Consider the following 175,000-nt stretch of genomic DNA (forward strand, 5'->3'; position numbering starts at 1 on the left):
CTCCTAAAGAGTAACGGAGGCGCCCCAAGGTTCCCTCAGAATGGTTGGAAATCATTCGAAGAGTGCAAAGGCAGAAGGGAGCTTGACTGCGAGACCTACAAGTCGAGCAGGGACGAAAGTCGGGCTTAGTGATCCGGTGGTACCGCATGGAAGGGCCATCGCTCAACGGATAAAAGCTACCCTGGGGATAACAGGCTTATCTCCCCCAAGAGTCCACATCGACGGGGAGGTTTGGCACCTCGATGTCGGCTCATCGCATCCTGGGGCTGAAGTAGGTCCCAAGGGTTGGGCTGTTCGCCCATTAAAGCGGTACGCGAGCTGGGTTCAGAACGTCGTGAGACAGTTCGGTCCCTATCTGTCGTGGGCGTAGGAAATTTGAGAGGAGCTGTCCTTAGTACGAGAGGACCGGGATGGACGTACCGCTGGTGTACCAGTTGTTCCGCCAGGAGCACCGCTGGGTAGCTATGTACGGAAGGGATAAGCGCTGAAAGCATCTAAGCGTGAAGCCCCCCTCAAGATGAGATTTCCCAATGAGTAAGACCCCTTGAAGACGACGAGGTAGATAGGTTGGGGGTGGAAGTGCAGTAATGCATGGAGCTGACCAATACTAATCGGTCGAGGGCTTATCCTAAAGATAAGACGCAATAAGTTTCGGATCCAGTTTTCAGGGTGTAACCTTGAAGTTAGAATTTGCGAGGCAAATTCATGTTTGGTGGCGATAGCGGAGGGGTTCCACACGTACCCATCCCGAACACGACCGTTAAGCCCTCCAGCGCCGATGGTACTTGGACCGCAGGGTCCTGGGAGAGTAGGACGCCGCCAAGCAAGATAAAAAGGCACATCCCAGTAAGGGGTGTGCCTTTTTTTGGAATCAAGCCGATCTTACTTACTTAACCATTTACTTCTACTTTTCCAGTAAGTATAGAAGTGTAAAACAGCAATTACATGCTTGCTTTATAAGAAAAACGACCAAGGGAAGTACCTTTCTTGGTCGTTTTTCTATATTTGCTATTTCCTTGTGTTATCAACCATTCTCTGAAGCACACTCTCAAAGGTATGAAGATCGTCTTGAGAGATCCCAGCAATGGTGTCTTGCTTAAACTTCTCAGCAATCGGCAGAAGCTTAAGACAAACCTGCGTACCAAGATCGGATAATTGAATTTGTTTCATTCGTTTGTCTGTGTCATCAATACTTCGAAGTAAATACCCTTCGGCTTCTAGTTTTTGTAGCAGCCGCACTACACTTGGCTCCTTAATCGACAATTCTTCTGCAAGTTCTCGTTGAGTCATGGATTTATGTGTATAGATATAATACATCGCAATCCATTGACTCCTAGTAATGTTATAAGGCCGAAATTCTTTCTCCAAGGCTTCCGAAAAGATTTTTCCACTACGATTGGTAATAAAAGCAAGACAATTCTCTAAGTTAAACATGGCCACACCAACCCATTCAACTAAACTATATTTCTTATACATCAACTTAAGTATAACAGACCTTTGTACTTTTCATCATATCAGATACTTTCTTAACAGTTAAAATAAATTACTTAGCTAACTATTGATTTTCGAAACCAAGAGTGCTACAATTTCCCTGAATAAAGTTATTTTTTTCACAAAGTAAACGGGAGGTTATATTTATGTTAACTACATTTAAAGCTACTGCAAAAAAATTACCTGAAGGGTTGCAGGTGGAAGCTCAATCTAGAGGGTTTAAAATTGTGATGGATGAACCTGAAGATTTTGGTGGAACCGACAAAGCGATGAATCCGGTTGAAGCACTTCTGTGTGCGCTTGGTGCATGTCAGTCGATCGTTGTTGCTGCTTTTGCCGAAAGCTTTGGGTTTTCGTATGAAGAATTCCATATAGAGCTGGAAGGAGATTTGGACCCGGATGGGTTCATGGGGTTAGCGGATGTTCGTTGTGGCTTTCAGGAGATTCGTTTTGTCATGCACTTTAAAACGACAGAAAGCCAAGAAAAAGCAGAAGCTTTTGCAGCGTTTGTTGAAAAGACTTGTCCTGTGGGTGATTGTTTGGCTAATGGGGTTAAATTGGTACAAGCTGGCGTAGTCAGACGTTAAATTATTCGCTAAAAGGGCTCAATAAATTCTCTTTTGGTTGTGAAGGAGTTTGAGAATTATGGAAGTTAAAATGTCAATGATCCCTGGAGGAAAAAAGGGGAAAGCCAGCAGAAATCACGTCCAGCTCGGACAAAACGTTTCCTTTGGGGATGTACTACTTGAGGTTGAGACAGGAAAAGGTGTTCGAGAAATTACAGCGACTGTCGAGGGAAGCATTAGTAAAATCCACTTTGAAGAAGGCGACGAAGTGTCCTCTAATCAGGTCTTGTTTACAATTGACGCTGCTGCCGAAGAGGGGACGTCTACAGTAACATCACAGGCTACTAAGATGGAACAACCTACACTGGATAAGAACGTGGACTTACTAATTATTGGAGCTGGACCAGGAGGGTATGTGGCAGCGATTTATGCCGCTAAAAAAGGAATAAAGGTGGCCTTGGTGGAAAAGGAGGAGTTGGGTGGCACCTGTCTTAATGTAGGGTGTATTCCAACTAAATCCCTGGTGAAGTCTTCTGAGATTTGTCACCACATCAAGGAATCGTCTTTGTTTGGTATTCATACGGGAACAGATCTTCAAGTCGATATGAAACAAGTCATTCGTCGTAAAGATGAAATCAAAGGAAAATTGATTTCGGGTATTGATTATTTAATGGAAAAAAATAATATTGAAATTATTCGCGGTCAAGCAGCCTTTTTATCTGCCACACAAGTAAGCGTCAAAGGACAACGACATTACCAGGTTACAGCAAACGATATCATTATTGCGACAGGTTCTAAAATTACCAAAGTGAATATTCCCGGCATCAATCTTCCTATTGTAATGAATAGTACCGATGCCCTTGCCTCTACTGAACTACCAAAAAGTATTACGATTATTGGCGGTGGTGTGATTGGTATGGAGTTTGCTTTCATCTATCGCAATTTCGGCGTAGAGGTTCACGTAGTAGAATTTATGGATCGTTTGTTGACCATGGTTGACAGTGACATTTCAGAAGAAATTAAACAATTGGCAGAGAATGCTGGGATTCATATCCATACCCAATCCAAGGTATCTAAGATCCAACAGGCGGACAATGGACAGGCTATTGTCACCTATGAAAACAAACAAGGTGAGCATTTGTTAGTTAGCGAGAAAGTGCTTGTTGCGATCGGACGTGAGCCCAATTTGGATGGACTGGATATTGAACAAGCGGGTATCCAGCGCAATGAGCGAGGGAAAGGCATTGCCGTTAACGAATATATGCGTACAAACGTCGAACATATCTATGCCATTGGTGATGTGACGGATATTATGCAGCTTGCCCATGTCGCCTCCCATCAGGGGATCACGGCTATTGATGCCATCATGGGTGGATCGGAAGGTATGCACTATGCCGCCATTCCAAATGTCATCTTTACTTCACCCGAAATCGCAAGTGTTGGTATATTAGAGGATCAATGCAAGCGAGAGGGAATGGATTTCAGTGTAAGCAAAGTTTCGTTCTCCAGCAATGGGAAAGCATTAACGATGAATGAATCGGAAGGCTTTATTAAATTGATAAAGGATAATGTGACACAAAAAATTGTGGGTGGATCGATCATTGGTCCAGATGCATCATCTTTAATCAGTAGCCTGACATTGGCGATTGCCAATGAGCTGACAGAGCAGCAAATCACGCAAACGGTTTTTGCTCATCCAACGACTGGAGAAGTGATTCACGAAGCTGCGTTTGGCCTTAGCATTGGAGCGCTTCATCAAGCGTAACATTAAAAATAAAAGGAATGCTTCTAGTCTAAGTAAACGGACAAGGAAGCATTCCTTTTTGATACCGCCCAGGTTGACAAATAGTGCTGGATGCAAATAGAATGATTTATTATAATACTACTTATTAAAAGATATATAAAAAGTATCGTTAAGGAGCTAAGCGATGACAGTAGAACCCTCCATGAATCCTAGGATAGTTCGCAATGTTTTATTTGTTTTATTCGCTTTACCGGGTATAGCTTTTGCTTCCTGGGTATCCCGCACGCCTGTCATACGCGATATTTTGCATGTCTCGACTGCCGAAATGGGGATTATTATTTTTGGATTAGCCGCGGGTTCCTTATTGGGACTACTTAGTGCGGGCAATGTTATTTCTCGTATAGGTGGACGGTCGGTCATTCTGGGAAGTGCGCTTTTGATTGTGATTGGTTTTGTCATTGTAGGGTTGGGAACTGCATTTTCGCTCACGAGCATGGTGTTTGTTGGTTTGGTCATCTTTGGTGGTGGCTATGGTACAGCCGAAGTAGCTCTTAATGTCGAAGGTTCTGCGGTAGAAAATCAGTTGAATAAAACGCTTTTGCCCGCCTTTCACGGTTCGTTTAGTATGGGGACACTTGTAGGAGCTATCATCGATTCTGTAGCAGCGGCGTTACGAATACCTGTTGTGATTCATTTTGGAGCTATGGCTGCCATGATTGCCGCAGTAACTTTCTACTTGCATCGTTATTCATGATACAGGTAAAGAAAAGGAAGTTTCTACGCAAAAGGTTGGATCTAATATCAAGGTTCAGCTTGCTGTCTGGAAAGAAAGGCGAATCCTACTGATTGGGATCATCGTGCTCGGGATGGCGTTTGCAGAAGGGGCTGCGAATGACTGGCTGCTGTGGGTATTATTCTAGTGATCTGGGGACAGCATTATCTCTTAGCTGGATTGGGTATCTTGCTATGGGGGCTTGGAGCTTCACTTGGTTTTCCTGTAGGTTTGTCTGCTGCCGGAGATGATCCTCGTGGTGCAGCTGTCCGGGTAGGAGCCGTAGCCACAATAGGTTATATTGCCTTTAGTGGGACCTCCGGGATTAGGGCTTTTAGGTGAACATGTGGGTCTCCTGCATGCTTTAATTGTAGTGCTCATTGGCGTTATTGTTGCTGGTTTGATATCGGGTGCTGCCCGGCCCGTGGGGACGAAAGAAAAAAATGAGATTAAAATATAAAGGGGATTGTCGCATGTCTATGAAAACGGAAAAACAAAAGATGCTGGATGGGGAACTGTATGTAGCAGCTGATCCTCAATTAACGAGTGAAAGAGAGTATGCGAGAAGATGTGTACGTCTCTTTAATCAGACGACTGAGGCGGATAGTGAGTACCGTGAAAAGTTACTTAAGGAGCTTTTCGGTTCCACAGGTGAAAATATAAGCATGGAACCCAACATACGCTGTGACTACGGATACAACATCCATGTTGGGGAAAATTTCTATGCCAACTTTGACTGTACCATTTTGGATGTATGCGAGGTGCGTATTGGGGATAATTGTTTTCTGGCTCCGGGAGTGCATATTTACACAGCGACTCACCCCCTTGATCCATTTGAACGAATTGCTGGTCCAGAGTATGGAAAGCCTGTAACGATTGGCAATAATGTATGGATTGGCGGCAGGGCAGTTATTAATCCCGGTGTTACGATAGGTAATAACGTCGTAGTGGCATCAGGAGCAGTCGTAACCAAAGATGTTCCAGATCATATGATTGTAGCTGGGAATCCGGCACGAATAATCAAGCAAGTTGAAATCTCCTAAACAACAAACAGGTTAATCATTTATGATTTGTACCAAAGATCCTATTAAAAGAGCCCCTTATTTTAATAGGATCTTTTATATTTAAGGACTTTTACATATATGCTCTTCAAGAATTGAACTATTATACAGAGTAATAAATGATCATATTCATCCTTACCAGCGTTTCTCCTAAATTATAGTATATGTGCGGACGGTCTGCTTTAAAGCGTATCGAATCTCCGGCTTTCACCGTGTACGTTTCTTCGCTGACTTTTACCACCATTTCACCCTCAAATACGGTAATAAATTCTTCAGTACCCTCACGGTGAGGGGCGGAACTCAGTTCCCCGCCTGTTTCAATCTCTACGGTGTAGACCTCAAAATTTCTGTTTCCTTCATAGGGGAAAAACGGATACAAACGATAGTGATTGCTTTCTTCAAGCACTTGTACTTTGCTTTTGGGAACGACTACGGCATCGGCAGGCGGTTCGCTAATCAGGGCAGTGAATGATATTTTCAAGCCGTTCGCAATTTTCCATACCGTTGTAATCGAAGGATTCGATTCTCCACGTTCAATCTGGCCGAGCATTGTTTTACTGATCCCCGTCAGGTCAGCTAATTTATCTAAACTCAATTTTCTTTCATTTCTTAAATGTTTTAGGTTTTTACTTAAAATCAAATTAATATTCTCCATCATTTTTCCGCTCCCTATTGTGCTATATAAAGAACATGATGTACAATCATGAAGTACAAATGTGCGTTTCAACGCACATTTTATTCAATTATAACACACTGGAGTTGATTGTTGCATGCCGTTTATTCCATTTTTATCTTATGTGCTTGTTACTAGCTTTACGCCAGGCCCCAACAATATTATGTCATTGGACAGTGCCAGGCGGTTAGGTTTGAAGAGAGCTTTTCCATTCTTACTGGGAGTAACAGCAGGCTGTTTCGCCATTATGTTGTTAGCCTGCTATTTTAATCTTGCTTTATATCATTTCTTGCCTCGGGTTAAAATCTGGATGAATGTTCTTGGTAGTCTGTACATGCTTTATCTGGCAGTAAAAATAGCAAAGAGCAAATCTACTTCGGAGGATAATGACCACAATGAAGGATATTCCTTCAAATCAGGACTGCTGCTGCAATTTATCAATTTAAAAATCATTTTGTATGGTATTACGGTCATTTCAACGTTTGTTATGCCGTATGATGTGTCGTATATGACAATGTTTACGATCTCGTTACTCCTGACCTGTATTGGTTTTGTAGCTGTAATGTGCTGGGCGATTTTCGGAGCTATGTTCCAGCGCTTCTTGAATAAGTATGAGCGCTCCTTCAATATCATTATGGCCTTATTGCTCCTTTATAGTGCACTATCCATATGGATTTAAATAAATACCGTATTCACGATTTAAAAGAGAGGTTCCTGACTTATAAGCAGGAGCCTTTTTCGTGTGAACAGAGCTTATTCAAAGATTCATGAAATATAATCCGGACAGAATGGATGAGTTTCCTGATCATTTAGTCGTAAAACGGGTATTACCTTAATACATAAAGTATATTGACAACTTGTATATACATGATTTAATCTTGTATATACAAGAAGTTGAAAGCGTTATATTAAATTCTTTTACGCTACTTCATTTCGCAAGAAAGGAATGAGCATGAATGGAAGCAATGAACAAGGCTTTAATTCCTCAAGATAAGGACTGGTGGCGCAAATCGGTCGTCTATCAGGTTTATCCCAAAAGTTTTAACGATACGACGGGCAAAGGAACCGGTGATATAAGAGGACTGACACAAAAGCTGGATTATCTGCAAGGACTGGGTGTTGATATTATCTGGTTGCAGCCTGTATATGTCTCGCCACAACGTGATAACGGGTATGATGTAGCCGATTATTGCCGGATTAATCCTGACTATGGAACAATGCAGGATTTTGAAGAATTGAGCCGGGAAATTCGGGCGCGTGGGATGCACTTGATGATCGACATCGTGGTTAACCATTCTTCCACAGAGCATGTCTGGTTTCAGCAGGCGCGGCTTTCTAAGGATAGTGAGTACAGGGACTATTATATCTGGCGTGACCCAGCACCCGATGGAGGACCTCCGAACAACTGGATTTCCAAGTTTGGTGGACCAGCTTGGCAGTATGACGAGGCTACAAACCAATATTTCTTGACACTGTTTGATAAGACGCAGGCGGATTTAAACTGGGAAAATCCCAAAGTTCGTCAGGAAGTTGTTCATGTGCTGGAATTTTGGGCAGAGAAGGGAGTTAGTGGCTTCCGACTTGATGTCATTAATTTGATCTCCAAAGATCGGCAATTCTCGGACGACGATGGAAGCACGGCTCCTGGAGACGGGCGTAAGTATTATACGGACGGTCCGCATGTACATGAATACCTTCATGAATTACATGAGAAAGTATTCTCACTGTATAACAGTGTCACTGTAGGGGAGATGTCCTCCACCTCACTGGATCACTGTATCCGTTATTCCAATCCAGACAGAAAAGAATTATCCATGACCTTTAATTTTCATCATTTGAAGGTGGATTATCCCAATGGGCAAAAGTGGGAACTCATGCCTTATGATTTTGAAATGCTGAAAAAGCTATTCTCGGATTGGCAGATTGGCATGCAACAGGGTGGCGGCTGGAGTGCATTGTTTTTTAACAATCATGATCAGCCAAGAGCGATCTCTCGCTTTTTGGATGATGATGAATACCATGTGGAGAGCGCCAAGCTACTGGCAACCACGCTACATGGACTTCAAGGAACACCTTATATATTTCAAGGTGAAGAGATCGGAATGCCCAATCCGCAGTGGTCAGATATTGAAGAATTCCGTGATGTTGAATCGCTGAATATGTATGGTATTTTGCAGGAGAAAGGTAAAAGTGCAGAGGAAGCATTGGATATCATTCGAGAGCGGTCTCGTGATAATTCGAGGACACCGATGCAGTGGGATAACACTCGCAATGCGGGCTTCACTACAGGCACGCCTTGGATTAAGGTAGATGAACGATATCCACAGATCAACGTTCAGTCTCAGTTAGAGGACCCGAACTCGATCTACAGCCATTACCGTAAGCTGATTCGTCTGCGTAAGACGGTACAGGTCATCACCGATGGGGATTACCAACGTTTGGACGAAGCTCATCCTCAGGTCTACGCATATCAACGCAGCAATGAACAGGAGACTTTGGTCGTCATCTCTAATTTTAGTGGGCGGGATGTACAATTCCGTATACCGGATTCATTTTATTTATCATTAGATAATCAAGCAGTAGCAGCGGCTGAGCTTTTAATCGGTAATACCCAGTATGCTCCGCAGCTAAATCAGGTGGTCTCTTTGACTCCGTATGCTTCCTATATGTGGATTGTTCGTTAACCTTAATGAATAGTATGGAAATATCCAGTAGCACCCCGGTAGTACATTTATTTTTAAGCCGGGGTGCTGCTTTAAAAATGAGCAAACGTCGAGGGAGTGGACTAGATGGCGATTGAAAGAGCACAGGTGGAAGACATTATAAAAGCCGTTGGTGGTAAAGACAACATAGAGGCCTCTACGCATTGCGTAACTCGTCTGCGATTTGCCCTGTATGATGATAAGTTGGTCGATAAAGATGCACTCGAACAAAATGATCTGGTCAAAGGCCAATTTTCTTCACAAGGACAGTATCAGGTCGTGATTGGCCCAGGTCTGGTGGATAAGGTATATGACGAAATGATCTCCATTACAGGAGGCAGTCGGGCTTCTAAGGACGATGTTAAGAACGCCGCTAGTAAAAAACAAAACCCGATTCAGCGTGCCATCAAGACGCTGGCAGATATCTTTATTCCTATTTTGCCCGCAATTGTGACTGCAGGCTTATTGCTTGGGATCAATAATATTTTGACTGGAAAGGGAATCTTTTTCGAAGGAATGGCTCTGGTGCAGGTCTATCCTCAATGGACTGACTTTGCGTCTATTATTAACACCATTGCCAGTACGGCTTTTACATTCCTACCTGCCTTGATTGGATGGTCGGCCGTTGTTAGGTTTGGCGGTAGTCCTTTACTTGGGATTGTACTCGGTTTGATTCTAGTTCATCCAGATCTGCTAAGTGCATACAGTTATGCGGATGCCGTTACCAAAGGAACTGTTCCGGTTTGGGATTTGTTTGGTTGGGAAGTGAATAAGATTGGTTATCAAGGACAGGTTTTACCCGTTTTGGTATCCGCTTACGTGCTCGCACAAATTGAGAAATTCCTAAATAAAAAGATAGCGGATTCATTTAAGCTGTTGCTCGTAGCACCGATTACATTATTAATCACGGGATTTCTTGCCTTTACAGTGATCGGTCCGGTTACTTTTATGATTGGTAATGCGATTACGACTGGTCTTGTATACGTTTTCGATTTGGCTCCTGCGCTGGGTGGCCTGATTTATGGAGGTTTTTACGCCTTGCTCGTGATCACGGGAATGCATCATACTTTCCTGGCGGTGGACGTGCAATTAATTGGTACACAGGGTGGAACGTTCCTATGGCCGATGCTGGCCCTGTCCAATATCGCTCAGGGGGCCGGGGCACTGGCAATGATGTTGGTATTGAAGGAGCAAAAGGGAAAAGGATTGGCTCTTACCTCTTCCGTGTCTGCTTTTCTGGGTGTAACCGAGCCTGCCATATTCGGGGTCAATATACGGTATAAATATCCGTTCGTATTCGGAATGATCGGTTCCGGTATCGCAGGTATACTGCTCACCGTAAATCATGTGTTGGCTTCTTCCATTGGTGTGGGAGGGATTCCAGGCTTCCTGTCTATTTTCCCAAACAACTGGGGGGTATTCTTCGTTGGGATGGCGATCGTATTGATTGTGCCGTTTGCTTTAACCTTTATGTATGGGAAGCTGCTCAATAAGCGTCGTCAGACTCCAGCTACACCAGCTAATGACTCCATACGGAAAAATTCGGACCAACAAAATTCTGCACTGGATGTGCTTGAAGTAAAGACTCCGGTACTAGGACATGTCGTGCCATTAGAACAGGTTCCTGATCCGGCTTTTGCCGAACGGCAGATGGGGCAAGGAATTGCAGTGGAACCGAAGGATGGTCGGATTCTTGCCCCTTTCAGTGGAAAAGTCATTCACATCATGGTGAAAAGCAAGCATGCCTTGATTTTGGAGCATCCAACAGGTGTGCAGATTCTGGTGCATGTAGGAATCAACACGGTGTCATTAAAGGGAGAAGGATTCACCATGCATGTGGAGACAGGTCAAAACGTGAAGCAAGGACAGCTACTGATGGAATTTGACCGTGAGCTGATTCAGAAATCAGGGTATCCTATGATTACACCGGTCATTGTTCCCGAAGGGCAGAGTATGATTGAATCGATTGAGGAATTGCCAGGTGAGGCGAACGATTTGCAATATGTCTTAATGAGAATTCATTTGAATTCTTCATCAGACAAAACGAATTAAGTCAGATTCATCCCTGCTAGCCTAATTTAGTAACTTGGTCAGTGAAAGAATGCTACAATAAACGTGGTGATGAAAATTGACTAAGAATATATTTTTGCAAATTTATCAAGAGTACTCGGGGCGAATCCAGACAGGCGAATTGGCTCCTGGTTCGAAAATGCCCTCTGAAAATGAATTGGCCCGGGAGTATAACACTTCTCGTGAGACTGTGCGTAAGGCACTTCACTTGCTTGCACAAAATGGGTATATCCATAAAATAAAGGCTAAAGGATCTTTTGTTCTGGATATCGGACGGATGGATTTTCCTATAGGAGGATTGGTCAGTTTCAAAGAAATGTCTGAGCGGATTGGGCGTAAATCACAAACGATTGTTCATAAAAATCAGTTGATTCCCGTTCCAGATGACATAGCTACTCATCTTGAGATTGACAAAGATAAGTATTTGGTTTGGGAAGTCATTCGTGCGCGTGAAATTGAAGGTGAATGTGTCATACTGGATAAAGACTACTTTCGATCAGACATTGTCCCTGTGCTTACCGAGGAAATTAGTCGTGAATCTATCTACGAATATCTGGAGGGGGAACTCCATCTTCCAATCAGTTATGCTAAAAAAGTCGTTTCTGTAGAAGATGCAGATGAAGAAGACCGTAAGCTAATGGACCTCCAGAACTATACTCATGTGGTTGTAGTACGTAACTATGTTTATCTGGAAGACACCACATTGTTCCAGTATACCGAATCAAGGCATCGACTGGACAAATTCCAATTCGTCGATTTTGCCAGACGTTCCCACGGTGAAGAGAGAAAGTCTGATTTTTTAAGCTGACCCATTAGGGTTGATCCAAGGACGAGAGATTAAATCGGAATAGTTCCCTGTGGTGGAAACCCCCTCTTCTAAGAAGAGGGGGTTTTTGTTAACTCCAAGGTAAATTTTTGAGTAGACTTCGACTATTCGGCAGAGGAACCTAAATCCGTAATGGTTAGTTTAATATCGAAGGTTACAGGGATTTTACTGAACTTATAATCCCAATCATCTTTTACTTTTTTCCACACCTGTGGTTTATCAATTTTCAGGTGATCACCAAAGCCGGCAACATCGACTTTATATTCGGATTGTAATTTGTGCATAAGAGACTTAATCCTTCTAGTCACTTGTTTTTCAAACTCTTGCTCAGCTTCTTTCATGTTCCGCGTCTCAGTTGGGTCTACCTTCTCATCCCAGTTTTCGATTAAACGCCCTTTGGATTCAATTTTTACGTGAAAGGAGATGTCGTCGTCCTTGCCCACTTTAGTTGTTATTTTGCTTTTTACCGATTTGATTTCATAAGTTATGGCTTCATTCCGCTTGTCATACGTTTTGACAGCTCCGCCCTCAACATCACCTGTAATCCATCCAATACTCTCCACGTCTTGTTGTCCCAAAGCACCAATCCAGTGACCGGTTTCCCCTTTAATAATGCCGGCACCTGAAAATTCTAATTCTCCCTTAGATTCAGTAATGTTTTGCAGTATATAGCTTTTTTTGGAGTGCATTAACCCATCTAATTCAGACAAATTGACTCCCCTCATTACCTTGCTGGTTCTAAAATGGTTACGAAGCATATTCAGAATATGAATAGACGGAATTTCGCCTGTATATTTGGTAACTAAGGTGTTGGCTGCTCGATCCTTACTTAAGAAAACCATACAACTTGGACGAATATCATTATCACGTAGCACAAAATCCATCAATTGTTGCATCGTTTGTAGTTTTGCCAGTTCGGTGGAAACCACGATGACTTTTAGGTGGTGACCAATAACGGGGCGATCCAAACGGAGAGAGAGCTGTCGGAAGATTTCAAGTATAGAATCACCGGTGCCAGCTATATTTACATAGTTTAGCTCTTGTCCACCGTCGCCGCCTTGTTGATTTGTGCTTCCGGATGATTTTTTGGGGACGATTTGTACGCTGGTCGTAATTGTATTTTTCTTGAAGTAACGGCTGCCTTTCTTCTCCAGCTCCTGTTCCAATGGACTGAGCTCTCCCTTATCGAGAGCCAATCCTGTATATATGCTAAGCTCCTCTACTTCCTTGCTGCTCCAGCAGCCGACTTGAGTCACCAGCAGAATGAAAGCAAGCAGCAAGGATAGGAAAGATCGTCTACACATTTTGCTTCATTCCCTTCTTCCTGATCATAAAAACGATGGAGAGAAGTACCGGGATCAGAAAAAATAATACGATTCCCATGTATCCGATCTCATCGCCAAGGCGAAACACTTCAGTCATACGAACAGGAGTCATCGTGGAAATAAAGATAAACGGGATTAAACCGAAAATCGCATAACGATATTTAAGACCAAATACCTGTGAGACACCTAAGGAAGCATTGAAGAAAAAACTACAGAAATTACAAAACATTTGCATCACCCAGATCACCAGCAGTGGAAACTCCAGACGTTCAAAAAGAAATCCGGGGATCTCAAAACTGCGCATCAAATTAATGGTAGGCCAAGTACTTGTCACAGTAGAATCTACCGATAGCCCGCCGATCACCATAACTACGGTCAAAAAATACAAAACTAATGGGATACTGATGCCCACTGCCATGGCCTTAAATGCTTTTTCGGGATGCTGCATAAAAGCGACCAGTGTCATGACGACTTCACATCCAGAGAAGACAAGAATAGTCGATTTTAGCCCTTTGATGACGGGTAATATCCCGTCACTCAATACAGGACGAAGATGATCAATTTCAAATATTCTTAAGCTAAAGAGAAAACAGAAAAGCAGAAAGAAGAGACTGATTGGAAGTACAATTTGGTACAGCCGCGCGATGGAATTAATGCCTCCAAACACCAAATAACTACCTACCCAAATGAATGGAATCACAATCGCCCAGATAGGTGTACCTTCAAGTAGAAAAAACATGGTTACTTCGGCTAACACACGGATCTCAAAGCCGGCTATAATTATAAAGTATATAATTAATAGCACGCTTAAGAATCCTCCCGGAACAGTGCCTACAATTCTTTTGGAGTATTGATACATGGTGTTTCTAGGAAACTGTTGACTTAATTTCACCATGATCCAGACGACGAAGATGACAATAGCTCCACCGATGAGGACAGAAAGCCATGCATCAGGAGTTTGTACTTGTTCAGTTACACCTCTCGGCAGTGTCAATATCCCCGCGCCCAATACGGTATTGGTCAGGAATACAGCCCCTTGCTTAGTTGTGATTTTATCATCAGAGCGTCTAAACACAGTGGCTCCTCCTTCGTATTGGGCATCATGATCTACGCTTGCGTTGTTGTGTTTTCATCATGACAGGTCTTCGTTTCATCAGAGACATAGGAGCCCGGATGTACAGATCCTTCCAATCGCTTAGGCGCATAGGGGAAAAGGGAGTTACATATGGTACACCAAAGCTTTTCAACTTCGTTAGATGGATACAAATTAACAGAAAGAACAATATGGTTCCAAACATGCCCAGCATTGCTGCAAAGAACATTCCGACAAAACGCAAAAGACGCAGGGTAATGCCCGCACTGTATGTCGGTATCGAAAACGATGAAATGGCAGTAACTGCAACTACAATCACAAGGAAGGGACTAACGATGCCCGCATTGACAGCAGCATCACCGATGACCAAGCCTCCCACAATGCCCATCGCAGGGCCAATGGGTTTGGGCAGGCGAATGCCGGCCTCTCGTAGAATTTCGATAGAGATTTCCAAAATCATGACCTCTATAACGGATGGGAAAGGGACGCCTTGACGGGTTCCGATAATGCTAATGACCAGCTTGGTTGGAATTAAACCGGGATGAAACGATATAAAAGAAATGTACAGAGCAGGCCCCATAAGCGCTATAAAAGCCCCGCTAAACCGTAGCAGACGTAATAGTGTCCCCGGAATCCATCGCTCATAATAGTCCTCGGGAGATTGAAGCAGCATACTGAAGGTCACCGGGACAATAAGTGCAAAGGGAGTACCATCCAGTAAGATCGCTATTCTTCCCTCCAACAAAGCATTAATAACACGGTCAGGACGCTCTGTATTATGAGCCTGTTGGAATGGACTTAAATAATTGTCTTCGATGAGTTGTTCCACATACCCGGATTCAGGTAAAAAATCCATGTCTATTTTTGATATTCTGCGGCTTACTTCTTCAAGAAGGTCTGGATTCACAATATCCTTTATATACGCGATAACCAGATCCTTTTTGATTCTGCTGCCCACTTGGAATTTCTTCAATTCCAAACTTTTATTTAAACCCTGGCGCCGAAGCATCGAAGTGTTTTCACTCAATACTTCCGTAAAACCGATTCTGGGACCCCGAAGCAATGCTTCAGAGGTTGGCTCATTGACGGAGCGAATAGCGCCATTAGGAGGGCCCACCAGTAGCGCTTCCTTCATTCCTTCAATTAATAGGGCTGTATGACCTAAAAGGATGAACTCGTACAGTTCCTCCATACGGGTAACTTCACTAATTTGCGTAAGTGGCATCAGGCTTTCTTTTATAAAAGAGTTACTTATACCTTCCGGTTGTTCCTGCTGATCCTGACCCTGCTGCTGGCCTTCAAACATCAAGACCTCCAATACCTGCTTGCTCATAAGTTTTTCATCCTGCATACCTTCTATGAAGACTAACACGGACCGAGCATGAAATTTCTTTACCACAAACTCACGAAAATGCACATCACTATTTTCGCCTATAGCTTCACGAATTGCCTGTAAGTCGGAATCATAATTTCCTGTAATTTTAGAGCTCGGTTCATGCTGCTGATCCATGTGCCCTTCGTTATGTTTATTAGAGAGCGGATGACTGGAAGAGTGTTTGGATTTGGCTCCCTTACTGCCGACAAACGAATAAATCGAGGTGTTTATATAATAAATGCCTAAAGGAATAATCAACGCGAGGCCAGCTTGAAAGAGTGTACTCCAGCTAGGAAGATAAGAAATGATTTTAGACCACATGCTGATTACCTCCAAACAATTCAATTCGTTTTCCCATAAGATACAAGTTGTTCATAAAGTATTCCTTATAACGGTTGTATTTACGCATGAATTGGAAAGATTCTTTCGATGACACTGCTATGATTTCCGGTCCTTACCTTAATCCCTTGAAATAGAATAGGGAAATCCCTAAATATTCATAATTTTAACTACATTGTGATCGAAATCACATATAGACCTATCTACTGTATTAGAATAGAAGCATAAACAATATTCATTAGAAACGTAGAGATGTCGTCGGATAGGAAGTAGCGTCGAATGAATGGAGGAACCGGTATATGATAAACAGTAAAAAGAAGCTTGTGGTTATAGGGAACGGGATGGCTGGTATCAATACGGTCGAACAAATTTTAAAATTAACAGATAAATATGAAATTACAGTCCTGGGAAGTGAGCCGCATCCGAACTATAACAGGATCATGCTCTCTTATGTGTTGGAAGGTAGTAAAACAATAGATGATATCATACTGAACGATTTGCAATGGTATGCGGATCAAGGGATTACTTTATATACAGGAAAAATGGTTAAAAGTATCGACGGTGAGCACAAGAAGATTCTCACCGAAGACGGACTGGAAATTGATTACGATGTGGCTTTGGTGGCTACTGGTTCACAATCGTTTATTCTGCCTATTCCGGGTAAAGAATTACCGGGAGTTATTGGTTTCCGAGATATCGCCGATTGCTCGGCCATGCTGGAAGCAGCGAAGACCTATAAAAAGGCCGCTGTCATTGGCGGAGGTCTATTGGGGCTGGAGGCAGCTAAAGGCCTGGTCAACCTCGGGATGGATGTTACGGTCGTTCATCTAATGGAAGATTTGATGGAACGTCAGTTAGACCGGGAAGCCTCTGCGATGTTGAAAGCAGAACTGGAACGTCAGGGAATCAAGTTTGCTATGCAAATGCAAACTGCGGAAGTGTACGGTCAAGATCGGGTACAAGGACTGCGCTTCTCGGATGGAAGCGAGCTGGAAGCAGATTTGGTTGTAATGGCCGTCGGGATTAAACCTAATATCCAGGTAGCTAAAGAAAGTGATATGGAAACGAACCGCGGGATTGTGGTCGATGATTTCATGAGAACCTCCATGCCGGATGTATACGCTGTAGGGGAATGTGTTGAGCACCGTGGAATCTGCTACGGTCTGGTAGCTCCGCTGTTTGAACAGGGAAGTGTGATTGCCAAGCATTTGGCAGGCGTGGATACTGAAGGCTATGCAGGATCGGTAGTTTCCACCAAGCTTAAAATTTCAGGGGTAGATGTTTTCTCAGCTGGCGAATTCATAACCCAACCTGAACATACGGCGATTGTAGCGAAGGATGAGTGGAAGCGAACATACAAAAAGGTACTGCTTCGTGATAATAAAATTGTTGGTACTGTACTGTTTGGCGATGTGAGTGAATCTGCTAGTCTGCAAAAATATGTGCGTCAGCAAACGGAAATGACAGATGAGATCTATGGACAGATCATGGGTACTGGATGCGGCAATCACGGGGCGAAAACGTCATCCGTTGAAACCATGGCGGACGATGAAATTGTCTGCGGTTGTAACGGTGTGACTAAAAAGGCAATTGTGGAAGCAATCAATGAAAATGGATTGACCACCGTTGATGAAATTAAGGCATGTACCGGAGCTACGCGTTCTTGCGGAGGATGTAAGCCGGTTGTTGAGCAAATTTTGCAATATGTTCTTGGAGACAGCTTCAAAACATCAGCCAAGCAGGGAATATGTGGTTGCACAACATTGAGTCGGGACGAAATTGTGGAAGCGATCAAAACCAAAGGGCTGACCACTACGCGTGAAGTGATGAATGTACTCGGCTGGCATAATGATGAAGGATGCTCCAAATGCCGTCCGGCGCTGAATTATTACTTGGGTATGATTAACCCTGATACCTATGAAAATGAGGGAGATTCCCGGTTTGTAAATGAGCGATTGCACGCGAACATTCAAAAGGATGGAACGTTTACAGTGGTGCCAAGAATGTACGGCGGGGTAACGACTCCAGAAGATTTGAAGAAAATAGCTGATGTATCGCTTAAATACAACGTTAAAGTTGTAAAAGTAACTGGGGGACAACGGCTGGATTTGATTGGTGTCCGTAAAGAAGATCTGCCTAAAGTGTGGGAAGAACTCGATATGCCTTCGGGATATGCGTACGCGAAGTCGCTTCGTACGGTGAAAACCTGTGTTGGATCGCAATTTTGCCGTTTTGGTACACAGGACTCGATGGGCATGGGAGAAGTGCTGGAACGGAAATTCGAACGATTGGATTTCCCAGCAAAATTCAAATTAGCGGTTAATGGTTGTCCACGCAACTGTGCGGAATCATGTACGAAAGATATCGGAATCGTAGGCAACGATGGGGGCTGGGAGATCTTTATCGGTGGAAACGGTGGTATTAAAGCACGGTTGGCTGATTCACTCTGTAAAGTAAAAACCGACGCTGAACTGATTGATATTGTAGGAGCCGTGATGCAATTCTACCGGGAAACAGGGCAATACCTGGAACGTACTTCCGAGTGGGTGGAACGGATCGGTCTGGAAGAGATTCAGAAGGCTGTCGTTAACGATACAGCTAATCGACAAGCTTTAGTAGAACGCGTTGAATTTGCATTACAACAGGTCGAAGACCCATGGAAAAAAATCATCCATGATGAGGATACACGCAAGAATCTATTTGAGGCTGTCACTCCGTCTATTGTGTAAAATTGCATCTAAAAATGCCTGAGGAAGGAAGCGAGCAAGCAAATGATCAAGAATGCCGAATGGCTTGTTGTCGGTCATAGCAAGGATTTTCCGATCAGAATAGGACGCACTATCCACGTCAAAGGTGCTGAAATTGCTGTTTTCCGCACTTCGGAGAATAAGCTGTATGCTGTTGAAAATAGTAATCCTCACCCTAAGGGGGGTCCTCTTACAGAGGCAATAGTATCTGGTCATTATATTTATGATCCTTTGTATGACTGGAAAATTGATTTGCAAACAGGCCTCGTTCAAGAGCCTGACCACGGACAAATTAAAACGTTCGCCGTCTGTGAAGAGGGAGAAGTAGTGAAAATATCGCTTGAGACGGTTTAATTCATGTGAGGGAAAGCATAAAAAGGGCTCGACAGGAACAATCCTGCAGGGCCCTTTTTGTTTTGGATCAGGTAATAGTGACACCTGCACTTGCGTAACCCACCACGGTGTTGACGAGGGAAACGCCTGTCGCAGTGGCAGAGAAAACCATAAGCAGACGGGTTTGCGCGGTTACGGGTATAGCCAATCCAGTAGCAATACCACTAGAAGTCGTTCCTAAAGCAACGATGTCAGTTAGTGGGGGAGTCAATGTAACGGTAGCTCCGGGAACGGCTATAAAGGTGTTATTAGGTGTCGGGGAACTAAACAACTGGGCAGTAATGCTAACGGATGATCCTAAGAGGGTTAGAGCAGCAGTTGTACTGAAATATCCGGTAATGGATGTGATTACACCCCCCCGTGGAACGGAAAAAGCAAAGTTAATGAGTGGTCCTACAAGCGTACCTGTGAGGTCTATAACCCCATTTACAAGGCCAATACCTGTAGCTGAGCTTCCGAAACCAATCAAACTTGTGGTTCCTACCAATCCGCCAAGAACGGTTGTCAGTATAGCAGGACCACCGGAGGCAAACGGGATAATTGCCCCTGAACCGGTGGCTCCAGTAACTCCAGTGGCTCCAGTAGCTCCGCCGACACCTGTAGCGCCCGTGGCTCCAGCGGGCCCGACCGCACCAACCGCGCCCGGCAGTCCATCAGCGCCGGTCGGTCCAGTGGCTCCAGCGGGCCCGGCCGCGCCAACTGCGCCCGGCAGTCCATCAGCGCCAGTCGGTCCAGTGGCTCCAGCGGGCCCGACCGCACCAACCGCGCCCGGCAGTCCATCAGCGCCGGTCGGTCCAGTGGCTCCAGCGGGCCCGGCCGCGCCAACTGCGCCCGGCAGTCCATCAGCGCCGGTCGGTCCAGTGGCTCCAGCAGGCCCGGCCGCGCCAACCGCGCCCGGCAGTCCATCGGCGCCAGTCGGTCCAGTGGCTCCAGCGGGCCCGACCGCACCAACTGCGCCTGGCAGTCCATCAGCGCCAGTCGGCCCTGTGGCTCCAGCGGGTCCGACCAAACCATCAGCGCCCGTAGCGCCCGTGGCGCCTGTTACACCCCCGGCAGGCCCAGCAGGCCCAGCAGGTCCGACGGCTCCGATAGGCCCAGCGGCTCCGACAGGCCCGGCAGGCCCTTCAGCTCCGATAGGTCCAGCGGCCCCTACAGGCCCGGGAGGTCCTGGTGGACCCGGTACACCTGCTGGACCAGGCGCACCGCCAGGCCCCACAGGTCCGGGAGGTCCTGGTGGGCCCGGCACACCTGCTGGACCAGGCGCACCACCAGGCCCCACAGGTCCCGGAGGCCCTTGTGGGCCGGGCTCCCCTGACAAATACGGTTCACTTAGTGCGTTGCTAACCGTCGTACCCGCAGTTCTGATTGCACGGATTAAACTGTCTTTAAGAGTTGAATTGAGGGATTCCTGTAGAACGATGGACAATAGGGCATCCAGCAGTTGCTGTAATGTAGTACCTACGCTGATCGGAGAGAAAGGTGTGGCTTCTAATGCTACAATAGCAAGTTCCAACGCCGCCAGTAAATCTGCCTTAGCCCCGCTTCTAAGTCTTAAACTTTTCGCCAGAGACAGCAATTGTCTTAAAATCTGTTGCAATAAAGATACATTAGCCGCAGAAGGGTTTGCGAATACAAGTGGGACGATCGAGGTCAATTCATGAATAAGCTTGAGAAGCGCTTCGATACTTCTATTATCTCTTGGTGGTTTGCAGTCCTCGTCTTTTTTTGAAGCACCACTGAACCTGAACGGTCTTTTATGTTTCATGCTCAAGTATCTCCTCCTCATTCTTCCTACTGTAGAGGTGACAGATGGTTAATCGCCCCGTTTTACAGATATTCATAATATATTTATTGAAGCGAAAAGGGTGAATACACAAGCAAAGCTTAATAAAATATTGATAACAAAAAGCGCGGTCCCCAAATAGCCTGGGACCGCGCTTTAGTGTGTAGTCTATTAGATTATACGTCTTCGAAAGATTTATTTGAAAATTCGTACCAGCAGTTCAGCCATCTCGCCTCTGCTGATGGCGGCTTTTGGTTTGAGTGTTCCATCAGGATACCCGCTAATCCAACCCGAACCTATGGCTTTCTCGAATGCTGTGGAAGCCCAGGAAGCAATCTGCTGATCATCTTTGTAAGATTGCAGTCCAGTAGGGCTGGAAACGGATGTCTGTTTCTGCATCGCGTGTGACAGGATCACCATCGCCTGTTCACGCGTAAGACTTTCATCAGGTCCGAACGTCTGAGCGGTTAGTCCTTGAATCCATCCCTGACGGTGAGCGGCATCCACGGCTGATCCAGCCCAGTGCCCCTTCATATCTGTAAATGAGGTAGACAGGCTTTCGTCTCCAGTAGTTCCTAAAGCCCTGATCAATATGGCTACAAATTCTGCACGGCTTACCGCACGCTCAGGGCGCATGTTGCCATCTTTATAGCCCTGCATCCAGCCTTTGGCTGCAAGAGATTGTAGGGACTTCGCTGCCCAGTGATCTTGTAGGTCCGGCCACACTTGAGCTGGCTCTTGCGAATCTGACGAATGGATTGGGTCATTTTGTACATCGGTCTGATCAACCTGAGACGCGTCCGTAGAGACGGCAACAGCGAAGGTACCTAACCGAGGTGTATTCAGACTCACACCCGACAAAATTCCTTGTGAATTTATCACAGCAGTGCCCTTTAGAATCTCGCGCTCGCCATTTTCATACATCACAAGAATAGAGAATTGGGGTTCTACATTCTGCAATTCACTTGAAGATTCGCTATCCAGCGGCAGAACGATGGACGAAGTCCCTGTCACGTTAGCTTTAATTTCTACAGCCGCTCCTATCAGCTTCAGGTTGGATTGTTGCTCAGCCCAATCTCGGAATTGCTGATCTGCCTGCTGAAATGAAATGGTAACGTCCTGCTGACCTGAGGCGGCCATGCTGGTTAGTGTGTCACTGGATAGCATCAGTGTTCCATAACGGGAGATCACCGAAGCTCCAATCTGCGCCCATTTATTCAGTACAGAATGAGTCAGGAGAACACGGCTCATTTGCTTTTCCTGCTCCAAACGAATGTCAGCGTATGCCTTGCCTTCGCGCAGTGCTTGTTGAATCTGTTCATCCAGAAATGCCGGCGAAGGAACAAAGAGGGAAACAGCTTTCCCTTGCTCTGAAAAAACGATCTGTTGTACGCCAGCAGACAGATCCTGATCCTCATTCTTATCTTTGTTAGACTTGCCTGTGTCCACAGTCACTTTAGCAGGGACGATGACTTTTATGGCCTGCGTCAAAGCATGAGAACCATCGCTTGCCTTCATGACATCCAATATTATAGTGACAACGGAAGGAGTGTCTCTCTGAAAAATAGTTCCGTCTGTACGCACGATGTCTGGTTGACTACTGCTGCTGATGGTCACACGGAAGCCATCGGGTACAGCAGGCAGAATAAGCATTGTATCACTTGTTGTAGGGGCAGGTATGCTTGTGATGGAATCCGCGACACGCTGCGCGGTTAATCCTTGTGGAGACACTAGCCCAGAGGGCGCGCTCTTCATGCCATTTACGTTTTGTAGCACATAGTAGCTGGCTCCTTCGGGTACTGGTGTAAATGTATATTTTCCCTCACTCGAAGCGATTCCTTCCGCTATAAGCTCCTGCTGAGCATTATACAGTTCAAGCCGTGCGTTCGGTAAAGCGCCTGTGACGATCACAGAGGCAATGTCCTCATCGCCTGCTGCGGCTGCAACAGCACGGGGCAGCACGTTTATACGGCGTTCTGCCGGCTCTGCAGTCCAACTTCCATTGTCGCTATAAGTATAGTTCAATACGTATACACCAGGTACATTCGTATCGACATTGCCGATACCTGAAAGATCGGGAATCAGAATATTGCCGTATACACTGTCCAGTACGCTGGCTCCTGGATCAGTGAAGCTATCCCCAGTTTCCAGAACAATTGGATTACTGCCGTTCAGTCGTACATAAGGTGTATTCGGCAATGCTTTCAGCACGGTAATCGTGAATGTTTTTTGGACAGAAGCTATACCTTTAGAAATCATAGCAATTAACTGTACATTCATATCACCGTCTGTATATTTAGGCCGATTCACCTGACCACTGTCACTGAGGATATTTGGTCGATCCGAAGACCAGTCGATCTGGGTGTCGAATGCCCCTGTACGAGGCAGGGTGATGGAATCCTTAATCCCTTCCGGGTAATCCAGATTTAGTGTTTTTGCCGCCAAATTCACTGCTTCATCAGCGCTTACGGGCAATGCGGGTACGAGCAGGCTGAAGGTTTTTCGAAGCTCAATCCCACCTCTTGACACAATCGCTTCAAGCGTGATGGTCTGATCGCCCTGTACGTAGGTAGGGAAGGTGACATGTCCAGTATGATCCAGGAACTGCGGCTGGCTCGACGACCATGACACCTGAACACCATTCAGAGCATCCTTTGCCAAATATACGTCTCCGGTTACTGTCGTTAGCGGTAGTTCAAGTGCTCTGTATGCTGCGTTCACGGCTTCAGTGTCGCTCATCGGCAGACGCAGTACGTGTGCAGTAAAATCCTTTGTTTTCGTTAAGCCTGCAAGTTGCAGGGTGGCCGTTAGGGTAACGTCGGTATCTCCACTACTGTAGGAAGGTCTGGTGAGTGTTCCATCTGCTGCAATGACAAGAGGTTTGGACGAGGACCATTCGATCTGCACTCCGCCATAACCGGATAAAGGGAGAGATACATTTTCTTGTACCGCAGACAAATCGCCAAGCGATAGGATATCTGCTGCTTGATTCAATGTATCTTGAGCAGTCATCTTCGAAACGGTAACTTCAAAAGTTTGGGTATCCGAGGCGGTTCCTTTTGCAATCGTTGCTGTCAGTTTTACCTTTTGATCACCCAGATCGTACCGCGGGCGTATTACAGCTCCTTCGTTCGTAATAACGTCAGGAGTATCCGAACTCCAGCTCACCGTCGTATCATTCAACCCAGTGAGTGGCAGGGTCAGCTTTTGGGATACCGATTCCACCGTATCTCCAGGTGCGAGACTTAGAGCAAGTGCAGCTTTTGCCTGTGCAACTCTCTCTGCATCGGTAAGTATGTTCACTTTGACTTCTGAGGGAGTGCTCTCCCCTTTAGCATTCACGGCTTGAACTGTGTAAACTGCTTCACCTGGCGGCAATGCTGAAGTGTCTATGAATTGGGTTAGGCTGCCTGTGTAGAGCGTTATACCATCACGCACGACTTTGTAGGAAGTTGCATAAGGAACGGCATCCCAGCTTAACTCCACCGTATTTCCATTTTTAATACCTGTAAAATGGCCCGGGGCCTGTGGAACGGGTAATCGCTCCCCATAAGCCGCGAATTCCATGATGGAAGCCCATTGATTGTTTCTTGCATTTCCTTGATCAATATATAATCGCAGGTATCGTGCAGTTACAGGGGGAATGCTTTTTTGAAAATTAGAACTCCCATTATTCTGCACGGTATCCACAGTCGCCCAATTAAATCCGTTGCTGCTCGTCTGCAATCGGAAACTGTATGGATCACGTTGATCGTTCCATCCATAATGGACACCCATACCTGTAACAACATATCGATCTACGATATACCAGTCTCTCAGATCTACCTGGATCCATTTTTCACCATTGCTTGCCTGATACCAGCGGCTTGTCGGGTCGACTGACCCATCCACAGCCCTGGAGGGATCATAGGGCTGGGTGTAACCGCTGGATGTAGTTGGTTTGTTAAACACTACATTTTCCCAACCGGCAGCATGGGCTTCATTCGTCCCTATGAACAGGAACGCACCACTGATCAATGGCATGAGTGGAACCAGCACACGGTAGGGTTTTAACTTATTGCGTGTGAAGCTATTGCCTTCGAGCACGCTATCACCTCTTCTTTATTAAATAGCACACTTATTGATGTATTCATATTATGGGCGGGAAGGGTATGGCCCCTCGGTAGCGATGTAGTAGTTTACATTCGGCAACGGGGAAGCTCCGCGCAAGTCAGGCAATGCAAATGTACGCACTCCATCACCGCCAAAATTAGTGCCCAGCAGGCTGAATAATACTGAATTCTGAGAAATATCCAGGAGTTGACCCTCGCATTTTATCCAGCCCTTAGGAGCGTACGTATACGGATACATCGTAATTTCCCCAATATAAGGCTCGGGCGATGCTTGAGCCTGTTTGGGACTGATTGCCGTTCCTCCTAACAAAATGACCGCCAGCAGACTCAATACAGCGGTTTTTTTCAAAAAATGATTCTTCATACCTACAACTCCTTTTAGATTCGAATAATGGACCACGAATTCAACAAATTTGTGACATTAGTCATAGAATGAATAGATATTATCATGGATTTCCACTTTTGCAATACAGTTCATCTATCAAATTCACCTTTTTATTCCTTTTGTGAGCAAAGAAATTTATTCCATCTGGTCCATCTTTCATGCATCTTTTTTCTAATCCAGGTAAATCTATATACAAATCGGGTGGAATTCAAGGAGGAATGAACGTGTGGAAGGTCATCGGAACTCATGTGCCCAAATGGAATGTGTGGGTGGAAGCCCTCTTTTTATTTATCATCCCTTTGATTATTTTTCTTACAGTACGACAACTTAAAGCGCTGGATGGCCGGGAAAGCAGACGCAAGGAGCGATTGAAGCTGCTAGAAGAGGAAGATCGTTCGGAGCAGGCTGATCATAATCCGTCTGTCAGTGAGGCAGAGAAGGCAAAGGGGACCTTTACCGAAGATTATGAAGCCAATGTAGCCAAAATCAGACAAGCAGTCACGGATATGGCAGACGTAAACGAACGATCGATTTTTTTGGAGAATCTGAACGCTGAAGGCACACTTTTTTTTGTAGATGGATTAACGGACAAGGTTGGCATGGATCAGAACATTTTAAAGCCGCTAATGGATTGGGGCAGCTCCGGGCAAGAAAGGGAAGAGCTTCCGCGAGGAAAAGAGCTTCGGGATATGATTGTTCACCAGGTCATGCTGGTATCGGAGACAGAGTATACGTTAGAGGTACAGTTTTCCTTGCAAAAGGTGCTGTTCGGTTCAGTCATACTCATGATTCAGGGCATACCCGGTGCTTTTGTACTGGGTACGCCCAAAGGGAGTACACGAGGGGTGGAAGACCCGATATCGGAATCGGTGCTGCGCGGACCACGAGTCGGCTTTACAGAGACACTCAGCGACAATACAGCGATGCTGCGCAGACATGGAGAAAGTACGGAACTGGCTATGTCTTCCTTCAAAGTCGGCAAAAGAGTGGAAAAACAGCTGATGGTAGTGTATTTCAGAGATATTGCCGACCCGGAGCTTGTAGATGAGGTGAAGCGGCGGGTCCAAACGATAGATATGGATGAGGTACTGGAGTCAGGCTATGTAGAGCAACTTATTGAGGATAATTTTCTCAGCCCATTTCTGCAAATTCAAAATACAGAGAGACCAGATCGAGTCATGGCTGCATTGCTAGAGGGACGTGTAGCGATTCTGCTGGACGGTACACCTTTTGCGCTTATTATGCCTGTAACGTACGGGATGATGCTCCAATCTCCCGAAGATTATTATGAGCGATGGCTACCGGGGTCACTTATTCGATTTCTTCGCTTTATGGCAACTTTCATATCGCTGTTCGCCCCGGCGCTCTATATCTCCTTTATCTCGTTTCATCCCGGACTGATTCCGACCAAGCTGGTCATTTCCATTATCAGTGCGAGACAGGGGGTTCCATTTTCGACGTTGATCGAGGCCCTAATTATGGAAATTTCCATTGAAATTTTACGTGAGGCAGGGCTTCGGCTCCCTAAACCCATCGGTCCAGCCATGGGCATCGTCGGCGGTTTGATTATTGGACAGGCCGCTGTTAATGCCGGGATTGTAAGCCCGATTCTGGTCATTGTGGTGGCGGTTACGGCCATTTCCTCTTTTGCTTCACCTGTATACAGTGCCGGAATTTCCATGCGAGTTCTTCGTTTCGGTGCCATGTTCACGGCGTCCATCTTTGGCTTGTACGGCGTGATCATGTTTTTCTTGATGCTGAGTATTCATATGGTGAAATTACACAGCTTCGGCGTACCTTTCCTTAGTCTAACGACCCCACGTTCGTTCAAGGACTGGAAAGATTACTTCATACGAGCACCGTTGCAATTTATGAAAAACAGGCCCATTTTATTGAAGCATAAAGACCCCAAGCGACAAGGATGAGTTCAACAACACAGGAGGGAGCAAGATGGCCCGTGGGAAAAAAACGGATAAAATTACAACGTTACAGACGACGGCAATTGTGGTTTGCTTTATGCTGGCTGCCGGGTTGCTTACCCTTCCCAGAGTAGCCGTTGAAGCTGCAAAAACACCGGATGCGTGGATATCTGTCATTCTAGCAGGGGCGGCCACTTTCCTGTTCGGATGGGTTATAGTCAAACTAAGCTCGCGATTTCCAGAAAGCACCTTTTACCAGTATGTTCAGCGGATAACAGGCAAATTCATTGGCAAAGGGATTGGCATGCTGATTGTTATTTATTTTGTTTGTATAGCCGCATTTGAAATCCGATCTGTGGAGGAAGTAACGTCGTTCTTTCTGCTTGAAGGCACTCCGGCGTGGGCGATTTCAGCACCTTTTATGTGGCTCTCTCTGTACCTATGCATGGGGGGAGTGGGTTCATTAGGAAAGATATGTCAACTGATATTTCCGGTTTCGGCGGCTATCTTTTTGCTGATCTGCTTGCTGAGTTTAAATATTTTTGAATTGAATAACTTGCGTCCTGTCTTGTCGGAGGGGGTAATGCCAGTGCTTAGAACGCTCAAGACTACAATCCTGACATTAACGGGGACAGAGTCCTTGCTGATTATTCTTTGTCGGATGGAAAAACCTGAGAAGGCAACGAAGGCAATCGGACTGGCGATCGGGATCGCGGTCGCCTTTTATACAGCTACGCTGATCCTCTGCATTGGCGCTTTTTCGTTGGAAGGAGTCTTGAGCAGAACCTGGCCATTTCTAGATTTGGCCCGCAGCTTTGAAGTGGAGTATCTGTTATTGGAACGATTCGAATCCTTATTGTTGACCATTTGGATCATGCAGATTTTTGCCACATTCAGTATTGCTTTTTATTGTGCTTCGCTCGGAGTATCTCAAATTTTGAATAGCTCTTATTCCAAGATGTTGTTCATTTTGCTTCCGTTTATCTACCTCTTATCCCAAATTCCGAAAAACTTGAATGAGCTATTTTCTTTTGGAACGGTTATCGGAAATGTAGCGTTCGCTTTATTCGCGCTACTTCCACTGCCACTGTTGCTTATTTCGTACTGGAGGGGGGCACGCTCATGAATCGTGTTCGTGTCCAGTCAGGATTACTCGGATTGATGGCTCTTCTGATGTGCTGTACACTTTCAGGTTGCTGGAGCAGTTCACCAGTGGAGGATCTAAATCTGGAGACAGGTATTGCTTTGGATATAGCGGAAGAATCCTCGCAAGAAAAACAAATTAATCAGGAAGGGGGAAATTATCCAAAAAAGGATTTAATTACAGGAACCTTTCAATTTGTCATTCCAGAGGAAAGCGGCGGCTCCAACAGCTCCTCTCCACAAGCCAAAAAATTTTTTAATATTACGGAAACAGGAGATTCTGTTTTTGAAATGATAAGAGAAATTTCTTTGCGGACCAATCGTCCTCCTATTGGGCAACATTTGAAAACCGTTATTATCAGCTCCAGTCTGCTTCGCAAGATTCCGTTGTATGAGCTGCTGGACTTTTTCTTGGGGGATAATGACATTCGGCCCAGCGTACAGCTACTGATTAGTACAGAAAAGGCGGGTCATGCGCTTCAAGAGAAAATTCCTGGTCAGATTCCTGCCTATATTTTAAAGGATATTTTCCAAAACCGGAAACGGAACGCACGGTTGATAAAACCCATGGCTTTGGTTAAAGTGATTGGACCCATGAAGGGCGAAAGAAGCTTTATATTGCCCAATGTCATTACAGCAGAGAATGAAATCAAGCTTGCAGGTGCGGGAATCATTAAGGGAAAGACGCAAACATACGGTGGTTATCTGAATGAGTCAGAGGTGGAGGGTCTTATGTGGATCAAAGGCGATCTGAAGGGAGGCGTGCTGAAAAGCAGCGATCCGAAGACCGGTAAAAACATAGCATATGAGATCAAAGCGGTGAAAAGCAAGATCAAGGCCATCGTTCAGGGGGATGACATTTTCTTTCAGGTCAAAATGACCTCCGAAGGACGTGTTTCAGAGGTGCATAAAAAGAATGAAAATTTGCGCAACAACAATGTGCTTGGACAAGAAGAGAGTCTTTTTCAGGAGAAAGTGAATTCATTGGCTGAACAAACCGTAGCTAAAATGCAAAAACTGAAGGTTGATGTGGGAGGTTTCGGAGAAGCCTTGAGGATTCAACATCCTAAAGTTTGGCGTAAGGTCAAAAAGGATTGGGATACCACCTTCAGCACCATTCCCGTAAGGTTTAGCACAGATATTCATATTGAAGATTACGGCTCTTCGATTACGACGGCAGACTGAGGAATTTCGTTTGCACCTGTTATGGACAAACCTTCAATACCACGAATCCAAGTGGAATTGAAGGTTTTTTAAGTCTATTTAAATAGAGATAGTGTTTCTTTCAGCCATGTAATATAGCTTTCTTCCCGATTAATAGCACGGCTCAGCACTAAATAATGGCCGAATTGACTAGATCCGGGCACTTGAAGGTTCTCGTCCAACCGTTGAAGGGATTTTTTACTTTCGTACAGGTATTCCAGCTTTTCTTCTCGTTTGGCAATCTGGTCCTCGAACAAGCGCTTGCTTTCTTCTTTGGGGATGGCTGCTGAGAAATACAGCATAAGCATAAACTCATCCTTTTCTGTTTCCGGTAACTCTTTGGGGCTTAGCAGCCATTCAGTTAGCTCCTGGGTCCCTTTGGGGGTTATACAGTACAGCTTCTTTTCCAGCTTGGCTCCCGTAATGGACGTGCGATATTCAATGAGTCCCTCTTCGGTCAGCCTTTTAAGCTCGGGGTAAATCTGACTGTGCTTGGCGCTCCAAAATTGTCCGATTTCCTGCTTGAATTGGCTCGTAATATCATAGCCGCTCATTTCCTCTTTGTGAACCAGACCCAAAATGGCATATTTTAATGTGCGTTTCAACGTTGTTCTCCTCGCAATGGGTATTTGACAATAGTATATCACAGCGCTACAATTTATATGTATCATAAAACATGTTTATATTTACATGTTTGAATGATTGTTTATTATTTTGGTGTCTTGTTCAATTCATAAACTCATAATAAGGAAAGAAGGATGCAAGATGGACAAGTTTATCGGCAGTCACATGATTTACACCTATGAGAATGGCTGGGAGTACGAAATATATATTAAAAATGAGGATACGATTGATTATCGCATTCATAGTGGGATGGTAGGCGGACGCTGGGTACGTGATCAGAAGGTCAATCTGGTGAAGCTGGTAGAGAATGTGTATAAAGTATCGTGGACCGAACCGACAGGCACAGACGTTTCCCTGAACTTTATGCCTGAGGAAAAACGGATGCATGGCATTATTTTCTTCCCAAAATGGGTTCATGAGCATCCGGAAATCACAGTACGCTACCAAAACGATTTTATTCCGCTGATGGAAGAATCGCGTGAAAAGTATGAAACGTATCCGAAGTATGTGGTTCCTGAATTTGCGGATATTACCTTCATCGAAAATGCAGGTGTAAACAACGAACAATTAATCTCCCAAGCGCCTTACGCTGGAATGACAGACGACATACGCGCAGGGAAGCTGCAAGTGTAATCGAAGTTTGTTAATGGAAGTTGTACAGCCTGAGCCTGTGGTAAGCAGTCTCAGGCTTTTTTACGTGAACTGGAGAGTGGATTGCTTAATGGAGTGGTGGAGGATGGTCGCAGCTTATATTCCGCCAGGCCCTGAGCGCCGTTACACGACATAGTAAGCAAGCCGCAGCAATGATGTTGATACTGTTCTGGATCAGGAAATTGACGATGGTCTTTATATTACAAAAAAACAACCCCAGGTCATCCCAGGGTCGTCTTTATGAAAAATATATATCTGCATTTTACAAAATGCTTGTTTAGCTGAATCACACGGGTGTTACATCCTGAATCACTTCTTCTTTTTCTTCTTTCCAGATCACGTTCTCGCGATAGTTAGATCCCCAATCGTACATCGCTCGCAGTACCGGAATCAAGCTTTCACCATGCTCGGTCAGTGAATATTCCACATGTGGAGGGACGACAGGATAGACTGTACGCAGAATGAGTTTATCTTCTTCCAGCTCGCGTAATTGATTGGTCAGCATTTTTTGCGTGATGTGGGGGATCAGCTTCTTCAATTCACCGAACCGCTTGGTGCCTTCCATACCAAGATGCCACAAAATAATCAGCTTCCATTTGCCACCGATGACCGCGAGAGTCAATTCTTTATCACAATTAATCAGTTTCAAATCAATCCGGTCTTTTACAGTTGTGATGTTCATCGACCTCCTGTCCGTAGTTATTCCAAGTATACTATGTATAACTACAGTACGCAAAAGGAGATACATCCATTTTGGAAACTATGCATACGATGGGATACGAATCGACTGAAATCACAATCTGATGATGTGCGCCAGACTGGAAGCTTCCAGAAATCTACAACGGTTAAGCAGGAATAACGATGGTGTTAAAGGACTCCGGCTCCAGCTCCAAACGGTGTGTTGTTTCTCCGACAGACAGATTCAGCACGCGAGATTCCTTAAACGGGTTGGCGATGACCAGAACCTTTTGTCCGTCTGTATTTTGAAAAGCAACCGCATTTCCAGCCCATGAACCCCGAATTCCAATGCGTCTGGCCCCTGGTAATACAAAATGAGAAAAGTGCTTCATAACGTAATATTCCGGGTTCAGAATAGGTTTTCGATTCGCTGGATCCACGGTGATCATCGAATTTTGCTCCCAGCCCCATGTGCTCTTGCCTTTCGGCTCCAAAACCATATTCCAGTAAATATAAGCATTCACACCATTGGTGAAATAGTGCTGATACAGGTTATATACGTATTTGGCGTAGTCCCATGAGTTTTCTCCGTTTCCGCATTCATTTTCGGTTTGCATGTAACGAAGCTCAGGATAGCTGGCTACAGTGCGCTGAATGGCATTTTTGCCTGCCCATTGATAGCCTACCCCTTTAATATATTTATAGGCCTCGGGGTCACTCAACACGGTGTGGGCATACTCATCAAATCCGGTCGACGTCTTTTTCATTAATTCCTCCCACGGATCAGGGGCGTTAATGGTACCCAGCCAAATCTCTGTATCCAGCCCATGTTCCTCAAAAGCGGGCCCCAAATAGTTGCGAATAAATTCACGCAGCTGTTCTCCGGTCCATACACAGGAAGGGAACTTCTGATCGGCAATGACTTCATTTTGAACATGAACCTGGTGAATCGTAATGCCTGCCTTGCGGTATGCCTGAACAAATTTGACAAAGTACAATGCATACGCTTTCAAAATATCCTTTTCCCAGCGCAGTGTGCCGTAATTGTAAGCTTTGGGTGATTTCATCCATGTCGGTGGACTCCAGGGTGAGGCGAACAGCTTCAAGTCTGGATTGAGTTGTAACGCTTCCCGAATAAAAGGTATGAGATATTGCTGATCGCGCTCAATGGAAAAGTGCTTCATCTCCATGTCGCCATCCGTTTCATTGTGGCTGTACCATTCCAGCGCGTAATCACTCGCTCCAATAGGAAGTCGGCAGATTGTGAATTTGTGCTCGCCCTCCGGGTGAAAGAGAGCATGAAGCACCTGCTCTCGTTCTTCGCTGTCCAAATGATTCAGAGCTACATAACTCAATTCATTAAAACAGCCGCCAAAGCCCTCGACGAGCTGATATGCTTCTCCCGTAAGGGTTAGGTCGGCACTCTCTTGGGTTTCGGTCAAATGATGAGCTTGGGATTTCCAAGCATTAGCTTTGGAAGTGGAAAACCACTGAATGGTTTGATTGCTCATATGTTATCCCCCTGTTCAGGCTTTTTGTATCTCTACCTATTATAGGGTAGGATTTTAGGGGAAGAGATGGTCTGAGCGAAGACAAATTTGCCCTAATCCAAGGTGAAATTTGCGGATGGGAAGTTTCTGTAGATAAAAAGTAGTGAGAACACATAAAGTACACATCTCTTTGATATGCTGTTGTCCTAGAATGACCGAAAGAGGGAAGTCGATTTGAATAAAAGAGTTCTTCTCGTGGAGGATGAAATACGTATTCGTGAAGTGATTGCGGATTATTTTAAACAAAATAATTGGGAAGTCTATGAAGCAGGCAATGGAAAAGATGCACTCCTCTGGTTCGATTCGGTGCAACCGGAACTAATTATACTCGATATTATGATGCCTGAGCTGGATGGCTGGGAAGTATGCCGTCAGGTACGCAGCCGTTCAGGGGTACCGATTATTTTGCTGACGGCCAAATCCGGTGATGATGATAAAATATTGGGCTTTGAGCTGGGGGCAGATGACTACGTGACCAAGCCTTTCAGTCCCAAGGTGCTGATTGCCCGCGCGAACGCACTGATGAAACGGGTGGAGGGGCATGTGCAGCCGGAGTCGCATATTTTGCGTTTTGGCAGTGCTATGCTCAACACGATGGCTCATCGGCTTGAGGTGGATCAGGCGGAAGTTGAATTGACGCCCAAGGAGTATGAGTTGCTGCGGCTGCTTATACATAATAAAGGCATCGTAGTTTCACGGGATGCGATACTGAACCGGGTGTGGGGTATCAATTTTGAAGGGGATACACGAGTTGTCGATACGCATATCAAAAAGCTGAGAAGTAAGCTGGGCCGTGAATCACGCCATATTCGCACGGTTTTTGGCACAGGCTACAGGTTCGAGGAGGAAGAATGAACAAACGGGGAGTTACCTTTAAGTTGTTCATTATGACAGTTGTGTTTTTCCTGTGTTTTTACGGTATGGTGATTTTAAGTCAGCTGCTGTTTTTTGAAAATTTTTATCAGAAACAGAAGATTGGGCGTGTAGAAAGCCGTTTGCAAAGCTTCGGTCAAAGTTATGTCCAGGAGGCTTGGGGATCGGGCAGGGTTTCGCGTGAGGCGGCCCGCTTCATGCTTCAGAATAAAAACCAGTTGGCGATTGTAACGTTGGACGGCAAAGTAAAGCTGGATGATGCGTTTCATATCAGTCTCAGAAAAGCAGATGGTAAAGTCGTTAAAATATCGCTGTCTCTATTTATGAGTGAGCACGGAGATGAGCTGAGAGCTGCCCGGATTCAGCCTGGTGATCAGGTCACTGTGGAAGGTGAGATGTTGGGATCTGACGGCATCTCTTCTGCCAATTTAATTTATCCAACAGGCATACAGAAGCTCGGTTTCAATAATATAGGTTTAAACTCGGAAGAGACAAGCACAAATGACAGTGTAAGGCTGTCCGGTACGGTGACAGAGATTGTACTGCCGGATCTGAAAACCTGGAGCCAGCGTCAAGGCCTGCTGTTTAGTGCGCTGGAGGAATGGTTTCCTTTATCCCAGGATCATCTGGAGAGGCTCAAAAATTTTGAAGTGTTGGAAGAAGATTGGACAGAACCTTGGACAGGGGTACGAAATGCAGTTATCGTCCATCCTGTTCGTCAGAGCACAGGCGAGATCGATCTCTTGTTCACTGTGACATCGTTGCAGGAAATCAGTGAGACGAATGAGGCTCTACGATGGTTTTATCTGTACCTGGGGATCGGCGGTTTTGCACTCATTCTGATTTTGTCCCTGTTCTATTCCCGAATGGTAACCCGTCCGCTCATTACTTTGAATAATACCGCCAAGCGGATGGCCAAGCTCGATTTTACAGCCCATACGCCAATCCGGCAGAATGATGAGCTGGGCAGCCTGTCCTACAGCATGTATACCCTGTCCCAGAACCTGGACACAGCTTTGCGCGAGCTTCAGGAGGCCAATCAGCAATTGGTCGAGGACATGGAACAGAAGCAGAGGATGGAGGCTGTGCAACAAGACTTTTTTGCCAATGCTTCTCATGAGCTGAAAACCCCGTTAAGTATCATCAAGGGATTCGCAGAAGGACTACAAGATGGGGTTAGCGCGGGGAAGCAGGATCATTATATGAAGGTCATTGTAGAGGAAGCGGACAAAATGGAGCGATTGGTCAAGGATATGCTAGACCTTGCCAAATTGGAGTCTGGAACCCTCAAGCTTCGCAAGGCGACCTTTATCCTGAGTGAGCTGGTGGAGGAGGTTGTGGATAAGCTATTCCATCTGTTGAAGGAGAAGAAGCTGGAAGTGGTTATTATTCCTGCCAATGAGCTGCCGATTCATGCCGATATAGGATGGATGGAACAGGTGATTATCAACTTTGTTGTCAACGCCATACGGCATGCCGAGGAAGGAAGCTCCATCACGATTCGTATCGAAGGCTCTGGGGAAGTCAATACGTTTTCCATTGAAAATAAGGGTGAGACCATCCCAGACGATCAGTTGGAGCTGATATGGAATCGTTTTTACCGGGCCGAGCTCTCCCGTAGCCGTCAGACAGGTGGGACAGGACTCGGGCTATCGATCGTTAAACGAATTCTCGATTTACACGAATTCCGCTATAAGGCGGAGAATACCAAGGACGGCGTCCGTTTTGTCGTTATATTCGGAGGCTAAGCTACGGCAAAGGAGTTAAGAGTATGAAATGGAATTGGTTGCCCTCACTATGCACGATTGCAAACCTGGGGGCAGGGGTCTTATCCCTGTATTTCACGATTCATGAGCAATACATGACCGCTTTTATTCTTGTGGTGGTGGCTGCTTTATGGGATGTATTAGACGGTTTGCTGGCAAGGCTGCTGCATTGCTCCAGTGATTTTGGCAAACAGCTTGATTCGCTGGCGGATGTGGTCTCATTTGGGGTTGCCCCTGCTTTCTTGATCTTGTTATACAAGCTGGGAGATACTCATTGGATAGGACCGCTTGTAGCTGTGTTGTTTGTGATATGCGGTGCGGTGAGGTTGGCAAGATTCAACCTGATGGCTTTTAGCAAAGGCTTTGTTGGCATGCCCATTACGGCCGCAGGTGTGATTTTGTCCTTTATGTTTTTATGGAGTGAGCATTTGAAGCCGGGGGTGTTGCTGGCACTCATGGTAGTGCTGTCATTCCTAATGGTTAGCCGTATTCCCTTCCCGTCCTTCAAAAAATAATCGGTCAGGAGGTGGCGTCCCTATGGAATGGGCCATCAGCATGATTACACAATACGGATATATCGCTATTTTTGCACTTCTTGCCCTTGGAATTATAGGGCTACCCGTTCCTGATGAAATTATTATGGTGTTTGTCGGCTATCTATCTTCTATCATGGTACTGAATTATTCCCTATCTATATTAGTCAGTTTCATTGGGGCGATGACAGGGATGATGATCAGTTACACGCTAGGCAAAAAGCTGGGTCAGCCATTGGTTGATAAGCACGGCAAGTGGGTGGGACTGACACCGAAGCGGTTTGCACGGGTAAAAGGATGGTTTGCACGCTTTGGGTTGTGGACCATTTTGTTCGGTTATTTTATTCCAGGAGTCAGACATGCAACAAGCTATTTGTCGGGGATTAGCGCGATGCCTGTCCGAAAATATATGCTGGTGGCCAGCGCCGGTTCTCTGGTATGGACACTGATCTTTATCTCTATTGGTTACATTGCGGGGGCGAATATAAATTTTCATTAAGGTGACCGCAAAAGTAATGTAGCATTTTTCATGTATTGCACCGATAATATAATATAAAAGAACCTGTACAACCAGTGAGGGGATCTGTATTGAATGCACTAATGAAGTATATTGAAAAGTTACCTGGTTTTCTGCAAATAATCTTGAACATCTCGCTGTTTCTGGTCGGGCTGATTTTAAGCTTCTTACTTCTAAAAGAAACATGGTCCATATTTTCATATGTGTTCTTGTATACAGAAGCCGACAAAAATTACTATGAATTCACGGAAGAACTGCTTGTATTCTTCTTGTATTTTGAATTCATTGCATTAATAGTTAAGTACTTTAAAACCAATTTTCATTTTCCATTACGTTATTTCATCTATATTGGGATTACGGCCGTCATCAGGCTCATTATTGTGGACCATGATGATGCTCAAAATACATTCTGGTGGTCCATTGCTATCCTAGTCATGGTAGGTTCTCTATTGATTGCTAACAGTAAATTATTAAAGAGAGAAAGTTAATGCCGAGGAAGATTGCAAGGGTGACAGTCAAGTAGGAGAGAGGGAATAAAGACGAATGGTAAGAAACTGGATGAATCATGCAGGCGTCAGGCGGGCAGCTGTCCTTGCGATAATCGTTTTACTGCTCTTTATGTTAAGAAGCATGATGAATATTATTTTGTTAACACTGTTGCTTACGATCTTGATTGGCAGTATATATAACGGTGTGAATAAGCTGATCAAGCGGTTCGCCAATGTGCCGCCTATGATCGTGCTGCTACTGGTATACGGGTTGCTGATCCTGATTATCGTGTGGGGAGTTTACCGAATGGTGCCGCTAATCAGCGTACAGGTCAAGCAGGTGTATCTCATGATTCAGCAAGCCTACATGTATCCTGATCGTAACCAATGGAACGAAACGATTATTGAATTTATGGACACGCTCAATGTTCAGCGGTTATTTGAGCCTGGCTGGAATGCGGTAATGAAAATCAGCCAACTGGGAACACAACTGCTGGTATCGATTATTTTGAGTTTGTTCTTTCTGATGGAAAAATCCTATATTACACGCTTTACAGCTACGTTTGTGGATAGTAAGCTGGGTTGGTTCTTCAAGGAAGTGGGCCATTTTGGACGCATGTTTCTGGGTACATTCGGGAAGGTGCTGGAAGCTCAACTATTGATTTCACTCATTAACTGTATATTGACGACGACAGCTCTTTGGATTATGGGTTTTCCCAATCTGCTCGGCCTCGCGCTCATTATATTCTTGTTGGGGTTGGTGCCAGTGGCGGGTGTATTTATTTCCCTGATCCCGCTCGGTCTGATTGCTTTTAGCGTCGGAGGAATCAATTATGTGATTTACTTGGTTATTCTGATCGTAGTTATTCATGCGATTGAAGCCTATTTCCTGAACCCGAAGCTGATGTCATCCAAAACCAATTTACCGATCTTCTTCACCTTTGTTGTATTGATCTTCTCTGAGCATCTAATTGGGGTGTGGGGCTTGATTGTAGGTATTCCGTTGTTTGTCTTCTTCCTTGACTTGATTGGAGTACAACGCAAGCAAGAGAAGGATACCTAATATATTTACGACAGATACGAACATAGTAGTGACCATGGATTCTTCATCATGAATGCCTGCGAAGCCGCAGGCATTTTTTTGATTTTCCTGGCGTTGACTGTAGTACACTGAGTATCCAAGATAAGATATTGTTAAAGGAAACGAGATGATATGGGTGGAACAAAAGATTAAGGTATTGGCTATATCGGGGAGCCTTCGTCAAAAGTCTTCCAACACCGCGCTTATGAAGGCTACTATTGGATTGGCTTCTGAAAATATATCATTCATAGTTTATGATGGATTGGGGGATCTGCCCCATTTTAATCCTGACTTGGATGTAGAGGAGGGGCCGGCTTCCGTAAGAGAGCTACGGGAGCAATTGAAACAAGCCGATGGAGTGCTGATCTGTACGCCGGAATATGGGAATGGTGTGCCGGGTGCTTTGAAAAATGCCTTGGACTGGCTCGTATCTTCAGGTGAATTTGTAAACAAGCCTACAGCGGTCATTAGCGCTTCACCGTCCCCTATGGGCGGCAATCTGGCTCATGCTTCGCTACTGCTCACATTGCAAATGATCAATGCAGAGATTGTGGAAAATGGAAAGGTCATTATTCCGCATATCACATTGAAGCTGAATCAAGAAGGCATCATTACAAATGCTGAAACTAGACAGGAGCTGGAAGCATTACTTCAAGGGCTTGGGCAAGCTTGCCGAGGAAAGGTATAGAGAAATTCAAAGCAGATCCTTCATTATAGAAGGATCTGCTTTTTCGGATGGCCACCTACTTCGTATTCAATTCAATAAGCTTTCATAGACCTTTAAGCGGGCATACACCGTTTCAAGTATCGGATATGAAATATTACTGCTAGAAGCCAATGCCAGAAGTGCACCATGCAGATGGCTTGCTTCAACCGGTAGATTTTTCTGCATATCACGTTGCATGGAAGACATCATCTCAGGCTTTAAGGAATCCATCGTTTTTAGCGTATGTGCTTCCATTTCTGAATGAATAGGCATATCTGCATTGCGTGCGATTGTGACGATTTCATGCAGTAGCCTTTTATAGATTGCACGCGATTCGGGCGTGGCGAGTATAGGTCCGACGGAGGTACCCATCAGGGTTGTGATTCCGCTCATGCTGGCAATAAATATATACTTCTGCCAAATTTCACGCTGAATGTCATGACTGTGTGTGACTGTGAAGCCTGCATGATCAAGATGGCTACATAGTAGTTGCGCCCGCTCTGAGTTTTCTCCATCCCATTCACCAAAAACAATGCGGTGGAACGGGCTTGTCTGAACGATAGAGCCTTTGTGATTTAACGTCGTTTCAATAGAACAAAGCCCACCCAGCACTTTTTCAGCTCCGAAATATTCACGCAAAGATTTAAAATGTTCATAACCGTTAAGTAACGGAAGAATCATTGTATTTTTGCCAATATAAGGCGCTAGATCGGGCCGCAATGGAGGCAGGTGGTACGCTTTGACCGCGAGAATAATACAGTCAAATGGCTCAGCAGCTTCACCATAGGTAATAGCCTGAATCGGTGTCTGAAAATCTCCGTGCACACTTTGAATCGTAAGACCGTTTTCTGCCAAATGAAGCTTCTTGGAAGGGCGGACGAGAAAGGTTACATCTTCTCCCTTTTGAACCAGGCGTCCCCCGAAATAGCCTCCAATAGCTCCTGCACCCACAACTAGAAACCGCATCATAGGGTCCCTGCCTTTCCTAACTTAGTTTTTGAAAAACAAAAAAACCTTCCAGCACATTGCTGAAAAGGTCCGAAAGGCAAAAAAAGAGTCAATTTGCGACCGTTCTTTTGTCTCGGTCCTTTCGGATCAGAGCAAAATCCAACGAGTTCACCTCCATAGGCTCACGCTTATACTTATTAAATTACACCTTACCAGAGTACCGTTCGAATATATCGATACAGCCTCTCAGGGAAGTATACCAGAATATAGGGTTCCTGTCCCATATAAATCCAATCCGAACAGCGTGTGTGTGATGGTATCCATAAAGCACGAACCTAGTGTATATGGAGCGTATAGAGGTGATATAATAGGGCGCAATAGGTTTATAGACCGATAACTTGGAGCAGAGGAGAGAAGGCTGATGTTTGAGCAAATTGTAGCGTATGGTCTGAGTCAAAAAGAGGCTGTTAAGGATTATCCATTTGGTGCTGATCCCCTGGTACTAAAGGTAGGGGGCAAGATGTTTGCTCTCCTGACTGAAAAAGATGGCATTAGCCACGTATCCTTGAAATGTGACCCGGTCATTGCAGAAAACCTGCGTGAGCAGAACAAGGCCATTAAACCAGGCTATCATTTGAACAAAAGGCATTGGAATACGATAGAGGTTGATAACAGCTTCCCGTTGGAGGATTTGTACAGCATGATCGACCATTCGTATGAGCTGGCCTTCAAGGGCTTAACCAAAGCGCAACGCGAAGCGATTACGATGAGGATACGGACAACGGATATGTAAAGGGCTGGTAAAGCACTTACATAACACTTTTACAGTTTTACTTGACAGAAAACAACTAAAGATATATTCTTAATTTAAAGATAATTTATTTGAAAATAATATCAAGGAGTGGACCTGAATATGAGCGAACTGGTGAATGTTATTCAAGAGAGAAGATCGGCTTCTAAATTTATTCCTGATGTTACTATAGATGCAAAAGAACTGGAAGAGATATTTCAGCTGGTGAAGTTCGCTCCATCGGCTTTTAATTTACAGCATGCGCGTTATATCGTAGTGCGGGATGCAGAAATCAAACAAAGGCTGCATGATGAGGCAAGTAAGCAGTATAAAATATTAACTGCTTCGGCCACCATTATAGTGCTGGGTGATACAGAGGCTTATACCAAGGTAGCTGACCTCAACGAAGGGTTCCTGAATTTGGGTGTTCTGAGCAAGCAGGAATATGATAGCACAGTAGAATCGGTAACTCAGTTTTATCGCGAGCGGGGACCTGTCTTCCAGAGAGAAGAAGCAATTCGTAATGCCAGCCTGTCGGCTATGCAATTTATGTTGATTGCCAAGGACAAAGGCTGGGATACTTGTCCGATGATCGGTTTTGACCCGGCGAAGGTGCAGGAAGTACTGAATATCCCAGAGCAATTTGTACCCGTGATGATGATCACCTTGGGAAAAGAGGACGAATCAGGTCAGCGGGCAAGAGGATATCGCAAGCCAGTTGGACAGTTTGTTAGCTACAATGGATTTTGAAATTTGTAAATCATCATGTTCATTAAGGAGTGACTGAGATGTCTTTGAAAACCGCTGGAATTCACCATATTACGTCCTTTGCAGGCGATCCGCAGGGCAATGTTGACTTTTATGCAGGTGTGCTTGGTTTGAGATTGATCAAAAAGACAATTAACTTTGACGCTCCAGAAGTATATCACTTGTATTTTGGGAATGAAGAAGGCAACCCGGGAACGATCATTACCTTTTTTCCGGCTCCGGGTACACGCAAGGGTAAAATTGGAGGCGGGCAAGTCGGGATTACGACGTATGTCGTGCCGCTGGGCTCGCTGGATTACTGGGAAAACCGTCTGCACAGCTTGAAGGTATCCTTCACGAAGGCTACTCGCTTTGGCGAGTCATTCATCCAGTTCCGAGACAATGAGGGCTTGCATCTGGAACTGGTGGAGCGCGAGGAAGGCCCGGTGAACACGTGGACAGCCGGAGGCGTGCCTACAGATAAAGCGATCAAAGGCTTTGGAGGAGCAGTGCTCTACAGTGCGGATTCCAAGCACACCCAAGGCGTGCTGGAGAATGTTCTGGGCATGACTCCCATCGGTGAAGACGCAGATGCGGGCTATATCCGTTATCAGACGACTGGGGATTTGGGCAACCTGATCGACATTCCAGTCAAGGATGTACCGTGGGGGAACGGCGGCGCCGGTACGGTTCACCATATTGCGTGGCGCGCGCAGGACGACACCGAACATCAGGCGTGGAACGAATGGGTTCGTCAGCATGGTTTTGGGACGAGTGGCATTGTAGATCGCCAATACTTCAATGCCGTATACTTCCGCGAGCAAGGCGGTATATTATTCGAGATCGCAACCGATCCGCCCGGATTTACGGTGGATGAGGAATTGAATGAGTTGGGGCACAAGCTGATGCTGCCTGAATGGTATGAGCCTCAGCGCGCCCAGATTGAATCTAATCTGGTTCCCATTGAGCCTAGAGTGCTCAAACAGGATGAATCGGTTTGAGCAGGACAATCACATATGGAACATTAAAAGGTCCAATGCGGGAAGATTTCCACCCTCATTGGACCTTTTGGGTTCTGAAGTGTCAGTATCGTAAAAATAAGCGTGGAAGAGCTGGTTAGATCATGAGTAGCTCACGAATTTCCAGCTCGGTCAGTGCTGAAAGGCTTTCTTGCCCCGGCTGAATGACCTGGTCGATCAGGTTTTTCTTTTTTTGCTGTAGCTCATACATTTTGTCCTCTACCGTACCTTGGGCGACGAGCCGAATAACCTGCACAACTTTTTTCTGGCCCATTCGGTGTGCACGGTTGGTAGCCTGCTCCTCTACAGCGGGATTCCACCACAGGTCATATAGAATAACGGTATCTGCGCCGGTGAGGTTCAGACCCGTACCTCCTGCCTTGAGGGAAATCAGGAACAGCTCGCGTTCTCCTTCGTTGAAGCGACTGCACAGCTCGACTCGTTCGGGGGCAGGAGTCTGTCCATCCAGGTAAAAGTAGGGAACCCCTTCACGGGAAAGCTCGCGTCCGACCATTTGAAGCATCGTAGTGAACTGTGAAAAAATGAGCATCCGCTTCCCGGAGCCGAGACATTCCGTAATAATCTCCAACAGTTGTTCAAATTTAGCCGAGCTTCCCGTATATCCTTCGATGAATAAGCCCGGATGACAGCAGAGCTGACGAAGCCGGGTCAGACCTGCTAGAATTTTGATCCGGTTTTTCTGAAATCCTTCTTCGTTGAGATGCTTCAACGTTTCATGCTGTAGCTTGGCCAGATAAGCCGTGTACAGCTTTTTCTGATCCGGCAGAAGCCGTGATACCTGCACGGATTCGATTTTTTCCGGCAGTTCCTTAAGAACATCGCTCTTCAGACGGCGCAGCAGGAACGGACGAACCCGCTTGGCAATCACATTGCGAGGCAGGTTGTGAAACGCTCTTTTTCCGCCGGGAAATAGCTCAGGAAATACAACGTCGAAGATGGACCATAGTTCTTCCAACGTATTCTCGATAGGGGTTCCTGTCAGGGCAAAGCGGTAACGGGCTTGTACATCCTTAACTGCCTGTGCCGTCTGGGTGGCATGATTCTTGAACGCTTGCGCCTCGTCCAGAATAAGCGTATGAAACGATGGCTTGCTGTACACCTCTGCATCGCGCCGCAGCAGCGGATAGGATGTAATAATGACGTCATAACTGGTGGCATCCCGTATAATCCGGCCTCGTTCCTCCGGGCTGCCATCGGCAATAGTGACGCGAATATGCGGGGCGAATTTCTCCAGTTCATTCCGCCAATTGTATACCAGTGATGCAGGGGATACAATCATGGCTGGAAGCTGTTGACTGCGAATCTCCGGCAATACAGAGACGAGGAAGGCAATGCTTTGCAGCGTTTTGCCCAGCCCCATATCATCTGCCAAAATACCTCCAAAACGGTAATGTGCCAAGGTCTTAAGCCATTGAAAACCGTAGACCTGATAATCTCTTAAGATTGGGGCGAGCGTGACGGGTACGGGAAAGTCAAGATGATCAGGATTGCGTATATTTTCTAGCAACTGGCGAAAGGTTTTACCCAAGGTCAGATTTTTCACATGATCGTGAGGATCAATCAAGTACAGCCCCTGTGTGACTGGGATCCGAATTTGCGCTGCATCCAGATCGCTTTTGCGGATACCTGTTTCGTTCATGAACCGAATTAACTCCTTGTACTCCTCTGTTTCCAGCGGTAGCAAGGCGCCATTCGGGAGACGGTGATATCTCTGTTTTTCTTCCAGCGATTGGAGCAGTTTGCGAATTTCCGATTCTGGTATACCCTCAATATCAAATTTAAATTCAAGCCAATCTGTACGTTCGTCCCATTCCGCTCGTATTCTTGGGACAGGTAGCGTATTATTGATTTTCGCTTTGACTGCACCTGTGGCATAGACGTCCAGTAGCTTTTCCAGTTGCGGTACAGTATGGTACAAAAAGTCATACTCTGCATCTTCATCTTCCATAAAATATCCGCTGTCTGTTCTGGCGAAGGAGCTATGCTCCATCAGTTCCAAAATCCGCTGCTCCTGTTCCCCATCACGTATCAGAATACGATCGTTACCTGGCGTTCGTGCATCTGTTTCCAACGGATTGATGATGATGTCTCCATATTGGAATTCCAGTCCTGCCAGCAGCTTGTCTCTTACCCGGTCCAGATACAGCTTGGCCTTCAACGGATGCTGGGCGACCCGATCTGAGACAGCACGTGTCATATGGACACGTCCCAGCTTCATTAACCCGGGCACGACCTTATCCATAAATGATTCCATCTGTTCTGGTGCAATCTGGACTGCTCGTCTGTGATGTACTTCGACCATCCGTTTGAGCTCGGACAAACGCCGTAAGGAATCAGCCTTCTGCTTGACAAGCTTGCCATCGGCAATGACGACACCGTAGTCCTCCATGATGGTCAAGTCATCTAATCCTTGAATGCTTAGCTGGTAGCCTTCACTTGTGGCTTCGGTCTCATCAAATTCAAATTGCAGCGGAAGCATCAGGTCGGACTGGGGGATACCTTCGCTCATGTTTCCGTGAATTTCAAAGTAGACGCCCTGTGCTGCTGTCAGCAAGGGGAGCAGCCTATCCCAGGCCGCGGGCGGGATGAGAAGCATTCGCTCACCACTCATATGACTGCCGGAGGCTGAATACGTACCAGAGGTTTCCCGAATCATGCGCTCCTGGTGGCACACCTGAGATAATTGCTGGAGGATAGCGTCATGTTCAGCTCGGAAGCGGTACAGCTCCGGCTCGTAAGAGAAGCTTTTCGTGAACATGTAGCTATCCCCACGGTCGATACAATCCAGAAACGGGCGGATTTTCTGAACGATGTATAATCGTTTGGGGCCAGCCTTCATTTCTATCCCAAACATATATTTTTGGTAACCGTAGGCAAAAGGCCGAATGACAAATTGAAAATCCAAGATCGCGCGAGTATCCAGCAGCGCAGGTGTGCTGCGAAGCGGTCTTTTGCGACCGAATAGTTTTAACATACTGTCGGTTAACTGGAGATCCCCTTGTGTGATGCCTGAGGATCGTGACTTTCTGGTTGTGTGTTCATTTGGGTCATCTGTAGATGTGTACATCTCGTCTGAACCTATACTTCCTGCTGGATCGGGAGCGGTGCCGGGATGAAGTCTGGAGACATAGGAACGTACGGACACACTTTTCCCACGTCGCATATCATAAGCATTTAGGAGAACAGCGGCAATATGTTTGCAATAACGTCCGGTGGTCTGAAATGAGCTACAGGTGCATTCCGCGCGGATACTGCCGTTGGGCCGGATCATCGCAGCAACAGCATAAAAGCCGCTTCCTTTGACTGTAGCTTCATACACACCTTCATTATGATCTATTTGTGTAAAGGCCACCTTTTTGGCCCGGTAATAGGCATCCCCGTCGTCGTAAGCAGATTGACTGCATAGTTGTCTGATCGCTCGCCGGGTAAGTTCAAAACTCATAGTTCGTAATCCTTTCCTGAGTTATTCCGTTTTCTACATGATAACAGAACAGACAGGGGGAAAGACACTTGAGTACGGAATGTAATTTTACGAACAAGGAGAGAGGACAGAAAAAAAGCAGGCCTTGGTCCGTCATTGAACCAAAGTCTGCCAGGTGGCTACAGCTATATTATATGTCGGGCAGTCCTTCTTCTTGCTTATGAACACCCAGCGCGTTACGTGCCATCTCCATATATTCATCTAGTCCGGATTTGAGGGCGAATTCGGCGATAAGCACAGGGTAAGCCGCGGTCAGTTCAATGATGTGTTCGCTCATACGCGGCCATACACGTCCGCCTGCTGCCTTGTAAAACTTCAATAGACGAGCAAGCTCTACTTCTCCGAACAAAGTATAGTAACTCGTAAAATCAATCGCTGGATCAGCTACTTCGGCCTCGGTCCAGTCCAGCATTCCAGTAACCTCTGTATTCGATGAGACTAGAATATGGCCTGGGTGCAGATCGCCGTGGACAAGTGCGGAATATTCCGGCCAGTAGCTATCATCTGCCAGCCAGGCCTGCCATCGTTGCCACAGCTCCCCGGATACACCAAAGACGCGCTGTGTTTCTTCCATTCGCTGACCCATTAAGTGCCGAACTTCGTCGTGTTGCTTTACGCGGACACCGAAATCGGCTGCCCGTCGGTGATCCGTCTGGTGCAACGCGGCTAAGGCTTTAGCGAGCGAAGCAACGAATCTATCCGTCAGAGCATCTGGGTTGATGAACCATACATAGCTTTTTGTTTCCATATCAATAGTAGCGGCAGGAGTGCCCTCCAGCTGAGGATAGGCGATGAACTCTGGACTATATACCTGCCAATCCGGTACCGCTACAGGTAGCGTATCACGAATCAACCGAAGCACTTTGTGCTCGTAAGCCGCTGATTGGACCACATCTATTCGTCGCGGTGTACGTAAAACCCAAGGGGTACCCTGAACGTCTTTGGCGAATAGGGCCCGGAAATCCAGCCCGGACTCGTTGAGCTCCAATCCTTCATGTCGTATGTGAAGCCCGTTGCTTTGGGCAAGGGCCAATATATCGCTAACATCTTTTGAGTTAGTCAAGGGACGCTTTTCAGTCATATGAAACACACCTCATTGTTCAGATTTAGTCTTAAAAAAAGGCAACTTAAACAAGCTTCAACCCTTCATGTGAAAAACGAGTTGAGCTTCATGCAGAAGTCTATCCTTTTATCTGAGACGCATGTAGTGAGTACACATGAATGAGCAAACCTCCTTTTACAAAATAGGGTATCTAACCCAGCACCAATATACCATCCGACATTCGAGGATGTCTACAATATACGGAATAATGTACATAGCTTCCCCAGTTCGCTTATCTGTGAGTTAGAGAAGTTTTTACAACCTGCACATTGCAAGATACAATGGAAGTATTAGAGAAAGGAGACGGATACTTTTGCAAAAAGAAGACAATAAAACCGATTCCAAATCCGGCTCATCCAAATGGTATCTTGGTAGTGCAGCAGCATTGCTCCTGTTGAAAGGCAAATCGTTACTTGCCCTTTTAAAATTCAGTAAATTTGGCGGTGCGCTGATCTCTATGGCATTTACGATTGGCACGTATGCGATCATATACCCGTGGGGATTTGCGGTTGGGTTCGTGTTGCTGTTATTTGTGCATGAGCTGGGGCATGTATTGGCTGCCAAACGCAAGGGGCTTCCGGTGTCGACACCGTTATTTATTCCTTTTCTCGGTGCGTTAATCACCATGAAACGACATCCTTTGGATGCCCAGACAGAGGCTTACGTAGCCATGGGCGGCCCGTTATTGGGGACGGTTGGGGCTATGGCAGTATACGCAGGAGCGTATGCAACAGACAGTCCACTTTTGTATGCACTAGCATATATCGGTTTTTTCCTGAACCTGATCAATTTACTGCCGATTCATCCGCTCGATGGAGGACGGATTTCTACAGCAGTGACACGTTGGTTATGGCTAGTGGGCCTACTGGGTGGGATTGTAGTGATTGTGTATTTGAAATCCATTTTATTTTTCTTTATTTGGGCATTATTTGCCTATGATTTATACAAAAAATATGTCAAACGCAATAAAAAAGACGTCAAGGTTCAGTCGTTATTACAGAAGCCACTGGTTGACGTACAGCATTTGTATGAGCAAGGATATCCGCTGCCTGGGCCGGAGCATACGCGCAGACTATCCTTTAATACCTACTCGGATCTGGAGGGGCAGCAATATGTAACGGTATATATGGAAAGTCTGGATGTGGAGCATACGCTTCTGCTGCCCCAGCAGTGTCTTGTCCAGCATGTATGGCTGAACGGTGTAGAACATATACCGACCCCGGATGCGTATCAGCTCAGATTGCTGTGTGGGATTGACTACATTCCGTTTGAAAATGATAAATATTACGAAGTACCCGCTGCATCACGCTGGAAATTCGGAATCGGGTACTTGGGATTGGCCTTATTCCTGATGGGGATGATGTATGTAGTACATCAGCACATAGGAGATATCAGGCTATGATTCGCAGGATAGGAACTTCACCATCAATATAGATTATTAAGGCAATGAAACTCATTAGAAAATAAAGTAAAAAGAGCGCGACAGCCGCAATATACGGTGTCGTGCTCTTTTTCATATGATTAACGCAGTGGAGCCATTGTTATCCTTCCTTATGTCTAGCTCCTTTGCTCATCCGTAATCGGTTTTAACGTCTGGCGGTATTTTAGCGGGCTAGTACCTGTCCAGCGCTTGAACTGTCTGCTGAAATGAGCCAGACTGGAGTATCCCAGTAGGGAAGCTACCTTGTTTAGCGGTAGATTGGGTTGCTGGATCAGCACCTTAGCCTCATGCAGCTTGGTCTCCGATAGATAGTGACGTGGTGAATAGCCGTAGACCTTGCGGAACACTTCCTGCGCATAGCCTGGACTGATCCCAAGGGAAGCCGCCACATCTTCAAGTCGGAACGTCTGCTCACCAGATTCATCCCCCCGATAAGGCTTGAACCTCGATTGAATTGCTTCCATAATGGCCTTGGCATATTGAACGGATGAAGGTGCAATTCTCGGCTCCAATCCCGTAGAAATCATTTGCGAGAATATCCCGAATAGCTCGAACAAAGCAATCTGCATGCGAAAGCGATCCGCTGTCGTATATTCTCCGTTCTCCCGCACCATGCTAATCCAGCTATGGACCACCTTTTGCAGCTTGGTATTGGTTTCAGTGCCTGCCGGGAAAAAGAGCTGATTGTTCTTAATCATTTCTTGACGGAACAGCGGATCATCAACATTAAAATGGGTGCTAAAATAATACATTCCATCCGGGGATACACACTGAGTTACATGCTTGAATCCTGGTGGAATCATTAAAATATCACCCTTTCCCACCGAGTATACGTTATTCTCCATTATCGTTTCCTGACGACCTTCTAAAATGAGAGCAATTTCAAAACCAATATGAGACTCCTCAGGCATGCACCAATCCGCTTTGACCCGATGAATATGAGCGCCAAAAAATTTCACATTCCAGTCGATAATGGGCAGCCATTGACAATCATGGAATAGAGCTGGATCAACATCCGGATTTAATATCATCAGATCACCTTCGATTAGGGCAAATTTTACACCGCTTAGACAATCTCATTGTACCTAACATTCATCTATAATAAAAGAGCGCTTACAAGTGCTGTAATACATGCTTTTACATAAAAAATCGTTTATATATAGTATTTTTGAAAGCGGCACCATATTGTAATCAGGAAGCATTAAACTTATTGGAGGACGACTCGATGAAAAAGCTATTGTACGGTGTTGCTTATTATGATGAATATATGCCTTATGACCGTTTGGACCAAGATATCCAAATGATGAAGGATGCAGGAATCAATGTAGTGCGGATAGCCGAATCTACTTGGAGTACGCATGAACCGCAGAACGGAGTGTTTGATTTCACCTCCGTGGATCGGGTGCTGGACGCCATGCATAAGGCGGGTATTGAGGTCATTGTGGGCACGCCGACCTATGCCGTACCCACATGGCTGGTGAAGGAGCATCCCGATGTCTTGGCGACAACACCTCAGGGACCGGGCAAATACGGGGCTCGTCAGATTATGGACATTACGAACCCGGTGTATCTGTTCCATGCTGAGCGAATCATACGCAAGCTGATTGGACGGGTAAGCCAGCATCCGGCAGTTATTGGCTTTCAGACAGACAACGAGACGAAGCATTACCATACGAGTGGTCCCAATGTGCAATTACAGTTTGTGAAGTATTTGCGGGAGCGGTTTGAATCACTGGAGGAGCTGAACCGCAAATTTGGACTGGATTACTGGAGCAATCGCATCAATAGCTGGGAGGACTTCCCTTCGGTGGTCGGAACGATTAATGGAAGCTTGGGCGCGGCCTTTTCCCAGTTCCAGCGCAAGCTGGTGACGGACTTCCTGGCCTGGCAGGTCGCGATTGTCAATGAATATAAGCGGGAAGACCAATTTGTTACACAAAATTTTGATTTTGAGTGGAGAGGTCATTCCTTTGGAGTTCAGCCGGACGTGGATCACTTTGCTGCATCTGAAGCGTTTGATGTGACGGGTGTCGATATTTACCATCCATCACAAGATGATTTGACTGGAATTGAAATCTCTTTCGGTGGTGATGTGGCACGTTCGACAAAACATAATAATTACTTAGTGCTGGAAACGGAGGCGCAGGCGTTTACACACTGGGTTCCTTATCCGGGACAATTGCGTCTGCAAGCGTTCAGTCATCTGGCTTCCGGGGCCAATATGGTAGCTTACTGGCACTGGCATTCCATTCATAATTCCTTCGAAACCTACTGGAAGGGTCTGCTTAGCCATGATTTTGAACCGAATCCTGTGTATGAGGAAGCACAGACGATAGGGAAGGACTTTGCAAGACTGTCCACGCATCTGGTCAATCTGAAAAAGAAAAATAAAACAGCTATCCTGGTTAGCAACGAAGCGTTGACATCCATTAACTGGTTTAAGTTTAATATGAACAGCCCACTGAATTACAATGACATCGTACGCCGTCTGTATGACGAGCTGTATAAGCTGAATATTGGGACAGATATCGTCCATCCGGGTACAGAATCGTTTGATGACTATGATCTCTTGATCGTTCCGAGTCTGTATTCTGCGCCAGATGCACTGCTGGAAAAGCTGAACCGATATGTCGAACAAGGTGGTCATGTGGTATACACGTCCCGCAGCGGATTTACCGACGAACATGTGCAGGTGAGAACATCGCAGCAGCCGGGCGTGATTAGCGAAGCGTGTGGTATTCATTACAGCTTGTTTGTGGAGCCGAAAAATGTGACACTCAAGGATAATCCTTTTAAAGTGGCAGAAGATGACAATCAGGTAGATACGTGGATGGAGCTGATAACGCCGACGACTGCCGAAGTATTAGCCTATTACGATCACCCGCATTGGGGCAAATATGCTGCGATTACGCAAAATCGCTATGGTCAGGGAACGGCGACCTACATCGGCTGTATCGTCAGTTCGGCGGTCATCCGCGAATTGTTCAGCTCTGTAGCCAAAAAGGCAGGCGTATGGGGACTGGATCAGGAAGCTTCTTATCCGATCATTGTTAAGTCCGGTACGAATGATTTGGGACGAACGATCCGGTACTATTTTAACTATTCCGAACAAGCAGGCTCGGTGGTGTATCCGCACGGGGACGGCAAGGAGCTGATCGGAGAGCAGTCGGTTACCCATGGACAATTGCTCCAATTGAAGCCTTGGAGTGTTATAATTATCGAAGAAGCGTAAATGATGAATAATGAGTTGAAATCGACGTACGAATAATACAGAATAGGTATCCCGCCGTAACGATCCGGCACATTGAAGCGCCCCTGCGAATTGCGGGGCGTTTTCGCATATGGCTGAATAGAGGAGTGCATCGCTATGCCAACCCGAGCAGTCCGCTGGTTCCGGGCGCTGACGGCCCCGTATCGAAGCAGCATTCAGCTCAAGCTGATTTTGACGATGATTGTTCTATCTGTGCTGCCTGTCATTGCTGTCACGGTGCTGGCTGCGGAGAAAAGCAGAGCATCTATGGAAACCGAAGTGGTCGAGACGAACATGTCCAATATGAAATGGACGGGCATTTATATCAGCGACCAGTTAGATCGTCTGAATCATCTGATTTACAGCATTCAGATCAGCCCTGATCTAAGCGATTATTTGAATGAACGCGAGCCTGACAATCTTTCAAGCCAATTTAATGCTCAGCGAAAAATGTTGAATACGCTGGCGAATGTATATTATTCAGCCGGGAGTCATGTCATCGGTATTCAGCTGTATCTGAAGCAATCGCAAACCCTATTTACCTTTAATAGTATGCAAAATGAAATTACGACAGTGAGCGGTATTCCCTCGCAGTACGCCGAGATGTGGCAAGCGAACAAGGATTATTCGATTCGATCAAGCCCTGCAGATCCTGATCGCTTTACACTGACACGCAGTATTCGGCGTTTTGAAGACCAGAAGCAGACGGGGGCTATTTCATTGGAGGTGCTATGGTCACAATTTGATCAGACGCTGGGTCTGCTGGGACGTGGGGATCAGCACCAGGTATTGATTACAGATGGGGATGGCAGGGTCATGTATCCAGCGCAGGCTCGTCAGTCGCCTCCTCCTCCAGGAGTACTGACAGCTCTTCGTGATGTTAAGCCGGGTCCCGGGATGCTTCAAACTGCCGAACATTATGTGTTCTACAATGATCTGGATGTGGTTGGACTGAAACTAGTCAAAATCATACCGACTTCCTCCATTAACCACAGTGCCTTTTCAACCATGCTGTATGGTATTGTCGTAGGCGTGATTTCAATCCTGGTTTCCATCTGCATTGCCGTTTTCATCGCATGGCGGACTGCACGCCCGATTGTCCATTTGGCGCGTTCGGTGCAGGAGCTTGATATGATCAAGGGGCCAGCTGGAGAGCCAAGTACACGACCGGATGAAATTGGGTTACTGGAAAGAAGTCTTCATGGGATGGCAGGCCGAATACGCGAGCATATCCAGACGGAATACAGTATCAATTTGCAAAAAAAGACGGCTGAATTGAAAGCGCTCCAGGCGCAGATTCATCCTCATTTTCTGCAAAATACGCTGCAAATGATCGGAAGTATGGTGTTTTCACAAAAGCCGGAGGATACCTATGAAGTCATTCGTTCGCTGAGTGAGATGTTCCGTTACGTGGTACGGGAGCCTCAGGATATGGCCTCTCTGCGTGCAGAGCTCGATCATGTGGGACATTATATGCGTATCCAGCAGCGTCGTTTTCCGCAAAGATTAGTATTTCAAGTGGAGACAGAAGAGCAGGCGATGGATATTCGTTTGCCCAAGCTATCGCTTCAACCATTGTTGGAAAATGCGTTTCAGCATGGTCTTGATCGCAAGGCAGGGGCGTGGCGAATGGCAATCCGCGTGGAAATTATGAAGGAAGAAGTGTGCATTACGGTCAGCGATAACGGTAACGGCATGCCCCCGGACAAGCTGGAGAAAGTTCGGGCAAAGCTGGAAAACGCATCGGAGGAACCAATTTGGGCCCAGGGCAGTCATATCGGATTAAGCAATGTGGCTTCACGCATACAAATGAATTTTGGAGTGCATTATGGAGTGACTATAGATAGTGAGCAGGGAGTCGGTACATGTGTCACTATTCGTATTCCATTCATCTCAGCAGAGGAGGGCAAAATATGATCAGGGTATTAATCGTTGACGATGAGCCGTGGAACCGCGATATTTTGAAGACATTTGGCACATGGGAAAAGCTTGGAATGGTAGTAGTGGGTGAGGCTGAGGATGGAGACGAGGCATTCAGGCTGGTCGGGGAGTTAGCTCCCCACATTGTGATTACGGATATGCACATGCCGGGTGCGGACGGAGTAGAGCTGCTGCAAGCGCTAAATAACCAATGTCCTGATGTGAAAATCATTGTCGTGAGCGGTTATGATGATTTCGCGTATGCCAAACATGCGATCCGTTACAAGGCTGTTGATTATTTGCTCAAGCCTGTCAATCCTGTCGAGCTGAATGCGGTGCTACTCAAATGCAAAAACGATCTGGAGGTCAAGGCGGCCGAACAGCAGCCAGAAGCAACAGAACTGGATTATGAGTTTTTCCACAAGTTAACCCGGTATAAGCAACTGCTGCGTCTTTATTTTAATGAACTGAATCGTGACGGGGTGAACTTAACATGCAGGCAGGTTGTGCAGGAGCTGGAGAGTTATGGAGCACCAAGTCAACCTATGCTGGGCAGGCTGGTACAGGAGTTGCTTTCCCTGCTGAAAGAGCTGTCAGCGGATAACGGGCTGGATACTTCTACGGCAAAGGAACGATTTCCGCTTTCGCAGGCTGCCCTATCCTCTGTAGAACATGCGCTGGAATTCGTATCGTCATGCTATGTTCAGGAATTGGATCAGCTGATTCGGCAACGGAAATACAAAAATAAGCTGAATTTGGAGGAGGTACGGCGGTATATCGACAGTCACTTTGCTGGGCCGATTACACTGGAGCAGTTGGCGAAAAACTTTTTTGTAAGCAAGGAATATATGAGCAAGGTATTCAAGCAGGAGTATGGTCAGAATGTAACGGACTACATTGTAGAACGGAGAATGGAAAAGGCGCGGGAATGGCTGTCCAATAAACAGATTTCAATTAAAGCCGTTGCAGAGATGGCTGGGTATGAAGATGTGTCTTATTTTTATCGGGTATTTAAAAAGCATTTTGGCATGGCCCCCGGTGAAATGAGAAAGGAAGTTTAAAAAAATCCAATCCAATAAGTTAAGGGTGTCCAATGGCAGAAGTGACCTCCCATCCTATAATGAAAGCGTATACAAAATGAGATTTTCAACTTAGGGGAGGTCATTTTGCATGAAAATGTGGAAAGGTGTATTGAGTACAATGCTGGTTGGCACGTTGTTGGCCGGATGTGGAGCGAATTCTTCAGGCAGTGACAGCAGCAGTTCCAGTGGAGACGGAAAAACTGTAAATCTCAAAATGTTTATTGCTCAGCCCCGCTTAAAGGAGCACTACGATAAATACATTAATGCGTTTGTAGCCAAAGAGAAGAAAGATAAAAATATCGACGTCACCGTTCAACTAGAGATGCCGCCTGCTGACAATGCCGCACAAATTCTGAAGACAAGACTCGCTTCCAACGATGCACCGGATGTATTCGCACTGCATGCGGTGAATGAAATTCCACCGTTTTACAAAGCGGGATACTTGGAGGATTTGTCTGGTCAGCCATTCGTCAGTAAATTGATGGATAGTGTAAAGCCTTCGGTGACGACGAAAGACGGCAAAGTCGTAGCGGTTCCTTTGGAAACGATCTCCTGGGGCTATTTGTACAACAAAAAGATATTTAAGGATTTGGATTTGAAGCCGCCAGGAACGTTGACCGAAATGAAGGCTGTCGTCGAGAAGCTGAAAGCGAACAATGTGAAACCGTTCCTGTTGTCTTACAAGGAATCCTGGATTCCACAGCTGTTTGTGCCGCTCACAGCAGGTGCGATGATGAACACACAGAATAAAGATTTTATCGAACGGATGAATCAGGACAAAGGTTCTTTTTCCGAAATGAAGAGCATGTTCGATATTATTGATCTGGTGAACAGCAATGGTACAGACAAGGCGCTGGAAATTGGCGGGGATGATGGATCGGCGGCATTTGCTTCGGGTAAAGCGGCAATGTGGATTCAGGGACCGTGGTTTGCGGAAACGATTTTAAAATCTGATCCGAAGATGGACTTTGGAGTAGCACCTCTGCCGATTAATGACGATCCTAATGCGACCCTGATCAATCTGTCCACTTCGACTTCGTTGGCTGTATCCTCTACCAGCAAGAATAAGGAGGTTGCGCTCGATTTTGTTAACTATGTGTTGGACGACAAGGATTCCAGCGCGTTCTATGAAGCATTGAAATTTAACCCCATCTCCAAAGTGCATACGTTTAAGAGCTATCCTTGGGTTAATGATGCTACCGAATATGTGAAAGCAGGCAAGTCGTACCAAGATCCATCAATTCCGCAGGCGGTCAAGGATGAGGCAGGCAAATCGCTACAATCTTATTATGCTGGCCAGCTCTCGCAGGATGACGTCATTAAGGCGCTGGGTAAGGCATGGAAATCGTATAACAAAGTGAACAAGTAGCGGTAACCTACAGAATGACATCGGGAGGGAGAGACTCCATGCCTTTTAAAATCTACAAAAAATACGTCATGCTGCTGGCGTTTACTGCTCCGGCACTAATCTTTTACGCCATCTTCCTGCTTATTCCAACGATCAGCGGTATGTACTACAGTTTTACAGACTGGAACGGATTGAATTCCAATTACAACTTTATCGGCTTGGGGAACTTTGTGGAATCCTTGAAGGAAGACCCCGATTTTCTCAATTCCCTTTGGTTTACACTTAAATACGTATTGGTCATGATCGTGCTGCAAAATGTACTTGCGCTAGTACTGGCAGTGTTGATTGAGTCACGCACACGTAGCAAAGGTTTTTTTCGGACGCTATTTTTTATGCCTAATATGATCAGTACCATTATTAGCGCATTTATGTGGACATTCGTTTTTTCCTCCGTGCTACCGCAAATCGCTGAAAAGACGGCCATCGCCTTTTTAGGTCAATCATGGCTGGGCGATCCGAAAGTATCCTTCTTTTCCATCATTATTGTCTCGCTCTGGAATGGTGTGGGATATATGATGATCATCTATCTGGCTGCGCTTCAGGGTGTACCACAAAGTTTGAAGGAGGCTGCTATTATTGACGGGGCGAATGCATTTCAGACATTGAGAAGTGTGACGCTGCCGATGATTACCCACGCGATTACGATCTGTTTCTTCCTGACACTTAACGGTGCTTTCAAGGTGTATGAGGTCGTGTATGGACTGACTGGAGGGGGACCGGGACGCAGTACACAGGTGATTACGATGAACATTTATGAGGAAGCGTTCTCCAACAACTTCCGCTATGGTTATGCGAGCGCTAAATCCGTTATTTTGTTCGCCATTGTGCTAATCTTTACTCTGATCCAACTGCGTGTCATGAAGAAGAGGGAGGTGGAGGCATGAGGCTGAAAAAAGCCAATTCCTTGCTGATCACGCTGATGCTGTGCGTGGGCGCAGTCGTGTCCTTCTTCCCGATCTACATGGCAGTCATTAATTCGTTTAAAACACAGGGCGAGATGTTTGCATCCTTTACGGCGTTGCCGACGAAGCTTCACTTTGAAAATTACAGTCAGGCTTTTCATCAGACCCATTTGCTGAACAGCGCTCTGAATTCCACGATTATTTCTTTTATCGGCATTGGCGGAATCGTGGTCTGTTCGGCACTGGCAGGCTACAAGCTGTCTCGTACAAGTGGAAAACTGAGCAGTGCAATTTTCTTCCTGTTTGTTGCCTCCATGCTGGTGCCGTTTCACTCTATAATGATACCGCTTACACGAACGGCAAAGGATTTGTCTGTTCAAGGCAGTACGTACGGCTTGGCTTTGATCTATATCGGCTTGGGTGTGAACATGGCAATCTTTTTGTATCACGGATTCGTCAAATCCATCCCGCGTGAGCTGGAAGAATCTGCGCAAATGGACGGGTGCAATGAGTTCCAAACGTTCTTTCGCATTATATTTCCTTTGCTGCTGCCGATCACCGTCACGATTGCTATTTTGGATTTCCTGTGGATTTGGAATGACTTTTTGCTTCCACTTTTGATGTTGACGGATGTGAACCATTACACCCTGATTCTCTCGACCAATATGCTGTTTGGAGAGTACAACAAGGATTGGTCGCTTATTCTGGCCGCGCTCGTGCTGACCTCTATCCCGGTGATCCTGATCTATGCCTTTTTTCAGAAATTCATTATGGAAGGCATTGCGGAGGGAGCGGTTAAGGGATAAGCTATGCTTCTCATCGTTAAAAAAAGCCTTCCTTGATTATAGGAAGGCTTTTTATTTTGGAACGACGCAGATCCAACTTTCACTTCGACAAACAGCTTATTATAAAAAATAAAAGCGAAATGATGATCAAAAATAGATAAATACTAGAAACTCGTCTTCCGATAAGAGCTCCAAAATCTTCAGGATTTTTATACCCAATGATTATACCGGGAATGAAAAAAATGCTGGATAGTAGAAGGCTATAGTGAAATCCAGTATTGTCAACACGATTAGACCATGCGGGCAAGCCTAAAAAGGAAAACAATTGATCCCCAAACGTGTAATTGTCGAGTTCGTAAGAAGCAGCTAGGCCAAGAAGTAATAAAAGCAGTGAAAGTGATCCACGGCCTATTTTTTTTCTGTTTTTTCTCACTAATGTAAAGATAATCAGTAAAATTACAATTGCTTGTATGCTGTAGGTCAATATCGTTAAGAACATGAAGTACCTCCTTGAACATCAGAATCGAATGAGCGAATGTCAATCTCGGGAGTGATTATACCATATTTTGTAATAACTTCATATACATTTCAATACGGAGTTCGATAGCGCAGCGGTCCATTTGGATCAAGTGAAGCAACAGTGATCGTAAGATCAAATGGAACGCGGAGCGGCCTTAGCCATACAATATTTCATCTGAATGTAAAAGGAGATGATTATGTTGGCTACCTTCTCGGCCGCGCTTCAAGTAAAAAAGCGGATGGCCAAGCGTGTCTTGAAAATGTCTGGTGTCCACGGCATTGGCGTAGGATACAGGGACCCTGCTCATCCCAAAAGGGGAGCCGCTGTCATTGTGTACACGGATCGTCTAGCGTCGGCCTCTACTGGACTCTTGTCGGCCACTGCCTTAGGAAAGAAATCGAACGTTCCTATCCGAATTGTAAAGACTGGAAAGATCAGAGCTAATGCCACGGACTACAGAGTGCGCATCCGCCCGGTCATCGCCGGCTACAGTGTCGGGACGATTGAAGGTTCCGGTACAACCGGACTCATCGTTTCCCCAACTGGAGAGCCGGCTACACGTTATCTTTTTAGCAATAACCATGTCCTCAATCCCTCCAATACAGACAATCGGGAAGCTACAATTCAACCAGGCGGAGCCGATGGGGGGACGGTTGCCCAGAATCGTATAGGACGACTGTATCGTTACGTGCGCTTAAATCCCACCGGAACGAACCTGATTGATGCAGCGCTTTCGCTTCCGACCCGCAATAACCTGCTCAATCCGCGTTATGCTACAGTGGGAGCCATTCCGGGTCATGTTACCGCTTATCGCGTAGGAGAAAAATTGAAGAAGGTAGGGCGTACAACCGGGCGGGTTAATGGCACGGTAGAGTCCGTCTATACGGACCTGCAAATCAATTATGGGGGAGAGTTGGGCTTACTGACCTTCGAAGATCAGACGGTTATTAGAGGTACGACTCCTGTATCACTACCCGGGGATTCCGGCTCTGTATGGCTCAGACAGTCCGATAATTATGCAGCCGCGGTCAACTATGCAGGCACGGCAGATGGTCGCTTATCCATAGCCTTTCCGGTACAGTGGTTCATGCAGGTATTCAACACACGAGTAGCCCGCCCCAGCGGGGCAGGCAGGGTGCTCAGAGTAGATACAGGATCTTCCCCTCGCTCCTATACTAGACAACTCACCAGTGAGGAGCTTGTTCGCTTAAGACCAAGAACGACACGCATTAGACGGAGCTAATTCCTCTGCTGATGGAAAAGCTGCCGCTGATTGTTTCGGTAAAGTGGTCGCTTTAAGAGGTTTCCATAGGAAGGCTCGCTTCGGAAGCATCATCTCCCCGGATTTCTCCCCTGATTACAGAATTAATATAAGAAATCCGGGGCGGAGGCGATGGGAAGCATCAGCAAAAGTAATTCACGATACCAATCATTTACGACGCAAATGTTTCACGGTATAAATCATTCATAATACCAATTATTCACAATCTAAAACGTTAATGGCATGAAATGAATGCATAGGTGTATTTTAATCTGCCCCCTCAGCATATGCTTGGACTCCCACATCATGGGCTGTAATGGTGCTGCTTGCCGAGGCCAAACCCCTAATTTCCTGAGCGGTCAGAGCCCTGTTGTAAATGATCAGCTCATCTACCGCACCATTCAGATAAGGATCATCAAACTGGGATTTCCCAATGTAGTTCCAATCTGTCAGTCCAAGGCTGGAAGGCTTCAGCGTCATATTCGTGTTGCGGGTCGCCTCTATACCGTCCACATACATAATTCCTGTAGTGCCTGACAGAGTCACGGCAACATGCTTCCAGACCCCTGTCGCCAGTTCCGGGGCGTTCAGCTGCTGTTCCTCTCCGTTCCCCAAGACAGTGATGGCAAAACGCATACCTGTCCCTTCGGCCTTCGGGGTCAAAAACATATACCGATCTGTTCCTGCTCCAAAATCAAACAGACGAGCCCAGCCGTTATGCGTGTTCACTTGTACCCACGCGGCAATGGTAAAGTCATTGAGGCTGCTAACTATTCCACTGGGCAGGCTGGCATAGGCGTCTGTACCGTTAAGGCGCAGAGCATTGCCATTCCGTCCCGCGCCCCACGAGCCGCCATGTACACTGGCCTGCTGCCCATAACCTGACGAATCGGCTGCGGTTGATCCGGCCGTTTCGTTAAATTCATAATGGGCTATAATGTCCCCAGCGGGAGCCGGATTGCCTGTACTGGACTGAATACGGATATCGTAGTTGGCTGCCGTACCGATATTCAGTCTGACAGTAGTCGCAGCATTGTTAACAGCTGTGACTGAGCCGGTTTTTGTGCCGTCTATCAGTACGTCATACGTACCTGCCGCGAGTCCAGTTATCGTCACAGCAGTCGTATGAGCTGTGCCAGGTGTCGTATTTTTCAACATCAAGCGGATATTGTTCTTGGACTTGGATACGATGGCCAAGCTATATTGATCCCGGTTCAGCTCCAGACTCAGCTTCTGGGTGATCAGATGCAGACGTTGGAATACACCGTCTTTTGGAGTAATCGTATAGCTGTTATTGCTTTCAGTAACGTCACAGCCATAGCCGAATAAGCCGAATATCGGATCGACAGCAACATCCGAGCTTAGGATTTTAATGGCTCCAAACAGCCCCAGATCAGCTTCCCCGGACATGCCGCGCCATCCGTTAAACAGAGGGCCGCCGTCCAGACCAAGGGCTCCGTAATTGCCCTTGCCTGCCTGATATGTCCACGATACTGCCCCGATATTGGCAGGATCAGAGCTGATCTGTCCCGAATTAATCGCCCCGATGTTCGCCAGCTTGGCGGCATAGGATAGACGCTGGTCCACTTCGGGATTGGACGAATAACGACGTGTCCAGTCGTCCATCGCATAGCCCGCCAGCGAGGTGGTGTACTGGAAGTTCCACCAATTTTCTCCGGTGATTGTGACCGGATCGGCGTAATAGTACCAGACAGGCATATGACCGCGTGCGGCGCGTGTTTTGGCATTGATTTTGCTCATCATCGTCGTATTGCCGTTCATTTTGGCAAGTGTATATACGGCCTCTTCGCCTGTATTGTCATAGTTGTACTCAGAGCCATAAGGATAGGTGGTGTTTTTGAAATTGTTGTACTTGGTAGCCATTTTGGCAATCAGGTCGTTAGCCTCAGTAGTCAATCCTTCTTCCTGAAGCGCCTTAATTATATCCGGTGTGGTCAGCTCACCCATAAGTCCTGTGTTCCAGTTATAAGCAACAGGGCCTTCATACAACGCTTTAAAAATACGGTAAGCACGTAGCAAATATGTGTTTTTGCTATTGCGATAGCTGATCAGGTTGGGATACAGCTTGGCAAGTTTATACATGCTGAAAAACGTATTATAAATGTGCGGATAGGCATAGCCCCGGTACGTTGGTGTCGTATTAGGCTGCGGCATCAGGAAATCGGGGACCAGATAATCGGTATGATGGCCTTCCATCAGATTCGTCCAGATAGCCACCTCCAGATAATCATCGACTGCCTTGATCTCAGAGGCCACGGGCTTCAGGACATTTTTCTCCGCCAGAAACTGGCCGTGAGTTAATCCCCAATCATCGCCCCAGCCCCAGTAGCCGGCAAAGCTGTTGCGTTTGGCCTTATATTGCATCATCCAATCGTCAAACACCTTGTCCCTCAGATCGCCAGGCACATTCCATTGCGTGCTGTTGACCATGAAAGTGGAGTGACGCTGAAGTGCAGTGTCAACTGGCTCAATGGCATAGAACTGGAGAACGGTTTTTTCGCCGTTACCGTAGTTCACCGTAATATTGTTGTGACCCAATCGTCCTAGTGTAAGTTCATATATTTTGTGGTTTGTAGGGGCATTTTCCAAATAGTTGATGGTCGTTTCGGAGGGATACTGCGCTGTGACAGAGGTAATGGATTTACGGGTATGCAGATCGAATTTAGCCTTGAGATTGGTCGGGACAATCATACCCGGAACCACCGTCACATCCACATGTCCCTCGCTGTATAGCCTGTCCTTTACAGCCTGCTCGTCTGCTACCTTGTAGAATTTAAAGGCATACGTTTTGCTTTCACCAGGGGCCAGCGACAGACTGGTGCTCCCGAGATAACCACGGTTGGTGCTTTTGATGACATTGGAGTGGATATAGAACACATTCAGTCCCTCAGACCAGCCACCTTGCTCCATAGCCCATGTACTGCCTGGATGCTCCTCGACTCTCCAGTGATCCTGATATTCGAGACCAGCACCCGTTGAGGCATCGGGCATCAGCAGGATATACGGTCCGATGCCGCTAGGCCGTCCAGCGGTAATAAAGGAGCTGTGGTGACCTACAAAGGAGTGAGAGAGTACCCTGGTTTCATAGATTTGTTCGTTATTACCGCCGGACCAGTATTCGTTAAAAGGTAGCGGCAGCCCCCAATCTCCAATTTCCAGTGTTTGATTAGAGGTATTCGTTACTTTCATTTGCCAATGTAAATAGTCGTTAACCAACGAATAGGTTTCATGTAAAGTGAAGTTGCGTATTCCCTGATGGTTTGAGGAATTTTGATAGGACACCTGGACACTGTTACCAGAAGAGGTGATCTGGCGCGCATCTGCAGAATTGCTTGTCCACGCCCGAGTCCAGGCCCCGTTACCGAGACGATAGGTGAACATAAGTTCACCCAGCCACTGATGATCTGACGTATTTTGCTTAGGTGCGTTGGAGCCGTTCATGACATAATTCGTATTGAAGGTGTCTCCTGTCAGACGTAAGGAAGAGATATCCCCATAATTCCCGATCGAGATGGAGAATATTTGATTAGATAGCTGTACTGCCATGCTATCAACCTCCTAACAAAGGTTCGTGAGTGTACTTCACATGTTAATATATGTGTCAAAAATACTTTTGCTACCTTATGCGTGAGAATTAATAGAAAATAGATTCATATAGATGTCCTAGAAGTCTATTCATAGTGGAGGTAGAGGTATCATGAAAAATAAAATGGAGTCACCGAAGATTCCTGCGGACTTACCCATATTAAATGAAGAAATACGCTCCATACGATCCAAAGACGAACTTAGTGTGGGGGCAGTAGAGGAAATCATGTTGGACAATATCGAAGCAGTTAAAGTTTCATTAGAGAAGATGACTTTTAAAAATGTAACCATCACAGAATCGTCATTGCCAGAAAGTGAATGGACAGACGTCATTTTTGATAAATGTGATCTGTCTAATGTTAATTTTTCCGGTTCCTTTATCCATCGCGCAGAGTTCAGAAATTGTAAATTGCTTGGAACGGATTTTTCGAGAAGCAGATTCCAAAACGTTCGTTTTCTGGATTGCTTAGGGGATTATTCAATGTTCCGTTTTGCGAATTTCAAGCAAGTTGGTTTTGAGGATTGTTCTTTGATAAGTACAGATTTTTATCATTTAACGCTACAAAAAACCTCTTTTGCCCGTTGCAATCTGGATCAAGCCATCCTGTCGGGGTCCAAGCTCAAGGGGGTAGATCTCAGTGATTGCGAATTTGATGGAATACAAGTGGAGATAGAAGATTTGAATGGCTGCATCATCTCACCGCATCAGGCTTCATCATTTGTGGGCCTTTTGGGGCTAGTGATCAAATAAGGGGTTCCTCACTGATTTTTAATACGGTCTCATGTCTAGCGCATGCTGTTTCCACCAATAACAAAAGAAGATCCGCCTAAGCGGATCTCTGGCATTTATTAATAGCTTATTTTTTTTGAATAACCGGCCGTACAGGCTTCGTTGTCAAGACATTAAGGGCGTCACGCACTTCTGTGGCGAAAACAAGCGGCTTTTCTACTTTTTCAAAGTGGATGTACCAAAGGTTGGGGTTATCGAATAGCCAGTGATTGTGCAGTGCCGTCACTTTGATATCATGTTTACGAAGTCGAGAAATAAACGGATTAATTTCTGCGGTTAAAATCACGGTTTCGCCAAGACATAATCCTTTTCCGTTACGGCCAATACTTTCGAAAGAAAAAGCTTGGGGTATTGCAAGAAAGGATCGGGTCCTTTTCCCCAAAATGATTGGCTTGATGTTGTTTCTGACTGCAGATGCAGTACAAACTCCGTTAATGATTTGAGGTGTTGCTTTTAATATATCGGCAAACCGTTTACAAAGTGGACTAACTGCCATTTCTCTCACTCCAATTCTTTTAAGTTACTAGCATCATATGAAAAAGTAAGGGAATGGAAAGGGCAAGTCTTCTTTATCGTTAGTCTAATTTGCTATATATAAAGTGCGAATGGAGCACCCTTTTAAAGCTTCAGCTTTGCTCCGTGATACTTATGTTTGATACGATCCCAGGCCTGGCACAGACGCGTAACACCTTCGATAATTTGCTGCTCCGTTAAGTGGGCAAAGTTAAAGCAGGCTGAAGGAGGTCCTGGTGTCAGTTGGTAATCTGCGGCATCACGCCATGTGACTCCATAAAATCGTGCCATCTGCATCAAATGATGATACGGGGCAGGTCCATGCTTCCAGATGGCATAGGCGTGTAGACCACAATCGTTCTGATGCCAGTGAAACAGCTCACTCAACGGCTGTATTTCATGCTGGAACACGTCGTAGCGTGATCTGTATATTCGAGTCATCCGCCGCAAATGACGAATGTAGTCTCCGCGCATCATAAAACGTGCCAGTGCACGCTGTTCCAAGCGTGCAGGCGGCAGGGGATCGTATAGTCGTTTGGCAGCAGTAAGCGCTTGGGCCAACTCCACAGGCAGGATGGCAAAACCGAGTCGAAGGCTGCTGAACATACTTTTGGAAAAGGAACCGACATAGATGACACAATCCGCGTGGTCTAATGCTTTTAACGGTTCAATAGGGCGTCCCGCCCAGCGGAATTCACTGTCATAATCATCCTCAATAATCCACGCCCCCTTGGACGCTGCCCATTGCAAAATATGTTGACGGCGTGTTAATGGCAATACAGCACCGGTTGGAAACTGCCGTCCAGGCGTAACAAACAGGAGCTTGGCATCCCAATCCTGTGGAATAATTCCATGCTGATCCAGTTCAGCAGCGTGTATCTGTCCGCCTGAGGCAGTTACTGCACGATAGATGCCGGAATAACAGGGATTTTCCAGTACAATGTTATCTTGTTCATGAATAAGCAGCTGACTTAGTAACGTGATCACTTCCATGGAACCGCTGCATAATACGACTTGTTCGGGGGTGGCCGTAATTCCGCGTGTTCTGCCAACATGATGACAAATTGCTTCACGCAGCCAGTTATCACCGTTCACTAGTGCAGGCATCGAGCCATCCGAGGGCTTTTGCAGATCTTTGCCGGCGGCAGCCAATGCACTTTTCCATGCGATCTGTGAGCTACCCTCCAATATAACTTCTTCTGCTTGAAAAGAAATCAAAGGCTGGTGTGCACCATCTCTATCTGTAGCATACACAGGAGTCGAGTATAAGGCTCGTTCCCTTTCGATCTGCATTATTCGTTGTCCCCATGCTGACAGAGCAGGGGCTTTTTGTTTTGTATTAGGTGAGTTTTGGTTTTGCTGGTCGATTAGAGATTCGTCTGGCAGCATTGCGGTCTGTTCCATAACAAACGTTCCTCTGCCTACTACCGAATTCACATATCCTTCTGCCAACAGCATATCGTATGCTTCTTTAACACTCCCGCGCGAAATTCCATACATCACAGCCAGATCGCGACTGGAAGGCAGGCGCGTACCGCTGGCAAGGGAGCCAGTGAGAATCCCCTCTCGAAGAGCGTGATACAATGCCAAGTATTTAAAATGATATTTTTGAATCGCACGTTGATAAGCAATCGTAATGTCCATACTTTTCTCCTTATATTGGACCAGTCATTTTCGTTTATATTGGGTCTTTTTAATAATCCATTTTCAACATAATCTGAAATGTATTGTTGGTCAATAGATGGAAGGAGAGATCCCTATGAGAAGAAAAGAATTTACAGTGGCAGAACTAGAGGAAATAGAGCAGTTTCTAAGCGAGGTCAGTTTCGGATTTTTAGGCATGAACAGCGAGGATGGTTTTCCGCGTGTGGTTCCCTTGAATTTCGCTTATGGGAATGGCGTTTTTTATATTCATGGCAGCCGTGCTGGAGAAAAGATGGAACGAATGAAAGAGGATAACCGGGTCACTTTTTCAGCTGCCAAAGAGTATGCGCTCATTCCATCTTATTTTACAGATGAACATATGGCATGTCCTGCGACTTCATTTTTTAAAAGTATTACCGTGCGTGGTCATGCGGAGCATGTAGTGGATTTGGAAGAAAAAGCATCAGCATTTTCCATTTTTATGAGTAAGCTGCAAACGGAAGGCGGGTATGACACGATTGATGCCAACGATTCTCGGTATGCCTCACGTTTGAAAGGGGTCGCTCTGATCAAAATTGTACCCGAGGAATGGACCGCCAAGTTTAAATTTGGCCAAAATGTTAAAGATCAGGAGCGCCAGCAAATTATCGACGGCTTGCAACAACGGGGGCTGGATGATGATCTGATAACAATCTCAATGATGCGTAAATATTGTCCTCATCATTGATATATGTATAACGCCAACATAAAAATTTGATTTCGATATACTCACTCCTGCTCGCTCATCCATCTAATTGGTTAATTATACCTCGTAGGGAGATGCCCTTGATTTTCCAAAACCTTCAGTTCTTCTGTATTAGGACTTTTGAAGGACAGGTATATATCATCCTCAAGCCCGTTGTTCTTACTGCAAAGGAATTTTATAATACGATAGATTTGTGGCGTAAGGGGGCAAGACCGTGATGAGAGCGGGAGTCAGAAGTCGGGAAAGTCGACGGTTGTTACTGGAAGCGGGGGCTGAAGAGTTCGCTCAGACGGGGTTTTATCAGACAAAGGTAAGTTCGATCGCGGCGCGTGCAGGATTGACGCAGCCGGATTTTTATATTCATTTTGAAAGCAAGGAACAGATGTATGAGGAGCTTGTGGAGAGCTTTCGTAATTTGGTGAATGAGACAGTACAGAGCATGAAGGTAGACCCGGATCAGAGCGAGACTGAAATTTTGAGACGGGGACAAGTGTTTCTGGAGGCTATTTTTCGCGTGTTGTCTAATAATCCGGCGATCACTCGTGTCGGATTTTACCAGGCAGCAGACTCGGTGCGCATTAAGGCGGAAATGGCAGAGCACATCAAAAAACATCTGATGGCAGCACAACGATGGGGTTCCTGCCGTGAGGAACTGGACCCTGAACTGACAGCAGAATGCGTGATCGGTTTGATAGAACGGCTGACGTTAACGAAATTGCTGCCTGGGCGCGAAAGTCCGTCTGTTCTTGCCATGCAGGCACGAAACCTACTGTATCGTGGTATGCTGGCTTCCGAAGGATACGGAACCGTAGAATCTTAACCCACATTTGGGCGTCAGGCGCGGCATTTGTCCCTATCATGGACGGTAACATAAGCATAAGATGCTCTTGTAAACCATGAAGGGAGGAATCACCATGTCTGGAGTAGGCGCTGGTTATGGAGCTTTTACATCTACAGGAGCGATTCTAGTACTTTTCATTCTGCTCGTTATTATTTCCAAAGCATTCGTTATCTAATTCTCAGCTCAAAAATTTGATTTCGGGCGATTTGTTGTAATCGACAGAGGGAGGAGGAATTCTGAGATGGGTGAAGTAGAAAGAGGTTGTGGTTGTGGCGGTGGCGGTTATGGCATGTTTACTTCCACTGGTGTTATTCTGGTACTCTTCATTTTGCTGGTTATCATCACACGTACTATTTTCATCTAAAGCGATATTCATGGGCTTGAGCGCCGATGTTTCGGGTCTATGACCATGCAATCCCAAATAGGAATCGCCTCTAACAGAGGCGGTTTCTTTTTATTTTAAAGTTTACGTTGACGTTAACGTTATATAGGCGTAGTATTTATATATAATCTTTTTCATAAGGTGGGTGTCATGGTTACGTATAAAATTGATGAGGTCGCGAAACAAAGCGGTTTGACCAAGCGAACTATTCGTTATTATGAGGAAATCGGCTTATTGCCCTCCCCGCAGCGCAGTGAAGGAAATATGCGGCTGTATACGCAGGAGGATGTGGATTTACTAAAAAAAATAGTGAGTGCCAAGGAAGTGCTTGGTTTTTCTTTGCAAGAGCTTCAGCGTTACATGTCCGCAGCGGAAATGCTCAAGGGGCAGCGGGAGGAATATCGCGAGCGAACGGAGCACTTGCAACCAATCGAGCGACGGGCCATGTTGGAGGATATGGAACGTACGCTGAACGAACAGTTGGAATTAATGGAGGGGAAAATCAACAGCATCCGTATGCTCCAGACTGAATTGGAAGAGCTGCGGATCAGGGTTCGTGAACGCAAAATCCTTTTGGATGAGGAACTTGAACACGACCCATCATAACAAGAATATTTACATTCAGATGTGGAGGTAACATCATAATATGAGTTCACAACATGCATTACCTGAAGAGTTAAAAGAACGCTCAGGCTTCCTGTCTCAACCTAAAGCCGTATGGGCGGTCGCCTTTGCTTGTGTTATTTCATTTATGGGTCTGGGATTAGTCGATCCGATTCTTCCGGCCATTGCCGATCAGCTTCATGCTACGAAAAGCCAAGTGTCATTGCTGTTTACCAGCTATAATCTGGTGACAGGCGTTGCGATGCTGATTACGGGCGTCGTATCAAGTCGATTGGGTGTCAAATGGACGCTACTAACCGGGATTTTATTTATTATTGTGTTTGCCGGATTGGGCGGTACGGCCAATACAGTTGGCGGAATTGTAGGCTACCGAGCAGGCTGGGGTTTGGGGAATGCTTTGTTTATCGCAACAGCGTTATCTGCGATTGTTGGTCTGTCCACTTCTGGAACAGCTAAAGCGATTATTTTGTATGAAGCGGCTTTGGGCCTCGGGATTTCAGTCGGCCCGCTGCTAGGTGGTGAGTTAGGTTCCATTTCCTGGCGTGGTCCGTTTTTCGGTGTAGCCGGACTGATGGTAGTGGGATTTTTGTTCATTACGTTTATGTTGCCTTCGATTCCAAAGCCCAAAAAACGTGGCTCCATTGCCGATCCGTTCAAAGCGCTTAGTTATCCAGCTTTACTCACGCTCGGCATTGTGGCGTTGTTATATAACTTTGGATTTTTTACGTTGATGGCGTATTCTCCATATGTAATGCATTTAGACGAGCATGGTTTGGGTTACGTGTTTTTTGGTTGGGGAATTATGCTGGCCTTTACCTCGGTGTTTGTAGCACCAAAGATTCAAGCACGCTTGAGCGTGGTATCTTCCATTAGTATCATGCTGACGCTATTTGCCATTGATTTAGGTGTTATGGCGATTGGGACGGTAGCTGGTTCGCCAACGACTGTCATTGTCGCCGTCATTGTAGCTGGTATTTTTCTGGGGATTAATAATACATTGATTACCACTGCTGTTATGCAGGCTGCTCCAGTGGAGCGCTCGACAGCATCTGCGGCCTACAGCTTTATGCGTTTTTTGGGCGGGGCCATTTCGCCGTGGCTTGCAGGGAAGCTGTCAGAGTGGTACTCAGCAGAAACCCCGTTTTATTTTGGAGCATTGATGGTACTGATTGGTGTAGCTGTGCTGATCGTACGTCGTCGACATATGCAGGATATTCAGGTAGATGCACACTAACATTGAACTTCTGGGGAGGAAAAGAATATGAGCGAATTCAAACAGATTCTGGTCGCGATTGATGGTTCGGAACACGCTATGAAGGCATTGGAGACAGCCAAAACGTTGTCTAAGCAGCTTCAGGGAAACCTGCATCTGACCGTATTGCATGTAAATCCGACTTTATCCATGAATGAGCCCCCGGTTGGGATTGATGTGGATGAGCGGATCGAAGAGGAAGGCCGTCATATTCTGGAGCCTGCAGCCGACTATTTGAAGGACGAGGGCATTTCGTACCGTATGCTGGCGGGTCATGGTGATCCGGCGAGTGTTATTTGCGAGAGTGCAAAGCAGGAAAAGGCGGATATGATCATTATGGGAACACGGGGACAGGGACTTGTTTCAGAGCTGATCCTGGGTAGTGTGAGTCATCATGTGATTCAGCATGCACCTTGTCCGGTACTGACGGTAAAATAGATGTTAAAAGGAACATTGATATAGAGAAAAGGAGGAAAAAAGCATGCAGCAGCATTTATTTATTGGTGGTGAATGGCAAGTAGCTTCATCATATACGACACTGAAATCACCGTATTCTGGGGAAGTCATTGCTGAGGTAGCAGAGGCCACTGCTGAGGATGCCAAGACCGCTATTCAGGCCGCATCTGATGCACGTGCAGTGATGCGGGCCATGCCAGCGCACCAGCGGTCAGCTATTTTGGAGAAGCTGGCTGACCTGCTGGAAGAGCGGCGTGAGGATGCAGCACGTATCATTGCACGCGAAGCGTCCAAGCCATGGAAGGCTGCGCTCGCGGAAGTTGATCGGACCGTGCAAACCTACAAGTTCGCAGCCGAAGAAGCCAAGCGCATTCACGGGGAAACCATTCCGCTGGATGCAGCACCGGGCGGCGAGGGCCGAATGGCCTACACGCTTAAAGAACCTGTCGGGGTAGTAGGAGCTATTACACCATTTAACTTCCCGATGAACCTGGTCGCTCATAAAGTGGGCCCTGCGCTGGCAGCAGGCAATACGGTTGTATTGAAGCCTGCGGAGCAGACACCGCTATCGGCTTACTTGATCGCGGAACTGCTGGAGCAGGCTGGGTTGCCTGCGGGCGCTCTTAACGTGATCAGCGGCGATGGTAAAACCATTGGCGACGTACTTGTCACTGATCCGCGCGTTAGCTATATCACTTTTACCGGTAGTCCGGCGGTCGGTACAGAAATTCGCTCCAAGGCTGGCTTGAAGCGGGTCACGCTGGAGCTGGGTTCCAACGCGGCTGTTATTATTGACCGTGATACGGATGTGGACGCGGTCATCGACCGTTGTGTAAGTGGAGCCTTTGCCAATCAGGGGCAGGTATGTATCTCGGTTCAACGTATTTACGTTGTCGATGAGCTGTATGATACATTTGTATCCCGATTTGTAGAGGCGACTCAACGTTTAAAAATTGGAGATCCGCTAGACCCGGACACGGACGTATCGGCGCTCATCTCAGCCAAGGATGTCGAGCGTGTTCGTGAGTGGCTGGAGGAAGCAGTCCAGGCAGGCGCGAGGATCGCTCTGGGTGGGCATACCGAAGGAGGGATTCTGGAGCCAACCGTATTGCTCGATGTGGACCCGACTTCCAAGGTATCCTGCCGCGAAGTGTTTGCCCCACTTGTGCTGATTCATTCCGTTAGCTCTGTAGATGAGGCTGTGAATCATGTGAATAATTCAATTTATGGCTTACAGGCGGGAATTTACACACGTAATATCACGACCGCGCTGGATGCAGCGGACAAGCTTGAGGTGGGAGGCGTGATGATCAATGACATACCAAGCTTCCGTGTTGACCATATGCCGTATGGCGGTGTGAAGCAAAGTGGCACCGGACGCGAAGGTGTAAAGTACGCTATGGAAGAAATGCTGGAAACCAAGCTGATCGTTATTAAACGGTAAATAGCTATATAGAAGCCTATCTGAAGGACATCGAAAATGCTTTGCGTATGTCTGCTCATTAGATAGGCTTTTTTTCTCATTATTTGCGCGAATGTCAGATGAAAATAAAGTGTTAGACTGAAAAATATTTGGATAAAGCGTATTTAGCTTGAGTTTTAAACCGTTGGAACTGTTCCACCGTCAATATTATATTCACTTCCTGTAATAGAAGCGGCCCGGTCGGATACCAGAAAAGCAACAAGCTCAGCGACTTCTTCTGGTAGTCCTGGACGACCAATTGGAATTCCTCCCAACGAGTCCATTAGTTGCTTTAATGCACTTTCTCGGTCGCCTGTCGTCTCAGCAATCCGATCAATCAAACTTTGTGCTGCCTTCGTTTCGATAAAGCCTGGCGCAACTGTATTAATACGAATGCCTTGAGGCGAAAACTGCTTGGATAATCCTTTGCTGTAAGTAGTTAAAGCTGCTTTGGCCGCGGCATAAGCCAATGTTGCATCATATAGAGGCAAGCGACGTTGAATAGATGAAATATGAATAATAACACCTGAACCCTTTTCCACCATAGCTGGCAGCAGTCCACGGTCTAAACGAACGGCAGCAAACAGATTGGCGTTAAAAGTTTGCTGCCAATGCTCGTCCGTCAAGACAAGAGCTCCCCCGGATGGGGCTGACGAGCCTCCAACATTGTTGACAAGAATATCTACATCGCCTAGGCGCTCAAGAACGCTGGTTACCACTTTATCTACACCTTCAGGCGTACTAATATCGGCTGGAATAAATAGATCCGGATTTTCTAAATTAACTGGAGTAGTTCGAGCCGTAGTAATTACAGTAGCACCTGCAGCCGTAAGTCTCTTAGCAATAGCCTCTCCCATTCCTTGGGTACCGCCTGTGACCAAGGCCCTTTTGCCTTTAAACTCACTTAAAATGCTTTCTAATTGAAAACTCATGTGAATAATTCCTCCTAATTTTGACAATGTGGTTGAGAACTACCTCTAGGTATCTTCACTCCGAGTTCACTTGTTTTGCGAACCTTACACACTATCGACAATGATACCCCGGTACCGCCCTCCGCGCAGTCGATGCTTTAGGGCTTTTTGATAGGCTGGACTAAAGTACCAAGCTTGTGCTTCCTCAAAAGTGGGGAATTCCAAGATGGCCAGCCCTTCAATATCGGGTCCTTCGAGGACCTGGTATGCGCCATACATTGCTAGGGGTTTGACGGAATGTCCCGCCAAACCTGCCGGTGCCAACTGAGAATAGAGTTGGAGTTCAGTTTGATCGGTACTCTGTTCACGTATAAAAACAACATAAGCGGGCATATACGTTTTCCCTTTCTTATTTTTTAATTTCTTTATGGAAGTGTAATAATCAGTTCTTTAATTTTATGGTTGTTTACTAGAAATTGGTGTTTAAGTAGGAGTGGGTCGGGAAGATTCGATTTATCAAAGTCTCCGTCTACTTTCGCAATTACGACGATGGTATTATTAATGTCATCCATATCCACGATCTCGAAGGTGACATTCGGCTCCAATATTTCTGCTTCACACCATGATTTTATGGCTTCCTTACCTTTGATTTCGCGATGGTTATCTAAGATCAACGCATCTTTATCGAAAGCGGATGTAAATGCTTCAAGTCGGGATTTGTTCGCTGATGTAAAGTAAGTTTCTACTGCTGGTGGCATGGATCTATGTGAATTCATTGATTCTTCAACCTCCTATGGTGAGTATGTGGTGAGCGATAACTTCAAACTCATCATAGCAGTAATAATATGACTACATGATGTCTTATTATAGAGGATCATTTAAATTTCTTTTCATCGTTTCTAAATGAGACAATATTCTTGTACGTACTTGTTCGGGGCTAACCTCTATAAGGAGGGGACCAAAGGACAGCAGATAACTGTCCAACCAATTGCCTACAGGAAATTGTGCCGTGACGGTATAAGAGCCGTCTTCCCTCTGAGTAATTGTTTTCTCGGCAAATTCATCGTATACGCGGTAAGCTCCTTGAGCAGAAATGTGAAGAGTTACTTCAATGGTATGAAGCAAGTCGTTCATCTTTGTATCTGTAGCTGCTACGACTGTTCTTGGCTCATAACTAATTTCGGTAACTACAATCTCTTTCATTCGGCTAATCTTAAATACACGATAACTTTCGGTATTTAAACAGTAACCTTCCACATACCAGGATTTATCTTTAAACAAGAGCTTGGCAGGTTCGATGCTACGATAACTCTGTTCCCCGGCGACGTTATAATAGCGGAACTTTATAACACGGTTTGTGATTATTGCGTTGCGTATAAGAGTGAATAGCTGTCTCTGGCTGTTTTGGCTTCCCCATGGCGAAAAATCTACTTCGATCCAGTTTCCCATTTCTTTTTTAAAAAGCCTACTCAACTTGTTTAGCACTTCTTCTACCTGTGGGATGGTAGCTGTAGCCACACTCTGAAGGGCCATTAAGATATCATCTTGTTCCTGCTCGGACAGTAAAGAGGTGTTAAAGACATAACCCTCCATCAATGATATTCCGCCACCTTTGCCTCTACTGCTGTAGATGGGAATCCCAGCTGCGCTTAAGGCATCTATGTCCCGATAAATTGTTCGTGTGGAAACCTCAAAATGCTCTGCCAATTCATCAGCAGTCACTTTTTTCTTATGGAGTAACATATAAACGATTTCAAATTGTCTGCTTAACGGCATAAGCTTCACCTCTCTCGGTAGCATACACCTTATAACATGACATTATAAAGTCATATTAAGTGATTGCTCTACATCACACCCTAATGGGCATCAACTGGGGGACTTTATTTACTTTGAACAGCGATAATAACACTGCCTTGGATCAGATCTTTTTACAATCTTTTATATAAAGTTGAACCAAAAGCACTTGCAAAATAAAAAGGAATAAACTATACTGAGGCCAGTTAGTTAGTGATTGATCAATTACTAACTAACTGATTAACAAGCAACGAGGTAACATTCATGAGCAAGAGACTGCTTCAAGTTTACTAAATGTATCTTTATTGGAACTATGGATTGATAAAGATTCAGTTAGATGAAGAAGTATGAAGTTATGTAATTAATCAATCACTCATTTTATTTGTAAATGGAGGAGAAAAAGATGAAACATCTTATTATTTACGCGCATCCATCTGAGGGAAGCTTTAATCATGCAATTTTGACCACTGCAGTGGAGGGGCTAAAGCAAAAAGGACATGATGTGGTGGTTCGTGATCTGTATGATATCGGCTTTCAACCTGTAGTCAGCAGTAGCGAGATTATTGGAGGAATCGGAGAAGATATTGTGCGGGAACAGCAGTTTTTGCAATGGGCAGAGGTGATCACCTTTATTTATCCGATTTGGTGGACGGGGATGCCAGCCATCATGAAGGGATATATTGACCGCGTATTCTCTTACGGATTTGCTTACAAATATGTAAACGGGGTGCAGATGGGACTGCTCAAGGGGAAGAAGGTCATCATCCTCAACACACAAGGGAAATCACATGCGGAATATGCCAGCAATGGCATGGATCAAGCACTTCGCTTGACGTCCGACAAAGGCATATTTGAATATTGTGGGCTTGACGTCATGTATCATCTATTCTTCGAGTCCGTACCACAATCCGATGAGGATACGCGCAAGACGTGGCTTCGCCAGATTGCAGACATGGCCAGCAAAGCCTAATAAAAATAGGTTAAGGAGAAGAAGGCTTGTGATATTAAGCCTTCTTCTTTTGGAATGTGACAATAAATATGTTTGATAGTGCAGTAAAACTGAATTGGTAATTTAACAGGGCCTATATAGTGATATCTATGCCTTGAGTATGAATGCTTACCGAAGATTTAGATAGCTTGATGGTCTGAGCAAACAATTGATCGAAGGATTTACGGTCCACAAGCCCTTTGTACGAGACAACGTTATCCATCGCGTCCAGCTCCTTGCTTTTCACCTTGCTGGTGACGGCCTCAAGGATGTGTTGATCCAAGTTGTTTGCTTTTTGGAATTCACTTCTGACTTGGGACAGAGTGGAGCCATAACTTTCGAGCTTCGCCAATACGTTAGCAAATAGGCTTCGGATATCGTCGCTTTCAGTAATATGGTCAAGTCCTAATGTTTGGGGACTCACATCCAAGAGATTGAAACCCGTCTGCTGCGTTGTACTATCTTTAGGCTGGATAACCTCTTGGAATGCTCCATCGGTGGCTTTGTTATACATTTTGGCAGTTCCTTTTAAGAATCCCCCATATAAACCTGTAATTGTATCCGTCATTTCTTGAAGATGTTCCTTGATTTCAGACTTCGCTTGCTCCTTATATTCTAAAGATGCGTTACTTTGGTCAATCTTATCCAATTCATCCAGCCAAGGATCTACCGAGTTTTTCAGGCTTTGATGCAATGCAGTATATATTCCTTGTACGACCCCTAATCCCCGATCAATGAGAGCGCTTTGAGTCAATCCATCATCTAGCGCACTTTTGTTATTCATTTGCTTCAAATCCAGCATTTTCTCTGTACGTTCACTTTTTTCCGCCTGGGCATTCTGCTGCATACGGGAAGCAATCTGCTGGTTGAGCTGTTGAACCGTCGAGTTATTGATTGAATTCCCTTGTTTGCTGATGCGATTGAAAGCTACTGGCAGAGATGCATTGTTTAACCTCATTAAATTCGTACCTCCTATGTATATTGAATATGGATACGCATACTCTATCAATATCGGCAGAGATCGAGAAAAATTAAAGGAAAGTGCACGCGCATTCGTATACCCTCCCTGTTAAACAAGCATTCTAATTAGTGATAGGCTGGTCTGACCTGTATTCCTCATTTTTTCCAAAATAATACGCTTGGCCGCTGCTATAGCTTTTGGTCGAGGGTGGTTTACCGTAGAAAAATGAATAAATAAATGAAATGACCTTCTCTAATTAAAGAAGGTCATTTTTTAATTCAGGAACCATTATTAAATGTAGCACAGCCTTCTGCTTATAGGCGTTCTCGCTTGCAATTCATCCAGTAGTTCTTTATACCTAGTATAGATTTTTCGCATATGCATTTTGTCGGTTAGCTATGATGCTGCGTATCACGGTTCAAAATTAGCTGTACATGATGAAATCTCTGGTGTATACCTATGTAGGATAGCAAGCTGTAGTTATAGCAATTTTTTGAGCTGGGATATACGGGCTTGGGAAACCTCAAGCATTTTGGCATATTCGTGCTGTGCTGCATTGGGCTGCTTTTGCATTAATTCTTTGAGACTTTCAATCATCTGCTGTGTTGATCGCCGTAGACGTTTGGGCTCTTTATTCGACCGTTGTCCGTTGGCTAAAGCTGATTTGGCTGGTCTCAGGACAGGACTGAAATTTAACCCCTTCTTTAAACTTTCAATACATTCTTTACAAATAAAACTGTCTCTAAAATAAGTCAATTGTTCTGCTGAACCACACATTTTACACGTCACCCCGGTATATTTTCGAAAGGCGAGAATACCAGTTTCCTCATCTGCGAAAATCTCAACAGGATCACCCACATTAAAATCCATAGAAATTCGCATTTCTTTGGGAATGACGATACGGCCTAACGCATCTAGGGGACGTGTCATACCTGTACTTTTCAAATGATAACCTCCTTTTTTATATCCTTATAATACTAAATAATTATGATAAAAAAGAATAGGCTTAGAGAAGCAATCGCATATATTAAGTAAACTGTTGAAAAGTATACAAGTAATTCCCATAATATGTTTGTTTAATGGTGGAAAACGTGTTGAGGAATTATAGGGGATTGCCGATATATATTCAGAATCAATATTCTAGTTGGCAAAGAAATTTTTAGTAATATACGTTAAGGGGCTGTGAATTACATATGAGAATATTTCAGTTTTGGAAGAAAAATAAAAAAACTGTGGTGGCAATCAATTTGGACACTGCTATTCCTGCAGCCATTATAAAGGTTGGCGGATTAGTAGATCAGCCAGAGCAATTCACCGCCGAGGCGAAAAATTCGGCGGCTATGCTGGGAGAAGAGGCATTGCCTCTATTCCCGCGTTATTTTTTCGGGACTGAGCTGCAGAAGCCAGAGAGTTTGGCGGGAAAGTACGAAGGTTTGGGTGACTGGCTGCATATTCAACAGGATGCTATTTTTGAGATTATCTACAATTACAGGGAAAAGGCGATTCCCATGCTGTATGAGGTGGCGTTCGGGGTATACGATTGGACGCAGTATAAGGCGGTGCGGATACTAACTCGGTTAGCCCGTGAAGGCCTTCATACCGACCAGATTGTGGACGATATTATCAGCCATGTCGACGATTTTCGTTATGAGGCACAAATGCCTACATTCTATTTTCTGTCCGGACTGACGGGCAATAAGAAAGTTGCCGCGTTGCTGCAAAGGCATTTCCTTGAGAATCTGGAATACGATCCGATTGATGCCTTTGATATTTTCGAGAATTTGCACCGTTGTTCGCCTGATGTTGCCATGAGACATGCCGATTTTCTCAAAGCCATTGCCCGTGGTGAAGGCCTAGAAGGCCGCTCTCCGTTACTGGACGGAGCGATAGGGACTACCGATGAGAACGGCAAGCAAGAGTACCACTGGCCTGATGATGAACCTGTCGAAGAGCACCACCAATTACGAGCGGCCATATTTTATTACCAGTTGAATTCTCACGATGAAGAGGTCAATCGGCTGTTGGATCAATGGGAAGTGAGCCATCCGGAGGAGAATGTAAGGCGTTATATTGGGAAATTGCGAGGGGAAGGACAGGGAGAGAGCTAACTGTTCAGTTTGTGAATAGGGAAATCCTAATTTTGCACTCTTTTCTATGAAAACTTATACTTATCGTTACAGCTGACTTGAAGCGAAAATACAAGAACGAGGAGGGGATCAACCATGTACTCCATTAAAGAAGTTGAAATCAGGAGCGGATTGCCCGCATCTACCCTTCGTTATTATGAAAAAGAGGGCATTCTACCTGATGTCGGTCGGGATGAAGGTGGGAGAAGGGTATATACCGAGAAACAAATGGATTGGATCAGGTTCCTTATGGCTATGAAAGACACAGGAATGACCATTGAAGAAATTAAGGCATACCTTGAGCTAAATGTAAAAGGAGAAGCCACGATCCAAGAGCGAAGAGATTTCCTGGTTGCTCACAAAAAGAAAGTGGAAGAACATATGGCACAAACGCAACACAATTTGGAGAAAATTATTCAAAAGATCGCTTACTACGATCATGTGGTCATGGGAAAAAGCTTCTCTTAGTCGCCAGATCGAATTGAATATATGAAGCCCCCAGCCTATTTGAAATACGCTGTAGGGCTTTTTTTGTATAGATATCTAAAGATACCTGCTGTAGGTCGCAAGTATGAAAAATCGTTGGCAATTAGGCGGTTCACAATGTGCTTACAGGGTAAAAGTGTAGTACCAAGGTGGGGAAGTGGGGGTATTGACTCTCACGCCACGTGAGGCTGTAGACTGTGAAAGCAAGGGAGGTGAAGCGGAATGGCTTATACGGTTAAGGAAGTATCTAATCTGTCGGGAATCAGCGTTCGAACTTTGCATTATTATGATGAAATTGGATTGCTGAAACCACATCATATCGGAAATAATGGATATCGCTATTACGAACAGGAACAACTGTTGAGGCTTCAGCAAATCATGGTGTATAGGGAACTGGATTTGCCTTTATCCGAAATTGGCAATGTGCTGGAGCAAACCAAGGAACAAAAGGCTGAGGTTTTGCAGGTGCATCGAGCCAATATTGAGGCCAAGGTCTTCCGCTTGCATACTCTCCTTCAGACCATCGACGAAACGGTGGCTCATTTGAAAGGAGAACAAACGATGGAACCAGAGCAAATGTACCAAGGGTTTAACCCGGAAAAACAAGAAATGTATGAACGTGATCTGACGGAACGTTATGGTTCACAGGTCGAAGAGAAGGTTCAGGAGAGTAAGACTGCGACGACGAACTGGAGCAAAGAGGATTATTTGGATTCGCAGGCAGAGGCAGATCAGATTCATCGGGAGTTGGCTGAAGCCATGAATAAGGGATTGAAGCATAACAGTGTAGAAGTACAGGCGCTGATCCGCCGTCATCTTCAATGGGTAAGCCGATTTTATACCCCTACAGCAGAAATTTATAGCGGGCTGGGAGACTTGTATGTAGAACATGAGGATTTCAGTAAAATGTATGAAGGCTATCACCCTGGGCTGGCTGAGTATTTGCGAGACGGAATGAAGGAGCTGGCCAAGCGGGAATTAACCTAGCAATAGTTGATGAAAGGGCTATAAGTAATATGAAAAAGGGTGAACAACAAACCAATCGACGGCCTGCTGTTCACCCTTTTTTGTGTAAAGCAGCTTACATGCCGCTTGGTGCTGTTCTCATGCCTTGTTGACTGCTGTTTCCGAACTGCTGCATGTTACTACTGCCTGCAAAATGCTGTCCGGTCGTCCCCATATGTTGCGGAAAGTTGTGATTCATGTGGCTTCCTGTACTAAAGGCGGATGGTTGCATACTACGGGAAGCATAGTTATCGCCAAATCCAGGTTGAGTCATTTGGTTGCTCGAGCGGATGGTGTTTTCCAGCTGACTACACAGTTGAATAACTTGTTGGTATTGCTGCATAGCTTTTTGGTGGTCCTGGATTGCGGTTTGGATCATTTGAGCCGCATTACGTTCACGTTGCATCAGGCTTTCAAGGCTGGATGCATTTTGTTGCTCTTGTTGCAGCAACTGTTGATACATAGCGGTTCCTTGCTGTGTTTGTTGTACCAATTGCTGAATAATTTGTTCACATTGATGAATTTGTTGTTGCGGAGCCATGTTATTGAACATTGATCATCAATCTCCTTCGCCGGATAGTTTAGGTTTTAGGACCCTCATATATTGTGGCGAAGGAAGAGCATATATATGCACAATTTTTGGTTACAGGCTGGATACCAGAATAGCCGTAAATTCCTCTAGGAATACACGATCTTCGTGATCAAATCGGCTTTTTAGCGGGCTGTCAATGTCCAGCACCCCAATCAGCTCATCGTTCTTGATTAGAGGGATAACGATTTCGCTATTGGAAGCAGCGTCACAGGCGATATGTCCTGGAAATGCATGTACATCGTCAATGACAAGTGTTCGCCGTTCAGCTGCTGCGGTACCGCAAACGCCGCGCCCCAGTGGAATCCGTATACATGCGGGTAAACCCTGGAAGGGACCTAGTACAAGCTCAGTCCCATCATAAAGATAGAAGCCACTCCAGTTCACATCTGGAAGAAAGTGACCCAGTAACGCTGAAGCGTTCGCTAAATTGGCAATCCTATTGGATTCATCGTGAACAAGTGCCCGGAGTTGTCCGAGAACGGATTCGAATTGTTCCTGACGTGTTCCTTCGTAAGGGATAGTTTGAAACATGTAGAGTCCACGCTCCTAACATTAAATTTTCATATTAACTGTTGTATATATCACCAAAAATAGGTAATTGTGCAAATCGCTTTTACCATTGGTTAATTAATTTAAGATATAACGATTGTACATATTCAGTCAAGTAGAAAATAGCACTACCGTCTTGGAATAATCACCTTACTCTAACAGCAGCACAATTCCCTATCTGTACAAGCAGCGCTGACGGCAAAGCTTTACGTTTTAGCGGGACATATAATATAGAAAGTAATTCAGCGAGGGTTGCCCTCATCTGTTTCCAGCTTCTCCCCTATGGGTAAAAACAATGTAACATGTTGGCTTAGGCCAGAGAGGAGTTACAATTATGCATGCAGATGTTCAGAACTTGTTTATCCGTATACAGATGCTTTCTTATGCACATCAGGACGATTTGACGGTGAGAGATATACAACCTGTACTCGAAGAACGCGGATACCGCGTAGGAGAACGTGAAGTCAAGCAGGAGCTGGAAAACCTGACACAGGAAAACTTTCTGACGCCGCATGATGATATGTTCAGCCTTACCGGCGCAGGGATCGAAGAATTGCAGGAGATTCAGTCAATGCTAGGCGTATTGTACGAAGATGTTGTGAAAAATCCAGCGCAAGTCGCTGCCCGTGCCTCTTCTTAAAAGAATAGGGACACAAAAAAATCATATAAAAATAAAAGGTAGCCCTCTTCATTCCTGATTCCAGGAAGCGGAGGGCTAATTTGATTTTATAGGGTCTGTCCACTTTAATAAGGTTGTGTTTGTTGGAGGTGTATGCTTAAATGTAGCGTATATTTGTTGTATTTTGATGCTGGAAGGATGATGGAACATGTGTGCATATGCAAGTAAGGGGCATATACCACTGCTGGAAAGCCCGCGTCTTCGGCTGCGAAGGATGGAAAGTCGGGATGCGGCTACGATGTTCGCTTGCTGGTCTGACCCGGAGGTTCACCGTTATATGAATCTTTCCGGTATGTCAGGACGTGAGGATGCTGAGGATATGATTGGGCTGTTGAATGAGCTGGCGAAGACGGAGGATGCGCTGCGCTGGGGGATCGAGCTGAAGGACAACGGGAAGCTGATTGGAAGTTGCGGCTTTAATTATTGGCAGACAGAGGGAGCTTATAAAGCCGAGATTGGCTATGAGTTGGCCAAGCCTTATTGGCGACAGGGCTATATGACAGAGGCGCTTCGCTTGGTGCTTTCATTCGGATATGGCACGATCCGATTAAATCGGATTGAAGCGCTGGTGGACCCGCGCAATACAGGCTCGCAAGCCCTGCTGTCCTCGATGGGCTGGACCCAGGAAGGGCTGTTACGGCAGGTACAGCATACATCTACAGGTTTTAAGGATATGCTGATGTACTCATTACTGCATGAAGAATGGCTCAGACTGGAGGTACAACGAAATGCTGTTTCAGTATAACGGCGGTTCGTCGCCGCTGCACAGGCTTGGACCGTTAAGTAAGCTTATATGGGTGGGATGCTTTAGTCTTCTGTCGATGTCATGGGATTCGACGCTACGGGAAGCGGCACTCTTGGCGGTACTGATCGCTGTGGCTGGCTTGGGTGCACGGTTGACCCTGGCACGACAACTTCGCGCTATGTCGTTCCTGATTGGTTTAGGGATTCCATATTTTATACTGTCTATCCTAGCGATTCGAGAAGGACATGAAGTGGCTTCATGGGGACCCATTGTGGTTACAGCTGAGGGACTGGATATCGCGGGGGCATTAACGCTGCGGATTTTTGTATTGTTTTTGGCATCCTATATCTATCTCTCGACGACCGATCCCCGAGATTTTGTGCAGGCTTTGAATCTGCGCTTGCGTGTGCCTTATCGGTTTGCGTTCGGTATTTCAGTGGCGTTGACGTTTCTACCCTTATTGGAAGAAGAAGGGCGAACAATTATGGCTGCACGACGTGTCCGTGGACAGGAGCCACCACGAGGATGGAGCAATCGGTTATCATGGTGGAGCGGGTATGCGGCTGCTGTGTTGGTGAATGCTGTGAGACGGGTTCAGCAGACAGCACTGGCTATGGAGGGCAAAGGTTTTGGCGCTTATGCAGAACGGACGTATTTTCGTACACTGAAAAATGGGCGTTTAGGCTACGTATATGCTGTGATTGCTGTATTCGCTACGGCTGTTTTATGGTGGGTATGATAAAGAAGCAGCCCCTTTTTTTTGCTCTCATTGTCAACTTGTTAAATAAAATTAGGTTGACAATGAGACAGCGGATGAATACATTTATACAGTAACAGTTTGTACAAGGGCCAGAGTCTATGACCTTGTATACTAGATTATGGAGAGGAGTCAAGAAATATATATGAAAGAATCTCGTATTTTTGCCAAGTTTACAACGCTGGATATCGTGTTAATGGCCATGCTGGCTACGTTGAACGGCGTCATGACTGTGTATTTGTCGATGATTAACAAAACGTTAAACAGTCTGGGAGGGCCTATTGCAACTTCCGCTATCGTCGGGCTGTACATGATATATGGTTTGCTGGCCTATTATATTATTCGTAAGCCAGGTACGGCGGTAATTGCTTATGCCTTTGGCGCAGTAGTGCAGTCTTTTATGGGCTCTGCCTATGGAATTGCGTCTATCATCGCGGCGGCTGTCTGCTATATGGTTGTGGCGGAACTGGTATTTGCTCTTTTGCGATATCGCCGCTGGAACACAGTTTCACTGATGCTGGCGGGCGGAGCCATGGTTCCGCTGTGGTTTATCGTGGCAGCCAATATGTTTGGCTATATGCATTGGGGATGGAAGGTGCTGACGATTGCACTGGTCGTTCGTATCCTGAGCGGCATTGTCCTGTGTGGTCTGCTGACGAAAGTACTGGGCGATGCCTTAAATGGAACGGGGCTGTTAAAACGCTTTGAACTGGGACGCGCTTCACGTGCATAACCAAGGCTATGCATGGCTATAGCTTGAACAATAGGGATCGAGGGTATTTCGGTTATGAATGAACGTAGTGATCATGCTTCTGAGAATAGAGTGGCTGTTTCCTTGAGGAATTTTGGCTATCGGTATGATGACCAGGTGGAGCCAGCGTTACATGGTCTGACGCTGGACATTGCGGTGGGCGAGCATGTAGCCATTGTTGGAGCTAGCGGAAGTGGAAAGTCTACGCTGTGCCAGCTGCTTCATGGCGGGTTGTCCCGTTCTGGCGAGGGTGAACGGACGGGAGAGCTGACCGTGTACGGGATGGACCCCGACACCGCTGAATTGGCTACGGTCGCCACCACTGTCGGCGTCGTGCTTCAGGACCCGGATGCCCAGCTAGTGCAGGGAATCGTCGAAGACGAAATTGCTTTTGGACCGGAGAATCTGCGCGTGCCTCCGGCAGAAATAGAACAGCGCCTTGCCGCTGCACTGGAGGCCGTCGGCCTGGCATCCGAGCGCGGCTCCTTCGTGCGGCGCCTCTCGGGAGGTCAGCGCCAACGCACCGCCATTGCTGCGGTGCTGGCGCTGGAAGCGCCGCTGGTCGTGTTCGACGACGCAGCCGCGCAGTTGGACCCGCCGGCTGTACGGGACTTCGTCCTGCTATGTCGGCGGCTCCATGCCGCAGGCCGGACGGTGATCACTGCGTCCGGCCGTATAGATGATGGCGCGCGTGCAGCACAGCGCGTCATCGTGCTGAAGGGCGGGACTATGCTGCTGCAAGGTCCGCCCGAAGAGCTGCTGCGCGAGCATGGGGCGCAGCTGGCAGCCTGGGGGCTGCTCCCCTCTTCCGCAGGGAGGGAAGACATGCCGCGTGAGCCGGGGGTGAATTCCGGCTCGGCGGCTAACTGCGCTGGGCAGCCGTTGCTGGAGGTGAAGGGATTGCCCTTCACCTACCCCGGCAGCCAGCGTCCGGCGCTCAAGGGCGTGAGTCTTGCCCTTGCGCCTGGCGAACGAGCCGTAATGCTGGGCGAGAACGGCTCTGGCAAAACCACGCTGGGCAAGCTGCTTATGGGTCTACTCCCCGCACCGAAGGGATGCATGTGGTGGGAGGGGCAGGATATGGCGAAGCTGCCCATTCATCAACTGGCTGCCGGGATCGGTTATGTGTTCCAGCAACCAGAGCATCAGTTTGCAGCTGCAACGGTGTGGGAAGAGTGCTTGTACAGCGTGCGCGCCAAGTTTGGTTTACGGATCGGAGATCCGATTCCCGCCGCCTATGAGGAACGAGCGCATCGCTTACTGGCAGCCGCCAGGCTGGGCCACAGGCTAGAGGTTTCGCCATACCTGTTAAGTGGAGGCGAAAAAAGGCTTTTGAGCGTTGCGGCGCAGTTTATCCTACCCAAAAAGCTTTACATTTTGGATGAGCCAACTGCGGGAACGGATTACGAAGGGGCGAATAGCCTGCTCCGTATGTGTACAGAGCAGGCTGCTGAAGGCGCGGCTTTTCTAATCATTACCCATGATATACAGATAGCTGAACGCTTTGCCAGCCATGTTCTTCGTATGGAAGAGGGGTATCTCTATAAAACGGAAGATAGCGGGAGTTATCATACGATTACAGTTGACAAAAATTAAGGATATGTAGACAATAATATATATACATCGTACACAACAGGCGGCCTATATAGGCCGCCTGTTTACGATTATGCAGTGCGGGTAATCATCCAAGCTGGGAAGGAAAAACCGTACAGATACAACACAGTTTTTACAAGGAAAGGATTTGTGATTTGCTTGGGAAACGATAAACCTATGAAGCGCGGGCTCGTGCTGACAGGTGTTCTATTGGCCACTTTTCTGGCCGCGATTGAAGGAACGGTTATCGGTCCAGCAGGACCGACAATTGTGAGTGAACTGGGCAGTGTGAGTTTGCTCAGCTGGATTTTTACGGCATATTTGCTGACGATGGCTGTAACCACGCCTATTTTCGGCAAACTTAGCGATTTGTTTGGCCGAAAACCCATTTTTCTAATTGGGTGCTCGTTATTTGTGGTTGGCTCTTTGCTTTGTATGCTGGCTGGTAGTATGGAGCAGCTTATTTTATACCGGGCTATTCAAGGGATTGGAGCAGGCGGTGTCATTCCTGTTACCTTTACCATTATCGGTGATATATACAAAATGGAGGAACGTGGTAAAGTCCAAGGCATGATCAGCTCGGTATGGGGGATTTCTTCCCTTGTCGGGCCTCTCTTGGGCGGTTACGTGGTCACCTATTTTGGCTGGGAATGGATTTTTGGCTTTAACGTTCCCTTTGGATTTCTGGCTATGTTCTTCATCGCCCGTTACCTGCGGGAACAGGTAAGCAAGCGTACCGCACGTATCGACGTGGCGGGAGCAGTTACCTTTACCATCGGGATGACGGCACTCTTGCTCGTATTGGCCCTGGGGGGACAGTATATCGACTGGGCTTCTCCTGAATTGCTGGCCTTGGCTGCGGTGGCTATTTTGTTCCTGGTTTTGTTTTTGGTTATCGAAAAGCGCGCTCAGGAACCGATGGTGCCTCTGAAGCTGTTTCGGATACGGGATATCGCTTTTTCCTGTGCCGCTGCACTACTCGTCAGTACCCTGCTAATCGGGCTGACTAGCTATCTTCCACTATGGATTCAGGGCGTACACGGTGGAGATGCCGCTTCATCTGGTCTTGCACTGGCACCAATGTCCGTAGGCTGGCTGTTTGGCTCCATGATCGGTGGACGCATTTTGCTGACGCTGGGTTCGCGTCGAACCTCTTTGATCGGGCTGACCCTGATTGTATTGGGAGCTTTCGTCATGACCTTGATGGACCAAACGGCTCCGATCTGGCTGCTGTTCTTGTCTACATTATTGTATGGACTGGGATTCGGCTTCTCGATGACCGTGTTCACGATTATTGCTCAGTCCTCGGTCGGATTCCAGCTGCGTGGTGCATCTACAGCCTTGAATACGTTCCTGCGCACGTTGGGACAAACAATTGGGGTTGCAGCCTTCGGTTCATGGCTGAATTATCGCATTGCTGCCCAGACAGCGGACGGACAGCTCACTCAGCAAGGGGTTACGCAGGAGGATATCAATGGTCTGCTGGCCCCGCATGCTTCACAGAGTCTAAGTGACAAGGTTGCCGGATTACTCCGGTCTGTACTGGAAAACAGTCTGCATTCCCTGTTCGTGATCATGGTCGTTATTGCAGTGATTAGCTGGTTTGTTGTCCTCGGCTTGCGGAACCGCCCACCGGGTACGGAAGAAGAGGCAGATCAGCGTATAAAGGCACCACAAAGAGAACACGCATAAAAAATAATATACTTCTTTCATTATAAGAGACAGTCCGGTACACCAATAAGGGGCCGGGCTGTTTCTTTATGCTAAGGTCTCTTCTCCTACTGATTTAGCAAAATAGCCACCTCGTATAGGACCGATAAATTCCCCAGTATATAAAAAAGAAAATAAAACCCCCTAGAGATTGCGATATATTCATATCGAATAGGTAACGAAATGGTAAAAAAGTCTTAAAAAATTGTAACTAAAAATTTGTTTCTGTATTGAGCCGTACAGTACTAAGGAACCATTTTTTTGAACCCGCTTCCAAATCGGGCTTTGTATGATTTATTTAAGAACGATTTTGCATGTGAATGAAGCAACCAACCAAGCAAAATGGGATACGAAAAAAAATCAAGTAACAAATTTTTCTGAATGTAATAAGAATGAAAAAACAGGGATTTTCAGAAAATTACTAGGAAAATATGAGGATGAAATTTATAGAGGAATCTGTTTTCTTCCCTCACATAATAGGGATTTTCAGTCTATATCAATCGTTTGACATACCATATAAAATGGCCCTACCAACCAAAAAGTTGGGTTTCAAATCTAGAAATCATAATCAGATTAAGGGAGATGGAGTACTTGAAGTTTAACAAATGGTTTAGTAAAGCAGCCACTGCAACAGTAGCAACTACCTTACTGTTAGGAGGCGGCGTTCAGGCTTTTGCAAAGGGAAATGACGAGGCAGATTCCAAAGCAGACAGTGCATTTACCCAAATTACGCGTAGTGACATGCTGAATATTTTCAAACAGCAAGGTAAAGAGAAATATGAGGTTCCGTCCTTCGATGCCTCTACAATTAAAAATATTCCTTCTGCTATTGGTCACGATAGCTCAGGCAAGCAGATTGATCTGGATGTCTGGGACAGCTGGCCGTTACAAAATGCCGATGGCACAGTGGCTAATTACAAGGGATATAATATCGTTTTTGGATTGGCAGGCGATCCTAAAAGAGGCGAGGATACATTTATATATCTGTTCTATCAAAAAGCGGGTGATACTTCACTGAGCGGCTGGAAAAATGCTGGTAGAGTATTTAAAGACAATGATAAACTGCTCTCCAACGATCCGATTCTCAAAAATCAGTCAGAAGAATGGTCCGGCTCAGCTACCTTAACCTCTGATGGACAAGTACGTTTATTCTATACCAGCAGACAGCCGTATGACCCGAATAACAAATTATACGGCAAGCAAACCTTGAGCACGGCTCAAATTAATGTCTCTCAGCCTGATGATAAGACACTGAAAGTAGATGGAGTCGAGGATTTGAAATCGATCTATGACGGTGGAGATGGTAAAACCTATCAAAATGTACAGCAAAGCGTCGGAATAGATATGGATAATCATACTCTTCGAGACCCTCACTATGTCGAGGATCAAGGCCACAAATATATTATATTTGAAGCCAACACAGGAACAGAGACAGGCTATCAGGGCGAAGATTCGATTCAAAACCCAGCTTATTATGGCGGCAATAAGAATTTCTTCGAGGAAGAGCAACAAAACCTGCTGCAAAGTCCTAAGAAAAAGGGAGCTGAGCTAGCGAACGGCGCACTGGGCATCGTTGAATTGAATGATGATTATACGTTGAAAAATGTAATGCCTCCTTTGATTGCATCCAATCTGGTAACAGATGAAATTGAACGGGCGAATGTGTTCAAAATGAACGGTTTGTGGTATTTATTTACGAGTACAAGAGGTTCTAAGGTGACTGTAGATGCGATCGGTGACGATGATATTTACATGCTGGGTTATGTTTCTACTTCCTTGACAGGGCCTTATAAACCGTTGAATGGAACCGGTCTCGTTCTTCATCAGGATCTGGATCGTGATGATATTACCTGGACGTATGCCCATTTTGCTATCCCGCAAGGCAAAGGCAATAACGTAGTCGTTTCGAGTTATATGACCAATCGTGGGCTTTTCCCGGATCACAAATCTACTTTTGCACCAAGCTTCCTGCTGAATATTAAAGGTTCGAAAACTTCTGTTGTGAAAAACGGTATTCTGGAACAAGGGCAAATCACGATTGATCCAGCGAATGACAAAAAAGAAAACCAAAATGAGTACGGAAAGAAATAAGTAGGTATTTAAGCAGTATGTCCGAAGGTGGCAGTCGGTAGCAACCCGATCTGTCGTCCATCGGACGATACATAACGATGCAATGAAGTAAGGAGGATCGTCATAATGAGAAAAAAAGCTCCCAAGAACATTTGGATACGATCCGTAGTAGTCATCACAGGCTTAACGATATTTATAGCTATGGGATGGAATATGTACCAACAGGATGCTGGTAAACCACCTAAACCTGCTGCAACTCCAAAAAATCAAGCGAATCAAAGTAAGCATACAACACCGACCTATCGCGCAGCCTATCATTTTACCGTCCCGGATAAGTGGAAAAATGATCCACAGCGGCCGATTTATATGGATGGGGAATATCATTATTATTATTTATATAATCGTGATTACCCTCATAAGAACGGTACAGAATGGCGCCATGCCACATCCACCGACCTGGTTCATTGGAAAGATGAAGGGGTGGCGATTCCCAAATATACGAACCCGAATGGAGATCCTTGGTCCGGTTCGGTCGTGATCGACGATCATGGCACCGCTGGTTTTGGAAAAGGCGCACTTGTAGCCATTGTCACACAGCCCTCCGCAGATGGAGGAAAGCAGGAACAATTTCTGTGGTACAGTAAGGATAAAGGCAAGACGTTTACTTCTTACCGCAACAAGCCTGTGATGTCCAACCCTGGTACGAAGGATTTCAGAGATCCCAAGATCGTCCGGGATACTGGGCGTAATCAATGGGTGATGGTCATGGCAGAGGGAACGAAGATTGGCTTTTATAAGTCTAAAAATTTAAAGGATTGGCAGTTTACGAGTGGCTTTCAAACAGAAAATATCGGGCTTGTGGAATGTCCTGACCTTTACCAGATGCGCGCAGATGATGGGACCTATCAATGGATTCTGGGCGCGAGCGCCAATAGTAAACCAACCGGTGGACCCAACACATATGCCTATTGGACGGGAGATTTTAATGGAGAAGCATTTCTCCCTGATCGCAATGATCCTGATTGGCTGGATTATGGCTTTGACTGGTATGGTGCGGTTACGTTCGAGGATGGCAAAGCCAAAGACCAATACAGTCACCGTTATGCGCTGGCCTGGATGAACAATTGGGATTATGCCAATAACACGCCTACCCTAAAAGAAGGCTTTAATGGAATGGATTCAGTTGTTCGCCAAATTCGGTTGAAGCGTACATCTGATGTCGGCTATCGCTTGGTTTCACAGCCTGTACCAGCTTTGGAGCAATTCCCAGTTGCAACGGAATCATTGGGGAAGATCCAAGTAGATGGGACTCACACGCTTCCGATAGCAGGTGATGCCTATCAGTTAGAGGCGGATGTATCTTGGTCAACGATCAAAAATACAGGATTGAGGCTTCGAGAGTCTGCGGATGGCAAGCGTCATGTAGATGTGGGTGTTTCGGTGGAGGGTCAATACTCTTATGTAAACAGAGCGAACACCGGGCAGCCGGATCAGAGTGGAAAATATGTAGAGAGTAAGGCGCCTTTTGATATCAACAAGAAAAATGTCCACTTGAAGATTCTCGTCGATAAAACCAGCATCGAAGTCTTTGTAGATGATGGAGAAGTAGCTTATTCCTCCTTAATATTCCCACGCTTAGAGGATCGGGGAATTACTCTTTTTTCAGATGGCGGTAAGGCTATTTTTAATAATGTAGTGATCAAACATTTTAGTCATTAAAAAAGTCCACCCATGAATATAAGGGTGGACTTTTCTGTGTAAATCTAAATTTTCGTTTAGCACAGCTATAAGATTGTTCGTTTATTCACAAACGATCAGTTGCTAAAATTACTATTCGTTCTATTTGTGATAAGGTGACAGATTATCAGCGCTACGGCCCAATTTTTTGAGCAAGCCGATGAGTTGATCTCTTTCGGTTTCGCTGATTCCGCTAAAGGCACGTTCAATCTGACGTGTATAATCAGGATAAATTTCATCCATGACGCGTTGTCCTTCGTCCGTCAACTCTGCATATATAATACGACGATCTTGGTCGCACGGGTGACGGTGCAAATAACCGCGGCTCTCCAGCTTGTCGATCACATAAGTGACATTTCCGCTTTGCAGAAGCAACTTGGCTCCAATTTGTTGAATTGGCTGTGCTCCCTTGTGATATAAAACTTCCATCACGGCGAAGGCCGTTGGGTTGAAGCCCACCGTTTTGATGCCAGCAACCGCATGTTCGTTTACACTTTTGAATGACTTGGCAAACACGCTATACAAATGCATGGATTGCTGTGTCACCAATGTTCGGTAATCTATCATCTTCATTCCGCCTTTATGTATGGATTTGGGCATCCTTTGACCGCTCGGTTCGGATGACCGGGCAACCATACCCTTACTACTAGCATAAAGGGATTTACGTAGGGAAAACATGCGATTTGTCACAGTAGCTGCTTTTTTAATTATTTAATTTCAAAGCTTTAAGGTAAATTTTTGAAAAATAAAGGTTTCGAATGTAAAAATACCGTTCCGATTGGTTATATTAACAAATAACATACCTAATGAACCCAAATAACAAAATAAGATAAATTCAGAGGAGATGAAGCACATGGATACGGGTTCTTTCCGTTTTCAATTTCGTGATCCGCAGCAAGCCGCCCAAGCCTGTGAAACATTAAAGGAGATTGGATACTCTGCCAGCACGAACGGTGATACAGGCCTCAGTGTTCACGTTGAGAACCAGGATGTGCTGTCTGCATTAGAGATTTGCCAAGCTTATGAAGGAAGTATAATTGAGACAGGAGTTCTCACTTATCGTCCAGGTAAACAAAGTAATATCGGTATGCAAAATCCAGGTTATAGCCCAGAGGATTGGATTATTCCAGCGCACATCATCAATGAAGACTGGAGCGAGGCGTATAAAAACGGCTCTTCCCAAACGTTTACGAACACAACACAGGAACACAACGTCAGCTCTGATCAACAACCGGAGGACGATGTGGACGGTTTTTCAGGAAGCGTCCATACCTGACAATTGTGTTCGCACTGGTTGCACAGTTTGGAATAAAAAGGTTCCTTTAAGCCATGATTAATGGCTTGAAGGAACCTTTTTTCATCATGAGAAACAGCTGAAAAGGACATTGTGAAAACTAAGATTCTTGGATCGTGCATAAGGGCAGCAATCGTAGGAAATACCAAAAGAAGTTCAGAAAGGAGGTTTTGATCTTGCAAAAACTTGGAGTTCACGAAAAGTTGGAATTGCATGAGCTGCTTACGTTTAAAACAACTTGTATTACAAAAACTCAAACCATGCTTCCCTTAGTCTCAGATTCAAATTTAAAAAATATTTTACAGCAGGATATCAGTGGCGGTACACAAGATATTCAACAGCTTAGAAATCTGCTTGTATAATTTAAGGAGGAATAACGTGAATTCTTTTATTGAGAATATGACCGGTACGACCCCCATGACCGATCAGGTGATTGCTTCAGATCTGTTAATTTCAGCTAAAAGTGGGATCAAAAACTACGCCGCGGCCTTAACAGAGTCCACCAGCTCAGAAGTTCGAAATGTTCTTTGTGACCAATTGAGCAAAGCTGTTAATCTTCATGAGCAAATTTTTAATTATATGAAGAACAATGGTTACTACAACGCCTATGATCCGGATCAACAAATTCAAATGGATATTCAAAATGCAGACAAGGCACTTTCTTTGTCCAAAATGTAAAACGTTTAATTAAAAAGAAGCATCAGCAAACCTTTAATCGAGCTTGCTGATGCTTCTTTATTACAAATTAAATTGACTTTCACATGAAATATGGAGAAGAAGGCAATCATAAAAAAACAAGAAATAGGTCTCAAATTCAGAATAGGGTGATTTTCGTATGGGCAAGTCTTCAGCGGGCAAACAAAAAGAGCAAAAACTAAAATGGTGGCAGCTGAGCTTGTTAGGAGTTGCAGGCACCATCGGTACAGGGTATTTCCTCGGGTCTAGTTTAGCAATTTCCATTGGTGGTCCAGCCGTGCTGATTGCTTACTTCTTGGCAGCAGTTGGAACGTATGTGGTGTTTGACGCCCTTTCGCGCATGACAGCAGATCATCCAGAACAGGGCTCTTTCCGTTCCTATGCTCAAAAAGCATTTGGCAATTGGGCAGGCTTCGGCAGTGGCTGGGTGTATTGGTTCTCGGAATTGCTTATTAATGGGAGTCAACTAACCGCGCTGTCTATATTTTCACGCTTTTGGTTTCCTCAGGTACCGATGTGGATTTTTGCGGCAGGCTTCGGGCTCTTAGGGCTTGTGATTGTTTTTTTTGGCAATAAGGGTTTTGATCGTGTAGAAAATGTACTCGCGATCATTAAGATAGCGGCTCTTGTGATGTTTTTGGTCCTAGCGGTAGCGCTTTTGGCAGGCTGGATCGGAGGAGGTAAATATAATCCGAAGTTCCCTCTCAGCTTCAAAGACTTTTTTCCAACCGGTAGCATAGGGTTATGGTCATCTTTTATTTTTGCCTTTTATGCATACGGAGGTATTGAAGTGCTCGGAATTATGTCTAACCGACTTCAAAACCCGGAGGAAGCACCCAAAGCAGGAAAGGTCATGTTGATGACGCTGGTTGCAGTGTATGTGCTTTCGATTGGGCTGGCTGTGTCTATGGTACCATTAAGTGCCTTTAATCCGAAGGAAAGCCCTTTTGTACTTGCGCTCAGTAGCGATCATCTGGCCTTTGTGCCTCATTTGTTTAACGGAGTCCTGATTATTGCAGGGTTCTCCACGATGACAGCATCGCTATATGCAGAGACTTCGATGATGATTACCCTTGCTCAGGAAGGAGATGCGCCCACACTGTTCTCACGAAAGTGGAAGGGCAAATATCCTCTTTATGCACTCAGTTTGATCTCTGTTGGATTAATCTCAGCAATCGTATTATCGTTGCTGCTACCGGGGAAAGTGTATGAATATATCACAACAGCTGCGGGCTTAATGCTGTTATATAACTGGTGCTTTATTTTGCTGTCTTCAGGTAAGTTACTGGAATCAAGCACATCGAGCAATATCAAACGCTGGATTGGATTATTGCTGATCGCTTTGGCTGTAGTCGGGGCCTTTTTTCATAAGCTTAGCCGCCCTGGGGTTTACATCAGTTTACTGCTGGTCTTGTTAATTGCAATATGTGACCTCATTGTTCAATGGGTGCGTCGAAAGCACGGCAAGGAGTCTCGTTAACTTTATCAAGAAGACAAGCGTTAGCGTAAAAAAAGCAATTGAAATGCCTGTACACCAAAATAAAAGCCAAAGCCTACAAGAGATAGACCTGACATCCAAGAGATGGTTTTAAGCAATCCGGGTTTGAGAAATCTACGGAAAACACTTGAAGCGGCTGCCATCGTCACATCCCACGCCAACACGCCCAGTACAATCGCTCCGCTGTAAATCAATAGCTGTTGTACTGGATATGTATTAGCAACGTTGGCCAGTATGGAACCGTAAATACCAAGCCAGAAAAGGATGGAGAGGGGATTAAACAACGACATCAGGAAGCCCGCAACAAAGGAGTTGGTTAGGGTATTGCCATTTCCCCTTAATTCGGATTCTGAAATCACACCAGCATTTTTGATGCTTTCAAGACCTGTATACACAAGCACGAAAAAACCAAACAGCCATAAAAAAGCTTTGACAAATGGGGAATTAAGAAGGTGGATCATTCCCAAATAGACAAGCATCATATAGATAATGTCTGCTGTGATTGCACCTAGCCCAATAAACCAGGCGTGCCAAAATCCATTTTTAATACCTCGATCTAACTGTGCGGCATTGATGGGTCCAATGGGAGCTGAAAGTGACAGACCCAGAAAAACATACCCGATAAATGTATTAATGGTGTTTTCCTCCTTGATTATTTATTGGACGTTATGTATTTGTCTCATTTAGTTTATTCGGACAAACCCATATGTAAGACCATATTTTTTTGTGCGTATAGGGTAGGCTTAGCCTCGTTATGTGCTGACCCAATGAATGAAACCAATCCGAAAAGCAGCTTTAATCCTTACACAAAAGGGTTAGAGCTTTTTTTTATGAGGGGACTTGACACTTTCGATGAAAGCGCTTATATTTATCTCGTAAACAATACGTTATATAACGTTATATAGAAGGAGAGATAAAAAATGAATGTACAACAGACGATTCAGACGATTAATGAACAAGCGAATGGGAAGATTTCTGAGGTTTATTTAGTAGCCTGCGGGGGCTCACTAGTTGATATGTATCCTTCAAAATATTTTCTGGATAGTGAAGCAAAGAAACTGGTAGCAGGGATGTATACAGCGAATGAGTTTGTACATGCGTTGCCCAAACGATTGGGGGCACACTCAGTGGTCATCGTTTGTTCCCACGGTGGAAATACTCCAGAATCGGTCGCAGCTGCTAAATCTGCCAAAGAGAAAGGTGCTTATACCATTGGCTTAACCCACAATAGTGAAGCGAGCCTGCTTAACTATTCGGATTATTCCTTCCTTTACGAGTGGGGGGATGAGAGCGATGTTAAAAACAACCCGATGGCCATTATTCTAGAACTTACGGTTGAACTGCTTCAAATCACTGAGGGCTATGCGCATTACCCAGCTTTCCAGAATGGATTGGGAGCAATCAATGGGATTATTAACCGGGCCAAAGTCCAAGTTGAACCGCGCGCTCAAGTATTCGCTGACAGATACCGCAATGAGGAACTCTTTTATATCCTGACCAGCGGAGCATCTTATGGACATGCTTATGGCTTTGCCATCTGCTCGCTGATGGAAATGCAATGGCTTCATGCAGCTTCTATCCATTCCGGTGAATTCTTCCATGGCCCATTTGAAGTAACGGATAAGGAAACTCCATTTATTCTGATGATCAACGAAGGACGTACACGGGCGCTGGATGAGCGGGCACAGACTTTCCTGAATCAGTATGCCGAGAAAGTGGAAGTGATTGATGCAAAGGAGCTTGGCATCGGAACGATTGCAGACGAAGTGGTAGAGTTTTTTAACCCGGTTTTATTTTACAGCATTGTATGTGTGTATCGTGAAGCACTAGCAAATGTACGCAACCACCCATTGGAAACTCGCCGTTATATGGGCAAAGTAGCTTACTAAGCGCACCTACCAACAGGAGGAAACCATCATGAAGGTTCTAGGCATTGGCGATAATGTGGTAGATAAATATGTTCATCTGCGCATGATGTACCCTGGCGGCAATGCGCTTAATTTCAGTGTGTTTGCCAAAAAAGCGGGAGTGGATGCAGCCTTTATAGGCGTGTTTGGGGACGATCACGAAGCACGGCATGTAGAACATACCCTCCGTGAGCTTGACATCGATATTTCACGGTGCAGATATCACAGCGGTGAGAACGGCTGTGCACGTGTAACCCTGGAAGACGGAGACAGAGTATTTCTGGGCAGTAATGAGGGGGGAGTGACACGTCTCCATCCATTGGAACTGAGCGAAGATGACAAGGATTATCTTGGCGGATTCGACCTGATTCATACTGGCTTGTACAGCCATACAGGCCACTTGCTGCCCGAGTTGGAGACACTGGGAATTCCTATTTCCTTTGATTTTTCAGATGATTTTACAGATACACAGGTAGAACAATATATCATGCATGCCGATTTTGCATTCTTCTCTTGCAGCCATATGACGGATGAAGAGACACAGAATTTTATCCGTTCCAATCGAAAAAAAGAGGGGCAAATTCTGGTCGCCACACGTGGCGGTGACCGATCTATCGCCTATGATGGTACGAAGTTCTATTTTCAAATGCCCGATTCCGTTGACGCTGTGGATACCATGGGAGCAGGCGATTCTTATATAACTGCTTTTTTACTGAGCTTTTTGGAAAAAGGCAACATTCAGGCTGCTATGGCAGAAGGCTCAAGGCTTGCCGCCCAGAGCTGCCTGGTAGAAGGTTCCTTCGGATACGGCGTTCATTATTGACGATCCTTTTCGAATATCTTCACTTGTAAGAATATGTAACCTTTGATACTCTAAGTGAGAGTGATATAACGTTATATGACAAGTGAGGGTACATTATGTTAAATTCAGACCAAGCGGAGCCATTATATATTCAATTACAAAAAGCGGTCAAAACCGCAATTCATAATGGAACATTTACGCAAGGAAGTCGTATACCGACCGAAACAGAATTAAGCGAAATGTATAATGTAAGTCGAATTACTGTAAGGAAAGCAATTGCCGAATTAGTTCATGAAGGTTATCTGACCAAACGTCAGGGAAAAGGAACCTTTGTCAATATCCCCAAAATTGGACGGAAGATTGAGCATGTGATCAGCTTTACGGCTGCTTGCAAATCCAACGGGCTTTCTTCACACAGTGAGGTTACAAAACGTGAAATCATAGCAGCAGATGAAGAAATTGCACATCAGTTGCAGCTATCGCCAGGAGAAAAAGTGTTATTTATCCAGCGTAAAAGATATGCGGATGATCGTCCCCTGATGCTGGAAAACAATTTTTATCCTTATGAACGCTTTGCATTTCTAATGCACGAGCAGTTGGAGGGGTCTGTATACGAACTGCTGCGGCAAAAATACAGCATCGACCCTAACCAGCCAGGAGAGACGATATTACAAATTGCCTTGGCGGATGAAAATCAGGCCAAATTGCTGGAGACGGCGATCGGGCAGGCGTTGTTTTACATGCATACCATTATCTATGACCAGCATGGAAGCCCGGTTCATGTAGGAAAACAGTACATCATCGGAGACCGCTACCAATTCTCCATATAATCCGTTACCTGTTATGCAAGGTAGTTCAGGTACGTCTGGCTTCTGCTTCCATCCAATAGGGAGAAGCAGAAGCATTGACATAACGTTATATTACGTCATGTTGTTAGGTGAATCAATCATGAGGTGGTGAAACTATGCAAGGGATGAAAGATACATTAGCAGACAAAGTATTACTCTCCAATGCTATTTTTAATGGATTGGAAAATGAAGCTTCGCCCGGGTTTATTGCAGTGCGAGGAGAACGTATTGCAGCAGTGGGGCATCCGGAAGAGGCACAAGCCTGGATAGGATCGGAAACGGTTGTCTATGATCTGGGCGATGCCTTTATCATGCCGGGAATTCATGACAACCATGTATTTTTCACCGGATATATGTCAATGCATCGGGGCGTGGATCTGACGCATACAGCCTCAAGTGAAGAAGCAGTGCAACTACTGCTGCAAGAGGCAAACCACCTTCCATCAGGAAAAGATGTAACCGCTTACGGTTGGAGCGAGGAAAAATGGGGTGAGCTGCCTGAGCCAAGCTTGTTGGATGGATTGTTTCCCGATCGGGCGGTCATCGCCATCAACCAAAATAAAAGTTACTGCTGGATGAATCGATTGGCTGAGGAGAGATATCAATTTTCGCCAGATCAATGCAGTGCCGAAGCACGCGCTTTACTGCTCCAAGCTATGATGCAGGACCGTAGCCTTGTCCAACAAGAGTTTATGGAATTTTGCCGCCTGCTGGCTGCACGAGGGGTTACTTCTATAAAAGATATTGGCTTTGACCGGCATAGCGAGCTGCTTCCAATTCTAGAGGAATTGAAAGAAACAGGTGAACTTCCACTCCGGTTTCATTTCTCGCTGGAACCGGTTGTCGAACCGTTTGATATAAGTATTGGTATCAAGTATAAGGCACTTTATCATGGAGACCTTATTCGTTTTCAAGGCTACAAGCTGATGCTTGACGGCGTCGTAGCCGATCATACAGGGGATATGTTGGAGCCTTACGCAGATATGCCTGGAGTCACGAATTTGAGGGCGGTCGATTACGAAAAAATTGAAGCCTCAGTTCTGGAAGCGGACAGCCAGGGGATCAAATGCTGCCTAACTGCAGAAGGCGATGCTGCGATTCGCCAAGCAGTATCCATGATTGAAAAATGCCGCGCGCAGCAAGGCAATCACCTTATCAGACATTCGATCAGTGATCTGGAGTATCCTCATCCAGATGACCTGAACAGAATGGGAGAAAACGAAATTTTTGCCGAGGTCTATGCTCAGATTTTGCTGCTAAATCCCTCTTACGAAGAGGCTTATATGTCTGCTGTGGCAGGCAAAGAGAATGAAAACCGTTTTTATAATTATAAGTCCATGCTGGAAGCTAACGTGCCGATCACTATAGGTACTGATTTGCCTTTATTTATCACCAGTGTCCCCGATTCGCTGTATGCGGCCTCTCACCGATTATTCCCGGATGGCTCACCTGCTGGAGGCTGGTATCCTGACCAAGGAATGCCGGCATCCGAAGTTTTAAAGGCATGGACCATTAATGGAGCCAAACATTGTTATATGGAAGAGGTTACAGGTACGCTGGAGGCTGGAAAATATGCTGACATCGCCGTTTTTGATCGCGACCTCCTTAATGCATCCGCTGGTGACATCAGGGATGCCCAAGTGATATTGACCATTATGGGAGGGAAGGTTACGTATAACCATTCTTGGAATGAGGGATAAACATGAACATCACGAATAAAAAATGGAAATTATCCTTGCCCCATAGTTATACCTTAATATTCTTGATTATTATTACAGTCGCCGCGTTGACATGGGTTGTACCCAGCGGTCAATTTGAGCGTCATGAAGTGACAGTGAACGGTGTGACCAAAACGGCAATCGTTTCAGGAACCTATCACTCTGTACCCAAAACAGGGGAGAACGGCGATTTAAGACAGGGAATCCCTCAGATCCTTAGCGCTCCTATTGAGGGGATTATCAATGCCGCCGATGTCGTCTCTTTTGTTCTTATTGTAGGCGGCTCCTTCGGTATTATTCTGCAGACAGGCGCCATTGATCGTGCGCTGACAGCTCTTGCCAGGCGGTTGAAGAATAAAGGGATTTTGCTTATTCCCATTGCTATGGTTATCTTCAGTCTCGGAGGTTCTACCTTTGGGATGAGTGAAGAAATTATTCCACTTTATGCGATTTTCATTCCGTTGATGTTTGCCTTGGGTTTCGACTCTATGACAGCGATTCTTATTTTATTTCTGGGAACGCAAATTGGCTATGTTGGTTCGACTGTCAATCCATTTTCAGTGTTGATTGCCCAGGGAATCGCAGGAGTGGAGGGGAATCCTCAGCTCTGGCTGAGATTTATCGAATGGCTTGTATTTACGATGATTTCTATTGCTTTTACGATGTGGTATGCGCACCGGGTGAAGCGAAATCCGGAGAAATCCCTCGTGTTTCAAAGTGATATTATAAACCGCGAGCAATTTATTAAGGAAAGCACAGGCGAGGACGTCGTCTTCACATTCCGGGACAAATTAATTATAGGTGGATTTATTGTAACGCTTGGAGCGATTGTCTGGGGAATTTTGGTCAAAGGCTGGTATATGACTGAGATCGGCGCCCTTTTCTTTGCCCTTGGTATTTTTGTTGGGGTTGTCACCAAAATGAGTCAGAAGGAGATAGCTGAGAATTTTGTAAAAGGATGCGGAGAATTTATCTACGCCGCGGTGATCATAGGCCTCGCCCGCGGAATTCTGATTATCGCAGAACAGGGGATGATTATTGATACCGTATTGAATGCACTTGCAAGCGTCCTGGAAGGTTTGCCAAGTTATTTATTCACGACTATTATGTTGCTTGCGCATAATATCATTACTTTCCTCGTTCCCTCTTCTTCGGGGGAAGCTGCACTAACCATGCCTGTACTTGCACCGCTTGGCGATCTTGTAGGCATTAATCGTGAAGCCGTAGTCACAGCGTACCAATTTGGTAACGGGTTAACCAATCTCATTTCACCGACAGGTGGAGTGCTGCTGGCAGGATTGGCCATTGCCCGGATCAGCTTTGGACAGTGGCTGAAGGTAATCTTCAAACTATTCCCGATTCTATGGCTGATAGCTGCTATTTTTGCCGCGATATCGGCTGCGGTGGGTATGTAATCAATCAAATGAGGGCCCCTGTCTGTTAGAGACAAGGGTTTCTTTTTGTGTTTGTGAAACAAGTCCTCTTATTTAGGAAGGCTACTCATTTCTTTCCCAATATGGTGTATAAGTTTACGCGGAAAATAAATAATATGGATAGCATTTTCCTAAGGAGGAAATAAACTGATGCTTGCTGATAACAGATTACTCATTGCTGCTCTAGGCGGTGTTAATGAAATTGGAAAAAATATGTATTTCATCCAATACGATCAGGATATTGTCGTCATTGATTGTGGCTCCAAGTTTCCCAATGAAAATTTGCCTGGTATTGACCTCATTGTACCGGATGTCACCTATCTGCTGGAGAATCAGGATAAAGTTAGAGCGCTCATTGTAACCCATGGACATGAGGATCACATCGGGGGCATTCCTTATTTACTGAAGCAGATCAACATTCCGGTATTCGGGACAAAGCTCACCATCGAATTAATTAAGATTAAGCTAAAGGAACATAATCTTTTACGTGATGCCGAGCTTCATCTTATAGATGCGGATTCTACCATTGATGTGGGGAAGATTCAGACATCCTTTTTCACTACTGTCCACAGTATCCCAGATTGTCTGGGTGTTTTTTTTCAGACACCGGAAGGAAATGTGGTCCATACCGGGGATTTCAAATTTGATATGTCTCCTGTCAGCGGACCTTTTCCGGATCTTCATCGCATGGCTGAAATCGGAAAGAAAGGGGTTAAGGTGCTTCTCTCCGAAAGTACGAATGCGGAAAGACCAGGATTTACGCCTTCAGAACGCTTGGTTGGCGGGCACATTCTGGATGCATTCGCTCGAGCCAAGCAGCAGGTATTTATCTCCACGTTCGCTTCCAATGTGAATCGTGTCCAGCAGGTCATTGACGCTGCTGTGGAAACAGGCCGCAAACTGGTCTTACTCGGACGCAGCATGGTAAATGTGGTAACGGTGGCTAAAGAGTTGGGCTTCTTGCACATGCCCGAGGATTTGTTGATTGAGGCTGGAGAAACGGAGCGGTATCCTGCAGAAAAAATTGCAGTTTTATGTACAGGAAGTCAGGGTGAACCGATGGCTGCATTGTCCCGTTTAGCTAATTCCCTGCATCCCAAAATCGAAATATTGCCTGGGGATACCGTCATCATTGCTGCGGGAGCGATACCGGGAAATGAGCGAAATCTTTCCCAAGTTATCGATAACCTGTACGTACTGGGCGCTAACGTTATTTATGGATCAGGCAGCGCTACGGGGATGCACGTATCCGGTCATGGCAGCCAAGAAGAGTTAAAGTTAATGATGACCCTGATGAAACCCCAGTATTTAATTCCTATACATGGTGAATTCAGAATGCTGCATCAGCATCGTCAGCTAGCAGAATCAGTCGGTATTCCTATGGAAAACGTATTTATTGTCCAAAACGGAGAGACAATTCAAATCGCAGAGGGAAGGGCATCCCTGGGTCCCAAAGTACCATCCGGCAATAGCCTGGTAGACGGGCTGGTAACTGGTGATGTGGGCAATATTGTACTGCGGGACCGTAAAAAACTTGCCTCAGACGGAATGCTGATTATTGTGATGACTTTGAGCAAAAACGAAAAGCAAATGCTTGCAACGCCAGAAGTCATATCAAGAGGCTTTGTATTTGTTAAGGATTCCGAAGAGCTGATGAATCAGATTCGAGACACGATTATGGCCACAGTGAACGAGTTAACAGAAATCGAAATGAGTCAGTGGGGCTTGATTAAGCAGATGTTAAAGGATAATGTGGGTCAGTTTATTTACAGCCAAACCAAGAGAAGACCTATGATTTTACCTATCATTATTGAGGTTTAGGAATAGCGGTAAACGTTAAAACAAGATGGAGTTTGTTCAATACGCGATTACTCAAAAAAAGACTTAAATCAGCAATACAACTGATTTAAGTCTTTTTAATTCCTATTTTTCTTGAAAATTGCGGTTGTAATGGCGGTTTGTAGCGAAGCGGAGGATTTGAATCTGGAGAAGGGCCAGCGATCGTAAGATCAAAGCCTACGCGTAGTGCCTCCCACTCCTACATCTCGTTTAAAGCCGCTTGCGTCCCTGCTGTATGCCCTGTCGTAAACGCCGCTGTAATATTATAGCCTCCAGTGTAGCCGTGAATATCCAGAATCTCACCGCAGAAAAACAAGCCAGGCATCAGCTTGGACTCCATCGTTTTCGGATTAATTTCCTTCAAATTCACACCACCCCCGGTAACAAATGCTTCCTTCAGGGAGAGCGTCCCATTCACACGAATGGGAAACGCCTTGATTCGATGGGCGAGTTCTTGCCATTGCTGCTTGGGAATATGATCATAGGTCAAATCTTCACGCAGTTCAGCTTGCTGAAGCAACAATGGAATCATGCGTTCCGGTAAATAAGGTTTAAGCACGTTTTTGATCGCCTTTTTAGCATCGACCGATGCCAGTTCCAGTGTCTCACGGTAGACTTCATCAGCATGTTTGTGAGGCTGTAAATCGAGAGTTAACAATACTGTGTTTACCTTATCCTTTTTCATTCCCTTGACGACAAACTGACTGCAACGCAAAGCGGTTGGACCAGACAAACCAAAATGCGTGAAAATCATATCTCCTTCATGAACGACAACCTTCTTTTGTTTCGCATTCCATACGGTCAGGCTGATGTTTCGTAAGGAGAGTCCCTGAAGCTCTTTTGTCTGGATAAACGTCTCGCCTGACGTTAGCGGGACCTCTGTTGGATATAGTTCTGTAATGGTATGCCCAGCTTGCTCTGCCCATGCATAGCCGTCACCTTCCGAGCCTGTGTGCGGGACGGATTTGCCACCGACTGCGACAATGACGTTACGGCTACGCAGCATTTCACCGGAACGCAGCCGCACACCAGCTGTATGACCTTCTTTGTAAATCACCTCTTGAACAGGGCAGCTTGTCCGAATCTCGACTCCTTGAGAGCGTACCTTATTAATCAAAGCATCGACGACCGTTTTGGCTTTGTCCGTTACTGGAAACATACGCCCGTTGTCTTCTTCCTTTAAGGCTATACCTAGTTGTTCAAAGAAGGCGATGATATCCCGATTGCCGAAAGCAGCCAGGGCACTGTGCAGAAAACGGCCATTGCCGGGAATGTGGCGAATAAGTTCATCCAGCTCTTTTGCATTGGTGACATTGCAGCGACCTCCGCCGGAGATCCCCAGCTTTCGTCCAAGTTTATTTCCCTTTTCCACTAAAAGCACCTTGGCGCCCTCGCCACTGGCAGCAGCCGCTGCCATTAAGCCGGCTGAGCCGCCTCCGATCACAATAACGTCGTAAGTCATAGGCCTCTTCCTTTTCGTCGACAAATTTTCAAAAAAATTCAGAATAGCGTAACAGATTTTCCATCATATCGTAATACCGTCTCTTTAGATAGACTTTGAGCACAGTAGCTGCGTATATCTCTTATTTTACAGGAGTATAAAAACCGTAAAAACGATCCTCTAATATATATCCGGTATTTAGCAGAATTTGTCGTTCTACACCGGGATTTTAACACATATATTGTAATATATTGTAGCCTGTGCTTTAATTCAACTAACGGCGTCAAGGAAAGATGATGAGGGGGAGAAGTCCTTGTTAATTGCGTTGAAGGAAAGTGTGCTCCAAGTTCTCCTTGCCGTTATATCGGCGGGTTTTTTCTCTATATTAACGGATTATGGGGACAAGAAAAAGGTTTGGGCAGGCAATCTGCTTCCCGGACCTCATCAAGGAATACTTTATCTGTGTTGCTTGCCAGCTATATTGCTATGTTCGCTCTTTCAATACCAGCCTCCATATGGCCTACCTTCCAATCTCGGTATTATTCCCCTTGCTGTAGGCGTCATGTATGGTACACGTCGCACTTCCTTTGTTCTCGCTGCTTCTGCATTGACGGGTGTTCTAATTATAGCGCAGTCGATAGAAATGTCCCCAATGTATGTGGGCACTGCTTTTATCCTTTTTCCTTTTATGCTACTGCATGTCAAGTTTTTTCAAAGAGGAACATTGTTGGACAAAAAGCTCGTAATTTTCACATATGTTGTGGCTGATATGCTGCTTAAGGCATTATTACCGCTATTGTGGGGCAAACAGAACATTTCAGTATACATTCCTGATCTGCTTACAACGTTTTGGAATGTTGCTGTAGGTGTGTTGGCAAGTTTTACGGTCGTAAGTCTGATGCATAATTCCTTTGAGAAACTGACGTTGCGGCGAGATGTAACTGAGTTTACGAGCAAATATTTAATCGAAGTGGATAAGCTGCGTCAAGTCATGGATTTGATGCCGTTATCTCTTGTTACTTTGGACAGCGAAGAACGAGTTATACATATGAACAAAACGATGCTGGAGCTCTACCGGGACTTCGATCCCTATATTACGCTGCCTGAGGTTGTAGGCCGTCCTTTAAACTCGTTGTACGTTTTTAGCGCTTCGCCTGTAGTCAACGAACGAGTTGCGAAAGCCTTGGAAGGAGAAGCAGGCGCTGATTTTATAAATGTATCTCCCAAAGTATTCTTCTCCAGTTTCCTTCCTATTCGAGATAAACATATCAATCAAACGACAGGTGTCATTATCGCCTTGCAGGACATCACAGAGCTGGAGACGCTGCGCAGTGAGTTGGGCAATTTCGAGAGGCTCAGTCTGGTCGGACAAATGGCAGCGGGCATTACTCATGAAATACGTAATCCGATGGCGGTTGTGCGCGGGTTTTTACAGCTTATGCGCGAGAAGAGTCCTGATTCTCTAAGTCATTATTACCGCATCGTGATGGAGGAGCTGGATCGGGCGAACGGGATTATTAATGATTTTCTTTCCCTGGCCCAGAATCGGATTGTCGAGAAGGAGCAGTGTCATCTGCATGATATCATTCGTGAACTAACACCTCTTTTGTGGGCAGATGCGAACCTGAGGGGACAGACGATTGAGTTAAAACTGGAGGATCATGTAACGATGCTGCATCTGAATCCTAAGGAAATCAAGCAATTGCTGCTTAACTTATCGCGTAATGCGATGGAAGCTATGGGGGAAAAGGGTGTGCTGACCATTTCTACTCATGAAGAAGAGGATTTTGTCGAACTGGAAGTGAGGGATACAGGTCCGGGAATTCCGCCAAAACAGCTTGAAAAGCTGTTCCAGCCTTTTTACACAACCAAAACGAAAGGTACAGGTTTGGGTCTGGCCTTATGTCAAAGTATAGTGGAGCGTCATCACGGTACGATTGCCGTAGATTCGGTGGAGGGAATGGGCACACAGTTTAAAGTCCGTTTGCGCAGAACCATTCCGACTTATCGGGAGCATTCTGAGACTCCTGTCATAAATTCGATACAGAAATAATTGTGCAAAGATGTAACCGGATTTTTTGCAAATTACGTGAAAAAGATTGTATAATGGGCTTTAGATGTCCATGCCTTTACTACGGCAAAGGGTGAAATTAGAAATGTAGTATACATGATTTAGTGAAAAGGAGTGAAAGAATATGTCTATGTCTTTCGATCAATATATGAGAGATTCAGTTCAGCCTATGCGCGATGAACTGACGAATCTTGGGATTCAGGAACTGCGTACTTCTGAAGATGTGGAGGCTAAGCTGCCTGATGCTAAAGGTACAGTGCTGGTGGTTGTGAACTCGGTATGCGGTTGTGCCGCAGGCCAATGCCGCCCGGGTATAGCTGAAGCGCTGAAGCATGATATAACGCCGGATCATCTGTATACGGTTTTTGCGGGACAGGATAAGGAAGCAACGGCGAAGGCTCGCGAATTTTTCGCGCCGTATCCGCCATCTTCCCCTTCGATCGCGTTACTGAAAGACGGCGAACTGGTTCACTTTATCGAGCGTCATCAGATCGAAGATCGTTCGGCAGATCAGATTGCTGCTGATTTGACCAGTGCATTTGACCGTTTTTGCCGGTAAGACTGCTCAAGCTATGCCCCCGCATTTTTCGCCTGCGAAACTTGCCGGGGCTTTTGCGTGTTGGCTTGTGAAGGAAATTCCTAAAAAAGAGGTGCTTATCTGATGAGTTTGCAGGAACAGATTATTGCTGAATTGGGAGTACAGCCTACGATCAACGTAGAGGCGGAGGTCCGCAAGCGTGTGGATTTCCTCAAGTCGTACGTAACAAAAACAGGAAGCAAAGGGCTGTTGATCGCCATCAGTGGCGGGATTGACAGTGCCGTAGCAGCCGCCTTGTGCAAGCAGGCTACAGATGAGTTGACACAGGAGCAAGGGCAAGAATACAAAACACTGGGTGTATTCCAGCCCTATGGTCAACAGGAAGATATCGAGCATAGCTACGCGGTGGCTAAAGCGTTCAACCTGAAATATGCCGGGGAAACGAACATTAAGGAAGCCGTGGATACGATTGCCGTGGAAGTAGAGCACACATTAAAGGATATCGGTCTGGAACGTTCCATTACTCCGCAAGTGAGAGGAAATGTAAAGGCAAGAACACGTATGGTGGTTCAGTACGCACTTGCGAATGAACTGAACCTGCTCGTCGTGGGTACAGATCACGCTTCAGAAGCCATTACAGGCTTTTATACCAAATGGGGTGATGGTGCGGTCGATATTACACCGCTCAGCACTCTCAACAAACGTCAGGTGCGTTTGCTGGCCAGCTATCTTGGAGTTCCGCAGGCTATTTTGGACAAAGCGCCTACAGCAGGATTGTGGGAAGGCCAGACGGATGAAAAGGAACTGGGAATCTCCTACGAAGCAAACAGCGACTACCTGGAGGGCAAAGAAATTGACCCGGCGGCCCGCGAAAAGCTGGAAAGCTATTTTACACGTACAGCACATAAGCGGACAAGCATTCCGGGAGTGTAAGCATTAATCATTTTGGAATTGTAAAATGCTAAGCTAAATAAATGCGGCGATCCGCCCGGCGGATCGCCGTTTGTATTGAGGGGGCTACTGCCTAATTAGTGATCCGGTCAATGAAGCGGCGGGTTTCGGTAATTGCCTGATCCAGTTGAAGACTGCCTCCCTGGAATGGATGAACGGTGTTAAAGGTATGATTGCCGCCTTGAATTTGTACCCACTCGATGTCGGGACGAACGGAGGTGAGCTGGGCAGAGCCTTCCCGTAGACGTTTGGAGTCTTCGGTTCCCTGGATAAGTACAGCTGGGAGCTGGCTATTGGCAAGCCTGTCTACAATGGAAAAACGCTCGCGATTGTGCTCCAGGTCGTCCAGAATGATAGCATCAAGCGGAAGCTGTTGCCCGGTTCTGGCGTTCTGCACATAGCTGCGTCCCTTGGCACGCATTTCTTCTTTTTGTGGTAAAGTAAACAGATCAAGATTGGTTACGCCATTCCATGAAATGACGCCCGCAATCTCGCCGGGATGATCTAGTGCATATACAAAGCAGCTTCCCGCACCTCGGCTATGTCCTAACAGAAACAACGGCAATTCTCTGAATTCATGGCGTGCTCTCAGATCGGACAGCAATAGTTCCAAATCCTCTTGTTCGCGGCTATAAGTGTTGCGTGCGAACTTTTCCAGCTCGGTAAAATTCTCCAGATCCTCACCTATGCCATTATGTGAAAAATTGAAGGTTACTACGTGGTTATCCATACTTAATGCTTCTGCAATAAAGGGGAACATACCCCAATCCTTAAATCCTTTGTAGCCATGAGCGATGATGAGCAGGCTCTTGGCCGTATTTTTAGCGGGAAACCATGAGGCCCGGATCACCGCATCTGTTCCTGCATCAGTACCAGCTTCAACCACAATCGTTTCTGACATCCTATCCTTCCTTTCTACGGGAGTTTTTTAACCGGCATATCCGCGAATTTAAAGCATTCACTGATTGCCTCTCTCATTTTAACATATTTTGGTGACGCTTTTACGCCTTTGCGACTCGCCAGGGTGTGGACGCACTGTTACAATAGATCCAGTAAAGTAAAAAAGGGCGGGGAATACCCAAATGATCTACGGAATTGGACATGATGTGCTGGAAATAAGCCGTATGGCTCATATTTTGGCAGGTAAATATGCAGATGCATTTTTGAATCGGGTGTTGACCCCGGCAGAACGCGAGCTTGCAGTGGAACGCAAGGGAAGGCTAGCGGAGTTCGTAGCAGGGCGCTTTGCTGCCAAGGAAGCCATAACGAAAGCCTTTGGCTGTGGAATTGGACAAATCATCGGGTTCAGCGATATGGAAATTTTACCTGAACCGGGGGGGAAGCCCGTAGTTTATTTGTCTTCGTCTGCGTGGGATCGACTGAGATTACCGAATACGGGTGACTCGAATTACAGCATTCACTTGAGTATTACACATCAGCCTAACATTGCCTCTGCTTTTGTGATTGTCGAATATAAGGAGACGTGATGTGATGACTACAAATACATTGGAACAAAAGCGTTACTTCAGTTTTGAACTGTTGAATTGGTATACACGTAACAAACGCGACTTGCCGTGGCGCCGCCATCGCAATCCTTTTTATATCTGGATTTCGGAAATTATGCTTCAGCAGACACGTGTCGATACGGTCATTCCGTATTTTAATCGCTTTATTGCACGTTTTCCGACGATTGAAGCGCTGGCGGAAGCGCCCGAGGAGGATGTTCTCAAGCTGTGGGAAGGGCTGGGGTATTATTCGCGGGCCCGGAATTTGCAAACGGCGGCGAAACAGGTAGTTGAGCTTCACGGTGGGCAGGTGCCAGATGATACGCAGGCTGTTGCTGCACTGAAAGGAGTAGGTCCGTATACGACGGGGGCGATTATGAGCATTGCCTTTAATCGGCCAGAGCCTGCTGTAGACGGGAATGTGATGCGTGTGCTGTCGCGTTATTTTCTCATTGAAGAGGATATCATGAAGGGCAGCACGCGAGCGCATATGGAAAGTCTGGTCAGGGAGCTGATTCCCGAAGGAAGAGCCTCCGATTTTAATCAGGCGCTGATGGAGCTGGGGGCGCTGGTCTGCACGCCAAAGTCGCCTCATTGTCTGACCTGTCCGGTCATGGAGCATTGCTCGGGCAGGCTGGCAGGCCGCGAGGAGACGCTGCCAGTCAAAACAAAAGCGAAGCCGCCGCGGCTGGAGCCTCGCTCCGTCGCCCTTATCGAGGGTAGCGGTGCCAACGCAGGCCGCCTGCTTGTGCGCCAGCGCCCGGCCAAGGGCCTGTTGGCCCGTATGTGGGAGCTGCCGCACGAGCTTGCCGGGCCGGAGGGCTACAACGGTCCGGTGCCGGATGAGCCAGCCATGGATCACCTGGCAGCTCATTTGTTGGCAGAGGGCGTGCATGCTCGCCCGGTGCGGTTCGTACGTGAGGCAGAGCACACGTTCAGCCACATTCACTGGAACCTGCGTGTGTTCCAGTATGAAGAGGTCGCCGTCCCTGCCGGGGAGGCGGGCGAACAGCCGCTGGCTGCCGAGCAGCGGGCCAGCTACAGCGCCGCGGCGAAGCCAGGTGCGTTGATTGCGCTGGCTGAGCAGGTGGAGCACGCACATAATGCGCTGCCGGCGGGGTACCGCTGGATCAGCGAAGCAGATATGTCCACCTTGGCGTTTCCCAAGGTGTTCCTGGATCTGATCAACGAATATTATGCAAAGCAAAAAGAGAACTGATGTTAATAATATAACTGTCAGCAAAAAATAAAGGATCGTCTAATAGGTCGAGTATCAAATTCCATTTATTTGACTCCCACTCAAAAAAGCAGTGACCCGCAAGTCGAAAGACTAGGCTTCACTGCTTCTATTGTGCTATCGCTTGGCTTGGAGATTCGTCTATTTCTCTGCCCATTTCAAAACCAGTATATATAAGTAAACTAGTACAAATGCAATACCGTAAGAAATGAAAGTCCATAAATAATTCCAGCCAATGCTATAAGTAACCCAGCCCAGCCAAACAGCGCATAGTTCAGCAACTGTTGTCACAGTGGTAAAAATAATAATCGTAAGAAATGGACTCTTCTTCCATTTTTTGATCAAGTACACCATGAGTGAAACTAGTACAGGATATACTCCTATGTTGAAAGGCAAGGTTGAAAAGGATGCATCTTTTGTGATTGTGTTACTCGCCAAAAATCAAAATGTTTGCCAATTGCATTAAACAGAAATCCTACTGTTGAACCAAACGGAACGACAGAACAATTCGGGAATTTAATGAGCAACTAAAAGGGATTAGCTTCACGGAATCGCTCGACGAGAGTACCCTCGCCTCCATAACAACGGACACCATCTGGTGTTCGTTTTTTTGCTTACTGATACTCAAAGAGAGTCCCTCTGGTTCTAGTATCCACTCCTCCATCGCCGAACACGATAGACCCCTGTTCTTCCCCATGAATATTTATCACTATTTTACACATATTACATGTATATCATGATTTAAGTTTTTTGAAGGGGGACCGTCATCGTCATGGCAAGATTACTCGAGGCGAAATTAGATCATCTAAAAAAGATCCTGGATCATCTTCCTGATGTCGTCTTCAAAAAAATGGATGTGGGACAAACGGGAATCCGTGAAGGCCGCTCTCAGGTTAATCTGGAACAACTGAAGGAAGAATTGGTACAGCAGGCGGCTTTTACGATCAATGCGAAAGAAGGAACAGATCTTGAGGCGTGTGTGATAGAAGTGTTATCAGGATGAAGTTGAGGATACCCATAGCAAACTTATCCCTCACGTCAAAGGGGAGGCTCTCTCATTCACGGTTCGTATCAAAACAGCTGTCAAACTAAACGAAAACTCGGTTATTTCTTCGGAGTTCTTGAAGGAACCGTTCATCCGAACCGCTAAAGAAACGGTGCAAGATGAAATCAAACAGATCGTGCTCCAATCATTAAGCAAGCTCCAGAAAGAAATGAAAGCAGACGTAGCCGGCTTCGGTTCAAAGGTAAAAGTGAACTATCCCGCCTACTGGGATCGTGTAAAAGACAATTGGCAGGATACATTCAGTGAAATACCGATCGACGTTCGGGTTGAAGTACAGATTAAACGAACAGGTGCTTTATGCAAAAGGAGAGGGAGCGTAATGCCCAACATACCTTCCATGAAACAGGATGAAATTTCTACTATACAAGCTCTATTAACAGTAACTTCGACCGTGTACGCTGTGGGAATTGTCAGTTTACCACGAACCATCACGGAACAGACGCAAACGCCTGACGTGTGGCAGGGGCTTTTGCTGGCAAGTCTGTTTGGTGTCGGCGTCGTTTTTATCAACGTGAAATTGTGTCGGCGATTTCCAGGGAAGACGTTCTATGAGCTCAATTCTGTGATCGCAGGTAAATTTATCAGCCTTTTCATCAATATTGCGTTCATGGTATATTGCGTGATGATCTGCTCTCTTGTATCCAGAATGATGGCAGAATTCCTCAAAGCCCTTGCATTGGAGAGAACTCCGGTAAGCATGATTCTCTTGCCGTTCCTTCTGCTTATTGGTTATTTGACCTCGGGCGGTCTTCATGCGATGGTTCGCTTGGTCGAGCTTTTCTTTCCCTTAACCTTTATTGTTTATTTATTGCTGATCATTCTCAATATCAATCATTTTGACATTGATAATTTGCTCCCTGTTTTCCATCAAGGGTGGGGGCCGATCCTCAAATCTCTTAAAGTTGTACCTTTTTCGACGCTGGGTTTTGAATCCATGCTCATATTAACTAATTTTATGGTCAATCCACAAAAAGCATGGAAAGCGGGGGGGATTGGCTACTCGATTGCAATGGCTTTGTATGTCATGATGGTAACGATGGTCGTTGGCTGTATGTCGGTAGAAGAAGTTTCCCGATTGCAATGGCCGGTCGTTTCTTTTGCGCAGCAAATTGAATTCCCCGGTTCGTTCCTGGAACGGTTTGAAATATTTTTTATCATTTTATGGACAATCAAAATTTTCATGACCGCCTCAAATTATTATTTCTATCTTGTAGCCGGGATCAGCCAGCTCACCCAAAAGTGGAACGGATACATTTTTTATCTTCCGTTAATTATCATATTTGCCGTCAGCATCTATCCTCAAAATTTTATTCAAATAGATAACTTTGATACAGTAACGGGGTATTTTGGAATAATCATATGCGCGGCAGTACCATTGGTGCTTCTTCTCATTTCCATGATCTTCTGCATAAGGGGAAACCTAGATGGGAAACGTTCATAATGTAATTGGTCATTCACCCCTAAAATGATAATAAATAGGGGTAGTGAAAATATGAACATTGATGATGTCCGAGGCTGCATGGAGTCTGCTCTTGGTCAACCGTCTGGCGTTTTCAGGCATTTATCGTGCGAATCCTCTTGGAGGCATGCGTGGTGATCCAAAGATCTTACTCTCACGCTGGAATCCGGATGATCTATGTAAACGTATCAACACGATTCATTCTATGAGTGACCGGTTTACTGTCCAAAACCGGGATGCTTTAGAATTTATAGAGGACCAGTTTTGGTATAAGGGGTAGCGCCAACATTTTGACCGTTTTTATGCTTAGCTTTATCGGACATGCATTTTCATCGTTCCTGATGACCTTAGCGGACGTAACGAACCGTTTTTCGGCATACTGATGAGCGCTAATGATGTATAGTGGACAACGACTTAGAGTAAGAAAAGCCCGTTTTTTATGCTCCCTTAGCGTATATTTTCGTTAAAATATTGGTTGGACCCCATTTAGAGGCATGACTAAGAAACCCTCTGCTCCTACAGAAATTTATGGATTAATATGGTAATATGGTAATTTTACAGACAATAGGGCTCGTTTTTACTAAGTATGGCGTATATGTATGTATAAGCTGATTTACGGAAATTTCCTCCATTTGTGTCTCTAATATTTCGAGTTGAGACTGAAAAGCAAGTAATAAGGTAATCATTCCTTCTAAAACGTAATGTTGAGAGATGCTTCGGTTGACCTTGGCTTTTTGCTTCAGCGCTATGTCTAGCAGCTCTGCTCTATCGTTAATCCACTTCCTAGAGTGAGAGAGCCTGGCATGTTCAAACAAAGATTGAGAGGCATTTTTGACCTTACCCTGAAGGCAAGCTTGTATGAGCTTCATCCCATGCCCGGTGCGGCTTTAAATCGCCGCGGTAGAACATTTCAGCTAAGTGCCAAGCGTCTGCTGCATCTGTTTTAACTTTGCGTAACGTAGTCCCGCGTGCTCGCTTAGATTGCAAGGGATTCACAATGAGATGTTCAATTTCTTCTCGTATGAGAAATGAAACGAGCCCACGATGATTCCAACCTCATAGCTTCGCTTGTTATACGGGATCGCATGCCCCAACCAGCTCAAACATGGTCGTTGGTGATAGTGGGAGAACAGTTTTCTTGACGGGGTTATTTATTTCCCTAATACCACCTAGTTCTTCCCGGCTATCGTCATCTTAAAACACCTATTAAAATAGGCCAACCAAATTTTTGGTTGACCTAATAATACGAAATAAAGTCCTAGACTGTCGCTGTTCCATTGAACTAACGTATCCTATTAGTGCAGTCATATCACTCTTTCCCTATGGTTTCTTCATAAACGCTACTTACATACTGTTGTCAGTAGTGTTTTTGTATATGTTCGGTAGTGGCGGCCGACAATCACACTGTCATCATCGAGTTCCACGTCCACGATGTCGATGCCGAATATTACGAGCGCTTGAAGCCGTTTGTCGATGAGTGGGTAAAGGAATCTACCACAATGCCGTGGGGGAACCGTGTCGTTCTGTTTCGCGATCCCGACGGCAATCTTGTTAACCTCTTCGCCTTTCCACCATTGCTTTTCTTTCCCTAGAATCGTTGCTACAACCTTATCCACGATACGCTTAATTTATTTCATTATATCGTTCGACTGCCTTGCTTAGCTTATAATTGAAATTCTCAGGCGTGCCATCCGTAGTGTTCAGGAACTGGCCGTTCAGATCAGAATCAGATACAGGTTCCTTTTTATTGATGCGTTCAATGATTTTCGAAGCGGCCGCTTTTGCCTCAGTGGCTGAATCAACATAGCTCTCGATACTGAAGCTGTTAATCCCTTCTTTTTGAACTCGTTTCTTGTCTTTTGAGATTGTCATGAGCGTACTCAGATCTGCGGTCATAATGTCGTATTTGGCTTTAAACTTCGTCATATCAAGCTGCAGCACGTTGTCGGCGGTGATTCCCTGCTCATCCATTTCAATGGCCGTAGCCTCGGCATCTATCATAAACTTCAAGGCATTATACCTAATCTGCTGGTCTGAATCCTTGAGTTTTTGCAGTTCAGCCAGACGCTGCTCGTTACCCAATTTTTGCAAAGCCGTGAAGTATTGTTTGGCGACAGTCTCGTAAGCGAGATTGGCACTTACAAGCTTGGTATGCAGCTGTTTTCCTTTTGCGAAATTATCATCCACGTAGCCTTTTGTATCGTAGTAGGCTTTCATTTCGTCCAGGACGGACAACAGATCATTGATGACTGGTGTCAGTTTGATCACTACGGGGTCTACGTTCGAAAAAGCAGGTTGGCTTGCGGTATAGCCGTTCGCTTTATCAACAATTTCCCGCTCAGTTTCAGTAACGCCGAGCATGATGAAGCTGAAGTTCTTGTCGATTACAGGCTGTGTATCACCTCCGAACTTCTCGAAATAATGAACCAGAACCTCATTGATTCTGCCTGTCATCAAGTTATTCAGTGTCACATACGCATTGTATTTTTCGATTTCTTTGCTCTCACCGGACGTAACGCCTGCAGGCGCTTGATCCACGGTGGATGTAATGGCAGAACAAGCGGACAACATTGTACCTAAAATGATAATGGCAATAAAAAATGATAGCTTTCTCAAAATAGTGATTCCTCCGACTGAGTATTTTTAACGTGCTTTTCTTTTGTAAGGTGTCTGAATAGGAGAGAGAACAACTGCCCTCTTCTGGTCGATTAAATTCCCTCTTCGCCGCATATTAATGTTGGTTGTGAAATAATCTAATCAATTTTAAAATTATTTGGTGAATGGGTCTTGAGACTTGAGTAGCATAATTTTATAAATTTCTTTGTCGTCAATTTAAAGAAGATGTAACATGAGTAATGATAAGGCCGGCCTAATGATAAATCGTAATCGATCAGCTTGAGACGTGCGGTGGAGATCCAGTTGCCGTTGCGGCTGCTCTGGCTGTCCGGAATTAAAGGAGTTATTATTTTTCTCGAACAACCAAGCTATCCTGTCCGTTCGTATTATGAGGTCAGCCAGTTTTTACTGGTTGACCTCTTTGTTCATAAGAGGTTTATTATGGGCAGCCGAGGTAGAACGTCAAAGCGTTTTATTTTTGGTGATTTCTTCGGTATTCGGATGGAGTCATCTTGTTGACTGTTTTGAACATTTTGGAAAACAGCAATACATCTTTATACCCTACAGACCGAGCAATATCTCCGATTTTCAGGGAAGTATTTTTTAAGAGGGAGCAAGATTTTTCAATCCTCAAATGCAATAAAAATTCCTGTGGTGACTTATTGAGTTGCTGTTTAAATAAACGATGCAAATACGAGCGGTCTATTGAAATGTACTTGGCAATGTCACTTACGGTAATGAAGTGTGAATAGTTTTGTTGAATAAAGAGAAGCGCTTCTTTGATATACCGCTGCTGTCTTACCTCATTGTTGACTTCCTGATTAGGGTAAAGTTCAAACATCAGATACAGGAATTCATACAGCTTGGATGTAAGCAACAGGTCTTTGTTGGATTTCAGCGTAGAAGAAACGACGATACTTTCCATACAGCGAGCAAGATTGCCCTCCGCTTCAAACCGGAAAATGGGATTGTCCCTATGGATACAGGTCCGGCTTAGATATTCTTTTGCTTGCACCCCATTAAAACCGATCCAGGCATATTCCCATGGGTCGACTTCATCCGCTTCGTAGTAAATTAAAACCTTCGGCTCAATAAAGAAAGCATCGTTTTTCTCCAAATGATAGATTTTATCGTTGACTTTAAAGATCCCTTTTCCTTTTAAAATAAAATGCACCATATACCCGCTTCGAATGGCTGGACCATAAGAGTGTTTGCTGGTACAGCTCTCTTTGCCACAAGTGTATAGATTGAGATCCAAGTTGTTATAGGAATGATTGGAAAAATGCGAACTCATTTGTTTTCACCTCTTAATTCATCTCTGCATATTATCACACCGTTTCATATAGAGTCTACATTATTCCATATAATTATTAAAACTATTCCATTATGATTAGGGTGTAAGAAACAAGGAAACAACATAATTTATAGTTTTTGAAAATATTACTATTGGCGCTACAAGGGGGTCACTATGGCTATAATCATCGATAAAGAGAAGCTTTTATTCCATTTACAAGGCAGCAATACCAGTTATGTCATGCAGGTTATACGAGATGGTTATTTAGCCCATCTGTATTGGGGAAAGAAAATTCAGAACTATCGGGGAAGCAATAAAATCATCTTTATGGATAGAGGGTTTTCACCCAATCCGGATGGGGCGGATCGAGCTTTTTCACTGGATACCATCCCGCAAGAATATCCGTCATTTGGAAATAGTGATTTCAGGATTCCTGCGTATCAGCTTCAATTGGAGAATGGTTCTACAGTGACAGATTTTCGGTATAAAGAACATCGGGTTTACCAAGGCAAAGCAAAATTGAAAGGGCTTCCTTCTACGTATGCGGAGGATGATGGCGAAGTAGAAACACTGGAAATCATCCTTGAAGATCCATTAATTGATGTAAAGATTGTACTATCCTATAGCCTATATCCAAAGCGGGATGTCATTACCCGTTCTGTCCGTTTTGATAATGAAGGCCAGCAGCAGCTAAAACTGCTTAGAGCGTTAAGTGCCAGTGTGGATTTTCGAGATGATGAGTATGAACTCATTACCTTGTACGGTGCGCATAACAATGAAAAAAATATAGCAAGGAGAAAAGTTTTACCTGGAATTCAAATGGTAGACAGCTGCCGTGGCGCCAGTAGCCCTCATCAGGCACCCTTTATGGCACTTGTAAGAGAAGGGACAGATGAAGATCAGGGCGAAGTATACGCCTTTAATCTGGTGTACAGCGGGAACTTTACGGCCCAGACGCAGGTAGATTCCTATCGGAACACTAGAGTCACGATGGGGATTAATCCTTTTGATTTCACATGGCTGCTTGGACCGGAGGAGTCGTTCCAAACGCCGGAAGTGGTTATGGTATACACCGAAAATGGCTTGGGCGGCATGTCGAGAATTTATCATGAATTATACAGGAACAGATTATGTCGTGGACCATTTCGTGACAAGGAACGGCCGATCCTGATTAATAACTGGGAAGCCACCTACTTTAACTTTGATGCCGACAAGATTGAGCAGTTGGCGAAGGAAGCTCAAAATGTAGGAGTGGAGCTGTTTGTATTGGATGATGGGTGGTTTGGGAAACGAGATGATGACAATACTTCATTAGGCGATTGGGTGGTGGACCGTCGCAAACTTCCAGATGGATTGCCGGATCTTGCCAATCGCATTCGAAATCTGGGTATGGAGTTTGGTTTGTGGTTTGAACCTGAGATGGTATCCATAGACAGTGATTTATACAGAAGGCATCCCGATTGGTGTATCCATGTCCCTGATCGTCCGTATACGCTGGGAAGAAATCAGCTTATGTTGGATTTATCAAGGAAGGAAGTGTGTGAGTACATCGTTAAGTCGGTTTCCGATATTTTATCGAACGTTCCAATTACTTATGTAAAATGGGACATGAATCGTCACATGACAGATGTGGGTTCGGCCGCCTTGCCACCTGAGAGACAAAGGGAGACGGCGCATCGTTATATCCTGGGACTCTACAGTATTATGGAAGAGCTTACATCGCAGTTTCCTCATGTCTTATTCGAAAGCTGTTCTAGTGGAGGAGGCCGTTTTGATGCCGGTATGCTCTATTACATGCCTCAGACCTGGACGAGTGACAATACAGATGCCATTTGCCGACTGAAAATTCAATGGGGGACAAGTCTTGTCTATCCTCCGATTACGATGGGCGCACACGTCTCCACCGTACCCAACCATCAAGTGGGCAGAATAACACCATTGGAGACCAGAGGTTATGTCGCTATGGCCGGGAATTTAGGTTATGAGCTGGATTTGACGACATTAACTGTTGAAGAAAAAGAAGTTGTGAAAAAGCAGATAGCTCTATATAAGGAAATGAGATCGCTCATTCAGTTTGGAAACTTTTACAGAATCATTAATCCGTTTGATGAAAATGAAGCCGCATGGAGCTTTGTGTCAGAGGATCAAACGGAAATGGCGGCCAGTTATTTCAAGGTTTTATCCCAACCGGCTGCCGCGATTAAAACGTTAAAATTCAAAGGTCTGAATCCAGACTACATTTACAGAAATATAGAAACTGGTGAGCTGTTTGGCGGTGATGAATTAATGCATGTCGGCATAACGCTTGCCAGGGTAAAACAGGATTTTCTAGGCATGTTCTGGAGGTTTGTTAAAGAAGACATCTGATTCAGCTAGAGGAGGGTCCAGGAGATGGAAGCAAAAGAAAAGCAATATAAGCAAATTTCTCAAGAAATTTTAAAAAATATCGGTGGTGAAGATAACATTATCGGTGTGGCCCATTGTGCCACAAGATTAAGAATTGTACTTGAGGACAATGAAAAAGCGGAATTAAAAAAGATTGAAGATATTGATCTGGTTAAAGGTGTGTTCATAGCGGGGGATCAACTGCAGATCATTTTCGGAGCAGGGCTGGTCAATAATATCTATGCCGTGTTCTCCAAACTGACCGGAACAGAAGATATGTCATTAAGTGATGTCAAATCGAAGTCCGCACAAAAGCAAAATCCTTTTCAAAAAGCCATTAAATCGCTGTCAGATGTCTTCATTGAGATCATGCCTGGAATTCTTGCCGCCGCATTGTTAATGGGGATCACCGGTCTATTAGGCCAGAAGGGGCTATTCGGCCCTAAATCGATTGTGGAGATGTATCCAATTTTCCAAGGGATCAATCGCTTTGTTCAAATCGTTTCCACAGGTATTTTCACCATCCTGCCGCTGCTTGTTGTTTATTCTGCAACCAAGAGATATGGCGGCCGTCCGATTCTGGGGCTTGTGCTGGGTGCGATTATGCTTCATCCAGCCTTGGCGGATGCCTTTGAGGTAGCTAAAGGGAGCCAAAATCCGGAATCGATCAGTCTTTTCGGCCTTCCCGTACAGTTGGTAGGCTTTCAGGGCGGTATTATTATTGCTCTGATGATGGGATATGTGGTAGCCAAGTTGGATCAGTTTTTTAACAAAAAGGTTCCAGACATGATTAAACTATTTTTGGCTCCTTTGCTGACGGTCTTTGTTTCTTCTCTGCTATTGTTTACGATTATCGGCCCTCTTGGGCGGGAGCTAGCCAGTCTGGTGACTGTTTCGTTGCTTTGGATGACGCAAAACCTAGGAATATTCGGCTTTATGTTTTTTGCAGGTATTCAGCAGATCATCGTTATTACAGGTTTGCACCATGTTATGGGCGCGGTAGAAGCACAGCTGTTAACTGACACAGGCAGAAATTTTATCAATCCATTGGCATCGGTAGCTTTGATGGCTCAAGGGGGCGCCGTATTGGGGTATATTCTTTTGAATCGCAAAGACACCAAGGTTAAAGAACTGGGTTACTCTGCATTCGGGTCTGTACTTTTTGGAATCTCGGAACCCGCGATCTTCGGGGTCACTTTGAAGTATAAGTTCCCTCTGGTTGCTGGATGTCTCGGAGGAATGGTTGCCGGAGCATATGTATATTTAAGCAAGCTGACAGCCATAGGATTCGGAACCACGGCTCTTCCTGGCTTTGCAATTGCAGCGTCAGATAACCACGGTCATATCAATTATCTTGTCGCTCATCTTATTGCCCTGATATGTGGAGCATTATTTACATTGGCTTATGGTGTTATCAAGAGCAAGAGGTCAAAAGCAATACTTTAAGAAATGAGTCGAAGTGTATGCATAAAAAGGAGTAGAAGGAGCTTGAAGGCTCTTTTCTACTCATTTTTAATTGCGGATATTATACCTATATGGATGGATCGCTCTCAATCAGTCCTTTGCCAATTACATTGGCTGAAACCGGGGCCTTGCCGAGCTCACGCGACCATACGGACAACTGTCCGATATGATGAATTTGGTGGGCAATGACATGGCGCATCACCTCTCCCCAGGCATCGATCGCAATTCTGCCGTCCGGGAGGTGATCTTCAAACCTTTTTCGTTCCAGACCTTCATGCCAGGCGAGGACGAACGGCTCCACATCGAGTCGAAACTTCGCGTCCAGCTCGCGGACTTTATCCAGCGTATTATACTGAGAGAAGTCCTCCTGGAAATCAGGTTTGCCTTGAATGATTTGAACCCAGCTCCATTCTACATCAACGATATGAAAGAGCGTTTTTAGAATGCCGCCAGCCCCGCCAATACGTTCTTTCAGCAGTTCCTCCTGCGGCACCTCTTCACACCAGCGATACCATTGTTCTCGAACCATCCAGTTATAACGAAAAAAAGTCTGCATCCATTACCCTCCTGGGACTGTAATAAAGAATGATTTCCACCAGTTTACCACAGAATGCCAAAAGGGCTGTCTCATTCGTAGAAAATCTACTTTTGAGACAGCCCTTCATGATTTAGGATAAGAATGTTGCTACTGGCTTATTTCTTTGCAGCCGCGTAACGTTTGTTAACTTCATCCCAGTTGATTACATTGTAGAAAGCTGCAATGTAATCTGGGCGTTTGTTTTGATATTTCAGGTAGTAAGCATGCTCCCAAACGTCCAGTCCAAGTACCGGAGTCAGACCTTCGAACAGCGGGCTATCTTGGTTTGGAGTGCTAGTGATTGCCAGTTTGCCGTCTTTGCCGACAACCAGCCAAGCCCAGCCGCTACCAAAACGAGTTGTAGCTGCTTTAGTGAAGTCTTCTTTAAATTTGTCATAGCCGCCCAGTTCGTTGTTGATTGCTTCAGCAATTGCACCTGTTGGCTGTCCACCGCCGTTAGGACCGATAACTTCCCAGAACAGGCTGTGGTTGTGGTGTCCACCACCGTTATTGCGAACCGCAGTGCGGATGCTTTCAGGAACGCTGTCCAGATTGGAGATCAGATCCTCCAGGCTTTTGCTTTGCAGTTCAGGAGCGCTCTCCAGAGCTGCATTTAAGTTCGTAACATATGTGTTATGGTGACGATCATGGTGAATTTCCATTGTCAGTGCATCAAAGTGTGGTTCCAGTGCGTCTTTTGCGTAAGGAAGTTCTGGTAATTGAAATGCCATAATAAAATCCCTCCTGGTTATATGGTTGGGTAAGTGTTCCTATGTAATAATACCCTCGATAGTTATATTAAACCGCATCCAGCCTATTTTTTCAACATTTTTGTTTGTAAAATACCAAACTGAGCAATAGGGCCTGGTAGATAGCATGTCCAAAAACCCGATTGGAATACGTAATACATAGGTAAAAAGAGGTAAATTTGACCTTCAAAAATGTAAACGCTTTATATATAGCGCTTACATGAGAAAAAGGGATGTATTCCGTCAAAAAGTATGGTTTAATGGTCAAGGAAGCAGAATTTTCGGCTTTTTTGTCGTCTGCTATAAGCTGTCATGTCTATGACATGACGAACTTGAGGGCATACACCCTTTACCTGTTCTTCATTTCATATATAGCAGATCGTATGCATTTTTATCATAATGCCTTGTGATTAACACCATGATAAGCGCTTTATGGATTTATGTAAAAATGACGGTGCTGTCTCAATTTTTTTATTATGCTTACGAAAAGGGAGATATTACTTATGCACGTTCGTTCCTTTCAATTAAGTGATGTGAATTCAGTTACGGAACTCATGCAAATTGCCTTGTCAGAGGAGTGCTACAAAGAGACGGTGGGGGCTTTTGCCCGTCAGCTTTCGTGGGATTCCGGTTTGATCGTCGTTGCCGAAGAAGAGGGAGAGATCGTTGGTGCCCTGATTGGCACGATTGATCAGAATCATGGTTGTTACTATCGTATTGCTATTCACCCGGATCATCGTCGGATGGGAATTGGGAAATCGCTTGTGGAGCTTATGGAGCAACGTTTTCAGCAACGTAAGGTTAGCCGTATTTGGGTAGCCGGGGACAAGCATAACAGTGCGGCCATGCCGTTGTACGAAGCTATGGGCTACGGAGCAAGCCAGATTTTACAGGCGTTTCAGAAGCTGAGTATTTTGGCACCTCATTAATCGGCAATCGATATACAGAAATGAAGTATAATATTTACATTTAGAGCATATCTGAGTAACCGTTGCAATCGGGTACGGGATATGCTTTTCTATTTATAACAGGGTTGAGGAGGTTAATTATGGATGCTTTGACTCCTTCGTCAGACCTGCTTCCTTCACCGGAAACGTCCAAACAGGCAGGTCGCTCTGGTTACATACGCGATTGGTTAGTTACTCTGCTGATTGCAATGGTCGTCTTGTTGCTTCTAAACCTGTTTGTATTTAACTTGTCCACGGTCAGAGGACATTCGATGCAACCGACGCTAACGGAAAGCCAGCATTTGTTCGTTAATAAGCTGGTTTATAATTTTCATGATCCGGGGAGAGGGGACATTGTGATTTTAAAAGATCCTGATTCCAAACTGTCCAGCCCAAGATTTTTAGTGAAAAGAGTCATAGGTATTCCCGGAGATGTCATTCGGATTGAGCATAATCATTTGTATGTAAACGGCGAGCTGCTAATTGAGCCGTACACCAACTCGGACGTGGAGGATGGTGATTACGGTCCTTTTACAGTGGAGCCGGAACACTTTTTTGTCATGGGAGATAATCGCCATACGGCTGCAAGCAAGGATAGCCGGTATTTTGGCAGCGTTAAGTCTGAAGATTTACTGGGACGTGCAGAGTTTATATTTTGGCCGATCTCGGAGTGGAAGTGGCTATGAGCAACGATAGTCTGAAATCAATGCGGAATACGTGCGAACCGATCAGAGTTATAACGGTCAGCGGTTCCCAATCAGGAAAGGAAGAGAACGATGAAAGAAGTGATGGTTTATACCGACGGTGCTTGTTCGGGGAACCCGGGCCCAGGGGGCTGGGGGATCATTTTGTTGTATGGAGAGCACCGCAAGGAGCTGTCGGGTGCCGAAAAGATGACGACAAACAACCGTATGGAGATCAAGTCGGTGATTGAAGCGCTGAAGCTGCTCAAGGAGCCGTGCCGTGTAAAAGTACACAGTGACTCTGCCTATGTCGTCAATTGCTTCAAACAAGGCTGGATTAAGAATTGGCTCCGTAATGGCTGGCGAAACAGTAAAAATCAGCCGGTGGAGAACAAGGAACTATGGGAAGAACTGTGGGAACTGATGGGTAAGCATGAGGTTGAATATGTGAAGGTGAAAGGTCACAGTGACAACGAACTGAATAATCGCTGTGATTTTCTGGCGACAAGTGCTGTTAAAAATTTACGGTAGCATCTGTTGCTGTTTTCTGTTGAAATTTGAGATATGAGAATGTTGCAACATTCTCATATCCGTAATGATAAAAGTGGAAGAGAGGTGAGTATCGGATGCAACGCGAATTAACTCGGACGGCTACCGGAACGGCTTCGACTTGGGCTTCGCTCAAGCAGGAAATTATTGAGGCAGCTCCAGGGCTGGGTATCGACTCCATCGGGTTCGCATCCGCCGATCCCTTTCTGTCTCTGAAAGCTATATTGGAAGAGCATCGTGCTAAAGGCTATGAGTCCGGCTTTGAAGAGCCCGATATTGATAAGCGCATCTATCCGGAGCTGTATGGCTCGCAGCCTGCATCCCTGATTGCCATTGCGGTGGCGTATCCTTCCAAAATGAAGGACCCGCCGAAGTCGGACAAGGGCAAGTACCGTGGTATTTTGGCGCGTTCAGCCTGGGGTAAAGATTATCATCTGGTATTGCGTGAAGCGATGGAAAAGCTTGAGGCTTTTATAAGTGAGCGGGTACCTGATGCAGTGTTAAAAAACATGGTGGATACCGGAGAACTGTCGGATCGAGCTGTTGCGGAACGCGCAGGGATTGGCTTTAGCGGCAAAAATACGATGATGATTTCACCGACACTGGGATCATGGATTTATCTGGGGGAGCTGTTGACGAACATTCCTTTCCAGCCAGATGAACCGGTTACGGATGGTTGCGGAGAGTGCACCAAATGTTTGGATGCATGTCCTACCGGCGCGCTTGTAGGTCCGGGACAGCTGAATGCCCAGCGGTGTGTGTCCTTTTTGACGCAAACCAAGGGCTTTTTGGACGAGGAGTTTATGCTGAAAATAGGGAATCGGCTGTATGGATGTGATACGTGCCAAATCGTATGTCCCAAAAATCGAGGCCTTAACTGGGATCATCATCCCGAGCTTACACCCGATCCTGAAATTGTGAAGCCGTTGCTGCTACCGTTACTGGATTTGAGCAATCGCGAATTCAAAGACCGATTTGGTCAAAGTGCGGCGGCCTGGCGGGGGAAGAAGCCGATTCAACGCAATGCAGTCATTGGTCTTGGCAATTTCAAGGATGTTAGCGCGGTGCCCAAATTGACGAAGGTTTTATTGGATGATCCGCGTCCCGAGCTGCGAGGCACGGCGGCGTGGGCTTTGAGTCGAATAGGAGGGGAAAACGCTATGACAGCGATCAAGCAAGCATCAGAGAAAGAACAACATGAGCAAGTACGCGAAATGATCGCACAGGCGCATTCCAAGCTAGAGGAACAAGAGCAGGCAGAGCAGCAAACTTCTGCTGAATTAAAGGCGGAGGATTCACAGGGTCCAACTACGATTTATTATGATGAAATGGAGACGCCTGTGGGCACTCTGACGCTGTGTGCTACGGATCGTGGGCTATGTCGAATTGACTATGGCTCTTTTTATGCGAAGGAAGCATTGCTTCAGCAATGGGCCCGGACATGGGTCGGGGAATATGTCTATGTACAGGAGCCGGAAAAGCTGCGCGAAGCTGCAGAACAACTACGTGAATATTTTGCGGGAGAACGACGGGAATTCAGTATAGCCTATGATTTGAGAGGCACTCCTTTTCAAGAGCAGGTATGGCGCGCACTGCAAAATATTCCGTACGGACAAAGTGTGTCCTATCAAGATGTTGCAGAATCGATCGGACGAGCCAAAGCGGTACGTGCTGTCGGCGGAGCCAATAACAAAAATCCATTGCCAATCCTGTTTCCATGTCACAGGGTATCAGGTGCAAATGGAAGTTTGGTCGGCTATGCCGGAGGCTTGCCAGTCAAGATGAAGCTGCTGGAATTGGAGAAGGAATAAGGACATATGTTTGCAAAAAGTAATTTGCTAGCTGTCCCATGTTTTGCTATGATAGGTTCGTGTAATTCAAGATGTTTCATATAAATATACAGAGGTGACGACTTCGTGGTGTGGAATATTGTCATTCCGATTATTACCCTGATTGTTGGCTTGGTCGGGGGATTTTTCATCGGTGCTTATTATCTTCGCAAACAGCTTGAAAAGATGCAAAACGACCCTGAAACGCTGCAAAAAATGGCCAAACAGATGGGCTACAACCTGAATGGGAAACAGATGCAAAAAGCCCAGCAGATGATGAAGAACCAACAGTTCTCCAAAAATCAGCCTGGTGCGCGTAAAAATCAGGGCCGTCGGAAATAATGAGCAACGTGAGCACGGATGCCGCATGAGGTTGCTGCATAGAGGAGGATTACTGTGGCTGGCGTAAAAGATTATATTAACCGCAAAGCTGCGGATAACCGGGATAAAATCGAGTACCATGTGGAGCAGATTTTAAAACTGATCGGTGAGGACCCCAAGCGTGAAGGTTTGTTGGAAACACCGGCACGCGTTGCGCGCATGTATGAGGAAATATTTGCGGGTTATGAGGTTGATCCACGGGATGCGCTGGGTGTGACATTTGACGAGAATCACGAGGAGCTTGTAATCGTGAAGGATATTGTCTATTACAGTCAGTGTGAACACCATATGGCTCCTTTCTTCGGAAAAGTGCATATCGGCTATGTACCCAGCGGTAAAATTGTAGGACTAAGCAAGCTTGCCCGTTTGGTGGAGGCGGTGACCCGCCGATTACAAGTACAGGAGCGTATTACATCGCAGATCGCTGATATTCTAAATGAAGCGGTCTCCGCTCACGGAGTTATGGTGGTCGTGGAAGGCGAGCACTTATGCATGTGTGCCAGAGGCGTCAAAAAGCCTGGCAGCAAAACGGTAACGTCTGCAGTGCGCGGCACGTTCCGTGATAATGCAGCACAACGCGCAGAGTTCTTGTCCCTGATTAAGGAATGATTGAACACGGCGTGATAGGATGAAAAAAAGGGTGGTCTACGCATAGGCGTAGCCGCCTTTTTTTGTTAACATCAGAAATAGAGAAAATACATCGCTGCTGTGAAGAATGAAATGGAACAATGGCAGCATAGCTGCTTGAAAGTTACGATTAGCCTATGGATAACAGTTATTTTTAAGATAGGGGATAACGTATGGATCATATACATAGCTCAACAGAAATAACAACAGCATTGCCTGCGTTGCAATGGTTGGAAGCGCCACTGACGACTACGCAGGAAGACGTATTGTTTCCGCTGGCTTGGGAGGAGCTAGCTTGTCGGCAAGTAGGGAAAGGAGCTGCGCCCATTTTGCATTTATGGCGGCATCCGGGGGCGCTTGTGATTGGTCACCGGGACCGCAGGCTTCCCAACGCCCCACAGGCGATGGAGCGGGTGCGCAGCTCAGGAACGTCGGTATGTGTGCGTCCTTCAGGCGGAGCAGCCGTCATGCTGGACAGGGGGGTACTGAACCTGTCCTTGATCCTGCCGAATCCGCAGCGGGCCATCAGCCTGCATGAGGATTTTCGGCTCATGGCAGGGCTGATTGCCGATGCGCTGGCCCCGTGGTCTGTAGAGGCGCAGACCGGAGAAATCATCGGGTCCTTCTGTCCCGGGGACTACGATGTGAGCGTTGGGGGACGCAAGTTTTGCGGCATTGCGCAGCGGCGTCAAGCCAAGGCGTATATCATCACAGCATTTGTGATGATTGAGGGCCGCGGAGCAGAGCGTGCACAGGCGGTGCAGCAGTTTTATCGAGAGGCGGCCGGGGGGACGCCTGAAGGCGTGCAGGAGCCGGATTATCCCCGAGTGAATCCGGCAACGATGGGCAGCCTGGCAGAGCTAGCTGGTGTGCCGTCTGTCGAGGCGTACACAGCATCGCTGCGCCGTGTGGTCGAGAGCCGGTCTGCCATTTTGCCTGCCGATGGCTCGCTGGTGCAACCGGAAGGATTGGCAGAACAGATGGCAGCGCTGAGAGAGCGGTACGATTTGCAGGTGTAGTTTGTTTTAGCTTAGAATGGTTGCCATCTTAGCTTGGAGGCTTGAGCATAGCGCGCCTCCACCTCAGGCCAGTTGACGACATGCCACCAATCTTCGATGTATTTATTACGTTCGGCCTGATGCTTTAAGTAATATGCGTGTTCCCACACATCGATCGCCAGCAGCGGAATAGACTCCCATTGAGTCAGGTTCTGGTGCTTTTCGGCCTGCAAAATTTCAAGCCGCCCGGAGCGCGGGCTCCATACCAGGATAGCCCAGCCGCCGCCCTCGACCTTTTCGGCTGCCGAACTAAATTGCTTTTTGAAGGCATCGTAGCTGCCAAAATCCTTTTTAATCTGTTCAGCCAGCGGTCCGCTTGGGTTTCCACCGCCTTGAGGACTCATGATCGTCCAAAAAAGAGTATGCAGATAATGACCTGCCCCGTTAAATGCCAGTTCACGTTCCCAATGCTTTGCGAGGTCAAAATCACCTGTTTTTCGGGCTTCTTCCAGTTTCTTTTCCGCTTTATTCAGATCATTCACATAGCTCAAATGATGCTTGTTATGGTGAATACGCATCGTTTTTTCATCAATGTACGGTTCAAGCGCATTATAAGGGTAAGGAAGCGGAGGGAGCCGATGTCCCCCAATAGGGACCGGGCGACCGACTAAGGATTTTTCCGCTGCTGAAGGTTGCGTCTGACCGGACTGGACGCCTTTAGTAGCCCCAGAACCTTCTCCTCTCATGCTGGCATGCCTCTCTCGAAACGCTTGCTCCGGGTAATCCTCACCCTCTGCCGCTACATGATACAACCCAGTGGCTCGTGCGATGGAGCCGGGCTCTTGAAAGGGAGTTGTCGAAATCAGGAAATATTGACTTTCATGTGCTGCGTGTATTACAACTCCGGCGGATTTTGGCTGTTGACGCAATGCATGACTGTGCTCGGTCAGCAAACCTAGCTGCCGTACATATTCCTGTGATTGACGGTTCGCAGTTTGCAGCAAATCGTCCAGTCGACGATTTAATTCTTGAGAGGCAGGCTGTGAATTCAAGCCTGATTCGGACAACGGTTTCTCTCCAGTTGCTGATGCGTCTGATCCCCTTGAATGGGCTGATGATTCATCCAGCTGGTGTGTATGAGCTTGGGGAGCAGACGACGCTTTTTTCTCCTGATGTTGCCATGCTTGTTCTACCGGGTCAAGCGCGCTCCGTTGCTCTTCAAGCAGCTCTATGGCGGCCCGTTCCGTTTGTTCAAATACGGTTCGCCAATCATCCAGCAGCCGCACATAAGCAGGTTCTAGCCCTTCAGTAGCGGATTTAATCACTTCCACATGCCAACTTTCCTGCTGCTTCCAATGACGGATTTCCTCCAGCACACGTAAGGGCAGGAAAGACCCATAAGTACTCAGCATCGTTTTTACCTCCCGTATCCCACTATGGCTATCCGGCAGATCTAGCAGATCTGTCCTGGATGCATATGTACCCAGTATATTCGCCGTCTCATCGGGAATATGTCTATGAACTTCCTTCATCAGGTTATACCTTTTTTGCAGAACAATAATTAATCGTGGAAAATAAAAAAAGAAGCCTGTCTACGGCACGGGTTAAGTGTCCATAGGCAAGCTTCTTCAAGGCGATGAAGGCTTATATCGAAAATAATTCTTTACTTCGTAGTCGTTTGTTTCTGGGCAGTAGCCGTAGTTTTCTTGTCCTCCAGCTCCTGTACACTGCTTAAAAATGTCGATACCCGCCGTAAATATTCACGAGGATGCTCTCTGAAAATAAGCTCATGTATCCCGTTTTTGACAATCCATACACTGGAAAGTGGGTTGGTCTGATTGGCAGCGAGCTTTTCCGCAATGGGGTAAGGAGCCTTTTCATCCTGTGTACCATGCACAAACATGATTGGAAACGGATAGTCCTCCTTTTTTACTTCCTGATATGGAATCTGATGCAAACTGGTGCCGTTCAAGACTGGAAACAGCAACTCCAGTATTTCCAAAGATGGATGTCTCGGCAAATTAATTTGATTGTGAATGTTATGGTAGAGCGTATCCGGTTCCAGTAGGAAGGTGCTGTCCAAAATCATCGCGTCCACATCTTTGGTTTGCAAACCCGCCTGAAGAGCGGTTCCTGCTCCCATAGAGAAGCCCCATACAATAATTTCCGACGAGCCGCGTTGTTTTGCAAGCTGGATGGCCCCAAGAAGCTGTTGGGATTCTGCCTTGCCTCCGGTTGCGACGGCCTTGCTGTTTTGTGACGCAAATCCGTAATCGAACATGACCACATTAAAGTTCAAGCTATGGGCATAATGCGCCAGATCATACATGGGAATCCAGCTTTCTTCACGGTTGGCTCCATAGCCATGACTGAAAATAATCGTTTTCCGCGATTGATCTGCCGGGATATACCAGCCTTGTACCATGCGGCTACCATCCTTGGCTGGGAAGCTGACTTCCTCATAAGGCATACCTTTGGCCTGCATCGGATTAGAGTATAATGGCGCGACGGTGGGATTCGTAAGCACCCAGGCGATGTAAGCATGCAAGGCAATAAAACAAAACAACAGAAAAAATACGACCGACAGCAGCAGAGCAATCACAACGTGCTTGAACCGCAGCATACGGGGATTAAAGAGTGGGGTGGACGGCTCCTGAACAGCGGTCTGTAGCTGAGCGTTGCGCTGGGATGTCGAAATCATGTAAGAGCCTCCTTATATAGAATTGATCTTCGAATCATAAAATTTAGGTATAATTCCACTTGAAAATAGTAGGGTATGTCCGTATAGATACCTATTATCGTATGATGGGTATTATCCAAAGTCAACGTCTGAACCGGAAAAGTAAAAATGATGCAAAGAATTGTCGATGTTTGTTCTTGTTCTGTAATATGGTTGTCACAAAAACATCGGTTTACAGTAGCCGCGACTATTCTATATAATTTATGTAACCATGTTTCATAGTGTGAAACGAATATGGATACAAGAGGAGCGGTTCACGATGGAAGACCGTAAATTAACCGTCCGCGCTGTAGAGCGTGCACTTGATATACTGCTGTGTTTTACCGCAGAATCTGATCTTGGTCTAACGGAGATTGCCTCCCAAATTGGTCTACATAAAAGCACCGTTCATCGTCTTTTGACTACGCTAGAGGATCGGGGATTTGTCGTTCGGAATGCCGAAACGGAAAAATATCGGCTTGGTTTTCGCATATGGGAGCTGTCGACGCATCTGTCCCAAAGCGATGAGCCGGCGGTGTTGTTACAGCCTGCAATGGAAGGACTGCGTGATCGCTTAGGGGAGACGGTCAGCTTGTACCTGCGGGATGGAAGCATGCGTATTCGCATACAAGCCGTGCAGAGCAATCAGGCGATCCGCAGGGTTGCTCCCGTGGGAGCGCGTATGCCGCTGGCTGTGGGAGCCTCCAGCAAGGTGCTGGCGGCCTTTATGCCGCCACAGGAGCTGGAGGTACTGCTAAGCAGTGAAGAATGGCCTCCCTCGGTAGATCCTGAGGTATATAAAGCCCAGCTGCAGGACATTCGTGAGAAGGGGTATGCGACTAGCTATGAAGAACGTGAGCCAGGAGCTGCGGCTGTGGCCGCGCCTATTGTGAACCGAAAAGGACAGGTCGCGGCGGCATTATCTGTATCCGGCCCGGTCAGTCGACTTGCACCCGAGACGCTGCATGATTTTGCTCCGGTTTTGATCGAAGCAGCTAAGGAAATGGGGCTTATGCTCCCGTAACAGTAATCAATACAAAAGGAAATCATACAAGGGTTGCCAAAGCTATAAATTTAAAGTAGTCTGATAGAGATGGCGGATGTCTGTTATAGCCGCCAATTCATGTGAATAGAAAGTATCACAGTTACTGGGGGAGCCTGTAATGCGGGCTGAGATGGAATCGGGCAAGATTCCGGACCCTTTGCACCTGATCTGGATCATACCAGCGTAGGGAAGTAATCGGCCATTGAAATGTATACGCAGCTGCTGTCTGCGGTGACGCATAGGGTTTTATTCCATGTGCGCACTGTCTGGATAGCTGCCTCGTTTGATTAGCCGGTTCCCTAGGGAACCGGCTTTTTTGCATAGATCAGCGCCACCCTCGGAATGGTTCCGGATCGGTGTGTCACTTCAACGATACGGGAGGAATGGATCATGAAATCAATGGAAACCGAAGGAACAAAAGAAACAGGAGTGAAATCAACAGCAGTAGAGAAGACAAGTACGGAGCAAGCCAGTAGGGTTAATTCTTTCCCAGGGAGCCGCAAGGTGTATATTCAAGGTTCTCGGCCGGACATTGCCGTGCCAGAGCGTGAAATCGCACTGCATCCCACACATACGCCGCAGGGAATAGAGTATCATGAGCCACTGCGTGTGTACGATACCAGCGGTCCGATGACAGATGAAGCCTATCAGGTGGATATTCGTCAGGGCTTGCCACCATTACGGCGAGCTTGGGCACTGGAACGGGGGGATGTGGAGGCTTACGACGGCCGCGCCGTCAAGCCGGAGGATAATGGACTGAAACCCGGCTCCAAACGGGAAACAGTGGAATTTCCCGGCGTGACCAACCGTCCGCTACGGGCTTCACAAGGACGCACTGTGACGCAAATGCATTATGCGCGGCAAGGGATCATTACGCCTGAAATGGAATTTGCGGCGATCCGTGAAGGAGTGGAGCCCGAGTTTGTGCGGCAGGAGTTAGCGGCTGGACGAGCCATTTTACCTTCAAATATCAATCACCCGGAAAGCGAGCCCATGGTCATAGGGCGCCATTTTCACGTGAAGATCAATGCAAACATTGGAAATTCCGCGGTTACGTCCTCCATCGAGGAGGAAGTGGAGAAGATGACCTGGGCTGTACGCTGGGGCTCAGACACCGTCATGGACCTGTCCACAGGTCGTAATATCCATACGACACGCGAATGGATTATTAGGAATTCACCCGTACCGATTGGGACGGTGCCGCTATATCAGGCACTGGAAAAGGTGAACGGCGAAGCAGAGAAGCTAACGTGGGAGCTGTATCGAGACACACTGATTGAGCAGGCGGAGCAAGGAGTGGACTATTTTACAATTCATGCGGGAGTATTGCTGCGATATATACCGATGACGGCGAATAGAATGACGGGAATTGTATCCCGGGGCGGGTCGATTATGGCAGCTTGGTGCCTTGCGCACCATCAGGAGAACTTTTTGTATACGCATTTTGAAGAAATCTGTGAAATTATGAAAACCTACGATGTGGCCTTTTCTCTCGGGGATGGTCTGCGTCCGGGTAGTATCTATGATGCGAATGATGAAGCACAATTTGCAGAGCTGGAGACGTTGGGCGAGCTAACGCAAATCGCATGGAAGCATGATGTCCAGGTCATGATTGAAGGGCCGGGACATGTCCCTATGCACAAAATCAAGGAGAATGTGGATTTACAAATGGAAATTTGTAAGGAGGCTCCCTTTTATACTTTAGGGCCGCTGACGACGGATATCGCACCAGGATATGATCATATTACCTCAGCTATCGGGGCGGCCATGATCGGTTGGTTCGGGACGTCCATGCTGTGCTATGTTACGCCGAAGGAGCACTTGGGTCTGCCGAACAAGGATGATGTCCGCGAGGGAGTTATTACCTACAAAATTGCCGCACATGCTGCCGATCTGGCGAAGGGCCATCCACGTGCACAGCAGCGGGACGATGCTTTGTCCAAGGCGCGTTTTGAATTCCGCTGGCGCGATCAGTTCAATCTTTCGCTTGACCCTGAGCGGGCCTTGTCCTACCATGATGAAACACTACCGGCAGAGGGGGCCAAGGAAGCACACTTTTGCTCGATGTGCGGTCCTAAGTTTTGCAGTATGCGTATCACACAGGACATTCGTGCCTATGCGGCAGATAAGGGACTGAATACCGAGGAAGCCGTCGTCGCCGGGATGCGTGAGAAGGCAGAGCAGTATCGGGATGGCGAGCGATAAATCGGTAGCGATACGAAAGTCAATCAACTGGGAAGCCTCAACAAATAGTACAGTTAAGCTCGTCAGAGGTTTATTTCCATGAATGTATGAGTTTAGGTTTAGAAACGCGTGAGATAGCAAAAAGCCGTGGTTCTCTACAGTCGATGTAGAAAACTACGGCTTTTCAGCTTATGTAAAGCGAGATATGCACCGGATTAACGGAGCTTTATTTTTTACCCATTTTTTCATTCAAAATGTCCTGAAAGCTGAGCTTCTTCTCCGAGCTATCTTCTTTCTTCTGCATACTCACCGCGTTGGCACGTTGGTATTGGTGGTGAAAGGGCATCAGGGTGTGGACAGTTAAGTTCATTGTATTCATGTGGGTCATTCCTCCAATTCCATATTGTCAAATTCAGATTGAGTTGCTTAGGACGTCTGTATAGGACTATTTATATGTACTTGATGTCGTAATGCCATGTAGGTTGCTTGGTAAGGTTTCAATCATTATACCCGCATTTATCCAAAGTAAAACGCTTTTGCCATAAAACAGGAAGATGGTCGTATGTGTCCAAAATGTGTATTAGGAGGATGGTCATTTTAGGGGAAAATGTGCCTAGGGCCTAAACAAGGGCTAGAGGCCCGTTTTCTTAGTTTAGTAGTCGGGATTGTGTTTTTTTGTCGAATAACCTTGTATTAGCGGAATTTTGCGGAATTCTAAGCTTGGACTAAGGCAGTCTGGTGGCGAATTAAAGTGTCAAAGTTGTATTGACTTTATGTTGGGTAGTAGATACCATGAACTGGTTGTCAGCGTATTTTGGCAAGAAGAGTCAGCCAATCCATCTGGCAATTCATCCGTTGAAATGTTAGAGAGAGGATTAGAGCATATATGAAAAAAAGTATTGCAGATATCGTATTTATTATTCTGGGTGCGTTTTTTTTCGCGCTGGCTGTTAATCTGTATGTGATCCCGAATGAGTTTGGCGAGGGGGGCGTTACAGGGGTCACGATCATCTTGTACTACCTGTTTCAGTGGTCTCCCTCGATCGTCAATCTGGTGATTAATGGCTTGCTGCTGATTGTTGGATATAAATTTTTGGACAAGAGAACGACCTTGTACACTATAATTGCGGTCGCATTTAACTCATTGTTTTTGCATTTAACGGTCAACTGGCGGATTGATTCGCATGAGCCGACGATTAATGCTGTATTTGCCGGAGTTTTGGTAGGGGTTGGAATTGGCTTAATTGTACGGGTCGGTGGTACAACGGCAGGAACCGTCATTTTAGCCCGGATCGCCAACAAATATCTGGATTGGAATATCAGCTATGCCTTGTTGTTTTTTGATCTGATTGTTGCATTCTCTTCCTATTTTATTATTGGTCCGGAAAAATTGATGCTGACTATCGTTATTTTGTACGTTGGTACGAAGGTGATGGACTTCATGATTGAAGGATTGAATCCGAAAAAAGCGGTCATGATCATTTCGGAGCACCAAGATAAAATTGCCGAGATGGTCATTACGCAAATGGACCGTGGAGTTACCGTCCTGTCAGGCCACGGATATTACACCAAAAATCCAAAAGAAGTCCTATATATCGTCATTAGTAAACAAGAGGTGTCCGCGCTTAAAAAGATTGTGAAAGCTATCGATACAGCAGCGTTTATTACCATTCATGATGTACGGGATGTGTTCGGAGAGGGCTTTTTGGATATTTCGAAGTAATTGGCAAGCGAAGGTAAGAGAATAAGAGAACATGGTTGGAAGCCGGTCCTGAGTGGGTCGGCTTTTTTTCATTTAGCAGTGGGAATGTCCTTTACTAACCGCTTAGTTGGTTTGAAGTAGGATTAGGACAAGAAGTTAATGTGTATATGGTACTCGCCTCTTTTTTTTCCACGATGATTAGTTTTATTATTTCTCTCTTACTAAGCCAGGGAAGTAAAAATATAGACTGCTGATCTGTGTATCATATAAATTGTTTAGCTCTAATAAGGAGGATTTTCATGCGAAGTAGATTAAATATTTTAAATTTATTTTCCATTCTTCTTTCTATTGTGCCCTTCAGTATCTACTTGTTTATCTATCCGACAATGCCGAGAAATGTAGCAATCCACTACAATTTCAATGATGTGGCTGATCGTTTTGTTGACAAATCCTCCCCTGAAGTATGGTTGTTGTGTGCACTTAGCTTCATAGCTTTTGTAATTATGCTTTTTCTCCAGCCTTTTCTCAGACGTCAGTTCAAGAGCGAAGAAAGTTCTACAATCATGAAAAGCCTGCCTGGTCTCTTCACGCTTCTTATAACCCTAGTGTTCTCAATCCTTGGCATATGTTTTCTTTTGAAGGCTTGAAGAATGTAAAAAATCCCCTCTCAATTGCAGTTTACACCGCATTTGGGAGGGGATTTTCATGATTCAATCGGTCATTACGCTTGAATCATTTGACGCAATACGGTTTGCAAAATACCACCGTTGTGGTAGTAGTCGATGTCGACGGTGCTGTCCAGACGGGCAGTGACCGGGAATTCGAACTTGGTGCCATCCTCGCGTTTGGCTACAACCGTAAGTTCTTGACCTGGTTTCACGTCATTGTCAATGCCGAGAATATCGAAGGTTTCGCGACCATTGAGACCCAAGCTGGACCAGCCATAGCCTTCCTGGAATTGCAGCGGCAGTACACCCATGCCGACCAGGTTGCTGCGGTGAATCCGCTCGAAGCTTTCAGCAATGACGGCTTTAACACCTAACAACAGTGTACCTTTGGCCGCCCAGTCACGGGAGCTACCTGTGCCGTATTCCTTGCCGGCAATGACGATCAGGTTCTGATCGGCTGCCTGATATTTCATGGACGCATCATAGATGGACATTTCCTCATCTGTTGGCAAGTACTTGGTTACACCGCCCTCGGTGCCTGGAGCTACATTATTGCGGATACGGATGTTGGCGAATGTACCGCGCATCATGACTTCATGGTTACCGCGACGAGAGCCGTAGGAGTTGAAGTCCTTGCGTTCAACACCATGCTCCTTCAAGTACAGTCCTGCCGGGCTGGAAGGGGCGATGTTGCCTGCTGGCGAGATGTGGTCAGTCGTGACCGAATCATTCAGCAGGGCAAGTACACGGGCATTACGGATTTCCTTGATATCCTGCACACCATCTTGAAGTCCTTCAAAGAACGGCGGATTTTGAATATAAGTTGAGTTTTCATCCCACTCATACAATTCGCCTTCAGGAACCGGAATGGAATTCCATTTCTCGTTGGCTGTAAATACATTTTCGTATTTGCGGCGGAACATATCCGGGCTGAGAGACAGGCTGATCGCTTCTTTGATTTCTTCGGAAGAAGGCCAGATATCTTTCAGGTAGACAGGCTGATTGTCCTGATCGTAACCGAGTGGATCGTTCACCAAATCAATATTTACCGTGCCGGCGAGAGCATAAGCGACTACCAGTGGCGGCGAACCAAGATAGTTGGCTTTGACCTGCGCATGCACACGGCCTTCAAAGTTCCGGTTGCCGGAAATGACTGCACCAACGGTCAGATCATGGTCTGTAATGGCCTGGCTCACTTCGTCAGGAAGTGGACCGGAGTTACCGATACAGGTCGCACAGCCGTAGCCTGCCACATGGAAGCCGAGGGCTTCGAGTGGTTCGATCAGCCCGGCTTTTTGCAGGTATTCCGTTACAACAAGGGAACCTGGTGTCAAGCTTGTTTTAACATAGCCTGGCTTTTTGAGCCCGCGTTGTACTGCCTTTTTGGCGAGCAAGCCCGCGCCTAGCATAACGCTTGGGTTGGAGGTGTTCGTGCAGCTTGTAATCGCTGCAATCACGACTGAGCCAGTGCCCAGCTCGCTGGTGGAGCCGTCTGGATGGGTCAGTGGAACTTTCTGTGCGATCTTTTCATCGCTCAGTCCATAGCCGCCTTTGTCTACCGGGGTACGGATAATGCCTTCGAAGGTTTCTTTCATGCGGCTGAGCTCAACACGGTCCTGCGGACGTTTGGGTCCGGCGAGACTCGGTACAACCGAAGCCAGATCCAGCTCAATCGTATCGCTGAACACAGGGTCTGGGGTATCGGCTGTGCGGAACATGCCTTGAGCTTTGTAATATTCCTCTACGAGGCTGACTTGCTCATCGGAACGTCCGGTGCTGCGCAGGTAAGCCAGCGTTTCGGCATCAACCGGGAAAAAGCCGATCGTTGCGCCGTATTCCGGTGCCATGTTGGCCACAGTCGCACGGTCAGCCAAGCTGATGTTGGCCAGACCTGGGCCGTAAAATTCTACGAATTTCCCGACCACGCCTTTTTTACGCAGCATTTGCGTAACTGTTAGCGCCAGGTCCGTAGCGGTAGCACCTTCTGACAGACTGCCTGTCAGTTTGAAGCCGATCACATCGGGAGTGACAAAATACAACGGCTGCCCCAGCATACCGGCCTCTGCCTCAATCCCGCCGACACCCCAGCCCACAACACCCAGCCCGTTAATCATCGTCGTATGGGAGTCCGTTCCCACGAGGGAATCTGGGAAGACCACGGTTTCGCCGTCGATGGTTTTGGTCGCGGCTACGGAGGCGAGATACTCTAGATTAACCTGATGAACGATACCAGTGGACGGCGGCACCGCACGGAAGTTATTGAATGCCGTTTGCGCCCAGCGCAGAAAACGATACCGTTCTTCGTTGCGTTCAAACTCTACATTAATATTGTAGTCCAGCGCGTCACTGGTACCGAATGCATCAACCATAACCGAGTGGTCGATTACGAGATCGACGGGAACGAGCGGGTTGATTTGTTTCGGATCGCCGCCCGCTTTTTTCACCGTATCACGCATGGCCGCCAAATCGACAACCACCGGGACGCCTGTAAAATCCTGAAGCACAATACGTGCAGGAATGAACGGGATTTCCTTGTTGGTGTCACGATCCTCAGCCCAGCCTGTCAGCTGCTGCACATGTTCCTCAGTAATGGCGCGTCCGTCAAACTGGCGAACCGCAGCTTCCAGCAACACTTTAATGGAGAAAGGCAGCTTGGCAACACCGCTTTTTCCTTGTTCCTCCAGTGCCTTAAGACTATAGTAGCGATAAGGCTTCCCGTTAACTTCCAAGCTACGGGCAATGGAGAATTGATCTTTTCCTGACATAAGTATTACCTCCTTGAAGTGGATGCTTGCGGGAAAATAGGGATGTCTTTTTTCGACGTCTTGCACAATTTGGTTTTAATTGGTTGCGTTCTCAATTTCATCTTCAGCGGTTCATCGTAAGTTAAGAGGTTGAGATGAATGTAATTCGTTTCATTAGATGAAACATGATTTCAAAATGATTGCTTTTGGATTAAGTATACCGTTTTCAGACGGTTCCGTAAAGTTTTTTTGACCTAAATTATGCGTGTCAGACTGGAAAATAAAACGTTCCGTTCCCCCGCGTTTTTCGATGTTCATACCAAGCTTTAGAGATTCATACTTATAGATAGAGAGCATATCAGACCAGAGAGGAAAGAAAGGAAGTTATATATCGGCGAGGTTATCCCCGAATAAGGATAGCAAGACGAAAAATGGAGGGATAGGGATGGGGGAGCGGGAATGGAAACAGGCCCTTTTTGCTTACGTGAATCAGTACAATCGCAGTGAGGTAAATGGTGTACCACAGCCGGATGAGTACCTGGAGGTGGGCCAGCGAATGGAGCGGGCAGCACGTGCGGCCAGGTTGGAGCAGTGGTACAGCGAACGGGACGCTGTTCCCCTACGCAGCGAGACACGCGCCAAGCCGATACGAATAGTGCAGGATACTCCGGATGAGGCAGTGGTCGATGTACAACTTCATGTGCGGCTCTTTTATGAGAAGGGCGGGATGACTCACCGGGAGGATCGGATTGAACGGGAGCGCCTGACGTTTACACGCGAGGGTGAAGCCTGGCAGGTGACGAGGATTGAGCGTGATCCGGCAGAAAGAAAGCCAGCTGGAGGAGAGGTTCCTTTCGAACAAGCGTCGTTTAATCAGGGAGGAAGTCTGCCGCTGCTAAATCGTGGTGTGCTGGGCTTCGGTTCATCAGCACGCCCCAGTCGATATCGCCGTGAAGAAGCAGCGGCCTATGCAGATCAGTGGTGGGATAGTTTTAACCCGGAGTTTGAGGCTTTTGATGTGGATTGCACCAATTATATCTCGCAGTGCCTCTTTGCAGGTGGTGCACCGATCCACTATACTGGTAAAAGAGAATCGGGCTGGTGGTATAAAGGACGGGTTGCCGGACGTGAGCTGTGGAGTTATAGCTGGGCGGTTTCCAACAGTCTGGAACGGTATTTGGGCTCCAGTTCCTGGGGGTTGACCGCAGAGCAGGTGAGTCGACCGGAGCAGCTCATGCTGGGGGACGTCATTTTTTATGATTGGGATGGTGACGGAACTTTCCAGCACAGCACGGTGGTAACGGCCTTTGATGCTGGCGGCATGCCGCTAGTCAATGCACATACGGTAAGCTCCAGACATCGTTATTGGGACTATAAAAATTCGTATGCGTGGACGGACAATACGGTATATCGCTTTTATCACATCGCCGACTATTTTTAAATGAGATGATGGATAACAGGTACAGGGAAGCAAATCAGGCACAATGACGAAAGCAAGAAAGCGGAGGATAGGCATGGCAAATCAAAAATTAACCGTAGGGCTGGTGTACGGTGGTAAATCGGGCGAACATGAGGTATCGCTGCAAACGGCGTATGCGGTAATGAACGCTTTTAACTATGAGAAATACGAGATTATTCCTTTTTATATTACGAAGGCTGGCGATTGGCGTAGAGGGACGCTGTTAAATGCGCCTCTGACTACTGTAGAGCAATTGAAGCTGGAGCATGCTGAGGGCGGCACCAAGGCGGCATTAGATACGTTGTTCGGCAAGCTGTATGGAGAGCAGACACTGGATGTACTGTTTCCGCTGCTGCACGGCACCTTTGGCGAGGACGGAACGATTCAGGGTCTGTTCGAAATGGCGGATATGCCCTATGTCGGGGCAGGAGTGCTGGCTTCGGCAGCAGGTATGGATAAAGGCGTCATGAAGAAGCTGTTTGAGCATGCAGGATTGCCGCAAGTGAAATACTGCTATTTTAATAGTACACAGTGGGCACAAACCGGTCATGACTTGGTGCGTAACATTGAAACTGAGCTAGGTTATCCTTGCTTTGTCAAACCAGCCAATCTGGGATCAAGTGTCGGTATTTCCAAAGCGAGTAACCGAGAAGAACTGGAAAAGGCTGTAGATCTGGCTTTGCAATTTGATCTGAAGGTGATCGTGGAAGAGTACGTCGATGCCCGTGAGATTGAGGTCAGCGTACTTGGTAATGATGAGCCGATTGCCTCGGTACCGGGTGAAATTGTGTCGTCGAGTGATTACTACGACTATGCTGCCAAATATACCGATGGTCAATCGGAAATGCTCATTCCGGCACCACTGGACGAGGAAGTGGCAGATCGTATCCGTGAATCCGCATTGCAAGCTTTCCGCGCTCTGGAAGGTTGCGGGATTTCCCGTGCAGATTTCTTCGTCAGACGCTCAGATGGACATATCCTTATTAATGAAGTGAATACGATGCCTGGCTTTACACCGTTCAGCATGTATCCATTGTTGTGGAGAGAAACCGGCGTATCCTATGTAAATCTACTGGATCGCATGATTGCTCTTGCACTGGAGCGTTATGAGCGCCGGTCGGCACTTCACTATGAGAACTCATAAACGAAAAAAATGAAGGGGAGCTGATCACTCTCCTTTTTGTTCATATATATTGATGTACTTGAGCATTTTACCAAACCCTTAAATATGAAAGGTGGCGGCTAGACATGGGCTTTCAAACTGAATTTAACTCGGTGTGCAAATTCAAGAGCGAACAAGAACTTTATGAACTGCTGGAATATGGACGTGGCAAAATGGTTAAATCCGGACTGCGTGTTTTTCCGACAGGACAGAAGGTCATCGCATACAGCGTGGACAACGTGGCAGTAGCCATCGTTCAGATTGTGGGCTGTATCGCCGAAATCAATTTCCAAGGTGACGAAGTGACCGAGGTAGAAATGACTCTCATTCGTAAGCTGAATGAAGAGGAATCAAGAATTCAGACCGCATTGGCGGATGAAATGTTTTTTGGAATACAGCAGCAATCCTAGCTGTTTGTTTCTTACAGTTTTGTGCAATACACCGAATCAGCAGGTGCTTTTCCGGGTATGATCAGTAGAAAAGGGGTTTAGGTCACAGAATGAAAGCGGCCTTGCCATCTACTGCAAACTGCTGAAAGGAAGGACATCTATGATCGTAAGGTTCGGATATGTTGCCATGTCAGTCACCGTGCAAAATGCATCCCCTTCTAAAACTATGACCATGGCCAGCTTTAACAAGATCGGAGACCGAGAAGCGGCGATCCGCAAGCTAGAACGGATTGCAGCCGAAAATCTCCATAATACATTGAGGCTACTGCGTCATAATCGTGCGAGTGATATTCAGGTCTATCGTTTCTCATCCAAGCTGATTCCGCTTGCGACCCATCAGGATCTGCGGGACTGGGACCCGTTTGAGGCGCTTGCCGCTGATTTTGCAGAGGTGGGGGACTATGTCAAGGCGAATAAGATGAGGGTATCGTTTCACCCCGATCATTTTACAGTGCTCAGCACTCCCCGTCCTGAAGTGTTGCAGAGCTCCATTAATGATCTGAAGTACCACGTGGCGATGCTGGAGGCCATGGGACTTGGTGCCGAAGCCAAGAACAACATTCATATTGGTGGTGCCTACGGAGATAAGGTGACCTCAGGTCAACGTTTTGTAGAGCAAGTGAATGCCCTGGATCTTTCATTAAGACAACGGTTAACATTGGAAAATGATGATAAAACGTTCAATGCGGTGGAAACACTGGAAGCTTGCAAAATAACGGGCTTGCCGATGGTTCTCGATATTCATCATCAATGGGTCAATAACGAGGGGGAGAAGCCGTGGGAGCTTTGGCCGGATATATTGGATACCTGGAAAGGGGAATTGGCTCAAGCCGGATCTTCTACTGATCATCCATTGCCGCCCAAAATTCATGCCTCCAGTCCTAAAAGTGAAAAAGACCCTCGTGGTCATGCAGACGGTGTTCTGGTGGAGCCGTTGCTGACCTTTCTGCGTAATATTGCTGGATATACGGATCGGATTGATGTCATGCTTGAAGCCAAACTTAAGGATGAAGCATTGTTCGGATTAATGAATGAACTGCGTCTTCAGGAAGATAACGGGGTCAAAGTGTTGGATGGGGCTTCCATAGAAATTACGCCTTAAAAAGTAGTATTTTGCGGATAAAGCTTCCATATGGAGAAACTTTATGAAGCTTATTGTGTATACTAGAATGTGTAAACTAGCAAACTTGTACTGAAACAGAGATGGTTAAGAGACTGTCTGGAGGGCAGATTCGTAAACCACGTAACAATGATATAGAAAGTAGAGTGAACACGTTGAACGAACATGAAAACGAAAAGGTTCCCTATATCGTATCAGGAAAAAGCTATACGGCCGTGGCTATTAATGCGGCATCCAAAGCCGGGGAATGGATTAAGAGCAGACTGGGCACTGTTGAACAATTGAATACCAAGCAATCTTCGACCGATCTAGTAACCGAGGTAGATAAAGGTGCAGAACAGATGATTCGCAGACTTATTCTCACCCATTTTCCCGATCATGCCATTTTGGGTGAAGAAGGGGTAGAGCCGGGAGCTGAAGCTTCAGCCCGAGCATTAGAGGCTGCCCGTGAAGAGGAATATTTATGGATTATTGATCCGGTAGACGGCACTACCAATTTCGTGCACAGTCTGCCGTACTACAGTGTGTCTATTGCCTTGGCTCATCGTGGCGAAGTGATTGTCGGGGTAATTTATGATCCGTCCCGTGATGAAATGTTTGTAGCGGAAAAGGGAAAAGGCGCATACGTCCACGGAAATCGCATGCAAGCATCGAAAGAAGAAACGCTGGGAGATAGTCTGGTGTGCATCGGCTTCCCGCCGGATCGTACGTATGCACAACCGTTGAATATGAAAATTACGCAGGTTCTTACACCTCAGGTACGGGGCATTCGGGCGCTCGGCTCGGCAGCCTTGCATTTGGCTTATGTGGCGTCGGGACGTTTGTCCGCTTATTGCGAAATCGGTTTGAATGCCTGGGATGTGGCCGCGGGTGCTTTGTTGGTACAGGAATCAGGAGGCACCATTACGAACACATTAGGCCAACCTTATGACCTGAGTGTACGGCATGTTGTAGCTACGAATACAGCTATTCATTCTCAACTTATTCAAGTGCTGAAAGAAGCGGACGCAACCGGGTTATAATACTACGTAACCATCATCCTGAAGGAGGAAATCGCGATGAGCCAATCCGAAGAATTGGAACGCCAGCTCAGTGAACTGCTGACGGAAGGCGAAATTCGTGAGAATGAGGCCAAAAAACGGGAACGACTCAGCCCCAAATATGAGGTGCGGGTTCAGACTCAAATGGACCCTATTGTCGAAGAGACGCGTAAATACCGGAGTATGGCACGTGAACTTGATGACCGATATGACGAATATATGAGCAAGGCGGACAAATCGAAAGCAAACGATCAACGCTAAGCAAACCCAAATACCTCTTGCCGAATGATCAAGGCATGGGGTATTTTGTATAATATATAGAGTTTTCTCCATTTTGAGCTGGACCGTGCAGGATGAGCGAAGGAGGCGACATGTACTGATTACCTATTTTAAGAGCGCTTACAAAAATGCTGGAATCCATCATAAGATGGTACTGCTGATTACGGTGCTCATGCTGGTTAATTTTGCGGTTGTTGCAGTCATACTTAAATACGTATTTCATATTTATGATAATCAAATGTACAAAAAGACATCCGAGGTACTCAATATTTCTTCAATTGGCATTGAAAATGAACTGAAGGATGTTGAAAAGGTTACTTTTAAGGTAATAACGGACGAGCAGCTTCAGCGTTATTTGCTCCAGTTGGAAAAGGAAACGTCACCTTATGTCAAAATGGTACTGCGCAAAAAAATAACGAATAGGCTTATTGCCTTTGCCGGCTCTGAAACCTATGTCTATTCTATGATGGTAATCGACAAAGAGGGACAGGTGATGAGTGCGGGCAACCGCGAAGGTATCCCCCAAGAGCTTCGATCCACCCTGTCGGAGTTGGCAGACGAATATGACGGCTCTCATGCATGGTATGCGGCAGGCCATTCCTCCTTGCTGGCAGCACGGCAATTCAAATCTTTTACCGATTCCAATTTTACGCTGAACGGGCTTGGAACGCTTGCGATTCGTGTGCGAATTGACCGGATTGTAGCGGATCGTGTGCAGACCTCCGGCCGTGACGGACAGTTGATGATTACAGACGGAAGACGGATGATTTATCCCGAAACACCGCTTTTGAGTGAGAGCGATATTCAGGCAGAGCTTGGGCGGAAGCAGCCTTACGGGATCGCGACCTATACAGGCGGGACCTTTTTTGCTGCTCAAATCAAATCCTCTTATACGGGCTGGACGTATTTACATATGACTCCCTTTGATGATATGTTTCGCAGTATTACGATAATCAAAGAGATTGTAAGCGCTATTTTTGTCATTATGCTGCTTATTGCATTGGCGCTAGGAGCCAGGCTGTCGGGCAGCATTACCCAACCGATCGTTCAGTTGATCCAGAATATGCGTAAAATAGAAAAAGGGGATCTCGACCGTCTGGAAGAGGAAGCGCTTGGAGCGGTCCCCCTTTCCACACAGGATGAGGTAGGCTTACTACATCGGACGTATAAGAAGATGATCCGCCGGATCCGTGAGCTTATTAATGAGAATGTTGCCAAGCAGCTACTGCTGCGGGAAACAGAGCTAAAGGCGCTTCAGGCACAGATAAATCCACATTTTTTATACAATACATTAGAGTCTGTGAACTGGCTCGCCAAGGCCAATAAACAGGATCGGATTTCAGAAATGGTGGAAGCCCTTGCTTTTTTATTACGCAGCGCGGTCAGTTTTGAAGAACAGCTGATTCCGCTTCAAAAAGAGCTGGATATCGTGAGAAGCTACGTAACGATCCAAAAAACACGTTTTGATGAACGTCTCGTTTTCCATCTCGATGTCCCGGAAGAATTGATGGACGCGCAAATTCCGAAGCTAACACTTCAGCCCTTGGTGGAGAATGCAATCCATTATGCGCTGGAGCCGCGTATTGAACCGTGTCGGATCACGATTGTGGTCAGAGAAAGCGAAGGGGCGCTGTTCCTGCGGGTTGAAGATGACGGACCTGGAATGACCCCGGATTTCTTGGAAAAGCTGCGGAGCGGACAGATCACCACCCGTGGGCGGGGGATTGGACTTGCGAATATTCAAGAACGGATTAACCTGACATTTGGTACACCTTGGGGGATAGAGCTGCATAGCGAGTCAGGAGCAGGAACGTCAATTCATGTCTGTATTCCATATGTGAAAGGGGATCAGGGTCGTGTACAAGGTGCTACTGGTTGATGATGAGCGTATGATTTTGGAAGGCATATCACAGGTGGTCGATTGGGGCAAGGCAGGAACAAGGCTGGTAGGTACGGCGCGTAATGGAATTGAGGCATACGATCAGATCCAGGCGAGTCCGCCTGATTTTGTGATCAGCGATATTTCTATGCCAGGACTGGACGGTATCGGACTCGTTGCCAAAACGACGGAGCATTTTCCAGACGTTCGGTTTATTCTGTTGTCAGGTTACAAAGATTTTGACTATGCCTGTCGGGCTATGCAATACGGGGTGAAGCACTACTTGCTGAAGCCCTGCAACGAGCGGCAAATTCATGACGCTCTGACAGAGTTGGGACAGGAGCGAGAGGAACAGGAAGAACGCAAGCAGTTTGTGAACCGGATGAAGCTTGATTTTCAGCGTATGCTGCCGCATGTGAAGGAGCATTTTTTGAAGGAGTTTATTTCCTATAAAACTTACGGTAGCCGTGATATCGCTTTTTATGAGCGTTTGTTCGGTCTGGAGTTGCAAGATAAGCAGGTTCGAATGCTGCTGCTGCGGGTGGAGGAGTCCCACGAGCCGGAGCATTTGTTTGCTTTGCAAAATATAGCAGGGGATTTAATGGATCATGTCTTGCTCAGTACGACTATGCAAGGGCAGCTGCTAATTGTGCTGGAAAGTGAGGATGACACATCTCGATTTATGAAACAGATTGAAGCGGTACGTACGACATTTCACCGCTTTTATAAGCTGGAGGTGACCGTCGCAGTTAGCGAGTCGGATAGCATGCAGCATTCGCGGGGGATGTACCGGGAGACTTTGCATTGTATGAATCACCGCTTTTACACCGGGGAGGGGAGTCTCATTACGAAGGAGGATTTGGCGGCTGAGGACACCCGGGAGATGGCAGACTTGGAGCTGGACGAGGAGAAGTTCGGTCTGCTGATCAAGGCTGGAAATAGGGAGGAAGTTGCACAGGAAGTGGATCGGCTGTTCGGCATCCTGTCCCGTATGAAGCTGGAAATCTCCGTAACCCGTTCCTATGTGCTACAGCTCTATGCGGCCATGATCCGTATATGTCCTGAAGAAGAGCGTGCGGCGTTCACGAGTCGAATGGTCGTGCTGGCAGAGCAAAAAACACTGGCATGTCTCAAATCTTTTGTACAGGAAGCTGCCGAACGAATGACCGCAATTTATTATAAAAGCAACGTATACCGCCAATCTTCCACGGTGGATAAAATGATCACTATTATTGAGCAAAATTATAGAAAATCCGATCTTTCACTGAACGGAGTGGCGGGGCAAATGCTCTATATGAATTCCGACTACTTAGGGAAAATTTTCAAAAAAGTGACGGGTGAAAACTTTTCGCACTACGTCAATCGTTACCGGATCGAACGTGCGGCTGAGCATATTCGGGAGACGGGAGACGTAAAGGTGTTTGAGCTGGCAGAATGGTTCGGCTTCGGCGGGAATGCGCAATATTTTAGCCAGGTGTTCAAAAAATGGGCAGGTATGACACCGTCCGAGTACATTAAATCATACGAACGGGGATGAGCTGCTGAGTCCCTCTGTTTTTTGAACCTTTGAAATCGGATTTGTGTATTCCAATGTTTCTCTGCATTTGGGAAAATAACTACAGGAGCAAATGTAAACGCTATCAAGCTTGCGTAAGTACATTGTTACTTGTAATAAGGCTCCTTTCTAGAACAGCGAAAAGGGGAGAGATAGGTGGGCAAAAAGGGATGGTTTCTGATCATAGCGATGCTGCTCGTTTTGACGACGGCATGTAGTGGAGCAGACGGTGGAGGCAATTCGGGCACAAGTGCAGACGGGAAAGTAAAGTTGCGGATCGCTTGGTGGGGATCGGATACGCGCCACGAATATACGCAGAAGGTTATCGATTTGTATAAGCAAAAAAATCCGAATGTGACGATTGATGTGGAATATGCCTCTTTTGATGACTACTGGAAGAAGCTCGCCCCGCAGGCGGCAGCAAACCAACTGCCGGATATCGTACAGATGGACATTTCGTATATTAGCCAATATGCGAAGAACGGCCAACTGGAGGATATGGCGCCTTACTTGAATCAGAAAATCCAAGTCGCTGATGTGAACGAAAATGTACTCAAAACCGGGATCATTGCCGGAAAGCAATATGGTATTCCAACAGGTGTCAATGTGTTGGGCTTTCAATATGATCCGGCATTGCTCAAAAAAGCGGGCATAGACAAAATTCCTGACGACTGGACATGGGATCAATACAAAGAGCTGGCTTTGAAGGCAGCCTCTAATAAAGTTTACTTTGACAGCTCAATGGCTGCGGATATTTTCTTCCACTACTATTTGCGGACACATGGAAAGTCTCTCTACAATACGGAAGGAACAGGATTGGGGTATGACGACGATAAGCTGTTTGTTGATTTCTTCGGCGGTTTAGCTGAGCTAATTAAAAAGGGGGCGACACCAACTCCTGAAGTCATGAACCAAACCAAGGGAATTCTTGAGGAATCGGATATCGTTAAAGGAACAGGCATCGGCATTTGGCAGTGGTCCAATCAATATGTGGGCTTACAACAGGTCGTTAATCGCCCAATGGCGCTTGCTCCGATGTTTGGACCGAATATGGAAAAAGGCGTGTATATGCAGCCTACAATGTACTGGGCAGTGGCTTCCCGTTCACAGGTGAAGGATGAGGCCGCAAAATTTATTGATTTCTGGATGAACGATGTAGAAGCGAATAAATTGATCAAAGGCGAACGCGGCGTACCGATTTCTGCCAAAATCAAAGAAGCTGTAGCGCCGGAGTTGAGCGAGGCAACGAAGCAGGTGTTTGAATTTGTGGCTTCCATGGAGCCTAAGGCTTCTCCAATGAGCCCGCCGCCGCCGGTTGGATCGCCAGAAGTGATTGCTACTCTGACCGATTATATTGAGCAAGTCAATTTCGGACAGATGACGCCTGAAGACGCAGCGGTCAAATTCCGGGCTGATGCGAATACCATCCTTGCGAATAACAAGCAGTAATAATGCAGGGTTGAAGGAACGTTTCGTTAGGTTAACCGTGCGTAGGGCCAAGCATGATTGCGCACGGTTGATCCGACGAACCCATCGCAGAGGCAACCTTTGTAAATATCACAATAAAATTCATATAACAACGATTAATAGATATATTTAAATTTGCTGATTTTTAAAATGCAACAGAAAGGAGGCTTGATGAGCTTGCGAAATCATCAGAGCTTGAAAGCCAATATGACCGGATATGCGTTTATCAGCCCGTTTATTGTGGGCTTTCTGGCATTTACGTTAATTCCAATGTTTATTTCGCTGTATCTGTCCTTTACCAGCTACAATCTGTTCACCCCGCCCAAATGGATTGGTCTGGGTAACTTCGAAAAAATGTTCACAGGCGATCCTAAATACTGGAATTCGATCCGAGTCACGTTTACGTATGTACTGGTCGGTGTACCGTTGCGACTGATTTTCGCGTTGTTTGTGGCGATGATTTTGAATACCAAGTCACGCATGGTGGGCACCTATCGGACGATGTACTATCTGCCTTCTATTATCGGGGGGAGCGTTGCAGTATCCATCATGTGGCGCAATATTTTCAGTAATGAGGGCATTGTTAACAGCTTGCTTTCGGCCTTGGGGGCAACCCCGGTGAAATGGTTTGGTGATCCGAATGCTTCGCTAATGATGCTAATCACCTTGTCTGTATGGCAATTTGGTTCATCCATGCTTATTTTTCTGGCAGGACTGAAAAACATTCCGCATGAAATGTACGAGGCATCCAGTGTAGATGGCGCTACGCCAGTACGGAAATTTTTCAGTATTACGCTGCCGCTGCTAAGTCCGATCATTTTATTTAACTTGATTATGCAGACGATCAGCGCGTTTATGACCTTCGTTCCGGCCTATGTTATCTCCAAGGGTGAGGGTGGTCCAATGGATGGAACGATGCTGCATTCACTGTATCTGTTCCGGCAGGCGTTTATGTTCAGCAATATGGGATATGCGGCGGCTATGGCTTGGGTCATGCTCATTATGATAGCGATACTGACAGCGATTTTATTTATGACATCCAAATTCTGGGTGTTCTATGAAACGGAAAAGGGGCGCTGATACCAATGGCATGGAAAACGTTCAAATGGCCAATTTATCACATTCTGGTTGCTGCACTGGCGCTCCTGATGCTGTATCCCGTGTTCTGGATGCTGTTCAGCTCATTTAAAGAAAGTCGGACGATATTCGTCACAGCCTCCTCGCTTTTCCCTACAGAATGGATTTGGCAAAACTATGTAACAGGCTGGAAAGGCACAACTGGTTATAACTTCGGCACATATATTCTAAATTCGCTCACGATCGTAGTGATTTCCACGATTGGCGCTGTGCTTTCCTCCTCATTGATCGCATTTGGCTTCGCACGCTTGAAATTCAAAGGGCGTAACTTGTGGTTTGCTCTGATGATGGTGACGCTGATGCTGCCAGGGGATGTAGTGCTGGTACCGCAATATATCATTTTCACCAAGCTTGGATGGATCAATACAATCTTACCGTTGGTAGTACCATCCTTTTTCGGGATGCCGTTCTTCATCTTTCTGATGGTGCAGTTTATACGCACGATTCCAGCAGAGTTGGATGAAGCGGCGACGATTGATGGATGCGGCAAGTTCCGATTGTATTTTCGAATTATTTTACCCTTGCTCAAATCCTCGCTGGCTACGGCGGCCATCTTCTCTTTCTACTGGAAGTGGGAGGATCTATTAGGTCCGGTATTGTATCTGAACTCTCCAGAGAAATATACCGTATCGATTGCACTCAAAATGTTTCTCGATAGCGAGTCAGCCTCCAACTGGGGAGGAATGTTCGCGATGTCCATCTTAAGCCTGCTACCTGTTATCGCTGTATTCTTCGCTTTCCAAAAACAAATTGTAGAAGGAATGAGCACGAGTGGCCTGAAGGGTTAAGACCGAGGAGTGAGTAAAATGTGGAAGTTTGACTTTGGTCCGGGAGAGCCTGCGGATGGCTGCAAGGCAGTGTCCCCGGATTGCATATATACAGCTGAACAGGGCTATGGCTTCGAGACTACAGAGCATGTGTACGGGCGACAAAGGCAGAATCCAGCCAAGGATGCACGCACACGGCTGCGAAACAGCTTTTGTATTCCACTGAACGCTTCGTTTATTGCAGATGTGCCAGACGGGCTGTATCTCGTCACTGTACTGGTCGGCGATCCACTGGCGGAAACGCTCACGCGATTCCAGGCTGGCGAGGGCAAGCATATGCTGCCCCCGGTACACACGCTGCCGGGCCAGTTCACGGAAGCGATGTTTACGGTGCCTGTCCGAGGCGGCAGACTGCGCCTCACCGTATCTGGCACTGCGCCACGGCTCAATGCGCTGGAAATTGCACCCGCACTGCAGAGTCTCCGGCTATTCCTAGTCGGAGACTCTACGGTTACGGATCAAGGGCTGTCCGGCTATCCTTATACAGGCTGGGGTCAGGCTTTGCCAGCCCTGTTCAAGCATGATGTCTGCGTGGATAATCACGCTGTATCGGGACGAAGCTCCAAAAGCTTCGTGGACGAGGGACGTCTGGATGCTATTTTGGGAGAAATGAAGACAGGAGACTTCCTGTTCATCCAGTTCGGTCATAATGATCAGAAGCCTGATCCCGAACGGGCCACTGAGCCTTTTACGACCTACAAGGAGCATTTGCGCCTATATATCGACGGAGCGAGAAGCAAGGGCGGAACCCCGGTGCTGATTACGCCTGTACATCGTCGCTATTTTAACGAGGATGGTACGCTGTCCGATACACATGGCGACTATATAACGGCGGTTCGCGAGTTGGCGGAAGAAGCGAACGTGCCGCTCATTGATTTGTCTGCCCGCACGCAGGAGTTATATGAAGAGCTGGGCCCTGAAGAAAGCAAGGAGCTTTTTATGTGGCTGCTGCCTGGGGAATACATGAACTTTTCCGGCGGCCTGGAGGATAATACGCATTTTCATGAGAATGGTGCGATCCGGATTGCAAATATGGTGACGGCGGCTGTGAAGGAACTGGATTTGCAACCGCTGCGCATGTACTTACGTTGACGGATGACCTTTTTTGGAACAGGTGGCAAGGAGGGCAACTAACGTGAAGCTTACCAAAGGAGGAGACGTAGCAATGCCCGCATTGAGTTTTGATGAGGAACAGATTAAACAGGTGATTGACCGGGTAGTGGAACGCACGTTTCAAATGCACTATAGCTGGGATTGGCCGGGTGGAGTAGCCTTTTATGGAGTATGCGAAGCCTATGAAGCAACAGGCAATGAAAAGTATTTGACCAAGCTGAAAGAATGGGTTGACGAGAATATCGAGGATGGACTTCCGCCTCTGTCGGTAAACGGCGTTTCTGTTGGACATTGTTTGTTGACACTACATCAGGCTACAGATGAGCAAAAATACCTGGATATCGCCATCGAGATGGCAGAATTTTTGATCAAAAAGGCTGAGCGATTTGCCGACGGCATTTTCCAGCACACCGTGAATTCACTACATGATGTATTTCCGCAGCAAGCATGGGTGGATACGATGTTTATGGCCGGTTATTATCTGCTGCGGATCGGGCATTTGCTGGGCAACAAGACATATTGGGAGGATGGAATCCGGCAATATCACGGGCATGAAGAATTTTTGCAGGACCCGGATACGAATTTGTATTATCACGGCTGGGATCATGCGAACCAAAGCCGCATGTCGGGAATATACTGGGCGCGCGGCAATTCATGGGCAGCCCTCACGATGGCCAAGGCGCTGAAATGTGTGGAGGTGCAGCATCCATCCTATATGATCATTGACGGCTCGCTGCGTGACCAACTCAATGCACTAGTGCGGCTGCAATCCCCAGAAGGACTATGGCATACAGTGCTGAATGATGATACCTCTTATCTGGAAACCTCCGGCTCGGCAGGGATTGCGACTGCTTTCCTTATGCAGGGCCGATTGTTTAACAAATACACGCAAAAGGCGATCGACGGCATCCTTTCCCGCATTAAAGAGGATGGCACAGTGACTGGCGTATCCGCTGGAACTGCTGTAATGAACGATATAGATGGCTATCGCAACGTACCCTACAAACGCATTCAGGGATGGGGCCAGGGATTGACGCTTGCTTTTCTGGCTCAACTGCTGCGTACCAAAGAGAACCCATACGGGTAAAAAAGGCTTTAGAGGTGTGAAGGTATTCATAGCTGAAAGGAGGCCATTGGCATGGGAAAACCTGAACAGTCTCAGGAAAAGGCGGCTAACCAGCCGCGAGGAAGTTTATTCTGGGTCATCCCCGATGGATATATTCCACCGGAAAGCCGGGGAGAGCTGCTCAGTCATGAGAGTATATGTGTGCTGAACTGTGGAAACCGTGCGGCAAAGCTGAGCATAGACATTTATTTTGAAGACCGTGAGCCGTTGGAGGGAATGATTGAGGTGGTGGAAGGAAGACGAACCCGCCATATCCGAACAGCCTCGCTGGAAAAGTCCGGCGAACGGATTCCGCCAGGTATTCCTTACGCAATTACGGTCACTAGCGACGTGCCTATCATTGTACAATATAGCAGACTGGACACGACACAGCCGGAGCTGGCGTTAATGAGTGTCATGGCGTATCCGGTCTAGTCCACGAAAACGATGAAGTTAAACAAGAAAACTCCAGGCTGGAATGACCCAGCTTGGAGTTTTCTTTTTTGAAGGCAAATTAACACCTGTCTGCTTTTAGCCCATTATTGTGATTTAGCCGAAGTTGTTTTGATCGGCGTGAAGCTTTTTCTTCCTCCGAAATTGGTGCCCACCACACCGATAATGATCACCACAGCACCAATAATGTGATAGTAGGCAAGCTGCTCCTTCAAAATATAAGCACCCGCTATCATGGAAATAAGGGTGGATAAATTACCGATCACACTCATTTTGGAGGCTTCGATCCACTTCAAGGCAAAGCTGGACAACAGCGAGGTGACGAGGGTAGATAGTATGCCTAGATAAGCCAGTGCCATCCAATAATCAGGCTTTACCAGCGGCGCAGTATAAGCGCTCATGGAACCGTCTATGGCATGATACCCCAAGGCCGCCAAGTTAAAAACGATACATCCCAAAATGGAGGTAACGTAGGTCAGTTCCATTGGACTGTACTTTTGTGTTAATGGACGAGCCAGTACGTTATAGCCAGATAGGCATATAGCAGAGAGCACGAGCAGAAAAATACCGCCAAAGCTATTGGAAGCTAACGGTGCTCCGCTCTTCATCACAAATATAAAAACGACACCAAAGACAGATAGCAGTAAGGATATCTTTTGAAGCACTGTTGTGCGCTCTTTAAGAAAATAGGAGGCTAGCAGAAGCGTAAAGATTGGAACGGTAGCTTGAATAATTCCACCCTCCGATGAAGAAGTACTCATCAGTCCGAACGCTTGCAAGGGGAAAAACAGTAAAGGTGAAAGCAGTGCCAATGGTAAAATGCGCAGCATATCACGCAACTTGATATTGATTTTGATCCAACCAAGCAGTACTGGAATGGTCAGAGCGATCAATGACAACGCAAAGCGGTGGGCGATCACATCCAGCGGGCTTGCCTCTGTCACCGTCAATTTTACAAATAAAAATGAAAAGCCAAGTATAGCTGCATAGCTGAGAGCTGCCAGATAGGCGCCCCCATTTTTGGAACGACTGTGCATAATAACCTCCGTAATCATGATCTCAACTTGTGGTTCTCTCAATATAACCGGATGGAGTAACCAGACACAATTCATAAAATCTGCAACTGTACGGGTACAGTTATGAAATGAAAAAGAGCCAGAACGCAGTCCCAGAGGTCGGATACCCGTCCCTAAGATTACTTCCAGCTCTCATCCTATTCATATTTTATCGCTTACTGCTCTGCTTATTTACCTTGTGACATCGCACGGAACGAATCGTCCGCCGCTTCCAGCGTGGCATCCACATCTTCGTCCGTATGCGCTGTTGTGAGGAACCAGGCTTCGAACTTGGATGGAGCCAGATGAATACCGCGATCCAGCATGTGACGGAAAAAGGATGCGAACGCTTCGCTATCCGTATCCTGCGCCTGCGCGTAATTCGTGATCGGATGATCACAGAAATGCGTCGAGAACGCTCCACGAATGCGGTTGATCGTCAATGGCACGCCGTAACGATCAGCGGAAGACTGAATACCGTCCGTCAGTCTCACAGCCAGACGTTCCATCTCTTCATACACGCCTTCCCCTTGAAGAACTTCAAGGCAGGCGATGCCTGACGAGATCGAAGCCGGGTTGCCCGCCATTGTACCTGCCTGATAGGCTGGGCCGAGTGGGGCAACCTGCTCCATGATCTGCTTGCTGCCGCCGTATGCACCAATCGGCAGACCGCCGCCCATGATTTTGCCCAGTGCGGTCAAATCCGGCTGAATCGCATCATGGTTGTCCAAACCTGCATACGTTTGGGTTGAGCCGTAGTGGAAACGGAAGGCGGTAATGACCTCGTCATAAATGACGAGGGAGCCATTCGCCCGCGCCATCGAGCACAGCCCTTCCAGATAACCCGGCTGCGGCATCACCATGCCGAAATTACCGACAATCGGCTCTACCATGACTGCCGCTACATCGTCGCTCCAGCGCTCTAAAGCTTGACGCAACGCGTCAAGGTCATTGAATGGCACAGTAATGACCTCGCTCGCAATGTTGGTTGTAATGCCTGCGCTGTCAGGTATGCCCAGTGTGGAAGGGCCGGAGCCTGCGGCTACAAGTACCAGATCCGAGTGACCGTGGTAGCAACCGGCAAATTTGATGATCTTGTTCCGCCCAGTATAGGCCCGTGCCACACGAATCGTCGTCATGACCGCTTCTGTGCCGGAATTCACAAACCGAACTTTATCCATAGAAGGAATGGCCTCTTTTAGCATCTTGGCCAGTTTGATTTCCAATGCCGTCGAGGTTCCATACAATACGCCATTCGCAGCCGCTTCGCTGATGGCCTTGGTAATATGGGGGTGAGCATGTCCGGTAATAATAGGGCCGTAGGCCGCCAAATAGTCGATATACTTATTGCCATCCTCGTCCCAGAAATGAGCACCTTGGGCGCGTTTCATAAATACTGGAGCGCCGCCGCCTACAGCTTTAAAGGAGCGTGAAGGGCTGTTAACGCCCCCGACAATATGCTCCAGGGCTTCTTTATATAGTGCTTCGGAGTTATCCCGTTTCATCATCAAAACTTCCTTTCCGTTCATTAAAATAGGGTATACACACGCCAAAGGGCAGCGTTCACGGCTGCCCCTGCATACATCATTATAGCTCTTTTTGTCCTGTCTTTGTTGTTGATTGTGTGGAAGCATCCTCATTACTGGTTTTACTGCCCCCTGTAAAGGAGGCTTTATCCGTCTTGGAAGACGATGCACTATCTGGCTGTTTCGTTTCGTTCTGATCCTTATTTTGTTCCTGTGTTTGTGTGGGAGGATTATTAAATATATCCTGCACATATGATTTCAGTTCTTCGGGATCGCGGACGGTAAGAACTGCCGCGCCGCCCACATTTTCTTCTCCAAGCAGCTTCATCGGTGGAACCTGTTCGCTGCCTGCAAAGCTGCTTTGGTACCCTACATTCGCCAGCTTCCACATATCGTTAACACTGAGATTTGTATCAATGTACGGGTTAACCTGCTCTAAAATGCTTGGCAGATTAGCAATGGAAGTCGTGGTCTGCATTTTCTGGGCTACGGCCTCCAAAAATGCCCGTTGCCGTCCGGAACGGGAGAAGTCGGACATGGCATCATGGCGGAACCGCACATATTGAAGCGCCGTGTTGCCGTCCAGATGCTGCATACCCTTTTTCAAATCAATATCGTATTCATGCTTATCCGCATTACTTGTATAATGCATATCCTTTTCCACTTCAAAATCAATGCCGCCTACAGCGTCCACCAGTTTGATAAAGCCTTGGAAATCCGTATACACATAATATTGCACTGGGATGCCCAATAGATCGCCAGCCGTCTTCATGGCCGTATTGGGGCCATGAGTAATGGCAGTATTGATTCGATTTTTTCCGTAGCCGGGAATATCCACGTACGTATCACGCAAAATAGAGAACAAGTGGATTTTTTTCTTCACGGGGTCCAGTGATACGACCATCATGCTGTCCGATCGGGGGACTTCCCCTTTCTGGATGCCACGGCCATCGACACCCATCAGCAAAATGTTGACCATATCGGTACCTTCCCACTTGGGCGGTTCTGGCGTACGAACCTGATCGACCTGCTTTACATTTTTGAAGGGGGAGTTAGCACCCTCTTTATGCAGATTATCCAGCTGATTATAAATGGATGTAAAATAGTACACGGCAAAGCCGACAATCGCGACGATTACCACGGCTAGAACCGACCATATCGTCCTTTTGGTTCTGCTTGTCATGGATGCTCTCCCTTTCGCTTTTCAGTTCATTACATTATAATTTCTTTTTGGAGCACAATCAATTTAACTATGGATTTTACAAATCCTGATTGAGAGGTATAGCATGCTAGCAATTGATGTGCAGGATCTGCGCAAAACATTTAAGGTTCAAAAAAACCGCGAGGGCTTAAAAGGTGCCTTCCTTGATTTATTCGCCCGCGAATACAACGAGGTGGCTGCGGTCAAAGATATATCCTTCCGTATTCCGCAAGGGGAAATATGCGGTTATATTGGTGAGAACGGTGCCGGAAAGTCCACCACGATTAAGATGTTGACAGGTATTCTCGTGCCGACATCGGGACATCTCAAGGTGGGAGGATATGTCCCTTATGAGGATCGCGAGAAATTTGTAGGTAACATTGGCGTTGTTTTCGGTCAGCGCAGCCAGCTTTGGTGGGACATCGGTGTGATCGAGTCTTTTCAACTGCTGCGCAAAGTATATCAGGTTCCGGCCACAGACTTCAAACGTAGGCTGGATGAGCTGGTAGAGAGGCTGCAATTGCAGGATCTGCTAAGTCGCCCGGTACGCAAGCTTAGCCTTGGACAACGGATGCGTTGTGAGTTGGTAGCTGCTTTGCTGCACAATCCGTCCATTGTTTTTCTAGACGAGCCGACCATTGGACTTGATATTATGGTGAAGTCCGAAATTCGCGAGTTTTTGAAGGACATGAACCGTGAACACGGGACCACTATTTTGCTGACAACCCATGATTTGCAGGATATTGAAGCGCTGTGCTCGCGCGTCATTATGTTGGATGATGGGAATATCATTTATGATGGTGGACTGGATGATCTCAAGGATCGTTGGGGGACAGGAAGGGAAGTACGGTTTCAATTTGGTACGACGACACAGCTTGAGCAATTGCAGGCATGGACAGCCGATATGCCGCTGACGTGGACCATGGATAACGATTTGGCTGCCAAGGTGTGGATTCCTCTTCATATTAATGTATCGGATGTGCTGGCTAACGTAGTTGGCCGCACGGACATTACGGATATCAAAATCATTGAAACCAACACGGATGATATCGTCCGCAGTATCTATCAGTCTGGCTCGGCAGAACGCCAGGGCAATCCGATAGTGGAGGCCAAAGTTCATGCTTAGCGTATATACCGATTTTATTCGTATTCGATTTCTCACCATGCTTGCTTATCGTGTGAACTATTATTCAGGCATACTTATTTATTCCATGAATATTGGCGTGTATTATTTCACATACAAAGCGATATATGGCGATGCGGGTAGTATTGGAGGCTTTACTGCTGCTCAGATGACAACCTATGTAGCCGTATCGTGGATGGCGAGAGCCTTTTATTTTAACAATCTGGATCGCGAAATATCGACGGACATTCGGGATGGAAGCATTGCTATTCAGATGATCCGACCTTATAACTATGTACTTGTTAAGTTTATGCAGGGACTCGGTGAGGGGATGTTTCGCTTCCTCTTGTTTATGATTCCGGGCATGGCGATTGCGATGCTGCTGTTTCCCGTGAAGCTTCCTAGTGACCCGGTAGCCTGGATTGGTTTTCTGGTCATGCTGTTTTTCAGCTTTCTGATTAATACTCAGATTAATATTATTACAGGATTGACGGCCTTTTTTATTGAAAATAATGAGGGCATGATGCGCATGAAGCGCGTAGTCGTAGACCTGTTCTCGGGGTTGATCTTGCCAATCAGTTTGTTTCCGGGCTGGCTGGCGACAGTTTCCCAATGGATGCCGTTTCAGGCAATTACTTATTTGCCGGGCTCTGTATTTACGGGACGTGTAAAAGGCGTTGGCATATGGAATGTGCTGGGTATCCAAATCATTTGGCTGGTCGTTCTGCTCGTGCCGATGATCATCATTTGGCGGCTGGCGCGCAGACGTCTGTTCGTGCAGGGAGGGTAAGCCGATGATGTACTATTTGGGTCTCATTAGCGAATATTTGAAAAATTACATGAAATCACGGCTCACCTATCGTGCCGATTTTTGGGTAGAAGTCATTTCGGATCTGCTCTTTCAGGCCACGAATCTTATTTTTATTTTAGTTATTTTTATGCATACGAACAGCTTGGGTGGCTGGAGTGAAAGCGAAGTTGTGTTCGTTTACGGATTTTTTATGGTTCCTTATGGACTGTTCAGTTGTTTCGTTAACCTTTGGAACTTTAGCGAGCGTTATATTGTAAAAGGTGAACTCGACCGGGTAATGACCCGTCCTGCGTATAATCTGTTCCAGATTTTCCTTGAAAATGTGGACCCGCCCGCGCTGGTCGGCTCAGTGATCGGCCTGATTATTATGGGGATCAGCGGCGCACAGATGGATTTGGCTATGGAGTGGTGGTTCGTACCAGCGCTGATCGTTTTGAGTCTAAGTGCCGTGGCGATCTATACGGGTATATACACCATATTGACTTCTCTTTCATTCTTTTCGGATGCGCCCACAGGAATTATTCCGCTCATGTACAATATTCAGGGTTACGGACGTTATCCGGTGACGATCTATAACCGTGCTATTCAGGTTGTGCTGACTTGGATACTGCCATTTGCTTTTGTTGGCGTATATCCGGCTTCTCTGTTCCTTCAACGAGAGGACATGCGCCATATGGCGCTCTTAACTCCTGTGATGGGAATTGTTTTTCTGACATTGGGCTTACTGGCTTGGAACTGGGGGATTCGGCGTTACCGGGGGGCTGGCTCATAGGGTGGATGATAGAAGAACCCCTACAAGATAGGAGATGATAAGATGTCCACGACATTGACCGTTATTGGACAAGCTGCACCAGACTTTGAATTGCCTGGTAGTGAGGGCAAGAGTGTCAAGCTGTCGGATTATCGCGGCAGTAGAGTATTGTTGTATTTTTATCCCAAGGACTTAACCTCTAGCTGCTCGACCCAGGCTTGTGATTTTCGGGATAAACATGCGGAGTTTGAAGGTTTGAACACCGTGATTCTGGGCATAAGCCCCGATCCACTTAAGCAGCATGACAAGTTTATTGCCAAGTACGGTCTACCTTTTCAGTTGTTATCTGATGAAGAGCATCAGGTGGCTGAAACATATGGTGTATGGCAGCAAAAACAGATGTACGGCAAGCAGTACATGGGCATTGTTCGCTCTACGTTCCTTATTGATGAGAATGGCATTTTAGTTCATGAATGGCGCGGTTTAAGAGTAAAAGGGCATATTGATGCAGCACTGGCATACATTCAGGACATGGCATAAGTTATGAAAAAAACCTTTTGGAATCGGGCTATGCTTTTTAAGCTCGGTTTCAAAAGGTTTTTTGTTAATGTGTAGATATGTTTTGCCGCTGCTTCCACTTTCGCCGACAGAGGTAAACAACCCATAAAAGAAGCGGAATGAACAAGCCGTTCGTATAATGCCAGGCAGCCATCGGATAAACAAGAGTTCTTACATAATAAAACACATTTGGGGTTATCAAAATGGTCATACCAAACACAATCGCTCCTGCGGGTATGACGAATGGACGACTATTAGAAATTCGGAACAACTGGGGGGTTCCAAAAGTGAAGGCGTAGAAGAAAAGAACTCCCTTGAAATAGGCAGCCAGTGCCCAGGTTAAAGCAACAAGCGATTCAACGCGTGTAATATAATTCAGTTCATTAATTTTTGTCGTGAGTACAGAAGAAATGTATGGACTGTAATTAGTCACAAAGGGTCCAATCACAAGAAGAGAGAGCAGCAGAAACAGACTAATCACGATTCCGCCTATAAGGGAAGCGAGCAACATGTCCTTTTTAAAATGGGCTTTCTTGTTTACATAAGGAAAAACCATAAGCATAATGGACATTCCGGCAAAAGGCATTGCCACGCCTGGAACCATTCCTTTAGCAACAGGAGCCAGCCCATTTTCCAAAACAGGCCGTACATTAGAAAGCTGAACTTGTGGCAGGAGTGCAAGGATCAGACCAGAGAAAATTAATATATATGCTGGTAATAGCATCTCGCTAACCCGACCGAAAGCTTCAATTCCCATTAGCGCAGTAAGCACCATTAAGAATATTCCCATAGCGAGTAGAACACGCAGAGGGGTGTGTACTAATAACTGTGTAGTCAGAAAATCGCCTACCTCTCTCGCAATAAGAGCGGTGTTCATTAAAAAATAAAACAGATACCAGCAGGAGACAACGGTTCCTAACACGGGTCCCATAATTTTGCGAATCGCTTCAATAAGTGTAAGATTCGGGTGGAGTTCATGAACGCGAATAAGCACGTAAATAATGATTAAGCCCAGCGGGATGGACAGTATGGAGCTGATCCAGGCATCCTGATGAGCAATATGTGTAATCATAGTCGGATAGATTAAGAGCATATCCCCGATTAAGCTCATAAACATCAGGACAGTCACTTGCCGAACGCTAATACGTGCTTTTTTTGACATGTGGCTGTCTCCTTTCTAAAAACCAAATATATGTGACACAAAAGCGTTAACAGGGTTGTAGATGATTTCAATCAGTACCAACGGGCTTGGCGTAACCTCTGACTTGGCGGCAAGGACACTAAGCCATGTGCCTATTCCGAGCATAATGATGTACACGAACATATCTTTAAAGCGATGTTTTCGATACAAGCCTGGCAAATCTTTGGCAGCAATGGCTAGACCGATACAGATAATAACAGTAGTGATCAGCACAGTGAAGGCTCCTTCCGTTAAGGGTGTGGATCAACTGGGTCCCAGGCTGTGGCGGCCTTTCGATCTTAACTTGTATACGATAAGCAGCAGCGAAGGAAGGACAATGGAATCCGTCAAATCCCAATAAATCCAGGCGTGGACGATCGTATCCAGATAATAAGTAATATTAGGCGCCGACACGATAATCAGACCAAACAGGATCATGAAGTTAGGACCAAGAAAGGTCCGAACATTATTTAATCGCAGTAGCTGAGTCATTCCTAAGGTAAAGGCATAGAAGTGTAAAATGGTTTTAACAAAGGTAGTGATAATCCAGGCAGTACTCATCATGGATTCAATTCTCTGTAAGAAATTTCCTATATTGATCTTTTTAGATAGCATATAAGAGGTGTACACGCTATGTTCGGTTACAAAAGGACCCAGCACCAGGAGAGAAACCAGGAGTAGTACGCTTAACAGAATGCTGGCAGCAAGTCCGGAAAGTAAAACCGATTTTTTTAGACCCGGTTGTTTGTTCACATAGGGAAAAATCATGAGTAAAAAGGCTAGTTCACCGAATGGGTAGGAGAGCGCAAATAGGCTGCCCTCCATAATTTTAGGAATACCTTGCTCCATAATGGGCTTAAGCTGCTGACTGTCACATTGGGGAAGCAAGCACAGGATTAAAAACAAAGCAAAAGCCAAGCAAAATGGAAATAAGATTTGAGCCGTACGCGCAATTGGTTCCAATCCCATATACATGCCCCACATTAGCACAAGGATTAAAAGTAAATTGATCACGGGAAGAGGCGTCATCACATAGGTTTGGCTGTTCATAAAATCTCCGACTTCTCTTAAATAAATCGCTGAATTCATCATTAAATGGAACAAATACCATATGGAAATGAGGGCGCCTAGCCACGGACCCAAAATTCGCTCGCATAGCTGAACAAAGGTGAGATCAGGATATAGCTGATGTACCCGCAGGAATAGCAGTAGTACAGCCAGTCCTGCAGGGATGCTTAGTAATGAGCTGATCCAGGCATCCTGCTTGGATATGCTAGTAATGAGGGAGGGATATACCAATACACAGTCTCCGATAATACTCAAAAATACGAGTATGGCTATATTTGTAATGCTGATACGCCCTTTCTCCTCCACCAAGCTCACTCCTTCATTTCTTTTTGGAACGATTCAAACAAGGAACCAATTTTTTTGATCGTGGTCTTTGCTTTATATTCAATTTGTAAGTCCATAAATGGATTTTCTTTTTCTTCTTTTAGTCGTTTCCAAAGTTCAGGTTTGGACTGGTGGATCAGCTGACCAAAGCCGAAAATGTCTGACTTAAACTCACGTCGGACAGTCTCTACAGAATGCCTCAAAATTTCAACTATTTTTTCATTGCTTGCAGCTTCAATTTCTTTGATGTCAGCCATACTGCTTAACTTCATATGCTGGCAGTTGACCTCTCGTATTGTGCTGTCGTTGGTAACGGATATGGAGATAACAGGTTCTCCATCGCGAATGATCACTTTTCTTTGGGTTTCGCTGTTCAAGGTTAATAAGGCGATATTACCTCCTCCCTGACAGTCGACGTGTCCTGTAGTTGATTCCACCGTATTTCGAATGTAATTGAACCCTTTGCTGTCTTGTTCATTGATCCAGCCCAGCAAGCGGTCTTTTTTTAAGACACCGATACCGGAGAACCTCAGTGTGGTTCCAGGAGATATGCTTTTGATATCATCCACACCTTTTTCATTGGACGATTCTGTATCTCCCAAAGCTTCCAATGCGGGCAGAGTGGGCTGGATGTCAGGATTAGCCAAGTCGCTCAGCAGTTGATCCATGGTTACTTTGGTGGCAGGAGCCCATGTTTTTGTTAACGTATCCAATGAAGCAAACATTTTATTGGCCGGTAACTTTTCCAGTGGAGTGGGGATCTTTAACATCGTGGAAGCCTTGTTATTTTTGGCTATCGCAATATAAAAGTCACTTCTGGTAAAAGGCTCTCGCATCAAGGCTTCAATCGCATCAGAAATTCCTCTTCTCGCATACTCTTCACCTAAAATCAGCATACGAATATGAGATAAATAGATGATTCGCGGGCTTGTATCCGTCATTTTTTGAATAGCCTCTTGAATTGTGGGCGCAGTAGCCTCATAAGTAACGACGGGCGAGCCTGCACTTGGTGAAGATTTGGAAGCTACTGCCGAAGGAATGACCACCTGAGCCGTCACCTGATACTGGTCACCTTCCATATCCACTCCGATCCCAATAGCGATGCCCAGCTCGTTTAATTCTTTACGATCCCAGCAACCACCTAATAGTAATGCAATCAGTCCCCAGACGAAGAACAAATGTATGGTCTGTTTCATGGCTGATCCCTTCTGGTTTTCGATTTATTGCCAATCCGTCTTTTTTTCGTTTTTTGACGAATTGTATTTTGGATAGAGATGGATTGAGGCCGTGTCTTCATGCGAGGCCAAGGTAGGCGAAACAGCGTATCTTTTATATCGCTTTCCACATAGGGACCAAACGGGCTCATATAAGATACTCCGAACGATCGCAGACTGGTTAAGTGCAACAAAAGTACGATTAACCCCATCAATATTCCCAGAAGTCCAAAGGCTGCCGCTAGCATCATTAAGGCGAAGCGAACAATACGAACCGCAATGGAAAGACCGTTTTCCGGAATAACATAGCTGGAGATCGCTGTGATTGATACAACAATAACCATAGCCGCCGAGACCACTCCTGCATCCACGGCTGCTTGTCCAATGACCAGTGTACCTACAATGGATACGGCTTGCCCGACGGTCTTGGGAATTCGAACTCCTGCTTCACGCAAAATTTCATAAGTTATTTCCATGAGCATCGCCTCGACAAAAGCCGGAAACGGTACGCCTTCTCTTTGTGCAGCGAGACTGACCAATAAGTTTGTAGGAATCATCTCTTGATGAAAGGTAGTTACCGCAATATATACTGCTGGCGCAAGCATAGCGATAAAAAAAGAAAAGAAGCGCAGCATACGCAGCAACGTACTGATGTCAGCACGCTGGTAATAATCCTCTGCCGACTGGAAAAATTGAACGAACAATGCAGGTATCAGCAGAACAAATGGTGTTCCGTCCACCAAAATAGCAATTCGCCCTTCCAGCAGGCTGGCAGCGACTGAATCCGGACGCTCGCTGTTATAAATGGTGGGAAACAGGGTATAGGTTTCATCCTGAATTTCCTCCTCGATGTAACCTCCTTCCAAAATTCCGTCAATATCAATTCGGTCCAAACGTTCTCTCAGTTCCTGAATAACCCCTTCGTCAGCAATTCCTTTGACATACATCACGGCTACATTGGTATGAGTCACTTGACCGATCTGTCTTGTTTCCATCCACAGTCGCGGATCGCGGATTCGCCTACGAATTAGAGCTGTATTGGTACGTAAATTTTCAGTAAAACCCTCCATGGAACCCCGTACAACGGTTTGGGATTGGGGTTCGCTGACATTGCGATCCTCCCAACCGACCGCATCAATCCATATGCCCTTTGCGTATCCGTCCAGCAAAATGATAATACCGCCGGATAGCATCTGATTGAATAAGGCATCCATTTCATCCACACTACCCGAGTTACCTGCAATCAAAATTTGATCCTTCAAATAGTCGAATGGTTCTGTGCCCTCCGGTACATGATGTTCGTTTACGCGCATTAATGAACGCAGGACGGAATCATGAAGTAATTGAGTGTTGACCAGACCATCGATATAAAACAGAGCCGCTGGCCATTTCTGCATCCATAGTAGCTCTTTAATGATTACATCTCCGCTGTTTCCAAAGGAGCTCTCGATATGATTTACATTATCCTTTAAGTTTGAGGATACATGAGTAAGTGGACAACTTTTATTCGGATTCGGCATACGTAAAATCCTCCGATATTGGAGTTTGTTGGCTTAGTATGCTCTGAAAATATGAATTTATGCTTGGCCCCATTGTATTTACAGGGTCGATTGTTGGGTATGCTGACGACGTAGAGCCAAGGTATCATCGGATTGTCTATGTTTGGAGTAAGGGGAGCGCCCAACATGATGGAGCCGCGAATGGTGGGCTCGGCTGGAAGAGCGGGGGATGTAGTAATACCTTTCGTGATTTCGATATATTACGCAAGGGTCTGTAGTCATAAGGCGGCAGGAGTGTGACTATTCCGTGTCATCCTTGTTGCTGGTTTTTACCGATTTTTTGGATTTGTATAGCGATCCAAACAGAAAGCTTCTCCACCGATATATAAAATACAGCAGGATGAGGAACCCAACGACAGCTGCGATTCGTAGTGCGTACAGCTCAACCAAATGGAAAATGGCATCCCATTGCGGACCAAACAGCTTGCCAATGCTTAGAAAGAGGACGACCCAGAATAAAGCACCGCTGTAAGCATACAAGACAAATTTACGAAAAGAAAGAGCTATAATTCCAGCAAAATAGCCGGTAAAATGCCGGACACCTGGAATGAAATATCCAAGGAAAATAAGCCAGTATCCATAACGTTGAAACCATTTTTGTGTTTTCTGAAGCTTGTCCGGCGATAACAAAACCCATTTGCCGTACTTCTGAATAAAGGGGAGTCCAGCCCATTTTCCGATAAAGTAGGTAATGGTCATACCGATGGTTGTGCCCAAAAACGCTAGCAGCACCAACTTGCTGAAATCCAGGGTACCGGCATAGGAAAGATATCCCGCATAAGCCATCGTAGTTTCCCCGGGAAAAGGCAAGGCAATAAATTCCAGAAGCAAGCCGAAAAAAAGGACGCCGTATCCATATTCTTCGAACAATTGTGCGATCCACTTCAGCACATCCATTGTGTACACTCCTACGGACAGATTAAGTAATTTAGAATCAATTTATTTTATCAATCTTTTCATGACCACTCAACTATGGTTGATTTCTTGACGTGTTGTTTTATCGTTGCGTATAATGAAACGAACAATTGAGGGAGGCACGGTAATGAATAAGCCTAATGAAATCGTTGTAGTTCTCGATTTTGGAGGACAATACAACCAGTTAATTGCAAGAAGAATTCGGGATCTCGGCGTATATAGCGAGCTCCTTCCATACAATACGCCTGCGGAGAAGCTGAGAGAGCTGGCGCCGAAAGGGATTGTTTTCTCAGGCGGACCTTCCAGCGTATATACAGACAATGCTCCTCAGGTAGATCGGGCAATTTATGATCTTGGCATCCCTATCTTTGGTATTTGTTATGGCATGCAACTGATGGCTCATCAACTGGACGGTAAGGTAGAACGTGCGGGCAAGCGTGAATATGGAAAAGCAGACGTGCAATTCAATGAGGGCGCTCGGTTGACTAAAGGACTGGATTCCCGTCAAACCGTGTGGATGAGTCATGGCGATCACGTTACTGATCTGCCAACCGGCTTTACACTGGATGCGGGAACAGAGAGTGCGCCGATTGCTGCGATGAGTAATCTGGAGCGGAACCTGTATGCGGTACAATTCCATCCAGAGGTGCGTCATTCTGTTCAAGGTAACGAGATGATTAGCAACTTCCTGTATGAAGTGTGCGGCTGTGAAGGCAACTGGACCATGGAATCGTTCATTGAAGAGCAAATCCGTGAAATCCGTCAGCAAGTAGGCGACAAGAAAGTACTGTGCGCTTTAAGTGGCGGCGTAGATTCTTCCGTTGTAGCCATGCTTATTCACAGAGCGATCGGCGACCAACTGACATGTATGTTCATTGATCACGGACTGCTGCGCAAGGGTGAAGCCGAAAGTGTAATGGAGACGTTCGTTGGTAAATTTGATATGAAAGTTGTCAAAATTGATGCACGTGAACGTTTCCTGTCCAAATTGGCAGGAGTGGATGATCCGGAACAAAAACGTAAAATCATCGGTAACGAGTTTATTTACGTCTTTGAAGAAGAATCAGCTAAATTCGATGATTTTGACTTCCTGGCACAAGGCACGTTGTACACAGATATTGTAGAGAGCGGAACAGCAACGGCGCAAACCATCAAGTCGCATCATAACGTAGGCGGTTTACCAGAAGACATGAAGTTCAAACTGATCGAGCCACTGAATGCTTTGTTCAAGGATGAAGTGCGTAAAGTCGGCGAAGAATGCGGACTTCCGGCCGAAATTGTATGGCGTCAGCCATTCCCAGGTCCGGGTCTTGCCATCCGTGTATTGGGCGAAGTAACAGAGGACAAGCTCAAGATTGTACGTGATTCTGACTTTATTTTGCGCGAGGAGATTGCCAAAGCGGGTCTGGATCGGGAAATTTGGCAATACTTCACCGCTCTGCCGAATATGAAGAGCGTTGGCGTTATGGGCGATGCCCGTACGTATTCCTACACTGTAGGTATTCGCGCAGTAACCTCGATCGACGGCATGACCGCGGACTGGGCACGTATCCCTTGGGACGTATTGGAGAAAATCTCCGTTCGTATCGTCAACGAAGTGGACAACGTCAATCGTATCGTGTACGACGTAACGTCCAAACCACCAGCAACAATCGAGTGGGAATAAGCGTGGAGACTCCCGCATCTTAACCACGAACCCTTTGAGATTCACCAATACAACATCAGGCTCCTCCGCATCGGCGAACTATCGCTATGCGGTTGGAGTCTTTTTTACGGGGGCAAGGTCGAACCTATGCTCGGGAAAGTTTACTACACGGACACGGCAACCTCAATTGGGTTTTAGCTAAAGGCGAATAGTATTGACTCATGTTACGAAGATATAAATTCATTTGTTGTTACAAAACGGAATATGAAGACTGAAAAAAGGAGATATTATTCAATGGTAATGTCTCCTTTTTTTATATGATTTTATTTGCTTTAAGCTATAGATAGCTTAAAGCAAGTATGGAATTAAACGTTTATTTTTTCATGTCATCCTCTAATGGTGTCATGTTTTGATACTAATATATTTTATAATTTATCTAGATTAGAGTGTTACATATCCCATTTCATTAAACGCTATTCTAAGGAGAATAAAGACATGAGAAAATTATTTTTGTCGTCCTCATTTAAGGATGTCGCACCATGCTTAGTCCATTTCGCCGATGAAAACTTGGAAGGAAAAACAGTCACTTTCATCCCCACCGCAAGTATTCCAGAGAAAGTTAAGTTTTATGTGAATACAGGGAAAAAAGCATTAGAGGATTTAGGATTAGTCGTGGATGAAATCGAAATCAGCACAGCAACATTGAATGAAATTGAAAGTAAAATTAGAGAAAATGACTATATTTATATTACCGGAGGCAACACATTTTATTTACTTCAAGAGCTAAGAAGAAGCGGGGCTGACAAAATCATTGCTGAAGAAGTTAATGCAGGGAAGTTGTATATAGGCGAATCGGCAGGTTCGATGATTTTATCACCGAATATCGAGTATGTCCGACTTATGGACAATGTGCAGGAGGCGCCTGCTTTGGATTCTTTTGCTGCGCTCGGAATAATTGAATTCTATCCAGTCCCCCACCATACGAACATCCCGTTTAAAAAAGCGGTGGAGAACATCATTGAGGAATATGGCAGCCAACTAAATTTATATCCAATCAGCAACGCGGAATTTATTTTGGTTGAAGGTGATAGTATAAAAGTCGAGAATGCATGACTTTATTAAATAAAGGAGAATTTCAACTGATTAATATTATAAAAAACCTTCAATTCCACATCTATCTTGATATTGAAGGTTCTTTTTTTATAAATCTACCTTACCATATAATCTTTTTGCCGGTTGCAGCCGATTCCTCAATGCAATCCAGTAGCTGATGCAGCTTTAGTGCATGGTTGAAATCGGGGGCGAGACGGGTGCCCGTCAAAATATCCTCGGCAAATACATGATGGGCCTTGGCTACATTCAGGGTTACTCCTTCTTTGGGAAAGTCTAAGCAGCCATCAGGTTCAGCAGCTATGCGTATGGGTTCAAAAAAGCCATTAGGAATATAACTTTGATGACTTCCCTGATCATATACAAGTTTTTCAAGCGTCAGATTCCCAAATTGAACATGTCCAAGCGAAGGATTCTGGCTCAAACGCAAACTGCCCTTTTTCCCCTGAATCTCTAGCTCAAATTTAGAATTCACCCCGCCCTGAATGTGAACCGATACCGGAGTTCCTTTTTCCAACAGCCCGTGAATCAGAATTTGATCGGCTGTATCCTTGGCAATGATTTCACCCGTTTCCTGAATAATGGCTTCGTTATAACGGGATGCTGTGATGGCCGATAGCTCGCGGAATTCACCAACGATGTATTGCAGTGCATCCAAAGAATGTCCCCCGTTAATGGTTAGTAGGTTGGCACCACTGGCTCTATTCAGCAAGTATGCCGTATCCTGATCTGTTCGTCCTCCTTTGCCAGAAGTAGCTACTTGCATATGACAGGATACAATTTCACCAATTGTCCCGTCTTCCACCAGCTTTTTCATGGTTTGAACCTCAAAATCCTGCCGTGCCTGCAAGCCGACGATATGATGAATGCCCGCCAGTTCCGCCGCCTTAGCCATTTCAGCAGCTTCCGCAGTGTTGGCTCCCAGAGGCCACTCACAAAAAATATGCTTCCCCTCTTGAATAGCCGCCATTACGGCCTCGTTATGATGGGGAACTTTTACGCTCACCACGACCATGTCCACTTCCTTGGAAGCTGCGAGCTTTTTCGCATCGTCAAAAGCTAATGACGCCCCCACGCCTTTTGCACTTTTTCGTGCACTCTCCATACGGGAAGTGCCGATGGCTGTAATATCCAGGTTCGGGTGCTTGAGCAAAGCCGGAATATGAGTTTGGCTGGCCCATTTGTTATTCATTGAACCACCTACGATACCTGCACGAATCTTCTGTTGTACCATGTGCCATCCCTCCTGATTTTAAAATGTGGGTAGTAAATACCGCTCAAGCCCAATATAATACACTTAACTCATAAAGAATAATGTTTGTTAATGATATAGATATCATTTTATTTGATGGGAGATGAAATGGTGGATATTCAGAATATGCAGGCATTCGTTTCAGTGGCGGAACTTAGAAGTCTAACAGAAGCTGCCCAGAAGCTGAATCATCTGCAATCGAATATGACAGCTAAAATAAAGAAGCTGGAGGCTTATTACGGCACAGCGTTATTTTACCGAAAGCCTCGTGGTATGGAACTGACACCCGCAGGCGAAATTCTATATGCTCAGTACAAGCAAATTTTACTGCTATGGCAAGACACAGAGATGAAAATGAGACTCCAGGAGGAAAAATTGCGTGTCGGCACAATGCAGTCCATTGTAGCAGGCGAAACAACAAGGGCGCTAACGAAGGTATATGAGATGTACCCGCAGGCTTCGGTGACATTAAAAACCGGAACTACCACCGAAATGGAGCAATTCATCCTCGACGGCGAGCTTGATATTGCTTTTGTTACAGGATATCCTACCAACCCATATATTCATTATCAAAAAATATGCCGTGAAGAGCTTGTGCTGGTGGGGAAAGGTATACACGAAGGCTCGGATCTCCAACAGGTACTGCAAGGAGCTTCTATTATCATATTGTCGGATAGCTGCCTGTACCTCAGGCATTTAGAGAAGATGTATCAGGACATGCAATTGACCCATGGCGAGGTTGTTGAGGTTGGAATATTTGATACGATGGTAGAATTCGCTCTGATGGGAATGGGAATTACCCTTATGTCCAAAAAGCTGGCGCGACAATTTAAAGTAACGTCTTATTTACCGGTTCCTTCAATTTTTGGCTACATGGATACATATTTAATATCCCGTCCCAATCACGAAATGACAGCAATTGAACATAAATTTATCGAAATCAATAATACGATCTAATAGAGTAGGAAAGACATCGAATGACCTTAACTATAAATTCTAGAATGCGGCTATTCGTTTAGCTTGAGCATTTTTTTGGGATTGTAGGATTTGTCTATAGACTTGTCTCAGGACTTGTTTATTTTTAGTGAGGGTGTATAATGCTTGATGAATCAATTGATGGGTCAAGTATTAGGAGGAGGGTTTGTCATCAAACATTGCTCTGAAAAAAGCCAGCTATTTTATCGAATGCATCTTTTGTGTAAAGAAATGAATAACGCTTTTGAAGCACAGCTAAAAACCAGCTTCACCAAGGTCGAAATTTTGTATCATATTGATCATCGTAAGGAACTAAGTCAGCTGGAGCTTCAACATCTGCTCGTTCTGGATGGTGCAGCAGTGACCCGGCATCTGAAAAGGCTGGAGGAGGAAGGTCTGATTTTACGAAGTAAAAAAGAGCAGGATAAGCGTGTAACCTATATACGTTTAACCGAATTAGGAATTCAAGAGCTGCAAGTTTTGACAGAGCAAAGACAAGCCTTTCAAGAAAAGTTCCTTTATAAGTTTGCAGATGAGGAAATTGTGGCTTTAACAGATGCACTACAGCGTATGTCTAGCAATGTGAAGAATATGTGAAATGTGCGAGGACAAAATATTTTGGAGGCCACTTGATGAAGATTTTAGAAGAATATTTTTATTGCTACGATTTAGCAAAAGATGATCAAGTAAGTAGAGAACGATTAATCTGCTGAAGAAGCTGATACCTATCAAACTAGATGGGCAGTGTGCGGTAAAAAGGCAACAGGCGAAGTTTATACACTTACTGGAGTGGACAAAGCCTGACTGGATGCAGAAGGGAAGATCGTTTATCTGGAAAATATACCGGATACAGCTGATGCTTTTGATAAGTACAAAAATATCTGATTATTCTAAATGATAACCCGCCAGCTGTATAATAGCTCGCGGGTTATCTGTTTTCCGAACAATACATATGTGTTTAATTTGTAACATTCGTTTTTTCTGTTGACAAGCCGTAGGCGAGAGCCTAAAATAACGGATGTAATATAGCGTATATAAAGGCGAATATTACAGCAAGTGAACGACAACAATACGAGTATGCTTTGCGTAGGAGGAATTACGACTCATGGAGCGTTTCTTTAAATTAAAGGAACATGGCACAAACGTCCGCACCGAGATTATTGCGGGGATTACTACTTTTATGACCATGGCTTATATCCTAGTGGTCAACAATACCTTTTTGGGACCAACTGGAGCGGGGATGCCTAGTGAAGCTGTTTTCTTTGCAACAGCAGTAGGTGCAGGTTTAGTTACCATTCTGATGGGCTTGTTTGTAAATGTGCCAATCGGTATGGCGCCAGGGATGGGCTTGAATGCTTACTTTATGACTGTAGTCTTGAGTTCTAATGGGATGATTACTTGGCAAGCGGCACTTGGCGCTGTATTTATATCCGGTATCGTCTTTCTGATTTTAACCGTTACCCGGGTAAGACAGATGCTGCTTGTTGCAGTTCCGGAAAATTTAAAAACTGCTATTACAGTTGGTATTGGCTTGTTTATCACAATTGTTGGTTTCAAGCTTTGTAATCTGGTTATGGTGAGTATTGTTC

General features: G+C 46.0%; 155 protein-coding genes, 2 rRNA genes, 4 pseudogenes and 1 riboswitch (2 of these 162 running past the window's edge). Of the genes and pseudogenes, 111 read left to right on the top strand and 50 right to left on the bottom strand.

Annotation, left to right across the window (positions count from 1 at the left end; translation table 11 throughout):
• Positions 1–631, top strand: a 23S ribosomal RNA gene (locus PPM_RS03365); it begins 2,295 nt to the left of the window's first position.
• 77 nt (positions 632–708) lie between these two features.
• Positions 709–825: ribosomal RNA gene (gene rrf / locus PPM_RS03370) — 5S ribosomal RNA — on the top strand.
• Between the two features lie 183 nt (positions 826–1,008).
• Here rrf and PPM_RS03375 read toward each other — a convergent pair.
• Positions 1,009–1,476 (bottom strand): MarR family winged helix-turn-helix transcriptional regulator, encoded by a 468-nt coding sequence (locus PPM_RS03375; RefSeq protein ID WP_230493755.1) that lies wholly within the window; start codon positions 1,474–1,476, stop codon positions 1,009–1,011.
• Between the two features lie 161 nt (positions 1,477–1,637).
• On the opposite strand from PPM_RS03375, the gene PPM_RS03380 reads away from it, so the two are divergent.
• The 4 genes and pseudogenes from PPM_RS03380 (at position 1,638) to PPM_RS03400 (ending at position 5,616) form a co-directional block, all read left to right on the top strand.
• Complete coding sequence (locus PPM_RS03380) at positions 1,638–2,078, top strand: OsmC family protein (RefSeq protein ID WP_013369287.1); 441 nt, start codon at positions 1,638–1,640, stop codon at positions 2,076–2,078.
• Between the two features lie 58 nt (positions 2,079–2,136).
• On the top strand, positions 2,137–3,822 hold the full coding sequence (lpdA, locus tag PPM_RS03385; protein WP_013369288.1) for a dihydrolipoyl dehydrogenase: 1,686 nt from the start codon (positions 2,137–2,139) through the stop codon (positions 3,820–3,822).
• Between the two features lie 181 nt (positions 3,823–4,003).
• A pseudogene (locus tag PPM_RS28315) lies at positions 4,004–5,033 on the top strand (MFS transporter).
• A gap of 13 nt (positions 5,034–5,046) precedes the next feature.
• The gene (locus PPM_RS03400) at positions 5,047–5,616 is read left to right on the top strand and encodes a sugar O-acetyltransferase (RefSeq protein ID WP_013369292.1); all 570 of its coding nucleotides are present in this window, start codon (positions 5,047–5,049) and stop codon (positions 5,614–5,616) included.
• 121 nt (positions 5,617–5,737) lie between these two features.
• Here the strand turns inward: PPM_RS03400 and PPM_RS03405 are convergent, their stop codons facing one another.
• Positions 5,738–6,292, bottom strand: coding sequence for a helix-turn-helix domain-containing protein (locus tag PPM_RS03405; RefSeq protein WP_013369293.1), 555 nt, complete (start codon positions 6,290–6,292; stop codon positions 5,738–5,740).
• 112 nt (positions 6,293–6,404) lie between these two features.
• Between PPM_RS03405 and PPM_RS03410 the strand changes: the two genes are divergently transcribed.
• The 4 genes from PPM_RS03410 to treR all read left to right on the top strand — a co-directional run bounded on the left by PPM_RS03410 (position 6,405) and on the right by treR (position 11,887).
• Positions 6,405–6,986, top strand: a complete 582-nt coding sequence (locus PPM_RS03410; protein WP_013369294.1) for a LysE family transporter — start codon at positions 6,405–6,407, stop codon at positions 6,984–6,986.
• 277 nt (positions 6,987–7,263) lie between these two features.
• Positions 7,264–8,991: an alpha,alpha-phosphotrehalase gene (gene treC / locus PPM_RS03415; RefSeq protein WP_013369295.1), complete on the top strand. Its 1,728-nt coding sequence runs from the start codon at positions 7,264–7,266 to the stop codon at positions 8,989–8,991.
• A gap of 105 nt (positions 8,992–9,096) precedes the next feature.
• Positions 9,097–11,061, top strand: coding sequence for a PTS system trehalose-specific EIIBC component (treP, locus tag PPM_RS03420; RefSeq protein WP_013369296.1), 1,965 nt, complete (start codon positions 9,097–9,099; stop codon positions 11,059–11,061).
• Between the two features lie 76 nt (positions 11,062–11,137).
• Entirely contained in the window at positions 11,138–11,887 is a 750-nt protein-coding gene (gene treR / locus PPM_RS03425; protein WP_013369297.1) for a trehalose operon repressor, read from the top strand.
• Positions 11,888–12,009: 122 nt separating this feature from the next.
• Here the strand turns inward: treR and PPM_RS03430 are convergent, their stop codons facing one another.
• The 3 genes from PPM_RS03430 to PPM_RS03440 are packed head-to-tail and all read right to left on the bottom strand — an operon-like array spanning position 12,010 to position 16,019.
• Complete coding sequence (locus PPM_RS03430) at positions 12,010–13,209, bottom strand: Ger(x)C family spore germination protein (RefSeq protein ID WP_013369298.1); 1,200 nt, start codon at positions 13,207–13,209, stop codon at positions 12,010–12,012.
• Positions 13,202–14,305 (bottom strand): GerAB/ArcD/ProY family transporter, encoded by a 1,104-nt coding sequence (locus tag PPM_RS03435; RefSeq protein ID WP_013369299.1) that lies wholly within the window; start codon positions 14,303–14,305, stop codon positions 13,202–13,204. Before PPM_RS03435 ends, PPM_RS03430 begins: the two co-directional genes overlap by 8 nt.
• Positions 14,306–14,330: 25 nt before the next feature.
• Positions 14,331–16,019: a spore germination protein gene (locus tag PPM_RS03440; RefSeq protein WP_013369300.1), complete on the bottom strand. Its 1,689-nt coding sequence runs from the start codon at positions 16,017–16,019 to the stop codon at positions 14,331–14,333.
• 317 nt (positions 16,020–16,336) lie between these two features.
• Between PPM_RS03440 and nirB the strand changes: the two genes are divergently transcribed.
• Complete coding sequence (gene nirB / locus PPM_RS03445; protein ID WP_013369302.1) at positions 16,337–18,766, top strand: nitrite reductase large subunit NirB; 2,430 nt, start codon at positions 16,337–16,339, stop codon at positions 18,764–18,766.
• A 42-nt stretch (positions 18,767–18,808) separates the two neighbouring features.
• Positions 18,809–19,138 carry a nitrite reductase small subunit NirD gene (gene nirD / locus PPM_RS03450; RefSeq protein WP_013369303.1) on the top strand — a complete coding sequence of 110 codons (330 nt, stop codon included), beginning with the start codon at positions 18,809–18,811 and terminating at the stop codon, positions 19,136–19,138.
• Between the two features lie 67 nt (positions 19,139–19,205).
• On the opposite strand, the gene PPM_RS03455 is transcribed toward nirD, so the two are convergent.
• The 3 genes from PPM_RS03455 to PPM_RS03465 form a co-directional block, all read right to left on the bottom strand.
• The gene (locus tag PPM_RS03455; RefSeq protein WP_014599455.1) at positions 19,206–20,942 is read right to left on the bottom strand and encodes an exosporium glycoprotein BclB-related protein; all 1,737 of its coding nucleotides are present in this window, start codon (positions 20,940–20,942) and stop codon (positions 19,206–19,208) included.
• A 213-nt stretch (positions 20,943–21,155) separates the two neighbouring features.
• The gene (locus tag PPM_RS03460; protein WP_013369305.1) at positions 21,156–25,046 is read right to left on the bottom strand and encodes an immunoglobulin-like domain-containing protein; all 3,891 of its coding nucleotides are present in this window, start codon (positions 25,044–25,046) and stop codon (positions 21,156–21,158) included.
• Between the two features lie 48 nt (positions 25,047–25,094).
• A complete protein-coding gene (locus PPM_RS03465; protein ID WP_013369306.1) occupies positions 25,095–25,436 on the bottom strand; it encodes a phage tail protein in 342 nt (113 codons plus the stop codon).
• 245 nt (positions 25,437–25,681) lie between these two features.
• Here PPM_RS03465 and PPM_RS03470 point away from each other — a divergent pair, with 245 nt between their 5' ends.
• From PPM_RS03470 to PPM_RS03480, 3 genes are read left to right on the top strand one after another with little or no spacing between them, the layout of a single operon-like run.
• Positions 25,682–27,382, top strand: coding sequence for a spore germination protein (locus PPM_RS03470; protein ID WP_013369307.1), 1,701 nt, complete (start codon positions 25,682–25,684; stop codon positions 27,380–27,382).
• 25 nt (positions 27,383–27,407) lie between these two features.
• Positions 27,408–28,502, top strand: coding sequence for a GerAB/ArcD/ProY family transporter (locus PPM_RS03475; RefSeq protein ID WP_013369308.1), 1,095 nt, complete (start codon positions 27,408–27,410; stop codon positions 28,500–28,502).
• The gene (locus tag PPM_RS03480) at positions 28,499–29,704 is read left to right on the top strand and encodes a Ger(x)C family spore germination protein (RefSeq protein ID WP_013369309.1); all 1,206 of its coding nucleotides are present in this window, start codon (positions 28,499–28,501) and stop codon (positions 29,702–29,704) included. Before PPM_RS03475 ends, PPM_RS03480 begins: the two co-directional genes overlap by 4 nt.
• A gap of 74 nt (positions 29,705–29,778) precedes the next feature.
• Here PPM_RS03480 and PPM_RS03485 read toward each other — a convergent pair whose 3' ends face one another.
• The gene (locus tag PPM_RS03485) at positions 29,779–30,327 is read right to left on the bottom strand and encodes a PadR family transcriptional regulator (RefSeq protein WP_013369310.1); all 549 of its coding nucleotides are present in this window, start codon (positions 30,325–30,327) and stop codon (positions 29,779–29,781) included.
• A gap of 160 nt (positions 30,328–30,487) precedes the next feature.
• Here PPM_RS03485 and PPM_RS03490 point away from each other — a divergent pair, with 160 nt between their 5' ends.
• Entirely contained in the window at positions 30,488–30,979 is a 492-nt protein-coding gene (locus PPM_RS03490; protein WP_013308656.1) for a phenolic acid decarboxylase, read from the top strand.
• A gap of 304 nt (positions 30,980–31,283) precedes the next feature.
• Here the strand turns inward: PPM_RS03490 and PPM_RS03495 are convergent, their stop codons facing one another.
• Positions 31,284–31,679 (bottom strand): winged helix-turn-helix transcriptional regulator, encoded by a 396-nt coding sequence (locus PPM_RS03495; protein WP_013369312.1) that lies wholly within the window; start codon positions 31,677–31,679, stop codon positions 31,284–31,286.
• Between the two features lie 163 nt (positions 31,680–31,842).
• On the bottom strand, positions 31,843–33,186 hold the full coding sequence (locus PPM_RS03500; RefSeq protein ID WP_013369313.1) for a glycoside hydrolase family 30 protein: 1,344 nt from the start codon (positions 33,184–33,186) through the stop codon (positions 31,843–31,845).
• A gap of 213 nt (positions 33,187–33,399) precedes the next feature.
• On the opposite strand from PPM_RS03500, the gene PPM_RS03505 reads away from it, so the two are divergent.
• The 7 genes from PPM_RS03505 to PPM_RS03535 all read left to right on the top strand — a co-directional run bounded on the left by PPM_RS03505 (position 33,400) and on the right by PPM_RS03535 (position 39,171).
• Positions 33,400–34,080: a response regulator transcription factor gene (locus PPM_RS03505; RefSeq protein WP_014599457.1), complete on the top strand. Its 681-nt coding sequence runs from the start codon at positions 33,400–33,402 to the stop codon at positions 34,078–34,080.
• Entirely contained in the window at positions 34,077–35,846 is a 1,770-nt protein-coding gene (locus PPM_RS03510; RefSeq protein ID WP_013369315.1) for a sensor histidine kinase, read from the top strand. Before PPM_RS03505 ends, PPM_RS03510 begins: the two co-directional genes overlap by 4 nt.
• A gap of 23 nt (positions 35,847–35,869) precedes the next feature.
• Positions 35,870–36,379 (top strand): CDP-diacylglycerol--serine O-phosphatidyltransferase, encoded by a 510-nt coding sequence (pssA, locus tag PPM_RS03515; protein WP_013369316.1) that lies wholly within the window; start codon positions 35,870–35,872, stop codon positions 36,377–36,379.
• Positions 36,380–36,401: 22 nt separating this feature from the next.
• Positions 36,402–36,896: a DedA family protein gene (locus PPM_RS03520; RefSeq protein ID WP_013369317.1), complete on the top strand. Its 495-nt coding sequence runs from the start codon at positions 36,402–36,404 to the stop codon at positions 36,894–36,896.
• Between the two features lie 89 nt (positions 36,897–36,985).
• On the top strand, positions 36,986–37,402 hold the full coding sequence (gene psiE / locus PPM_RS03525) for a phosphate-starvation-inducible protein PsiE (protein ID WP_013369318.1): 417 nt from the start codon (positions 36,986–36,988) through the stop codon (positions 37,400–37,402).
• A 55-nt stretch (positions 37,403–37,457) separates the two neighbouring features.
• Positions 37,458–38,465, top strand: a complete 1,008-nt coding sequence (locus PPM_RS03530) for an AI-2E family transporter (protein ID WP_013369319.1) — start codon at positions 37,458–37,460, stop codon at positions 38,463–38,465.
• A gap of 145 nt (positions 38,466–38,610) precedes the next feature.
• A complete protein-coding gene (locus PPM_RS03535; protein ID WP_013369320.1) occupies positions 38,611–39,171 on the top strand; it encodes an NADPH-dependent FMN reductase in 561 nt (186 codons plus the stop codon).
• Positions 39,172–39,237: 66 nt separating this feature from the next.
• On the opposite strand, the gene PPM_RS03540 is transcribed toward PPM_RS03535, so the two are convergent.
• On the bottom strand, positions 39,238–40,155 hold the full coding sequence (locus PPM_RS03540; protein WP_013369321.1) for a ketopantoate reductase family protein: 918 nt from the start codon (positions 40,153–40,155) through the stop codon (positions 39,238–39,240).
• 403 nt (positions 40,156–40,558) lie between these two features.
• On the opposite strand from PPM_RS03540, the gene PPM_RS03545 reads away from it, so the two are divergent.
• The 3 genes from PPM_RS03545 (at position 40,559) to PPM_RS03555 (ending at position 42,675) form a co-directional block, all read left to right on the top strand.
• Positions 40,559–40,930, top strand: a complete 372-nt coding sequence (locus PPM_RS03545; RefSeq protein WP_013369322.1) for an MmcQ/YjbR family DNA-binding protein — start codon at positions 40,559–40,561, stop codon at positions 40,928–40,930.
• A gap of 120 nt (positions 40,931–41,050) precedes the next feature.
• Entirely contained in the window at positions 41,051–41,677 is a 627-nt protein-coding gene (locus PPM_RS03550) for a nitroreductase family protein (RefSeq protein ID WP_013369323.1), read from the top strand.
• 38 nt (positions 41,678–41,715) lie between these two features.
• Positions 41,716–42,675, top strand: coding sequence for a ring-cleaving dioxygenase (locus PPM_RS03555; RefSeq protein WP_013369324.1), 960 nt, complete (start codon positions 41,716–41,718; stop codon positions 42,673–42,675).
• A 115-nt stretch (positions 42,676–42,790) separates the two neighbouring features.
• On the opposite strand, the gene PPM_RS03560 is transcribed toward PPM_RS03555, so the two are convergent.
• On the bottom strand, positions 42,791–46,156 hold the full coding sequence (locus PPM_RS03560; protein ID WP_013369325.1) for a DEAD/DEAH box helicase: 3,366 nt from the start codon (positions 46,154–46,156) through the stop codon (positions 42,791–42,793).
• A 169-nt stretch (positions 46,157–46,325) separates the two neighbouring features.
• Positions 46,326–47,276 carry a macrolide 2'-phosphotransferase gene (locus tag PPM_RS03565; RefSeq protein ID WP_013369326.1) on the bottom strand — a complete coding sequence of 317 codons (951 nt, stop codon included), beginning with the start codon at positions 47,274–47,276 and terminating at the stop codon, positions 46,326–46,328.
• A gap of 334 nt (positions 47,277–47,610) precedes the next feature.
• On the opposite strand from PPM_RS03565, the gene PPM_RS03570 reads away from it, so the two are divergent.
• Positions 47,611–48,699, top strand: coding sequence for a site-2 protease family protein (locus PPM_RS03570; RefSeq protein WP_013369327.1), 1,089 nt, complete (start codon positions 47,611–47,613; stop codon positions 48,697–48,699).
• Between the two features lie 155 nt (positions 48,700–48,854).
• Here the strand turns inward: PPM_RS03570 and PPM_RS03575 are convergent, their stop codons facing one another.
• Positions 48,855–49,769, bottom strand: a complete 915-nt coding sequence (locus tag PPM_RS03575; protein WP_013369328.1) for an AraC family transcriptional regulator — start codon at positions 49,767–49,769, stop codon at positions 48,855–48,857.
• Positions 49,770–49,963: 194 nt separating this feature from the next.
• Between PPM_RS03575 and PPM_RS03580 the strand changes: the two genes are divergently transcribed.
• From PPM_RS03580 to PPM_RS03605, 6 genes are all read left to right on the top strand, one after another.
• Positions 49,964–51,970, top strand: coding sequence for a beta-galactosidase (locus PPM_RS03580; protein ID WP_013369329.1), 2,007 nt, complete (start codon positions 49,964–49,966; stop codon positions 51,968–51,970).
• A 135-nt stretch (positions 51,971–52,105) separates the two neighbouring features.
• Complete coding sequence (locus PPM_RS03585; RefSeq protein ID WP_013369330.1) at positions 52,106–53,905, top strand: sensor histidine kinase; 1,800 nt, start codon at positions 52,106–52,108, stop codon at positions 53,903–53,905.
• On the top strand, positions 53,902–54,969 hold the full coding sequence (locus PPM_RS03590; protein ID WP_013369331.1) for a response regulator transcription factor: 1,068 nt from the start codon (positions 53,902–53,904) through the stop codon (positions 54,967–54,969). Before PPM_RS03585 ends, PPM_RS03590 begins: the two co-directional genes overlap by 4 nt.
• A gap of 109 nt (positions 54,970–55,078) precedes the next feature.
• A complete protein-coding gene (locus PPM_RS03595; protein ID WP_013369332.1) occupies positions 55,079–56,359 on the top strand; it encodes an ABC transporter substrate-binding protein in 1,281 nt (426 codons plus the stop codon).
• 38 nt (positions 56,360–56,397) lie between these two features.
• Positions 56,398–57,282, top strand: coding sequence for a carbohydrate ABC transporter permease (locus tag PPM_RS03600; RefSeq protein WP_013369333.1), 885 nt, complete (start codon positions 56,398–56,400; stop codon positions 57,280–57,282).
• A complete protein-coding gene (locus tag PPM_RS03605) occupies positions 57,279–58,106 on the top strand; it encodes a carbohydrate ABC transporter permease (protein ID WP_013369334.1) in 828 nt (275 codons plus the stop codon). The genes PPM_RS03600 and PPM_RS03605 overlap by 4 nt, the downstream gene beginning before the upstream one ends.
• A gap of 79 nt (positions 58,107–58,185) precedes the next feature.
• Here PPM_RS03605 and PPM_RS03610 read toward each other — a convergent pair whose 3' ends face one another.
• A complete protein-coding gene (locus PPM_RS03610) occupies positions 58,186–58,584 on the bottom strand; it encodes a hypothetical protein (RefSeq protein WP_040102168.1) in 399 nt (132 codons plus the stop codon).
• Positions 58,585–58,801: 217 nt separating this feature from the next.
• Between PPM_RS03610 and PPM_RS03615 the strand changes: the two genes are divergently transcribed.
• Positions 58,802–59,848, top strand: coding sequence for a hypothetical protein (locus PPM_RS03615; RefSeq protein ID WP_013369336.1), 1,047 nt, complete (start codon positions 58,802–58,804; stop codon positions 59,846–59,848).
• 285 nt (positions 59,849–60,133) lie between these two features.
• Here PPM_RS03615 and PPM_RS03620 read toward each other — a convergent pair whose 3' ends face one another.
• Positions 60,134–63,433 carry a DUF5695 domain-containing protein gene (locus tag PPM_RS03620; RefSeq protein WP_013369337.1) on the bottom strand — a complete coding sequence of 1,100 codons (3,300 nt, stop codon included), beginning with the start codon at positions 63,431–63,433 and terminating at the stop codon, positions 60,134–60,136.
• 151 nt (positions 63,434–63,584) lie between these two features.
• Between PPM_RS03620 and PPM_RS03625 the strand changes: the two genes are divergently transcribed.
• The gene (locus PPM_RS03625; protein WP_013369338.1) at positions 63,585–64,223 is read left to right on the top strand and encodes a pentapeptide repeat-containing protein; all 639 of its coding nucleotides are present in this window, start codon (positions 63,585–63,587) and stop codon (positions 64,221–64,223) included.
• Positions 64,224–64,329: 106 nt separating this feature from the next.
• Here the strand turns inward: PPM_RS03625 and PPM_RS03630 are convergent, their stop codons facing one another.
• Positions 64,330–64,758: a DUF1259 domain-containing protein gene (locus tag PPM_RS03630; protein ID WP_043885870.1), complete on the bottom strand. Its 429-nt coding sequence runs from the start codon at positions 64,756–64,758 to the stop codon at positions 64,330–64,332.
• Positions 64,759–64,880: 122 nt separating this feature from the next.
• Complete coding sequence (locus PPM_RS03635) at positions 64,881–66,419, bottom strand: PLP-dependent aminotransferase family protein (RefSeq protein ID WP_013369340.1); 1,539 nt, start codon at positions 66,417–66,419, stop codon at positions 64,881–64,883.
• Between the two features lie 115 nt (positions 66,420–66,534).
• Here PPM_RS03635 and PPM_RS03640 point away from each other — a divergent pair, with 115 nt between their 5' ends.
• From PPM_RS03640 to PPM_RS03665, 8 genes are all read left to right on the top strand, one after another.
• Complete coding sequence (locus PPM_RS03640) at positions 66,535–67,146, top strand: pyridoxamine 5'-phosphate oxidase family protein (protein ID WP_013369341.1); 612 nt, start codon at positions 66,535–66,537, stop codon at positions 67,144–67,146.
• A 235-nt stretch (positions 67,147–67,381) separates the two neighbouring features.
• Positions 67,382–67,984, top strand: coding sequence for a TetR/AcrR family transcriptional regulator (locus PPM_RS03645; RefSeq protein ID WP_013369343.1), 603 nt, complete (start codon positions 67,382–67,384; stop codon positions 67,982–67,984).
• A 94-nt stretch (positions 67,985–68,078) separates the two neighbouring features.
• Positions 68,079–68,180 (top strand): hypothetical protein, encoded by a 102-nt coding sequence (locus PPM_RS29855; RefSeq protein WP_014599460.1) that lies wholly within the window; start codon positions 68,079–68,081, stop codon positions 68,178–68,180.
• Positions 68,181–68,246: 66 nt separating this feature from the next.
• Positions 68,247–68,369: a hypothetical protein gene (locus PPM_RS30380; protein ID WP_013369345.1), complete on the top strand. Its 123-nt coding sequence runs from the start codon at positions 68,247–68,249 to the stop codon at positions 68,367–68,369.
• Between the two features lie 168 nt (positions 68,370–68,537).
• Positions 68,538–68,993 carry a MerR family transcriptional regulator gene (locus tag PPM_RS03650; RefSeq protein ID WP_013369346.1) on the top strand — a complete coding sequence of 152 codons (456 nt, stop codon included), beginning with the start codon at positions 68,538–68,540 and terminating at the stop codon, positions 68,991–68,993.
• A 40-nt stretch (positions 68,994–69,033) separates the two neighbouring features.
• Positions 69,034–70,245 (top strand): MFS transporter, encoded by a 1,212-nt coding sequence (locus PPM_RS03655; RefSeq protein ID WP_013369347.1) that lies wholly within the window; start codon positions 69,034–69,036, stop codon positions 70,243–70,245.
• A 27-nt stretch (positions 70,246–70,272) separates the two neighbouring features.
• Positions 70,273–70,701, top strand: a complete 429-nt coding sequence (locus tag PPM_RS03660; protein WP_013369348.1) for a universal stress protein — start codon at positions 70,273–70,275, stop codon at positions 70,699–70,701.
• A gap of 43 nt (positions 70,702–70,744) precedes the next feature.
• Positions 70,745–72,163, top strand: coding sequence for an aldehyde dehydrogenase family protein (locus PPM_RS03665; protein WP_013369349.1), 1,419 nt, complete (start codon positions 70,745–70,747; stop codon positions 72,161–72,163).
• A gap of 155 nt (positions 72,164–72,318) precedes the next feature.
• On the opposite strand, the gene PPM_RS03670 is transcribed toward PPM_RS03665, so the two are convergent.
• The 4 genes from PPM_RS03670 to PPM_RS03685 all read right to left on the bottom strand — a co-directional run bounded on the left by PPM_RS03670 (position 72,319) and on the right by PPM_RS03685 (position 74,868).
• Positions 72,319–73,113: an SDR family oxidoreductase gene (locus PPM_RS03670; RefSeq protein ID WP_013369350.1), complete on the bottom strand. Its 795-nt coding sequence runs from the start codon at positions 73,111–73,113 to the stop codon at positions 72,319–72,321.
• Positions 73,114–73,197: 84 nt separating this feature from the next.
• Positions 73,198–73,485 (bottom strand): DUF1330 domain-containing protein, encoded by a 288-nt coding sequence (locus tag PPM_RS03675; RefSeq protein WP_014599461.1) that lies wholly within the window; start codon positions 73,483–73,485, stop codon positions 73,198–73,200.
• 32 nt (positions 73,486–73,517) lie between these two features.
• Positions 73,518–73,868: a nuclear transport factor 2 family protein gene (locus tag PPM_RS03680; RefSeq protein ID WP_013369352.1), complete on the bottom strand. Its 351-nt coding sequence runs from the start codon at positions 73,866–73,868 to the stop codon at positions 73,518–73,520.
• 88 nt (positions 73,869–73,956) lie between these two features.
• Positions 73,957–74,868, bottom strand: a complete 912-nt coding sequence (locus tag PPM_RS03685) for a helix-turn-helix transcriptional regulator (protein ID WP_013369353.1) — start codon at positions 74,866–74,868, stop codon at positions 73,957–73,959.
• 421 nt (positions 74,869–75,289) lie between these two features.
• Here PPM_RS03685 and PPM_RS03690 point away from each other — a divergent pair, with 421 nt between their 5' ends.
• Positions 75,290–75,856 carry an NAD(P)H-dependent oxidoreductase gene (locus PPM_RS03690; RefSeq protein WP_013369354.1) on the top strand — a complete coding sequence of 189 codons (567 nt, stop codon included), beginning with the start codon at positions 75,290–75,292 and terminating at the stop codon, positions 75,854–75,856.
• 112 nt (positions 75,857–75,968) lie between these two features.
• Here PPM_RS03690 and PPM_RS03695 read toward each other — a convergent pair whose 3' ends face one another.
• Complete coding sequence (locus PPM_RS03695; RefSeq protein WP_013369355.1) at positions 75,969–76,832, bottom strand: hypothetical protein; 864 nt, start codon at positions 76,830–76,832, stop codon at positions 75,969–75,971.
• 483 nt (positions 76,833–77,315) lie between these two features.
• A complete protein-coding gene (locus PPM_RS03700) occupies positions 77,316–77,780 on the bottom strand; it encodes an AbrB/MazE/SpoVT family DNA-binding domain-containing protein (protein WP_013369356.1) in 465 nt (154 codons plus the stop codon).
• A 248-nt stretch (positions 77,781–78,028) separates the two neighbouring features.
• On the opposite strand from PPM_RS03700, the gene PPM_RS03705 reads away from it, so the two are divergent.
• From PPM_RS03705 to PPM_RS03715, 3 genes are all read left to right on the top strand, one after another.
• Complete coding sequence (locus PPM_RS03705; protein ID WP_013369357.1) at positions 78,029–78,943, top strand: hypothetical protein; 915 nt, start codon at positions 78,029–78,031, stop codon at positions 78,941–78,943.
• Positions 78,944–79,057: 114 nt separating this feature from the next.
• Positions 79,058–79,429, top strand: a complete 372-nt coding sequence (locus tag PPM_RS03710) for a MerR family transcriptional regulator (RefSeq protein WP_013369358.1) — start codon at positions 79,058–79,060, stop codon at positions 79,427–79,429.
• A gap of 240 nt (positions 79,430–79,669) precedes the next feature.
• Positions 79,670–80,434, top strand: coding sequence for a MerR family transcriptional regulator (locus PPM_RS03715; protein ID WP_013369359.1), 765 nt, complete (start codon positions 79,670–79,672; stop codon positions 80,432–80,434).
• A gap of 94 nt (positions 80,435–80,528) precedes the next feature.
• Here PPM_RS03715 and PPM_RS03720 read toward each other — a convergent pair whose 3' ends face one another.
• A complete protein-coding gene (locus tag PPM_RS03720; protein ID WP_013369360.1) occupies positions 80,529–81,005 on the bottom strand; it encodes a hypothetical protein in 477 nt (158 codons plus the stop codon).
• 90 nt (positions 81,006–81,095) lie between these two features.
• A complete protein-coding gene (locus PPM_RS03725) occupies positions 81,096–81,575 on the bottom strand; it encodes a GAF domain-containing protein (protein ID WP_013369361.1) in 480 nt (159 codons plus the stop codon).
• Between the two features lie 352 nt (positions 81,576–81,927).
• On the opposite strand from PPM_RS03725, the gene PPM_RS03730 reads away from it, so the two are divergent.
• From PPM_RS03730 to PPM_RS03765, 8 genes are all read left to right on the top strand, one after another.
• Positions 81,928–82,233, top strand: a complete 306-nt coding sequence (locus tag PPM_RS03730) for a hypothetical protein (RefSeq protein ID WP_013369362.1) — start codon at positions 81,928–81,930, stop codon at positions 82,231–82,233.
• Between the two features lie 187 nt (positions 82,234–82,420).
• Entirely contained in the window at positions 82,421–83,017 is a 597-nt protein-coding gene (locus PPM_RS03735; RefSeq protein WP_013369363.1) for a GNAT family N-acetyltransferase, read from the top strand.
• Positions 83,001–83,756, top strand: a complete 756-nt coding sequence (locus PPM_RS03740) for an energy-coupling factor transporter transmembrane component T family protein (protein ID WP_013369364.1) — start codon at positions 83,001–83,003, stop codon at positions 83,754–83,756. Before PPM_RS03735 ends, PPM_RS03740 begins: the two co-directional genes overlap by 17 nt.
• 163 nt (positions 83,757–83,919) lie before the next feature.
• Positions 83,920–84,507: an ECF transporter S component gene (locus PPM_RS03745; protein ID WP_013369365.1), complete on the top strand. Its 588-nt coding sequence runs from the start codon at positions 83,920–83,922 to the stop codon at positions 84,505–84,507.
• 54 nt (positions 84,508–84,561) lie between these two features.
• Complete coding sequence (locus PPM_RS30475; RefSeq protein WP_013369366.1) at positions 84,562–86,121, top strand: ABC transporter ATP-binding protein; 1,560 nt, start codon at positions 84,562–84,564, stop codon at positions 86,119–86,121.
• 174 nt (positions 86,122–86,295) lie between these two features.
• Positions 86,296–87,810: an MDR family MFS transporter gene (locus PPM_RS03755; RefSeq protein ID WP_013369367.1), complete on the top strand. Its 1,515-nt coding sequence runs from the start codon at positions 86,296–86,298 to the stop codon at positions 87,808–87,810.
• A gap of 609 nt (positions 87,811–88,419) precedes the next feature.
• Positions 88,420–89,919, top strand: a complete 1,500-nt coding sequence (locus PPM_RS03760; RefSeq protein ID WP_013369369.1) for a glycoside hydrolase family 68 protein — start codon at positions 88,420–88,422, stop codon at positions 89,917–89,919.
• 105 nt (positions 89,920–90,024) lie between these two features.
• Positions 90,025–91,617, top strand: coding sequence for a glycoside hydrolase family 32 protein (locus PPM_RS03765; RefSeq protein WP_013369371.1), 1,593 nt, complete (start codon positions 90,025–90,027; stop codon positions 91,615–91,617).
• Positions 91,618–91,737: 120 nt separating this feature from the next.
• Here the strand turns inward: PPM_RS03765 and PPM_RS03770 are convergent, their stop codons facing one another.
• Positions 91,738–92,202, bottom strand: a complete 465-nt coding sequence (locus PPM_RS03770) for a MarR family winged helix-turn-helix transcriptional regulator (protein WP_013369372.1) — start codon at positions 92,200–92,202, stop codon at positions 91,738–91,740.
• A 286-nt stretch (positions 92,203–92,488) separates the two neighbouring features.
• Between PPM_RS03770 and PPM_RS03775 the strand changes: the two genes are divergently transcribed.
• The 4 genes from PPM_RS03775 (at position 92,489) to PPM_RS03790 (ending at position 95,105) form a co-directional block, all read left to right on the top strand.
• Complete coding sequence (locus tag PPM_RS03775) at positions 92,489–92,911, top strand: hypothetical protein (protein WP_013369374.1); 423 nt, start codon at positions 92,489–92,491, stop codon at positions 92,909–92,911.
• 194 nt (positions 92,912–93,105) lie between these two features.
• Complete coding sequence (locus PPM_RS03780; protein ID WP_013369375.1) at positions 93,106–93,291, top strand: hypothetical protein; 186 nt, start codon at positions 93,106–93,108, stop codon at positions 93,289–93,291.
• A 16-nt stretch (positions 93,292–93,307) separates the two neighbouring features.
• Positions 93,308–93,607 (top strand): spore coat protein, encoded by a 300-nt coding sequence (locus PPM_RS03785; protein ID WP_013369376.1) that lies wholly within the window; start codon positions 93,308–93,310, stop codon positions 93,605–93,607.
• 157 nt (positions 93,608–93,764) lie between these two features.
• Complete coding sequence (locus PPM_RS03790; protein ID WP_013369377.1) at positions 93,765–95,105, top strand: amino acid permease; 1,341 nt, start codon at positions 93,765–93,767, stop codon at positions 95,103–95,105.
• Between the two features lie 20 nt (positions 95,106–95,125).
• Here the strand turns inward: PPM_RS03790 and PPM_RS03795 are convergent, their stop codons facing one another.
• Positions 95,126–95,758, bottom strand: coding sequence for a LysE family transporter (locus PPM_RS03795; RefSeq protein ID WP_025676060.1), 633 nt, complete (start codon positions 95,756–95,758; stop codon positions 95,126–95,128).
• A gap of 285 nt (positions 95,759–96,043) precedes the next feature.
• Here PPM_RS03795 and PPM_RS03800 point away from each other — a divergent pair, with 285 nt between their 5' ends.
• From PPM_RS03800 to PPM_RS03825, 6 genes are all read left to right on the top strand, one after another.
• Positions 96,044–97,012, top strand: coding sequence for an SIS domain-containing protein (locus PPM_RS03800; protein ID WP_013369380.1), 969 nt, complete (start codon positions 96,044–96,046; stop codon positions 97,010–97,012).
• A 28-nt stretch (positions 97,013–97,040) separates the two neighbouring features.
• A complete protein-coding gene (locus PPM_RS03805) occupies positions 97,041–97,853 on the top strand; it encodes a fructoselysine 6-kinase (RefSeq protein WP_013369381.1) in 813 nt (270 codons plus the stop codon).
• A gap of 95 nt (positions 97,854–97,948) precedes the next feature.
• Positions 97,949–98,662, top strand: coding sequence for a GntR family transcriptional regulator (locus tag PPM_RS03810; protein WP_013369382.1), 714 nt, complete (start codon positions 97,949–97,951; stop codon positions 98,660–98,662).
• 134 nt (positions 98,663–98,796) lie between these two features.
• Positions 98,797–100,380: an amidohydrolase gene (locus tag PPM_RS03815; protein ID WP_013369383.1), complete on the top strand. Its 1,584-nt coding sequence runs from the start codon at positions 98,797–98,799 to the stop codon at positions 100,378–100,380.
• A gap of 2 nt (positions 100,381–100,382) precedes the next feature.
• A complete protein-coding gene (locus PPM_RS03820) occupies positions 100,383–101,813 on the top strand; it encodes a YfcC family protein (RefSeq protein ID WP_013369384.1) in 1,431 nt (476 codons plus the stop codon).
• A gap of 168 nt (positions 101,814–101,981) precedes the next feature.
• Complete coding sequence (locus PPM_RS03825; RefSeq protein ID WP_013369385.1) at positions 101,982–103,652, top strand: ribonuclease J; 1,671 nt, start codon at positions 101,982–101,984, stop codon at positions 103,650–103,652.
• 217 nt (positions 103,653–103,869) lie between these two features.
• On the opposite strand, the gene PPM_RS03830 is transcribed toward PPM_RS03825, so the two are convergent.
• A complete protein-coding gene (locus tag PPM_RS03830) occupies positions 103,870–105,132 on the bottom strand; it encodes an NAD(P)/FAD-dependent oxidoreductase (protein ID WP_013369386.1) in 1,263 nt (420 codons plus the stop codon).
• A gap of 292 nt (positions 105,133–105,424) precedes the next feature.
• On the opposite strand from PPM_RS03830, the gene PPM_RS03835 reads away from it, so the two are divergent.
• The 3 genes from PPM_RS03835 (at position 105,425) to nadE (ending at position 108,653) form a co-directional block, all read left to right on the top strand.
• Positions 105,425–107,164 carry a two-component system sensor histidine kinase NtrB gene (locus PPM_RS03835; RefSeq protein ID WP_013369387.1) on the top strand — a complete coding sequence of 580 codons (1,740 nt, stop codon included), beginning with the start codon at positions 105,425–105,427 and terminating at the stop codon, positions 107,162–107,164.
• A gap of 142 nt (positions 107,165–107,306) precedes the next feature.
• Positions 107,307–107,741, top strand: a complete 435-nt coding sequence (locus tag PPM_RS03840) for a BrxA/BrxB family bacilliredoxin (RefSeq protein ID WP_013369388.1) — start codon at positions 107,307–107,309, stop codon at positions 107,739–107,741.
• A 102-nt stretch (positions 107,742–107,843) separates the two neighbouring features.
• Complete coding sequence (gene nadE / locus PPM_RS03845; RefSeq protein WP_013369390.1) at positions 107,844–108,653, top strand: ammonia-dependent NAD(+) synthetase; 810 nt, start codon at positions 107,844–107,846, stop codon at positions 108,651–108,653.
• Between the two features lie 91 nt (positions 108,654–108,744).
• Here nadE and PPM_RS03850 read toward each other — a convergent pair whose 3' ends face one another.
• A complete protein-coding gene (locus PPM_RS03850; protein ID WP_013369391.1) occupies positions 108,745–109,572 on the bottom strand; it encodes an alpha/beta hydrolase family protein in 828 nt (275 codons plus the stop codon).
• Positions 109,573–109,753: 181 nt separating this feature from the next.
• On the opposite strand from PPM_RS03850, the gene acpS reads away from it, so the two are divergent.
• From acpS to PPM_RS30560, 6 genes and pseudogenes are all read left to right on the top strand, one after another.
• On the top strand, positions 109,754–110,158 hold the full coding sequence (acpS, locus tag PPM_RS03855; RefSeq protein WP_013369392.1) for a holo-ACP synthase: 405 nt from the start codon (positions 109,754–109,756) through the stop codon (positions 110,156–110,158).
• Positions 110,159–110,162: 4 nt separating this feature from the next.
• The gene (mutY, locus tag PPM_RS03860; protein ID WP_013369393.1) at positions 110,163–111,395 is read left to right on the top strand and encodes an A/G-specific adenine glycosylase; all 1,233 of its coding nucleotides are present in this window, start codon (positions 110,163–110,165) and stop codon (positions 111,393–111,395) included.
• A gap of 790 nt (positions 111,396–112,185) precedes the next feature.
• Positions 112,186–112,416, top strand: coding sequence for a hypothetical protein (locus tag PPM_RS03870; RefSeq protein ID WP_014599466.1), 231 nt, complete (start codon positions 112,186–112,188; stop codon positions 112,414–112,416).
• Between the two features lie 13 nt (positions 112,417–112,429).
• Positions 112,430–112,759, top strand: a pseudogene (locus PPM_RS30480) (Ger(x)C family spore germination C-terminal domain-containing protein); the annotation flags it as partial.
• Positions 112,760–112,816: 57 nt separating this feature from the next.
• Entirely contained in the window at positions 112,817–113,920 is a 1,104-nt protein-coding gene (locus PPM_RS03875) for a GerAB/ArcD/ProY family transporter (RefSeq protein ID WP_331458203.1), read from the top strand.
• An 821-nt stretch (positions 113,921–114,741) separates the two neighbouring features.
• Positions 114,742–114,885: a hypothetical protein gene (locus tag PPM_RS30560; RefSeq protein ID WP_013369400.1), complete on the top strand. Its 144-nt coding sequence runs from the start codon at positions 114,742–114,744 to the stop codon at positions 114,883–114,885.
• On the opposite strand, the pseudogene PPM_RS30565 reads toward PPM_RS30560, so the two are convergent.
• Positions 114,848–114,934: pseudogene (locus PPM_RS30565) on the bottom strand (hypothetical protein); the annotation flags it as partial. The gene PPM_RS30560 and the pseudogene PPM_RS30565 sit on opposite strands and share 38 nt — an antisense overlap.
• Positions 114,935–115,317: 383 nt before the next feature.
• Here PPM_RS30565 and PPM_RS29870 point away from each other — a divergent pair.
• Positions 115,318–115,530, top strand: a pseudogene (locus PPM_RS29870) (VOC family protein); the annotation flags it as partial.
• Between the two features lie 31 nt (positions 115,531–115,561).
• On the opposite strand, the gene PPM_RS03890 reads toward PPM_RS29870, so the two are convergent.
• Positions 115,562–116,554: a YiiG family protein gene (locus tag PPM_RS03890; protein ID WP_014599472.1), complete on the bottom strand. Its 993-nt coding sequence runs from the start codon at positions 116,552–116,554 to the stop codon at positions 115,562–115,564.
• A 472-nt stretch (positions 116,555–117,026) separates the two neighbouring features.
• Complete coding sequence (locus PPM_RS03895) at positions 117,027–117,848, bottom strand: AraC family transcriptional regulator (protein ID WP_014599473.1); 822 nt, start codon at positions 117,846–117,848, stop codon at positions 117,027–117,029.
• A gap of 174 nt (positions 117,849–118,022) precedes the next feature.
• On the opposite strand from PPM_RS03895, the gene PPM_RS03900 reads away from it, so the two are divergent.
• Entirely contained in the window at positions 118,023–120,215 is a 2,193-nt protein-coding gene (locus PPM_RS03900; RefSeq protein ID WP_014599474.1) for an alpha-galactosidase, read from the top strand.
• 24 nt (positions 120,216–120,239) lie between these two features.
• Positions 120,240–121,679 (top strand): PTS transporter subunit EIIC, encoded by a 1,440-nt coding sequence (locus PPM_RS03905; RefSeq protein WP_014599475.1) that lies wholly within the window; start codon positions 120,240–120,242, stop codon positions 121,677–121,679.
• A gap of 85 nt (positions 121,680–121,764) precedes the next feature.
• On the opposite strand, the gene PPM_RS03910 is transcribed toward PPM_RS03905, so the two are convergent.
• Together PPM_RS03910 and PPM_RS03915 are read right to left on the bottom strand one after the other, a co-directional pair.
• Entirely contained in the window at positions 121,765–122,253 is a 489-nt protein-coding gene (locus tag PPM_RS03910) for a DinB family protein (protein ID WP_014599476.1), read from the bottom strand.
• A 137-nt stretch (positions 122,254–122,390) separates the two neighbouring features.
• Entirely contained in the window at positions 122,391–123,005 is a 615-nt protein-coding gene (locus PPM_RS03915; protein ID WP_013369407.1) for a superoxide dismutase, read from the bottom strand.
• A 521-nt stretch (positions 123,006–123,526) separates the two neighbouring features.
• Between PPM_RS03915 and PPM_RS03920 the strand changes: the two genes are divergently transcribed.
• From PPM_RS03920 to PPM_RS03950, 7 genes are all read left to right on the top strand, one after another.
• Entirely contained in the window at positions 123,527–123,952 is a 426-nt protein-coding gene (locus tag PPM_RS03920; RefSeq protein ID WP_014599477.1) for a GNAT family N-acetyltransferase, read from the top strand.
• A gap of 119 nt (positions 123,953–124,071) precedes the next feature.
• Positions 124,072–124,656, top strand: a complete 585-nt coding sequence (gene lepB / locus PPM_RS03925; RefSeq protein WP_014599478.1) for a signal peptidase I — start codon at positions 124,072–124,074, stop codon at positions 124,654–124,656.
• Positions 124,657–124,746: 90 nt separating this feature from the next.
• The gene (gene rnhA / locus PPM_RS03930; RefSeq protein WP_014599479.1) at positions 124,747–125,184 is read left to right on the top strand and encodes a ribonuclease HI; all 438 of its coding nucleotides are present in this window, start codon (positions 124,747–124,749) and stop codon (positions 125,182–125,184) included.
• A 95-nt stretch (positions 125,185–125,279) separates the two neighbouring features.
• Positions 125,280–127,013 (top strand): tRNA epoxyqueuosine(34) reductase QueG, encoded by a 1,734-nt coding sequence (gene queG, locus PPM_RS03935; RefSeq protein WP_014599480.1) that lies wholly within the window; start codon positions 125,280–125,282, stop codon positions 127,011–127,013.
• Positions 127,014–127,118: 105 nt separating this feature from the next.
• Positions 127,119–127,373, top strand: coding sequence for a YneF family protein (locus tag PPM_RS03940; RefSeq protein WP_013369414.1), 255 nt, complete (start codon positions 127,119–127,121; stop codon positions 127,371–127,373).
• A 54-nt stretch (positions 127,374–127,427) separates the two neighbouring features.
• Positions 127,428–128,021, top strand: a complete 594-nt coding sequence (gene folE, locus PPM_RS03945) for a GTP cyclohydrolase I FolE (RefSeq protein ID WP_013369415.1) — start codon at positions 127,428–127,430, stop codon at positions 128,019–128,021.
• 191 nt (positions 128,022–128,212) lie between these two features.
• On the top strand, positions 128,213–129,058 hold the full coding sequence (locus tag PPM_RS03950; RefSeq protein ID WP_013369416.1) for a lipoate--protein ligase family protein: 846 nt from the start codon (positions 128,213–128,215) through the stop codon (positions 129,056–129,058).
• A gap of 11 nt (positions 129,059–129,069) precedes the next feature.
• Here the strand turns inward: PPM_RS03950 and PPM_RS03955 are convergent, their stop codons facing one another.
• Positions 129,070–130,449 (bottom strand): Fe-Mn family superoxide dismutase, encoded by a 1,380-nt coding sequence (locus tag PPM_RS03955; protein WP_043921439.1) that lies wholly within the window; start codon positions 130,447–130,449, stop codon positions 129,070–129,072.
• A gap of 251 nt (positions 130,450–130,700) precedes the next feature.
• On the bottom strand, positions 130,701–131,738 hold the full coding sequence (locus PPM_RS03960; protein ID WP_014599482.1) for an alpha/beta hydrolase: 1,038 nt from the start codon (positions 131,736–131,738) through the stop codon (positions 130,701–130,703).
• Positions 131,739–132,036: 298 nt separating this feature from the next.
• On the opposite strand from PPM_RS03960, the gene PPM_RS03965 reads away from it, so the two are divergent.
• Entirely contained in the window at positions 132,037–132,780 is a 744-nt protein-coding gene (locus tag PPM_RS03965; protein ID WP_013369419.1) for an IclR family transcriptional regulator, read from the top strand.
• Positions 132,781–132,896: 116 nt separating this feature from the next.
• Positions 132,897–133,008, top strand: a riboswitch (TPP riboswitch).
• 183 nt (positions 133,009–133,191) lie between these two features.
• Complete coding sequence (thiC, locus tag PPM_RS03970; protein ID WP_013369420.1) at positions 133,192–135,006, top strand: phosphomethylpyrimidine synthase ThiC; 1,815 nt, start codon at positions 133,192–133,194, stop codon at positions 135,004–135,006.
• A 205-nt stretch (positions 135,007–135,211) separates the two neighbouring features.
• On the opposite strand, the gene PPM_RS29550 is transcribed toward thiC, so the two are convergent.
• On the bottom strand, positions 135,212–135,364 hold the full coding sequence (locus tag PPM_RS29550) for a hypothetical protein (protein ID WP_010348453.1): 153 nt from the start codon (positions 135,362–135,364) through the stop codon (positions 135,212–135,214).
• 507 nt (positions 135,365–135,871) lie between these two features.
• Between PPM_RS29550 and PPM_RS03975 the strand changes: the two genes are divergently transcribed.
• Entirely contained in the window at positions 135,872–136,708 is an 837-nt protein-coding gene (locus tag PPM_RS03975) for a YitT family protein (RefSeq protein WP_013369422.1), read from the top strand.
• Positions 136,709–136,986: 278 nt separating this feature from the next.
• Positions 136,987–137,334, top strand: coding sequence for a DUF1648 domain-containing protein (locus tag PPM_RS03980; protein ID WP_043885873.1), 348 nt, complete (start codon positions 136,987–136,989; stop codon positions 137,332–137,334).
• 74 nt (positions 137,335–137,408) lie between these two features.
• Here PPM_RS03980 and acnA read toward each other — a convergent pair whose 3' ends face one another.
• Positions 137,409–140,120 carry an aconitate hydratase AcnA gene (gene acnA, locus PPM_RS03985; protein WP_013369423.1) on the bottom strand — a complete coding sequence of 904 codons (2,712 nt, stop codon included), beginning with the start codon at positions 140,118–140,120 and terminating at the stop codon, positions 137,409–137,411.
• A gap of 424 nt (positions 140,121–140,544) precedes the next feature.
• Here acnA and PPM_RS03990 point away from each other — a divergent pair, with 424 nt between their 5' ends.
• The 14 genes from PPM_RS03990 (at position 140,545) to PPM_RS04055 (ending at position 155,126) form a co-directional block, all read left to right on the top strand.
• Complete coding sequence (locus PPM_RS03990) at positions 140,545–141,540, top strand: amidase domain-containing protein (protein WP_013369425.1); 996 nt, start codon at positions 140,545–140,547, stop codon at positions 141,538–141,540.
• 73 nt (positions 141,541–141,613) lie between these two features.
• Positions 141,614–142,702 (top strand): D-alanine--D-alanine ligase, encoded by a 1,089-nt coding sequence (locus tag PPM_RS03995; protein ID WP_013369426.1) that lies wholly within the window; start codon positions 141,614–141,616, stop codon positions 142,700–142,702.
• 104 nt (positions 142,703–142,806) lie between these two features.
• Complete coding sequence (locus tag PPM_RS04000) at positions 142,807–143,130, top strand: hypothetical protein (protein WP_013369427.1); 324 nt, start codon at positions 142,807–142,809, stop codon at positions 143,128–143,130.
• 139 nt (positions 143,131–143,269) lie between these two features.
• Positions 143,270–144,271 (top strand): UV DNA damage repair endonuclease UvsE, encoded by a 1,002-nt coding sequence (uvsE, locus tag PPM_RS04005; RefSeq protein WP_013369428.1) that lies wholly within the window; start codon positions 143,270–143,272, stop codon positions 144,269–144,271.
• Positions 144,272–144,444: 173 nt separating this feature from the next.
• Entirely contained in the window at positions 144,445–145,311 is an 867-nt protein-coding gene (locus PPM_RS04010; protein WP_017428433.1) for an inositol monophosphatase family protein, read from the top strand.
• 36 nt (positions 145,312–145,347) lie between these two features.
• Positions 145,348–145,590, top strand: a complete 243-nt coding sequence (locus tag PPM_RS04015; protein WP_013369430.1) for a hypothetical protein — start codon at positions 145,348–145,350, stop codon at positions 145,588–145,590.
• Positions 145,591–145,756: 166 nt separating this feature from the next.
• Positions 145,757–147,487 (top strand): sensor histidine kinase, encoded by a 1,731-nt coding sequence (locus PPM_RS04020; RefSeq protein WP_228392915.1) that lies wholly within the window; start codon positions 145,757–145,759, stop codon positions 147,485–147,487.
• Positions 147,465–149,024 carry a response regulator transcription factor gene (locus PPM_RS04025; protein WP_013369432.1) on the top strand — a complete coding sequence of 520 codons (1,560 nt, stop codon included), beginning with the start codon at positions 147,465–147,467 and terminating at the stop codon, positions 149,022–149,024. Before PPM_RS04020 ends, PPM_RS04025 begins: the two co-directional genes overlap by 23 nt.
• Positions 149,025–149,198: 174 nt before the next feature.
• A complete protein-coding gene (locus PPM_RS04030) occupies positions 149,199–150,491 on the top strand; it encodes an ABC transporter substrate-binding protein (RefSeq protein ID WP_013369433.1) in 1,293 nt (430 codons plus the stop codon).
• Positions 150,492–150,680: 189 nt separating this feature from the next.
• Positions 150,681–151,589 (top strand): carbohydrate ABC transporter permease, encoded by a 909-nt coding sequence (locus tag PPM_RS04035; RefSeq protein WP_013369434.1) that lies wholly within the window; start codon positions 150,681–150,683, stop codon positions 151,587–151,589.
• A 5-nt stretch (positions 151,590–151,594) separates the two neighbouring features.
• Positions 151,595–152,434, top strand: coding sequence for a carbohydrate ABC transporter permease (locus PPM_RS04040; RefSeq protein WP_013369435.1), 840 nt, complete (start codon positions 151,595–151,597; stop codon positions 152,432–152,434).
• An 18-nt stretch (positions 152,435–152,452) separates the two neighbouring features.
• Positions 152,453–153,565, top strand: a complete 1,113-nt coding sequence (locus PPM_RS04045; RefSeq protein ID WP_013369436.1) for a rhamnogalacturonan acetylesterase — start codon at positions 152,453–152,455, stop codon at positions 153,563–153,565.
• Between the two features lie 73 nt (positions 153,566–153,638).
• A complete protein-coding gene (locus PPM_RS04050; RefSeq protein ID WP_013369437.1) occupies positions 153,639–154,673 on the top strand; it encodes a glycoside hydrolase family 88 protein in 1,035 nt (344 codons plus the stop codon).
• Between the two features lie 51 nt (positions 154,674–154,724).
• Complete coding sequence (locus PPM_RS04055; RefSeq protein WP_013369438.1) at positions 154,725–155,126, top strand: sensory rhodopsin transducer; 402 nt, start codon at positions 154,725–154,727, stop codon at positions 155,124–155,126.
• Between the two features lie 104 nt (positions 155,127–155,230).
• Here PPM_RS04055 and PPM_RS04060 read toward each other — a convergent pair whose 3' ends face one another.
• The 3 genes from PPM_RS04060 to PPM_RS04070 all read right to left on the bottom strand — a co-directional run bounded on the left by PPM_RS04060 (position 155,231) and on the right by PPM_RS04070 (position 158,908).
• Positions 155,231–156,181 (bottom strand): DMT family transporter, encoded by a 951-nt coding sequence (locus PPM_RS04060; protein ID WP_013369439.1) that lies wholly within the window; start codon positions 156,179–156,181, stop codon positions 155,231–155,233.
• A 206-nt stretch (positions 156,182–156,387) separates the two neighbouring features.
• On the bottom strand, positions 156,388–157,704 hold the full coding sequence (locus PPM_RS04065) for a glutamate-1-semialdehyde 2,1-aminomutase (protein ID WP_017428424.1): 1,317 nt from the start codon (positions 157,702–157,704) through the stop codon (positions 156,388–156,390).
• An 82-nt stretch (positions 157,705–157,786) separates the two neighbouring features.
• Entirely contained in the window at positions 157,787–158,908 is a 1,122-nt protein-coding gene (locus tag PPM_RS04070; RefSeq protein ID WP_013369441.1) for an LCP family protein, read from the bottom strand.
• Positions 158,909–159,011: 103 nt separating this feature from the next.
• Between PPM_RS04070 and PPM_RS04075 the strand changes: the two genes are divergently transcribed.
• The 4 genes from PPM_RS04075 to bcp are packed head-to-tail and all read left to right on the top strand — an operon-like array spanning position 159,012 to position 162,151.
• Complete coding sequence (locus PPM_RS04075) at positions 159,012–160,052, top strand: ABC transporter ATP-binding protein (RefSeq protein WP_013369442.1); 1,041 nt, start codon at positions 159,012–159,014, stop codon at positions 160,050–160,052.
• A complete protein-coding gene (locus tag PPM_RS04080; protein ID WP_013369443.1) occupies positions 160,045–160,839 on the top strand; it encodes an ABC transporter permease in 795 nt (264 codons plus the stop codon). The genes PPM_RS04075 and PPM_RS04080 overlap by 8 nt, the downstream gene beginning before the upstream one ends.
• Before the next feature lie 4 nt (positions 160,840–160,843).
• Positions 160,844–161,632, top strand: coding sequence for an ABC transporter permease (locus tag PPM_RS04085; protein ID WP_013369444.1), 789 nt, complete (start codon positions 160,844–160,846; stop codon positions 161,630–161,632).
• Positions 161,633–161,674: 42 nt separating this feature from the next.
• Entirely contained in the window at positions 161,675–162,151 is a 477-nt protein-coding gene (bcp, locus tag PPM_RS04090; RefSeq protein WP_013369445.1) for a thioredoxin-dependent thiol peroxidase, read from the top strand.
• 64 nt (positions 162,152–162,215) lie between these two features.
• Here the strand turns inward: bcp and PPM_RS04095 are convergent, their stop codons facing one another.
• The 6 genes from PPM_RS04095 to PPM_RS04120 form a co-directional block, all read right to left on the bottom strand.
• Entirely contained in the window at positions 162,216–163,331 is a 1,116-nt protein-coding gene (locus PPM_RS04095) for a GerAB/ArcD/ProY family transporter (protein ID WP_013369446.1), read from the bottom strand.
• 15 nt (positions 163,332–163,346) lie between these two features.
• The gene (locus PPM_RS04100) at positions 163,347–163,583 is read right to left on the bottom strand and encodes a hypothetical protein (RefSeq protein ID WP_013369447.1); all 237 of its coding nucleotides are present in this window, start codon (positions 163,581–163,583) and stop codon (positions 163,347–163,349) included.
• A gap of 30 nt (positions 163,584–163,613) precedes the next feature.
• Positions 163,614–164,723, bottom strand: coding sequence for a GerAB/ArcD/ProY family transporter (locus PPM_RS04105; protein WP_014599484.1), 1,110 nt, complete (start codon positions 164,721–164,723; stop codon positions 163,614–163,616).
• A gap of 5 nt (positions 164,724–164,728) precedes the next feature.
• Positions 164,729–165,937: a Ger(x)C family spore germination protein gene (locus PPM_RS04110; RefSeq protein ID WP_013369449.1), complete on the bottom strand. Its 1,209-nt coding sequence runs from the start codon at positions 165,935–165,937 to the stop codon at positions 164,729–164,731.
• On the bottom strand, positions 165,934–167,475 hold the full coding sequence (locus tag PPM_RS04115; RefSeq protein WP_013369450.1) for a spore germination protein: 1,542 nt from the start codon (positions 167,473–167,475) through the stop codon (positions 165,934–165,936). The genes PPM_RS04110 and PPM_RS04115 overlap by 4 nt, the downstream gene beginning before the upstream one ends.
• A 279-nt stretch (positions 167,476–167,754) precedes the next feature.
• The gene (locus tag PPM_RS04120; protein WP_013369452.1) at positions 167,755–168,411 is read right to left on the bottom strand and encodes a DedA family protein; all 657 of its coding nucleotides are present in this window, start codon (positions 168,409–168,411) and stop codon (positions 167,755–167,757) included.
• A gap of 145 nt (positions 168,412–168,556) precedes the next feature.
• On the opposite strand from PPM_RS04120, the gene guaA reads away from it, so the two are divergent.
• Together guaA and PPM_RS04130 are read left to right on the top strand one after the other, a co-directional pair.
• A complete protein-coding gene (gene guaA / locus PPM_RS04125; protein ID WP_013369453.1) occupies positions 168,557–170,095 on the top strand; it encodes a glutamine-hydrolyzing GMP synthase in 1,539 nt (512 codons plus the stop codon).
• A gap of 474 nt (positions 170,096–170,569) precedes the next feature.
• On the top strand, positions 170,570–171,187 hold the full coding sequence (locus PPM_RS04130; RefSeq protein ID WP_013369454.1) for a peptidase E: 618 nt from the start codon (positions 170,570–170,572) through the stop codon (positions 171,185–171,187).
• A 100-nt stretch (positions 171,188–171,287) separates the two neighbouring features.
• On the opposite strand, the gene PPM_RS04135 is transcribed toward PPM_RS04130, so the two are convergent.
• Positions 171,288–172,418, bottom strand: a complete 1,131-nt coding sequence (locus tag PPM_RS04135; protein ID WP_013369455.1) for a Gfo/Idh/MocA family protein — start codon at positions 172,416–172,418, stop codon at positions 171,288–171,290.
• 129 nt (positions 172,419–172,547) lie between these two features.
• Between PPM_RS04135 and PPM_RS04140 the strand changes: the two genes are divergently transcribed.
• From PPM_RS04140 to PPM_RS04150, 3 genes are all read left to right on the top strand, one after another.
• Complete coding sequence (locus tag PPM_RS04140; RefSeq protein ID WP_043886085.1) at positions 172,548–173,393, top strand: LysR family transcriptional regulator; 846 nt, start codon at positions 172,548–172,550, stop codon at positions 173,391–173,393.
• 144 nt (positions 173,394–173,537) lie between these two features.
• On the top strand, positions 173,538–174,008 hold the full coding sequence (locus PPM_RS04145; RefSeq protein WP_013369457.1) for a MarR family winged helix-turn-helix transcriptional regulator: 471 nt from the start codon (positions 173,538–173,540) through the stop codon (positions 174,006–174,008).
• 508 nt (positions 174,009–174,516) lie between these two features.
• A protein-coding gene (locus PPM_RS04150) for an NCS2 family permease (RefSeq protein ID WP_013369458.1) crosses the window boundary here: on the top strand, positions 174,517–175,000 show its beginning. 887 nt of this gene lie beyond the right edge of the window; 484 of the gene's 1,371 nt are visible here — the first part of the coding sequence; the start codon lies at positions 174,517–174,519; its stop codon lies beyond the right edge, outside the window.

The organism is Paenibacillus polymyxa M1 (genome assembly GCF_000237325.1).
GTDB classification, from domain to species: Bacteria; Bacillota; Bacilli; order Paenibacillales; family Paenibacillaceae; genus Paenibacillus; species Paenibacillus polymyxa_C.

Excerpts from the sequence above, each read along its gene's own strand:
- PPM_RS03620 (WP_013369337.1), bottom strand. The coding sequence starts at position 63,433 with ATGGCAGTACAGCTATCTAATCAAATATTCTCCATCTCGATCGGGAAT.
- treC (WP_013369295.1), top strand. The coding sequence starts at position 7,264 with ATGGAAGCAATGAACAAGGCTTTAATTCCTCAAGATAAGGACTGGTGG.
- PPM_RS03575 (WP_013369328.1), bottom strand. The coding sequence starts at position 49,769 with ATGATATTAAATCCGGATGTTGATCCAGCTCTATTCCATGATTGTCAA.
- PPM_RS03540 (WP_013369321.1), bottom strand. The coding sequence starts at position 40,155 with ATGCGGTTTCTAGTTGTGGGTGCAGGAGCTATTGGAGGCTATTTCGGG.
- PPM_RS03810 (WP_013369382.1), top strand. The coding sequence starts at position 97,949 with ATGTTAAATTCAGACCAAGCGGAGCCATTATATATTCAATTACAAAAA.
- PPM_RS03920 (WP_014599477.1), top strand. The coding sequence starts at position 123,527 with ATGCACGTTCGTTCCTTTCAATTAAGTGATGTGAATTCAGTTACGGAA.
- PPM_RS03730 (WP_013369362.1), top strand. The coding sequence starts at position 81,928 with ATGCATGCAGATGTTCAGAACTTGTTTATCCGTATACAGATGCTTTCT.
- PPM_RS04080 (WP_013369443.1), top strand. The coding sequence starts at position 160,045 with ATGCTTAGCGTATATACCGATTTTATTCGTATTCGATTTCTCACCATG.
- PPM_RS03640 (WP_013369341.1), top strand. The coding sequence starts at position 66,535 with ATGAGAAGAAAAGAATTTACAGTGGCAGAACTAGAGGAAATAGAGCAG.
- PPM_RS03455 (WP_014599455.1), bottom strand. The coding sequence starts at position 20,942 with ATGAAACATAAAAGACCGTTCAGGTTCAGTGGTGCTTCAAAAAAAGAC.
- PPM_RS03410 (WP_013369294.1), top strand. The coding sequence starts at position 6,405 with ATGCCGTTTATTCCATTTTTATCTTATGTGCTTGTTACTAGCTTTACG.
- PPM_RS03440 (WP_013369300.1), bottom strand. The coding sequence starts at position 16,019 with ATGTGGTCTAAAATCATTTCTTATCTTCCTAGCTGGAGTACACTCTTT.
- rnhA (WP_014599479.1), top strand. The coding sequence starts at position 124,747 with ATGAAAGAAGTGATGGTTTATACCGACGGTGCTTGTTCGGGGAACCCG.
- PPM_RS03680 (WP_013369352.1), bottom strand. The coding sequence starts at position 73,868 with ATGAATTCACATAGATCCATGCCACCAGCAGTAGAAACTTACTTTACA.
- PPM_RS03965 (WP_013369419.1), top strand. The coding sequence starts at position 132,037 with ATGGAAGACCGTAAATTAACCGTCCGCGCTGTAGAGCGTGCACTTGAT.
- PPM_RS04115 (WP_013369450.1), bottom strand. The coding sequence starts at position 167,475 with ATGCCGAATCCGAATAAAAGTTGTCCACTTACTCATGTATCCTCAAAC.
- PPM_RS03875 (WP_331458203.1), top strand. The coding sequence starts at position 112,817 with ATGAAACAGGATGAAATTTCTACTATACAAGCTCTATTAACAGTAACT.
- PPM_RS03900 (WP_014599474.1), top strand. The coding sequence starts at position 118,023 with ATGGCTATAATCATCGATAAAGAGAAGCTTTTATTCCATTTACAAGGC.
- PPM_RS03590 (WP_013369331.1), top strand. The coding sequence starts at position 53,902 with ATGATCAGGGTATTAATCGTTGACGATGAGCCGTGGAACCGCGATATT.
- PPM_RS03520 (WP_013369317.1), top strand. The coding sequence starts at position 36,402 with ATGGAATGGGCCATCAGCATGATTACACAATACGGATATATCGCTATT.
- PPM_RS03840 (WP_013369388.1), top strand. The coding sequence starts at position 107,307 with ATGTCTATGTCTTTCGATCAATATATGAGAGATTCAGTTCAGCCTATG.
- PPM_RS04020 (WP_228392915.1), top strand. The coding sequence starts at position 145,757 with ATGGTACTGCTGATTACGGTGCTCATGCTGGTTAATTTTGCGGTTGTT.
- guaA (WP_013369453.1), top strand. The coding sequence starts at position 168,557 with ATGAATAAGCCTAATGAAATCGTTGTAGTTCTCGATTTTGGAGGACAA.
- PPM_RS03960 (WP_014599482.1), bottom strand. The coding sequence starts at position 131,738 with ATGATTTCGACATCCCAGCGCAACGCTCAGCTACAGACCGCTGTTCAG.
- PPM_RS29550 (WP_010348453.1), bottom strand. The coding sequence starts at position 135,364 with ATGAATACAATGAACTTAACTGTCCACACCCTGATGCCCTTTCACCAC.
- nirB (WP_013369302.1), top strand. The coding sequence starts at position 16,337 with ATGATAAACAGTAAAAAGAAGCTTGTGGTTATAGGGAACGGGATGGCT.
- PPM_RS03560 (WP_013369325.1), bottom strand. The coding sequence starts at position 46,156 with ATGAGTTTTGAACTTACCCGGCGAGCGATCAGACAACTATGCAGTCAA.
- PPM_RS30560 (WP_013369400.1), top strand. The coding sequence starts at position 114,742 with ATGTTCAAACAAAGATTGAGAGGCATTTTTGACCTTACCCTGAAGGCA.
- PPM_RS03990 (WP_013369425.1), top strand. The coding sequence starts at position 140,545 with ATGGGGGAGCGGGAATGGAAACAGGCCCTTTTTGCTTACGTGAATCAG.
- PPM_RS03595 (WP_013369332.1), top strand. The coding sequence starts at position 55,079 with ATGAAAATGTGGAAAGGTGTATTGAGTACAATGCTGGTTGGCACGTTG.
- PPM_RS03500 (WP_013369313.1), bottom strand. The coding sequence starts at position 33,186 with ATGAGCAATCAAACCATTCAGTGGTTTTCCACTTCCAAAGCTAATGCT.
- PPM_RS03650 (WP_013369346.1), top strand. The coding sequence starts at position 68,538 with ATGGTTACGTATAAAATTGATGAGGTCGCGAAACAAAGCGGTTTGACC.
- acpS (WP_013369392.1), top strand. The coding sequence starts at position 109,754 with ATGATCTACGGAATTGGACATGATGTGCTGGAAATAAGCCGTATGGCT.
- PPM_RS03800 (WP_013369380.1), top strand. The coding sequence starts at position 96,044 with ATGAATGTACAACAGACGATTCAGACGATTAATGAACAAGCGAATGGG.
- PPM_RS03715 (WP_013369359.1), top strand. The coding sequence starts at position 79,670 with ATGGCTTATACGGTTAAGGAAGTATCTAATCTGTCGGGAATCAGCGTT.
- PPM_RS03605 (WP_013369334.1), top strand. The coding sequence starts at position 57,279 with ATGAGGCTGAAAAAAGCCAATTCCTTGCTGATCACGCTGATGCTGTGC.
- PPM_RS30475 (WP_013369366.1), top strand. The coding sequence starts at position 84,562 with ATGAATGAACGTAGTGATCATGCTTCTGAGAATAGAGTGGCTGTTTCC.
- nirD (WP_013369303.1), top strand. The coding sequence starts at position 18,809 with ATGATCAAGAATGCCGAATGGCTTGTTGTCGGTCATAGCAAGGATTTT.
- thiC (WP_013369420.1), top strand. The coding sequence starts at position 133,192 with ATGAAATCAATGGAAACCGAAGGAACAAAAGAAACAGGAGTGAAATCA.
- PPM_RS04050 (WP_013369437.1), top strand. The coding sequence starts at position 153,639 with ATGCCCGCATTGAGTTTTGATGAGGAACAGATTAAACAGGTGATTGAC.
- PPM_RS03405 (WP_013369293.1), bottom strand. The coding sequence starts at position 6,292 with ATGATGGAGAATATTAATTTGATTTTAAGTAAAAACCTAAAACATTTA.
- bcp (WP_013369445.1), top strand. The coding sequence starts at position 161,675 with ATGTCCACGACATTGACCGTTATTGGACAAGCTGCACCAGACTTTGAA.
- PPM_RS03775 (WP_013369374.1), top strand. The coding sequence starts at position 92,489 with ATGGATACGGGTTCTTTCCGTTTTCAATTTCGTGATCCGCAGCAAGCC.
- PPM_RS03870 (WP_014599466.1), top strand. The coding sequence starts at position 112,186 with ATGGCAAGATTACTCGAGGCGAAATTAGATCATCTAAAAAAGATCCTG.
- PPM_RS03630 (WP_043885870.1), bottom strand. The coding sequence starts at position 64,758 with ATGGCAGTTAGTCCACTTTGTAAACGGTTTGCCGATATATTAAAAGCA.
- PPM_RS04040 (WP_013369435.1), top strand. The coding sequence starts at position 151,595 with ATGGCATGGAAAACGTTCAAATGGCCAATTTATCACATTCTGGTTGCT.
- PPM_RS04045 (WP_013369436.1), top strand. The coding sequence starts at position 152,453 with ATGTGGAAGTTTGACTTTGGTCCGGGAGAGCCTGCGGATGGCTGCAAG.
- PPM_RS03400 (WP_013369292.1), top strand. The coding sequence starts at position 5,047 with ATGTCTATGAAAACGGAAAAACAAAAGATGCTGGATGGGGAACTGTAT.
- PPM_RS03975 (WP_013369422.1), top strand. The coding sequence starts at position 135,872 with ATGAAAAAAAGTATTGCAGATATCGTATTTATTATTCTGGGTGCGTTT.
- queG (WP_014599480.1), top strand. The coding sequence starts at position 125,280 with ATGCAACGCGAATTAACTCGGACGGCTACCGGAACGGCTTCGACTTGG.
- PPM_RS03740 (WP_013369364.1), top strand. The coding sequence starts at position 83,001 with ATGCTGTTTCAGTATAACGGCGGTTCGTCGCCGCTGCACAGGCTTGGA.
- PPM_RS03735 (WP_013369363.1), top strand. The coding sequence starts at position 82,421 with ATGTGTGCATATGCAAGTAAGGGGCATATACCACTGCTGGAAAGCCCG.
- PPM_RS03375 (WP_230493755.1), bottom strand. The coding sequence starts at position 1,476 with ATGTATAAGAAATATAGTTTAGTTGAATGGGTTGGTGTGGCCATGTTT.
- PPM_RS03555 (WP_013369324.1), top strand. The coding sequence starts at position 41,716 with ATGTCTTTGAAAACCGCTGGAATTCACCATATTACGTCCTTTGCAGGC.
- PPM_RS03690 (WP_013369354.1), top strand. The coding sequence starts at position 75,290 with ATGAAACATCTTATTATTTACGCGCATCCATCTGAGGGAAGCTTTAAT.
- PPM_RS04070 (WP_013369441.1), bottom strand. The coding sequence starts at position 158,908 with ATGACAAGCAGAACCAAAAGGACGATATGGTCGGTTCTAGCCGTGGTA.
- PPM_RS03585 (WP_013369330.1), top strand. The coding sequence starts at position 52,106 with ATGCCAACCCGAGCAGTCCGCTGGTTCCGGGCGCTGACGGCCCCGTAT.
- PPM_RS03745 (WP_013369365.1), top strand. The coding sequence starts at position 83,920 with ATGAAAGAATCTCGTATTTTTGCCAAGTTTACAACGCTGGATATCGTG.
- PPM_RS03380 (WP_013369287.1), top strand. The coding sequence starts at position 1,638 with ATGTTAACTACATTTAAAGCTACTGCAAAAAAATTACCTGAAGGGTTG.
- treP (WP_013369296.1), top strand. The coding sequence starts at position 9,097 with ATGGCGATTGAAAGAGCACAGGTGGAAGACATTATAAAAGCCGTTGGT.
- PPM_RS04085 (WP_013369444.1), top strand. The coding sequence starts at position 160,844 with ATGATGTACTATTTGGGTCTCATTAGCGAATATTTGAAAAATTACATG.
- PPM_RS03625 (WP_013369338.1), top strand. The coding sequence starts at position 63,585 with ATGAAAAATAAAATGGAGTCACCGAAGATTCCTGCGGACTTACCCATA.
- PPM_RS03995 (WP_013369426.1), top strand. The coding sequence starts at position 141,614 with ATGGCAAATCAAAAATTAACCGTAGGGCTGGTGTACGGTGGTAAATCG.
- PPM_RS03820 (WP_013369384.1), top strand. The coding sequence starts at position 100,383 with ATGAACATCACGAATAAAAAATGGAAATTATCCTTGCCCCATAGTTAT.
- PPM_RS03805 (WP_013369381.1), top strand. The coding sequence starts at position 97,041 with ATGAAGGTTCTAGGCATTGGCGATAATGTGGTAGATAAATATGTTCAT.
- PPM_RS03610 (WP_040102168.1), bottom strand. The coding sequence starts at position 58,584 with ATGTTCTTAACGATATTGACCTACAGCATACAAGCAATTGTAATTTTA.
- PPM_RS30380 (WP_013369345.1), top strand. The coding sequence starts at position 68,247 with ATGGGTGAAGTAGAAAGAGGTTGTGGTTGTGGCGGTGGCGGTTATGGC.
- acnA (WP_013369423.1), bottom strand. The coding sequence starts at position 140,120 with ATGTCAGGAAAAGATCAATTCTCCATTGCCCGTAGCTTGGAAGTTAAC.
- PPM_RS03670 (WP_013369350.1), bottom strand. The coding sequence starts at position 73,113 with ATGAGTTTTCAATTAGAAAGCATTTTAAGTGAGTTTAAAGGCAAAAGG.
- PPM_RS03675 (WP_014599461.1), bottom strand. The coding sequence starts at position 73,485 with ATGCCCGCTTATGTTGTTTTTATACGTGAACAGAGTACCGATCAAACT.
- PPM_RS03710 (WP_013369358.1), top strand. The coding sequence starts at position 79,058 with ATGTACTCCATTAAAGAAGTTGAAATCAGGAGCGGATTGCCCGCATCT.
- PPM_RS03705 (WP_013369357.1), top strand. The coding sequence starts at position 78,029 with ATGAGAATATTTCAGTTTTGGAAGAAAAATAAAAAAACTGTGGTGGCA.
- PPM_RS03635 (WP_013369340.1), bottom strand. The coding sequence starts at position 66,419 with ATGGACATTACGATTGCTTATCAACGTGCGATTCAAAAATATCATTTT.
- lpdA (WP_013369288.1), top strand. The coding sequence starts at position 2,137 with ATGGAAGTTAAAATGTCAATGATCCCTGGAGGAAAAAAGGGGAAAGCC.
- PPM_RS03495 (WP_013369312.1), bottom strand. The coding sequence starts at position 31,679 with ATGAACATCACAACTGTAAAAGACCGGATTGATTTGAAACTGATTAAT.
- lepB (WP_014599478.1), top strand. The coding sequence starts at position 124,072 with ATGGATGCTTTGACTCCTTCGTCAGACCTGCTTCCTTCACCGGAAACG.
- PPM_RS03475 (WP_013369308.1), top strand. The coding sequence starts at position 27,408 with ATGGCCCGTGGGAAAAAAACGGATAAAATTACAACGTTACAGACGACG.
- PPM_RS03660 (WP_013369348.1), top strand. The coding sequence starts at position 70,273 with ATGAGCGAATTCAAACAGATTCTGGTCGCGATTGATGGTTCGGAACAC.
- PPM_RS03895 (WP_014599473.1), bottom strand. The coding sequence starts at position 117,848 with ATGAGTTCGCATTTTTCCAATCATTCCTATAACAACTTGGATCTCAAT.
- uvsE (WP_013369428.1), top strand. The coding sequence starts at position 143,270 with ATGATCGTAAGGTTCGGATATGTTGCCATGTCAGTCACCGTGCAAAAT.
- PPM_RS03580 (WP_013369329.1), top strand. The coding sequence starts at position 49,964 with ATGAAAAAGCTATTGTACGGTGTTGCTTATTATGATGAATATATGCCT.
- PPM_RS03955 (WP_043921439.1), bottom strand. The coding sequence starts at position 130,449 with ATGCTGAGTACTTATGGGTCTTTCCTGCCCTTACGTGTGCTGGAGGAA.
- PPM_RS03905 (WP_014599475.1), top strand. The coding sequence starts at position 120,240 with ATGGAAGCAAAAGAAAAGCAATATAAGCAAATTTCTCAAGAAATTTTA.
- PPM_RS03490 (WP_013308656.1), top strand. The coding sequence starts at position 30,488 with ATGGACAAGTTTATCGGCAGTCACATGATTTACACCTATGAGAATGGC.
- PPM_RS04135 (WP_013369455.1), bottom strand. The coding sequence starts at position 172,418 with ATGGTACAACAGAAGATTCGTGCAGGTATCGTAGGTGGTTCAATGAAT.
- PPM_RS03565 (WP_013369326.1), bottom strand. The coding sequence starts at position 47,276 with ATGACTGAAAAGCGTCCCTTGACTAACTCAAAAGATGTTAGCGATATA.
- PPM_RS03720 (WP_013369360.1), bottom strand. The coding sequence starts at position 81,005 with ATGTTCAATAACATGGCTCCGCAACAACAAATTCATCAATGTGAACAA.
- PPM_RS03770 (WP_013369372.1), bottom strand. The coding sequence starts at position 92,202 with ATGATAGATTACCGAACATTGGTGACACAGCAATCCATGCATTTGTAT.
- PPM_RS03465 (WP_013369306.1), bottom strand. The coding sequence starts at position 25,436 with ATGAAGAATCATTTTTTGAAAAAAACCGCTGTATTGAGTCTGCTGGCG.
- PPM_RS03790 (WP_013369377.1), top strand. The coding sequence starts at position 93,765 with ATGGGCAAGTCTTCAGCGGGCAAACAAAAAGAGCAAAAACTAAAATGG.
- PPM_RS03815 (WP_013369383.1), top strand. The coding sequence starts at position 98,797 with ATGCAAGGGATGAAAGATACATTAGCAGACAAAGTATTACTCTCCAAT.
- PPM_RS03950 (WP_013369416.1), top strand. The coding sequence starts at position 128,213 with ATGGATCATATACATAGCTCAACAGAAATAACAACAGCATTGCCTGCG.
- PPM_RS03915 (WP_013369407.1), bottom strand. The coding sequence starts at position 123,005 with ATGGCATTTCAATTACCAGAACTTCCTTACGCAAAAGACGCACTGGAA.
- pssA (WP_013369316.1), top strand. The coding sequence starts at position 35,870 with ATGAAATGGAATTGGTTGCCCTCACTATGCACGATTGCAAACCTGGGG.
- PPM_RS04065 (WP_017428424.1), bottom strand. The coding sequence starts at position 157,704 with ATGAAACGGGATAACTCCGAAGCACTATATAAAGAAGCCCTGGAGCAT.
- PPM_RS04075 (WP_013369442.1), top strand. The coding sequence starts at position 159,012 with ATGCTAGCAATTGATGTGCAGGATCTGCGCAAAACATTTAAGGTTCAA.
- PPM_RS04095 (WP_013369446.1), bottom strand. The coding sequence starts at position 163,331 with ATGTCAAAAAAAGCACGTATTAGCGTTCGGCAAGTGACTGTCCTGATG.
- PPM_RS04130 (WP_013369454.1), top strand. The coding sequence starts at position 170,570 with ATGAGAAAATTATTTTTGTCGTCCTCATTTAAGGATGTCGCACCATGC.
- PPM_RS03910 (WP_014599476.1), bottom strand. The coding sequence starts at position 122,253 with ATGCAGACTTTTTTTCGTTATAACTGGATGGTTCGAGAACAATGGTAT.
- PPM_RS03725 (WP_013369361.1), bottom strand. The coding sequence starts at position 81,575 with ATGTTTCAAACTATCCCTTACGAAGGAACACGTCAGGAACAATTCGAA.
- PPM_RS03430 (WP_013369298.1), bottom strand. The coding sequence starts at position 13,209 with ATGTGTAGACGATCTTTCCTATCCTTGCTGCTTGCTTTCATTCTGCTG.
- PPM_RS03535 (WP_013369320.1), top strand. The coding sequence starts at position 38,611 with ATGATATGGGTGGAACAAAAGATTAAGGTATTGGCTATATCGGGGAGC.
- PPM_RS03825 (WP_013369385.1), top strand. The coding sequence starts at position 101,982 with ATGCTTGCTGATAACAGATTACTCATTGCTGCTCTAGGCGGTGTTAAT.
- PPM_RS03755 (WP_013369367.1), top strand. The coding sequence starts at position 86,296 with ATGAAGCGCGGGCTCGTGCTGACAGGTGTTCTATTGGCCACTTTTCTG.
- PPM_RS03545 (WP_013369322.1), top strand. The coding sequence starts at position 40,559 with ATGTTTGAGCAAATTGTAGCGTATGGTCTGAGTCAAAAAGAGGCTGTT.
- PPM_RS03600 (WP_013369333.1), top strand. The coding sequence starts at position 56,398 with ATGCCTTTTAAAATCTACAAAAAATACGTCATGCTGCTGGCGTTTACT.
- PPM_RS03655 (WP_013369347.1), top strand. The coding sequence starts at position 69,034 with ATGAGTTCACAACATGCATTACCTGAAGAGTTAAAAGAACGCTCAGGC.
- PPM_RS03615 (WP_013369336.1), top strand. The coding sequence starts at position 58,802 with ATGTTGGCTACCTTCTCGGCCGCGCTTCAAGTAAAAAAGCGGATGGCC.
- PPM_RS03695 (WP_013369355.1), bottom strand. The coding sequence starts at position 76,832 with ATGAGGTTAAACAATGCATCTCTGCCAGTAGCTTTCAATCGCATCAGC.
- PPM_RS04000 (WP_013369427.1), top strand. The coding sequence starts at position 142,807 with ATGGGCTTTCAAACTGAATTTAACTCGGTGTGCAAATTCAAGAGCGAA.
- PPM_RS04035 (WP_013369434.1), top strand. The coding sequence starts at position 150,681 with ATGAGCTTGCGAAATCATCAGAGCTTGAAAGCCAATATGACCGGATAT.
- PPM_RS04055 (WP_013369438.1), top strand. The coding sequence starts at position 154,725 with ATGGGAAAACCTGAACAGTCTCAGGAAAAGGCGGCTAACCAGCCGCGA.
- PPM_RS04060 (WP_013369439.1), bottom strand. The coding sequence starts at position 156,181 with ATGCACAGTCGTTCCAAAAATGGGGGCGCCTATCTGGCAGCTCTCAGC.
- PPM_RS03510 (WP_013369315.1), top strand. The coding sequence starts at position 34,077 with ATGAACAAACGGGGAGTTACCTTTAAGTTGTTCATTATGACAGTTGTG.
- PPM_RS03980 (WP_043885873.1), top strand. The coding sequence starts at position 136,987 with ATGCGAAGTAGATTAAATATTTTAAATTTATTTTCCATTCTTCTTTCT.
- PPM_RS03850 (WP_013369391.1), bottom strand. The coding sequence starts at position 109,572 with ATGTCAGAAACGATTGTGGTTGAAGCTGGTACTGATGCAGGAACAGAT.
- PPM_RS04110 (WP_013369449.1), bottom strand. The coding sequence starts at position 165,937 with ATGAAACAGACCATACATTTGTTCTTCGTCTGGGGACTGATTGCATTA.
- PPM_RS04015 (WP_013369430.1), top strand. The coding sequence starts at position 145,348 with ATGAGCCAATCCGAAGAATTGGAACGCCAGCTCAGTGAACTGCTGACG.
- PPM_RS03530 (WP_013369319.1), top strand. The coding sequence starts at position 37,458 with ATGGTAAGAAACTGGATGAATCATGCAGGCGTCAGGCGGGCAGCTGTC.
- PPM_RS03685 (WP_013369353.1), bottom strand. The coding sequence starts at position 74,868 with ATGCCGTTAAGCAGACAATTTGAAATCGTTTATATGTTACTCCATAAG.
- PPM_RS03665 (WP_013369349.1), top strand. The coding sequence starts at position 70,745 with ATGCAGCAGCATTTATTTATTGGTGGTGAATGGCAAGTAGCTTCATCA.
- PPM_RS03645 (WP_013369343.1), top strand. The coding sequence starts at position 67,382 with ATGAGAGCGGGAGTCAGAAGTCGGGAAAGTCGACGGTTGTTACTGGAA.
- PPM_RS03765 (WP_013369371.1), top strand. The coding sequence starts at position 90,025 with ATGAGAAAAAAAGCTCCCAAGAACATTTGGATACGATCCGTAGTAGTC.
- PPM_RS03830 (WP_013369386.1), bottom strand. The coding sequence starts at position 105,132 with ATGACTTACGACGTTATTGTGATCGGAGGCGGCTCAGCCGGCTTAATG.
- PPM_RS03480 (WP_013369309.1), top strand. The coding sequence starts at position 28,499 with ATGAATCGTGTTCGTGTCCAGTCAGGATTACTCGGATTGATGGCTCTT.
- PPM_RS29855 (WP_014599460.1), top strand. The coding sequence starts at position 68,079 with ATGTCTGGAGTAGGCGCTGGTTATGGAGCTTTTACATCTACAGGAGCG.
- mutY (WP_013369393.1), top strand. The coding sequence starts at position 110,163 with ATGACTACAAATACATTGGAACAAAAGCGTTACTTCAGTTTTGAACTG.
- nadE (WP_013369390.1), top strand. The coding sequence starts at position 107,844 with ATGAGTTTGCAGGAACAGATTATTGCTGAATTGGGAGTACAGCCTACG.
- PPM_RS03550 (WP_013369323.1), top strand. The coding sequence starts at position 41,051 with ATGAGCGAACTGGTGAATGTTATTCAAGAGAGAAGATCGGCTTCTAAA.
- PPM_RS04120 (WP_013369452.1), bottom strand. The coding sequence starts at position 168,411 with ATGGATGTGCTGAAGTGGATCGCACAATTGTTCGAAGAATATGGATAC.